The sequence below is a fragment of the Glutamicibacter sp. MCAF14 genome (assembly GCF_052114325.1).
Taxonomy (GTDB): domain Bacteria; phylum Actinomycetota; class Actinomycetes; order Actinomycetales; family Micrococcaceae; genus Glutamicibacter; species Glutamicibacter arilaitensis.
This window is the reverse complement of the sequence record NZ_JBFREO010000001.1, coordinates 346,030-533,091: the sequence shown is the minus strand read 5'-3', so window position 1 is coordinate 533,091 and position 187,062 is coordinate 346,030. Positions and strand designations below refer to the sequence as shown.

The following is a 187,062-nucleotide window of genomic DNA, read 5'->3' as shown; positions in this document are numbered from 1 at the left end:
TAGCGGGACGGCCTACATTCTCGTACTCTCCGGTTTCGCGGCTGTCATCGCCGGGGTCGTCGTAACCATCCGTGCCCAGTGGGCGGAGCTTGTGGATCAGGCGGTGAAAAAATTTGACCGTTTGTACGCCTGGATCGCACAGGGACCATTGCCCGTAGATGATGCCATGATCCAGGATGCCCGCGACGCGGCGAGCGATTTCGTTACCAGCAAGACGGCAGGGAACACCGCGGTAGACAGCATCTTCGTTGCCACGCAGGTCTTCACTAGTTTCATCCTCATGGCAGTCATTTTGTTCTTCTTCCTCAAAGACGGCAGGAAGTTGTGGGCATTCTGTTTGATACCCCTCAAAGGGCGACAATTGGCAAAAGCCCGGCTCGCCGGAATACACGGTATAGAGGTGCTAGGCGGATACGTACGTGGCACAGCCATCGTAGCTCTGGTTGACTCCGTGCTGATCGGCCTTACCTTATGGATTTTGCAGGTACCCCTGGCGCTTCCTCTGGCTGTCGTGGTCTTCATCGGTGCCTTCATCCCAATACTCGGCGCCACCACCACCGGACTTCTTGCTGCTCTGGTCGCGTTCGTGGCCAATGGCCCAACGGCAGCACTGATCATCATTGGCGTCAGCTTCGCTGTGAATCAGCTAGAGGGCAACCTTCTCCAACCCCTAGTGATGGGAAAAACCCTCCATATCCACCCTCTGGTTATTCTGATCGCGTTAAGCGCCGGGGCCGTGCTCGCTGGAATTATCGGGGCGATCCTTGCCGTGCCGCTGGCGGCCGTCAGCTGGGCCATCGGCAGAATATGGTTCAGTGATCGCTTCTCGAACCACCATCGGCCAGGTCTTGATCACTAGGTTTGTTCAGAGTCATGGCGTTATGACTCCGAGCCAATTTTCCGTTCCCTACCAACCTGCGTCGTCCCTGAAGGGTAGCCTGCCGCGAGACGGCTATCCCCGACCGCTGCGCAAAGGTCCATATCACACGAAAAAGCTGGGCATCTACACAGAAGCTCGATCTAACTTGATACGAACCAGCCGTCATCAGACCCGGGTCATCACAACCAGAGAAATGCAATTCCATAACCAAAACAATCAGCTAAACGAGAACAAAGTAGACCCTCACGGCTTCACTGCAAATCCCCTAAAGAAGAAACCGCTGCTGAGGTTTGTGGGATCTTCATCCAACACGGCCCGCCCCACCTCTTCCCCAGTGTGCCGGTCATAACGCAAAATTCTGTACGGAGAACCATCATTATTATCTGCCATGACGACAACCTCAGTATCAGTGAAGATCGCCTTGGATGAAGCGGAATTATCGCTATATCCTTCAACGCTAAATTTGCGTTCCGTATGTCCCGTCTTGGTGTCCGTGGACATGATCGAATCCTTAACCCCGTACCACTCAAGCTTTCCGTCCTTCAGCGACTGACGGGTAACTTGAGGAAGGCCCGTACCATCTTCACTGATGAAAGGCTCAGTCGCTTCATCTGAGCTCAGGGCCTTGCTCTCATACTTACCGGTCTTGGTGTCCCAAATCGATAAAACGGCCTTAGCAGCAACATCCAATCCACCTCGTCTCTCGTCAGAGATGTAGTAGATCTTTCCATCAAGGCATGGCGCATCATTGAGTACCGCGCCCTCTCTAGCCCGAGTACTGCTGCCGACAACTTTCTCCTTGCCATCGTTCGTGCCAGTTAATTGGCTGAGAACCATGGGCTCTGTATCAGGATCACCCGTCTTCGAATATGGACCGGTAGCCAAACCTATCCCGAAGACCTCCCCCTCGCACTGAGCAGCAATGAAATAGCTACCTTCAACTTCGGCTAGAGAGCTTCCGGAACTGGTGGTGGTCACAACCTGAGTCGTATACCCGACGTCGCTGAAGCCCAGATTATAAAGTCCCACTGCAGTATCCGGCGTGGTGGCAAGCATGGCGTATTGGCTGTCCGTTTTTGCATTCTCAAAACTCTTCATGCCGTTACCATCAATTAGATAGTCGGTCTTCATATCACTGAAGAACAACCCTTTCTCAGTCCACTCCATCGTGCACATGTCCATGCCCCAGGTCTGCACTTCTGAAAAAGCACCATCGTCGTTTACCAGCAAAACCTTTCCGTCTTGGCTTTCCCCATCCATGTCACTGCTCGCAGCGCTGAAGCACAGTGCGTATTCGGCCTCGCCTAGAGTCTCGGTTTTTTGGGATGAGGGATCAGTTGGTGAACAGCTAACCAGGGTAAAAACAGTGGCCGACACTGCCGCTGCGGTGATGATACGACGTCCGTGAATCATGGAGTGTTCCATTCTGATACAGAGTTTGGGCCGGCCCAATCTTAGGCCGGCCCAAATACTAGTTTTCCAGTACGTTTAGAGGGTCTTGTACGTCACTGTCTTTGAGGAATCCTTGATGTTGTAAGGATAAACGCCCAAACCGCCGTTGCCGTCCAGATCAATCCCCGTCGCCGCCTTGTAGGCCGCCCACACCAACTGCGAACAGTTCATCTTCGAACCGGTCGTCGACTTGTTCACGGCAAAGTTGGAGTTATATCCCTTGCCGCGCAATTTGTTGAAGGCATGGTTAGCAGCCTTGCCCCTATTGGTCGATGTAGTCGAAACGTACTGCTTCACCGCGCCCTTGCCTACCTTCACCGAGCTGCCTGCGATCGATCGGCTATTCTTTCCGGTCCCGGGAGCTTCCACGATGGTTGCGGTTGAGTAGTAAATTCCTGAGTGGCCATGCTGAACGAAAAGCGTCGAAGCAGGAGAGACGAAAAGATCACCCTTACGCGTCGCAGAACCCAAGGTAACGGTACCGCTGCCCCCGCTACTGCTGGCGGCCGAAGCAACGCTTCGATTAGCCAGAGAATCGACCGATTTCGCTTCCCGCACCGAAGCCTTGCTCTCGGACAAAGCCCGATTAACGGCTTCGTCCAAACTGATTCCTTCATCCTGTGCGAACTCACCCAGCGAATCTCTCAGCTCGGTGACCGAGGTTCCAGGATTGAGACTTGCCAGCTCATTCAAAGAACCGTTTCCCGTATCAGCCAACGCCGGCATAGCCGAACCAATGACCAGCATGCTCGAAGCGGCGATTCCCGCAAGCATATGACGTTTTTTCAAAACACAACCCCTAGCACGTAACAGTAATGATCCCAGTAAGCCGTCAAACATGAACATAGTGAAGCGCAAAAAACGCATAGCGCATCCAACGCACATTCAACGAGAAAGATCCCTGATCTGAAGAGAAATAATATTTCTGATCAGTGGATAATATGATCCTAGCGTGAAACGCATCACAGAGGAAGGATGGCTAGTAAGTTTTTTCAGGCTTTTTTATATATGTTCACGCAAGTGCCCTTGAATCGATCTCGCACCGGATTCGGAGACCATCACAAGGGTTCTTCTGGACGTCAACACTATGAGTGCGACAACCGTCCGAGACTGCATCTCAAAAACGGTCGTTTATGACACACTCATCCGGCAGGTTGAGTGAAAATCCTCGACAGTTGAAAAATCAACATTCTTTTTCGTTCAAATCGTCGCAAAACTCAGTGCCACAAACTATGCATCGAAACACCGACCATTCCACGAGTATTGATACATTAATACCCATGGGACACCTCCTCGGATACGCCAGAGTCTCCACCGGCGACCAAGACGCGCAACTTCAGCTCGATGCATTGACTAACGCCGGCTGCTATCGCATCTTTACAGACACTGCCTCCGGCGCCCTCGAGTCACGGCCAGAGCTCGATAAGCTCCTGGACCAGATTCGCCCCGGTGACACTCTCGTAGTCTGGCGCCTGGACCGACTCGGCCGGTCCATCCGTCACCTGATTAACCACATGGACGCGCTGCAGCAACGAGGCATCGAGTTCAAATCCCTGCAGGAGAACATCGACACCAGCTCCTCCGGTGGCCGGCTCGTGTTCAACATCTTTGCTTCCCTGGCAGAGTTTGAGCGAGACCTCATCCGCGAACGAACAAACGCCGGCTTACAGGCCGCCCGGGCACGTGGTCGTACCGGAGGCCGCCCCTCGTCCCTCTCCCCCGACAAGCTGCGCACCGCGAAGAGGCTGTATGAGCAGAAGGACATGACAGTCGCGCAAATTGGCGAGGTTCTCGGCGTCAGCCGCAGCACTGTCTACCGGGCACTTCGCAAGGATGAAGAACAAAAGAAAAATCAAATCTAGAGTGTGATCGGAGAGGTGCGTCACCACCCCCTCTGTTATTTCACCAGAGTCAAGTGGGGGCGTTTATCAACGATTCCAAGCATGTCTCGAACTCGATGCATCGGCCATTGCAATTCATTTGCCAAATCTACCAACGAAAAGCCATTTTCCTCAGCCAGCACTGCGGCCTCTCGAAGCAAGCTCGGCTGTTCTCCCGGAGAATCGGAAGTTAGTGGATCGCGGCGAATCCCTAATGCTTTTTGTTCTCGAATTTTCTGATATGCACGCCGGACTGACACGTCAGATGCGCCCTTGATCTCCTGCATACGTCTTATAAGAGATTCAGTGGAGACCCCCCACTCGTTCCCCAATTTGTTTAAACGAGCGAGATTCATGGTCGAAGGAAGACTCGCTTCAATCGCCAATGTCGGCGTCAAGAACTCCGCCGCAAAAGCATCTGCCTCTCGTTCCTGCTTAGGATCGCCTGGAATCGCGTCCCTATGAAGGATCAAATGGCCTAGTTCGTGCGCGCAGGTAAACCGATGCCTAAACACCGACGAGGAACGTTCTTTAGTCGTCACTACGATTGGGCGTTGCATGGCTGAGGTTGAGAATGCGTCCACACGGCTCGGAACTTCTGGATCATCCGCAAAATTCAGTGCGGTTACGATGACGCCGTTATGTTCCATAGTTAACGTTAGATGAGAAATGGGCGCAGACCCCAGTTCCCAATATTCTCGAAGAGCGATTGCGGCTTCAGCAGGTGTCATTTCTACTGAACTGTCTTCAATAGATGGAACGTTGGGCGTTGGAAGCTGAACTCGCTTCTCCAGCGCGAAAGATAACTCCCAAACCCATTCCACGAACGTAACGGCCTTAAGCCTCTCGAATAATCTAGTAGAACGCAGACTACGAAAATGCGCCTGGGAAGCATCAATCTGACTTATAGGTCTCCCGGAAGTAAAGAAAGCGACAGGAACTTGGAGAGTCTGTGCTAGAGCCGCAATAACCGCCGGCCTAGGTGGCGTAACTGCTGCTTCGAATTGCCCGATCGCAGCACCTGAAACCCCGATGGCGTCACCCAAAGCCTGTTTAGTGAGCCCGGCTAACTGGCGAGCTTGAGTTAACCGAGTGGCTTCAAAGTCGTCATGTGCAGCTGTAGCAGAAACTAAAATTTCATTCGAAAAAAGCTCTAGCTGAAGTGGATCCGTATTACTCTTCATTCTCAATCTTCGATTTCAATACGAGAGGCTTTCGAGGTGCCAGATCAAAACGCTTAGAAACACTGGCAGCCCGCAATTTTGGCTCATTGTGGCGAACGCCCTTCATATACTCCAGATTGGTTAAATTGAGGGTTCCGTCATCCTTCAGGGATGCGTCCGCTCCAACCGCTAGATAGATCCCTGAAGCATTGCTTGCATAGGCTACAAGTACAACTGGATAGTAAGTTCCTAAATCAGAAGCCCCATCTGCTGCTGATGCCAGCGTTGCAAGAAATTCCTTGTCGCTGTCCGTGAGATTCATGTCGATGTCTACTTCTGCCCCCAAGCTCGGCTGACTTGGCTGACGGCTCATTTCGAAAGTTGCAGCCCGAGATCCCGAGGTTGCGAATTTCTGCAGAAATAGGTCCATGCCATCACGATTCGCATATCGCCAAAGAACTATGACTCGTCCGTTTACAACCGGAAGCTTAGTGGCTCCGCGCTTCGGAGGAAGAAAACTCACGTCAGGGTGATCCTTCAAAGATGTATTGAAGAGGTATTGCGCACTGTAATTAACAGAACCATATACGCGGCGATGTGGCGCGCTAATTATTGACTGAGCGTCCGCATGCTCCTCATGAGCAGTACGCATAGATTCATAGGCCAAGTCATGCAAATGACGTCCAAAACGACCGAAACGCTCCAACCACCAATTAATCTGAAGACCTGTCTCCACTCTTACCTCTTTCACATTCTACGAAAACGACACCCTTGCGCTTTAGATAAAAACTAGTTTAGTACACAATTGTACGAATTCATACTCCGTGCCGATAGACGACCTGCTCAGATCGCACTCAATCCACCCGGCTATTCCACAAATCACAATTTGGAGACGACCTCCGGCATGTCGTCTAGGCACCTATGACTTGAATTCCATACGTTCATCTGGCAGCGGAGTAGAGTGGGCGAGTCACGGACCGCGCCTTAGGGACCGAGAATGCACCCGTTCACAACTTCGTCTCAGCGGTCGCGCCTCTGGGCGTAAGCCAACATGTTGATGGGGTAGTGCCTCGCCTGAAGCCATATGCTGGAAGCTGCTGCGTACCAATAGAGGAGAGCATCCGCTGAAGTTCCAACGAAGTGATTTGTCTTGTCCGTAGGAAGCGCCAGATAGAAACCCAGTTCGTCCATGTTCAATAGGGCGCCTTTGTCTAGGAAACAAGCGTTATCGATTCTCTTATCAACCTCGAGTGGACCGTTGTATTCGTCGAAGGCTTCCGCAAGATTCTGCTCAGAGGAACTCTCGTAGGCAAAAAGGGAATAAGTGATTGGCCATGCCGGTACAGGGCCTCGACCGTAAAGGTTGAAAGCATCCACATAACCGGAAAGGGGGTAGAAGTATGCTTCCTTTTTCAAGCGCTTTATTTGCTGCATATTTTTGACGACCCCTGGAACGTCCGCCTTCGAAATACTTGACTTGACCTCGATAACAGCAATCACACCCTCGGCAGGCACCACGGATGTGCCGCCTTCGGACGAGTGGAAGATATGAGGCGTCCGAACGGCGTCATAGATGATCACGTCAGATTGGGGACTAATATTGCCGCAACTGTCGATTATTTGACCCTGAGTTACGCCTAGCGAAGACGGGAGTCGCTTCTGCAAGAAACTTCGCAATGCTTCTTCAGCTCCTGTGCCGCTAGTCAGGTTGTGCTTAATGACGTTGCGTAGACGCGCCAGTTCAAGCTGTAGCAACTGTGCATCTGTTCGCCAGAGGGCTTGAATATCAGTTTTCTTATTCTCACTCATGAGCGCCAGCTTATCGGACGTGCCTCTTTCACGATTCGGACTAGCCATAGCCTCGATGCGTGTTTGAATCTCTGAGGAAGGGATTCCTACGATTGAGCTTCTACCCCCTATCGGCACCGAAGCTGCGCTTTGCCCGTTGTAGCGCGCTTCGTAGCCTGAGCGCCTCATACCTTTGGCAACTAGGGGCAGGGCAACACTGACGCGACATTTAGCGATCACCAATCGCTGCTGCTCAATGCCGAAAGTTACAAGGGAGTAGCGCGCAACGAGAGGTGTTGCAACCCATAGGTTGCAAGACGTCTCACCGTGAGCCACTCCCCCAATTGAAAATTCGCGGAAACTCAACGGTTCGAAGTTCTCGCAACCATGTGTCGCAACTAATGGCATAGAATCATGTCTACACCATTAGTTGCGAGACACTTTCGAAGGACCGATGACCAAACTGATCGGCTACGCCCGCGTGTCCACTAAAGCCCAAGATGCCGATCGGCAAATCCAGGATCTTCTTGCGGCTGGGGTCCGGCGCGATGACCTCTATATCGACCACGGCCTATCCGGCGCATTGGCGAAGCGGCCCGGACTCGGTAAGGCGCTCGAATCGCTGCACCCGAACGACACGCTCGTGATCACCACCTTGGACCGGCTTGGGCGCTCCACCCAAAAAATGCTCGAATTAGCCGAAGAACTTCGTGAGCGAAATATTGGTTTACGGGTGCTGAACTTAGGCGGCGGTGACGTGGACACTAAAACCCCAATGGGTGCCATGGTCTTCACCGTCATGGCAGCACTGGCCCAAATGGAATTAGAGATCAAACGCGAACGCATCAACGACTCCGTCACCAAACGCCGCACCTGCGGCGGCGACCTTGGAGGTCGACGCCCGACCTTTACCGAGTCCCAGATCCGTACCGCGGCAAAACTCATCCAGGCCGGCGAACCAGCAACCCAAGTCGCCAAAGACATGGGAATGTCCCGCGCAACCCTCTACCGACGCATCAATAAAATGGACAAGCTTCACACAAATTAGCCCACTCATAAACATCGACTTCACCCTGGCTAAGTCCTCCTAGAACTTCCCGACGCTGAGGTGCCAGAGCCTCCCACTGATTGAATGGCCAATTTCCGTGTTAGGAGTATTCTCAGAAGATCACTCCACGAAGATTACCGAGCGTCAGAGGCGACACCCGGGGAACGTACCTGAATAAAATTCAGTAAGGCTCGTGGTCGGTCAGCTTAGGGAAAGCTGCCCTCAATGGAGGAAGATATGAACACGCCCGAACTACATACCCCCGCCACCCAGCGCCTCAATGAGCTGCTGCACTGCCCTATAACTCAAAGGCACCTCACCGCGTATGGATGGGTGGAAGGCATGCCAGTAGTCTTCGCCCACCGAGATGAGCTGGTGGAAGACGTCATGGGGTTTGTTTCCGTCCATGGGCGGGCTGTGCTCCTGGTGCTCACTGACGCTCAAACTGACGCCTTACAACTGTGGCATGTCACCATTCCCAGCCCCCTTTTCACCAGAGTTGTTCCTCTGCCATCGGGAACTACGCTCGCGGAACTCTGCGTCAGGCACAGCGAGAATAGGATCACGCGCTTTCGCGTCCATTTCTGGGCTCATAGCGCCGCGCTTCACCAGATCCCCCTCTATGTCAGCAACGACAACCACGCGGCGGATGCCCAGCTGTCATCTGATAATCGCTGAGCCTTGTGCCAATTCCCTAGTCAAACCTTTTAAATTTCTGAGAATCCTCACCGATCCCCAGTTTCGACGCTTCATATGCGCTCTGAGCAACGCGCGGCCCCCAGCCTTTGCCTGTCTGACTAGTCATTTTCGGCATTCTTCCGCCAATCCACTTTTTCTTTCCACAGGCAATTCGGTTCCTTAAAAACTGCCAATTGATGAGCTGACGTGAACTTTTATTAACGTTTACCTGAATCGGTAGCTTTGTTGCGCCGATCATCCTAGGGTGGAAACAACACACTAAGAACCGCAGCGACAGGCAGCCAGTCTGCGTTGTGTCTTGTTCCAAGCTGATGGGGATCACTCGGAAGACTCAAGAACACAGTGGAGGTAGTACCAATGCCAGGACGTCTCGTAAGAACGCAAACTGCCGAACGCGTCAGCGATCTGCTCGGATCACGTGAAGGACGCGCACACCTCGCCGCGCACGGCTGGGCTCAGGGAATGCCAATTGTCATGGCTGAGCCTGCCGAACTTCTCAACGACGTCATGGGCATGGTATCCATGCACGGGCGATCTGCCTTGGTCGCCATGCTCGACGCTGGCTCTGATGAACTTAAATTCCTCTATGTTTCCCCGCCGAACCCCGTATTGAAGTCAGTCGATCCGGAGGAAGCTACAACTCACATCCCAGAGCTTTTTGCTCGCACAGAGAATCAAGGCGCGGTAACTTTCCGAGTAAAGTATTGGGATTCCTGCGCAGTGGCACTGCCCCTCCCGGTATTCCACCCAGTGTCAGACACGAAAAGCTACGGGCAGCGCTTGAGCCTCTGACCCTTTCCGCACACTATCGGATGGCAGAGAAAGGAGCATTGCGGCTTAAGGCCAGTCATCGGCCATGCCGCACAGCTAAATCCGTAGCTCTCTACCAGTAAGTCTTTTATTGCGCCGCTCTATCACCGGTTTGATCAGCCTCGTTCAGCTTCGAAAGCTGAAGAGGTTCAGGCTCGGCTTTCGCTTCATTAATCGAGCACGCCTGTGGTGCGTGCTACGAGTGCGGATGCTCATGTGAATCGGGGGAAAGGCGCTGCAGGTCTTGATTCACCGCGTCGGGGTTTTCTCCTGCCGCGAGACGATGCACAGCTTCGAGCAGTCCTTGGACTTCTGCAACGCGGTGAGACCAATAAGTGGTCTCTAAACCGAAACCTAAAGCCGACTCCTTGGCGAACTGGTGTAACCCGTTAAGGTGGGTCTCCAAAGCGCTGGTCAAGTCACCGTACTGGTCAGGTGACAGAGATAGATGAATGTCTTTGCGGTGGGTGTTCAACATGAACTCCTGGGTTGTCCAATAGTTCTATGGCCTCTGACGGAGGTAGCCCCTGAGTGGTGGACACCCTGTAACTGACCCATAATGGTCAGGGAAATCAGGAGTTTTACCCATGCCGAAGAATACCTACACCGATCAGTTCAAGGCCGCCGAGGACCTGGGCATCGCGCGCGGCACGCTGAAGACCTGGGTGCGGCAGGACCGCCTCAAACGAGGAGTTGCCACGCAGCAGTCCACTGGCAACGGCGGCACGCCCGTCGCAGACTTGAGCGCCGAGCAGCGCCTGGCCCAGGCCCAAGCGGAGAACCAAGCGCTACGGGAGCGGAACAAGGCTCTGGAGTCCGCCAACAGCGTGCTGGCCGAGGAGCGAAACATCCTGCGCAAGGCCACGAAGTATTTCGCGGCCGAGACGAACTGGTGATCCGCTTCCAGTTCGTTGAGGACCATCGGGACACCCACGCGGTGAAGCGGATGTGCACGGTGCTGGGCCTGAACCGCTCCAGTTACTACAAGTGGCGTGAAACCCGCCAGGCCCGGGATGAACGCCAGCAGCGCGATGGCGTGTTGCTGGAGCATATCCTGCGCCACGACAAGGAATGGAACCGGACGCTGGGATATCGGCGCGTCACCGTTGACTGGCGGCCGACCCGAAAGTCCACAAGGATCCTTTGGTTGGCCAGCCGGTGAACCACAAGCGGGTGACCAGGCTGATGCGGCAGAACAACCTGGTCGGTGTGCATCTGCGCAAGCCCAAGTCCACGACCGTGAGAGATCCTGGCGCGCAGGTGTTCGAGGATCTGGTCAACCGTGATTACACCGCGGATGAAGTCGGCTCGCTCTACGTTGGCGATATCACGTACCTTCCGTACCGGAATGAGGGGAAGTTCTTGTATTTGGCGACGGTGCCGGACGTGTGCTCGCGGCGTTTGGTGGGCTGGTCGATTGCCGATCACATGCGCCCTGATTTGGTCGTGGAAGCACTGGAATCGGCTGCCATGGCCCGGGGCTCTCTGGACGGCGCCCGGATGCACACGGATCACGGGGTGCAGTACACCTCGTCGCAGTTCCAGGCGGTGTGCCGGCACCTGGGTGTGGTGCAGCCGATGGGCCGCATCGGGTCCAGTGCCGATAACGCGATGGCCGAGTCGTTCAATGCCACGCTGAAGCGCGAGACGCTGCAAAGTGCCAAGCGGCGGCAGTCTGAGCAGTCGTGCCGTGCTGAGGTGTTCCGGTGGATTGTTCGGTACAACAACCGGCGGAAGCATTCTGCGTTGGGCTATCGGTCACCGGTTGATTTTGAGGGTGATTATCCGGTTATGATGGAGATCGCTGCTTAGCGTTTTTGTTCCCGGTGTCCACTTCCCGGGGGCCACCCCCAAACTCATTGAAGCGATGGACGATAAAGACGGCACCGCCACCTTGAACATTAAGGGCATTACCCATAAGTTCGCCGCCGTCAGCGCAGCCGCCGCCCGGGTAGAAACCGTGGAACTGGTCAGCAAACACGCCAAGCAACGCGGTACCGCCGTGCGCGCACTGATGCACGATGACCAAGGTTCCTGGCCGGTCAAACGGTAATTCATTGGCATACCCGTTGCCCTGTTAGGGTTGAGTAGCTGCTGATGTTACGCCGCAAGTACTGAAGAATCATCCGATTTCATCTTCACTGACAGGAATATCTCATGGGCAACAGCCCTGAAGCAGCATTAGGCATCGCCTTACTTACCTCCCTCGTTCACCAAGATCGCGAAGCATTCCTGATCGTCGCCTCCGAGCTCGAAGGAGGTAATGCTCAAGCCGTCGCTATCCTTGCACGGCTAGGAGAAGCCATGGTCGGAATGATCGCTGAGCTGCTCCAAACCAGCGAGGAGGAAGCCCTAACGCGTATTGCAGCATCCCTCGTACTAGACACTGAATAGAATCCGAAGAACCAGGAGGTCGACCATGGGCTGGCATCAGAAGAGAAGCAAGCGAAAGCACCTTCCGTGGATGTGTAATCCGGTCAGTGGCTGACCACTTCGGTCCGCTACATTTCGCGAGGAAGAATGATGACTTCGCAACTCTCGCTGGGATCATTCTAGTTCCGGGTAGACTTTGAGCTACAGGCTCGGTCGGGTGACACACCTCAACGACATCGCGAGTTCTTTCAAACAAGGACATTATTTGCCTCGCAGTTCTCAGCTGATATCTTCAGCTCCCACCGTGAAACCCGGTGATCCTCAAAGCTTTTTTCACGTCAAGCAACTGGTCGGCGATGCCGGACTGATACGTCGCCGGCCCGGGCACTACCTGGGCATCAGCATCGTGCTAACCACATTGCTGGCGGGCACCGTGGCAGGCATGATCTTGCTGGGCGACAGCTGGTTTCAGCTGCTCATGGCCGCGATGTTGGGTCTGCTGCTCACCCAATTCGCCTTCCTAGCCCACGAAGCGGCGCACCGCCAGATCCTGTCTTCCGGAAAAGCCAACGACAAGCTCGGCCGCTTCCTGGCTAACATCGTGGTCGGCATCAGCTACCAGTGGTGGATGAACAAGCACAACAAACACCATGCCACGCCGAACACCATCGGCAAAGACCCGGACATCGAATGGGACACCATCTCGTTCCAGCCGGCCGACGCGAAGCGCCAGCGCGGCCTGCTCAAGTGGATCACCCAGCGCCAGGGCTACCTGTTCTTCCCGCTGCTGACCTTGGAGGGGATGAACCTGCATCTGCAGTCAATCAAGTACCTGTTCATCGGCCAGCGGGTCAAGAACCGCCGCCGCGAACTGATCTCGATCGGTCTGCGCATTGCCCTGTACCTGGGCGCCGTCTTCTTTCTCTTGCCGGTAGGCATGGCCTTCGCCTTCCTCGGTGTGCAGCTGGCGGTCTTCGGCATCTATATGGGCGCCTCGTTCGCACCCAACCATAAGGGCATGCCCATGGTGCCGGCCGATGCCCGCATCGACTTCTTTTCGCGCCAGGTACTCACGGGGCGCAACGTGATGGCTCGCTCCAGCTTCGGCAACAAGGTGCTCTCCCACGTCTACGGCGGATTGAACTACCAGGTGGAGCACCACCTGTTCCCTTCGATGCCGCGCGCCAACTTGGCCGGGGTTTCAAGGATCGTGCGTAGCTACTGCGCCGAGCACCAGGTCCCCTACACCGTTGCCAGTGTCGGGGAGTCCTACGCGCAGGTCATCTCCTACCTGAACAAGGTCGGGCTCTCGGCCCGTGATCCGTTCGAGTGCCCCATGATTTCCGGGTACCGGATCTCATAAATAGACTGCTTGCAGTCGGCGAAATGATAGCTGAGGAAAGCCACCCGCGTTCAACGTGGTATTATTAGTCTTGGATATAATTCGGCTCACTAAGATCAGTTTTGTTTCCTCTTGGATTTTTAATAAGCGCCTCCTCGGATGAAAATTCTGCGAGAGCGAATCGCGTCACTTGAAATATTCGTCCTTGCTCTTCTTGCAAGGCATTCGGTTGGAAGCCTGGTTCCTATAGGACCTTCTCCACCGCTCACACATGCATCTGTATGATTCTTTCTTTACACCCGGACTCAGAATTCGATGTTCTGGTAGTAGAGCCCGCTTGGGCTTGATGAAAAATCGTCTTATGCATCTCAAGACTTACTGCGTGCCGCTTAGGCGGCACATGCTCAAACCACGGTCTCACCGCTGGCATAAGATTTAGGAATACACATGGCTACTGGCACTGTTAAATGGTTCAACTCCGAAAAGGGCTTTGGCTTTATCGCTCCTTCAGACGGATCCGCAGACGTTTTCGCACACTACAGTGCGATCCAGAGTTTCGGCTTCAAGAACCTTGAAGAAGGCCAAACCGTTGAATACAAGCTTGAAGCTGGCCCTAAGGGTCCTCAGGCTACCGAGATTCAGGCGCGCTAAGCACGCCTAGTAATTCTATGAAGAGTGGCGGGATGGGCTGTGAGCCCATCCCGTCATCTTTATTTGTTGGCCCTTTCAGGCTCTTCCTTCCATGAAGCCAGGGCTATAGGTAATAAAGTGTGTTTGGCTCAGGCGTGTTCCCGGGCCAAACAGTCATGAATCCGTGCTCTAGTATGTATTTCTCATCCAACCACGGCGGACGTATTGTCCATCTTCAGTGCTGGCGCCAGTGCCATAAAGCTCTCGAAAGACACTTCGGTACCTTCTTGGGCCAGGACATTTCGGGTGTGGGCGAAATCTTCGCGGTACTGGCGGCACGAGGAATAGGAAGAATATGCTGAAGTGTCGATAGCAAGGAATGAACTGGGTCCCGGAAGCTGGACTCACTAAATAAGAGCCCTGCTTAAACCGCTCATCGGATGGAAGACAAACACGCACCAAGAACGACTCGATGAGCAATGGCTGGCGAGCCTCGAACCGCTTGTCCGTTTTATCGACAACGCAGGCACATCCCTCGACATGTGAACTTTAGGCCCGAGGATGAGCGGTCCCCCGGCGTGCGGCTCCACGTGCCGTTTCAATCCGCTGGAGCAACGGAGGCCTATGGCCATCCGTTACGGCAAGCTTGCGGTGACGTACAGGGCAGCGGTTCTCATGCGTGCATCGCTTGGTGCGGAGCCCGGCTTTGAGTCAATAAAGAGGAACACGCCCTAGCGCCTATGAGCGCTTCGGCACCGGATGGCACAGCTAGGACTTTTGGTGCAGGCTAATCCGTCAGTTCCTTGCCGCGGGATTCAGTAATGGCCCATGCCGTTAGGGCCGATATCAGCAGCAGCACAATCGAATAGATCGAGAAGACCGTTTCTCCATATTCACCGAACCAGCTATCCAGAGCTGCTTGGAGATATGCCGCTGTTCCGCCGAACAAAGCTACGCACAGGGCATATGGCGCGGCAACACCGATAGTGCGAACCGAGGTGGGGAACAGCTCGGCATAGACCGCGGGCATGATGGCCGCCGAAGCGGATATGAAGATCAACATGACCGACATGGCGATGAATAGTTGCCACCATTCACCATGCACGACGAAGGTCATCGGGAACTGCATTGCAGCAGCACCAATAGACGAAATGATCAACACCGGACGCCGACCAATGCGGTCCGACATTTTACCCCAGAATGGGAGTGCCGCCATGAAGATTAGGTTTGCCGCTACGCCAACCCAAAGGGCCTCGGATGGTTCCATGCCAAGGGTAGCGATTGCATGCGCAGGGGTGGCAACGGACCAAATGTAGTAAACCACGGTGAGCCCAACTGTCAATCCGATGACTTGCAAGGCTTTTGTTCGGTTGGCCATGAAGTCTTTGATAAGCGAGGCCTTCGGCTGTGTAGCTTGCTTCTCGGCTTTCTTGTGCTTCGTGAACTGCTCAGTTTCCTTCAAACGTGCTCTCATGACGAGGGTGTATAGTCCGAAAACAGCTCCCAATGCGAAGGGAATGCGCCAGCCGAACCCATTCATCTGCTCGGTGGTTAAGACCAAGGTGAAAATGGCTCCGAGCAAAGTGCCAAAGACGATGCCGGCGGTCCCAGAGAAGTAGATCAGCGTTGCGTATAGGCCGCGTTTCGGTGCCGGTGCCATCTCGGCCAGGTAGGTCTGGGCGCTGGGAAGTTCGCCGCCGTGAGCCAAGCCTTGGATGAGTCTGGCGATCAGGAGCATCACCGAGGCAAATGCACCCACGGCTGCGAAGTTTGGGGTCACTGCAATAATCAACGATCCTAACGCTGCCAGGCCGACAGCCAACGTCATCGAGGTCTTGCGCCCGATGCGGTCACCGATCACGCCGAAGAGCACGCCGCCCACCGGTCGCGCTACGAAGCCCACGGCGAAGATGGCCATGGTTGCGAGGAAGGCGCTGGTCGCGTCTTGCGGGGAGAAGAGGTTATTGGCGATATACGGGGCGAAGGTGGCGTAGATGGCCCAGTCGAACCATTCAACAGCGTTGCCGGCACCGATGCCGAAGAGGCTCTTCGTCAGTTCCTTGCGATTATACGGTCGGTCAGTAGTCGACGTCGCGGCGCTGAGTTTAGTCGTTTCCATGAGATTTCTCCGGTCCGAGGTTAGTTGGCAGACAATTCAGCGAGCTTGCTGATGGCCAGATGCGTGTAGAGTGCGGTGCCCTTAGGCAGAACCTCATCGGAGAATTCTGCAAAAGGTGAATGGTTGAATTGTGCGTTGGAAGCCTCAATGCCCGGTGCCAGCGCTGACAGGAATATAAAGGCTCCGGGAACATGTTCGAGGACCCGGGAAAAATCTTCCGATCCCGCGAGCGGGTTTGCCATCTGCGCATATGCTGACTCGTCGAAGAGCTCCACCACGGCACGGCTGGCGAAGGCAGTCTCAGATTCGTGGTTGATTGTCACCGGGTATTCCGGGCGCAGTTCGATTTCAACGTCTACGCCATGCGCTGAGGCAATGCCACGCAGCAGGCGCGGGAGTTCTTGTTCTAATGCTGCAAAGGTCTCGCGGCTGAATGAGCGGACGGTAGCTTCGAAGTGCGCGGTTTCGGGGATAACATTGCGGGCATGGCCGCCCTCAAAGACTCCTACGGAGATCACCACTGGATCGAAGACGTCGAACCTGCGTGTAACCATCCCTTGCAGCGCAGTGACCATTTCCGCAGCAACATAGACCGGATCCTTGGCCAGGAATGGTGCGGAACCGTGTCCGCCCTGCCCGTGCACCGTGACGAAGAGGCCAGCTGAAGAACTCATCACCGGGCCGGGACGGCTCATAAACTGCCCCGAGGTTCCCAAGGCGCTCATGACATGCAACCCAAAGGCTGCGTCTACCGTTGCACCAGCGGCTTCAAGCACTCCCTCGCGGATCATGTGGCCAGCACCGTCGAATCCTTCCTCGCCAGGCTGGAACATGAAGACGACATCACCGGCCAACTGGTCGCGGCGATCCGCCAGAATCGTTGCGGCTCCAGCGAGCATGGCAGTGTGCAAATCGTGGCCGCAGGCATGCATCGTATTGCCCGTCTGGGAGGCGTAGGAAACGTTGGCCTTTTCCCTTACTGGCAAGGCATCCATGTCGCCGCGCAGTAGGACGCTGGGAGCATTGTCCCGCGCGGCACCGCCACGCAGCACAGCGGTGACCGAGCTCAGTTCTTGTCCCAGAGTCACCTCGAATCCCAGCGGTTCGAGCCATTCCAGGACTCGCTGTTGGGTCAATGGCAAATCAAGTCCGATTTCCGGTTGACGGTGAAGCTCATGGCGTAGCTTCTGGATTTCAGGCGCCAGGTGCTGGGCATCGCTGACAATGTTTCCCGAAGAATACATCGCGGACCTTCTTTTCGTTGACAAGGAGGCATCTTATGAGGCCAATCACACTGTTTATCATCAGGGACTTTAGAACGTGCGCCCGTAGATTCAAGGTTTAATTGCATTTGAACGTGGATCGACCGACAATAGTTGCACCATGATGGATTTCGAACTAACGCAAGATGACTTAGAACTAGTGCATGCGCTGCAAATAGCGCCACGCTCAAGTTGGACAGAGCTGGGCAAGGTGCTTGGAAGGCATCCGGCCACCTTGTCTAACCGCTGGAACCGCCTGCATTCGCAACGGGTCGTCTGGATACTGGGGCATTTGGGTGGCCGCCCGCAGATGCACTGCACCGTGCTCTTGGACGTGGAGGCGGATCCCCGACTCATGGATGCCACTTTGCGGGCATTGTGCCTGATACCGGAGGTGAATTCCGTTGACAGTTCCTCGCGGCATGCCGATTTCCGGTTGACCTGCATCGCTCCGGACTGGCTGAGCATGTCACACCGGGTGCTGCCCAAATTGTGGGCAGTGGAAGGGGTTCTGAGGATCAAGGCCTCCGTCTGCACACGCGTCTATGCCAGCGGAGACCAGTGGAGACTCGATGTCCTTTCACATCGGCAGGAGGATGAGCTACGCGCCCTGGCGCCAGCACCGCAGGTTTCAGTCGGAACTATCCCTGCGGCCCTGTGGCCCTGCCTTGAAGTCCTGCAGGTCAATGGCCGAGCAACAGCACGGGATATTGCCCAATCAACAGGACAGCATCCGGCCACCGCAGCTCGCTTGCTCAATGCCGCACTATCCGCAGGCATGATATACATCCGCTGCGAACTGGCTAGCGACTACTCCGGATCCCCGCTGTTGGTACAGTGGTTTACCAAGGTGCCACCGGGAATGGAAGACCGAATCGCGCAATTCCTTAAAACTTTTCGCAGCCTAAGATTGTGCGCAGCCACCACAGGGGAAGCGAACCTGACGTTCAACATGCAGCTGCATGAACCATCTGAAATCGCCAGCATCGAGCGAAAGCTCGTCGCACAGTTTCCGCAACTGCAGATCCTTGAAACCTGTGTCGGCACAAGAAGCTACAAGCGCATGGGATGGCTGCTCGATGCCGACGGGCGGTTCAACCGATGTCCAGACAGCATTGAAAGTAGCTACCGATCGAGACCGCATAGCTGAGGATGAACCACTACAGCTGGCTGCGCACCTGGAGGGAGGCGCGCAGCACCTGCAGCACCCCGTGCTCGGTATTGGCCGGGGCCGTGAAGTTCGCGACCTGCGCCACCAGCCGGTGAGCAGTGGCCCCGGCACTCCACAGTGCGGATTTTTCTTGTCGATAAATTTAAATTATGTATAGCTATGGGCGAAGATTATTCATTCAAAATATCATTACTGACAGGTCCTTTTATCGTTCTTATTCTGTTCTGAAGGCCTACTCTCCTAAACGGATTTTCTGTCCGATAACCTCCGTTATGCAAAGTAGAAAAGACTTTATTTGCTTCTACCGCACATAACGAACTTTCGGGTAACGCCTCGCTTCGATCCCCAACCCTGCCTTGGCCTGAGGTTTACCGGCTCTTCCGGATTGAAAGTGTAAACACCACCAAAAGCACGCAACTCAACAGAGCGTGTCACGACACAAAAACGTCGAGGGTATTTCAGAAAATGGAAGTTACCACACAACCGCTTTCGAAAGCCCTCGACAATGAACCATTCTACCTTCCAGACCCCCTGACCTCACGACCTTCTGCGGCCTGAACACCCTGGGCCTGACCGCCACCGGCCAACACCTTGAGCAAACCCACGCCTGGATCGAATACCGGCCTGCCACCGACGATACGTTCTGCCACCGCTGCGGCGCCGAAGGCATCCCACGCGACACCGACACCCGCCGCCTGGCCCACGTCCCCTTCGGGATGCGGCCTACCACGCTGGTCATCCGGCTGCGCCGCTACCTCTGCAAGCACTGCCAGCATGTCTGGCGCCAAGACCTGAGCACGGCGGCCAAGCCACGCGCCAAGATTTCCCGCACCGCCCTCAACTGGGCTCTGTGCGCGATCGTGCACCAGCATCTGAGCGTCTCGCGCATCGCCGAAGCGTTGAACGCCTCCTGGAACACCGCCAACACCGCAATCCTGGACGAGGGGAACCGGGTGCTGATCAGCGACCCCGCGCGCTTCGAGGCTGTGCGTGTCATCGGCGTCGACGAGCACGTCTGGCGGCACACCCGCACAGGGACAAGTACGTTACCGTCATCATCGATCTGACCCCTGTCAGGGACGGCGCGGGCCCGGCGCGGCTGCTGGACATGGTCGAGGGACGTTCCAAGCAGGTGTTCAAGAGCTGGCTTGCGGACCGTGAGAAACCCTGGCGCGACCGGGTGGAAGTGGTGGCGATGGACGGATTCAGCGGCTTCAAGACCGCTGCCGCCGAGGAACTGCCCGGCGCGGCGGAGGTTATGGATCCCTTCCATGGGGTCAAGCTCGCGGCGGAAGCGGTGACGAAAACCCGGCAACGCGTGCAGATCGAAACGACCGGGCACCGCGGCCGGAAGAAGGACCCATTGTATGTTTCGCGCAGGACGCTGCTGACCGGCAAGGAGCTGCTGAGCCAACGGCAGGAGCATCGGCTCAAGGAGCTTTTCCAAGTGCCCGAATACCAGCCGGTCTATGCTGCGTGGGTCGCGTTCCAACAGGTGCTCGGCGCGTACCGGAAGGCTGACCGTCCAGAGGGCAAACGCCAGCTGGCTGCGGTGGCTGCCCGGCTCAGTTGCATAGCCAAGGACGGGCATGCGGAGCTGCGCAAGCTCGGTGGGACCTTGAAGCAGCGCAGCGAGGACATTCTGGCGTACTTCGATTTCCCTGGGACATCGAATGGCCCGACTGAAGCATTAAATGGCCGGCTGGAGCATTTGCGGGGCATCGCGCTGGGGTTCCGGAACTTGGCGCATTACGTGGCTCGGTCGTTGCTGGAGGCTGGTGGGTTCAGGCCTTGGTTACACTCTCAATCCTGAAGAGCCCGAAAACAGCAGCCAACCGCGATCAGCGGTTGGCTGCTGTTTGCCTGCTCTACGAAGGACTAATCCGCCGGAAGCGCCTGGCGCAAGAATGCCGCCACGCGTTCCAGCGACTCGGCCACCTGCTCGTATCCTGCGGCGAATGACAGCCGGATGAACAGGTGCCCTTCGAACGGGTCGAAGTCGCCGCCCGGGGTCAGAGCCACCTGGGCACATTCCAGCACCTGGCGGCAGTACTCCCCGGCGGTGCCGAAGCGGTCGAGCACACGCTCGCTGAGCCGCCCATAGAGGTAGAACGCGCCGTCGGCCGGCGCTGCTTGCTCGATGCCCAGTTTTCCATAGTTGGCCAGCACCAGGTCACGGGTCTTCGCGAGCTCAGCGACCCGTTGCTCCGCCTCGGCAAGGCTCGACGGCTCAAAGGCAGCTACCACCGCGCGCTGGGCTGGAGCCGGGGCGCACAAGGCAAGGTTCGAGGCCAGGGCGTCAACCGTTGGCACCAGGTCATCTGGAACGATCATCCAACCCAATCGCCACCCGGTCATCCCCCAATATTTGGAGAAGGAAGAGACCACGATGGATGAACGGGAGAACTCCCACGAGGTGTGCCCCTTGCGGTCCTCGACGAATTCAATGCCGTGATAAATCTCGTCGCTGATCAGCCGCACCTCATTGGCTTCGCACCACGCGGCCAGCTTAGAGAGCTCGTCGGCGCTGAACATCGTTCCGGTGGGATTATTCGGCGACGCGACTACCAATCCGTCAAGGCGCCCATGTTCCTTCTTGGCTTCTTCAAGCAGCTGTACCGTGGGTTGGAAACGCTGTGCTGCACCGGTGGGCAGGTCCACAACTTCCAGCCCCAGGGCGCGAAGAATATTGGCGTAGGCAGGATAGCCCGGGCGGGCCAAGGCCACTATGTCCCCGGCGTCGAAGGCGGCTAGGAACGATAACTGGAATGCTCCGGAGGACCCCGTGGTCATCACGAAGTTCTCTGCCGGAATCTGCGTGCCATAGGTATCGAGGTAGTGCTTGGCCAAGGCCTGGCGGGTTTCGAGCAGGCCTGCGGTCGAGGTGTAGCCGAAATCCGCGTGCTGGGCATGGAGCGTGGCAGCCAGTTCATTCACCGCCGCTGGTGCACCACCTCCAGGTTCGCCCACGCACAACGAGATCACGTCGTGGCCGGCAGCTCGCATGGTGGCGACCTGATCAACAATTTGCATCACTTCAAAGGGAGCAACTTGGGAACGCTGGGAGGCTTGCACTATCAGTCCTTCGTTTCACTGGCGTGGAAAACCGACGCATCCTTGCCTTGGTCTTCTCAGCTATCTGATTCAAGGCTATCTGTTCAGGCTTGGTATTACATTGGCAGGCAGCCGGTGAGCAGGCTCACCGGCTCGGTTCACTCTCCGTTTCCCTTGCGTGCACTTTCTGGGCATCCGCACCAACCATCCTCGAAGTTCCCCGCCTTTACCGGCGATACCTCGCACAGGAGACAAAAATTGAAGAAGCCTGTTTCGGCTGCCCTCGCCGCAGCCGTATTGATCCCGCTGGTTCTTGCCCCGACGGCCAGCGCCGTTGCGCTGCCAGGCAAAGCAGCATCCGTGTCACCAGCGTCCGTGGCAAAGGATCCTGAATCCGGTTTCCGTGTTCTGCCCTACTTGCAGGCCCCTGCATCTGATTCCATGACCATCAACTGGATCAGCGAAACCGACGCGCCGGGTACCACCACCATCACCGGCCCCGGCGTGGGAAAATCCGGAACGCTGAGCAGCGAGCCGATGTACCTTGACCTCATGGAATACACGCAAGCCGAACTTGATCAGCAGATCGAAGGTCTTGAGCAGGGTTCTTGGCTGAAATCGAACTCCAATTACAGGCACTCGGTCACTTTCCAAGACCTGTTGCCAGGCAAGACCTACAGCTACACCGTTTCGCAATCCGGGGAAACGCACCGCGCGGCATTCAAAACAGCTCCCGAGGGTAAATCTTGGAAGAACGTGCGCATCGTTGCGTTCTCTGATTCCGAGACCGAACCCCGTGGCCGCACCGAACACCGCGAGTGGGAGCTCTCCCCGGTCAACGGATACGCCGCGGATTCCCTGCAGCGCCCGGGCACCGGTTCTCTCTGGGCGCAGAAGTTCGGCATGACCACCCGCTACGGGCAGCCGACGCTGCGCTACCCGCTGGATCAGTCCACCGCCTTCAACGAGAACCTCAAGCACATCCAAGCCGCAGATCCTGATCTGGTCATGATGGCCGGGGACCTGACCCAGGGCTCGGGCTACCAGCCGGCCTGGGATGAATTTTTCGGCCACGTGGCCGGCGAGCACTCGGACCTAGCCTCCAACGTGCCGTTGCTGCCTGCGGTGGGCAACTGGGAAACCTATGCGGCGCTGAACGGCGGCTACGGCTCGGATGCCGACCGTACCCCGGCGGTCATCTCGCGCAACCGCTTCCTGGACTACTTCTCGCTGCCGCAGGATCCGGCGCACCCCGAGTACAAGGGTTCCTACTACCGGGTGGACCACGGGCCGGTCACCGTACTGACCTTGGACTCAACCAATGGCCGCCCGGATGAAGACACCAAGACCGGCACCCTGTCCGGCGAGGTCTTCTCCGGCAATGACACGAATATGACTGCCGAAAACCTCTCCACCGACACCCAGGGCGAGTTCACCTTCGAGTCCTACGTCCAGGGCTTCAAGGACCTGTTCCCGGGCAGCACCGAAGAGGACGTGGACCTGCCGAATATGGATGCCGCCTCGGCGCAGTGGGATTGGGCCGAGCAGCAGCTGGCTGAGGCCCGCGCCGCCGGCCAGATCGTGCTGGTCCAGTTCCACCACTCGGCCTACTCCAACGGCGTGCACGGCACCCCGCCGAACCACGAGCACCCGGACAACCAGTCCGGCACCGCGATGCGTGCATACACCCCGATGTTCGAGAAGCACGGCGTCGCCGCGGTGATTTCCGGCCACGACGAGATGTTCGAACGTTCCTGGGTGGATGAGGATGGTGACGGCCGTGGCTTCCACTCCTATGACGTGGGTGTGGCCGCAGACGGGCTGCGCGGTGAGAAGCTCGTGAAGAATGCTGAGGGCGAGTATGAGCCGCTGCGCTTCAATTCGCATTCGGAGTGGTCCGCACCGGCAGACCAGCCCGAGACCTGGGCCGAAGATGAGAACGGGGTTCCGCAGCTGGTCTCTGGCGGCTTGCACTACGGGCATCTGCAGATCGACGTGGCCAACACCGCGAAGGGCGCGGAACTGACGCTGACCCCGGTGCACATTTTCCCGCAGCTGGACTCCGAGTACCAGCTTGAGAAGACCGAGCGTCGCGTCTACGACGACGTGGTTACTTTCTCGGTGGACGCCGATGGCGTTCCACTGGCGCAGTAGCAGCCCGGAGCGTAGCCGACACCGGCTAGCGGCCCGGAGAACAATGACTTCCGGGACCGCTAGCCAACACTCGGCAATTGCCGGTGCAGCTTAGACCGGCTGACGGCGCACGACGCGCCTGATAGTTTTGACCATCATCAGCACCAGCAACAAGATGCCTACATAGCCGTTGATGACGTAGACGATATTTACCATCTGTGAGAACGGCAAGACCAGACCAATGATGGTGCCAATGACGGCCAAGGCGATGGTCAGGTATTTGAACCGTGGGGTCTTATCTGCGAAGAAGCGCGAAGACACGGTCCACAGCAGCGGCACCGCGGTGGTGTAAATTCCGGCAAGGACCATTACCGAGATTCCAGCGGCCATAACCGGGCTAATGTCATTGGCCAGCACCAGCATCGGAATTTCGGTGCCACCGACCTTCGTGATGTTGGCAAGCAGCCCTAACCCGACGACGATGCAGGCCAGCGAGAAAAGCACGGAACCAACGATGCCGCCGGCGACTGCTTCCTTGCGGTTGCGTGCAGTCTTGCCCAGCGCGGTGAGGAACGCGGCCAACCACAGCATGCAGAACCCGACGTACGACAGGCCAGCCATGAACCAGTTAGTCGAGGCTTGGGTCAGGTCCAAGGACGGCAGCAGTGCCTGCCCTTCAGCGATTCCCGCCGGGTTGCGCATGATGCCCAACAGCCCCAAGGCAATGGCGACAATCACAATCAGCGGACCAATCTTGCCGATGACATCCACCAGGCTCTTCAGTCCGAACCAGACGCTGATGCCCACGGCCAAGGCCAGACCGATTCCGCCGAAGTACTTCGACAGTCCGTAGTGCTCCTCGAATACGGCCCCAGCTCCAGCAACCATCACGGTGAAGCTCAGGAAGACGAACAACACAGAGAAGTAGTCGAAGAAGGTTCCCACATATTTGCCACAGTAGTAGTGGAAAATCCGTGATGGACGTTCAAATTTCTTTGCCTGCCCGACTATGAAGAACTCAACGGCGACGTAGCTCATGAGCAGCAGGACGAGCAGACCTGTACCGAAGACGCCCCAGTAGCCGTAGGCGGTGAAGTACTGCAGGATTTCCTGTCCGGTGGCGAAGCCTGAACCAATGAGGAAGGCAATAATGGCGCCGGCGTAAGTCAGCACCCGCAGGGAGCCTCCCTTTTCTACCGTGTCCAGATGCGCACGGGTTGTGGAATTACTTGACATGAGGTCTCCTGTTGAATGGGTTCTGCTCCCGCACACGACCAACATTCCGTGTGATATATCAATATGTGATTAAAGATATATTTATGCACGTGATCTGGTCAACAGATTTTTGCAATGAGTCTTTCCGGCGACGTGAAAAAGCCAGATTCAGCATCAGGCGAATTGCACAGGCCTTACCGCAGGGCGCACTTGTCGGCACGGCTGCGGGTAGTGGAGTATTGAAGCGGACGGTATGTCACCAAGCAGGGTAGAGAGTAGGACGACAGATGAGTGAACAGCGCGTTTTCAAGGCAGTAGTCGGCAAGGAAGCCGGTTGGTGGAACATCTGGGTACCTGAACTGGATCATGTGACTTCCACTCGCAAGTCCCGCAAGATCGCCCTCTACACTCGCTCCCTGATCGCAGCGGTGCTGGGAGTCGAAGAGTCCTCGTTCCGGGTGGAGCGTGAATTGGTCTCCGCTGAAGAATTCGAGCGCCGCTATACCGAAGCCGTTCGCGCGGTCAACGCGCAGGAAAAACTGTAGGCAATACGCCAAACGCACATTGCCCACCACGGCCGCCGTCCCCCTTGAGGGAAGCGGCGGCCGTGGCCAATTCGGCTCAATCCGCGGAATCCTCCTACGCCTTCGGCATCATCGGGACATTCCTTACGGCCCTGCCCAGCTCGCCGAATCCCCGGTGATGGTCAGCGAACTCACCGAGCAAACCGACCTGCGTTTCATTGCGCATGTCGGGGACATCAAAGCTGGCTCCGAACAATGCACCGACGAGCGTTTCGTCGTCGTGAAGGATGACTTGGACCGCCTAAGGACACCGCTGGTGTAAACGCCCGGTGACAACGAATGGGTTGACTGCCACCGCGCCAACAATGGCGCCTACAATCCGCTGGAGCGCTTGGATACCCTTCGCGAAATGTTCTTCCCGGTTCAGAACAAGACCTTGGGCGGCAGCATGCGCGTGGAATCGCAGTCCGGCATCGGTCTCCCAGAAAATGTCCGCTTCACAAAGTACCGGATCGCTTTTTCAGTGGTGATTGTGCAGGGGTCCACCAACTCGCTGGCACTATGGTCCGGACTCGGACTCACCGAGCCAACTGATCTGAAACTCCAGGAAACCCAGTTGCGCACCGAAGCCAAACTCGAGTTGCTCTCCGAGACCTTCGCGGATGCTAAACGTTCCCAGGCTCGGGCCGTCGTCGTGATGACCCAGGCGGACATGCCACCCAGGGTTCGAAGATCAGTCACTGGCCAGCCCCGAGACCGTTTCCGGTTTTAAGCCTATGGTCGAAAGCTCTGGCCGAGGAATCGGCCAACTTCACTGGTCCGGTCTACCTAGTCAATGGCGACAGCCACCAGTTCAACGAAGATGCGCCCCTGGCCGCAGAGTCACCATGGCTCGATGTCTACTTCATCGACCCGGTGCCGAATTTGCAACGAATGACTGCGGAGGGTGCCGCGACATCCCGTGAGTGGCTACGCGTGAGCGTCGCACCGAACTCGGCTCAGGGCGTCGATGTCCTTAGCTGGGAGCGGGTTCCTTTCAGCGAATAGATCCGCTGACTCCTTTCAGTGCTTCTGGCTTGCACCGCGTTTCTGGCTCTCCGGATTCAGGACAGTTCGCGTTCCTTGACCGGATGGCGCGAGAGGATGGAAATCCTGTTGAAGGCATTCATGGCAATGGCGATCCATTGGATCGCGGCCACCTGCTCGTCGCTCAAGACCAGCCGGGCCGAAGCCACCGCCGCAATGCGTTCTTCCGGATTCGGCAGGTCGGTAGCCGCTTCGGCAATGGCCAGCGCGGCGCATTCTTCCTCGGTGAACAGCCCGCCGCATTCATCCCACGTACGCAGCAGGGTAATGCGTTGCAGGGTTTCGCCGGCTTCCAGCGCCTTGCGCGCATGAAGGTCCAAGCAATAAGCGCAGCCATTGATCTGCGATACCCGCAGATTTATCAGTTCTGCGGTGCGGTCGCTGATCCCTGCCGCGCGGTAGGACTTGGCGATATCTTTGGAGAATCTGCCAATCGAATTTCATAGCTCTGGATTGGTCTTATCAAGGAAAAGCGGGTCTGAAACGGCCATATGAGAACCATACATCCATGCACAGCGCGGCTGCACCAAACCATCTCGTTAAAAAGCTATGGAGACCAGCCCAAGCTGGTCTCCATAATGAATGCTACTTGTCGCCGTCGGCTGCGAGCTGGCCGCAGGCTCCGTCGATTTCCTTGCCGCGGGTGTCACGCAGTGTGGTTGGCACGCCGAGCTCATCGAGGCGGCGAACGAACTTCGAGGTGATGTCCGGTTCGCTTCGGGTCCAGATGGAGCCCGGTACCGGGTTCAGCGGGATCGGGTTCACGTGCACCCAGCCGCGGCCGCGAGCGTTCAGCTTCTTGGCCAGCATTTCTGCACGCCATTCGTGGTCGTTCATGTCCTTGATCAGCGCGTACTCGATGGAGACACGGCGACCGGTCTTCACGTAGTAGTCGTACGCGGCATCCAGTGCTTCGTCGACCTTCCAGCGCGAGTTGACCGGGATCAGCTCGTCGCGCAGCTCGTCATCCGGGGCATGCAGCGACAGCGCGAAGGTGACCTGGACGTTCTCCTCGGTCAGCTTGCGGATCGCCGGAACCAGTCCCACGGTGGAGACGGTGATGCCGCGGGCAGCCATGCCCAGGCCTTCAGGGGCGTCGGCGACCATGCGGTGCACGGCGTTCATGACTCGTTTGTAGTTAGCCAGTGGCTCGCCCATGCCCATGAACACGATGTTGCCTACGCGCTCATCGGGGTGCTGGCGTCCACCCAGGCCGCCTTCGGCGATGACGCGGTTGGCCTGGACGATCTGGTCCAGGATTTCTGCGGTGGACATGTTGCGGGTCAACCCGGCCTGGCCGGTGGCGCAGAATGGGCAGTTCATGCCGCAACCGCACTGCGAAGAGATGCACAGGGTAATGCGGCCCGGGTAGCGCATGAGCACGGACTCGACCAGCGAGCCGTCGAACAGGCGCCAGAGGAACTTGATGGTCTTGCCATCATCGGTTTCCAGGCGCTTCACTTCGGTGAGCAGCTTGGGGAACATGGCCTCAGCCAATTCGGCACGGCGCTCCTTGGGAAGATCGCTCATCTTCTCAGGGTCGGTGGTGTAGTGCTGGAAGTAGTGCACCGAGAGCTGCTTGGCGCGGAAGGCGGGCAGGCCCAGTTCCTTCAGCTTCGCCTGGCGTTCGGCCAGGGACAGGTCGGCCAGGTGCGTTGGCGGCTGGGAAACGCGGCGCTTGGTGGAGAACTGCAGTTCCGGACGACCATCGGCACCCATCTCCTGCTTCCAGCCTTCTGCGGTTGGAATGACCTGGGCGCGGCCTTCGGCTTCGGCTCGGGAGTTGGAGATGCGCATCTGCTGGGCGCGCTGGGCCGCGGCCTGCTCATTGCGCAGGGCCTTGCGTTCTTCAGCGGAAAGTGGGGTGGAATCGATGGAAGTCATTGCTACCTATTGTTTCATGTATCCACGGGTATTTGGCGGTGAGTTTGGGCACGCGCAAACCATGCCGCACCTCCAGCTTAGCCACGATGCGGCTTGGCCGGTTCCAGGAGCCGGCGCTTCAAGGCTTCTGCCAGCTTCAGCGCCTCCGAAGACCAGTCATCGTGAAGTCCCGCGCCACCCATTGATGCAGCCAGGCACTTGCTGCCAACCGGGAAAACACCGCGTCGCGCGGCGGCACGGCCCAGCCTGGCAGCGCCCTTCCCAGCAGCATGTTCACCTGCGCACGCCGGGCCGCGCTGCGGGCAGCCCGAAGCCGCAAGTCATCGATTGCTTGCAAGGGCCCACCGCCAATGACCAGCTGCGCCACCGCCTGCGCATCCTGAAATCCCAGGCTCAGCCCCTGCCCGCCAATCGGACTGATCTGGTGGGCGGCATCCCCGAGCAGCAGCACGCGCCGGTGGACCATCGAAGGCACCAAGCGGGTGGCGGTGCCGAAGAGGCTGGACATCGTGCAGCTGCTGGCATTCAGCAGATAGCCTGTGCGCTGGCCTACGGTTTCGGCCAGGAGTTCGGGCGAAGCGTCCTTTGGGTTCTTCTCGAAACGCACCACCCAGCGGCGCAGCCTGCCAGGCATCGGGAAGGATTCCACGATCCCGTGCGGATGCAGGAACAAGGCCGCGGTATGCGCCAGCGAGGTGGTATCCGGGAAGTCCCCCATCAGGTAGCAGCCATGATGGTTCTTTCCGGCGAAGTGGACACCGAGATCCGTACGGACCGCGGAGCGGACCCCGTCAGCCCCGGCCAACCAGCGGGCCCGATGCACTGCACCTCCAGCTGCGAATTCCACCGCCTGCTGCGATTGCGAAAGCACCCGCTCAAACGCGCAGCCATGCTCCACCGATCCCGGGGCGAGCTCTTCCAAGCGCTCGCGCAGCAACTGCTCGGTGCACTGCTGCGGCAAGGAGAGCACATGCTGGTAGGCTCCGCCAATCACCGAAAAATCCATGGCAGCGATGCTGCGCCCGCGCGAGATGCCCAGCCCTCCGCGGATCTGCACCCCGGCGCGCTGCGCTTTAGCTCCCACCCCGAGCTGCTCCAGGATCTGTTGTGCCGGAGAATGCAGGCCGATGGCGCGCGAGTGCTCCACCGGTGCGATGCACTGCTCGAAGACCCTCACCGCGCGTCCTTCCTGGACCAGCAGGATGGCCAGGGCCAGGCCTACCGGTCCGGCGCCGATGATCGCGGCCTCATCCACTGCCGGCCGCTTCCCAGAACAAGAGGTTTCGATAGGGGCGCTGTGCGTGCACTTCCCATCCCGGGCGGGCCAGCCGCTCCAGTTCCACCGGAACGTAGCTGCGCCGAATGGAAGTCAGGCCATCACGCCGGATTAGCGAGCTGCCCGCCAGCGGCAAAGTGGCCGCCCCGAACAATCCCAGTGCCATCGGTGAGCGCAGGATATCGCTGTGCAGTCCGATGCCGGTGCACAGCTGCTCTGTATCGACCTGCACTTGCTGCAGCTGTTCCGGGTCCAGATGATGCAGCAGGTGGTTGGAGAGCACCACGTCGAAGTGCGCGCCTTCGGCTACCACCCGGGTGCTGGTCGTTTCGTGGAATTCAAGCACCCCGCCACGTAGCTTACCGCGCGCCAGCCTTTGCCGGGCATAGCTAATGGCCCGCGGGTCCGGGTCAATGCCGCACACCTGCACCTCGAATCCATCGGCAAGCGCCCAGCGGGCCAGATTCACCGCGATGTCTCCCCCGCCGCATCCCACGTCCAGGATGCGTGCCCGGCTTCGGCGCGCCAGCAGCGGACGGATGCGCTGCACATAATTGCCCCGCCATCCAGCGACCGCCCGATTCACTATGGGGAATTGGGCGTAGGTGCGCCGCAGGAGCTCCGGGTCGCAATCCGGGCGGTCCATTTCCTCGATGGCGTCCGCTGCCCGCTCCAGCCGGAACATTATCCTTGCCCGCGCACGGTGAACATCCCGGTTTCCACGGTCAGCCCCGGACCGAATGCCATGGCGCAGACCCTTTCGCCATCGCCCGCGGCGGCGGCTTCCAGGATTTCCTTGAGCACGAAGAGCACCGTGGCGCTGGACATGTTCCCGTAGCGCTCCAGAATGCCTCGGGCTGGCTCCAGCTGCCCGGAATCCAAGCCCAGCCGGTTCTGCACCCGGTCCAAGATGGCCCGGCCTCCGGGATGCACGCCCCAATGCTTGATGCGCTCCACAGTCAGTTCCGGGTCCAGGTCCTTGGCAAACAGCGGCTGCAGAGCCCCGGTGATGTGATCATCGATGATGTGCGGGACATAGGTGCCCAGCACCATCTCGAATCCGTGATCTCCGATATTCCACGCCATGGATTCCTCGCCCACCGGGGTGAGCACGGTTTCGAAACCGTCCATTTCCAGCGCTCCTGCGCCCTGTGCCGAGACGATCACCGCCGCGGCGCCGTCGGCGAAGATGGCCGAGCCCATGATGGTGTCCGGGTCATTGGAGCTGTGCACATGCAAGGTGCACAGCTCGGCGCAGACCACCAGCACGGTGGCTTGCGGATCGGCCAGGCAGAAGTCACGGGCCGCACGCAGCGCTGGGAAGGCCGCATAGCAGCCCATGAACCCCAGGTGGTGGCGCACGGTGCTCGGCGCCAGCCCCAGCGCGCGCACGATCTGGTAGTCCGGGCCCGGGTTGTAGAACCCTGTGCAGGAAACGGTGATGACGTGGGTGATGTCCTCCGGCACCAGGTCCGGGCAAGCTTCCAGGGCTTGTCGGGAGGCGTCGATGAACAGCGTGCTGGCCTGCTGGGCGTAGATGCGGTTGCGTTCGGCGGTAGTCGGCGAAAGCAGCTTGCCTTCCGCCCTGTCGTAGAACAGCGGACTTTGCGGCTCGGGCAGGGAAAGGTCGAACTCATCCACGCAGCTGTATCTGGTGCTGATTGCCGCTGAGTTGAACGAAGTGGCGATCAGCCGCTGGCCCAGCCTGCTGAGATTCCGCTGGCTTGCGAAGACATCGCGGATTTCTTCTTGGGCCAGGACCGTCGTGGGAACTGACGTTTGGATCGTGCGGATCTTCACTGACATGCCCCGAGCCTAGACCCGATGCCAGGGAAGGTAAACAGCTCTGGCGAATTACCAGCAATTGCCCGAGTGTTCTGTTCCGTCGTGCGCGTGGATTATCTATCCCCTGCGAAGAATATGATTATTGTTATTAACATCAGATTTAATCGATCACGCAGGAAGAGGCCAGCTTGGCAAAGGCATCAGTTCATTCGCTTGAGGGTATCCGCCGAACCATCCTTGATGGTTTGTGGTCCCCCGGTGACCGCCTCCAGCCGACCACTTTAGCGGAGCAGTTCGAAACCAGCACGACAGTGATCCGTGAATCCCTGACCCGGCTGGCTGGCGAGAATCTGGTGGTCATCCGTCCGAACCGTGGTTTCTTCGTTCCGGATCTGAACCTGCGCGAGCTGGCTGATATCACCGAACTGCGGTGCTCCACCGAAGCGCTGGCTGCGCGCTTGGCGGTGGAACGAGGAGATGTGGCATGGGAATCGGAGTTGATCGCTGCCCACCATCAGCTTTCGCGCACCCCGCGGCGCTTGCCCGAGGAACCTGGCACCGTCAACCCGGCATGGTCCGAGGCGCACCGCAATTTCCATCATGCTCTGCTGGTGCCCTGCAATTGCCAGCCGATGCTCAAGCTCTCGGCCGACCTCTCGAATTTCACCGAGCTGTACCGGCGCTGGGCCGCTCCTTCACCAGCTGCAGGCAAGCGAAACGTGGAAAAAGAGCACCAGGAAATCCTCAATGCCGCCTTGGATCGTGATTCCGAGAAGCTCGGCGAGCTGCTGGACAAGCACTACCGCGCTACCGTGCAGGTAGTCATGGATGCAGGCCTGACCACCCTGCGCTGAGTCTGGCTAGCTCCGGCAGTCCAAGAGCACCTTGCCAATATGCTGCCCGGAGTCGAAGTACGCGTGGGTGGCAACTACCTCGCTGAGCGCGAACACCCGGTCTGTGGTGGTCTGGATTTTCCCGTCCTCCAGCAGCGGCCAAACGATCCTGGTAGTTTCTTCCATGATCCTTGCTTTTTCTTCCGTGGTGCGGTTCCGCAGCAAGCTGCCGATCAAGGTCAGCTTTTTCTTCATCAGCATGCTGAAGTCCAGGGTGTCGCTGGCACCGCCCTGCTTGCCAATGGTGATCATGCGTCCGCCCGGCTTCAAAGCATTGAGATTCCGCTGCAGGTAAGAACCCGCCACGGTGTCCAAGATGATGTCAGCACCGCCAAGGTCCTGCACCCGCTAGTCAAACTCTTCTTCGCGATAGTTGATCGCGGCATCGGCACCCCACGAACGGACTCGGGCGCATTTCCCTGCCCTGCCCGCTGTGGCAAAGACCGTGCCGCCCAGCGCCTTGACCAGCTGGATCGTGAAAGCCCCAATGCCACCGGTGCCGCCGTGGACCAGCACGGTTTCACCTTCTTGGTAGCGCCCGTTGAGCATCACATTGAGCACCGCGGTGGCCGCTACTTCCGGAATCCCGGCTGCATCCAAAAGATCCAAGCCCGGTGGCACGGGAGCAACCTGCCCAGCAGGCACCGCCACATACTCCGCGTAGCCGCCGGAGTCGGTCAGTGCCACAACTTCATCACCCACCGATATCCCGGACACATCGGAACCCAGTTGCGCTATGGTTCCCGAAACTTCCAGCCCGAGGATGTCGCTGGCGCCTTCGGGAAGATTGGCTCGGCCTCCACGCTGAATGACATCGGTGCGGTTCAGACCCGCCGCAGCCACCCGGATCAGCACCTCGTTCGAACTCGGTTGCGGGATGGCGCGTTCATGAATTGCCAGGCCTTCTGGCCCTCCGGGGGGTTTCGACAATGACAGCGCGCATGATTCAGGCTCCTAGATCAGGTTCAGCTTCATTATGGCCTGAGGCCATGGGTGAAATTCAAGAAACGGCTAGCCTTTACCCGTTGCTGGTGGAATGATGCGCTGGGTCGTGATTGCCTCGTTCATGGTGGCGACGGCCCGTTGCGCAGAGTCGGCCACCGGGGAATCCTGTGCCAGTTCCTTGATCCGTGCTTGGGTTTGGCCCGTACTCATCGGAGCGAGTTCGTCCTTGAGCACTTCCGGGGCGAGCCCAATCGCCTGGATGATTGACAAGACTGTGATGTCACTGGCCCCCGGAGTCTTGTGCCCATGCAAGGCGGCCTGCAAGTCCGCCCTGATTTGCCGCTGGATCTGCTCATTGATGATGCGAACGCTCCTCTTGCCCATCCCGAGCATGGTCCGCTCGCCGTATTCCACGATGCCAGCCTTGGCCAGGGAATCGGTAACCAATCGCGCATCGCACAGGCCAGAAATCCTGACCGCTTCATCCAATGAGAGCTGCTCTTTTTTCTCAAGCTTTGCCAGTGGAGCTGCCAGGACAGGGTCTGGGCATGGCCCGGCACCGATCGATTGGATTTGCCGCTGCTGGTCATCGCTGAGCGCCACGCGGCCGGCGATCATCAAATCGGATATGAGTGCCGCATTCATCCCGTACCCCGTAGCTGATACAACCGACTCCGGCTTTTCGCGGTCGCTGGCCATCAACAGGTAGAGCTTCTCTGTGATCAACATATTTTCAGGCTACCGGCCATCAACAGTTAAATTCTTCAGCCTTCCGGCGGATATTCACTGCTCGGCTCTTGGACACCTGTTTGGCTAGGAACTTTTCGTTTTCTTGGCAACTTCGGATGGAGAATGGGTGGTTCGCGGCGCCAAACGGTCCTGGGTCATTGCGGAGGTGGTTCGGATGAATACGGAGATCCAGCTGAACAAGATGGCAACTACCGATAGCTCAAAGCCGGTGAGGTTGTAATAGGACCATTCAGTCCACAACAGGAAGGCGACCCAGATGGCGCCAACGGCTGTGTAGGACAGCAGGTGGAACACCGCTGGATACCCCGGCAGCAGCACCACGGTGCCAAGCAGCAGGATAATCATCGAGATCGAGGCCAACTGCACGAATGCCGAGTGCCCTTCTATCGAAAGGTTGTAAGGCACCATTCCAATGCCAATGATGGCGACCGCGACCAGCAGCAGGCACCAGCGCACGATTCGCGGACGTGGACGGACCATCCGTGCCAGCTTGTAGCGTTCCAGGCTCGGGCGGCAGCGGTAGGTCTGGGAAAGGCGCACCAAGTCACGGGTCAGAAACTCGGCAAAAGCAGCCAGCACCAGTCCGGAAATCACCAGGGTGAGGTTGAAGGTCCAGAAGGAGCCCATGCCTGCTTGGGTTGTTCCCAGCGAGGAGAACATGCTCTTCCACCAGCCCTGGTCTTCGGCAAGCAGCATGCTGATCAGCACGCCGGCAGCCATGAAAATGCCCAAGACCACGGACAAGGTTTCAGCGTTGATACGCGCGGTGGCTTCCAACGACAGATACGCCGCGATGCCGGTGGCCGCGGCGACCGCCAGCGACCCTGCCAGCACGTCCAAGTGCAGCCCGTAGAAGGCCTGCTGGAACAGGTGGAAGACCACCAGAAGGATCATCACGGTGCTGGCTACATGTACCAGTACCAGGCCCAGCGCCACCACTACCTGACGCCATTTGGGGATTCTTTTCAGCCAGGGCTCGCGGGCACGCAGCATCGTGCGGAAGGCGTAGGCGCTGCTGGTTCCTGCGGAGACGGCACCGGTGACTGCCGAAACGGCACCGACAGATAAACTCCCAAATAATGCCGGACGTGTTCCGGCGAAAACGATGAATCCTACAATCAACCCAAACAGGGAGCAGAACAAACCGGCCCAGAGGGCCCGGCGTTCAATATCGAGCTCGGTGACTCGCTTGCTGAGAATGACATCGGGATATTGGGAATGCACGTAGTACATTCTCTCATTTTCTTTGCTAAAACGTACCCGGCCGCGTTCAGCGCCCTCGGGGCTACAGGGCCATGAATCCGTTGACCATCAGGCTCACCGCACCGCTGAAGGCAATGAGCACGACGAAGGCACGACTGTACTTAGCCGGGATCTTCGGTGCCAAGAAGTTGCCCAGCAGGATGCCAACTACCATGGCAGCGAAGCAACCCGCCCACTGTTGCCACTGCAGTTGAGGCATCCCGCCCTTGGCTACGAGCGAAGTCAACGACAGCACCAGGAAGTACAGCTGCACGGAGATGGCGAATTGGGCTTGCGGCCAACGGCTGGCTATCGCATACCCGGCGATGGCCGGGCCGGAAACTCCGGCGGTAACTGACATGAAGCCGGAAACTGCGCCGGCTCCAACGGCTAGTGATTTGCTTTGAGCCATGGGCAGATTGCGGATCATGAAACTGGAGGCCAGTGCGAGGATCACCATGATCGAGATGATTACGGAGAGCAGCGGCCCATCCAACGCTGCTGCGACCCAGGCTCCAGGAAGTGTCATGAGCATGGCCGGGATCAGCAGGATCAGCACTTTCTTGTACTCAACCTGACGGAAGACTTGGGCAAAGATCAGCAGGCTGCTGCAGGCGCCCAACAGATTCACCAGCATGACGCCTTCGTGCGGGCCGAGCACCATCACCAAGAAAGGAGAGGAAACCAGGGCAAAGCCCATTCCGGAAATCCGCTGGGTTGAAGCTCCGATGAAGACGGCTGCGGCCAATCCGAGCACTGCTGCCAGTTCCACACCGTCTCCATTCACGTATTGGTCTTCTATTACGTTATCTGAGCATCAATGAGACTTCCGGTTCCACGGCAGTGATCTTGGGATCTTAAGCTGAGGGGATGGGCAACGATGTTGAATTTCTGGTGATTGGTGGCGGAGCGATGGGCTCGGCGGCTGCTTGGTCCTTGGCTCAATCAGGCCATGAGGTCTTGCTGCTGGAACGCTTCTCCCCGGGGCATGTTCAGGGCGCTTCCCATGGAGCTACCCGGAATTTCAACCCTGCCTATTCTGAGCCGGAATACGTGCGCCTGCTGAAGCGTTCCAATGCCCTATGGGATGAGATTTCCTCTCTGGCAGGCACTGAACTACTCAAACGCACCGGGCTGGTCAATCACGGAATCGTCACCGAACAGCACGCCATGCACACCGCCTTGTCCCGAGCAGGGTTCGATAGCGAACTGCTGGGCATCTCCGAGGCAGAAGATCGTTTTGCCGGGATGAAGTTCGAAACCGAAGTCCTGCATGTCCCCGCTGGCGGCCAGATCAATGCGGATCTTACCGTCACTGCCTTGCAGCAGCTTGCCAGCAGTTCCGGAGCAGCGATCAAACATGGCCAGCGAGTCACCTCGATTTCTGTTCTGTCCGAGGACTGCGTTGAAGTCAGCTTCCACAACGGCGCTTCGGAACAGCGCATCCGTGCCCGTCATGCCATCTGCACTCTCGGCGCATGGACCCAGAAGCTGCTGGGCGTTGCTGTTCATCTTCCCGCGATCCATGTGACCGAAGAGCATCCGGTGCACTTCGCAGCAACGGATCTACCGGCAGCCTGGCCGGGGTTCAACCACGTCCTCGATCCCTCGCGCGATATCGGGTCGCCGGTGTTCGGTCCGATCTACGGCATGCATACCCCGGGCGAAGGCATCAAGGTCGGCTGGCACGGTTCCGGTTCCGTGATCGATCCCGATCACCGTCCGCACCAAGTGATCGATAAGCAGATCCGCGGTCTTCAGCAATACGCTGAGCGCTGGCTGCCCGGCGCAGACCCCTCTACGTTCGAATCCGTCTCCTGCACCTACGCGAGTACCGAGGATGAGCACTTCATCCTGGACCGCTTCGGACCGCTCACGGTGGGAGCTGGGTTCAGCGGACACGGTTTCAAGTTCGTTCCCGCCATTGGCGAAGACCTGGCAGCCCTGGCATTAGGCCAGCGAAGCACGGAAGCTAAGTTCTCCGCGTCGCGTTCAATCGCCAAGCCGGTATTCCTCGAACGGCGTCAAGCGGTTGGTTTGGGTTAGGTTCGGGTCTTAACTCGCGCATAACCCAGTTGTCTAACTTTGTAGGCCTGTCGGCTAGTTTGGAACTCCAGGAAATATCCTGTGCGCCTACGGACTGTATCCGTCCGGTCAATTTATCCTTCAAGGGGACTATTCTCTACTGGAAATATTGAAGCGTCAACTTCCTTTTGCTAATTTGGGAGACGAGTCCACGTTTTCTTGCGGACTGCTCACACGCTTCAGGAGGTAATTTCATGGCCTTTGCTTCGAACCAGAAGTCCCGTAAGGTCAAAGCTCTGCTCGCAGGCGGACTGGTCCTTGGTGTTGGAGCAGCGGTAACGCTGGCCGCCTGGACCGATCAGGAATGGGCCACTGGCAATTTCACCGCAGGTTCATTCAACGTCCAAGGCAGTACCGATGGCGCAGCATGGGGCGATAACGAAATACCAGGAGAAGCAGCCGCCATCTCTTTCTCTCTTGATCCAGACGGTCCAAATCCCGCTGAAAATTTGAGCCCGGACACCACTGTTGCTGGCGCATTTGCACTGCGCACTGCCGCGGGCACCACCTATGACGCAACAGTCAAATTACTGAGTTCGTCGGCGACTGAAACAACACCGGGTGACTCCGCAAACCTCACCTACGGCATTTTCATCGTCGATAACATGGCAGCCTGCACCGAGGATGCCATCCCAGCTGCTGGCAACGAAGTTATTGCGAACGGCACGGCTTTCGGATCTGTCTCTGGCGCAACCGTGATTAACCTGGCTAAAGGTGCCAGCACTACTGAAGCTGGAGCTCCTGTGACCTTGTGCTTCCAAGTCCACGCCGGAGCAGGTCTTGATGAAGGTCAGGTCAACAATGCGACATGGCAGTTTGAGGCTACCTCCGTCGAATAAGCGCCCACGGGCACACTGAGTGCAGGTGACCCCACTTACGGCCACAGCAGCTCGCGTCAAGGCAACCGCCCGATGCGAGCTGCTTGCACCGTCCGCGAATAGGCATGGATAGAGGAAGAGTTGATCCGGAAACGTACCGAAACAGCAGCCAAGCCCCGCTTGGCAACGCGTTTGGTCGACTTCGGACTGACATTGTTGGCCATTGGAGGATCCATCTGTTTGGTCCTTGTCGTGCTCGGAATCGCCTTAAACATCTCCATCATGATGTTCCGGACCGGCTCGATGAGTCCTACCATCGCTGCCGGCTCTATCGCCTTCGTCAAGGAAATTCCCGCTGGAGAAATAGCGGTGGGAGATATCGTCACCGTCCAGCAGAAGGAAAGCGAACTTCCGGTCACGCACCGCGTGATCGAGATCCAGGAAATCCGAGATGACGGGGTCGCTGTTTTCCGGATGCAAGGCGACGCCAACGATACTGCGGATGTCCAGCCATACAGCGTCCCTACGGTAAAGCGCGTATTCATTTCCATCCCGGGGATCGCTCCAGTAATCCAATGGTTCACCTCGCCGTACTTGCTGGGGGGCCTGACTCTCGGTGCCGCTGGCCTCGTAGTATGGGCGTTCTGGCCGCGCGATGAGGGAGCGGAGGATGCTGAAACTCGCGTTCTCAAGCCCCAACAAGGAGGGGTTCAATCCTTGGCCGTCCCCCTGCTACTGTTTGCTTCGGTAACTGCTTTCATGCCGTCCGAGGTTTCTGGCGAGCAGTCGGTCCGCATTGCGGGTCAGCACCTGCAGATGGAGTCGTTGCCTTCCGCAGAGATGAAGAAGATGAGCCCTGGGAGCTCTGCCAGCTGGGTTGTAGATACCTGGTCAGTAGCTCCGGACGATGGAACGATCGAGTTATCGATTATGTCCGGCCCAGATCAGAGCGATGCAATGCTTCCACTAACTTTGGCTGTCACCAATTGTGCAGTGCAGCCCGAATTGTCCTTGGCCTCCGGGTGCCCTGATGGCTCGCCGTGGGAAACCAAGCACTTTAAAGCCGCAGATTTTAACGCGGGAAAAGAGCGGAAAATCGTTGCTTTCAGCGCTTCGGCGAAACAACGAGTCGTGATCACCGGACATCTGGCGACTAATTCTGCCAAAGCTGTTCAGGATGCTTCGGCTTCCATCTGGCTTAGCGCTTCAGGCGCTGGGGAAACAATTTCCACTAGCCCCGACGACACCCCCAACATTCCGTCCACGCCAAAAGAGGAGAATAAGGCACTTCCTCCTACAGGCGTTGAGAACGTGCTCCTGCTTAGCGTTTTAGGCCTTGTCACCCTTGCTCTGGGAACTCTATTGGCTCGCCGTTCCAAAGTTCCCGGTGATATTGATGCCTAACTCGAAAAAGCGAAACCATCGCAATTCCCGCAAGGCACTTCTGACCGTTCCTGCGCTCGCGATCACCTCGGCCCTGCTTCTTGGCGTCGCAACAGATCGAATCTCTTCAACAGAGGCGGCATGGACTGATCATGAATTCACCCAAACAACGTTGTCCGCTGCCAACCTCGGGACTTTCACCCAAATGACTTGCCAGGACAGCGGACTCCTAGGCGGTCTTTTATCTGACAGGGTAGTCCTGAATTGGGCCCCACCTTCTGGCGCAGAAAGTTTTGCCGAAGGTTCCATCAAGTACGCCGTTTCTTGGGGCAGTACTATTTCAATCGGATTAGACACTGACAGCAGCGACATCGTCGATGGAAATACTTACACTTACAAACCGTCGGGTGTACTTAAAGCCGGAGTGACCACAACAGTAAAAATTACGCCATACCTCGATGGCACTGACTGGGTCAGCGATACCATCGAGGTAGAACTCTTAGAGGTAAGTCTCCTCGGACTTGGTGTTGTCCTAACCTGCGTCACCCATGAAGCATAGGTCGACTCACGAAGACAATGATCTCAGGTCCGCTTTTCTGGGGCCGAAGCAAACAGGTTCAGGCCCATGGCTCGTGAAAGCTGGCCGATAGCTAGCTGCGCACGCACCGAGTTGCCCGCCATATCCAATGGTGGAGAGAATGCGCCAATGGCACCCTTGCCCGGAGCTACCGCGACGATTCCACCGGAGACACCAGACTTGGCTGGAATGCCGATCTCGAAGAGCCACTCCCCCGAACGTTCGTAAAGACCATTGGAAGCAACTGTCGCCAAAGTATCGCGGCAAACATCCGCATCCACTACTCGCTTGCCCGTTACCGGGTTCACCCCGCCATCAGCCAGTGTTGCGCCCATAACCGCCAGATCATGTGCGGTGACGTTCAGCGAGCACTGCTTGGTGTAGACATCCACTGCGTCGTGCGGGTCGTTTTCCAGCCGTCCATAGCTTTTGAGCAACCGGCCTAGCGCCTTGTTGCGCTCATTAGCAAGTGACTCGGAATGGTAGACCTCGTCATCCAGCGTCAGCGGACGTCCGGCAAAAGCCGAAAGGCCTTCACGCACGTTCTCCCATTTCTTGGCAGCGGTTTTCCCGGGCATCATCGCCGTCGTGGCGATGGCACCGGCATTGACCATGGGATTCATTGGATGCCCGTTGTTCAGTTCCACGGCCATCACAGAGTTGAAGGACATGCCGGTGTTGTTCACGCCGATGCGTTCGCGCACTTCTTCGCGTCCATGCTCCTGGACTACCAGCGCGTAGACGAACATTTTGGAGATCGACTGGATGGAGAACTGGTAATCGCAGTCACCGACGGTATGCACCGAACCGCCTACGTGGGACATGGCAATACCGAATAGATCTGGGTCTGCTTGGCCGAGAATCGGAATGTAGTGGGCCAGCAGGCCCTCATCTGCATCCGCGTAGCGCTCATGGGCTTCTTGGAGCAGCGCGTCGATACGGTCGTGTTCCAACGCACCGGTCGAAACATGCTGGACGACGTCGTCGAAGTCGGTGGGAATGGTTTCGTTATTCCCCTCCGAGGGATAGTTCATTTTCACCTTCCTTCTACTGGGAACTGCGTTTTGATACTTGTTTTGACCCTACCAACAGCTTGGGCGAAAGGCATCTACGGAACAGCCCGCTCTATCCATTATCGCTTGCCAGCTGGCCACGGCATACGGATCGGATCACATGTGTTTTCAGCTACATTGTGGAACATCTAACAGCGCAAAGTACCTAGTTTGACTTAACATTTTGCTTATGGCTAAGGGTATTACTTTTCATACGCGCAAGTGGGTTCGCCCAGAAGACTTGAACGCAAACGGCACGCTGTTCGGCGGCAGCCTGTTGCGTTGGATTGACGAAGAAGCTGCGATCTACTCGATCATCCAGCTGGGCAACAAGCACGTTGTCACCAAGTTCATGTCCGAGATCAACTTCATCGCCTCGGCAAAAGAAGGCGACCTTATCGAAATGGGCCTGACCGCCATCGACTTCGGCCGAACCTCGGTCACCCTGCGCGCAGAGGTGCGCAACATCTTCACCCAGGAATCGATCCTGACCATCGAGAAGATCGTCTTCGTGAACATCGGCGAAGATGGCAAGCCCGAGCCGCACGGCTACGACCACATCACCTACACCCGCGATCGCATTCCGCTGGAAATCACCAAGGCACTGATCTAGTTTCAGCGCCAATACCCGAAGCCTCCAAATAATCCAGGCTTTGATCCAGGGCCCCGCTCGGCCGCACTTTGCTGCGCGCCCGGCGGGGCCCTGTTCCAATTGCAGGCAAAACGCGCATAGCTCTTGCGCTGGGTTCGCGCGTCCAGCAAAGTTGATTTTGCACCAAGGAATTCCCACCGATGCAGAAGCGAGAGACCCATGGGCCGAATGATTTTCGTCAACCTCCCAACCGCCGATCTGGCCAGAGCCGACGAGTTCTACAAGTCGCTGGGCTTCACCAAGAACGAGACGTTCTCCGATGAGAACGCCACCTCATGGATCATCGACGAGAACATCCTCGTGATGGTGCTTCAGCAGGAATTCTTTGCAGGTTTCCTGGTCAACGGCGATAAGCCGGGGCTAGGGAGCGGACTGCGCGAAGCCCTCAACGCGCTCTCGGCGGAGACCCGCGAGGACGTCGATGATTTCGTCGCCCGCGCCGAGGCTGGTGGCGGCAGCATCTACCGTCCCGCCGATGAGCCATTCCCCGGCATGTACCAGGCAGCGGTCCAGGACCCCGACGGCCACGTCTGGGAAATCGCGTGGATGAGCCCGGCGGCCATGGAGAACCCGGTCTAGAAAGCCGCTAGCGGATCTCAAAATTCCGCAAGTGCCGCAGCTCTTCTGATTTGCGGCGCTTGCGGAACTGCTTCTTCATCCCCTTGGCTGGGTACATCGGTTCCGGCCAGCGCGGACGCAGCTCGTCGCCCAGCGTAATGCCCCGCATGCGCCTGCCGAACATCGGCAGCACCCATTGCCGCAGCCATTCCAGGTCGCGCTGCGTGGCCTGCCAGAAGCCGACTCGGTCCGCGGCGCCGAAAGGATCGAAAACGAGCTGGTGAGGATACCCGAGAATCTCCAGGATCCTGATCGCCATATAGCGATGGCCCGCACGGTTCATGTGCAGCTTGTCGATATCCCACATGCGCTTGTCCCGGTAGGCATCCCAGTTCCAATAATCGACCAGCACCACGGAATCTGGATAGCTTTCCGCCAACTGGCGCACGCATTCATTGAAGCGCCAGTTGCGCCGCTTGAATGGAGCCAGCACCGGGTGCACGGGAATATCGAACCCGGTGAACAACAAGACTTTGGCACCGGTGGATACCAATGCGTCGACGGCTTGCTCGTATTGGCCAAGGAACTGCTTCATGTCCTTGCGGAACTCCAGGATGTCATTGCCGCCTGCATAGAAGGTAATCACCTCCGGCTTGAGTTCCAAGGCCACGGGGATCTGTTCCTCGATGACAGATTTGAGCCGCCGGCTGCGAATTCCCAGATTCACGTACTGCCACTCCGGATCAGCTTTGGACAGCTGCTTGGCTACGCGGTCCGCCCAGCCGCGCACCCCGTTGGGCAGCCTTGGTTCCCAGTCCCCCACGCCCTCGGTGAAGGAATCCCCGATCGCCATAAACAGCCGTCCCATGCTATCGACGCTAGACGGAGAAAGTGCATAGCGCCCGGACAGCAGTTGAAGTTAGGGTAAATGCTTGCCGCTTGCATCCTTAGAGCACCCTGCTCATGATCAAGCGGGGCAGGCGGCTTGCTTGGGCATCGCTGACTGCGATGACCTCGAATCCAGCCTGCTCGAATGGTTTCCGGGTTCCCGCGAATGCCATGGTCAGATCCATGTGTCGCTCGGCATCAACAGGGTTGGCCTCCGCCGCCGGCGTGCCAAGGCTTCGAGCAGAGTCCACGGCTCCTTGAAGCCTCCTGCGGTTCACTCCCTAGCGCCGGTTTCCGGGACGTGCCACCATGCAAATAATGCACCACGCATCCACCTCGCCCACCGGCCTGGTCGGCGTGGACTTCGCCAGCAATGGGATCTGGGAATGCGGTGAAATAATGCACCACCCAACCGGCACCCCGTCTTGATAAGCGATAATGCCCGGGCGCAGTCGGCTCATGGCTCAATGAGCGCATGGCGGCGAACCGGTCATCGGCGCCGCGCTCCGTGATGTCTTCAGCACTCAGCCGGTGCGACAAGCACCAGCAGTGCCTCCCCCTTTCCTTAGGATTCACTACCGCTGCGAAGTCCTCCATGCAAACCTCGCTCAATGGCTTGATGGACAGCCCCAGCCGAGCGGTGTCCTGAACATCCTGAGTCGGTGCCATCTGGCTATCCTGCGCCAGGCCCAGAGGGTTGCCAACCTCAAAGGCCGAATTCTTCGGGTTTTCCATAATGAAGTTCTCCGGTTCCCTCGGTGTTGGCGCTGACCTGGGCGCTCTAGTGTTGAGGTATGACTTCGACACCTTGGAACTTGCCGGGCACCGCAACGGCCCGCCCGCCTTTGAAACTCGGCTACACGTTGCTGCATCTGGCTCTGCTGGGAAGCTTCGGAACTATCGTCCTGACGCTGTTGGTTGCTTGGCTTGCCGTGGGCATCGGGCTGACCCCGATCCTCGGCATAGGCCTGATCGTGCTCGTTGGCCTGCTTGCCGCCCTCTTCGGATTGGCACGCTTTGAAATCCTGCGCATCAGCGGCCTCTACGGCATCGAAGCGGTCCCACTGAGCTGGCCCCAGCGCCGGGGACCGGGCTTTGGCGAATACGTCCGCTCGGTAGGTCGGGCACTGTCCAGCGGGAGGATGTGGGCGGCCGTTGGCAGCTTCGTCATCTCCTGCCTGCTCGGGGCGATCCTGCTCGGGGCGCTGGAGTGGTCGGTGCACTTCGCCGTTCTGTCCTTCGCTCCGCTGGCCGGCGTGGAGACGGTCCCCGGCCCGCTCTCCTGGGAAATCCCAGCTTCCCAAGCCCCATGGATGTTCTTGCTGGCCCTAGCCGGCGCTGCCGTGGCCGTCGGATTAGGGTTCTTGCACCGCAGCATCTCCGTAGGCATCATCGGCTCGCTGGCCCGGGAAACCGAGCTGACCGAGCGCGTGCGTTCCACCGCGGTGCAGCGCGAAGGCGCAGTGCGTGCCGCCGAGGTTGAGCGCACCCGCATTGAGCGCGATCTGCATGACGGGGTCCAGCCGCGCCTGGTCTCGGTAGCCATGACCTTGGGCCTGGCGCACCAGCAGATCGATGACAACCCGCAGCAGGCTAAGGAACTGGTGGCCGAGGCGCACGCCTCGACCAAGTCAGCCATTACCGAGCTGCGCCAGCTCACCCGCGGCATCTACGCTTCAGTGCTCGATGACCGCGGACTGGATGCGGCACTCTCGGCGGTAGCCGGCCGCTCGCATATCCCGGTCCAGCTCGATGTGCTGCTGGAAGGACGCTACCCCCGCGTCGCCGAAGCGGCGGTGTACTTCGCCATCGCCGAGGCGCTGACCAACGCGGCCAAGCACTCCCGAGCCCAGCGCTGCCTGGTCACCGTGCGAGTTCGCGAAACTAACGGGCAACCCCGCCTGTGGGCACGCATCGAGGACAACGGCGTGGGTTCAGCGCGCATCACCCCCGGCGGCGGACTGGACGGAATCAATAACCGCATCGTCGCGGCCGGCGGAACCCTGAGCCTGGACAGCCCGGCCGGAGGGCCGACAACATTGGAAGTGAGTGTGCCATGCGCGTACTAATTTGCGAGGATTCAGTGCTTTTGCGCGAAGGCCTGGTCCGATTGCTCGACCACAGCGGCCACCGCGTGGTGGCCGACCTGCCAGAAGCCAGCGGACTGATGCCCTTCTTGGACTCGGCATCCGAAGAAGACTTCCCGCAGATCTGCATTCTGGATGTCCGGCTTCCGCCGACCTACACCGACGAGGGCATCCGTGCAGCCCTGGAGGTGCGCAAGAAATACCCAGATCTGCCACTGCTGGTGCTCTCGCAGTATGTGGAGGAACGCTACGCTTCGGAATTGATTTCCACCCGCTCCGGGGCCATCGGCTACCTGCTCAAGGATCGCGTGGCAGATGTCAGCGAATTCGTCGCTTCCCTAGAGCAGATCGCAGCCGGCGGAACGATCCTCGACCAGGAAGTGGTGGCACAGCTGTTGACACGAAGAAACCACGATGACCGGATGCAGCGGCTCACCGACCGCGAACGCACCGTGCTGGCGGCCGTAGCCGAAGGAAAATCCAACCAAGCCATCGCCGCACTGCTCTTCCTCTCGGAAGCCAGCGTTGAAAAGTACATCACCTCCATCTTCCAGAAACTCGGCTTGGAAGCCGATGGAACGGGCAACCGGCGTGTGCTGGCAGCCCTGGCGCATATCCAGAACCTGGGCACGACCAACACCGACAGGACAGAATCATGACTCAGACACAACCAAGCCCCATGCCACCGGCTCCCGGTGCTCCCAAAAGCAGCGGCAACGCGCTGAATATCATTCTCGCTGTGCTCGGCGGCCTGGTCGTATTGACCTTGCTGATCGGCTCCGCTCGCAGCGCGTTCGCGGCACTGAACCGCGACCAGTCCACCCACAGTGCAAGCGTGCAGGGAGTGACCGGCCTGGAGATCTCCGCTGGGGCCGGAAACTTCGACCTGCGCTTCGCAGAGGTCAATGAAGCCACCTTGGATGTGGACAGCACGAATTCCCGGGACTGGAAGCTGAAGCGCGAGGGCAGCAACCTGGTAGTCGACTCACCCAATGGCTGGGGCAACTGGTGCTTCTTTGGCTGCGGCAACTTTGAGAACGCTGCGGTGCTCACCTTGCCCGAGTCAATGAATGACGGCAGCCTGGATGCCTTGTTCGATCTGGCCGCAGGCGACTTCAATGCGGTGGGTTCCTTCAGGAACCTGGACGTAGAGGTAGGCGCCGGGGACTTGGATATCTCCGGAACCGCCCAATTCGCTACGGTGGAAATCGGTGCCGGTACTGCTGAGATCTCCTTGGAGGACGTGCAGAAGGCCGACTTCGAAATTTCTGCTGGCGACTTGAAGGGGACGCTCTCGGGCAAGGCTCCTGAACTCATTGAAGCAACCGTGAGCGCGGGTTCCCTGGAACTGGAACTGCCAGATGCCACCTACGATGTGCGGCAGGATGTTGCTGCTGGCGATATCTCGAACTTGCTGGCCACCGACAAGGATTCGCCGAATAAGATCTCGGTTGAGGTCTCGGCTGGCAGCGCGAGTTTCTACCCGCAAGATTCGGGTCCCGGCCCGTGGGAAGACTGATCTTGCTCCGATAACGGCAAAACCTCCCTTCCACAGGTCCATTCAGATCTGCGGAAGGGAGGTTTTGCGTTCCCAGCTAGATTCCCTACATCACGTCCGATACGAACCTGCCGCAGAGCACAAGAAGCTAGGCCTGGTTCTTCTTCAACGCGGCCAGGCGGGCTTCAATCTCGGAAACCTGCGGCTGTCCAGCTTCGATTGCGGCCGCGCCATCCGCTTCTTCCAGCACATCCTGCGGTGCGCTGCTGGCCTTCATCGCCGCCAATCTTGCATCAACTTCACTGGCAGCCCCGAGGTCTTCAAGCTGGGCGAACTGCGCATCCAGCGAGGACGCCGCCAGCTCCTGGGCACCACGAACCTTGGCCTCGTCCTGGCGGATCTTCTGCTCGAAGCGGCTGATCTCGCTGGTCGGGTCATTGACGTCCAGCGCCTTGAGGGTGTCCATCATCTGGTTCTGGGTTTTGGCGTTGCGGGCACGGGCAACGAGCTCATCACGCTTGGCTACCAGTTCCTGGCGCTTGGTCTGCATGGTGTTCAGACCGGTCTTCAGCTTGGCAACGACCTCACGCTGAGTGGTGATGGTCGATTCCAGGTTCTTGGCGCGCTTTTCAGCATCCATCTGGCGCTGGATGGCCACGGTGGCCAGCTGGTTGAACTTCTGCTGGTTGGCTGCATCGCCGGCAGCAGAGTACTCATCGGCCTTGTTGGACGCGGCCAGGGCCTTGCCGCCCCACTCCTTTACTTCCTGCTGGAGCTTGGAGTGGTCATCCTCGGCCATGCGCAGGTTGCCGATGGTCTGGGCAACGGCCTGCTCGGCCTGGGCAATGTTGTTGGTGTATTCGCGAACCGACTGGTCCAGCATCTTCTTCGGATCCTCCAGAGCATCCAAAGCGGCGTTGGCGTTAGCCTTGCCGATACCGAACATTCGAGCCCAAATTGAGCGCTTCTTGGCCATAGTGCGTCCCTTCGTCTTCCGTTGCTTAAAGCTTAGGGGAATTAGCAGCGCCGCTCTAACCGAAGACCACGCTGCGTCGGCAATCTAGTCATTGAAATGGCGCAGGTACCGTCCCGGGGCATCCAGGAAAAGCCGCCAGTTCCGCACCATGTCCAACTCGTCGTAGTCCGATTCGCGGATTCCCCACTCGCCAATTTCATAGATTCTCGCCTCCGGCAAGGAAGCAAGAATTGGCGAGTGGGTGGAGAGAATCACCTGAGAACCGGAACGCAGCAGATCTGCAATATGCGAGAGCAGCATGAGGCAGCCATTGAAGGACAGCGCTGACTCGGCTTCGTCGAAGACCCACAACCCATTGACATACGAGCGCTCGGTGAAGAACTCGACGAAGGATTCGCCATGGCTCTGGAAATTGTGCTTTCCGCGCGAGCCGATGGAGCCCAGATAGGCGAAGTGCCCGTGCATGGTTTCTGCGCGCAAGAACACTCCGGCCTTGGACGCACCGGCTCCGCGTTCCAATTGCAGGTGCGAGGACAACCCGGATTCGGTGGGCTGGGTCTGGTGCATGCTGTTGCGGGTTCCGCCCTCGGCATTCAGTCCAAAGGCCGCTGCAATCGCTTCGACGAGTGTCGATTTTCCCGCGCCGTTTTCCCCCACCAGCACAGTCAGCTGGCCCAGTTCAAGGCCCTCGTCAAGAAGTTGCTGCACCGCCGGAATCTGGGCGGCCCAATCGGAACGATCCATGGGTGCCTTGGGATGTTCGGTGATGCGGCGAACCGGCAGAGTGTCAAAAAGTGCGCTCATGCACCCGAGGCTACCAGTGCCTGGGGACAACACGGCAGGATGGCGATAGCTACGTGTTTCGCTTGAATTCCAGACCGCTATCAACGACCTTGATTGGAGGTGTCCACGACGCACGTGGCCCTGTATCGATAACCCAGTCGACTTCTACATGCTCGACAGGGTAGAAACCCCAATCACGAATGCGACAAGCGAAACGATAAGTGGAGTCAGCACCACGACAGTTGCGTTGATTCCTGCCCATGCTTCGTTCCGGTCATTGTTAATGGCCCACATTGCCAGCACCAGCATGACCAGCGATTGCCACGGGAGCACAAAACCAGCGATCGCGAGTCCTCCCGCTGAAGCCATGTCTGGGGTTTCGCGAAACTCCATTGCCACATAAGAAATGAGTACCCCAGCATTCAAGACAAGCAGTGCCAAACCCCGCCAGCTGTCTCCGAGGGTACCACCGCGGCCACGGTCTCTAATCTCGGCCCAAATCATGAGTACCGGCAGTGAGAAAGACATCAGCAACGGCGGAGTCAGCAGCAGCATCGTTATCGTGGATTCCACCGATGTCGTACCGAAGGTCATGAAGACGAGGTAGGAAAGCCCGAATCCCATCAGTGCATATCGCGCCCATATTCGCTTGCGAAGTACTTGGATTCCCAGCCACAGCGACAGAATTACAGCGATAAGAACTATAGATAGTCGCATCGGCAATGGCAGGAAGCGTCCAGTGGCCATGAGCTCGGCTTCGTGCTGCATCCCTGCTGGATTCTGCGCGAATAGCATTTGCACATCTGGCCACACGATCAACGCCGTGGCCAGTCCAATCACGATGGCGAAAGTACCTCCGATGGTGCCCGCTTTACTCGCCTTTCCAATCAACCGCGGGCGTGGGGTTTCAAACTGCGCATCGATATCTGAACCTTGGGCCCAAGCTTTAGCGAACACCAGTGCCACCACCATTGCCAATGCCGCCATCCCCGGCTTCATCACGGCGGCGATAAATGCAACCGCTGAGGCTTCCTGCCCTGTCCCCGTCTCAGTCGACAGCTTCATGCCAATAATGGCGTTGACGATATCCAAGATTGCGACGGCCAGCATGACCAACGCGAAGCGCAACGGCACGTGCGAGGTGCGCCCGCGACGTCCTGATCCTACTGTTCGGGCCATTGCTGCTGCGAAATTAGTCATTGCGAATCATTCACTCATTCATTTGAAGTATCCGCATAAACTTTATCAATGGTTCTCCGATTAAAAAGTCGCCACTCAACATGGGGAGTGGCGACTTTTACGCTTGGGTAGTCCTTGGATCAGAAAGCCGGAAGCATGTTCCCCGCGAAGAACCCGGCGATCTCCTCACGCGCATCCAGCGGGAAGATCCCGGCGACGTACTGGTCCGGGCGGACCACCACGATGGCGCCGTTCTTGCTGATTTCGCGGTCGCGGAAGATGTCGCGGCCGTGGCCGGCTGCGAATACCTGGTTGATGTCGTGCAGACCGTACGGGACCTTCAGCGGCTGGAAGGCCTTGGGCACATCATGCAGCTCGACCTGCGTGTAGTCCTGCTGGTAGATGGCCTTGGTGTCGAAGACCGCGTCCTCGTCCCCGCCTGCCGGGGTGTACAGGTTGCGCGGCGATGCCGGATCGGCGCTCCACCAAGCGGCGAAGTCGGCCATTGCGGTGCCCTCCAGTGCCGGTGCTGCCGCATCGGCGAAGGCGTAGATGCGCCAGCGTCCGTCAGCCTCGTGGAAGTGGCCCAAGTGGCGCCAGCGGTTATCCGAACGGCGGATGACCTCGGCGGACTTGAAGCGCTTGCCCACCGGGAAGCCCGGGGCCAGATCCTGGTGCTCGGTGCCGGCGGTGATCGGTGATTGGGTGTACTGCGTCATGAACCCGGCAGGGAATTCCTGGGTCTTGGTGTAGTACTTCTCCAGCTCGTCAGGGTCTTCCCAATCGTCCACCGACTTGGCCATCAGGGTGGACCATTCCTTGTCGAAGTCGATCAGGTTCTGCGCGATGACCTTGCGTTCCCCGGCGTAGGTATCCAGCAGTGCATCCGGGGCGCGGCCTTCGAGCACGGCGGCCAGCTTCCAGCCGAGGTTGAAGCCGTCCTGGATGGACACGTTCATGCCCTGCCCGGCCTTGGCCGAGTGGGTGTGGCAGGCATCGCCCATGATGAAGGCCCGGGCGCAGCGGGTGCCGCGCTCTTCATCGGAGACGTCATCGAAGCCGTCGGTGATGCGGTGGGCAACCTCGTAGACCGAGAACCAGGCGACGTTCTTCACGTCCATGGTGTACGGGTGGATGATGCGGTTGGCGGTGGCCACGATCTGTTCCACCGGGGTGTTGCGGATGGCTCCGGCGTCCTCGGCGGTCAGCTCGCCCAAATCCACGTAGAAGCGCACCAGGTAGCCGCCCTCGCGCGGGATGAGCAGGATGTTGCCCGCGTCATGGGACTGGATGGAGCATTTGACCTGGATGTCCGGGAAGTCGGTGTTGACCATGACGTCCATGACGCCCCAGGCGTGCAGGGCGGCGTCGCCGTGCAGCTTGTGGCCCAGCGAACGGCGCACCTGGCTGCGGGCGCCGTCGCCGCCGACCAGGTACTTGGCTTTCACGGTGCGCTCTTCGCCGGCGCGTTCGCCAGCCACGTACTTGATCTGCGCAGTCACCGGATACTCGGCCTCCGGGTCGATCTCGCAGCCGAGGTATTCCACGCCGTAGTCCGGGGTGATCTTGCCCGGGGCGCGTTCGGCGTCGCGCAGGAAGTAGTCCAGGATGCGGGACTGGTTCACGTAGATGTGCGGGAATTCGCTCATGCCGGTGGAATCATCGGCGGCGCGCGAATGGCGCTTGATGTTCGCGGGATTTTCCGGGTCCGGGGTCCAGAAGCACATCTCCACGTTGCGGTAGGCCTCTTCGATGACCTCGTTGGCGAAGCCGAAGGCCTGGAAGGTTTCCACCGAGCGGGCCTGGATGCCGTCGGCCTGGCCGACTTCGAGGCGGCCCGGGCGCATCTCGATGGCGCGGGCGTTGATGCTCGGGAAGCGCGAGAGCTGGGCGGTGACCACCGAGGCTGCCGGACCGGTGCCCACGATCAGTACGTCCATTTCATCTGGAATCTCTTCGGCGCGGTCGATTCCGTAGCCGGCCGCTTCCTTGACGCGCGGATCTCCGGAGACATATCCCCTGTGGTGAATCTGCATTGATGGCTCCCCTAATCGCCGTGCCGCCTAACATCATTGTCTCTATAGTTGCGACACTGTTCTAACTATAGAAACAATCGTAGCTTTCACGTAGGCTGAGGGCAAGACGTAGATCACACCGGGAACGGTGCGGCGCCATGCGCGCATGCCAGATGAAATGATTGGACCATGACCAAAACCACCGAAGGCGGTTCGCAGACCCTGGGCCGCGGGCTAGAAGCGCTGACCTTGATCGGGGAATCCGCGACGCCGCTGAGCGTCTCGGAACTGGCCGGAATGCTGGGCGTGCACCGCTCCATGGCCTACCGGCTGGTCAAGACCTTCGAACAGTACGGTTTCGTGGAGCGCAACCCGGCAGGCGAACTCGAATTGGGGGCACGCTTGGGAGCGCTGGCGCGCAACGTCGCCAAGTCCCTGCAGGCTGCAGCCGCACCGCACCTGGCAACCGTCAGCGACGAACTGCAGATGACTGCCCTGCTGGTAGTCTTCGACGGCGAAGCCGCAGTCACCCTGAGCACTGCCGAACCCCGGCTTGCCGACGCAACCGTGGCTCAGCGGCCAGGCACGCGCCACCCGATCGACAACGGCGCACCGGGACGGGTCATCCGCTCCATGCTCAACCCCGAAGAGCACCCGGCCAAGGACTACGAATTCAGCCACGACGAAGTCATCCCGGGACTGACCTCAATTGCGGTGCCGCTGCTTCTGCCCCAGGGCAAACCAGCAGCCATCGCGGTGATCTATCCCCCGCTGGAACGCGATCAGGAGCATATTGCACAGGTTCTCAAGGAAGCATCCGCACGCATCTCGACCGCGCTGGGCCTGCGGCTTGCCTAGCTACGCGGTGCAGGCCTCATTGGAGCAGCCGGCATCGCGGGGGCGATAGGTGTCGGTTCCTTCGACTTTGTCCCAGACCACGTGGCGATGCTGTCCGCAGCGTTCGCAGGACGGAGCTAAGTACGTGCTTCGCTCTTCCATGGTGTATGCCCGGAAATCACCCATCTCAAACCTCCCACTGACTAGCCCCGAATCAAGGATTCAGGACTTGCTGGACCTGCTTGGTGCTTTCACTCTACGCGCGGACACCAGAACCGGCTAGAGGAAACCTGGAGCAGTTACCCACAGCCCCTAAAGCAACTGTCGCCGCCTCGTGCCAAACTAGTGCTGTGAATCGACACCAGCCGCTTTGCAAGCCAAGAATCCGCCACCAAGGAAGAACTCATGAGCACCTCTGAGCACAAGCTGCAGCGCTTGAAAGAGCGCATTACCCTGCTGCTGAACAAGGCTGAGAACACCACGTTCCCGCATGAGGCCCAAGCCTTCCAAGAACATGCCGAGCGGCTGATGGTGCGTTATGGCATCGGCCGGGCAGAACTCGATGCGCAAAGCGCCAAGGCCGGCAAGAAAAAGGAAGCCATCGTCGAGGAGCATTTCGATATGCATGGCGTCTACCGTCTGGGGCAGCGCGATGGCCTCAGCGCCGTAGGCAGGGCTTTCCGCACGGTCTCCATGCTGCAGACCAACTATTCGAAGTCCTGCCGGCTGTACATCATCGGCCACGAATCCGATGTCGCCACCGTCAAGAATCTCTTTACCTCGCTGATCGTCCAGGCTACTGCTGCCATGACGCACTGGTGGGCGGACGAGGGCAAGCTCTACACCCAGTGGTACTCCGACTCGGAGAAGAGCATTGAACGCCGAGAGTTCCAGCGCAGCTTCTACCTGCAGGTCGCCTCGCGCATTGCCAACCTCTATCGCGAGGAAAGCGTGAGCACCGGCAACGGCACCGAACTGGTGCTGGTGAGCCGCAAAGAGCAAGTCGACGATTTTGTCAGCAGCAAGTATCCCTTCCTGCGCCGCAGCCGCAATCGAGCGGCCTCGGGCAGCGCCAACGCTTCAATTGCCGGCCGCATTGCCGGGACCAAAGCGGATTTGGGCTTTGGAAAGCATGTTGATGCTGCCGTCGCGGGAGAAGTCGCCAGCTAGAGGATCTCCTGCCGCTGCGCATCTTCGATGTACCGGGGCAGGCCAGCCATCACGCCGACCAGGGTCTGGAAGATGATCAACCCCGCGATAAGCAGCATCGGCGCGGTCCACGAGCCGGTGACTTCGTGAAGCACGCCGACCAAAAACGGTCCGGGGAAGGCCAGCAGATAGCCCGCTGATTGTCCGAAGGTGGACAGCTTGGACACACCGGCTGCGGTGCGCGCCTTCAGCCCGATCATGGTCAGGGCCAGTGGGAAGTTCGATCCGCAAATGCCCAGCAACACAACCCAGAGCACTGCGTACTGCAGCGGAGCAATGAGCATGCCGATAATCGCGATCATGCCGACGACGCCGTTGACGATCACCAGCGGTGCCTGGTTGGCGAATTTCGCCGCCAAGGCCGGCATGACGAAGGACAGCGGCACTCCCACGCCCAGCAGGATTGCGAGCAAGGATCCGGCGAAGGCCGGGGACGCACCAAAGCCAATGAAGATCTTGGGCAGCCAGCCCATGAAAATATAGGCCACCGCAGATTGCCCGCCAAAGAACAGCGCTACCCACCAAGCAGTGGAGTTCTTGCTCATGGGGCCAAGATCAGCGGCCTGGGTATCGGTCTTGGCCTGCTGCTGATGGTGACCAATCTGGTTCTTGAGCCCGAAATACACCACAACCCACAGGACAAGTGCCACCAACGCCAGCAATCCCCAGAACCCCAGGCCCACACGCCAATTGCCGCCGAGCATCTGGTTCACCGGCACGGCGATGCCTGCGACGCCTGACGCGCCAAGGGCCACTGCGGTCGTGTAGGCACCGGTGGCAATACCCACCTTCTCGGGGAACCATCGCTTAACCAAGACCGGCATGAGGATATTGCCCACGGCAATACCAGCCAGCGCCAATGCAGTGCACAGCAGGAAGAACCCGGTTCCCGGTGCGACCGAACGCAAGGCGATGCCCAGCAGCACTGCTGCCATGGCGGCGACAACCACCAGCTCCGGACCACGCTTGCCAGCTAGCCGCGGAGCCAAAGGACCGAGCAATGCGAAGCACAGCGGCGGAATGCCGGTGATCATTCCGGCGACGAAGCCATTCATCTGCAGATCCTCGATGACCAGATCCAGCAAAGCCCCCAAGGAGGTGACTGCCGGACGCAAGTTCAGCGAGGCAAGAATAATGGCGATAATCAGCAGAACACCCAGGCTCTTAGGCAGGGTGAGACGGTTTTTCGGGAAGTCAGGCATGGTATTCACAGGGTAGCTCTTTCACATACCGGAACCTATATAACTGCTCCAGACTACGAAAACGGGCCGCCCCTCAGCAGGGACGACCCGTGAACGTTACGAAAAATAGCGCTTAAGCCAGCTTGGCGCGAACCATCTGGGAGACAGCCTTGCCATCGAATCGGCCGGCGATTTCTGCACCCACCAGCTTCATGGCCTGGCCCATGTCCTTCATGGTCAGTTCGTGCTCCGCGGCCAGCTCCCCCATGATGCGGTCAACGATGCTCTGCGCTTCTGCTTCTTCCAGCATCTTCGGCAGGTAGGTGGAAATGAACGCAGCTTCAGCCAGTTCTCGTTCGGCCAGGTCCGTGCGGCCATCCTTGGCCGCCAGGGCAGCGGTTTCCTCGCGGTTGCCTACTTCTTTGCGCAGCAAGGTTTCAACGTCCTGATCGTTCAGTTCGCTCGGGTTCTTTCCCGACTTCTCCTTGGTGCCGATGGCACTGAGGATATTGCGCAGGGTGGTCTTCTCAAGCTCGTTGCCTGCCTTCAGGTGGGCAATGCTGTCATCGCGCAGGCGATCTTTCAAACTCATGGAAACTCGCTTTCAAAGTACGTGTGATTTGAATTTTACTCGCTTTGCTCCTGAGTATTTTTTCCTGCACCTGTTGAACAGGTACCAAGGCCCACTTGATACAGTAGCTAGATGAAATCACTGCGCGCTGAGGCCTTCGGGATCGCGCTGGCCCTCGTCGCGGCAGTCCTGCTCATTTGGAAGCCTTGGGATTCATGTAACGCACCCAATGAGGTTTGCAGTTTCGCCTCCGCTGTTGCACAGCAGGAGGGCCTACTGGGCTACCAGGCCTCCGCTGGCACCGTGGAACACGATGCTCTTGCCAAGCCGGAGCTTGCTGTCGAGCTGCAGTTCGTGCTCTCCGATCAGCTCGATGCCGCGCAGGCTGGTGCTCTGGCGGAACAACTCGCGCAACAGGTTCAAGGCAAAGCTGCTGAACTGCGCTGGGCGCGCACCGAGCTGAGCCTAGTGGCAGGCACAGCAGAGCAGATGCAAGGCCTTGATCGAAAGAGCTACCCGCTGGAAGTCGCCGAGTCCTTTGCTCAAGATGCCAGCAACGAACAAGAGAAGCCCGTCCAGCTGGGCGAGACTGCAGCCTTCGCGTTCAGCATGCATCATCTCGGCGCGCCTGAGGTCAGGAATTACTCGGCCACCGCGAACAGCTTGGAACAGTTTCTGGTACTCGGAAAGTCCGCGGCGGAGCAGCTATCCCCCGCGGAACTGGCCGTGAGGGATTCTTTCATCAGCTACTCCCCCGGACAGCCCAGCGACTATTCCGAAATCGAGCTCATTGCCGAAGCCGTGAGAAGCGGGCGAGTTCAGAGCGTTCGCATCGCTGGTTCCGGGCTGGAAATGACGGTTCACGAAATGGAACCAGCCGGTCGGGCAAAGGACATCCAGAAATGGCTGGACCAGCATGAGGATTTAAACCGGCCGATGCCTTACAGGCTGTTCTCCCATGACTACAGTGAAATCCTTGAAGGGTGGGTTGGCGGCATGAAACCGGATTGGCTGATTCCCAAGCCCGTCGACCTTCCCGAGAATATTGAAGCTTGGCCTCAGGACCCAGCAGCATCGATGTGCGCAGCCGATGATCTCCAGATCATGCTCGGTTCTCCCGACGCGGCGACCGGCTCACGATACATGTCCGTCTACGCCAAGAATATTTCTGCCCACGCGTGTGCGCTGAGGTCCTACCCGCAGATCGATTTCCTCAACGAGGCCGGCGAGCCCCAACAGGAGGTCCAGTTGCAACCTGAACCGGGCATCATGCTTGAGCGTGTTCTCATTCCTGCCGGCCAGACGGCGATTTCAACACTGGAATGGAATGCCATGTCGACCTCGCTGGATCCTGATCAAACCGTTGCCCTGCGCATCCGCGCTGCAAAGGCCATGGCCTCGGAAACGCTCACGCCCGAATACGACGGCCAACCGGTGAGCCTGGACATCCTGGACGGCGCCACGATCGCGCAAAGCCCATGGGTCCAGGCCCGCGATGGGTGGGCGACGGCGCAGGATGCACTCAAGCCCAGCTCCCCTAACGCCGCCAGGCCCTAGGGCTGCAGCGTGCGCGGCGGGAACTTCTTGTACTTGCGGTAATGATTGACCGCGTTCAGCAGCAAGTAGAGCTTGCGGCGCAGGTTCTTTTCGGCTGCGAACTTCAACGGGTTGGAGACCTTGCCGGCCTTGAGCAATGCTTCTGCCTTGCGCCCGGTATCGCTGTCCAGGAAACGGCGCAGCAGGTGGTGCGGCAGCACGGTGAACAGCTGCTGGCGCGAGAGCTGCAGGACACCGGCTTCGGTATCCACCACGGCATCGGTTTGCGGGTTCGAATCATCGAACTGCGCTCCGAGGAACTCGGTGACGTAGAAGCGGGCCGGATTCACCCCGGCGGCGGTGAGATAGAAGTGGTTGCGACCCAGCCGCGGGTTGATCTCGAAGAATTTCACCGTGCCGTCACGGTGGTCGTACTTCGCATCGATCATGGCAATGCCCCGCCAGCCCAGTTCTTCAAGCATGCGGGCGCCATCGGCTGCCATCTGGTCATTGCGGCCGGTGACAATGGCCGCGGAGTTGCCCAGCACCAGTGGCGCGTGCTCCTCGATGACCACTTCGCCATAGCCGGCAAAGATGACCTTTTCTTCGTTGGTGGCGAAGTAGGTGCACAGGCGCATCGCGTCATCGCCGCCGGGAATGTATTCCTGGAAGATGTAGCCGGAGTTGTAGCCGCTGGCATCGATCTTGGAAACCAACGATTCGAGTTCATCGCGGCTGTTGATGGTGTGGATCTTCTGCTTGCCCACGAACTTGGCGGCGATCCAGTCTGCGGAGCTCGATGGCTTGCCGATCACCGGGTAGGTGAAGGAACCTGCCAGCTGCGCCAGATCCGCGCCCGGGTAGTACACCGAGGTGCGCGGGTGGGCGATGCCCAGCTTTTCGGCGAGCGCGTAGAAGTTCTCCTTCACCGCGGCAGCTTCAATGGTCTCCAGCTGCGGGTATGGGATGACATAGTGCTCTTCGAGCGCTGCGCGGTTCTTGGCGATCAGCATGATGTGGAAGTCCAGCGAGCCGAAAAGCATCAGCGGTCGATCTGCTTCCGACTTCAGTTCCCTGGCCAGCTCGGCCAGGGCGCTGGCGACACGGGCTTCATCGGCCATGGAGCCGATGGGCCGCAGTTCGATGGCTACCGAATGCTCGATGACCCCGTTGCCGGCTGCCGGAAGCACAACCGAACGCACCCCGTAGGCTTCATAGAATTCGCGCGCCAGGGTGTAGGTGCCGATATCTCCGCCGAGGATGACGGGGACAAAAGGCTGGGTTGGATCGATTGCCACAGTGCTGGATTCCCTACTTCTTGCGCCAGTTCATGTATTTTTCAAAGGCCCAGGCCAGTGGCTTGTTCAGTGCCAGGTCCCATTCGCCGCTGGTCTGCACGATGTCGCAGCCGGTGTTGGTCTTGAACTTGGTCAGGCCCGAGAGGTGGTGCTCCTTATCCAAGGTGGCGCTCACCCCGCCCTGGTCCAGGTAGCGGCAGCCGGCGGCGATGGAATCGCTGACCATGTGCTGCATGATTGCCTTCGGCGCGAACAGCTTGCGCTGCTCGGAGGAAGAAGCACCGTAGAGGTACCAGGCGAGATTCGAGGAGCGGATCAGGATGGCGGCAGCCAGATCCACGCTTTCGTTGCTGGCGATGTACAGGGTGCATGAGCCTGGCACGGCTTCGTTGAGCACGGTGTGCATTTTTTCGAAGTAGCTCAGCGGCCGGCCGGTGAACTCCTGGCGGTCCGCGGTGTGGTTGTACAGGGCATGGAAACGTGCCATGTCCTTGGTTTCGCCGATTTCGATTTCCAGGGTGCTCTTGAGCGCCTTGCGGGTTTCGTTGCGGGTGGTCGAGGAGTAGCTGGCCATGACCCCATCGGCATCCAGCTGGTTGCCCTCATCGTCTTGCAGCGCGACGCGGGCTACGTATTCGGGCTGGCCGGCGGCAAAGTCCATGCCGACGTCTTCCTTGGTGAAGCCCAGCTTGGCCAGTGCATCGTTCAGCGCCAGTGCGGTCTGCGAACTGCTCTTGAGCTCAAGGTCTGCGAGCTGGCTGAAGCCTTCCTTGCCCAGGTTCTTGCGTACCGCAGCGGCACCCCAGGTGCGCACGGCCAATCCCGGACCCATCTTCAGCTGGAACGCGCCGCGATTCTTCAGGTAGGCGGACAGCGGAGCGATGACCTGCTCGGCTGCATAGCTGCCGAAATCGATGACCGGGCCATCGGGGATGTAGGCGAGGGTCTTCTTGATGACCGGGGCCGCGCGGTGCAGTACCAGCGCGGTTCCCACCAGTTCATCCTCCTCGAACCAACCGAGGGATTCTCCACGCCAGCCACTCTTGACCTGAGCCCACTCGGGACGCTGCAGGAAGCTGACGTCTTGGGCGGTCTCAAGGAATGCTGAGTGCTCGGTGCCGGAAATCGGACGCACATGAAGTTCGTTGTGGCTCACGGGTGAAATCCTATCGTGCTTCCCTTGCCTATTGGGGGATGCCACATACCCCCAGAGGGTACTTGACTTAATACCCCCTAGGGGTATAATCGGAGCATGGATACCACCCAGAGTCCGAATGGGCACGCCGAACACCATGGCTATCACGCGGATAAAAGCGCACTGGAGCGCCGCTTGAAACGCATTGAAGGCCAGGTGCGCGGGGTTGCCAGGATGGTAGATGAGGACAAATACTGCATCGACATCCTCACGCAGATCTCCGCGATCAACGCTGCATTGCACAAGGTCAGCGTGCAACTGATCGATGACCACATCGGACACTGCGTCGTAGATGCGGCCAAGTCTTCTATCGAATCGGGCGACCCGCGCATCGTGCAAGAGAAAATTGCCGAGGCCACCGCCGCCATTTCGCGCCTGGTGCGATAAGCACCTGGATTACCCGAAGTTTCCAATTCACACCGAATTCATTGAAAGAGAGCAAGATCATGAGCCACAACTGCAATTGCGGATGCTCCTCGGAGAAGAACTCCAACCAGGGCCTGCAGATCATTCCACGTGAGCAGAGCAGCCCGCTGGCCACCCGGACGGAACTCAAGATTTCCGGGATGACCTGCGCGCACTGCGTAGCATCGGTCACCGAAGAACTGAAGGAAATTGTAGGCGTGCAGGATGTCGAAGTCGTTCTCGACGCCAAGGGAGTCTCCACCGCAACGGTAACCTCCGCCAGTTCCCTGGACGAAGCGAGCATCCGCAGCGCCATTGACGAGGCCGGCTACACGCTCGAAGCCATTAATTCCTAGCCGAAAAAGCCAGGCGCAAAGCCTGGCAAACGGCAAGAAAGAGTCAAGGTAAAAATCATGACTTCCCCCGCCCCGCACGAAACCCGCGCGGAACCCCGTATAGTCGACCTGGATATCCAGGGAATGACCTGCGCATCCTGCGTGAACCGCGTGGAACGAAAACTCGGCAAGCTGCCCGGCGTCAGCGCATCGGTGAATCTGCCGCTGGAAACCGCCAAGGTCCAGGTTCCGGCAGATATCAGCGACGAAACGCTGATCAGCACCGTTGCAGCAGCCGGCTACACCGCTTCACTGAAGCAGCCTGCCAAGCCGGCGCACGCACATCATGCGGGGCCGGGAGAAGAAGACCACGGCGGACACGAGCATCTGGTTCCAGAGAATCTGCTGCGGCGCCTGATCATATCTTCGGTCTTCACCATCCCGCTCTTCATCATTTCCATGATCCCCGGGGCCCAGTTCCCGCACTGGGGCTGGGTTGCCTTCGCACTGGCCACCCCCGTGGTCTTCTATGGCGCGTGGCCCTTCCACAAGGCCGCGGCGATCAACGCACGGCACTTCGCCTCCACCATGGACACCTTGGTGTCCTTGGGCGTGCTCGCCGCCTACCTCTTCTCGGCCATTCAGCTGATCCTGGATCCGCAGATGACCGCGCACACCGGCATGTCGATGTCCGAACACGCACTGTACTTCGAAACCGCCGGCGTCGTGGCTACCTTGCTGCTGCTGGGCCGCTTCCTGGAGCACCGGGCGAAGTCTTCGGCATCCGATGCCCTGAAATCATTGCTGAGCTTGGGTGCCAAGGACGCGGTCGTGCTGCGCGACGGCAAGGAAGCGAGGATTCCGGCCGAGCAGGTCCAGGTGGGAGATCACTTCGTGGTGCGCCCGGGTGAGAAGATCGCCACCGACGGCGTGGTCGTTGACGGCGCCAGCGCCGTGGACACCTCGCTGCTGACCGGCGAATCAGTTCCACAAAAGGTAGGTGCCGGCGACGAGGTCACCGGCGCAACGCTGAACACCTCCGGACGCCTGGTCATCGAAGCCACCCGCATTGGCTCCGACACCACTTTGGCGCAGATGGGCAAGTTGGTCTCCGAAGCCCAATCGGGCAAGGCTCCTATCGCCCGGCTGGCCGACAGGATCTCCGCAGTCTTCGTGCCCATCGTCTTGGCCATTGCCGTTCTCACCTTCGCCATCTGGTTCTTCACCAGTGGCGATACCTATCAGGCATTCACCGCCGCGGTGGCAGTTCTAGTCATCGCCTGCCCTTGCGCCCTTGGCCTGGCAACCCCGATCGGCTTGCTGGTGGGCACTGGACGCGGCGCGCAGCTTGGCATCTTAATCCGTGGCCCCCAGGTCCTGGAAGATACCCGCAAGCTGGACACCATCGTGCTTGATAAGACTGGAACCGTTACCACCGGCGTCATGACCCACCTGGGCACCGAAGCCATCGATGGCATCAGCCCCGATGAAGCCCTGATGCTGGCCGGCGCTGTGGAGCACCACTCCGAGCATCCGATTGCCCAGGCCATCGCCAAGGCGGCAGCCGAATTGGGCCCGTTGCCACAGGCCAGCGGCTTCGACTCGGATCCGGGCGGCGGCGTGCTCGGCATGGTCAACGGCCATCACGTAGTCGTAGGCCGGCACAGCTGGCTGGAACTGCAGGGCACCGTTCTGGACGCCACTGCGATGGCCATGCTCGAAGAAGCCGAACAGTCCGGCGCTACCGCCATCCTGGTCTCGGTAGACCACCAGTTCCAGGCCGTGATTTCGGTAGCAGATAAGATCAAGGACACCTCGGCCAAGGCGATTGGCGAACTTCAGGACCGCGGCCTGCGCGTAGTGCTGCTGACCGGCGATAACAAGTCGGTGGCAACCAAGGTCGCCGCACAGGTAGGCATCAAGGCGGAGGATGTCTTTGCCGGGGTCTTCCCAGCAGACAAGGCCAAGGCGATCACCGCCCTGCAAGAGCAAGGCAAGGTCGTGGCCATGGTAGGTGATGGCGTGAATGACGCGCCGGCGCTGGCCCAGGCCGATCTAGGCATCGCCATGGGTTCTGGCACCGATGTGGCCATCGAGGCAGCTGACATCACCTTGATGGGCAACGACTTGCATCAGGTCACCCAGGCCATCGATTTGTCCGCCAAGACCCTGTCCACCATCAAGATGAACCTGTTCTGGGCTTTCGCCTACAACACCGCAGGCATCCCGATTGCGGCCTTGGGGCTGCTCAATCCGATGATCGCCGGAGCCGCGATGGCAGCCAGCTCGGTGCTGGTGGTCCTCAACTCCCTGCGTCTGCGCAGTTTCGGAAAATAAGACCCGGCAAAGGGCAAGCGGGGCATCGGTTGATCCGATGCCCCGCTTGCTGCCGTTCACAGCACTTCATGCCCAAACGTTACGAAACATCAAAAGCCTTATTTCCCCTAACGAATCCCCAGCTTCGCATGCCCTCGCGGAAAATTTGCGTCCAAAATGTGAAATGCGATTTGCGCCACATATTAAATTCTGGGCATACTGTGATCGCAATCACCACTTATGCCGCTGACGCGTGGCGGGAGAATTCCGTCCTAGCCAAGGGCGGGTGCCGTAGGAGCAATTTCCTCCCCAGGAAACTCTCAGGCCCCCGCACCGCCACGAACAAGGCAAATCTGGAAAGCAGTGCGGAAGCATCCGCACTCACCGAAGGAGCAAAGCTTCACCCAGTATTCGGGCCGAAGTGAAAACTCTCAGGTAGTAATACAGATTGGGGAGGGACCACGAACAGTGCCGCATCAAGCGCACCAGATTCGAGGTACTCCCCGTGGCATCCGCGACTGCTGCTCCGAGCGCAGCAATTCGTGCCTGCCTAGCTGGAATGCCGCGAATCGGATGTGTCAACCGAAGCGAGTATCTGCGCTCCAAGCCAACCAGCCTTGGAGGCAGGACACCTTCGGGGCGTCACGCCACACTTCTGGAAGGCAACCAGCATGAGTACCACAAGTTCCGATCCCACTCTCGAGCGCGGACTCTCCAATCGTCATATCCAGCTGATCGCCATTGGCGGCGCTATCGGCACCGGCCTGTTCATGGGCTCGGGAAAGACCATCGCGGTCGCCGGCCCATCGGTCATCTTCGTTTACATGATCATCGGCTTCATGCTCTTCTTCGTCATGCGCGCCATGGGCGAGCTGCTGCTGAGCAACCTCAAATACAAGACTTTCGCCGACTTCGCCGGCGATCTGCTCGGCCCATGGGCCGCGTTCTTCACCGGCTGGACTTACTGGTTCTGCTGGGTTGTCACCGGCATCGCCGACGTGGTGGCCATCGCCCACTACGTCGCCTTCTGGTGGGGCGACCTGCCGTTGTGGATTCCGGCTCTAGCCTGCATCGCATTGCTGCTGGTGCTGAATCTGGCTACCGTGAAGGCCTTCGGCGAAACCGAATTCTGGTTCGCCCTGATCAAGATCGTAGCCATCGGCGCACTGATCGTGGTCGGCCTGGTCATGGTCATCACCGGCTTCGAGCACGACTCGGCCACTGCTTCCTTCTCCAACCTGTGGACCGAAGGCGGCATGTTCCCAACCGGCTTCATGGGCTTCGTAGCCGGCTTCCAGATTGCAGTGTTCGCCTTCGTCGGCATTGAGCTGGTGGGCACCACCGCAGCAGAGACCAAGGACCCTGAGAAGACGCTGCCCAAGGCGATCAACTCGATCCCTGTGCGCATCCTGTTCTTCTACGTCGGTGCCTTGATCATCTTGATGACCGTGGAACCATGGAACCTGTTCTCCGCCGAGCAGTCCCCATTCGTGGGCATGTTCGCCCTGGCCGGCTTGGCCGGCGCCGCAGGCATCATCAACTTCGTGGTGCTCACGTCCGCGACCTCCAGTGCCAACTCGGGCATCTACTCGACCTCCCGCATGCTGCGCGGCCTGTCCATGGAAGGCGATGCGCCCAAGGGCTTCTCGCAGCTTTCGAGCCGCAAGGTCCCGAAGAACGCGCTGCTCTTCTCCTGCATGTTCCTGCTCGCCGGCGTCGCGCTGCTCTACAGCGGCGATTCGGTCATGGGAGCCTTCACGCTGGTGACCACCGTTTCGGCATTGTGCTTCATGTTCGTCTGGACCATCATCCTGCTCAGCTACCTGGTCTTCCGCGCCCGCCGCCCGCATCTGCACGATGCATCGAAGTTCAAGATGCCCGGCGGACGCGTCATGCCTTACGTAGTATTGGGCTTCTTCGTCTTCATCCTCTGGGCGCTGACCACCCAGGCCGATACCTTCACCGCGTTGATCATCACCCCGGCATGGTTCCTGATCCTGGCTGCCGGCTACCTGTACGTCCGCCGCAACCCGCAGCACCAGGCGCTGCGTGACGCGCATGTGGCCAAGGTAGCGCACGAACGCTACGAGGCAGCCGCCTACCGTGATGCGAAATCCTTCGCCAAGCGCGAGGACGAATCCTCCGTGAAGGTCACCGAGGACATCAAGCAGTAGCTGACGCAGGCACCTGTTCCAACCAGATTGGCCGCGGCATCGATTGATGCCGGGGCCAATCTGCATAGACGCTGGGATTGCTACCGCACAGGCTCAGCGCGATGCGATCATGTCCGCAGGCATCAACCACTTGCATGAATCCATCTGCTGCAGCTTGGAGGACAGACTGATGACACCAACCGGTGGGATATCGAGCTTCGAACTGGCTCAAAAGCTTCTTTCGCTGCCCGATTGGACGCTCGATGGGCGCGGGCTGCGGGCCGCTTACCGTTTCGATTCAGCCAGCACTGCCTTGCAGTTCATTGTCCAGGTCGGACTGCGCTGCGAGCAGGACAACTGGCATCCGCATCTGGATTGGCGGGTCAACACCGTGGCGCTGCGCTTGGCGCTGCACCAGTGCGAGCAGCCAGGGGCGCAGGATCTGAAACTAGCACGCCACATCTCCATCGAGGCTTCCAAGCTTGAAGCGCAGGTCACCACCGGACGCTGAAGCCATCCGTGCTTCAGCTTCGGCGCTGGCGGGCCATGAATAGCGAGATCACGATGCTCTGCACCGCGCCCACGCCCGCACCGAGCACCGTCATGGATATGCGGTCGATGAGCAGGGACGAGACCGGTTCGGGGCTGACCATGTGGACCATCAGCAGCGCGGTGACAGTCATGAAGACCATGCCCACCGCATAGTTGCGCAAGATCACCAGCTCAATGGTGAACTGCGAGGCCAGCGCGACGGCCAGAATCGCCCAAACCGGGGAATCGAAAGCGAAGACCAAAGCGGTCAGCGCAACGCCAACGCAGGTGCCTACGCAGCGCTGCAGCCCGCGGGCTACCCGCGCATAGGTGTCAGCACCGGTAACTGCTGCGATTGCGCCGAGGCTGGCCCAGTACCAGTGCCCGTCTCCCACCAGGTAAGCGGCGATTCCTGCCAGCAGCACGCCCGAGCCCATGCGGATCGATTCTGCTGTCCCCCGCTTGGAGGGCAACCAGATGCGGCCGGTGCCTAGGGTGTGGAGCAGATTGGCCTTGCGCATCGACAGGCCCAGCATCAGCAGCACGCTGAAGGCCATCGTTCCGCCACCTGCCAGCAGCAATCCGGTGAAGCTCTGCATGCTGGCCGGAATGCTCAAGCAAGCCCCACCGGCGAAGACCGCGAAGATCGGTCCTGGCGGCATCCAGCGTGCGGCATGGGAGACGTAGTTGGCGCCGAAGCCGATGAAGGCGAGTACCAGCGCGCGCACCAGGAACGGGGAGTCGATCATTGAGAAATATGTGCCCAGCAGCATTGCCGCGATTTGCACGGCCCCTGCCGAAAGCTGCTGCCAGAAACGCGGCGCGTATGCGTCGAAGCGCCCGAAAACCGCGCAGAAAGCGCCGAAGGCGGCATACATTGACCAGTCCAGGCGGCCGAAACTCGCCAGCAGGACCAACGGCACAGCCAGGCTGACTGTTGCCTTGGCCGCCGGGATCAGCGATGGACGGCGCGGAGCCAGCACAACACTGCGCTGCACGATTTCTCTCAGGTGGCGCTTCACCGGCGCCCCTCGGCGGTCAGCGTGATGAGGTTCCGGCGGCGGTCTTTCGGATCGACATTGCGTTCCAGGATCCCGCGGCTCGACAGCTGGTCGAGGTAGGCCACCAGGTGGCCGCGGTTCAGATTCGAGCGCGCGGCCAGCTCATTTTGGGAAATACCGCCGAACTCCGCCAGGGCGCAGATGATGGTGAAATGGTGGCGAGTCAAGGACTCGGATTCCATGAGCTCGGTGAGCTCCTGGGTGCCGATGCGTCCGGCGCGGGCGGTCAGATAGCTCAGCGAGTTCCATTGGAACTGCGGAATCCGGTATTCAGTCATTCCTCCAAAATATGATTTCGATCGGAAACTATTTCACTGCGAAGCGGTTAATTCGATGAAGCTCACATCCGGATGACGGCCCGCTGCTGCCAGCTGGGCTGCTCCTGGACTTCATCGCGCACTTCGAATCGCGAGGCCGACTCGTCTTCGACCGGCCCCGGCCTGCGTCAACAGGGCTCTCAGAGCCCCAGATCCGAGACCAGGAACTTGGCCCCCAGCTCGCCGATGAGGATGGCCGGGGCATTAGTGTTGCCGGTGGTGATCTTGGGCATGATCGACGCATCGATGACACGCAAGCTCTCCAGTCCCCGCACCCGCAGCTGCGGATCCACCACAGCCTGCGCGTCCGTGCCCATGCGGCAGGTGCCCACCTGGTGGTGGTAGGTCACCACGTTGTTCCGGATGTAGTCCTCCAGCTGCTGCTCGGTGCTCACTTCCGCGCCCGGGTAAACTTCCTCGGCACCCCAGGTTCCGGCTAGGGCATCCTGCTTCACCATCTCGCGGCACTGCTTCATCGACACCAGGAATGCCTGCAGATCCCGCGGGTCATCGAGCGCGTTCAGGTCGATCTTCGCCGGATCATCCAATCCGGGTCCGCTCAGCGTGATTTCGCCGCGGCTGTGCGGGGTGATGATCCCCGAGTGCAACGTGAATGAGGTGCCTTCCACCGGCTGCATGCCCGGGGAATACATGGGCACGGCGAAGAAAATCGGCTGGGTATCGGGGCGGTCCAGGCCCTCACGGGACCTGGTGAACATGTGCGATTGCGAGACCGAGACCCCGGCACGCGGGGCGGGAATCGCGCGGGCAGCGGTTGTGGCGATCACCGGGGCAAGCAGGTGGTCGTGCAGGTTCTTCCCTACCTGCTTCAGCTCGTGGAGGGGGTTGACGCCAGCTGCTTGGAGTTCGGCAGCCGGGCCGATTCCCGAGCGCAGCAGGATCTGCGGGGAGCCCAGGGCGCCAGCGCTGAGCACTACCTCGTCTGCACGCAGCTCATGGAACTGCCCATCGATCCGGTAGCGCACGCCCACAGCTGCTCCGGATTCGAGGATCACCGAATGCACCTGGGCATCCGTGATGATCTCGATGCGCTCGCGCACCAGCTTCAGATAGGCCTTCCACGTGTTGATGCGTTCCCCGTCGACGACGTTGATCTGCTCCTTGGAAACCCCGTCGAGCTGCTCGCCGTTGTAGTCGGGATTGAATTCGATGCCGGACTGCACGGCGGCGTCGATGATCGACTGGTGGATCTCATCGAGCTCGTAGTCGTTGTCCACCGGCACCGGCCCGCCGGTGCCGTGCAGATCGCTGGCTCCGCCGGAGAAGTCCTCGATCTGCTTGTAGATCGGCAGGACATTTTTCCAGGCCCATTGCTCGCCGCAGTCCCTGGCCCAGTCATCGAAGTCCTGCGCAGCGCCGCGCACCCAGATCGTGGCATTCAGCGCATGGGATCCGCCAAGCACCTTGCCCCGCGGAAGATGCATCGGCTTGCCGGCAGCTCCGGGCATCGGGACCGTGTGGTAGTCCCAATCGTCTTTGCTGTGCCACAGCTCGCCCATGCGCGACAGGTCGTGGATGGCCGGATTGGTGTCCTCGCCCCCGGCCTCGAATACGGTGACCCGTGCCCCGGCATCCGCCAGGCGGCGGGCGACCACCGAGCCGGCGGAACCGGCGCCTACGATAATGACCGACTTGCTGCCCATGGGTTTTCCTCCAGCTAGGATGCCTGCATAAGTTATTGCTCCCCAGTCTGCTCAGGCCGGCGGCGCAGCTGTTGGCATTGCGCGCAAGGCTATTGGCAGCGCGTGCGCGTTGCTCATCGCCGCGGCCGTTTGGCGATCCTGGCGACTTTGGCCGTCCGCAATTCGTCGATGCGGACCAGCACCACGCCGCACACGATCAGCAGTCCGCCAAACAGCTGCACCGCACCGGGCAGCTCTGCCAGCAGCAGCCATGCCCACAGCACCGCGAACAGCACCTCGGTCAACGAGATGAAGCTGGCGACCTTGGAACCCAGCTCCCGGGCAGCCATCACGCCGGTGGTGTAGGAGAACACGGTTGCGATCAGGATCAGCCCGGTCAGCGCCAGCCACCACGGGGTTTCGAAGCCGGCGAAGGAACCTGTGCCGGCGGCCCACTGCATCGGCAGAATGCCCAGGCCTCCCACGGCCAGCATGGTCACCGTGCCCACTGCCATGCCTCCGGCAGAGAGCATGATTGGCGGAAGCGCCCCATCGACCCTGGCGCTGATGAAGAAGTACACCGTCAGGCCGACAGCTGCTCCCAGGCCCCAGAGCACGCCAATCGGATCAATTCGCGTCGTTCCGGCCAGGTCAAGCACCGCCACCAGCCCGGCCAGCGACAGCAAGGTCCCGGCGATGGTCGCGATGGATGGACGTTTTTGGTGCTTGGCCCACAGCACCAGCACAATCAGCACCGGTGCCAGGTATTCCAGCAGCAGCGCGACTCCCACATCCAGTCGCTGCACCGCGAGGAAGTAGCACAGCTGGCAGGCCCCCACGCCGAACAGGCCGAAGAGCGCAATCGATACCCAGTTGGTGCGCAGCAAGACCCACCGCCCGCGCATTGCCATGAGAGCTGGAATGGCCAGGACCAGCGCCGCTCCGGCCATGCGCGCAGCGACCGCGGCGGTTGGACTCCATCCAGCTTCGAAAAGGCCCTTGGCGAAGGAGCCGGACAGCCCGAAGGCCGCCGAGGAGGCCAAGGCAATCCAGATGCCCCTGGAATGGCTTGGGAGGCGGGTTCCGGCCGGGTGCGGGGCTGCAGGCAATCCGGGGTCAGGCAGTTCGCTCATAAGGGTCTTTCGCGCAGAATTCCATGTCCCATTCAGGGGCAAAAGGGGGTATGAGCATGACGATACGGTTAGGCTTGAGGGGCAGTCAATCCACCCACCTTCCAGGATCGAATTATGACCTTTGCCCCAGATATCGAAGCTTCATTGAAGTCCGTGGTGAACCTGTTGAACACCGAGGTGCAAATCGTGGACATGCTCTCCACCGTCGCTGATCTCGATGAATTCCTTGATGCCGAAAATTTTGCCGGCTCCCGCGCGCACAACCAGGCAGAGCTTCGCTCTATTCGCCAGCTGCGCTCCCAGCTGAAGAACATCTGGATTGGCACCGAGGAAGAGTCGGTCTTCCGGGTCAATGCGATCTTGCGCAATGCCAACGCCCAGCCGCAGCTGATCAAGAGCGAATCGCTGGGCTATCACCTGCACGCCACCACTAATAGCACCCCGCTCTACGACCGCATGGCCGTGGACGCCGCGATGGCGCTGGCGGAAGTGATCCGCTCCGGTGGCTTGCAGCGGTTGCGGATCTGCGCGTCGGCGGATTGCGAGGCGGCGCTGCTGGACCTGTCGCGCAACCGCTCCAAGCTGTACTGCGATACCGGCAACTGCGCTAACCGGGAGCATGTGCGTGCCTACCGTGCGCGCAAATCCGGGAAAAGCTCGCGCTAGCAAGGCGCTCGCCTTTTGCCTGGTCGGGGCCCTATGATGAACACACCACCGGTATGCCGGCAGTTGCAGTAATGGAAGGGGCAGTTCATGACTCAGGAAACCCACGCTTCAGATGATTACGAGGCACGGTTGGAAGCTGCTGAGAGCGGCCCCTTGAAAGCCGCCGCTCGCTGGGTTGTCGCCCTGGCTTCCGCCGCCCTGGGCGATGCCGAGTACGAAGCGAATGAGCCCCAGGTAGTCGTGCATTCCCGCCTGGATGATTCCGTGCTTCTGCGCATGACAACATCGAGCCTCGAAGAAGCTGAGCGGCTGATTGTCCAGATCCGCGAGGACCTCCAGGCCCTGAGCACCGAGGAGTTCAAGGCGGAGTGGGAAGGCGCCGGCGACAAGTCCTAGCCGGGCCAGCTGGCGCTTAGTTTTCGACGAGAATTCCGTCGATATCCGCATACACCATGGCACCCGGACGGATCTTCACGTCCCCGATGCTGATCACTTCATCCACTGAGCCATGCGAGCGCTTGACGGTTTTGCGCGGGTTGCTGCCCAGCGCCTTGATGCCAAGCTCCATGTCCGCCAGCGCGGCACGGTCGCGTACCGCACCGTTGATCACGACTCCGGCCCACCCGTTGGCCTCGGCGCTGGCGGCGATCATGTCGCCCATCAGGGCATAGCGCAGCGAGGCTCCGCCATCGACCACGAGCACCGCTCCATTGCCCGGGAAGCTCAGGATCTCCTTGACCAAGCCATTGTCCTCATGGCACTTCACGGTACGCGCCGGGCCGTAGAAGGACAGCCGGCCGCCGAAGTCCTGGAACTGCGCCGAGATTGACTGCAGGGCGTCGCCATGCTGGTCATAGAGGTCGGCTGTGCTGATCGGTTCCTGATGCATGGTGCTTCCTTCGTGAGCTGCGATACTGGTTCACCCCACAGCTTAGCCCCCAACGCTTGCGCACCTTCGGGCATGTCGGAAAGTTTAGCGTCCTACAGGTTCAGTTCCGCTTCATAGGCCTTGGCGTCCAAGGCGCCAAGTCGCGAGTTGCGGCGGCCGAAGCCCAGGTAGATGCCAGCTCCTACCGCCATCCAGATACCGAAGACCACCCAGGTGATCCCCGCCAGGTTGAACATCAGGAACAGGCAGGCGGCAATGCCCAGGATCGGGGTGGCCGGGTACAGCGGAACACGGAAGGTACGCGGGGTATCGGGCTGGGTTTTGCGCAAGTACATTACCGAGACGCCCACCAGCGAGAAAGCGAACAGGGTGCCGATGCTGGTCGCCTCTGCCAGCTGGCCCAGCGGAATCAGCGAGGCGGCAATGGCCACGGCCCCGCCGGTAACGTAGGTGCCGATAACCGGGGTGTGGGTCTTCGGCGAAACCTTGGCGAAGAAGCGCGGGATCAGGCCATCGCGGCCCATGGAAAGCAGGATGCGGGTCTGTCCATATAGCGTGGTGAGCACCACCGAGACGATGGCGATGACCGAAGCAAGGGCGAAGGCCAGGACCATCCACTTCTGTCCGGTGATTTCGGAAACGATCTGCACCAGGGCCGCTTCGGAGTTCGCGAACCAGTCCCATTCGCGGGCGCCGATGGCGGCCACGGCAACCAGCACGTAGATCGTGGTCACCAGCACCATGGCAATCATGATGGCCCGGGGAAGGTCCTTCTGCGGGTTCTTGGCTTCCTCGCCGGCAGTGGAGGCCGCGTCGAAGCCGATGTAGGAGAAGAAGACCATCGAGGCCGCACCGGTGACGCCTGCCGCACCCATTGGCAGCAACGGAGCAAAGTTGCCGGCGTTGAATGCGGTGAAAGCGACGACTACGAAGAAGATGAGGATGGCGATCTTCACGATCACCATGACGGTGTTGGCCAATGCCGATTCACGGGCACCGCGCACCAGCAGCAAGGTCGCCAAGATGACCACGATCAGTGCCGAGAGGTTGATGATTCCCCCATCGCCTGGACCGGCGGCCAAGGCTTGCGGCAAGGCCAGTCCGAAGATCTCCAGCGTCTGGTTCACATACGCGCCAGCGCCAACTGCCACGGCCGCCGCGGAAACTGCGTACTCCAGCACCAGGCACCAGCCGCAGATCCACGCCATGCCTTCGCCCAAGGTGGCGTAGGAATAGGAGTAGCTGGAGCCGGAGACCGGGACCATGCCAGCCATCTCGGCATATGACACGGCGGAAAGCAGCGCGGTGATGCCCGCCAGCACGAATGCGATCCAGATGGCTGGGCCGGCCACTGGCACGGCGGAGCCGAGGATCACCAGGATGCCGGTGCCCAAGGTGGCTCCGACCGAGATCATGACCAGCTGGGTGACGCCCAGCGAGCGCTTGAGCGAGCCGAGACCGGCGTTGTTAGCTGCGTCGTTGGCCATCGCCTGGATGGACTTGCGGCGGCGCAGCTGCTTGCCCAGTGGGGTGTGGCCGTACTGCTCGGGGGTACTCGTGCTACTCACTTGAAATCCTTGGTGCGTGCTTGAGGCATCCTGCCTCGGTCAATTGGCCCGGCAAACGACAACGCGCTGGGACTATCTGTGAATGGACAGTCCCAGCGCGTCAGGCCGCGTGGCTAAGCTTTATTATCAGTCTTCAAACTTCTTGTCCGGGTTGGCAGAGGATCGGTTGACCCCGGTCCCCTTGCCCAGTTCAGGATCATTGTCCTTGGCTGCCATGGTCATCACCGATATGACCAGCAGGCTTGCGATGAAGGCAATGCCGAAACATGCCAGGCCGATGTCGAAGCGCAACGGATTCTGCGACCCGCCGGTGGAGGTAATCAAACCGACTATCCCAGCGACAACCGCCAAGATCAGGGAGAAGCTCAATGGGCCTTTAATTGACTGGCTCCACGGTTGCTTCTTCTTGTTGTTTCCCACCAGAAACTCCGTTTCTACTTTTGCTTCAGACCTAAAGACTAGTTGTTTTCTTGGCCCGGCGTATTGGTCGTGGTCGGGGCAGCTGCCTTCATTTCATGGCGATGGCCAAAGGCGGCAATCAGCGCGAAGACCGCAAGAATGATGGTGCCGCCGCCAATCAGGCCGAACAGCGAGTGCGCATCCATGCCTCCGCTGAAGCACAACGAGATGGCCAAGATCACGCCAACAGCACCAGAAACAAGCTGGTTCCTAAACGGCGGGAAGGCCTCGCGGTACTTGGCGAAGACGATCAATTCAGCAATACCGCCAGCCAGGAATGCCAGGGCACCCACATAGCCGACCCATGCAATCGAGGTGACGAAGATGGTGGCGATACCAGCGAAAAGCATCAAACCTGCGCCCAGTGCATATGGTGCGCGCGATTTTTCCGGCGCGCTTTCCACTGCTACGTACTGCCACATGAACACGCCAGTGACAACGAGGAATGCAGCTGTGGAGTACGTGACGACCTTGTCATCTGCGCCGATCCAGAAAATCGACATCAGGGCATAGGCCAGGGCCGCCAGGCCGCGCAGGAAGACTGGGCGGAATACATCAGCGGCTTGAACTGGGGTGGTTTTTGGTGCAGGCACAATTTCTATTCTACCGCTCATAGAACTAACCGCCACTTCGCGCGGGTAAATCACATCAGCTACGGCGGCGAATCAGCGACTCGTCCAGATCCTTGATGCTCGCAGCGCCCATCAGCTGCATATTCACTTCCACTTCCTTGGCCAGCAGTTCGATAGTCCGGCTCACGCCCTTCTCGCCGCCAGCCATCAGCCCGTAGAGGTAGGCACGGCCAATGAGCACGAAGTCCGCGCCAGCACAGAGGGCCGCGACAATGTCCGCGCCGGACATAATGCCCGAATCCATGATGACTTCCATCTCCGGGCCTACCTCTGCACGCACGTCGCCCAAGGCTTCGAAAGCAATTGGTGCGCGGTCCAGCTGCCGTCCGCCGTGGTTGGAAACTACCAGCCCATCGGCACCGGCGGCCTTGGCCTTGGCGGCATCCTCGGTGGTGAGCACGCCTTTGACGAAGAGCTTGCCCTTCCATAGCTCGCGGATCCACTTCAGGTCCTCGAAATCCAAGGAGGAATCGAACATGGTGTTGATGATCGTTGGCAGGTCCGCAGAGGTATCGGATAATGATGCGAACTTCAGCGAATCGGTAGTCAGGAAGTTGTACCACCACTCCGGGCGGTAGGAAGCATCAAGCACGGTCTTCAGCGTCAGCTCCGGCGGAATCTTCATGCCGTTGCGTGCATCGCGCAAGCGCTGCCCGGCCACCGGGGTATCCACGGTCACCAGCAGGGTGTCGAAGCCTGCAGCGGCGGCGCGTTCCACCAGTTTCTTGGACTTTTCCCGGTCCTTCCACAAGTAGAGCTGGAACCACTTGCGGCCTTCGGGTGCTGCTGCCGCGACTTCTTCGATGGAGCGGGTGCCCATGGTGGACAGGCTGAAGGGAATTCCTGCTTTCTGGGCAGCGCGCGAGCCGCCGATTTCACCTTCAGAATGCATGAAGCGGGTGAACCCGGTGGGAGCAATGCCAAAAGGCAAGGCCGAGGGGGCACCGGCAATGGTCGTGGAAAGATCCGAATGCGCGGTGCCGTGCAGGATGCGTGGCAGCAGCTCGACGGAGTCGAAGACCTGGCGGGCCCGGGTAGCGGTGATTTCGCGTCCGGCTGCGCCGTCCACGTAATCGAAAGCGGCGGTGGGTGTCCGTCGTTTGGCGATGGTCCGCAGGTCCCACACATCAGCGGCTGCGGCCAAGCGTACGGCTCGGCGGTTGGCCGAAGGCAGCTTGAACTTCATCAGGCTGAGCAGTTCAGCCACATCTGGTAGTTGGCGCTTGAGGTTGCCCATTACTTGTTCTTTCTTCTGCGAAATTATTGGTCAGTACAGCGTGCGCGAGCTGGCGCGGGTGCCGATGAAGATTGCGATGGCCGAGGATAGGCAGCAGAGGACCAGGTAGCCGGCCGGAGGCACGATGGAACCACTTCCTGCTTGCAGAAGTGCTGCTGCAATGAGCGGCGAGAGCCCGGCGACAATCGCTCCGTTGAGTTCTCGCGCTAGGGCAATCCCGGAAAAACGGACCGATACGGGGAACAGCTCGGTCAGGAACGCTCCTTGGGCGCCGGATGTACAAGGAATCACCAGTGCGTAGCCCACAGCGATGCCGAAGAACCCCAGAAGGAATTCGCCGGTGGAGAGCAACGCGAAGATGGGGAATGCCAGAATCAGCCCGGAGATGTTTCCGGCGGCCAGCACCTTGGAAGCACCGAATTTGTCAGCCAGCCATCCTCCCACCGGCGTGAGCACTACCGAAACCAAGGAACCCAAGGTCACTGCGAGCAATGCCTGGCTGCGTTCCATTCCGCTGGAGACCATCAGGCTCAGCGCGAACACCGCAAGGATGTAGTTCGTGGCGTTGTGCCCTGTGATGGCCAAGAATCCCAAGACCACCCGGCGCCAGTGCCCAGCGAAAACCTGCACAATGGGAAGCTTGGCCTGTTGCTGGTTGGCACGTGCCGACGCCATGGCCGTGGCATATTCAGGGGTCTCTTCCAGCTTGTTGCGGATGTAGATTGCCACGATGAATAGCAGGGCTGAGATCAGGAACGGGATGCGCCAGGCCCAGCCGAGCAAGACTTCATCCCCGGCCAGCGAGACCAAGAAGAAGCAGACGGTAGCCAAGGCGATGCCTAGTGGCGGGGTGGAGAGCACCAGCGAAGTGTAGAGTCCGCGTTTTTTGGGCTCCACGAATTCGGCCACCAGGGTCATGGCGCCGGTCAGTTCCGCTCCAGCACCAAAGCCCTGGATCAGGCGCAGCAGCACCAGCAGGCCTACGGACCATACGCCCCAGGTATGGGCGGTCGGCAGCAAACCGATGCCTACGGTGGCGATGCCCATCAAGATGATCGAGAGCAGCATGGCAGGACGGCGGCCCACCCTATCCCCCAGGTGCCCGATGAGCACGCCGCCCAGCGGACGGGCCACGAAGCCCACCGCGAAGGTGGCAAAGGAGGCGATGGATGCCGCTGATTCACCGGCGCCGGCGAAGAACAGCGGACCGATCACCACCGATGCAGCAGCTCCGTAGAGGGCGTAGTCGTACCATTCGATGGCCGTGCCGAAGACCGAAGCGAGCAGGGCTCGACGCCGGTTGCGCGCTTGCTGCGTGCTGGCTGAGTTCTGGGTGGTCGCCACAGTCTGAGTCCTTGGGTTGAAGTAGGCTAGCGTAAGATACCTGAAATATATTTCAACCCAGACTAGAGTGTTCTCCAGAAAGACGCCTAGAACAGGTCGCTAAGTTACGACCCATCAGAATCGGAGAAGCATGGCCAACTCGATCTCCGAAAGGCTCACGCAGACCCTGCGAGAACGCATCAACCGCGGAGAGCTCGCCCCTGGCACCCTGGTGATCGAACCGGCATTGGCCCAGGAATTCGAGGTTTCGAAAACCCCGGTGCGCGAATCATTGCGCCAGCTCACCAGCGAAGGCTTATTGCAGGTGTTGCCCAAGAAGGGCTACCTGGTGCGGGCGATCTCGATGAACGATGTCTATGAAGTCCTGGAACTGCGAAGCCTGCTCGAGCCGCATGTGGCAGGACAGGTATCTGCCATGCACTCGGCAGCCTTGATCGTTTCCCTGGCCGGGCATCTAGAAGCCCAGGAAAAACTGGCCGTCAGCGACCCCATAGCCTCAATGCACGCTGCCCAGCGCTTTCATAGCGAATTGGCCGCGGCATCGCGCAACTCGCGCATTGTGGCCAGCTTGGAGAACTGCTTCACGCAGACCGCACGCGCGCACTATGTACTGCCCTCCATGCAGCCCTACATGTCGCAATCCGATGAGCTGAGCGAACACCAGCAAATCCTGGCCGCCATCCAGCAGTCTGACCCAGAAGCGGCCGCCAAAGCCATGGCACTGCATCTGGACTCCATCCGGCGCGCGATGCTCGGACAAGCCTAGTTCCAGCACCCCCTCGAATCCCAAGGCAGCGTGGCACTGGGCGCAACGACATCTGCTCGGGCAGGACCTTAGCTGCCCGCCGAGCGCTTGCCTGTCCCTGGCGGTTCAGCTGCCCAGGCGCATCCATGCAGTGCTCTTGGCACGAAGCGACAAGGTCACCCCGCGAGCAGCCATATAGCCAATGGCGAAGGCAATCCAAATCCACAAGATCGAACTGTGCGCATCGGAAGCAAACGCTTGGACTGCCCAAAGCATCGGTGCATAGACAACCAGGTTCACCACTCCCACCAATCCCAGGTAACGGGCATCTCCGGCACCAATGAGTACGCCATCAAGCACGAATACCAAACCGCACAACGGCTGGGACAATGCCAGGATCCATAGGCCTACCGTGGTCAGCTGGCGGATCTGCTCATCTGGTGTGAAGATCATCGGGAACACCCACGAGGTGGCCAACAGCAAGGCGCCCGTGGCGATGCCGAAGTAGATTCCCCAGCGGCTCATGATGCCGGTGAGCTTGCGAACCCGCGCTGCATCTCCACGCCCCAGTTCCTGGCCAATCATTGCTTGGGCGGCGATAGCCAGGGCGTCCAAGGCGAAGGCCAGGAAGCTGAAAATGGTGAAGACCAGCTGATGCGCGGCCAGGGTCTGCGTGCCGGAATTGGTGGCAACAATAACGGTGAGCAGCAGTGCGGCGCGCATGCTCAGGTTGCGCAGCATCAGCCACGATCCGACTTGCCCGGTGGAGATAAAACCGGACCAGCTCGGAGCCATGGATATCCCCTGCTGGCGAATACGTGGCAAGATCATCCACAAATACACCGCGGCCATAATCCACTGGGCAATGGAAGTACCCAGAGCGGCACCGGCCACCGACATGTTCGCACCGTAGACCAACGAAAAATTCAGTACGATATTCAGGCCGAATCCTGCGGTGGCAACCACCAGCGGGGTTTTGGTATCTTGCATTCCGCGCAACACCCCGGTGGCGGCAAGGACCAGCAGCATGGCTGTCAATCCGGGCAGCGAATAGTGGATGTAGTCCACGGCAAATTCTGCGGTGGCGCCCTGGCCACCCATCATCGAGACCAGGCCCTCCGCGGTGAAATATCCCAAGCTGGAGAGCACGATTCCAAGCACCACGGCAAACCACATGCCATCACGGCCAGCAGCCATGGCCTTGGGCAGATTGCCTGCGCCGATGGCTCTGGCCACGGCAGGAGTAGTGGCATAGGCCAAGAAAATCATGAGCCCTACCGCGGTCTGGAGCACCGTGGTGCCCAACGCGGCACCAGCCAATTCCTGGACGCCAAGGTGCCCCACTATGGCCGAGTCGGCCATGAGGAACAGCGGTTCAGCAATTAGCGCGCCCAAGGCAGGAACGGCTAAGGCAAGGATTTGCCGGGAAATGCTTCGCGGGGAATCAGTGGGGGTTGAAGGGTTCACGCTCCCACTTTACGAATAGCCGAGGTCTTTCACCATTTGCACCCGCCAGGCAAGACATCTTGGCAATATCGACAGCTCTGGAAGAAGGTGGCCGCAGCGACTACTTTGGAAGCACACAGCAGGCCAGTTTCTTGCAGCGTTTGAAAGGGCAGGTATACCCGTGGGCTCAGAACAAACCGGGCATTGGCAGTGTGCAGGATGCGCCGTGGAATTTCCGCCGGGAGCACAACCGTCTGGACAGTGTCCTATTTGCGCCGATGAACGCCAATACTTCCCCGGCGGCACACAGCGCTGGGTGCGGACCGAGGAGTTGCTCCAGGACGGTCATGAATTGACTTTGACCTCCCTGGAACCGGGCCTGACGGCAATTTCTTGCCCCGAGATCGGGATCGGGCAAGGCGCCTTGCTGGTGGAGAGCACCGAAGGGAATTTGCTGTTTGATGTTCCCGGACTGATCACTGACCAGATCATCGATTGGCTGAAGTCGCGTGGACGCTTGGCTGGAATCGTAGCCAGCCACCCGCATATGTATGGAGTGCAGCAGCAGTTCAGCCAGGCCATGGAAGATGCGCCGATTTATATTGCTCGCAAAGATGCCCAATGGGTGCAATATTCTTCTGCCGCGATGACCTTGTGGGACGACGAGTTCGAGGTGCTGCCTGGTCTGAAGCTGCTGCAAATAGGCGGACATTTCCCCGGGAGCACCGTTGCCGGTTGGGAGGCCGGTGCCGATGGGCGCGGGGTGTTGTTGGCAGGTGACGCAATTTTTCCGGTGGCCGATGGCAATGTGACTTTCCTGCGCAGTTACCCAAATAGGATTCCACTTTCCGCCGCTGTAGTGCGCCGGCTGGCCAAGAGCGTGGAAGCGCTGGAATTTGACCGGCTCTATAATAATTTCGCCACCTGCATCCAAAGCGATGCCCACCGCATCGTGCAGTTCTCTGCTGAGCGTTATGCCCGGTGGGTATCAGGAGAATTTGACAATTTGACCTGAGTTTTCCGGCTCAAGCATTAAATATGCCTTATTTGGAATATTTTTCAGGAGCGGAGTGAAGGATCTTTCTTCGACAAGAAGGAGGCCAGAATAACCGCTAGGACTTGCAGTCCTGCCACGCTGAGCACGACGCTGCCCCAGCCATAGTGGATGAAGGGAATACCAATGAGCCAGCCCAAGAGTGACGAGCCGACGTAGTAGAACAGGTTGTACAAGCTCGATGCCTGGGCGCGAGCTCCAGTGGCCAATACCGGAACCCAACCGCTGGCCACAGCATGGGCGGCAAAGAACCCAGCGGTGAAGATCAGCAAGCCCAAAATGATCAGTACCAAATTGCCGGCCAACGTCCCCAGCAGCCCCAGTGCGCTGACCAAGATGCTGATCCGCAGGGTGTTACGGTGTCCTAGCTTGGCTACTACTTTTCCACTGGCCACCGACGTATAGGTTCCAGAGAGATAAGCCAGGAACACCAGCGCCGCCAGTGACGGCGGGATCAGGTAGGGCGCGGCTTCGAGCCGGAATGCCAGATAGTTGTAGACGGCGACGAATCCACCCATGAGCAAGAACCCCTGGGCATAGACCAGCGCCATCTTGCCGCGAAATGCGCGGGCGAATTTTCCGGCGATTGCACGCAAGCTTTGATTGCGGATCGGTTCGAAGCCTTGGGCATCCGGAGCTTTGAGCAAGAAGAACAGTGTGGCTATGGCAGCCATGATGCTCACCGCGGCGATCCCCCACCGCCATCCGGCAGGATCACCCACGAAGCTGGCTACCAAACGTCCCGCTAGGCCGCCTAAAGTGGTCCCGGAAATATATGTCCCGCTTGCCACTGCCACGGCCCGCGGGCTGATTTCGTCGACGAGGAAGGCTAGCGCCGAACCGGGTACGCCGGCAAGAGCAACGCCTTCAAAGAAACGGATCACCACCAGCGCTTCAAAGTTCGCAGATTGCGTGCTGAGCAATCCCAGAGCCACCGAGGAAACCAAGGCGACGCAGATGACCTTCCGCCGGCCCATCCGATCAGAAATAATCGCCCAGGGCGTTACTGCCAGCGCCAATCCGAGGGTGGCCGAGGAGACTGCCAAGGCTGCTTGGGAGGAAGAAATCTGAAAATAGCCAGCGATGACTGGCAGCAGTCCCTGTACCGCGTAGAGCTGCGAGAAGGTCGCAACCCCGCCTGCAAACAGTGCCAGCAGCATGCCCCGATAGGCGGGAGTATGCGGTTCAATTCCGGTAAAGGGCACGCTTTAGGCTCCCATGGGAAGCAGCGGGTACAGCAGGTACACCACCAGCAGGGCCACCGTGTTGTTGATGACGTGCAGCATGTAGGAATACGCCATGGATTTGCCCGAGAGGATGTAGGCAAGGCCCATCATCACACCGAGCATGAAGTACGGAACGACTTCGAGCCACGAGCTGATGCCCGCACCGATGAAGTGGATCCCTGCGAACAGCACCGTGGAGACCAACGCACAGAGCCAGACATTGAACTTGCGTGAGAGCTTGCCGATCAGCAGGTGGCGGAACAGGTATTCCTCCACGAAAGGGCCGAAGAGCGCAGTCACCACCAGCATCACCGGTAGCGGAACGGTGCCGGCCATGGATTCCAATGCAGCTTGGTTCTCGCTTGTCACCGCTTGGCCGGTCAGTCCAGCGATGATTGCGTTCACCGCAATGGTCAGCATCCAGCCACCTGGCAGCATCAACCATTTGGCCACGGGGTGATACCGCATGGTTTTGAAGGATTCGAAGAATTGCGGGCCGCATTGGATCATCGCGAGGATGAAGAAACTGACATACAAGATCAGGTTGATCCCGAACAACGCTTGGTCAGGCGTTGAGAATGCATCCATATATCCGGGTATGAGGCTGATCAGCCCGGCGGCGCCGCCGACAAAGAAGATCAGATAGGCAAGAACGGTCCAGAAATCACCTTTGGTAAATTTTCCGGCGTCAAAGGTGCGTTGCCTAGGCCTCGGTGCCAAATAGGGATTCATATACTCAGGCCGTTGTTGCATATGACAAGCCTAATCGTCTTCCATGTGGATTCCCCTATAAGACCAACTGCCGGCTTTCCCAGCGGCGGGGATCACTGTCCGCTGTATTCGAAGTGCCAGGCTTCCGCATAGGGATTGCGACTTCCATCGGCCCGGAACTCCTCCAGATTCTTTCGGTGCAGCCAGTTGTACTTCTTCGAGTTGGATTTCAGCCACTTGTAGTATTTCCCGCGGAAGGAGTAGGTATGGGACTCGGGCACATCGATGGCCAGTCCCCAACCGTGGTTCGAAGTACCCGGTTTCGCTGCAATATACGCGCCGAGTTCCTTGTAGTAGTACTTCTGCGTGTCCAAGGTGCGATAGGCGAGGTCTACGTCGATGTTCTTGCCGAATTTTTTCTTGAACGCCGTGTTCAGCCGCGTGAGATCCGCGAGCGCAGGAGCGGCGATCAAGGTCTTTTCCTTGTCCCAGGGAATAGCGGCGAGCATCGATTCAGGCAGCATTCCATTGGCTTTCTTCACAACCTGTTTACGGGTGTAGTTCTTCGTGTTGGAGGTTGGTGCGGTGCTTTTGCGTGCCAACGCCGAAGCCTTCATCCAGCCATCCATTCCCTGGGTGCGCACGAAATACCAACCAGCCACCTGCCCACCGGCCTTCTCCCATCGCAGGTCCCGGTAGACAATCGAGTTTTTCGGAATATCCCCGATGCGAAGCCGCTTGCCGGCAGCGGCGTAGAGATCCGTGCCCGAGGACTTCGTGAAGTAGCGATCGTTCAAGCCGGCCCGATTGGTCGTGTAGGCACCGGTATCGACTTGGCAGCCCTTGACGCAGGTTTGCACATGCTTGTGAGAAACCCAGCCAGTTTTTTTCTTGTAGGTGATCTTGTACCACCCATTGCTGGCCCGAGCTACTGCTTTGACAGCCGCATTCTTGGGCAAGGAACCTATGATCTTATGGCTGGTGCCTGCCCCTTGGCGGATGTTGACAGCAGCGGTCGCGTTGACCCACAGGTTGATTTTCTTCGATGGGCCGGACTTCGGCTTGGGTGCCGGATGGCGCGAGACGGCCTTGGCATACTTATTGGAGATCCAGCCTGTTTTCTTCTTGTACGACACTTTGTACCAGCCATTGGCTGCCTGCTGGGAGACAGGCACCGTGGTGTTCTTCGGAATCGTGCGCACGATTGCATATTTGGTGCTCTCGCCCTTGCGCATGTTCAGGTTGGCAGTGGTTTTCACACTGGAAACGCCGGTCTTAGCCAGCGGAACGGCAGCAGTCTCCACAGCAGCCAGCGCCGGTGCAGCTTGGGACGGAACACCCAGCCCTACGAGCAGCAGTGACGCAGCCATCAAGGCCGCCAAGAATCGTGGACGCAGGGTTCGCATTGCCTGACCGCTCCTTGCTTTCCGTGTGACGACCAGTGGAAGCCGCACAGTCCGGCATCAGCCGTTGCGCCTTTGCTGGCAGAGGCTCGTACCTCCCGATCCGCCAACTGCTAAGAACAGTCGCTGGATACTTCGCCTATTATTTCATAAAACCGGTCGTCAGGATCCGTTAGCTGCCCCAAGAGCCAGTCCGACGCGGAATTTCTATTCGAACGCATAGAACGGACTCCCGGCGCAGTGCAATTTGAAATGCTCCGGGAATCCGTGACGTGCAGGCAATGCCCTGCCGGCTGCACGCTAGTTTTTGTCGAATCCCCCAGGGGCCTTATCGGCAAAGTCTGTGAACTATATCTTGCAGCTGACTCAGGCAATCGCAGCACCAATGATTGGTGCCACGATAAGCACCCATAGCTGCCCCAGCGCTTCTGGGCCCGCGAACCCCAACGAACGTGCAGAGCAGTCACCCTTACACTTGGACGCGACAATGCCGCAGCCAGAAGAGGTCTTCTTCGTGCTGCGGCATTGGTGTTGCTCGCCTGGATTTAGCTCGTCAGTGGCTGATCCGGATCGTTGGCCCCAGGAGCTTCGGCTCGCGGCATGCCACCGGTTACTGCGGCTACCGCTGCAGTATCGGGATTCGCTTCCACGTCCTCAGCCGGACCGGCGAACTGCGACTGGTACAACCGGTAGTACGCACCACGGGATTCAAGCAGCTTCTCATGGTTGCCCTGCTCAACGATCTTGCCCGATTCCATCACCAAAATGGTGTCGGCATCGCGAATCGTCGAGAGCCGGTGGGCAATCACAAAGCTGGTCCTGTCGCTGCGCAACGCGGCCATGGCCTGCTGCACCAGCACCTCGGTACGGGTATCAACAGAGCTGGTCGCTTCATCGAGGATCAGCAGCGACGGGTTGGCGACGAATGCACGGGCAATGGTGATCAGCTGCTTCTCACCGGCGGATACGTTTGTTCCTTCTTCGTCGATGATGGTGTCGTAGCCATCTGGCAGAGCCCTGACGAAGCGGTCCACGAAGGTCGCGTTGGCTGCTTCGATCACTTCCTCATCGGTGGCATCCAGGCGTCCGTAACGGATATTTTCCATGATCGTTCCGCCAAAGAGCCATGCATCTTGCAGCACCATGCCCACCTTGGAGCGGAGGTCGGCACGGGACAGCGCAGTGATGTCCCGGTTATCGAGCATGATCTTCCCGGAGTTCAACTCGTAGAAGCGCATGACCAGATTCACCAGGGTGGTCTTGCCAGCACCGGTAGGTCCCACGATCGCTACCGTATGCCCCGGATCCGCATCGAAGGACAGGTTCTCAATCAAGGGCTTGTCCGGCGAGTAGGAGAAAGACACGTTCTGGAAGGAGACATGCCCGTCGGCACGGGCAGGCAAGGTCTCCTGCGCGTCATCCGGATCCTGCTCCTGGGCATCCAGCAGCTCGAAGGTGCGCTCGGCCGAAGCCACGCCGGACTGCAGCATGTTCGCTACGCCCGCAATCTGCCCCAGCGGCTGGGTGAACTCGCGGGAGTACTGGATGAACGCGGTTGCATCGCCCAGGCTCATGGTGCCCGAGGCCACGCGCAACCCGCCCACTACGGCGATGCCCACGTAGGCCAGGTAGGACACGAAGTTCATTACCGGCATGATCATGCCCGAGACGAACTGGGCGCCGAAGCTGGCCTTGTACAGCTCCTCGTTGCGCGCGGTGAAGCGTTCCACCATGTCTTCTTCGCGGCCGAAGACCTTCATCAGCTCGTGGCCGGAGAAGGATTCCTCGATCTGGCCGTTCAGCGCGCCGGTGTTCTTCCACTGCGCGGTGAACAGCTTCTGCGCCCGGGTGCCGATGATGCCCGCGGCAGCCGCGGACAGCGGCAGGGCCACCAGCGCGATCAACGCCATCTGCCAGGAGACCACGAACATCATGATCACGATGCCGATCACGGTCATGGCCGAGGAGACCAGCTGGCTCAGCGCCTGCTGCAGCGCATTCTGGATGTTGTCCACGTCGTTGGTCACGCGCGAGAGCAGATCCCCGCGCTGGCGCGTATCGAAGTAGTTCAGCGGCAGCTTGTTGATCTTGTCCTCGACGTCCTTGCGCAGGTTGTAGACCACGCGCATGACCAGCTTGTTCAGCAGCCAGCCCGAGGCCCACGAGAAGAGCGAGGCGATGAAGTACATGGAGAGCACAATCAGGATGTACTGCGAGAGCTGGGTGAAGTCGATGCCCTGCCCGGGGATGAAGTCCACCTTGGAGAGCATGTCCGCCTGGGTGCCCTGCCCGGAGTCGCGCAGCTGCTGGATCACCAGTTCCGCGGGCGTGCCGGCCGGGATGTTCTTGCCGATCAGCCCGGCGAAGATCACGTCCATGGCCTTGCCCAGGATCCGCGGCGCGATCACCGAGAGCACCACGTACACGGTGATCAGGGCGAAGACCAGGACCATGCCCCACTTGTAGGGGGACATCAACCCGACCAGGCGCTTGGCCGATGGCCAGAAATGCTCGGCCTTGCGCACCGGGGCGCCGCCGCTCCAGTCGTCGGCCCCCGCCGCGGCATCGAATTCGTTGACGTCCGCAAGCTCGCTTTCGAGCTGTTCCGGATCGATATTCTTCTGCTTCTTCGCCATTTAGGCCACCTCCTCCACGCTCAGCTGGGATGCCACGATTTCCTGATAGGTTTCCGAGGTTTCGAGCAGTTGCTCGTGGGTACCCCGGGCCACGATTTCGCCATGGTCCAGGACCAGGATCTGGTCCGCACCGGTAATGGTCGATACGCGCTGGGCCACGATGATCACCGCGGCGTCCTTGGTCGGTTCGGCCAGGGCCGCACGCAGCCTGGCATCGGTGTTCACATCCAGTGCCGAGAACGAATCATCGAACAGGTAAGTGTTCGGCTTCGCGGCCAGGGCCCTGGCAATGCACAGGCGCTGGCGCTGTCCGCCGGACACGTTGGTGCCGCCCTGGGAGATCTTCGAATCCAGCTGGCCTTCGCGTTCGGCGACGAAGCCGTCGGCCTGGGCCACTCTCAGCGCATCCCACAGGTCATCTTCGGTAGCGTCCTGGGCGCCGAAGCGCAGGTTGCTGGCGATGGTCCCGGAGAACAGGTAGGGGCGCTGCGGCACCGCGGAGATGTTCCGCGAAATGGTGTCGCGTCCCAGTTCGGCCAGCGGCACCCCGCCGATCAGGATTTCGCCTTCGGTGGCGTCGTAGAGCCGCGGGATCAGGTTCAGCAAAGTGGTCTTGCCGGCACCGGTGGAGCCGATGATGGCAGTGGTCTGCCCCGGCTTGGCGGTGAAGGAGATATCGTTGAGCACCGGCGCCTCGGCGCCGGGGTATCCGAAGCTGACGTTCTTGAATTCCACGGTGCCCGGGGTGGGCAGCGCGATCTGCCGTTCGGCGGCATCGAGCATGCTCGGCTCGCTGTCGAGCACCTCGGAGATGCGGTCGGCCGAAACCATTGCACGGGGAATCATCATGGCCATGAAGGTACCCATCATGACCGCCATCAGGATCTGCAGCAGGTACTGCAGGAAGGCGGTCAGCGCGCCGACCTCCACCTGGTTGTTATCCACCCGGTGCCCGCCGAACCACAGCACGGCGGCGGTGGACAGGTGCAGGATCATGGTGATCGCCGGGAACATCAGCACGAACAGGTTGCCGACCTTGACACCGAGGTCGGTCAGTTTCTGGTTGGCATCGGCATAGCGCTGCGTCTCATGCTCTTCGCGCACGAAGGCGCGCACCACGCGGATGCCGGTGATCTGCTCGCGCAGCACGCCGTTGATCCCGTCGATGCGGGTCTGCATATCGCGGAACAGCGGCATGAGCTTGATGACCAGCAGGCCCACGACAATGAGCACCAGCGGTACCGAAACCCAAACGAGCCAGGACAGTCCGGGATCTTCGCGGATCGCCATGATCACGCCGCCGATGGACATGATCGGCGCGGTGATCATGAAGTTCAACGCCATCAGGGTGAGCATCTGGATCTGCTGCACGTCGTTGGTGCCGCGGGTGATCAAGGTGGCGGCGCCGAATTTGTTGACGTCCTGTGCCGAGAAGGTCGAGACCTTCTCGAAGACCGACTGGCGGATGTCGCGGCCCACGCTCATGGAGGTCTTGGCCCCGAAATAGACGGCGGCCACCGCGGTGGCTACCTGGATGAGGGCTACCACCAGCATCAGTCCGCCGGTACGCCAGATGTAGTCGATATCGCCGCTAACGACACCGACATCGATGATCTTGGCGTTCAGGCTGGGCAGGTACAGCGTGGCCACGGTGGTGGCCAGCTGCAAAATGACTACGGCAATGATCCAAGCTGTGTACGGCTTGGAGTGTTTCAAGATGAGCTTGAGAAGCATGTGGAAAAATCCTCGCTGGCATCGGGCTTTCCGGCACCCTGTCTCCTTCGGTTTAAGGGCATGGTGATTGGAGAGCGATTGCCAGTCTAGCGCTCCGTTCTGACACTTTGAATCATCCTCGCGATTGATTTTTATCAATCGCTGGCTAGCACCCGCATTTCCGCAAGATCACGGGCATGGTGGCGTTAATCATAGATCATGTATATGGAATCAGAATGCATCAGGACAGGGGTCCGGGAGTGGGTAACCCGCGCCCATTGGCGCCACTAGTTGCCCAAGGTCGGCGGGGCAACCTCCTGTGCTGGTTCGGGGATCTGCTTCTGCTGCTTCTGCGATGGGACCGTGAAGGCGACGGCGGCAAAGGCGATGAGCACGATCAGCACATTGAACAGCAAGCCTATGGCCCCGCCGAAGCGCAGCGCCACATTATCCTGCCGGCCTATGAAAATGCCCCAGGACTGGATCAGCTCAATGTCCACCTTCTGCCCGGCCACGTACAGGGCCGCGGAAATCGCCACGCCGATGGCGTTGCCCAGCGAAGAAGCCATCTTGTAGAGGCCAGCGGCGGCTCCGGCCTGGTTGTCCGGCACATTGGACAGCGCCGCATCGATGGACGGCGTGGCGTAAAACCCAGGCCGATGCCGAACAGCGTGAACCCGATCACCGAGAGCACGATGTACTGCTCGATATAGACGAAGGTCATGGAGCACAGCAGGATCCCTGAACCGGTAATCAGCGTCCCCCAGAGCATCGGCTTTTTCGGGCCGAAGCGCTGCAAGAGCTTCTCGCCCACGCGGATGGTGGCCAGCACCGCCACCAGGTAGCCCAGGGTCAGCAAACCCGATTGCAGCGAGGTCATCCCAGCGGCGCTTTGCACCAGGCCCAGGGACACGATCAGCGTTCCGGCCGCGCCGTTGAGCAGCAGGTTGGAGAGCGTCGCCCCGGTGAAAGTGCGGTTGGAGAACAGGTCCAAGTTCACGAAGGGGTGGCGCCGATGCTTCTCGGTCCACAAGAAGATCAGCCCGCTGGCCACGAAGACCGCCAGCAGTCCCAGCCCGATCCAGCCCAGCCAGCCGATGCGCGGGCCCTGGGAGATGTAGACGTTGACGGACACCAGCATGATGATGAAGAACGCCAGGCCGGTCCAGTCGAAACCGCGCTGCTCCTGGGAGCCGGCCTTGGATTCGGGAGTGCCCTTGAGCAGCCACAGCGAAAGCAGCGCGACGGCAATGGAGATCCAGAAGATCGAGCGCCAGCCCAGGAAGCTGGTGGCCATCAACCCGCCGAAAAGCGAGCAGAAGCCCGAACCTCCCCAGGAGCCGATGGACCAGAAAGACAGCGCACGCTGCCTGGCTTTGCCCTCGTAGAAGGACTTCACCAGGGCCATGGACGCCGGCATGATGCACGCCGCAGACAGCCCCTGGATCACCCGGCCGCCCAGCAGCATGCCACTGGTCAGCGAACCCAGGCCCTCAGGGGTCAGCGCGATGACCAGGGAACCGAGGATGGAAAGCCACAACCCGGCGTAAAGGATCTTCGCCCTGCCCAGCCGGTCGGCCAGTCCGCCGGCCACCACCACGAAGATGCCGGAGAACAGCGAGGTGATGGAAACCGACAGGTTGGCCAGGGTCTTCTCCACCCCCAGCTGGCCGCTGATCCCGGGGATGACGTTCAGCAGCGTCTGGGCGAAAAGCCAGAAGGTGATGACCGCCAGCACGACGCCCAGCAGCCACTTGTCATTGGGCAGCCAGGTTTTTGCGTCCGCCGCAGAAGTGCTGGACATGGTATTTCTCCTATTTCTTCTGGCAAGCCGGTTAGTTGCCGAACGCCGGTGGCGCAATCTCGTCATGCTTGGTCTTCTCGCTGTCCTTCTTCTTCTCCGAAGGAACCGTCACGATGATCGCGGCAATGGCGATCACCACCATCAGCACGTTGAACAGCAATCCGATGGCCCCGCCGAAGCGCAGCGCCACATTGTCCTGCCGCCCGATGAACAGGCCCCAGGACTGGATCAAAGCCGGGTCGATGGCCTGGCCGGCCACGTAGAGCGCGGCGGAAATGGCCACGCCGATGGCGTTGCCCAGCGAGGAAGCCATCTTGTAGATGCCCGAGGCGGCGCCCACCTGGTTATCGGGCACATTGGACAGCGCCGCATCGGTGGACGGGGTGGCATAGAAGCCCAGCCCGATGCCGAACAGGGTGAAGCCTATGACCGAGAGCACGATGTACTGGTCGATGTAGACGAAGGTCATCGAGCACAGCAGGATGCCGATGCCGGTGATGATCGAACCCCAGAGCATCGGCTTCTTCGGCCCGAAGCGCTGCAGCAGCTTCTCGCCCACGCGGATGGTGGCCAGGATCGCGATCAGGTAGCCCAGGGTCAGCAGGCCCGATTGCAGCGAGGACATGCCCGCGGCGATCTGCACTAGGCCCAGTGACACGATCAGCGTTCCGGCGGCGCCATTGAGCAGGAAGTTGGACAGGGTGGCCCCGGTGAAGGTGCCGTTGGAGAAGAGCTTGAGGTTCACGAACGGGTTGCGGTTGCGCACCTCGATCTGCAAGAACAACAGTCCGGTCACCACGAAGATGGCGATCAGCGAAATCCCGGCCCAGGACAGCCAGCCCAGGTTCGGTCCCTGCGAGATGTACACGTTGATCGAGATCAGCATGATGATAAAGAAGAGAAGCCCGGAGAAGTCGAAGCGGTGCGAGGCGTTCGGATCCTGCTCGGCCCTGGATTCCGGGGTGCCCTTGAGCAGGAACAGGGCCAGGACCGAGAGCACGATGGAGATCCAGAAGATCGAGCGCCACCCCAGGAAGCTGGTGGCCATCAGCCCGCCGAACAGCGAGCAGAAGCCCGAGCCGCCCCAGGAACCGATGGACCAGTAGGACAGCGCACGCTGGCGCGCTTTGCCTTCGTAGTAGGTCTTCACCAGAGCCATGGAGGCGGGCATGATGCAAGCTGCGGACAGCCCCTGGATCACGCGTCCGCCCAGCAGCATGGCGCTGGTCAATCCGCCCAGGTTCTCCGGGGTCAGCGCAATCAGCAGCGAGCCGAGGATCGAGAGCCAGATGCCCAGATACAGGATCTTCGCCCGTCCCAGACGGTCGGCCAGGCCGCCGGCGACCACGATGAAGATGCCGGAGAACAGCGAGGTGATGGACACGGCCAGGTTGGCCAGTGTTTCTTCCACGCCCAGCTGGCCGCGGATCCCGGGGATGACGTTGAGCAGTGTCTGGGCGAAAAGCCAGAAGTTGATGACCGCAAGCACGATGCCCAGCAGCCATTTGTCATTGGGTTGCCAGGTCTTGGTGCTGGCAGCTGGTGCAGTGGACATGATCCTGCCCCTTATCCTTGTGCGCCGTGGCCCAGGTAGGCCAGCGCGGCCACCACCTGGGTGCGGGTCGCGGTTTCCAATGTCGGGTTGATGACCGGAGCGAAGAATGGCGAGTGGTTTGCCGGGATCTTCGAGGCGACAGTTCCTTCGGCGAGCGCCGCCTGGTAGGTCTTTGGATCGGCGCAGCCCACAGTCCAGTAGACGTACGGGACGCCAAAGGCATCGGGAATGGTGCTGAAGTCTTCCGAGGCGGTGGCCGGGTCGGTCTGGTAGACCTGCCCTTCGGCGAAATGCTCTTCAAAAGCCTTGGTGACCTTCCCGTTGGACGCCGCGTCATTGCTGGTCAGCGGGAACTGGTCGTAGAACTTGAAGTCCGGTTCCTGCGGCGAGCCGGCCGCGGCGCATTCGCCGCGAACGATGCGTTCGATGGAGTCGATGACGTGCTGGCGCAATGCCGGATCGTAGGTGCGGATGTTCAGCAGCAGCTGGGCCCGGTCCGGGATGATGTTCGCGGTGCTGCCGGCGTTCACTGCGCCCACGGTAAGCACGGCGAACTGCCCAGGCCGGGTTTCACGCGAAACGATGGTCTGCAGCTTGAGCACGATGGATGAGGCCAGCACCACCGGGTCCACGGAGTTGTGCGGCATCGAGCCGTGGGCTCCGCGCCCGTAGACGGTGATGCGCAGGCTGTCCCCGGCGGAGAGGATCGGTCCTGCGGTGGTGCCGATTTTCCCGGCTTCCACCGGCATCACGTGCTGGGCCAAGGCCACCACGGGCTTGGGGATCTTCTCCACCAGTCCGTCGGCCACCATTGCCTTGGCTCCTGCGGCGGTTTCCTCGGCTGGCTGGAAGAGCGCGATATGGGTTCCGGTCCAGGCGTCCTTGTGTTCGGAGAGCAAGCGCGCTGCGCCCAAGAGGGTAGCGATGTGCATGTCGTGGCCGCAGGCATGCATCACGCCTTCGACGGTGGATGAGTAGTCCAGACCGGTATTCTCGGTGACCGGCAGTGCGTCGATGTCGGCGCGTGCCAGCACTGCAGGTCCTTGGCCGTTGGCCAGCACGCCCACGATTCCGGTGCCGCCGATCTTGTGGATCTCATAGCCCAGGGCACCGAGCTCCGAGGCGATCCGTGCGGAGGTGTCATGTTCTTCCAGTCCCAGCTCGGGATGCCGGTGGAAATGCTGGTAGATCTCGCTCTGCCAGGGCAGCTGCTCATGGAGGGAATCGATAATTTTCTGTACAGCACTCATTTTTCGTTCCTTTCAGGCCCTGGCACCGGCACCCGCCGGTGCGGCGGGCACTCAAGGTACAGTTCAATCTTCAACTTATCCATCGGCGGGGACTCAGTCCAGAACATGAAGCAAGGCTTCTGGCTCAGCGGTCCTCTTCGGTGCAGATGCAAAAGCGGTTCCCTTGCCGGTCCGTGGCCACGTAGAATCCCGGCGCATACTGCTCATCGATCGCGACGCCCTGCTCCTTGAGCGCGTCCAGCACCTTTGCGCTTTCGGAATAGGGGTTCCAGATATCCAGGTGAAGCCGGTTCTCATTCGGGGTCGCCGTCTGCTGGAACCAGATGGCCGGCTTCCGGTGATCCGGGTCCGCCAGGCTGCCATCTTCTTGCACCTTGTACCCCAGCCCGGCAGCCCATTGCGCGGCAATGGCCGCGGGGTCATCGGTATCGATGCCGATTTCCACCGCACCGATCAGGTCCACCCGCGGTTCGGCTCCCAACGCTTCGGCCCGCTCGGAAATCTTGGAAGCCAGCGCGATATCCCGGGCAGTGATGGCTCCACCGGCATCATGGGAGGTCGTGGAGACGAAGAGGCGGTTATAGCGCCAGTCCACATCCGGGTGGTGGTTATCCATTTCCGCGGCTCCGGCGATATCGCTGAACAGCTCAATGGCCGCGGCGGAAGTCTTGGTCTGGAACACGGCCGCGATGGCTCCTGGAATTTCGCGCCAATGCGGCAGCTCCTCCAGGTAGTCATGCAGCTGCTGGTTGCTGAGAATATCTGTGTCGCTCATGGTTATCCCCTTTCGACGGCAACTGTGCCACCGGCCACCTGCTGGTTCAAGACCTTGGCGGCAATTCAAAGCAGACCCGGGCCGCGCATCGCATCCTGCTCGAATCCTGTGAACTTCTGCGATGCCAGTGCCACTGGTGCACAGACGCGGATAGTCTCGAATCCATTGGGTCGAAGGAGCTCACATGGTCAATATCTTCCAGGCAGAAGTCAACGACTCCACCTTGGACGACGTCGTTCCAGAAAGTGCCAACAGGTGGCGCAGGCTGCTGAGCCTGATCACCCTTGCGGTGGTTGCCGCCCTCGTGATCGCGGCGGGCTTCGGGATTTTCGAGCAGGAGCGCTCCGCATCCGTTGACAACGGCCAGCTGCAGATGGACATCGATTTCCCTGGCACTGTTCGTGCGGGCAACGAGATGGACCTGGCCATCTCGATCACTTCTGCGCAACCGCTGCCCGAAACGGTGGAAATTTCCATCTCACAGGAGTACTTGGATTTCTTCGAGGACTTCGCGGTGCTTCCCGAAGCGCAGTCGCAAAGCAACGGACGGCAGGGGGCCGTCGCCTTCGAGCTGTCCGCGCAGCCAGGAGCCCGCCATGCGGTCTTCCACTTCAAGGGGCGCGCCGCCGATGACTGGGCTCCGAGAACCGATGGACAGGTGGCAGTGGAAGTCGGCGGTTCCACGCTGTCTGCCGATATCAGAACATGGAGGATGCCATAAATGGATATTGTCATCCGCGCTGCGATCGCATTCATTGTGCTGTGGCTGGTGACCCGCGCCGCGGGCCGCTCCACCTTGGGCGAGCTGTCCTCATTCGAACTGGTGCTCTTCGTGGTCATGGGCGATCTGGTGCAGCAAGGCATCACCATGGAGGACCGCTCGCTGCTGGGCAACCTGCTGGCCGCATTCACCATGGTGCTGCTGGCGGCCATCCTGGCCTATGCCAACATGCGCTGGCCGAAGATCGGCAAGCTGACCCAAGGCCGGCCCATCGTGCTGATTCGCGATGGGAGCATCGACCGCAAGGCCCTGCATGCCGAGCGCATCGGACTCGATGAGCTGAGCATGCTTGCCCGGCTGGCCGGCATCGAGGACTACAATTCCATCCGGTTGGCGATCCTGGAAGGAAACGGCAAGGTTTCGTTCTTCACCCACGAGGCGCAATCCCAGCAATGAGCCTGCGCCCCGGCCGGATACCGGGGGCGTGGCCCATGCTCCGGGGACTATTGCTGATCGGGGTCCTGCCGCTGGTCCGGCAGGTTGGCGTCCGGTTCCTGTTCCAGCTCTTCGGCGTAGGCCGCAAGCTCGCTCTCATCCGCAGCTCCCTGCCTGCCATCAGGCTCAGACAGCAGGGTTTCGGGATTCAGCGCCAGTGATTCTTCGTCGTTTTGCTCCAGTATCTGCTGGACGCCGTGCAGCGGGTCTTCGCCGCCATCGCCCTGCGGTGCATCCGGGGTGCCGGGGGCTGGCTGGCCATCTCGCCCATCCATCGGTTCATCCGCATCGCGGTCCCGGCGCACATCCTCGAATTCCGAATTATTCAGTGACATGATTACTCCTTTTCCGATTCCCATTGGGAAATTATGTGGTTGGTTTCCAGCAGCTTCTGCCGGTGCTGCTTGCGCATGAATTCCAGCGTGGAGGATTCGAAATCCGGATCCCCGCTTGCGGTTGCATCCCTAGCCACCGCAACGGGAAGGTTCGTTGCGAAGGCGTCCGCTGCCGTTGCGGAAATGCAGGTATCCGTGGAGACCCCGGCAATCACCAGGGAGTTGGCCCGGCGGACCAGCAGCAGATCGCCCAGCCCGGTGTTCCAAAAGGCGCTGTCCCGGCGCTTGATCACCTCGATGGCACCGTTCAGCAGCAGTTCAGGCAAATACGCGGCGCTGCTGGTTCCCTCGAACAGGTAGCCCTGCCCATCCTCCAGCATCTTCAGTGTCCAAGTTGACCTGTCTTCCTTGTGCACCGTGCGCACGCTGATCACCGGGATGCCCGCTGCGTTGGCGGCCGCTGCCAGCCGGTTGCAGTTGGCTGCCACCTGCTGCCTGCTTCTTGCCAACGCGGGGTCTTTGAAGAAGCCGACTTGCAGGTCGATCAGCAGCAGCGCCGGATTGCTGAAGTCGCTGGTGGAAGATGTCTGGTTCAAGGCTCAATCGCATTCCGCGCAATGCTGGCAGCAATACGCCAGCTGCTCGTGGCGCACCTCGTGGCCCAAGATGGCGCACTGGCAGTGCGCACATCGTTCAGCCATGCCATGGATGGCGCATTCGAAGCTGTCGTAGTTTCCCGTGCGTGTGCCCTTGGTGATCGAGAACAGCGGTTCAGTTCCATTCCCACAGGTATCGCAGGTTTGCATCGGTTGCCTCCTGGAATCGGTTTGCCCTGCGGCTAGCGCGTCTCGGGCTCATCGCTGTACTGGTCTTCGCCATCCACGTCCATATCCGGATCGGTGCCGATGGCCGGGTCCTCGGCTTGCGGAGCGTCCTCCAGCTCGGAGGCATCCATATCGTCGTGCGGAATGTGCTCATCGTCGGGCTGTCCCAGCGGCCAGGTATTCTCCACCAGATTCTGATCCGGGTCCTTGATCCGCTCGGTGGCGTTCGCAATGGCTTCCTTGGCCTTGTCAATGAATCCCATGATCCTCGTCCTTCCAAATCGCTTTGCGTCGGTCATCTACCATCTACCAGCTGGACCCCTGCCCAGTACATGCTTAATCGGTTGTTGTCAGGTTCGCGGCCTGCCACCTGCGAGGTCGCTGGCAATGGTTGAAGCCCGAGCTCCGCCCGGGGAGCGTGGGTTGTGCCCCAAGCAGGAACACGCGAAAGGAGCACCATCATGGTTGCAGCCAGAGAGCTGATGAGCACACCGGCCAAGTGCGTCAAGGAGCAGGATTCCATCCAGGTCGCCGCCCAGATGATGAAGGACCTGGGGGTGGGCATGCTGCCGATTTGCGGAAAGGACGACCGGCTGGCCGGCACTATCACCGACCGCGACATTGTCATCAACTGCGTGGCCGAGGGCGTGGCCACTTCCAGCACCAAGGTGGCGGACTACGCGCAAGGAAAGCCGGTCACCATCGGGGCTGACGATTCGGTGGAAGAAGCAATCCGCACCATGCAGGAGCACCGGGTGCGCAGGCTGCCGGTCATCGACGGCCATGAACTGGTGGGAATGCTTGCCCAGGCGGATATCGCCCGCTACTACGATGCGCAGGGCACCGGCAACCTGGTGGAGTCGATTTCCCAGGAATAGCCTCGTCCGAGCCGACGCAAAATAACGGAGCTGGCGGGAAAACTATTCGTTTTCCCGCCAGCTCCTTCGTGTCCCTGCGCTATCTGCCGTTGGCGTCGGTACCGCCGTGCGGATCATCCAGCGTGCTGGGTCCGCGGATCACCCGGTACAGACCGTACAGGAAGACCAGAGCACCCCAACCGGCAACAATCCACATGGGGCCGGAGGTGCTGTCCGGGGCGGCCAGCACCGCATAGATGGAGAAGCCGATGGCCAGCAGGCCACCGATAACCATCAGCCAGATGCCGGGGCGGCGCTTTCGATCAGCTCTTGCCGGGTTTCCAGTCATGGCATTTCCTTTCGCAGATGATCGGGTTCATCCCGCGTCGTAGCGTTCTTCGTTTTCCTCTGACCGTTCTTCGGTGTTCTTCTTGATCTCGCCTCGACGGGCTACGCGCTCGTCTCCGGGCTGGGCTTCCTGGCCAGGTTCGGCCGTGCGGGCCGGGTTCTCTTCGTTCTTGCGGTCTTCCATTACCGATCTCCTGTTCTCGGGCGGTGGGCTATGAATTCCGCAGGGCCTTGATCAGCTCTGCCTTGCGCATCTTGGATCGGCCTTCGACGCCGATTTCCCTGGCCCGGTCTCGCAGCTGCTCGACGTTCCAGTCCTCGTAGTCCCCGGCTTTGCCGCCGCGCTTTCCCACGGCCGAACGACCATCGCGGGCAGCGGCATTGGCGATGCGTGCGGACTTCTGCTTGGAGTTCCCCTCATCGCGCAGTTCCTCGTAGAGTTCTTCGTCCTTGATCCGGCTGCTCTCCTTGCCTGCCATTTCTCTCCTCTCCCGTGCGCTCGTCCGGCTCTCAATCCGCCGGCATAAGTGGCCTTCTGCGCCCCACGGTAGCCCGGTGCTTGATGCGGCAACAGGGTGGCGCCAAGATTCTGCGCTGAATCCCAGACTCCTGCGCTAGCACAGTTCCATTGCCGGTGCATGAAACTGGATCCTTGCCCGAAGGAGGCTGGCCGTTGCCGCCAAAACCGCCGCACGCGATTCACCTGCGCCGCATTCAGGCGAACACTGGAAGCATCCTGGACGCCGCTGGCGGCTCCGCCCCGGCGTCCTTCCGGCAACAGCAGGAGGAAAATCATGGCAGAGAATAATTCCCACCATTCCGCCGGCCAAGAGACGGCCCCGGACGGAGCATCGGGCAGCGGACAGCAAGAGCGCGCTGGCAAGGAAAAGATCAGCCCTCCCGAGCAGCGCCAGCCCGAACCGGGCCTGGACCAGGAATTGCGGCCCAAGGCAGATCACGGCGAGCGCAGCTACAAGGGCAGGGACCGGCTGACCGGCAAGCGCGCACTGATCACCGGCGGCGATTCGGGCATCGGGGCTGCGGTTGCCATCGCCTTCGCGAGGGAAGGCGCCAAGGTGGCCTTGGCCTATCTGCCTTCCGAACAGCCTGATGCAGATGCCATCGCCGGGGTCCTGGAAGATGCGGGAGTTGAAGTGCACCTGCTGCCTGGGGACCTGCGCGACCGCAACTACCGCGATTCATTGATTGATGAGGCGGTGGCCGCGCTGGACGGTCTGGATATCCTGGTGAACAATGCCGGCAAGCAGATCAGCGTCGAGTCCTTGGAAGACCTGAGTGATGAACAGATCGAGGCGACCTTCGACGTGAACATCTTCGCGATGTTCGCGCTGAGCCGGGCGGCTTTGCAGGTGATTCCCGAGGGTGGTTCCATCATCAACACCACGTCCATCCAGGCTTTTGATCCCTCGGATCATCTGATGGACTATGCCGCGACCAAGGGCGCTATCAGCAACTTCACCAAATCGCTGGCTTCCCAGGCGGCGAAGAAGGGCATCCGGGTCAACGCCGTGGCGCCCGGTCCTATTTGGACTCCGCTGCAGCCCTCCGACGGCCAGCCCATCGAGGCGCTGCCGAAGTTCGGCCACGATACCTGGCTGGGCCGGGCCGGGCAGCCGGTGGAACTCGCCCCGGCCTATGTGTTCTTGGCCAGCGACGAGGCATCCTATGTCGTCGGTTCAACGGTGCACGTGAACGGCGGCAAGAACCAGCCGTAGACGGATCCTCCTGCATTACCGGGAGCCTGCCCCAACCGTGCATCCAGCACAGGGGCAGGTTCCGGGCCGCTGGAGGCGCATTGGAATAAAGCGCTCATCCGAGGATTACTGATCGTCATCCTTGCTGATGATGAATTCCATATTCCGCCGCTCGTATTCGCGCTGGCTGAAGGTGGCACGCTGGACTTCCTTCACTTCATCGAAGCTGGATCCGATGGCGCCGCCCATGGTGCCCAACGATGACGCCAGCCACGCAAGGTTAATGTATTCGGCCAGCGTGACGTCGTGGCGCAGCTGGTAGGCAAGGTATTCCTGGTCAATGACAATCAGTGATCCTGCCAGCAGCGCCAGGAACATCAGCAGGTACATGGCGGTGGCTGCGAACCCGACGGTGAGCACTGTGGCCACGTTGTAAACCACGATCCGCTCGCGGCGGCGGTGGCCCTTGGGCTTTTCCCACAGCCGGTTATGCAGCAGCAGCCACAAGGTGAGGATCAGGATGCTGGCTACTGTGATCATCACCAGCCTGCGGTTGGGCAGGTAGTCGGCCATGGACCAGATGCTGGTGTAGAATACGCCGAAGGCACCGGTGGCCACTGCGCCGGCCATCGCCGAGGAGAGCCTGGGGACCAGTTTCCATGGCCTGTTGCTGCGCACCATCCCGGCGATCAGCAGCAGCCGCCCGCGCAGGCCCTCGATGCTGTTGATCCGGTTGTGCTCGTTTTCCAAGTCTTCTCTGCTGGCGTGCACGCTCATGGCCCGTCCCAGCGGTGTGGGCGGCGGAGCAGGCTGGCGTCCGGTGGCCAGTTCCCTGACCAATTCGGTCAGTTCCTTGGCGACCGTGCGCGGACGGGCTAGTCCCAGGCTGGGCATGGAAAGCACCGCTGAACCCTCTGCAGGGGAAATGACGGTGCGCACCGGACGGCGCTGCACGTAGTGCGGCGCATCGGTGAGGTAGATGATGAAATCCCATCCGTGTTTCTGGCGCAGCTTGGGCACATGGTCGTTTAGCACCACGCGTCCTGATTCGCCCAACGGCAAAGAGAAGGGAGCAACTTCCACATTCCATTCGGAACCGTGTCCGTGCAGTTTCTCCAGCACCGATTCCAGACGTTGGCTCACCTTATTGGCCACGGCATGCGCAATGCCAGGATCGGCAATCACGCCTACCGTGCGCGCTTGGGATTCTTCCATGTTCAAGGATGCCTCGCTGCTAGTTGATTCCGGCCGGGGCCACATTGCCACCCACCCTAGGCACCTTGGGCCAAGACCGCAGGGCCATCCAGCCTCTTCGCAGGATCCACCAGCTCGCATCCAGTCTGGATCCGCGGAATTCCGGGGTTTCCAGATTCACAGGCAATGCCCACCCCGGCGGTCTTGTTGTCGCTTGCCGGTTATGGAATGGTCTGGGGCATCCAACCGAACAACCCAGGAGCTGAGCCATCGATGGATTCCAACGACCGCAAAGAAGAACAGCACCCCAGCGGTTCGGGCCAGCCCGGCGCGCAGCCGGAGCAGGGCCGTAATGGAGAACAGAACCAAGAAGAGAACACTGTCGGGGAGCATCCGGATGCTTTCGAGCAGCCGGCCGAAGAGCAGGAACCGAGCAACGTGGACACCGACCAGTTCAGCACCGACTGATCTGCAGTCACCTTACCGGACGAGAAACGAAGGAGAAGCATTTTGAAGGCACTAACATGGCAAGGCAAGCGCAAGATCGGCTACAGCGATGTACCGGATCCGATGATCCAGGACCCGGGAGACATCATCATCAAGGTCACTTCCACCGCCATCTGCGGCTCGGATCTGCATCTCTACGAGCTGCTGGGCCCGTATATGCATGCCGGTGACGTGCTCGGGCACGAAACCATGGGCATCGTGCAGGAGATCGGTTCCGGGATCACCAACTTGGCGGTGGGCGACCGCGTGGTGATTCCGTTCAACATCTCCTGCGGACACTGCTGGATGTGCGAGCACGGGTTGCAGTCCCAGTGTGAAACCACCCAGGTGCGCAAGCATGGCAAGGGCGCGCAGTTCTTCGGCTATTCCGAGCTCTACGGGCAGGTCCCCGGCGGCCAGGCCGAATACCTGCGCGTGCCGCATGCCGACTACGGGGCGGTGAAGGTCGGCCAGGAGCTGCCGGACCACCGCTACCTGTTCCTCTCGGACATCCTGCCAACTGCATGGCAAGGCGTGGAATACGCGAATGTCCCGGAGAACGGCACTCTGGCGGTGTACGGGCTGGGACCGGTCGGCCAGTTGGCAGCGCGCATCGGACGCTACCTGGGCTACGAAGTGCTGGGCATCGATCCGGTGGCTGAACGCCGGGCCATGGCCGAACGCCACGGCATCAAGACCTTGGACTTCACCAAGGACACCGTGGGCGAATTGCGCGGGCGCACCGGCCGGGGACCTGACTCCGTACTGGATGCGGTGGGCATGGAAGCCCACGGCTCCCCGGTCTCCTCCATGTTCCAGCAGGCCACCGGCCTGCTGCCGGACAAGGCCGCGCAGCTTGCCATGGAAAATGTTTCCGCGGACCGCACCAGCGTGCTGGATTCGGCCATCGACGCGGTGCGCCGAGGCGGAACCCTGTCGATCAGCGGGGTCTATGCAGGGGCCGCCACCCCGATGCCGATGCTCAAGCTCTTCGACAAGCAGATCCAGATCCGCCAGGGCCAGTGCAACGTCCGTTCCTGGACCGAGCACCTGCTGCCGCTGGCCGAGGATCCCGGCGACCCGCTGGGCTTGGATGACCTGGTCACCCACGAGCAACCGCTTTCGGCCGGTCCGCAGATGTACGAGACTTTCCAGAAGAAGCAGGATGCCTGCATCAAGGTGGTGCTCAAGCCTTGAGCCGCTAGGCGCTCTTCGTCCCGGAACCGGAGGCCTTCTTCTTGCTCGGCGAGGAGGAGGCCTCCTTCGCGGTTTTCTTCTTGGCCGCCGGCTTCTTCTTCGCGGCCGGCTTCTTTGCCCCGGTCTCCTTCTTGGCCACAGGTTTCTTTTCCGCAGGCTTTGCGCTCTCCCCGGACTGGCCGGCCCGGCTGGAGGACTTTGCCTTGCGCCCGCCGATGCTGCGCTTGAGCGCTTCCATCAGGTCAATGACATCCCCGGACCCCTCCTCGGATTCACCAGCTCCGAAAGTGGCCTCGGTATCCAGATCCTCGCCCTGCTCGATCTTCGCCTCGATCAGGGCCTGCAACTGCACCTGGTAGTCATCCTCGAAGTCCTGCGGAGTGAAGTCCCCGCTGTACTGCTGGACCAGGGTTGCGGACATCTTCAGTTCCTGGGCGCTGATCTTCGGGGCTTTCTCCGGGGCCACCTGCTGTGCATCGCGCAGCTCATCGGCCCACATCACCGCCTGCAGCACGATCACAGTGGAGCGCACGCGCAGCACGCCCAAGCGCGTCTTCTGGCGCAGCGCGAAACGCACCACCGCCAGCTGCTCGGTATCCTCCAAGGTCCGGCGCAGCAGCTCATAGGCCTTGGGCGACTTGGAGTCGGCCTCAAGAAAATAGCTCTTTTCCAGCATCAGCGGATCAATCTGGTCGGCGGGAACGAACTGGACCACCTCGATTTCACGGCTCTTCTCCGCCGGCAGGGCACCCATGTCCTCATCGGTGAGCACGATAGTGCGCTCGCCGTCCTCAAAGGCCTTGTCCAGGTCCTTGTAGGCGACTTTTTCTCCGCATACTTCGCACCGCCGCTCGTAGCGGATTCGGCCGCCGTCCTTGTCATGGACCTGGTGCAGGTCGATGTCGTGGTCCTCGGTCGCGCCGTAGGCCTTGACCGGCACGTTCACCAGTCCAAAGGCAATTGATCCAGTCCAGATAGCTCGCATGGGCATAGTGAAGCATCTTTTCGGCAATCGCGTCAGCCTCTAGGTGATTCTGGCAGGAGATATCGAGTTTTACCCGGGCGAAACGCAAAGGTTCCTAGGAACGCTGGATTCCCAAGCGCACCCCGGGAAGATTTGCCCCATAGGGCAAGCAAAGGACAGCGCATGGCACGCAAGGAGCAAACCGTCAAAGTCGCAGGGCGCACGCTGAAGGTCAGTAATCTGGACAAGGTCCTGTACCCGCAGACCGGAACCACCAAGGGCGAAGTCATGGACTACTTCCAGCAGGTGGCCCCCGCGTTGCTGCCGCATGCCGCGTGGCGCCCGGCCACCCGCAAGCGCTGGGTGGACGGGGTGGGAACCTCGGTGGATCCGGGAAAGGTGTTCTTCCGCAAGGATCTGGAAGACTCCGCCCCGAGCTGGATTCCTACGGCCAACCTGCGGCACAAGACCCATTCCAATACCTATCCGCTGGTCAACAATGAAGCGGTGCTGGCTTGGATGGCGCAAGTTGCCGCATTGGAAATCCATGTCCCCCAGTGGCGCTTCGACTCCTCGCTGGAACCGGCCAACCCGGACCGGCTGGTCCTGGATCTGGACCCAGGCCCGGGGACCGGACTGGCCCAGTGCGCCGAGGTGGCGCTGATCTGCCGGGAGATCCTCGACGGCATGGATCTGCCCAGCTTCCCGGTGACCTCCGGTTCCAAGGGCATCCACCTCTATGCCGGGCTGGATGGCAGATACACCTCGGATGAAGTCAACGAGGTCGCCAAGGAACTGGCTTCTTCCTTGCAAAGGGAGCATCCTCAACTGGTGGTTGCCGACATGAAGCGCTCGCTGCGCGAGAACAAGGTGCTGCTGGATTGGAGCCAGAACAATGCCGCGAAAACCACCATCTGCCCGTATTCGCTGCGTGGCCGCAGCCGTCCCACCGTCGCGGCCCCGCGGACTTGGGAGGAAATCGAAACACCGGGGCTGGAGCATCTGGACTTCCACGAAGTTCTGGACCGGCTGGCCGATGGCATCGAGCCGCTGGCGCAACTGGCCGCTGGGCACCGGCAGGAACCGGACCGGCTGGCGCTCTACCGCTCCAAGCGCGATGCGGCAATGACCCCCGAACCGGTGCCTGAACAGGCAGAAGAAGATTCCGCGGAAAGCCAAGAGAGCACCGAGCTCTCCTTTGTCATCCAGGAGCATCATGCCCGCCGGCTGCATTGGGATTTCCGGCTGGAGCACGAGGGCGTGCTGGTCTCTTGGGCGGTGCCCAAGGGTCCCCCCTTGGAATCAGGGATCCAGCGCTTGGCCGTGATGACCGAAGACCATCCGCTGTCCTACGGAAGCTTCGAAGGAACCATTCCCAAGGGAAGCTACGGGGCCGGAGAAGTCTCCATCTGGGATTCGGGCACCTGCGTGATCGAGAAGTGGCGCGAGGGCAAGGAAGTTATTGCAGTGCTCTACGGATCCCCCTCCGGCGGGCTGGGCGGAGTCGGCCGGCGGTTCGTGCTGATCCAGGCCACGGGCATGGGCGATAAGGACAATTGGCTGCTGCAGCTGGCCAAGGACCAGCCGGAGCCAGCCGGCAACTTGGCTGAAGCCGGTGCAGCAAGCGATGGAGACCCGGGGCCAAGCCCTCAGGAACCCACCCCTAAGCAAGCCGTCAAGGACCTCTCGGGTGAATTACTGCGTCCCATGCTGGCCACCCCAGGCACGCCCAAGGACATCTTCAGCGATGAGGAGTGGAGCTATGAAATGAAATGGGACGGCTACCGCGCCTTAGCCGTGGTCCAGGATAAGAAGACCAGGCTGCTCAGCCGCAACGGCCATGATCTGGCCGAGGACTTCCCCGAGCTGCAGGAGCTCGGCTCGCTGCTCGATGAGCGGGCCATCCTGGACGGGGAAATCGTAGCCCTGGATTCCTCTGGCCGTCCCGACTTCTCGCTGCTCCAGCAACGCGTGTCCCACCAGCGCAAGAAGCGCACCAAGCTGGCCTCGGCCATCAGGATCCAGTACATGGTCTTCGACGTGTTGCAGCTGTCCTACGCGGAAAACGGACTGGTGGATCTCACTGCCGTGCCCTATGGCCAGCGGCGCCAGCGGCTGGAAGGACTGGAGCTCGATGGCCGATACGTGCAGGTGCCCCCGGCCCACACCGGAACCCTGGAAGAGGCCATCGCCACCAGCAGCGAGCTGGGCCTTGAAGGCATCGTGGCCAAGAAACGCAGCTCCGCCTACGAATTGGGAGGGCGCAGCGGCAGCTGGATCAAGATCAAGCACCAGCTGCACCAGGAAGTGGTGGTGATCGGCTGGCGGGCAGGCCAGGGATCGCGCACCCGCAGCCTGGCCTCGTTGCTGCTGGCCGTACCGGGCGAGGACGGCTTGGAATACGCCGGCCGGGTGGGCACCGGATTCAGCGATGCGCAGCTGGCAAGTATCCGCGAGCGGCTGGGGAAGATCGAACGCCAAACTCCACCGGCCAAGAACGTGCCTGCGGCGCATCGGCGCGATGCCCACTGGGTCGTCCCCGAGTACGTGGCCGAGGTGCGCTACAGCGAGCTGACCGGCGAGCGCCTGCTGCGCCATCCGGTCTGGCGCGGCTGGCGCGATGACAAGCAACCGGATCAAGTCCGCTGGGAAGCGGAGGATCTGGCCGAAGGACCCGATTCAAAGTAACTACTGCAAGGAGCACAACATGAAATTGCTGGTAAAGATCTTCGGAACCCTCATCTCCCTGGGCGCAGGCTGGCTCGGAGCCAAGCTCGTCTCCGGGATATGGCACAAGGCCACAGGAGAAGAACCGCCCTCGCTGGCCAATCCGGACAAGCAGCAGCAGGCCGCTGCGGGCAAGGTCCTGGTCTTCGCGGTGATCTCCGGTGCCAGCGCCTCGGTCATCCAGGCGATGACCAAGCGCTGGACGCAGAAGCTGGAGGCAAAGGCCGGAGCCCGCTAGCGGCTGCGCCTGGTCGAGGCGCTGCTTGGAACAAGTCCGCAGGTGCCGCTAGCTGTTGATCCGTGGCTCGGCTACGGAGGATCGCAGTCCAGCGGCACCTGCGGCCTGCCGTGGAACTGGCGGCCCGGGCTCTGGATAATTCCCCACCATAGGCATAAAATGAAATATGAATATCACAATACGAAAGTAGGAACAGATGTCGGAAAATTCCACCGTACTTGCCGCAGGGGATCAGGCTCCGGACTTTTCGTTGCGCAACGCCGACGGGGACACCGTTTCCCTGGCAGACTACGCAGGCAAGAATGTCATCGTGTACTTCTACCCGAAGGCTGCCACCCCGGGCTGCACCATTGAGGCCTGCGATTTCCGGGACAACATTAATTCCCTGCTCGGCGCCGGATACTCGGTGCTTGGAATTTCCCCTGACGAGCCAGCAGAGATCGCGCAGTTCGCCAACGATGAATCGCTGAACTTCCCGCTGCTTTCCGACCCGGACAGCAAGGTTGCCAAGGCATACGGTTCCTACGGCGAGAAGTCCAAGAATGGCAACACTTTCGTGGGCACCTTGCGATCCACCGCGGTGGTGGCTCCCGATGGCACCATCAGCCAGATTGAATACGGCGTGGAAGCGCGGGGCCACGTGAGCCGCCTGCGTGAATCCTTGGGCGTCTAAGCGCTACCAGGCTTCCAGCCACAACGAAAACTGCTCCTTGGCAATCGAAAATGTTCCGATTGCCAAGGAGCAGTTGCCTTTGTGCGCTAGGGATACCCTAGCGGCCGGCGATCTTCACCAGCTTGTGGTTGATGAACTCATCCATGCCGTACTTGCCCAATTCGCGGCCGATGCCCGAGCGCTTCACCCCGCCGAATGGCAGCTCCGGGAAGGAAGCTGAAGGCTCGTTGATGGCCACCATGCCGCTTTGCAGCTGAAGCGAGATCCGCTCTGCGCGCTCAAGATCCTTGGTGTGGATCGAAGCGCCCAAACCGTAATCGGTGTTATTGGCCAAGGCCACCGCTTCTTCCTCGGAATCCACCTTGTAGAGCACCGCAACCGGACCGAAGAGCTCCTCGGAGAACGCACGCATCTGCTCAGTTACTCCGGCCAGGATGGTCGGCTCGTAGAACGCACCGTCGCCTTCTACCGGCTTGCCGCCGGCCAGCACCGTGGCACCCTTGTCGATGGCGTCTTGAACCTGGGCGGCCAAGCCATCGCGCGCGGCGGCTGAAGACAGCGGGCCCAGGAAAGTCTCGGCCTGGGTCGGATCTCCCACCTTGATTCCGGAGACCTGCTCCACCAGAGCCTGGGAGAAGTCCTCGTAGACCGAGGAATCGATGATGAAGCGCTTGGCCGCATTGCAGGCCTGGCCGGTATTGCCGAAGCGGGCGCGCATCCCAAGTTTTGCAGTACGGGCGATATCCGCATCGTCCATGACCAGGAAGGGATCCGATCCGCCCAATTCCAGCACGACCTTCTTCAGATTGCGTCCGGCAATCTCCGCCACTGCGGAACCGGCACGCTCGGAACCGGTCAGCGAAACCCCTTGGACACGGCGGTCGGCGATGATGTCTGCAACCTGCTCGTTGGTGGCGAAGATGTTCACGTAGGCGCCCGCCGGGGCCGCCGCCTCCTTGAAGATCTCTTCCATGGCCAAGGCGGATTCCGGGCACTGCGGCGCATGCTTGAGCAGGATGGTGTTGCCGTTCATCAGGTTCGGTGCGGCGAAGCGTGCCACCTGGTAGTACGGGAAGTTCCACGGCATGATGCCAAGCAACGCACCCACCGCTTCCTTGCGCACCAGCGCCTTGCCGCCCGAGGCGATTTCCAGCTCCTCGTCGGCCAGGAACTTCGGTCCGTTCTTGGCGTAGTAGCGGTAGATGGCAGCTACGATGCCGATCTCCCCCATCGCTTGCTTGATGGGCTTGCCCATTTCGCGGGTGATGATCGCTGCCAGTTGCTCAGCGCGCGCCTCGTAGATATCTGCCACGCGCTCCAGCAAGGCCACGCGTTCCTCCAGCGCGGAGACCGACCATTGGGTGTAGGCGTTGTGCGCCTTGGCGATCGCTTCCTGGATCTGCTCATCGGTGGCCGTTGGGTAGGTTGCTTCGATAACACCGGTGGCGGGGTTGGTCACTGAATACATGCTCATGATGCTCCTGAATTTCTTGATCTCTAGCTAGTGCTCCACCAGCCAGACTTCCATGTTCTGCGCTGTATTGGTAGCCTCAGTCGCGATTCTTGAGCTCGTGCTAATGTTCCAGGTCTCTTCAACTAGGGCAAGCAGGCAAGCTGGCGCTGCGCGCGAGGATTGTACACTTCATCCTTGATCATTCCCAGTAGTCCTAGGCGTTCCCAACCTGAACCTGAACGCTTCCTGCTGATTGGCTATCTCCCTGCCTTCCCCGGACCAGCACATCTAACGTCGTAGATGACCCGCAGCGCTCCATGATCCATCGTTTAGGAGCAGGACAGGCCGCACGTCGGCACGGTCCAGCTGAATCGGCAGCACAGGAAGGGAAGAAATGAGCACCAACGACTACACCAGTTCGAATCCATTCCCGGATGGTCCGCGCAACACCCAGCAGCCCGGTACCAACCGGCACAGCCTGAATGAGCCGGATCCGTTAACCGAGCCGCAAACAGACCTGTTCCCCACAGAGACCGTAGAGCCGATCCCGGCCCATGCGCAGGGATTCGGTGACGGGGACTTGCCTGGCGGCGGGCAGCCATCGGGCAAGTCGCAAGCAGCACAGGATCTGGCCCAGGAGGGCCGGGAGTCCGCGACGCATGTGGTTGACAGCGCAAAGCAGGAAGCCGCGATGCTGGCCGAGCAGGCCAAGGACCAGTCGGCACACCTGCTCGATGAGCTTGGTTCCGATCTGAAGGACCAGGCCGCCGCGCAGCAGCGGAAGGTCGCCGCGAACTTGCGCGATATCAGCGAAGAATTCCGCTCCATGCTGGACCAGTCCTCGGCTTCCGGCACGGCATCCACGCTGGTGGACCAGGCATCCCACCACAGCGGCCGGGCCGCTGACTGGCTGGAGCAGCGCGAGCCAAGCGATCTGCTCAACGAGGTCAAGTCCTTCGCGCGCAAGCGTCCCGGCGCTTTCTTGGGCCTGGCCTTGGGGGCCGGGCTGCTGGCCGGACGCATGACCCGCAATGCCAGCGAACCAAAGGACAGCACGGGACACCAGGACCAGGCGCACCACACCGATCCTGCCGCCAAGCCTGTAGCGGCATATGAAGACGCTCCAGCCCCGCCTCCGCGGGTTGATCCGTCCTTCGAGGGCACCAGCCGCGTGGACTCGGCAGGCATTCGCCCTGCCGTCGATTCCGTAGACGTTGATCCACTGCGTTCCTATCCGCCTGAGGATCCGCGCAGCACCAACTACCGCTAGGAGGACTCGATGACCCACACGACACCAGAACCCGGTTCCGCAGAGCACGAACGCAGTTCCCTAGGTGCCCTGTTCAACGACCTGACGCAGAATGTGACCTTGCTGGTTCGCCAGGAAATCGAACTGGCAAAGACCGAGCTGAAGGAATCCGCCGGTACTGCCGGCAAGGGCGCGGGCATGTATGCCGGTGCCGGCGTAGCAGGACATTTCGTCCTGCTGTTCCTTTCCGTGGCCGCCTTCTTTGGAATATCAGCCTGGATTGGCTACGGCCTCTCGGCACTGGTGGTCGCTGTCCTCTGGGCGATAATCGCCCTGGTGATGGCCAGCGTCGCCAAGAAGAAGATGAAAGAGATCAAGGGACTGCCCAATACGGCCGCAACCGTGAAGAAGATTCCGTCAGCTTTTACTCCGAAGGATGATGCATCATGAGCAAGAACTCAGAACAGCTGCGCGCTGACATCGCACAGACAAGAAGCGAGATGCAGCAGGATGTGGACGCGATTGCCGATAAGGTCAGTCCCAGCCACATTGCCCACCGCCAAACAGAGAAGGCCAAGGACTCGTTCAGGAAGGTGAAGGACTCCGTCATGGGAACCGGCGAATCAACCAATGAACAGCTGCACCACTACGGCGAGCAAGCTGGTGAAGCCGTGCGGGAAGCACCGCATCAAGTGGCCCAGCAGACCAAGGGCAACCCGCTGGCGGCTGGAATCATCGCTTTCGGAGCCGGCTTGCTGGCCTCGTCGCTGATTCCCGGAACCCAGAGGGAAGCCGAGCTGGTCCAGCAGGCAAAGGAGAAGGCCGAGCCATTGATTGACGAGGCCAAGGACGCGGCGAAGCAGATTGCCGAAGATCTGAAGGAACCGGCCCAGCAGGCGGCGCAGGACTTGAAGACTTCTGCCCAGGACTCAGTGGAGGCAGTGAAATCAGAAGCGGCTTCCGAAGCAGAGCATCTGCAAGGCGAAGCAAAGGACACCGCCAAGGATCTGAAGGACAATTCCTAGTTCCAGCCAAGCGTGCCAATGGCAGGTTCAGGGCATAGCCCATGATCTGAACCTGCCATTGGCCTGCGCCCAACAGATGGCTTAGAGCTCTCTGGCTTTGCGCATGTTCACGATTCCTGCACGGATGAAAAGCGCCGGGATGATCAGCAAGGCCCCGGTGGCGATTATTGCAATCCAACCTCCTACGGGCATTTTGCCGGTATCGCGCTCCAAGTAGGGCTTGTGAAGAACGACATCTCGCGGATTTTCTCGATCTGCAAGGATCGACACGCTCTGGCCTTCAGCCCATGAGGGATCCGGGTAGTTCTCCGGGGAGCGGACATAGGAGGTCTCGGTGAATTTCCTGAACCCCGATCTCCGGTCCTCGATGGGGCTGGAGTATTCCTGCCCATCCACCGCGTAATGCACGGTGGCGGAGGTGACTGTCGTGTAACTGCGGCGGCCTTCCCTGCCCCTGTAGGTGGAATGCTCCACCTGGATGTCCGTGACTGTGCCCGTGGTCTGGATTCCCTCGGTTTTCAGCCGGTCGTAGGCGCGTTGCTCAGAGTACTGGCTGAAAAATAGAACTGAACCGCCAATGATGATGAGCACTGCCATGACCACCCCAATCCAGACGAAGACTCCGGTTCTGCGTGCGATCCGCTCGCTGTCCCAGCCTGGGGCGAAGTAGCCATTCCCTTGTCCGTCATTCGCATACCAGGATGTCGTCCGGCTCATCTCGAACGCGAATTTGCTCGTCGATTTTTTCTCGGATTTGCGCCATCCAGGCGGTGGGGTGAACTCGGCGGATTCCTGGCCTGCGTTCGGGGCAGAGCCAGTGGCATGGACAGAGGGTTCTTCTTGCACGGGATCGGTTCTCTTCAAATAAATATTGTCGGGCGAATTGCTGGGGACGAGGAAGTAATCGACCTTACCTGAAGGAAACTCCCCGCTTTGCCAAGTCGGGTTACAGATCAGGAAATTCCCATCTAAGGCTCCTGGATTTGTTGCTGAGCGCGCAGTTCACGCACAATTTAGCTAGCTAGGCTAAATAATAGGTAAGGTTTGCAAATGGAGAAGCTCCCAATGAACGAGTCCGTGCGGCCGATGCAGCTGGTCTGGTTCCGCGATGACCTGCGAACCACGGACAATCCGGCGCTTGCTTCCGCACTTTCGAGCGGTCCGGTCATGGCCCTATTCATCCTTGACGAAAAATCCCCTGGTATCCGCGCTCTCGGCTCAGCTTCCAAATGGTGGTTGCACCACAGCTTGGAAAGCCTGCAGGAATCTCTGGCAGAGATCGGCATCCCGCTGATCCTGCGCCAAGGTCCCGCTGAGGCGGCTATCCGGGAAATTGTGGAGCAGAGCCAGACCCGCGCGGTCCATTGGAACAGGCGCTATGGGCATGCCGAGCGCATGGTCGACGCACAGATCAAGGCTGAACTGAATGCGGCCGGCATCCCAACGCGCAGCCATGCCGGCACGCTGCTTCATGAGCCTTGGGAACTGCTGACCAAGAATGGCACAGGCTATAAGGCGTTCACACCCTTCTACAATGCGCTGCGCAACAGCGAGATCAGGCCACCCCTGCCTTCACCGGCCCCGCAGCAGCCCATCGCTGCCGGCCAGCTGCCCAGCAGCGACGCTCTTGATAGCTTGGAGCTCCTGCCCAACGCCGCAACCTGGACGGAGGGCCTGGCCCAGAGGTGGGAACCGGGCGAACCGGCAGCGCGTGAACGCTTTCAGTGCGTTCTTGAATCCATTGCCGGAAACTATCCAGAGACTCATGACCGCCCGGATCTGGATGGAACCTCGGCCCTGTCTCCCGCCTTGCGCTGGGGGCACTTGAGCGCGCACGAATTGTGGGATGCCCTGGGCCGGTTGGCCTCCGCGCACCCGCAGTGTGCCGATGGCGCCACAGCCATGAGGCGCCAGCTGGCCTGGCGCGACTTCTGCTGGCACCTGTATTACCACCACCCGCAGCTTCCGGACCGGAATCTGCGCTCGAGTTTCGACCACTTCGATTGGGCTTGGCCTGAGCAAGATGCCCGGATTGCACAACAAGTAAGGCTTTGGCAGCAAGGACGCACCGGGTTCGGGCTGGTGGATGCCGGCATGAAGCAGCTGTGGCAGACCGGATGGATGCACAACCGGGTGCGCATGGTTGCAGCCAGCCTGCTAGTCAAGAATCTGCAAGTGCACTGGAAGGTCGGCGAGCGCTGGTTCTGGGACACCTTGGTGGATGCTGATATCGCCAGCAATTCAGCCAATTGGCAGTGGGTCGCCGGCAGCGGCGCGGACGCTGCTCCGTATTTCAGGGTTTTCAATCCGGAAATGCAGGCCAAGAAATTCGATCCGCAAGGAAGCTATGTCGCCCACTTCGCACCGTTGGCCGCAGAGCCAATCGTGGATCTGAAGCAGTCGAGATTGGATGCACTGGAGGCATATGAGCAGATGAAGCTCCGACCTGGCGCAATCTGAGGAGCACTTCAAAAGGAAGACGAAGGACGTACTCCGGGTTGCTGATCCGTTGCTTATTCAACTCGCTACCTCAACGCATTAGCTTCCTTGGTGAGGAATCCAGAGCATTCACCCCCGAACGCCAAGGAGATTAAACCTGCCGTCGGCTCTCCTAGGCACGATGCACTCAAATAAGTGCCACCAAGGCCAATCCGTCTGCCGTCGTTCTCCGAAGAACTTCTACAGGGTTCTTTCCGGAACCCGCAGAACTCGACGCGGACTAGAAACCGTGTCACAGGAAGGACTGATTGCCATGCGCACTTCGCCTAACCGTTTGCTCGCAACGATTTTCGGAGCCGTATACCTCCTCGTAGGCCTGCTCGGTTTCTTTGTCACGGCCGGCGTGGATTTCTTCGCAACAGAGGGCGGGAAGCTGATCATCTTCGAGGTCAACCCACTTCACAACGTCATCCACCTGGCCATCGGCGCAGCACTGCTCATCGCTGGGCTCGGATCCGTGCGTGCTTCCAAACTCGCCAACACGACCGTGGGCGCCGTCTACCTTCTGGTTGGCATCCTCGGCCTCTTCTTGGCCTCAACAGCGCTGAACATCATTGCCCTGAATGGTGCGGATAACGTCCTGCATCTAGCCAGCGCGATTGTCCTGCTGTCCGTAGGCCTATCCCAAGACCGGACGCCAGCAGCCCATACTGCACGGTCATGAATTCCCACGAGGCGACGGCGGCTGCCACCGAACCTGCCACTCAAGGGCGAGGTGCAGTTGCGGGATCCGTCGCCTTCGGCGGCCTATATGCCGGGATCGCTGGTCTGGGAGTTGCGGCGCTGGCCGCGGCCTCCTCCGCCAGCTTGGCATCGGCATTCGGGGTCGGGTCCGCGCCGGCACCGTGGTGGGCGTGGCTCGGCGCGATAGCATCCGCAGCCTGGGCTGGGGTGGCGCTGGTGTCCGCCGTTGCCAGCCTGCTGAAGGCAGCGGCCCCTGCCGTGAAGCTTGCGGTCCCCTGCCTGGCGCTCGTCTCCTCCGTGCATTTAGCCAGCATTGTTGCCGGCCTTTGGGGGTTCCCGGAGGGAACGAAGAATCTGGATCTCACGATTGCTTCCTTGCTGCTGCTTGAGCTGTCGGTGCTGGCGGTATTCCTGTGGCAGCGCAAGCGGCGGAAGAACTATCCGCACCGGGCAGTGCGTTCCAGCAGCCTAGTTGTCCTCGGGAGCATGTTTGCCGGTTCGGTTGCGGTTGCGGCGGTTGCCAGTTTGGGGTTGGCAGCTTCGTCCGCTGGAGAACTCGCGGTACCGCATTCCGAGCACGGCGCTCATCGTTCGGGAGACATCGACCCGGGAATCATTGGCAAGATGAAACAGGCAGAACACCACCACTAGCCGCAGCCAGGGGGCCAGGGGGCCAGTGCCAGTGATCCAACTGGCCCCGATAGCTGCAGGCTAGGCCCGCGGATCAACAATGATCTTCACGTGTTCCTCATTGTTGTTGATCAGCTGGTCGAACCCTTCGGAAACCAGCTCGTCGAGCCCGATGCGCCCGGTGATGAACGGGGCCAGATCCAGCTTGCCGCTCTGTACCAGGGCAATGGTGTCCGGATGGTCATTGGCGTAGCCGATGGTGCCGCGAAGGTCGATCTCCTTCAGCACCAGCTTGGGCATGTCCACTTCAGGCTTATGCCCCCAAATCGAAACGTTGACGATCACCCCGCCGGGAGCCACAGCATCCAGGAGCATGTCCAGCACCACCGGGACCGACGAGCACTCGAATCCGGCATCCGCACCACGGCCGCCGGTCGCCTCGCGCACTTTGTCTGCCACGTCCCCGTCCCTCGGGTCGAAAACCTCGTCGGCAACCCCGGTTTCCCGCGCCTTGGCCTTGCGGGCCTCGGAGAGCTCCGAGATGTAGACCGTCAACCCCTTGGCCTTGAGCACCGCTGCGGTCAGCAGGCCGATCGGGCCGGCCCCGCCCACGATGGCCACCTGCCCGGCCTTCGCCCCGGAGCGGACGAAGGCGTGGTGGGCCACCGACAGCGGCTCGATCAGCGCGGCCTCATCCAGGGGGATCTTGCCGATGGGATGCACCCAGCGGCGTTCCACGACGATTTTCTCCGATAGCCCTCCGCCGCGGCCGCCCAGGCCGATGAAGTTCATGTCCTGGGAGAGCTGGTACTGCTGGCCTTCGCCGGTGTCCACATCCTCATGGATGATGTACGGTTCCACCACGACGTTCTCGCCGATTTCAAGGCCGGTGACGCCTTCGCCCAGGGCGGTAATGGTTCCGGAGAATTCATGGCCCATGGTCACCGGAGCGCTCTCCCCGGAGATCGGGTGCGGATGCCCGGCCGGCGGGATGAAGATCGGGCCCTCCAGGTATTCGTGCAGATCGGTGCCGCAAATGCCGCACCAGGCCACGTCGATGGCCACTGTTCCCGGTTTCAGCTGCGGCTCATCGATGTCCTCGATCCGGATGTCCTTCTGGTCGTAATACCGTGCTGCGCGCATGGCTCCCCCTCGATTCTTCTGCCTGTCGGTGACCGGCCCGATCCCGGCCGGCCATTTCAGCTCCAACGCTACTGCGGCAGCCAAGGTTTGGGAACCGTTGCAAGAGGTTTCATCCGATGGCTCCAGCAAGCCATCCAGCCAAAACCCAGCCAGCAGTGCGCGGCCTGTTCGCGGCGCACAATGGACTATGGACATCATGTCGGCGGCGCAGCGTTCGGCGCTCATGTCGCGCATATCCAGCAAGAACACCGGACCGGAACTGGTCCTGCGACGGTTGCTGCATGCAGCTGGGTACCGCTACGGCGTGCACGGCGTCCTGCCTGCACGGCAAGTTGCCCAGCTGCGTTCTGCGCATCCCGGCATCCCGCTGCGGGGCGGAAAGCTCCCCGGGTCCCCGGACCTTGTCTTCAGCGCCCGGCGCAAGGCCATCTTTGTCAACGGCTGCTTCTGGCACGGCCACGACTGCCCGGTGGGCCAACGCCGCCCCGCATCCAATACCGGGTACTGGAACCCCAAGCTGGATGCCAACATCGCCCGGGACCAGCGCAATCGCGATAGCCTGGCGGCGCTTGGCTGGGAATCGCTGACGCTCTGGGAATGCGAGCTGAAGTCGATGGATGGCGTCTTGGACAGGGCAGCAAGTTTCCTCGGACCGGTACGGATCCTGCCGCGCGGATCCACCGGGCAGGACCCGTCCCAGGGCACCGGTGTTGGCTAAGATCAAAGAGTCCGCCCGATCTGCTCGCAGCGCCTACCCGTTCCCCGAGGTCCATGAAAACCAGCACGTCCCGCTTCGAAGTCCCGGTACTGCTGGGAACCCAGACGCTGTTCAATATCGGCTTCTACGCCGTGGTCCCCTTTCTTGCCGTAGTGCTGGCCAACGACTTCCTGCTGGCAGGCGCCGCGGTGGGCCTGATCCTGGGCATCCGGACCTTCGCCCAGCAGGGCCTCTTCCTGGCCGGGGGCAGCCTGGCCGATCGCTTCGGCGCCCGGCGCATAATCCTTATTGGCTGCGCAGTGCGCGCCGCCGGATTCTTCACGCTGGCCGCCTCGCTGTCCTTGGGCGACCCGAAGCTCTGGTTGTTCATCCTGGGCACATTGCTCACCGGATTCGGCGGGGCGCTCTTCTCTCCGGGCCTGAGCATTCTGGTGGGCGCTGCCCAGAGCGCGCGCGACAGGGGCCAGCCCACGGGAGCCAAGAGGGCCACGCTCTTTGCCTGGCTGAGCGTCACCGGAGAAATCGGCGCGGTGGCCGGACCGCTCGTGGGAGCGGCACTGTGGGACTGGGGGTTCGCGGCCGTTGCAGGTTTCGGGGCAATCTTCTTCATCGCCATCGGACTGTTCCTGGCTGCGGCATTGCGCCGCTACGCTCCGGAAGGCACTTCGCTGGATCATGCCGGGCCACGGGCCAAGCGGCAGGCCCAGCCTGGCAGCCTGCGCCGATGCCTGGCGGACCGGAAATTCGTGGCCTTCTGCGCCCTGCATGCCTCTGACCTGCTGGCATACAACCAGCTCTATTTGGCCATTCCCCTGGAATTGGAACGCACGGGCCTGCCAACCCAGTGGCTGGGACTGGTTTTCGCGTGGATCTCCGTGCTGACCCTGGGCTTGCAATTGCCCATCGCATGGCTCGCCGCACGGATCGGCGCGGCAGCGACCCTGCGTTGCGGATATGTCTCCAGCGCGCTGGGGTTCGGCGTACTCGCCTTTCTCCCCGCCACAGCTTTCGGCGAAAATACCGCGGCGGTACGCATCTTGTGCGCGGTCACCCTGCTGGCCTTGGGGCATATGAGCGTGCACCCTGCAGCTCTTTCGCTGGTTCCCGGATTCGCCGGGCTCCGGGGTACCGGATCCTACTTCGGCCTGCTGTCCAGTTGCGGCGGCTTGGCGGTGCTGCTGGGGAATCTGCTGGTGGGCTGGCTCTTGTCCCAGGCTGGTCAGGGCCAAGTCCCCGGATTCCTGCCGTGGCTGGTTCTCATCATTCCACTGGTCCTTGCTTCCAGGCTTGGCGCATCGCTCGTGCGGCGCTCAGGCCTGCCGGCCCAGGGCTCATGACCTGCGATACATGACGCGCTGCCCTCGCAGATTTTCCACGGGGCACCCCAACTTTGCACTACTCAGCTCCCTCTCTTCCCAGGCTCTCGGCGGGGGCTTTTCCTCCGCTTTCCTTGCCGGGTCATAATCAGCAAAACGAGGCAACTAATTAGGGTACGCTTACCGAGGCTCTATTGCATTAGATGCCAATCCATCACGTAATGCCGAAGGATTTCCATGAAACTTGGACGATTGAGCGCTGCCGCAGGTTTTGCGGCCATTGCCCTGGCGCTGACCGCCTGCAGCTCCACTCCTGCGAGCTCCGCCCCGGAACAAGCCGCGGACTCGGAAGCCCGCGTGATTGTGGCCAATTTCCGCGCCCCGGTATCCAATTGGGCGCTGGAAAGCGACGACGCCTATGTGCTCTCCATCGCCGGTTGCCTGGAAACCCTGGCCAAATACAACCAGAGCACCAAAACCGTTGAGCCGATGCTCGCTGCTTCCTGGAAGCAGTCCTCGGATACCGAATGGGATTTCGAGCTGCGCAAGAACGTGAAGTTCCAGGATGGCACCGCATTTGATGCCAAAGCTGTGGCCGCGTCGCTGAATCATGTCCTTGAAGCCACTGCACCGGCACGTGCAGTGAACCCCAAGACCATCAAGAAGGTCGAGGCCGTTGATGCTGATACCGTTCGCGTCACCACCCCGTCCGCTGATCCGCTGCTCCCTTACCGGATGGCGAGCGTGAACGCCGGCGTGCTCTCCCCTGCCGCATACACCGATAAGGGCATTGACCCGATGAACCACTGCACCGGGCCCTTTGCCCCGGTCTCGGAAAAGGCAGGGCAGTCCCTGACCTTGGACCGCAATGAGAACTACTGGGATGGAGAGGTGAAGCTGGCCGGCGGCGAAATCCGCTACATCACCGAAGGCGCCACCCGAGCCACCCAGGTGCAGACCGGCGAGGCTGACATTTCCATGTCCATCCCGGCTACCAGCCTGGCCACGCTGGAAGCCGATGACAAGATCAGCGTGCTCAAGGCCGACTCGCCTCGCACCTCGACCCTGTACCTGAACAACTCGCGCGCTCCTTTCGACAACGTGGACCTGCGCAGGGCCGCCACCATGGCCTTGGATCTGCCAGCCATAGCCGCCAGCATCTATGAAGGCGCCGCCCAGCCTGCCACCGGTCCCTTTGCACCAAGCGAGCCTTGGGCCAACCCGGATCTGACCGTGCCCCAGGTGAATCTCGAGGAAGCCAAGAAGCTGGTGGAAGCCTCGGGCTACAAGCAAGACAAGCCGCTGGACATCATTGCGATCACCGAGCGTGCCGAATTCGCTGGCGTGGGCGCCATCATCCAGGAGCAGTTCAAGCAGATCGGCTTGAAGGCCAATGTCGTCACCAAGTCCTACGGCGCAGTGGAGCCAGATGTGCTGGCCGGCAAGTACGACATGATCCTCAGCCAGCGCAACCGGATGATCGATATCGCTGACCCCATCGGCTTCCTGCAGGCCGACTACACCTGCGAGGGTGGATACAACCTGAGCCACTACTGCAACAAGGACTACGACAAGCTGGTGGGCCAGGCCCAAGTTGAGAAGGACCAGGCCAAGCGCAATGGTCTCTACCGCCAGGCCGGAGACATCCTCGCCAAGGATGCCGTGAACGTCTGGCTGGTTAATGAGCAGGCCATCGACGGTGTGGGCTCCAAGGTCCAGGGCTATGTCCAGGACCCGCTGACCCGTTATGTGATGACCAAGGACCTGGCGAAAACCAAATAGCGTGTCATCACTAGCCACCGTGCTGCGCCGTGTCGTTGGCCTCGGCGCAGCAGTTCTGCTTTCCTCCTTCGCGGTCTTCCTTGTCCCCTTCGTCTCCCCCGGGGACCCCGTGCGGTCCTTGCTGCGCGCAAGAATGGACTTTGGCGAAGCTGATGAGGCGACAGTTCAGGCCTATGCTGAGCAGTTTGGCCTCAACGACCCGATGCTGGTGCAGTTCGCGCGGTGGCTGGGTCGATTCTTCACCGGAGATATGGGCATCTCGCACATCAGCGGCACCCCCGTAGCAGACCAGGTATTGCCGGCCATCGGCGTCACCCTGTCGTTGGCAGGCACCGCCTTGCTGTCAGCCATCCTTGTATCGATTCTTTTGGGAGTTATTTCAGCCACCCGCGCCGGGCAATGGCCCGACAAGCTGATCACCTCGATCACCCACGCACTCATAGCCATTCCCGAATACGCGTTGGCGCCATTGCTGGTTCTGCTCTTTGCCGTGCGCTGGGCGTTGCTTCCCTCGGCCGGCTACGATTCCCCCGCTTCTCTGGTGCTCCCGGTCTTCATTTTGGCTTTGCGCCCCATCAGCTTTTTCACCGTTGCGGTGCGCTCCGGCGTGCGCCAGGCATTGGACTCCGAGCACGTGCTCGCAGCGCGCGCCCGCGGCTTGAGCCGCTCCCAGGCGTTGGCTCGCCACGTCATTCCGCACGGCCTGTTGCCGTTGTGGACCATGGTGGGCGTGTGGTTTGCCGGGCTGCTGGGTGGCTCAGTCATTGTCGAGGTCATCTTTGCCATCCCCGGCATGGGCCGGCTGATTTTTGATGCCATTACCGACGCGGATATCCCCGTCGCCCAAGGCGGCGTGGTGGTTGTGGTGACCTGCGCGGTGCTGGTCACCGGAATCATTGACCTGATCCACAAGCTCAGTGACCCCAACGTGAGAATTGGAGTTCGACATGGCTAAGAAAACCGCTTCAAGGATTCTTCTCTCCGCTCCTGCGTTCATCTTGCTGGCCGTGGTCATCATGACCATTGCGGCCCCTTTGATTTCTCCCTATGATCCTGACGCGCAGTCCCTTGCCGACCGTTTGCAAGGACCGAATATGGTTCACCTGCTGGGCACCGACTCCTTGGGCCGCGACACCTTGAGCCGCGTGCTGCACGGCGGACAGTTCTCGTTGTCCGTCGCGCTGATCACCACGCTGTTCTCGCTGCTTGTTGGCACCATCTTGGGCTTGCTCAGCGCGTTGCGCGGCGGATGGCTGGACGAAATCTTCTTGCGAATCAACGACCTGCTATTGGCCTTGCCTGAGATTGTCATTGCCCTGCTGATCATCGCGGTCATGGGTCCCGGTTTCTTCACCATGGTGCTCTCGGTAGGCGTCGTCGCGTGGACACCCACCGCACGGCTGGTGCGGTCCATGGCAGCCCAGGTTCTCTCGACTCACCACGTGGAAGCGTCCAAGCACGTCGGGGCTTCGCGCTGGTTCATCCTGCACCACCACGTCCTGCCCTTTGTGGCCGGCCCGGTGCTGGCCCAGGCGGCTCTGCGTTTTGGCTTGCTGCTGGTCTTGCTCGGCTCGCTGTCCTACTTGGGCATCGGTATCCAGCCGCCGCAGTCGGACTGGGGCTCGATGCTGGCCGAGGCCCAGCCTCATGCAATCCGTTCCCCTTGGGGCTTGATTGCGCCGGGCGCCGCCATCTTCCTGATCAGTTTCTGCGTCACCCTGCTGGGCAATCGAATCACCCAGGTGCTGGGCGGGCAGGACATGCTTGCTACCGAGGCCAAGGCGGAAGCCCATGACTAAAGAACTTGAATTCATTGATCTTTCGGTCAGCTCCGGCGATCAGCGATTGCTCTCCGAAGCGCGCGGTGCCCTGCGAGCCGGCGAATTGGTGGCGGTTGTCGGGCGTTCCGGTTCCGGCAAGACGCTGCTCACCAAGGCCATCATCGGCCTGCTGCCCAAGCAGCTGCGTGCTGAGGGGCAGATCCTGCTTGATGGCCAGCGCCTTGACCAGCAGGGCGAGAAGGCCATGGACCAGATCCGCGGACGGCGCATCAGCATGTTGTTCCAGCAGCCCAAGCGCGTGATGAACCCGCGGCTGACCATCCGCGCGCATCTGCTCGAAGCCCTGGGCGCCCACGGCTGGGGCAAAGCCCGCCAGCACGAGGAGCAGGTGCTGTCCCTGCTCGAAGAGGTAGGCCTGTCCCCCGCCAAGCAGATTGCCGGCAAGCGCCCGGACCAGCTCTCCGGCGGCATGGCCCAACGCGCCATGCTGGCCATCGCCCTGGCCGCTGACCCGGAGTTCATTTTGGCTGATGAACCGACGTCATCGCTGGATTCAATCCTCAAGTCCGAGGTGCTGCAATTGCTGCGCCGAAAGCAGCAGGAACGTGGCGTGGGCGTCCTGTTCATCACCCACGATATCGCCAGCATCCAGCACATCGCAGACCGCGTCGTAGTAGTCAGCGATGGGCAGATTGTGGACCAGTGCCCCACCGCGCAGATCTTCTCCAAGGACCGCCATGCCAAGACACGCGAGCTGGTGGAAGCCAGCTTGCCTCCCCTGCGCACGCCACGAGCGAAGGATTCGCAATGCTTGCTGGAAGCGGTCGATGCGGGCAAGAACTACACGCGCCGCGCAAAGGGACCGGCAGCCTTGAAGCCCACAAGCTTGCGCCTGCACGGCGGCCAGGTCCTGGGAGTGGTGGGCCGCTCTGGTTCGGGCAAGAGCACCTTCGCCCGGCTGCTGGCCGGATTGGAACAGCCAACGACCGGACGGATCATCGATACGCACCACAATGGCGAAGCGACGCGGGTGCAGGTCATTGCCCAGGAACCGTACTCGTCCTTCGACCCCCGGCTTTCCATCCGCACGTCGATGAGCGCGGCGGTGCACCGGCTGCCGGTAATCCCGGCCGGCGAGTGCATGGCGCAAGCCATGGCCCAAGTGGGGCTGCCGGGGGAATTACTGGATCGCAGGCCCGGCCAGTGCTCCGGCGGCCAGCTCCAGCGCCTGGCCATCGCGCGGGCGCTGCTGACCGACCCCCAGGTATTGATTTGCGATGAGTCCACCTCTGCACTGGATTCGGTAGCCCAGCGCCACATCCTGGACCTGCTGCTTGAATTGCGCGAGCACATGGGGCTGAGCCTCGTGGTCATCTCCCACGACATGGACGTGATCCGCTATGTGAGTGACGACGTAGCCGTGTTCTACGAGGGCGAGCTGGTGGAGCATCGACCGCTCAACGATTTCCTGGGCAATGCGGAACATCAGCACAGCAAGGATCTCGTGGCCGCGCTGGACCTGACCGCAGCGGTTCCTGCTGCCGGCTGATTTCTGCTCGCGTAAGAAAACCCGGAACTCTTGTGCCCTGACTTGGAGCGCTTATAGATTGATGGACTATGACCGACAGTTCGCAGAAGAATCCGTCCATTACCCGCGGGTTGCCATTGCTGGCCCTATGCGCAGCCTTGTTCCTTGCAGGCTGTTCGGCTCCAGCCCCGGATTCCGGCGACGCCCAGGAGCCAGTTTCCGAGAGCACCCGGCTGGCCAGCGTAGCTGAAGCCGGAACGCTGAAGGTCTGCACCACCGGGGACTACCGGCCGTTCACCTACCTTGACCCGGACACCGGGGAATGGTCGGGAATCGACATCACGATGGCCAAGAATCTTGCCGAGTCGATGGGCGCAGAGCCCGAGTTCATCCAGACCTCCTGGAAGGACTTGATGCCGGACTTCCTCTCCGAATGCGATATCGCCGTGGGCGGGGTATCCATTTCCATGGAAAGCGCCCAGCAGGCCTACTACAGCGAAGCCACCCTGGACGAGGGCAAGACGCCAATCACCTTGTGCGAGAACGTGGAGAAGTACGACACGGTCAAGGAAATCAACCAGCCCGGGGTCCGTTCCATCACTCCGATTGGCGGGACCAACGAGAAGTTCGCCGACGCGAATTACCCCGAAGGGGAAATCATCCGTTTCGAGGACAACAACAAGATCTTCGATGAGATCATTGCCGGGCGTGCCGATGTGATGACCACCGATGCCTCCTAAACCCGGTGGGTGGCCAACGAGCACCCCGAGCTGTGCGCGGTGCACCCGGATCAGCCATTCAATTTCTCCCAGAAGGCGTACCTGCTGCCGCTGGGCGATGACGAGTTCCAGGAGTACGTGAACCAGTGGCTGAACATGGCCAAGAATGACGGGACGTTGGCGGCTGCCGAGAAGCCCTGGTTCGGATGACCGCCGCCAGAACATGACAATAGGCCAGCGGCCCCGCCCAATGCTGATTGGACGAGGCCGCTGGCATCGCTATTCGGTTGGCGCTATCAGTTCTCCCAGAAGGGGTAGTCGATGTAGCCCTTGGGGCCTTCGGTGTAGAAGGTCGCGAAATCTGGTTCGTTCAGCGGCAGCTGTTCCTTCCAGCGGCGCACCAGATCCGGGTTGGCTATCGCTGGGCGGCCCACGACTACGGCTTCTCCCCAGCCTTCGGCAGCCACGCGTGCGGCTTCCTCATAGGTGGTGATCTCCGCGAAGCCGGTGTTCAGCAGCACCGGTCCGCCAAAGGCCTTGCGCAGCGACTGGACCAGCTCGCCGGCTGGGTCATGGTGCAGGATGCTCAGGTTGGCCAGCCCCAGCGGCGCGATGCCCTGGACCAGCGCGGTGTAGGTAGCCAGCACATCCGCACGATCATTTTCTACCGCGCCCTGGACATTGTGTTCCGGCGAAATGCGCAGGCCGGTCTTGCCAGCGCCAATTGCTTCAGCGACAGCGGTAACTACCTCGATGACGAAGCGGGCCCGGTTCTCCGGGGAGCCACCGTAGTTGTCGGTGCGGGTGTTGGCCGAAGGCGCCATGAACTCGTGCAGCAGGTAGCCGTTGGCCCCGTGAAGCTCCACGCCGTCGAATCCGGCGGCGATGGCATTGCGCGAAGCGGCAACGAATTCCTCGATGATCCTTGGGAGTTCTTCGGTGCCCAGAGCATGCGGAACCGGGTACGCGTGCTTTCCGGTGTAGGTGCGCGACTCGCCTTCAACCGCGATGGCGCTTGGTGCCTCGACGTAGTTTGCACCGGTGGTTTCCGGGTGGGTGACCCGGCCGGCGTGCATGACCTGGGCCACGATGAGGCCGCCTTCGGCGTGCACCGCGTCGGTGACCTTCTTCCAGCCGGCAATCTGCTCCTCGGTGACCAGGCCCGGCTGGCGGACGAAGCCCTGGCCGGCAAAGCTCGGGTAGGTGCCCTCGCTGACGATCAGGCCCAGGGACGCGCGCTGGCGGTAGTACTCGACTACATCTGCGTTGGGCACGCCGTCCTTGCCCGAACGCGAGCGGGTGAGCGGTGCCATGACCAGGCGGTTGGACAGCTTGAGGTCGCCGAGGGCGAGAGGGGAAAACAGATCCATGGGGCGGGACTCCTGAATTGGAAATTGTAGTTGCACAGCGTAACTACCTCCGCAAGCAACTTATTCCGCTTCGGCTAAGAACATGAGCTGGCTAACGGCTCCAGAGCATTGGAATCGCCTGACGCTCATTGCTTGGATTCGAGGGCTCGCCATGAGCAATAAACCAGCGGATGCGGCACAACTCCGCACCGCATCCGCTTGATCCGATGGGCTATACGGCGGTGTAGCCGCCGTCAACCAGATGGTAGCTGCCGGTCACGAAGGACGCGGCATCGCTGGCCAGGAAGGCCACGAGCGCCGCCACTTCTTCCGGCTTGCCCAAGCGGGCAATCGGGTGCTTGTCGACCAGCGCATCATAGGCCTTCTTGGGCATTTGCTGCAGCAACGGGGTGTCGATGAAGCCCGGGGCTACGCTGTTCACGCGTACTCCTGAGGTGGCATATTCGACGGCGGCGGTCTTGCTCAGACCCACCACGGCATGCTTCGTGGAAACGTAGGCGGAGCTGCCGGCGAAGCCCACCGAGCCGAGGATCGAGGCCATGTTCACGATGGACCCTCCCCCGTTCTCGCTCATGGCGTTGGCCTGGGCGCGGGTTCCGCGGAAGACGGCGTTGAGGTTCACCGAGATGACCTTGTCCCAGTCCTCGTCGGTCAGCTCGCCCACCTTGGCGGCGCGGCCGCCGATGCCTGCGTTGTTGACGCCGATCTTCAATGGAGCCATGGCGTTGGCGGCCTTGATAGTTTCGTCGATGACAGCCGAAGAGCTGGCATCTCCTGCAACAACAACGGCTTCTCCGCCTGCGGCCTTGATGGTTTCCACGGTAGCGCCAGCGGCCTCGGCATTGAGGTCCTGGACCACCACCCTGGTTCCGTTGGCGGCCAAGAGGATGGCGATAGCCTGCCCAATGCCCGAACCGGCACCGGTGACTACTGCCGAACGATCTGCTACATCATACTGAGCCATGATGGACCCACTTTCCGTTTCAAGATGGTCACGGGATTTCCGTTGGCCTCGTACCTAGGACGCTACTCCGAACCATCTCAAAAGTCGATGACGTGTCAATCAACCCACTGTCTGTTCCGTCACTATCACTTCATCTGATGCACACGGTGAGTCACTCTTTCCATGAACTGCTCATCATGGGTGGAGAGGATGAGCGCTCCCCCACGAGACAACACTGACCCGATAACCTCTTGGAGTTTGGCTTCGCCTGCTCCGTCCAGAGCTTCTGTGGGCTCGTCCAGAAGCAGGATCTTTGGTTCATGTATCAACACCGTTGCCAATGCAACCAGCCTGCGGGCAGAAGCTGGCAACTCATACGGATGGGTCTGCGCATAGGATTCAAGTCCTAGTTGCGCGAGGACTACAGGAACTCGTTGCCGCAAGACGCTCTTCTTGGGGATTCCAAAAGACACTTCCCGCAAGACTGTACGTTCAAAGAGCTGGTCAGAAGCGTTCTGTAGCAATAAGCCGGGCTCTTCTGACAGGGTCAGCGTTCCCGCCTCTGGTTTCAGTAGGGTTGCGATGGCCTTGAGGACTGTCGTTTTACCGGAACCGTTAGCTCCGGCCAGCCCCAGGCATTCGCCCGCGCGAAGCTGGAGGTTCAGATTGTTCACTGCGGGCTTCGTGGAACCGGGATAAGCCAGTTGCACTGAGTGCATACTCAGCAAGACTGGTGCGTCTGCAGCAATTGGTTGACTGCGAGCTGGCTGGCCACTGGGCTGAAGCAGCCCCTCGGCTGCAATGCGCTGTAAAGTCCCTTGGTTTAGTCGCCAGAGCTCATCCGCTTCACGAGCCCAGATTCCTACCGAATCGGCCAGCACGACAAGTGCCGTCCCATTAGCACGGAGCATATTGATCGTCTCGGAAACCACAGCTGTTGCTTGCTTGTCCAGACCGGCCAGTGGTTCATCCAAGACGAGGACATCGGGTTCATTCATGGCCAAGGAGGCCAAGGCTACCAATCGTTCTTGACCGCCAGAAAGCTGTTGAGGGTGGCGTTCTAATAGATGCTCAAGATGGAACTTCTGCGCAAGGTCGGCAACTCTCCGCTGCATCTGCTCTCTGGGGACTCCTGCATTTTCCAAGGAGAACGCCAGCTCTTCGGCGACCGTGCCACGAATGAATGACAAATAGTGTCCCGCATCTTGAGGCAATAGGCCTACATGCTTGGCCCACTGGGCAACATCAACGCGCGGGGTGGATGATGAAGAGAATTCAATCAGGGTTTCGGCTACCCCGATAGATCCGACAAGTTCATCCATGCCGTGGCGCGGAAGCAGACCGGCAAGGATTGCACCGAGCGTTGATTTGCCAGAGCCCGAGTGCCCTGAAATGACGGTAAGGGATCCTGGACGCATGTCCAGCAGAATGTCATGCAAAACTACGTCGGTGCTATCCAAATAGGTGTAGCTGCCCAGATTAAGGCCAAGTACCACGGTGGACTGCTCTGAGATTTTTCGGTACATGACTAGTGACTCCCGATCCGCGCGAGCGCCAAGATCAAGACCGGCCCAATTACTGCGCACACCAAGGCCGCCCAACGGATGCCTCGCTGGACAGATGAATCAGACACAGCACGCAAACGAGTACGCGCGCCAGTGGCCGGGAACCCGCGAGCCGATAAGTGAACCGCGCGGTCTTGAGCATCCTGCATCGAGGCAAGAACCAGTGGAACCGCGCGTAGTCGCACGCGTTGGAACCAACCCGTTACTCCCTTTCTTGTTCCCACTCTGCGCAGAGTCTGCGCTTCACCAATCTGGCGTTGTTTGTCCCCCATTTGCGGCAGCAAGAACAATGTCGCCGCCAGCAGGTATCCCAGCTGCGGTGGGACGGGTGCCAAATCAATGGCTGCCACCAGCTGATGCTTATCAATAAGCAATCCACAGAGCAGGCCAACCACCACCAGGACTGCCGTACGCAAGCCCAAGGACAAAGCCACTTCGAGTCCATGAACAGTGACGCGCAGCGGACCCCACTGCGCCATGGCAGCTGAGGGATCTCGGGAAATTAATCCATGAATCAGCAGCATGGAAAGAAACGTTGGCAGAAGCATGGCGCCGCTGAGAACGGCCAACTTTTTCAGATGCCCCGCCCATCCCGCTAGGGGCAGGCACAGCACTATGACGGCGCAACTCAGCCACCATTGGCTAGCGGCAGTTGTCAACGTAACGACTGCTACGGCAATAGCCAGAATGGTGAAGGGATGAAGACTGATGGTACGGGGCATGGGTTATCGCTTACTTGCTGACGCGCTTTCCCAAGACGTTGTAGCGACGGACAAATTCAAAGCTACTGCTCAAGCGCTTTGGCAGCGCATACGCCAGAAGGGCTGCAACCAAGAAGACCACCACCTTATCTCCCGGGTCTGAGATCAGCGCCTGCTTGGTAACAGCGGAGAGTAGTGAGTCGCCCATGGAACTGAAGGCAGCAACCAGTGCGCCGGTACCCACGCCCGAGGTACCGCCGTAAACGAAGGTCGCTATCGGAGAAGAAACCACTCCGACAAGAACACCTGCAACGAGGCCAGCAACTGGAGCCAAGTAAACTCGGCGCAGTGCTCCGTAACGCGCGGCGGTGCCGGCCAGGAAACCAACAAGTGCGGCACCTGCCGCGAACGGCAGAACGGTAGGTGCGAACAGCGACCAAACCAAGGTGCTCAGTACACCGGTGGCAGCGCCTGCCCGACGGCCAGCTAGGAAGCCAACGATGACCGTACCGATGGAGTCAATGTAAAGAGGAATCATTACCGAGCCAACAAACTGGCCAAGGATGATGTTCAGAACCAATGCCACTGGAATGAGGGTCAAAGTGGAGACAGGAAGATCAGGCAATACGGCCAGCAGCAGGAGAATTGCCGCTACGAGGTAGGCAGCAAAAGTGCCCAGAGCAACACCCTGTCCTAGACCCTCGACAATCCCCATTGGCTGAGTTGTAATCAAGGTGATGTAAGTGGCCACGAGGATGACAGTTCCAGCGATTGCCATGAGTCGGCGGCTGAGTGTTTGCGAAGAAGTTTCTTCGGGCAAAAGAAGATTTGATGACATGATGAGGCAGTCCTGAGGTACGGGTATGACTGCGCACCAAAGTTCAGGCTGGCGCGCGCGAGCTGCGGGCCTATGTCACCTCGACCCGGTAGATGATTCTAGCTCACCAACCTGAACACCTAAGAGTCGATGGTTGCCTTACGGGCCAAAGCGCCTAGGCGCTTTACCAGTTCTTCAAAACCTGCTTGTGGGTCATTACGCGAGACCACCTGCGCATTCGCAGGTTTGCCCCACAGCCCACGGAAGTCTGCAACTGTGGATCCAAACAGTAATTGTGATTCTGTCTCGACATCGATTGTTGCCGGGCGCGTTTCATACTCGAGTGTTCCTGCGGCGACTCCAGCGGCGAAGTAGTCGTGGACGTGAGCGATGTAGCCCTGGTCGTAGTGCCGATGGAATTCAAAGTAAAACCGCAAGGCGTCAGAAAGGTATCGCACAAGCGGATTAGACGCCTTGCTGAGAGTGCCTTCGGCGTCGCCGGCTTGAACCAATTCTGGTTCTTCGCATCCAGCGTCTTCTGCCAGCTTGGTCAGGAACTCGGGCTGCATTTCAAAGCGTTCTGTGGTGTCCAGCGAGCACACGGTGGGCAGCTTCTCGGATTCGAGGCCCTGTTCAGCAGCTTCGGTGTAGGCGGCAAAGACTTCCTTGGCTGCGTGTGGGTCTACATGGGTATTCCATTCTGCGGTGGGCGTGGTGTTGCCTTGATAGTAGAAGGCGCCACCCATGATGACGACTTTTCGGAGCAGCCACGGTAGCCCTGGTTCACGGCGCAGCGCCAATGCGAAGTTAGTCAGGGGTGCAGTCAGTAGGACAGTCAGTTCGCCCGGATTCGCACGTGCCGCTTGGATCCAATAGTCGACGGCCCCATTGCTTGCCGATGCGTCTGGCCCAGGATCGGGAAGCGTCGCGTAGCCAACTCCCTGAGGTCCATGAGTCTCCGGGGTTGTCACGAGTGGGATCTCAAGTGGTTCGCGGGCACCGATGAAGACCGGGACGTCTGGCTTTCCGCAAAGCTTGAGCAGAGCGCGATTGTTAGCCGCGACTTGCTCGACATCTATGTTGCCTGGAGTGCTGGTAACTGCCTCGATCTGCACGTGGTCGAGCGCGCAAAGATATCCTAAGGCCAAGGCATCGTCGATGCCGGTGTCGTTGTCGATTAAAATTCGCATACCGCTGTTAAGCCTCCCTATACTTATGCCTGCGTTTCATTTTTGGGCTAAACTGCATCCCTCGCGCTATCTATGGCCTTCCATAAAAATAACTCAGAAAATCCGTTCCCGACGAATTCATTAGTACCCAGCCATACACAAACACAACTTTTGCGTGGAAGGCTATGCGAGTAATCTCATCTGCCATAAACTGAAAGCGATGATCGAGAACCACCAGTTCAAGATAACAATAAACCACTCTTTTGATTCACTAACCGTTCGCTCCCAAAAGCGAAGCGTTCGACATGATAAGCGGAGAACTAATGACAACTGCAGGCAGCACCAGCGAAAACATCCCGAGTCATTCTCAACTGAGTCTTGACGATGCATCGAATGAATACGACGAGGTTGAAGTCGAGGAATATGACATAGTATCTTCGCCGAACGATTGGAATTTTTCGACCATCGTAAGTTTCATTGAGTCAGGGGCAATGAAAATCCCAAGTTTCCAACGAAATTATGTGTGGGACCGAAAAAGGGCTTCCAAGTTAATAGAATCGCTTTTGATCGGTCTTCCAGTACCGCAAGTTTTTTTATATGAAGAAACGCGAAACAATTTTCTGGTCATTGACGGTCAACAACGTCTGCTAACCCTATACTTCTTCGCGAAAGGCAGGTTTCCTAGACGAAAAATACGAGGCGATATTCGTGATCACCTTCAAAAGGGTTACCTCGAAGATGATTTGCTTCAGGATGATGAGTATTTTGAGCCATTCAAGCTGTCGTTGCCGAAGTCAGCGTCCGGCATCCCGAATAGATTCAATGGTCTAACGTATCTCGGCCTCAAAGAAGATAGAACTTCTTTAGATCTTCGGACAATTAGAAATATCGTGGTGAAACAAACAACGCCCGAAGGAAATTCTGCCGTTTTTGAGCTCTTCAGCCGACTAAACACAGGTAGCGTCAATCTGACTCCTCAAGAAATTCGCGCAAGCTTATACCATTCTGAATTCTTTGGTAAAGTTATTGCACTAAATTCATCCACGAATTGGCGGCGGCTAATTGGTGCAGAATACCCAGATGCCCGCATGAGGGACACTGAATTCCTGCTTCGAGCAATGGCTCTCGCTCAGTCATCGGAGGGATTTAGTGGATCAATGACCAATTTTATCAACAAATTCTGTTTGTCCGCAAAGAAATTTGATACCCCGGAACAAGAAAAATTGATTGATCAACTGACGAAATTTACAGATTTATTTCAAACGGTAGATTCTCCATTCATGCGGTCCGGTAGGTTTAGCGGCGTTCTATTCGAAAGCGCCTATACGGCGTGGGTTCAGCTCTCAGAACCTGACCTCGACGCTACGAAACTATCTTCGGCGATCGTTGCAGCCAAGCACGACGGTGCATTTGCCGACACCCTTCAAGAAGGTTCTACCAAACCAACGAATACACGAGCACGAATCAATGTTGTTCATCAACATATTGCGAGTGCGTAATGAGCAACAAGCACGATACTCACGCCGTCCAGTCACTGTACGAGGACTATCAAGCCTTATGCACGGATCTTAGGTCTAACCCCTCCGGCCTGGCTGCCCTAAACCGGAGTTATCACAAACATTTACTTCTTGCAGCTGCAAGTAGTCTAGAAGCGAAAGTTAAGGTAATTGTTGCTCAAATTTTTGAGCAACATGGTAGCACCTCCCTATCCACTTTCGTAGAAAAAAGGGTTATGTCACGCAGTTACCACACGTTGTTCGATTGGCCAGGGGGCAAAGCTAAAGGTTTTTTCACTAGTTTTGGGGACATCTGCTCCAACAAGTTTAATGCCGATCTGGGATCAGATAGCACATTCAAAAACCAACATGACGCTTTCATGCAATTGGGACAAAAACGAAATTTATTGGTCCACAACGATTATGCTAACGCTCTGGTCGAGTTGACGCCGGAGGAAATTATGCAGAAGTTTTCCCAGGCTTCTGACTTTGTGAGTAGGATGGCGTTTTACATCACGTATCAGGATGATGATTTCGAAATTTAAGAGATTGATTCCTCGCGTACGCATAGGTTACATTTTGGAAGTTTCGCAAAAGACATATTCGCGCATGCTTTTAGTTCTCCAATGAATCGGAAAAGCTTGAACTGAAATTACGCCGAAAATGATTCAAGTTCTACTCGGAATAGTTAAGATTCATCGATAAATGCTTCACAGTGCGAGTTGGGGTCGTGACCACGCGTTGGAAGGACTTACAACCATTGAATAATCTACATTGGACAGAGGACGAAATGGTACTAGCAGCCGATCTGGCGCTGAGCAGTCATTGGAAGGGTGTGAATGGTAGGACTCCCGGAATCAAGAAATTGTCGGGCTTGCTGCAGTCCCGTCAGGTGGACTCGAATGAGATCAAAGACGAACGCTATCGCTCTCCAAGCTCCGTCAGTATGAAAGTGAACAACCTAATAGCTAGCCACCCGAACAGCACTGGGATAGGACTACGTTCCACGCTTGCCGGAAAAGAAATTGTCAAACGGTTTATCGATGATCCCAGTGGGATGTCCAACCTTGCCAAGAAGATCCGAAATCAGACTCAGAAACCGCCAGTCCCAGGGCAGGGAAAGGCCTACCCGTCACCCTCACTGGTAGAGACGACAATCAAATTCCACAAGGTATCGCTTCAGACGGGACAGCCCTCACGCCGTTACGACATTTAGACGGTGTAGTAGCTGTTTTCTACTAACTGACCCTATTGATCGATCCTTCGTAGAACGAATGCCTCGAATGCTCTTTTTGACCTACGAACGCCCGAAAGTGACCAATCCGGAAGGAAATCTGCTTCCCGCACTCCGCGCGCTCAATATCAAAGTCTCTCTCGAGAATATCAATTCCTCGTTGGATCTGATTCACGGTCAAATCCGTTCCTGCATGGTCAACTATTTCATCGATCGTCATAAAATCTCCGTTTTCTTTTAGCGCTTTATAAACCGGATCAGTGACATTCGAATCTTCCAATTTCTTCCGCACAGGTGAAGTCCCTTTTAGGGCGCTTGCAATAGCTAGCCCCAGAGAACGAGCTACAGGGGGCGGGAACGCATTACCGATCTGCCGATAAATGCTCGTTTTTCTCCCTGCGAACTTCCACTTGTAGTCTCTGCCGCCCCAACCTTGAAGCTTGGCGACCATTTCCAAAGTCAGCTTTGGCCCTATCTCAAAAGTTTCACCCGGCATGGGCGCTGTATCTGCGATACCTTTGCCATTTACTCCAAGTTCCGCCCAAGCCGCCTTGGCGCGAGTCGGGCCAAGATCAGCGCCGCCATGCTTTTTGGAACCACCGACTATAGTCGGGCCGATAGCATCCGCGTGTTGCGACCACTCATCGGCTCCTTCCCAGCCGTTGGAAGACATGAGATCTTTCAGGGCCCGCCCTACTGTGACACGCTTAGGCTTCGGCTGCGGCCAATGGAAACGTGCGAATTCGTTTTCTTCCATGGCAACTAGTACAAAACGAGGACGGAGCTGCGCAATTCCATAGTCCGAAGAATTGATAAGTTTCCACTCCGCTTTGTATCCAAGCTCTTCTAGTCTGTCTAGAACGTGCTGACGATAGCCAGAGAAACGTGGCATACTTAGGCCGCGCACGTTTTCGAGCATCACGGCACGCGGTTTGATGATTCCTACTTGCTCGACTGCCCACGCAAATAAATCCCGCTCATCGGAAGACCCTAATTGCTGCCCAGCTATGCTAAACGGTGGGCAGGGCACTCCTCCGGCGAATAGGTCGATGCGATATGGAAGCTTGTTTGGAGACTGATCAGACGGGTCCCATACGGACTTATCAGCAACGTCGCCAACCGCTACTTTCCACTCTGGGCGATTCAAGCGAAGAGTAGCCGCTGCGGTTTCGTCTAGTTCAATGGCCAGCTCGTGGTGAAAGCCTGCGCGTTCAAGCCCCAGCGACTGGCCTCCGGCTCCTGCGCAGATTTCAACTACTCGCAACTTGTTTGTCATACTGAACTCTCCCATAGCCTGCATCACAACGATGGATTCGTTGAACAGATAGCATCCGCTCCATGTTACCGGTTACTAGCCGCACTCTATTCTCATTCTCGCTGATGCATACGACAGGATGGCCTGCTAATCAGCTGTCAGCACTGTAAGGTCAGATTCTCGTCTAATCCGGATGTGTCGAATGACAAGTAAATTGCGATAATCTTATTGGCTTCGCACGAATGGAGCGAGCCCGTTACGTCCGCTCATGTCATTGCGCAATACCCAACGTTCACCTTCAATTTCAACGCTATCCGCGATTGCAATGTCTACTTTGGCTACTCTCACACTCACCATTTCTCCTCGCGCCGGAACAGTGCAACCCAGATCTTGCGCGATAGCAACCTGGCGCTTGTAATCGCCCGACAATATGATGATGCCCTCCGACTGCAAAGTGCTCCTGGCACCTCCATTGGCGCGAACCCTTTTCATGTAGTCGCTTTGTTGCGCGACGGTAGCGACAACGTTTCTCGAAATCCTCTTATTCATCGCTATACGGAACAGCTGATTGATACGCTCTTGGCCACTTTTTGGGGCAAAAATATTGGCTACATCGTCATCGGAGATTTTCAGCAGAACGTTTGGAGGCATCGGTGCAGACTTGCGAATCCACCTAATTCGCTGCTTTCCGAGCGCACTCAATGTGCCTTTCTGATCGCGGTTTTGCCCTATATTTCTATTCTCCATAGCCGCACGTACGAGGCCCATGCTCCATTCGGATTTTTTGTCACTAGCCACTGAACCGAGAATTAAATGATCAATGCTCTCAGGCGGTAGCATCCAACTCGCAGTTGCCGAATACTTGCAATCGACTTCGTGGCCCGCAATTCGGTAGTCCATAATCACGCCATCATCGAACTTAAACTCTCGTTGGAGATTAATTTCAATCAGCGTTCCAAAGTGCGTTTTTTCAGTCTTATACAGTTGATCCCATCGATATCGACCCGTACGCTGCCCGTCGTAGAGCTGATCGAAGGTCTCACGAAAGACTTGGGCCATTCGATCGCCATTTGGGTCCTCACCTGCTAGCCATGCCAAGACTTCTTCAAGCGGCGAATCAACTGATGAGAGATCATTTCCAAGTAACGACTCTTGCATGCCACTATCGTAGCTGAGTTCGGAGTTGACTGTTCCACAGGTCTTGTCCAGAAATTCTCGTAGGTACGTGGCCGTATCACCGCGGTGCTCTCGAATGAACTTCCTGAAAATCGTCACATCGCCACGTGGGATTGCACTGACATGCTCCTCGCACTGCTGGCTTGAACGCTTGATACTCGGATGCAAAGAGGAACTCTTCACGAAGGACACCGAACGTGCTGTACGTCGTTTAGTATAAGTACAAGTGATCGTTTTCTGCACCGAATGCTTTTGCTGCTACAGCGATCATCTTGGCCTCCGATATTTCCTCATTCATCACAGCCAGCCGGTTCTCGGTTGAGGATGGCAGCACAGGCCCACATATGAACCCGTTATGCTGAGCATAGGACATCAAGGCGCTCTTCTGAACTAGAAAATCCAGAGGCTGGGCTTCGATTCCTAGAAGAGGATTCGAAGCCCAGCCTCTGTAATTCGAAAACTGCTAGCCATCGACGCGCTGAACCTTTCCAACCAGGAACACGTAGGAGAGGATTCCGATGGCTGCAATCACTGTCATGTAAATGAAGGCGGGACCGAAGTCGGTAGCCGAAACCAACAGACCAATCACAATCGGGGTGGCGATTGAGGAGAGGTTACCGATGAAGTTGAACATTCCACCGGTCAAACCAATCAGGCGAGACGGTGCCAGTGCAGATACCAAAGACCAGGTAATCGAAGCCAGGCCATTGCCGAAGAAGGCAATAGACATGAAGGTGATGACCAGTGCGGTGCTGTCCGTGAAGATTGCACCAATCATGCTCATGGAAAGCAACAGTCCGGTGATGATTGGCAGCTTGCGGGAAGTACCCAGGCTCACCCCACGCTTGAGCATGAGGTCAGAGAGAACACCACTGATCAGTACACCGGCCAACGCCGCGATGAATGGAAGCGACGTCAGGAATCCCGTCTTGATGTAGTCCATCTGACGGTAGGTCACCAAGTAGGTTGGGAACCATGTCAGGAAGAACCACAACGTGGAGGTCAGGCAGAACTGGCCAATATAGATTCCCCACAGCTTCTTGCGTCCCAAGACCAAGGCAAAGTCAGCCTTGCTCAGCTTCGGTGCAAGCGTCTTGGCCTTCTTGCTGCCAAGGTCAACAAGTCCGCCGCCCTCGCGGATGTACTCGATTTCAGCGGCATTGACTCTCTTGGAATCCACCGGATTCCGGTACATGACGAACCAGATCAGGCCCCATACGACGCCTACCGCACCGGTGACCACGAAGACCCAGTGCCAGGTCAATGCATGCTGAAGCCACAGCAGGACCGGGGTCAGCAGCGCGAGACCTATGAACTGGCCAGAGGTGTAGAAGCCAATAGCGGTGGCGCGCTCACGTTCAGGGAACCAGGCAGTGACCACCTTGTTGTTGATTGGGTACGCAGGGGCTTCAAAGCCACCGACAGCCATTCGCAACACGATCAAAGCAATGAAGCTTCCGGCCATGCCCATGAAGATTGTGGCCACCGACCACAGCACCAGGCAAATTGGGTACAGCAGACGAGGCTGAACGCGGTCTACCAGCCAACCGCCCGGTAGCTGCATGGCCGCGTAGGTCCAGCCAAAGGCAGAGAGCAACAGGCCTTGCTGTGCTGTGTCCAGGCCGAATTCTTCGGAGATCAACGGCGCTGCAACCGAGAGGTTTGAACGATCCATGTAGTTGATTACTACGGTGAGGAACAACATGAAGGCTACGGCGTAGCGCGTCTTTGTAGCTTTGCCGGCGCTCTTAAGTGTTGCAGCTGACGACAGTGTCGACTGAGACATACGATTTACCATTCTGCGAAGGATCCGTCCTTGTGACGCCAAATTGGGTTGCGCCAGCGATGACCTTCAGCTGCGCGTTCAATGACGTACTCTTCATTTACATCAATGCCCAGACCCGGACCTTCAGGGATGGCAACCATGCCATCCTCGTAGGCGAAGACCGACGGATCATTGACGTAGTCAAGTAGATCGTTGGATTTGTTGTAGTGGATTCCCAGGGATTGCTCCTGGATAAAGGCGTTGTATGCACCGGCATCGATCTGCAGGTTCGCGGCTAGAGCGATTGGGCCCAGTGGGCAGTGCAAGGCGACTGCAACGTCATAGGCTTCAGCCATCGCCGCAATCTTGCGGGCTTCGGTGATGCCGCCACAGTGCGAGGGATCCGGCTGAATGATGTCCACCGCTCCGCTGGCCAAGACATCCTTGAAGTCCCAACGGGAGAACAGCCGTTCGCCCAAGGCAATCGGAGTGCTGGAATTGCACAATGGCTCCAGCATGGAGTTCACGTTTTCGCTGAGTACCGGTTCTTCAATGAACATCAGCTTAAACGGCTCTAGCTCCTTGAGCAGAACCTTAGCCATTGGCTTGTGCACGCGACCGTGGAAGTCAACGCCAATGCCCACGTTCTCGCCTACCGCGTCGCGGACAGCCTGAACGTTCTCCAAGCACCCCTGAACCTTGTCCCAGGTATCGATGTACTGGAGTTCTTCGGTGCCGTTCATTTTCACTGCAGTGAAGCCACGTTCAACAGCGGCCTTCGCGGCGGCTGCGGTATCCGACGGGCGGTCGCCGCCAATCCATGAGTACACGCGGATCTTGTCGCGCACCTTGCCACCGAGTAGCTCATAGGCAGGAACCCCAAGGGCTTTGCCCTTGATGTCCCACAGCGCCTGGTCGATGCCGGCCAGGGCGCTCATCATGATGCCGCCACCGCGGTAGAAACCACCGCGGTACATGACGGTCCACAGGTCTTCGATGTTCCGCGGGTCCTGGCCGATGAGGTAATCCGAAAGTTCCTCAACTGCTGCGGCCACAGTGGATGCGCGGCCTTCGAGCACTGGCTCGCCCCAGCCGACAATTCCCTCATCGGTTTCGATCTTCAGGAACAGCCAGCGAGGTGGCACCATGTACGTGGTCAGTTTTGTGATTTTCATGCAGACTTCCTCATCTCATGGATCGTTTGGTAGGCATGGACAAGCTTGTCTGCCCTTGTGCTCAGTTCTTGAAGGCTTCGTCCGGACTTGTAGAGGGACGAGCCAATACCGAAACCTGTGGCTCCGGCGTCTACCCACTGCGTCATGTTCTTCTCATTGATTCCCCCAACAGGGATCAAGCCGATATCAGCGGGAAGCACAGCGGTCCAGGCTTTGAATCCTGCGAGCCCCACTTGCTCGGCAGGAAATATCTTGACGTTTTCTGCTCCGGCTTCGATGGCGTCGAAAGCGTTGCTCGGTGTGGCGGCTCCCGGGAAGGAATCCATGCCCAAGGCCACCGTTTCCCGGATGACATTCACGTTGGTGTTCGGTGAAACGATGATCTGGGAACCAGCCCCATGGCATGAACGGACTTGTTCCACGGTCAGCACAGTACCAGCGCCAACTACCGCATCCTCGGGCAGCACGCTGCGCAGAATTTCGATACTCTTTAGCGGCTGCGGGGAATTCAGCGGCACTTCCAGCGAGCGGAATCCACTGGCATAGAGCGCTTCGCCCACCGCTTGGGCTTCTGCTGGCTGAAGACCTCGCAAAATGGCAACTAGACCCGCAGTCTTCAAAGCTGTCGCACGTTCATTCACGGCAAATCCTTTCCTTGTTTACATCGTTCAACGGGCTGGGCCTAGACAGTGGTGGTCTGCACTAATCCCTGCGCACAAGCAACTGCCCACATGCCTCGCGGGGCGGTTCCCTGGAACTCGCGTATTTGATCAATTCCAAAAATCTTGAGTGCTGTGGCGTATCTGGCGCTGAGTTCCTTGTTGCCGCAGATGGTCACGCCCGGGAATGCGGTGCCCCGCGCCATACCAAGGACCGAACGGATCTCGGCGCCAATCATGAGTCCCGAGAGATAGTCGCTGACCTCGGTTTTTTTCAAGCCACCGGTCAAGACCAAGGTCCGGGCGGAGAACGCCGTCAGCATCAGATCCGCTGAGCCGGCCGGCGACTGGGCTATCCGTACTCCGCGTTCAAAGGCATTCCAATCCACTGCATCCGTGGGCTCGATGAGCTTGGACAGGATGGACCTGGAACTAAGCAATGCGTAGGTCTCCCCCGTCATGGATGTGGAGAATCCGGTAATCGTCCGCCCACTGACCTTGACCCACTTGGAATGGGTGCCTGGAAGCAAAAACAATTGCTCTTCCGCTTCATGCAGCGCGTTGCCGCCAAGTTCCACCGCTCCCAGGATCTGGGTTTCTTCTCCCCTCATGACATCGGGAAGTTCTTTGCGGTCCAGGACGCCGGGGATGATGTGCATGAGTCGATTTGGTGCAACCTGGACAGTTGCCATTGCGTAGTCCGGGTCAGCCAGGTTTGCTGGCACTGGCCGGTACTCCGCTTCCGCCCAGCCCTGCTGGCTGCCCACCATGCCGCAGGCGATGACCGGGATGGTTTCAAAGCGCTCCAGCCAGTCGCCGCATAATTCTGCCAGCGCCTTTTCGAAGGCCAGGGCCAACGGCAACGATTCCGCTTTGGTCTTTGCTGCCACGTCCATGATTCCCAGCGAGGAGTTGCGTTCCGCCACGGTGTCTCCGTCGCGGCCCATGAGATAGGCACGCGCGGATGTGGTTCCCCAGTCCAAGGCAATCAACTGGGCTTCGGCGATGTTTGTCATAACTCCTGTTTCCATTTGGCGGTCCGCACATCGACTCATCGATGTGCTCCCCTTCACAAGTGAATAGTGACGGAGCTATCCCAATAGTTCAAAAGGCGTTGTATATAGTGGGATAAAGAGAAGTCATCAATTTTGCCAAAGGGGCGCATCATGGCCAATGAGTCTGAAATAAATACAGGTGAAATGGCAGATGCTCCCCCGCCCGGGACACTCACCCTGGCACGCGGGCTGGACATTCTGCGCGCCGTCGGCCGTGGGGCCACCAACTTGAATGAAGTCGCAGCCGCGGCGGATATCGGCAAGAGCGCGGCGCAGCGCATGGTGAAGCTCCTGGTACAGCGCGGCTTCCTGCGCAGCACCCACGGCACCGACTTCAGCTTGGGCCCGGCACTGATCGAGCTGGGATTCCACGCCCTGTACCAGAGCCCGGTTCCGGTGATCGCCAAGCCCATCCTCGAGGAGCTCGCCCGCAAATACCAGGACACGGTCCACCTCGCGGTGGAGGACGAAGCCCAGGTGCTGTACGTGGACAAGGTTCCCGGAACACGCGGCGCACAGATGCGCTCGCGGGTGGGCCAGCGCATGCCGCTGAGCCGCACCGGCATCGGCAAGGCGCTACTGCTCGATGATGCCGAACGCTGGGAATCCACCTTTGATGCGGAATCCCCGGTGGAACAGGCCTCGGACCAAACCAAGGAAGCCTTCCTGGCCCGGATGAAAACCTACGCGCGTGAAGGCATCGCACTGGATCTGGAAGACAATGAACTGGGCATCCGCTGTGTCGCCGCGCCGATCCGCGATGGCAGCGGGAAGATCATCGCCGCCATCAGCATGTCCGCCACCAACCCGTATATGCCCGATGAACGCATGAAAGCCCTCAAATCAGTGATGGGTTCCACGGCAGCGCAGATTTCGCGCAAGCTCGGCTACTCGGGCAAGACCTTCTAGGCCTGGGCGCGCTCACGGAATGAAGCGGTACCCCATTCCCAATTCGGTCAGGAAATACCCAAGGGCGTCGTGCGCAACAACCAGGCATTCGAAATCGGATTGGAGATGCTCCTGGCGGCCCTGCGTGCAAGGCTCATGGAATACCAGCAGGCATAGCGCTCGCCTGCACCGCGAAATCCGAATTCTCGTGCGTGGTGGCGGCCGCAGATAACTGGCCAAAATCACTTTGGCGCATGCACCTGCCTGGGGCACCCTTGAAATGATCCACCAGCTCAAGTGGCAAGCCAGCTTCGATGAGAATTGCCACTGCTTCTACGCGGCCTCGCTCGCTAGGCAAGGCGAGCACCGCCCCTGCATAGTGCTTCTTGGCAAGGAAGAGCAAATGCCAGACTTCGCTGGGAAGCCGCCGGAAATGCCGGGACCGCTCTATTGCGCTCCAATCCTGGAAAGCCGACTGAGCCGGTTCCGCGCCGGACATTTGCTGATGCTGTCCCGCACTTCTTGGGCAAGCCGGTAGTCAAATAATTCAAAAAGATTCCAAAGCCGTCGGTCCACCCGCAGGATCGGCCCTTCGTATTGAAGCGCATGTGGCCGGCACAATGCTTGACGAGGTCCGATTCCGTTGTTGAACCTTGCCAAGTCCATCTTCCTTGGACAGTGCGAAATCGCACCGTTGACTCGTGAAGTGCTGCGCGAAGCGGAACCGAATCTGCAACGCCGCCCGAGGGTCCACGTGGGCTAATGCGCCGCTGGGCACTGCTTGCCCCGGGGACGCTGATGCTGGCTATCGCAGGCTGGCACCAGCTTCCTCAATGCAGTCGAGGATCGCCTCCCGTCCCTCCAGCCGCACGTTTTTGGCCAACGGCAGCTGGTGCGAAGCACTCTCGATAATATGCATCAAATAGCCTCCCGTATTCGGGAACGCCACGATGTCACCTTTGCCAACTCCTAGCGGGAACTCGAATCTCCTGCGCAGGATCAGCTCTTCTTCAATGCAATACGCGCCCACCAGAAAACCGTCGCATGGCTCCCGCTCCTGCCTGCCGGAACCCGTGGGGATCAGCAGCGGATCCAGCAGGAAATCGGCGGAAGTCGAGCGGCATTGAGTTCTATTCATGTGCAACCCAACCAAAGGTGCGCCATCGCTGCGAGTCTTGGTAAAGGCAACTTCCGCGAGGGTCAGTCCGCAACCATCCAAGAGCGATCTTCCAGGCTCGCACCGAAGTTGGATTCCGCTCGCCCTCAGCATCTGGGCAACCGTTTTCTGGGTCGTGGAGTCCCTTGTCTCCAGGATCTTTCGAAGCCACCCGCCACGGATCACTTTCTGATGATACGGATACACGGCGGAGCTGGCTTCAGGTCCACTTGCCCCCAGCCGGTCTGATTTCCAAGTCAAGGATTCGTCGCCCTCTGGCAGTTCGGCGAGCGCCTCCCAGAAACCAGCCCACTGGTTTTCATCGTCGAGATAGGACATGGGGATGCCGCCTCCCATGTCCACGAAGGTTGGCTCTTGGCCAAGTTCTCGCAGATCGCCAATGAGTTCCAAGGACTCGGCAACCAGCAAAGCCCGCTGCGTGCCGTCGTATCCGTTGAGGTGGAAATGGATGCCATCAACCTTGAGCTTTCCTGGCTTATCGGCCTGCTCCAAGAAGCTGAGCCACTGATCGGCCCTGAGCCCGAAGCGCGTGGGCGGGATTGCCGGATTATCCGATGCCAGCCGAAGCGCGACAGCGACACGTTGTTCGGACTCCCCTGCGATTTCCAGCAGTTCGGTCGCTTCATCCACGTTGTCCAGGCTGATCACGACCCCATGTTCTACAGCCATGCGCAGCAATGCCGCTGATTTCACGGCTGCGGTGACAATGAGCCGCTCTGTTGGCACCCCGCGGTTGAGGCATTGGTCTAGTTCGTTGTAGCTGGCAACATCGATCCCGCACCCTTCTGCAATCGCCTTGTCGATGGCTCCCAGGGTCTTGTTGGCCTTCCGAGCCAGGTAGATCTGGAAGTCGATCTCATGTGCCTCGGCAGCTGCACGCAGTTCAGCGATGTTCCTGCCCATCGAGGAGTAATCGTGCAGGTTCAAGGGCGAACCGTATCGCTTGATCAATTCCTTGCATAGATCCGGATCTGAAATCACCTTTTCCATCCACGGTTCAAGGCGTGCGGCCAATGGGGCAGTTCCATGCATCATCGGTTGCATCAATGGACTACTTTCTCTTGTGAAGCGGCCAGCTGCCGCACTATTCGTCGTGCCCAATTTTCGTATCCAGGATGCAGCTGCCGGTTCAAGGTGTCATGTCCCAGCGTGGGGTCCTCAGTGGGGCGGCCAATTGCTGCCAAAGCCTCGTTGCGTTCACCAGCCGCGTCCATGCAGGTTCCATCTATATCGGTGAGCAGGCCTCGTTCCCCGGCCCTGATGCTCACCTCCCCAGCTGCTAAGAGCTTGCGGTACAAGCTGCTGGCTCCTGCCCCCTGGGCCTGCGACAGGTGGAGAACTCCAGCCGGCGCTGTCACGGCATCGACAACTACCTGCGTTGGGGACCCTCCTGCGTGGGAAAGCTCCTCATGCTTGAGAATTCCTGCGTTGAAGAGAGCGAGCAGCTTCATTGCGGTGGGCTCTGGTGGCCCGAAAGCCATGCGTTCAAGGTTCGCAGCGAACACCTTGAATTGCTTTCGCTCCTCTCCGGTCCAGCTGATTCGGGACAAGGCTTCCACCAACTGGGAGTACAGCCCGGACCAGACGGTTCCCCACAGCCATTCCGGGCTCGGGCTTTGTCGTCCGTGGTTGATCTGCAGGCTTTCACGAAGTTGTTCTGCAGGCGACGGCTGAGCCGACATTCGAGTGGATATCCCGGTTTGCAGTGCTGTCTGCAGATCGTTTCCAGTCAGTGGCGCACCCATTGCTTCAGCGCATGCCACCGCGCAGGAGAGCAGGAGCCGCCACAGTGCATCCATCTGAGTATTCGAAGCCGGTTTGCCCGCATCATTGAGGTGTCGTTCTTCTCCCCACCGGCGGACTTTGTCTCGATAATGGTCGAGGATGCGCTCCAACTTCCGCGGACGTTCATTCGGTTTTGGAGTCATCGGAATGCCGCTGCGAGAAGTCATGGTTATCGATGCAGGTTCGCTTCCGCCGGGCCGATAGCGCAAGGCTTCCATGCCCTCGTCGCTGATCCTGTCCCAGGTTCCGCCTCGTCCCTCGGTCAGGTGCAGGACAACGTCATATGCGGTGAGCGCAGATCCCCTGAGCATGACGTTGCTTCCCGCGGGCACGGCAGCATCCATCGCAGGCTCGCATTCCACAGTGAGTGCAGCGGCAGGCAATGATCCCTCCGGCGAATCCGGGGGAAGATATCCGCTCAGGCCGTGCCCGGTGGCAAGCACTACCTCGTCATAGAGCTCGCTTCCTTGTGCGCTTTCCACTTCCCACAGCGGCCCGCGGCGGTTGATTCCCGTGGCTTCAACTGCGCGATGCTGCACCTGCAGCGTTCCTTGGCTTGCGAGCAGATCAAACTGCACGGCAAGGTACTGCCCCACAAGGGCACGCGGCGGATAGGCGTCCTCATCCGAACCGGTTCCTGTCCGTGCATGCCATTGGTTGAAGGTCTTCGAGCACAGGCTCGAGGAAGCATCGATAATGCGCGGATTCACGTTTAACCGCAATTCCCGCGGCTGCTTGGTGTTCCACACTCGTCCGGCCCCTGGCGGATACGGGTCATAGACATCCACCCGCACCTCCAAGTCCGGGTATTCTTCGAGGGCATCATTAAGTGCAAGCAACGCGAACAGGCATTTCGGTCCGCCACCGATCATCGCAATGCGTGTCATTGCACCGGCTGGTCTTCAAGAGCCGAAATGCCTTCGGCTTCTGGCTGCTCCCCCAGTGTCTGGCGTACCCATTCATCGTTGTAGACGCTGTGCAGATAGGGAACCCCGGAATCATGGACAAGGAAGGCTATGCGCGAACCGTCGGGAATCTCCGGGAGCATCTGCTCCATGGCAGCGACGATTGCTCCGGTCGATGCACCCGCAAGGATGCCTTCACTGCGGGCAAGTGCCCGGCATCCGCGGACCATTTCTATTTCAGAGATTCTGAAGACACGGTCAGGTTCGGCCTGCAGTGCCAGCTCGGGGACAATGCCCGCGCCCAGCCCAGGCAAGCGACGGTTTCCGGACTCTCCGCCGAAGAGCACTGAGCCGAGTGCATCCACGGCAACCAGCTTCGTGTCCAAGCCATGCTCGCGAATGTAATTCTGGCACCCCAAAATGGTTCCGGTAGTGCTGGTCGCGACAAAAAGCATGTCCAGATTTCCATCCAAGGCATCCAGGATTTCGGGCATGGTGGAGGAATAGTGCGCACGAGGATTATTCGGGGACCCGTATTGGTTGGTGGTCACCGCTCCCGGGTTCTCTGCCAGCAGTTTTTGCACCCGCTGCCGGCGAGCAGCCAGCTTGTTCCCGTCAGGTTGATTGACTACCAAGTCAACGGTGGCACCGTAGGCCCGCATGATGTCTATCGCTGATTTGTTGGCGTTCTCGTCAACGACAGCGACAAACTGGATTCCGCGCACCACGCACTGCCGAGACAGCGCGATGCCGAGGTTCCCGGAGGTCGACTCGATGACCATTCCGCCCGGCTTCAGCTCGCCAGATTTCATGAACGCGTCAATCAGGCTGCCCGCCGTACGTTCCTTGGTGCTGCCGGATAGCTGCAGCAAATCCAGCTTGGCGAAGATTTCAATATTCGGCGCTTCAAAGAGACGTTCCAGTTTCACCACTGGTGAGTTGAAGGGACTCAGGGTTCCCATGCTTTCCATGATGCTCGCTCGCATTCTGACGGAGAAATTCCAACAAACTTGCTTTTCAAATGCAGGAACGTGATCACCCGATTTCGCCCATTTTTGGAAAGTCTATGACTGTGTACCGTTGCTGGCTAGGGGAATCACAGAACCACAGGAAATCTTCAAGCATCTTCCCGGCAGTCCCACTAGTGTTCGCGACGCTTGCCCGCAAAAACGCCGCCCAACCGGTGATGTCCTAGATTGGGCGGCGCCTTGTACTGCAATGAATCCTCGAATGAACTACGGAATGCTAGCCGAGGTGGTCAGGACCGGCGGGTTCCCCCAATCCCCCAGCGGCGTTCCCATCGTTGCCTTCACTCGGATACAGGTCTGCACCGGTACGGTCCTTCAGCATCAGCGTTGCAATCAACGAGGCGCCCACCCAAATGAACAGGTAAATCGAGACCGCCACGGTGGTATCGAACTTGCCGCGGGCATGATCCGGCGCGTGCTCCACTCCCATCAGGGCCGCACCGCCCTACTCCCCGCCGGCGGAGAAGCCTTGGACGATACGCAGGATGATCAAGAGAATCGGTGCCCAGATGCCGATGCTCGCATAGGTCGGCAGCAGGCCGACCAGCGTGGTGCCGACACCCATCAAGACCAAGGTGATGATCAGCACTGCACGGCGTCCGTACTTGTCGCCGACCCGGCCCATCACGATGGCGCCCAGGGGCCTGAAGAGGAAGCTGATGCCCACGGTGGCGAAAGCGATGATGGAACCCAGCGATCCTTCGGCCAGGGTGAAGAATTGCGGAGCCAGTACGAGGGCCACAGCATTGGCATAGATGAAATAGTCATACCATTCGACCGTCACGCCAACCATCGTGGCGCCAGCGACGCGTTTCTGCTCGCTTGTCATGCGCCCTGGTATCGAAGCTGAAGTACTCATGGTTCCCCCTCGGGTGTGAGTGTCCCGGAAGCACCTTCCTGCGCCCCAAAATCGATGGCCCAAGGCACCCACGGAGGATTGTCTTCCTTGCCCTGATGGCAGGACTGCATTCCAGATGCTACAAGGGGCAAAAGAACTGCCAGCGCACCTGCCGCCGGGTGGAGCTTGCGGGTCCTCCGTGGCAACAGATGCCATTCCAGATTCCAGATACTTCACCGTACGCGGGTCCGCGATGGCACCGTTGCTGCCCGGCTGTTTTCGGGAAAGAACAATGCCATGCCTGCTTCACCTTCCGGCGCCACGCACCGTACAGCGCCAATATGATGTCAACGCGTGCACGGGTCCAAGCTTGGCTGCCCGGATATCTTTTGGCAGGCGCCGGGGGCCTGCTGGCTGCTCGGCGAAATCCTTCACCAGGGATTCCTCCATGTTTCTCAGCGGCAACCATGGAAGGCAGGTGCCTTGCCCGCGGGACCATCATCCGGGATCGGGTACGGCGTTGGGAAAGCCTCCATCTTGCTCATGCGGTTCCGCGTCGTTGGAATATCGCAGCGATTTGCTCTCAGCTGAATACTTAAGTGATAATCATTCTCATTATGAATAACGAAAATGCCGCTCAAGTTTCCTTGCGCGGCGAGCCATCACCAGGCCATCCGGTCTTCCAGCTGCGAAACGCCCGCCTGTCCGTGCGTGCAAGTGCGCAACCACTGCTGGCGGTCGATGAACTCACGCTATATCCAGCAGAACGCGTCGTCATCACCGGCCCCTCGGGAGCCGGAAAGTCCCTGCTCTTGTCCATGATCACCGGACGCTGGGCGCCCGCGCTGGAATTCTGCGGCACCCGCACCTGCCAGGCTGCGCGCATCGGCTACATTCCACAGCGCGGACAAGACGCCCTGCATCCGCTGCTGCCCCTGGGCCGGCAACTGGCCAAGGCCACCGCCGCTTCCGCGCACCGGGTTGGCGAAGTCCTCGCCGCCGTGGGGCTCGATGATCCGAGACTGCTTCGCAGGCGTCCTGCCGAGCTCTCCGGAGGACAGGGGCAACGCGCAGCCATCGCACTAGCAGTGCTCAGCGGTGCGCCGCTGATCTTGGCCGATGAACCAACCAGCGCGCTGGATCACAGCTCACGAGACCGCACCCTGTCAATGCTCCAAAGCGTCCTGACCGAAAAGCAAACCCTGGTCATGGTCACCCATGATCCCGTGGCAGCCCAGGCGCTGGCCACCCGGCAGCTGGCCGTGGACTCGGGAAGAATCATCCCTCTCCAGTCCGCGGCAGCGCAACGGGCCACCGCATGAGCGGCCCCGCACTAGAGGTTGCGGAAGTCAGCGCCTCGCATTCGCGTGGCACCGGAACCCGCCAGGTCCTGGCCCCATTGTCCTTCAGCCTGCCCGCCGGCCAAACACTGGCCATCACCGGAGAATCCGGGGCCGGGAAGAGTACCCTGGCCGAAATCATCCTCGGTCTGCGTCCGCCGGCCACAGGCCAAGTCAAGGTGCACGGAGAAGCCGGGGTCGGGCCACGGCGCCCGGTCCAGCTGCACCAGCGCCAGCTGGTCCAAGGGGTCCCGCAGGACCCGTCCGCGGCCTTCGTGCCGCGCTGGAGCGTTCGCGCTTCCATGGCGCAGGCCATCTCCCGCTTGGTTCCCGGGGGCAATGCCCGGGAGCTGATTTCCATGGCCGCGCAGCTGGCCCAGCTTGAAATGGCCCTGCTGGACCGACGCCCGCAGGAACTGTCCGGCGGCCAGCTGCAGCGAGCGGCCCTGGCCCGCGCCGTCGCGGTGCAGCCCCATGTGCTGGTCGCCGATGAACCCACCAGCGCATTGGATCCACTCACCGCCGAACAGGTTGCCACCCAGCTGTTCTCCGCCGCATCACTGACCGGTACCACCTTGCTGCTGGTCACCCACGATCCGCAGCTGGCCGCGCGATGCTCGCGCACCATCGACATCCACCCGCCCCAACACCGCATCACCCACCCAAGGAGCTTCCCCGCATGAGACTTACCCGCCGTACCCCGGCCTGGCTCGCCCTGGCCATCTGCTCGTCCTTGTCGCTCACCGGCTGCTTCTCCGCAGCCGCCGAACAGGCCTCGGGCGAAGACCGGATCAGCGTGGCGCATATGCAGCCGCCGCGATCAGGGCTCAGTCCGCTAAGCGATGACGCGTTCAAGCTCTCGCGCTGGTCCGCCGCAGAAACCCTGGTGACCCTGGACGAGGACGGAACGGCCCAACCGGGACTCGCCACCGGCTGGGAGCGCATTAGCGATCTGGTCTGGGAATTCTCCATCCGGCAGGAGGTCACTTTCCACAACGGGAAGCCGCTCACCGCGCAGGCCGCAGCGCATTCCCTGCAGCAGGCCATTGATTCCACCCCGGTACCGCGCATCCTCAACGGCACCACGCTGGAAGTCGACGTGCACTCCGCAGAGAAAATCCGGGTCGCCACCGCGGATCCGGACCCGCTGCTGCCCCAGCGCCTGTCCAGCCCGCAGCTGGCGATCTTCGATGCTGCGGCCTATACCGCCAACGGGGTGGATCCGGCAGGTACCGGAACCGGCCCCTTCCAAATCGTGGCCGTGGACGGAATTTCCGGCGCGACCTTGGACCGCTACGACGGCTACTGGGGCGAGCCAGCCGCAGCTGCGGGCATCGACGTGAAGTTCGTGCCCGATGGCACCGCCCGCGCCGCTGCGCTGCGCACCGGAGAAGCGGACATTGCCGAGGCCATCCCGGCCGGCCAGGCCGCCTCCGTGGATCAGCAGCTGCTCACCGAAGTTGCGATGCCGCGCACCAATACGCTGTACCTGAATACCGAAGCGGGACCTTTTGCCGATCCTGCGGTCCGCGCGGCCGCACGCGCCGCGGTGGACCGGGCAGCTATTGTGCAATCGGTGTACGAGAGCCGCGCCGATGTTGCCGAGGGGCTGCTGGGCCCGGCCCTGCCCTACGCGGCGAAGCTGCGTGAATCCGAAGAATACCGCCAGTTGCTGGAACAGCGCGCCGAGCCGGCCAAGGTCAAGGACGTGAAGATCAGCCTGGGCACCTTCACCGACCGCGCCGAGCTGCCTGAGGTTGCCGTCATCTTGGAGCAGCAACTCGAAGCGGCCGGCTTCGATGTGCAACAGGATGTGCGCGAATACCAGTACATCGAAGCGGACGCACTGGATGGGGCTTTCGACGCCTTCATCCTCTCGCGCGCCACCGTCCTGGACTCCGGTGACCCGGTAGCCTACCTGGCCTCGGACTTCACCTGCACCGGCGGTTTTTCCATCGCACAGCTGTGCGACAAGTCCGTAGACCAGTCTATCGACATCGCGTCGCAGACCGAAGCCGGGACCGAACGGCAGCAGCGCATCATGCTGGCCGAGGCCCAGATCCTGGGCACTGATGCGGCCATCCCCTTGCTCCATGAGCGCGTGATCCAGGGCGAAGGCTCCACGGTGCGCAACGCTGCACAGGATCCACGGGAACGCCAGCTGGTGACCGCAAAGACCCAGCTGGATGACAAGTAGAGCAATAAATCCATGAAATTCTCCATCCTCCGCCAACAGGCCGGTTCCGGGCTACCCGTGCTCTCCTGCCTGCTCAGTGCGCTGGCGCTGCTTTTGCTGGCAGGTGCCCTGCCGTGGCTCTCGCGTACCGATCCGGCCGCGGCAGTGCTCCGTGCGCGCTACGCCGAGTTGGAACCCACCGCGCAAGCGCTGGACGCGGTCCGCAAGCAGCTGGGCCTGGATCATGGTCCGCTGGCAACCAGCTGGCGGTGGTGGTCCGGGGTGCTGCAAGGAGATTTGGGTACCTCATGGGTTAGCGGTGCGGAGATTGCCCCTGGCCTCTGGCGTGCGCTGTCGGTGTCCGCTACGCTCACCGCTTTCGCCACCGTTGTTGCCCTGCTCGTGGCCGGGGCGCTGATCCTGCCGGCGGCGCTGCGCGTGCTGCGTGACCGCCCGCAGTCCGGTTCGGGCCCGCTGGGAGTAGCCCTGACCGCGCTGCCGGAATTCCTGCTGGCCAGCTTCCTGCTGGTGCTCGTGGCCGTGCAGTGGCAGTGGCTTCCGCCCTACGGGTGGAGCGGCATCGAGCATGCCATCTTGCCTTCGCTGGCCTTGGGCATCCCTGCTGGAGGGCTGCTGGGGCGCTTGCTCGGCGATTCCATCGCCTCGGTGGCGGCCGAACGCTGGGTGGACATTTGGCGGTTGGCTGGCGCCTCGGGCCCGGTGATTTTCTCCGGGGTGCTTCGCCGGGCTTCGGCGGCCATCATCGACCAGCTCGGGTTGGTCTTCATCGGGATGCTCGGCGGCGCGGTCGCCGTGGAGCAGGTTTTCGCCGTCCCGGGGCTTGGACGCTACCTGCTCGGCTCGGCCAACGCGCAGGATCTGCCGGCGCTTCAGGGCGGTTTGCTGTTCATGGCCGCGGCCGCGCTGCTGATCGGGTTGCTGGCAGCCGCCGCTCGCCGCGTCCTGCGCGGCGGACCCCTGCCCGCCGGGTCGCTTCCCGAACCGCCCGAGGCACGAGGCAACCGCCGGGTCCAGCGGTGGACCGCGGGGCTCAGCTGCGCCGCGCTGCTGGCGATGCTAGGCGCGGGACTTCCCCGGGATCCTTATGCGATCAACTACTTGCGGCTCCAGGCGCCAAGCTTGGACTTGCCGTTCGGAGCCGATTCCAGCGGGCGCGATCTGCTGGCCAGGGTGGCTCATGGCACCCTGGGCACGATTCTCCCGGCCATCTTGATCGTGCTGTGCGCGGTCTTGATTGGCTTGCTGCTGGCCGGGGCCGGCGACATCTCGCGCGGACCGTCGATGATTGCCAATGCGACTCCGCCAATTCTCGCCGGCGTCATCATTGCGGCTCTGGCCGGTCCTTCGGTGGGCGGCGCGGCAGTCGCGGTGCTGTGGGTGACCTGGCCGCCACTGGCCACTCATGCCGCTTCCTTGCTGGAGGAAGCCCGTGCGATGCCGCACATCCGCTGGCTTCCGCTGGCAGGCTTGGGCCGGGAGCAAATTTGGTTCCGGCACCTGCTGCCTGCGGTGCTTGCGCCCTTGCTGCGCCATGGGCTGCTGCGCCTGCCCGGTGTTGCGCTGGCCTTGGCTGCGTTGGGTTTCCTCGGGCTCGGCGCCCAGCCGCCAACCCCGGAGTGGGGCCTGCTGCTTGCTGAAGGCATCGGCTACGTGGAGCGTGCGCCATGGACGGCCGTGGCACCAGCCCTGTGCCTGGTGCTCGTCTCGGTCTGCGCGGTAGCTGTCGCGGGGATGAGCTCCTCGCAGCGTCCTCCGAAAAATTCTGGCTATACCGGTGCTGGAACCACCGCGGCATCTTCGAATGCGCCCGCGGACACTTCTGCCGCCCCAGCTGACGGCACGGTGCCCAGCAGCTGAACAAATGGCGAAAAACCCTGGATCCAGTAGTGCGGCCGGGTTTCAGGGATCTTTTCCCGGTCCATTCGATCCTGCCTGGAATCCGGACCCGGTGTCCGGCCTGTCAGTTCTGCGCGAAAAGCACGGCCGCATCGTCCATTACCTGCTTCGCGCCGCCGCGCTGCCAGCTTTCGCGCTGGCGCCGGGCACCATTTCCCCGATTCGCCAGCGAAGCCAGGTAATTGACCACGAATTCCTCGTCTCCATTGCGATGCAATTGCTTGCAGGCGTAGTCGAGGACCCCTTCGAGCATGGTCTTGGCGCTAACGCGTGTATTGGATGCCGGGTCGAAATAGGTGCCGTACACCCCTTCCTTGGCGCTTTGCCACAGGCCCAGGTCAAGAGAGTGCGAGGATCGCGGTTCCATGACGTCCGGTGTTGTTGCGGCGGTATCCACAATCGCCCGGATCAGCAGCGCCAGCGCTACTGATTCACTAGCCTTCATTTGCGTATCCGCAGCTCGGACCTCAATGGTCGGATGGTTCACCGACAAGCGGGCAAACCATCCCAGGTGGCCCGGATCAAGCAGGGCGCCGGAGGCAACCATCGCCGAGACGTGCTTCCCATATGCTTCAGCAGATTCGAAAGCAGGCGGAATCCCGGAGGCAGACCACCGGCGGTAGTGCACGGCCCGCCAGGATTCGAAACCGGTCAGTTCGCCATTCCAAATTGGCGAGTTGGCGCTCATTGCGGTGAGCACCGGCAACCAGCCGCGCAAGGCATTCAACGCCCTGACCCCGGCTTCCGCATCCGGGACATGAACATGGATATGCAGTCCGTTGATGAAGTGCTCCCGGGCGATGCCCGGAACGAATTCATGAATCTTCGCATAGCGCTCGCCCTCAGTGAATCGCGCAGTTTCCGGAAGCAGCAGCGGAGTTCCCGAAGCAAAGGGGGCAACACCGTGCTCACGGCAAATGCGCATGATTGCTGCCCTGCGTTCAGCCAGGGCACCATGAGCTTGCGCAGCTGAGGTGCAGATCCCGGTGACGACTTCCAGCTGGGAGGCCAGCAGTTCGCGGTGCACCGTGGTCCCGTCCAATTCCTGCCCCAGCAGCTGCGAGCTCAGTTCATCGCTCATCGGGATGGGGACGGACGTCTCGGGATCCACGAGGAAGAACTCTTCCTCGATCCCAAAGGTTCTGTTCATTGGACCTCGTTCTCTTCATCTGCTCATCGATATCAATCGAACACTAAACCGCACTGAACCAACCCCCTGCTTTTCCTCTCCCAAACACAGCTATTTTCCAGAAACGCATTGGGCTGGGGGCCATACGCTGAATTCCGGATCGGGGTAGGCGTGGATCGATTTTCCCAGCCGATGCCAAGCGCATTGCCACCCGGGCACAAGCCGCCAATCGCCGGGTCGCAAAGTGTGCGATGGTCGACTCATCGCGGTCCGGTACGCATCGCGGAACAAAAAGCTATCAACCGTCACGCCCGCATTGAGGCGCAGCTTCAGCTGGCGGCCCGCAAGGGACGCCGAACTGCATTTACTGAATGACCCGATATTCAAGCGACGCAGGAGGAAAGACGAATGATCAGCACAGAACAGCTCAATGAGCTAAGCCTTATCGGCGGCACCGTGGTCGGTCCCGATGGCCAGAAGATCGGCAAGTTCGGCCAGGTCTTCATCGATGACCGCAGCGGAGAACCTGCTTGGGCCACCGTCCACACCGGCTTCTTCGGCCTGTCAGAGAGCTTCATTCCACTGAGCGAAGCAGCCATTGCCGGAGATACCTTGTCGATTCCCTACGACAAGCAAACGGTGAAGGATGCTCCGAACATCGAGCCCGAAGGCCGCCTGTCCGAGGCAGAAGAGCAGGAGCTCTACCGCTACTACTCTCTTGCCTGGGATGACGCGGACCAAGCCGCCGTGCAACCTGGCGTCCCGGAATCAGAGGCACGCACCGAGTACTCCCGGGAGGATGTGCGCGAACCGGTGGCTGGCGGCCCGGAAGCCTCCATGCTCCGTTCCGAGGAACAGCTGCATGTGGGAACCGAGAATGTGGAAACCGGCAAGGTGCGACTGCGCAAGCATGTCGTCACCGAAGACGTCACCAGGACCGTTCCGGTAAGCCACGAGGAAGTCCGGCTTGAACGCGAGCCCGTGGCCGATGCCCCAGCAGCAGGCGCCTTGGGCGGCGAGCTTGCCGAGGATGAGCAAGAAGTGACCCTGCATGCCGAGCAGCCCGTGGTCGAGAAAAGCACCGAACCGGTGGAACGGGTGAGCCTGGAGAAGGAAACAGTCACGGAAGAAGAACGCCTCAAGGCTGAATTGCGCAAGGAGCAGGTCGAGACAGAGGGCTTGAGCGACGGTCGGCAGACCCGCTAGCCGTTGATGCAAAGCACTGCACGCAACCCCGGTTCAGCTGGGACAGGAGCGGAATCCGGCTTTTTGCCGGGTTCCGCTCCGGCGTTTTTCCAGTTGGATCCCTTGCCATGCGCTGGAAGAATAATGATCTGTTCGACTCCCGCTGGCGCTCCGGCTAGATTGGCCTGCACAGGAAAGGAGATCCATGCACAAGGGCAAACGGCACCAGGTATCTCATGAAACGCGTGCCGCAATCCTTGCCGCACACTTGGATCGGCCCATGGGCATGCTCGGCGTGGTGTTCCTCTTTGTCGTGCTTGGCCAGCTGCTGGTCTCCGAACCGGGCTGGACCCGGGTGCTGTCCATCGTCGGCTGGATCTTCTGGGCAGTCTTCGCGACAGAGTTCGCGCTGCGTGCTTATGTAGCCAGATCCCAAGCAGAGTTCTGGCGCCGCAATTGGTGGCAGGTGATCTTCCTGCTCTTTCCATTCCTGAGGTTCCTGCGTGCCCTGCAGGCCGCCCGCTTGCTCCGGCTCGGTCGGGCGGCCCGGGTCGGAGGCATCCTCTCGGCGGGCATCCGCGGATCGCGTTCTGCTGGCAGGCTACTGACCGGGCGCATCGGCTGGCTGGCGGCGGTAACCGCCGTAGTGATCCTGGCTTCCAGTCAGCTGCTCTACGCCATGGAATCAAGTACGGATTATTCGGAAGCGCTTTACGAAGCGACCATGGCTACGATTACCGGTTCGGGGATCACCAGCACCGATGCCTTTTCAAAAGCACTTCAGCTTGTCCTGGCCATGTATTCGGTGGTCATCTTCGCAACCCTTGCCGGCTCACTGGGAGCGTTTTTCCTCCAGTCCCAAGTTGAAGGCAAGCGCGGCGTGAATGCCTCACGCCACTAGCTGGCAGAGAACCCCTTGGCTCCTAGGCGTATTCAAGGACGCAGTCGCGGCAGACGATTCCATCCCCGGTTTTCTTCTCCGCCTGGCTTCGGTGCCGGATGGTGAAGCAGCTGCAGCACACGAATTCATCCTGGGCCTGCGGGATGACATCAACAGAAAGCTCTTCATCCACAATCGCGCCGGGAAGCTCCAGTCCGTCGGTCAGATCGGTCTCGTCGAGATCCGAAACGACGCTCTTGGCATCAGGCGCATCGGCTTTCTGCACAGCTTTGAGTGTCTTCTCTGATGCTTCGGCAACGTCGGGTCGAACTTCATCGTAGTCTGCAGCCATGGTCCATTCTCCACAAATCGGGGACACGCGATGCCTTCGGCATCGTCGGATGCCTGGCCTGCTGGCAAGCCGGCCAAGCTATCCTCGCTAGATTACATATCCCCAAGTCATCCAGTTTGCAGGTGGGAAAATTACTAGCAACTCCCAAGGTTCGGTGAACCGTTCTGGCGGATCCGGGCGTCTACCGGTTCTCGAATTTGTTCAGCTTATGCGTCCCATCGCAAAAAGGCTTGATTGCTGAAGCCCCGCACCGGCATAGCGCCACGGTCCCCCGGCGTGAATCCAGTTGCTGGTTATCCTCATCGAGGATCTCGAAGTCTCCGCGTACCAGCAGCGGTCCACGGGGGCACACGGTGATTGACGTTTCCTTCGGCTCGCTCATGCGTTCACCTCCGCGGCTTCGTACAGCGCGCTGGTCCCGTTCTGCCAGGCATTCAGCTGCCATTTGCCGGCCAGCACATCAACTGCGGCCGCCGCCTGGGCACCGAAGAAAACATCCGCCATCAGCTGAGGTTCCGCTTCCACCAGTCCACCTGCCAGGTCGCGTCCGGCAATCTGCTCATGGACCGCATCTGCTTCCACATGCTCATCGAAGTAATCGGTCACCGGGGATTCGAAGCCCAGCCGGCGGAATCCCCGGGCATAGGCGGCGTTGGGAATCGAGGAGGTCATTTCATAAATCGCCAAGTGGCCGGTAATGGCACCACGCAGCCTCCGGTGCATTCCGAACAGCGAAATCAGGTTCACCGATGCCAAGAAAATTGCCGGTACCTTATCGACGTAGGCGCCGAAGGAATCATCCAGTCCCAACCCGCGCATGGTGGCCCGATACAGTTCGCTGTGCATCTTGGGCAGCGAGCCGCCGCCGTATTCATCGGCTTGGATTTCCACCATCGCCGCCTTGGCCCGGCCGTCGAGCTTGGGGATGGCCCAGGTGTGCGGATCAGCTTCCTTGAGCTGGTACATGGATTTGAGGATGAGGAATTCCCTTGCCTGGTCCTTAGTGGCGTTGCGGGCAACATAGCGGGAGACGGAAGGACCTGAGTCATCTGCAGCCAGGGCGAAGAGTGCATCGGCTACGTTGGCCGCCTGCGGTTCTACCTGCGGGGCGGGACCTGCGATGGCGCGCAGGCGTTCTTCCAGTACGGCTTCGATGCGCTGGCGCAGCGCAAGCAGGCCCGGGTCCCATTCCCAGTTCTCATCAGCATCTTCAAAGCCCCGGTAATGCAGCTCGTAGAGCATGAAGAGGCTGAGCTGCAGATCATCATCAAAGAGGACATCACCTTGCTCTGAGAGCTTGGTGTCCAATGCTGATTGAAGCTGATCGAATTCTGCCGCATCCGGTGCTGCGCGAAGCACGGCCGCCAGCGACTGGGAAACCTGTCCACGTGGTGTCGGGAGATGCATTTTGCTCCTTCTTGCTCAACGCCAGCTTCCTGCCGCTGGCAATGCAGCTATCTTGCCAGCGGGCCGGTTAGCGAGCCACCGCTAACAGGAAAAGCCAAGGTAGGCTCTTTTGCCCATGGACTGGCGGCTCGCACGGGCATGGCGAAGCCGCCCTCGCGGCACTTCGGCGGCGAGGGCGGCCTTGGTTTTTGAATTCCGGGAGCCGCCAGGTCCTCAGGCGCTGAGCTCCTTGGCGATTGCTTCATTGAAGGCCACCAGGTCCCCTGGATTGCGTGAAGTAATCAGTGCGAAGCCATTGGCCGGGCAACGGAATACCGAAACGTCTTTCCAGCTGCCGCCGGCGTTGATGACGTCGGTCTTGATTGAGTTGTAAGAGGTCAGGGTCTTTCCCTGGACCAGTCCGGCTTCAACCAGCAGCCACGGTCCGTGGCAGATGGACGCTACAGGGCGTCCCGATGAGGCGAAGGATTTCACGATGCGGTTGGCATCGGCATCCAGCCGGAGGTTGTCGGCGTTCAGCGTTCCACCGGGAATGAGCAGCAGATCGAATTCGGCTTCGTTCACCGATGCCAAGGTTTGGCCGGCTTCAAATATCTCGCCCAGGTCCCAGTCCCCGGTCAAGGTCTGCACCTTGCCGGTTTCCGGCGCTGCGATGACCACCTCGGCACCGGATTGGCGGAGCATGTTGACGGGATCCTTCAGCTCGTCCTGTTCCACGCCGCGGTTGGAAACGATCGCAAGAACTTTCTTTCCTGATAGATCTGGCATTTGCAGCATCCTTTCGTTGGGTTCCATCCCCAACCCTGCCCTGCATGCCCTCCTGGGGCAACGCGTGTTCAGGATCCATACAGCGAAGGTCGAAGCACCTGCGCCACACGCGATGCTCCGACCTTCTGAGGTGGCAATCGATGTCCACTCGTTTGCCGCTTCCTAAGCTACGGCCTGCCTGCCGCGCTTTCACTGCCCTTCGAATTCTCCAAGCTGGCTTCAAGGTTCGTGCACTCCACCGGGCGGCGACGCGTTCCTTCTCCGAGCCTGGCGATGTTGCAGGAGGTGACCCGAAGCTGGCAACTTCATGCCAGCATATTTCATGCAAGATTAGACCGCGCCGCTCCAAGGTGCCGTTGCGGGGCGCGGAGCGCAACATCGATTCCTCCCAAAAACCGTGTTTCCCCGCATTTTCACTACGCCAGAACCAGTCAATTGCGCGTTCGGCGTGCGGCCTCTAGCAGAAATATTGTCACGTTGGAATCGTCTTTCGCCTACCCGTTCATGGCTTGCAGTTGCGAAATGGGCATTGCTACGTTGGATTTATTGGCTTGGCGCTTCTCAGCAGTCCGGAGCCAGGGATACTAACTCCCCCGCAGACCGGACGGAACGCCGCAGATCAAGCTTAGGAAGATGTGGAGGTAGTACAAGTGACAGGACGAATTGTTAGGTCCAGAACTGCTGAGCGCACAGCTGAACTCCTGGGGTCCCGCGAGGGCAGGAAGCATTTGTCCCAGCATGGATGGACCCAGGGAATGCCGGTAGTCATGGCAGGGGCCCAAGAACTCTTGGATGATGTCATGGGGTTGGTATCTGTCCACGGGCGTGCCGCACTCATTGCCATGATCGACCCCCGCAGCGATGACCTGCAGGTCCTGCATGTCTCCGCACCCAGCCCGGTACTGGAAATTGTCACCCCTGCGGCTGCGCGAACCCGGATCGCTTCGCTGTTCGCCGCCGCACAGGACGAAGGCATGCAGACCTTCCGTGTGAAGTACTGGCAGCACAGCGCAGTAGCGCACTTGATTCCTGCCTGCCACCGGTCCGCAGAGGAAGACCGCCTGTCCTATCGCCCCAAGCTGTCCTCCTGATCCAATGGCTTGAAGAGCATCAATAGCAAGATAGCGCCCAGCGGATGCTGGGCGCTATCTTGCTATTACGGAACTCAGTGCTGGAGCCTGGCCTTTTCCACCTGGAAATGCGCTCCGTGAATTCGGCAAAGCGCTGATCCCAATTGGGAAGCGGCGGTACCCTCTGGTCGGAGGGCACCGCCGCTTCCCATTTTCAGGACTCGTGGAAGGAGCTGCTACGGCCTCACGCTGATCGAATCGATCGCGACCCGGGCGTCCTCTGCCAGATTCTGCGGCATCGGTGCGCTCTTGGCGGAGTCGGCCGCGACCTTCTGCCCTTCATCGCTGACCACGTACTGGCCGAAGGTCTTGATCAGTTCCACGGTTTGCGGGTCTTGGTAGCTGCTGCAGAAGAGCAGATACGAGACCAGCACCATCGGGTACGCGCCTTCTGCAGTGGTTTTGCGGTCCAGCTCCAAGGAGATGTCATGCTCGTTGCGTCCCTCGACGCGGTGGGATTCAGCCACAGCAGCGGCCGCCGCTTCACCGGTCACAGCCACGAAATCATCGCCTACCTTCAGCTTCACCTTGCCCAGCGAGTCATCCACCAGAGAATCATCGGCGTAGGTCACCGCACCTTCGGCACGCGTCACGGTGGTCACCACTCCGGCATTGCCCTGCGCCTTTTCCAAACCGGTGGCATCGGGCCAGCCGCCATCTGGCTCATGCGGCCAAGCTTCGGGAGCTACAGTGTGCAGGTATTCGGTGAAGTTCTCGGTAGTTCCCGAATCATCAGCACGGGCCACTCCGGTAATTGGCAGTTCTGGCAGTTCCACCTCTGGATTCAGCTTTGCAATGGCCGGATCCTGCCAGGAACGGATCTCGCCGGAGAAGATCCGGGCAATCGTCTTGGCATCCATATTCAATTCCTTGATGCCCGGCAGGTTGAACGCAATGGTAATCGGGGAAATGTAGGCAGGGATGTTGATGGCCCCCTGCGGTCCGCAGGTTTCGATGGACCGCGCGATTTCTTCATCCTTCAAGAACGCGTCAGATCCGGCGAACTCGGTGCCGCCAGCCAGAAAACCGGCACGACCCGCACCGGAACCGACTGAGGCATACTGCACCTGCACCTTGGGGTGCTGCGAAGAAAATGCCGTGGTCCAGGCGTTCATTGCGGAGTTCTGCGCGCTGGAACCTCCACCGGTCAATGTGCCTTGGAGAGTGGATTTGTTGGATTCGGCGGCTTTGCGCTGTTCATCACCCAATGGATAGTCGGAGCCGCAACCTGCCAAGAGCAGTGTCATTCCGAGGGCGGCGCTCGCTGTGAAACCTGCAGGTCGGGCAAAAGCATGTTTGGCAGAGCGAATTTGGCGCAAGAGAACTCCTGGTACTTCAAGGTGAACATGAGGTGGCGTTAAGTAACCAGTCAAGCATTGTCCGCCGTTTTCCTGAAACCCGCCATGTCACAGATGGGCTGGAAAACCCGGCGCATCACTCCTTTCCTGAGTGCCAGCTCAAGATATCTGTCCCAGTTTGTGACGGACGGCTCATATTCCTAATGTCGCTAATAGATAAATTGCAAGCATGAGTTTGGTCCTGTTCGAAACCATGGTTTGCCGCAGCACGGCAGTAATCGCCTGCACCGCGCAAGACCATTCGCATGGCCCGGAACCAGCTGGCGGGAGAGGGAATCAGCTCAGTAATCGAAGCCGGATTCCCCGGATCGCAGTGATGCCCTCGCGGTATCCACGGGTTTTGACATGCTTTCCTGAGTGTTTCCTGTTCGTTTTGATGTCGATTTTATGAATCAGCTGTGCGGCTTGTAGTGTCCTTCAAGTGCATCGCAGTCTTGATGCTGAACGAAGTTACTCGATCCTTTTGGAGGAAGTCATGGGTTTCATTGGCTGGATAGTCCTAGGCCTCATCGCAGGCGCCATTGCCAAGGCGATCAAGCCCGGCGAGCAAGGTGGCGGCTGGATCGCTACGTTGTTGCTGGGTGTTGTAGGAGCCATTGTTGGCGGGTGGATTGGATCCGCTGTCTTCGGTGTCGGAGTGAGCGAATTCTGGAGCTTGTCGACGTGGTTGCTGGCCATCGGCGGTGCGTTGATTGTCCTCATTATCTGGGGTCTGATCACGCGCAAGAGGGCCTAGCCCGCACAACGGACAGGGGTCTTGCCTTTAAAAGGCAGGGCCCCTGCCTTTTACCCTGGCGCTGAATCTTTCCTGCGTCAGAGCACGGCATCGATACTGCTTCCCGGGAACCTTGGATACTTCGGGAATCAGGAGAATCCAAAAAGTTCAGGAATTAGGGATGCCGGTAGGACAAATGTGCGCCCCGCTGGCTTGGAACATATTCCGGAAGCCGGTGGGCTACTGCGGTGCAGTCCCAGTATTTCACTCGGAAAGACAGCACGCCTTCCTTGGCGACCTGCTCGACGAATGATTGGGCGGTAAAACCAGAAGGATAGGCATCTACGGCGTTGAGAGCCGCGTTGGGCAGTGAGACATGCACCAGGCAGAGCTCAGAAGTGCGCGGATCAAGCATGACCAGCAGGACTGGAGACCCGTGCACGGAGGCAAGCCCCATGACGTAGGTGAACGACTCGGAGGGTTCTGCGATGACCACCGGCATTCCCTTGCGCCACCCGCTTCGCTCCAGGTGCTTGCGTCCTTCTCGCGATTCCAGCAGTTCGCTGACGCGCTTGGCAGTATTCGATCTGACTAGATTTGGGGTCATCGTTTTCCTCCGTTGTTTCCGTAACTTTCCGAGTACTCCCCATGAGTCACGCTGCTCGAGCTTTCAGATCGGGCTTGAGGCGATAACCGCCGCAACGATATCCGGCACTTGCAACAGAGTGTCTTCCCAACGTAAGCCCTTTGAGTCGAACAAGATAGCCCTGAAATAACGATATTGCTCTGACTTAGGCATAAATATTCAAAACATACTTAAATAACGGTCAGATGACGTAACATCGCTGCCGCCTACAAAAGGGATCCCCCAAAAGGTGCCGGATTCACGATGGCCAAGGCGGATCACGGCGATTTCCGCAACTTCCAGAAGATTTCTGGAGATTGACTGGAAATTCCTTGCCACCGGGACCGCACTGCGCACCGCGCATTAACCTAGCTCCACCAGCCAGCGACACAGCTGGCCGGAATGCGAGATGGGAGGGGACGCAACATGCGCAAGTTCGGCGTAGAAGAAGAGCTCCTGCTGGTTGATGCTGCCACGTTACGGCCCTCGCCACTGGGAGAGCAGGCAGTGGTGCTGCATCACGGGATCACCTCCTCGGGGAGCGACTTGGCAACCGAGTTGAAACAGGAGCAGATCGAATCCGTCTGTCCGCCGCAGACAACACTGGAAGGCCAGCTGCAGGCCATCCGCAGCGGACGCGCCGCAGCCGATGCCGCTGCGCAGGCTGCCGGCGGGCGCGCGGTCGCCCTGGCTACATCTCCAGCGGCTGCTGCCTCGCATTTCACCAGCTCGGCGCGGTTCGCGATGATTGCCGATCGCTTCGGCATGACCGCCAAAGAGCAGCTCACCAATGGCTTCCACGTCCATGTGGAGGTATCTTCCATCTGTGAAGCTGTGGCGGCACTGGACCAGATCCGCGTGTGGCTGCCGACACTGCTGGCGCTAAGCGCCAATTCGCCTTTCTGGCAAGGGGCGGATACCGGCTTCGCTTCCTACCGTTACCAAGCCTGGTCACGGTGGCCGACTTCCGGGCCCACGGAATTCTTCGGAGCCGACACCGGCTATTTGAACTACCGGCAATCACTGCTCGACACCATGGTTCCGCTGGATCAGGCAATGATCTATTCCGATGCGCGGATCTGCGAGCACCAGTCGACGCTGGAAGTGCGCATTGCCGATGTCTGCCTCGAAGCGGAGCACGCAGCAGTGCTTGCCGCCATCATCCGCGCCCTGGTGGAAACCGCCGCACGCGATCCGCAAATTCACCCGCCTGGAATTCCCGCATCCTTGCTGCGGGTGTGGTCGTGGGAAGCCAGCCGCAGCGGTACGGAAGGGAAACTGATCCATCCTCGCTCAGGAACCCCAGCGCCGGCAGCTGAAGTAGCTGGAGCGCTGCTTGAGCAGCTCGAACCGGTCCTTGAGGACTACGGGGACCTGAACCAGGTCCGCTTCGAGGTGGCGCGCATTCTGCGCGATGGTTCCGGAGCCCGGGCCCAACGCCAGGCTTTTGCATCCCGAGGCCGGATTCCAGACATCGTTGCCATGGCTATCGACAGGACGCACGCCGGAGCAGCGGAGGCGGCAGCCTCGCCATTGTCCGTCGGCCGCGCCCCTGCGCCGGACTAGTGCGATTGCTCGCCGACCGGTTACTTGCCGGCCATTTCCTTGTTGCCGTGCAGCGTCCCGGTGGACAACCCCAGGGTCACCGGCTGGGGGCCGCTGCAGCAGGAATCAGCCACGGCTTCTTCGGTGCCGCAGGAGGAGCTGGAATCGGATTCGCCAGGAGCATCGCAGGAACCGCCCAGGTCCGTGGAGCACACACCGGTTTCCGGCAGGTCCAGCTCCACGCGGTCAGCGGCCTGGCTGTCGCCGGACAAGGCCGCGGCGATGGAGCGGACCTGCTCGTAGCCGGTAGCCATCAGGAAGGTTGGCGCGCGGCCGTAGCTTTTCATGCCAACGATGTAGAAGTTCTTTTCCGGGTGCGCCAGAATCTTCTCCCCGTGGGCGCTGACCGTACCGCAGCTATGGAATTCCGGGTCAATCAAGGGACCCAGCTGGCGTGGTGCTTCCACGCTTTCATCCAGGTCCAGGCGCAGTTCCGAGAGCATGGACAATTCCGGTCGGAAACCGGTGGCGGCGATAATGCGATCCGCCTGCAGTTCCCGGCCGTCGGCCAAGGTGATGTTAACCTGCTCGCCGCAGTCCATCGAGGTAATCGAGACGTTTTCCAGCAGTTCCACGTTGCCGTTTTCCACCAGCCTGCGGACGGAGGTGCCTAGTTGCCCGCGGGCTGGAAGCTGGTCGGCAGCCCCTCCGCCGTAGAGGCGGATCGGGTTCGCCGCGCCGCGCAGGCCCCACTGGATTTTGGTTTCCGGGTACTGCTTTTGCAAGCGTCCCAGGGCAATGATGGTGTTCGCCGCTGAATGCCCTGCGCCGAGCACCAGCAGGGACTTGCCCGCAAGCTCGGCTTGGTCAACACCCAATGGATCAGGCAGTCCGCAGAAGATGAAACCTTGATCGCGAGCTTCGGCCTCGCCGATTGCGGCAATGCCTGCACGGCCCACGGGGCTGGGCTGATGCCAGGTGCCGCTGGCATCAACCACTGCGCGCCCGAGGAGGTCCACCAGACCATCAGCGGTTTCGGTGCGCACCAAGAACGGTGCGTCATCGCGGCCTGCGGTACGAGTCTTGTCTGCTCCGCGCCCGTCCTCCAGCACCCGGCTGACCTTCACCACACGGTGGCCGTAGCGGATGCGCGGCGCCAGTTCGGGGTGCGCCGCCAAGGGTTCGAGGTATTCGCTGACTAGTTCGCCACCGGTGGGCAGCTTGGTGATGCGTGGTGCTTCCCAGTCCCCCGCATAGCCTTCCGTCGCGGTTTCCAGCAGGCGGCGGGCGGCGGCATCGATGTTGAATCGCCATGGGGAGAAGAGCTTGATGTGGGACCACTGCGAAATGGCGGCCCCCGCAGTGTTTCCGGATTCAAGAACCAGCACCTCCTGGCTGCGCTCGCGCAGGTGCGCGGCGGTGGCAAGGCCTACGGGGCCGGCACCGATAACGATAACCGGAAGGTTCTGGTTCATGGAATTCTCCTTGATGGCTGCGGGTATTGGGCGGGAAACTGCTTATGCGGCGGGAAGCAGTTCTGAGATCAGGTTTTCGATGCGCTCGCGGATCTCATCGCGGATCGGGCGGACCCCGTCCACGCCCTGGCCTGCTGGATCCTCCAGCTTCCAGTCTTCATAGCGCTTGCCGGGGAAGAATGGGCAGGCATCGCCGCAGCCCATGGTGATCACCACGTCGGAGTCCTGTACGGCCTCGGTGGTCAGTACCTTGGGAATCTCGGTGGACATGTCGATGCCCACCTCGGCCATTGCTTCCACAGCCGCTGGGTTCACCGAATCGGCGGGCGCGGAGCCGGCTGAGCGGACCTCGATGCGGCCTTCGGAGAGGTGGGACAGGAAGGCAGCGGCCATCTGCGAGCGGCCGGCGTTGTGCACGCAGACGAACAGGACCGAAGGCTTGGTGGTGGAAGTCATCAGTTGCATATTCCTTAGGCAGAAGTGGTGGAAGATTCGAAAGCTGGGAAGAATTTGCGTGCCCACAAGGCGACGTAGACCAGCGCTACAAGGATGGGAACCTCGATCAGCGGGCCCACTACTCCGGCTAGAGCCTGGCCGCTGGTGGCGCCGAAGGTGGCGATGGCCACCGCGATGGCCAGTTCGAAGTTGTTGCCGGCGGCGGTGAAGGCCAGCGTGGTGGTGCGCGGGTAGCCGAGCTTGAGCCAATGGCCGATGAGCATGCCCGCGCCGAAGACCACGACGAAGTAAGTCAGCAGCGGGATGGCCATGCGCAGCACATCCAGCGGCTTGGCGATGATGTTATCGCCCTGCAGCGCAAAGAGCAGCACAATGGTGAACAGCAATCCGCGCAAGGCCCACGGGCCGATTTTCGGCAGGAACTTGTTCTCGTACCAGTCCCTGCCCTTGGCCTTTTCACCGAAGGTGCGTGTCAGGTAGCCGGCCACCAGCGGGATGCCCAGGAAGACCAGCACCGACGCGGTGATGGCGCCGATGGAGAACTGCGCGCTGGTGGTTTCCAGTCCCAGCCAGGATGGCAGCAGCTGCAGATAGAACCAGCCCAGGGCACCGAAGGCGATGACTTGGAAGACCGAGTTGATGGCTACCAGCACGGCGGCCGCTTCGCGGTCGCCGCAGGCCAGGTCGTTCCAGATGAACACCATCGCGATGCAGCGGGCTAGGCCCACGATGATCAGGCCGGTGCGGTATTCGGGAAGGTCAGCGAGGAAGACCCAGGCCAGTACGAACATGAAGGCCGGGGCGAGGACCCAGTTGATCACCAGCGAGGTGATCATCAGCTTCTTGTCGGCCAGCACACGGCCGGTTTCGTTGTAGCGGACCTTGGCCAGCACCGGGTACATCATGACCAGCAGGCCAATGGCAATGGGCACCGAAACGCCGGCGATGGTGAACTTGTCCAGCAGCTGGCCGAGTCCCGGGAAGATCCGTCCTAGTCCTAAGCCGATGGCCATGGCCAGCAGGATCCAGAGGGCCAAGTAGCGGTCGACAAACGACAGCTTTTGGGCCACAGGGGCAGTATCGGGCGCGGATGTCACTGAATCATCACTCCAAAGTTGAGGTATCGACGATTGTCGATGTCTCGAGTATGATTTCTTATATCGACGTTTGTCAATCTCTGACGCCTGCCAAGAAAAGAGCCGAGGTCCGTGAGCACAGCCACCGTGAAACCTGCCAGCGGGAATTGCGGCGTGCCAGCAGCCGACGTCTGCTGCGCGCCATCGCCCGGAGAGGCAATCCTGCATGCCGGGGAGGCCGAAGCGCTGGCGCTGCGCTTCAAGGCCCTGGGTGATCCCAACCGCCTGCGCATCCTATCCATTGTCTCCGCCAGCGAGTCGGCAGAGACGTGCGTCTGCGACCTGCCCGAACCACTGGGCCTCAAGCAACCGACGGTCTCGCACCACCTGAAAATCCTGGTGGATGCCGGAATCCTGCACCGCGAAAAGCGCGGGGTGTGGGCGTACTACTCTGTCGTGCCTGGCGCATTGGAATCCTTGGGCGCCAGCCTGGCGACCAGGCCCTAGACTGGCTTGCTGCAACTGCATTCCGGGAGCCTGGGGTCGCGCAACCTGGCATCCATCCAATAGCTCCATTTCCCTGCCCTCGCAATCAGCTCAGCGAGCAGCATCGAAACGATGCAGGTGCCAGCATTGCCGGCTCGACATGGACCGGATGCGCAATAGCCCATTACAGGCAAGACCCCGACGCCCTTCCCGTCGGGCACGAGCCAGTACCCTACTTCGGACGCTCGAACTTCATGAGCTTATGCGTGCCATCGCAAAAAGGCTTGATGGCAGAGCCCCCGCAGCGTCATAGCGCTACGGGTCCTTGCCGGGCGTCGATGGATTGCCCCTCGGCATCCACGATTTCAAAGTCTCCCCTGAGCAGCAATGGGCCCTGCGGGCAGACGGTAATCATGGCTGCTCCCGAAGCGCTGTGTCCGTCGATCATACGACTGCCCCTGCCCCGGCATGCAACGCCGATCTGCCAGCTTCCCACGCGTCCGAGTACTTCGCGCCGGCCAACGCGTCAACTGCGGCCGCGGCTTGGGCGCCGAGGATTATGTCGGGTACCAGATCCGGTTCGTCTTCAGCCAGCCCGCCATCCAGGTCGCGGCCGGCGATTTGCTCATGGACCGCATCAGCTTCCACATGCTCATCGAAGTAATCGGTCACCGGGGATTCATATCCCAAGCGCCGGAACCCGCGGGCATAAGCCGCCTGGGGTATCGAGGAAGTCATCTCGTACAGGGCCAGGTGGCCGGTGATGGCTCCCCGAAGCCGCCGGTGCATGCCGAAGAGCGAAATCATGTTCACTGCCGCCAGCGTCACCGCCGGAATGCTGTCTATGTACGCGCCGAAGTCATCACGCAGGCCCAGGCCCCTCATCGTCTGCCTGAACAGCTCGCTATGCATTCGCGGCAAATGCCCATTTCCGTACTCATCAGCCTGGATCTCCACCATTGCGGCTTTTGCACGGCCCTCAAGTTTAGGGATCGCCCAGGTATGTGGATCAGCTTCCTTGAGCTGGTAAATCGACTTAAGAATCAAGAATTCGCGTGCTTGAGCGGCATCGACCTGGCGCTGGATGAACTTCGAGACCGACGGTCCAGCATCATCAGCAGCGAGCTCGAACAGGGCTTGGGCCACCTCGGACGACATCGGTTCCACGCTGGGAAGCGGACCTGCCACATCGCGAAGCGCTTGCTCGAAGTCCTCCTCGATCCGGGCTCGAAGCGAAATGAGCCCGGGGTCCCATTCCCAGCGATCATCGACCTCTGCAAATCCCCGATGGTGCAGTTCGTAGAGCACGAAAAGGCTCAGCTGCAGGGGGCAGTGCCCGTTCGCCGGTCAAGCGAGCGTTCGGATAGGTAAGTCCCCGGTGCTCAGTTGGCAGTCCGAAGCAACGCCACTTAAATGAATCGTCTCCGATCCGCAGATTCCGCTTCGCCCTGCGGAACAGGAGGCATCCTCAGAAGAACACTCCACGATGATCACCGAGCGCCAAAAGCGAAACCCGGGGAATCCCACGGCTCAACGCCGCAGGGCTTCGTGGGCGGTCGCCTTTCGGAGAACTGCCATCAACGGAGGATTAAGTGAACACGCCTGAACACCAAATGCGCGCCATGCAACACGTCGAGAAACTTTTGAATTGCCCCGAGGCCAGAACCCATCTCATTGCGTACGGCTGGACGGAGGGCATGCCCGTGGTATTTGTGCAACGCTCTGATCTGGCGGATGAAGTCATGGGCTTCGTATCGGTCCATGGGCGGGCTGTACTTTTGGTTCTTGATGATGGCCAGGCTGATGGCCTGCAGCTATGGCACATCACGGTACCCAGCCCGCTCTGTCCCAAAGTTTCCCCTTTGCCAGCTGGAACCACCTTCAGCGAACTCTGTTCCAGACAGTGCACGGAGAAACTGATGCCCTTTCGCGTCGCTTTTTGGTCCCATAGCGCGGCAATCCATGAGATTCCCTGCTTTGTGCGCAGCGACTGGCCCAGACAGGCATCCCCCTCGCCCGCGGATATCGGTGAGGCCGACAGAGTAGGCCGAGATGCCACGGACGAAGTCCCCAGGCCGCCACACGCTGGCTGAAGGATCCGGGCGGTAGTTCCAGGCAAATGGGCGCTGCCTGGCGCTTGGGACATGGCCTGAAAGTACAGCGGCCATTCCGCTTCGGCTGCGCGCTGGCGCGTAATCCGTTCTCCTTGCTGACGGGAGAGATTGGGCTCACTGTCAGTGGATTTCCCGGTTCATGACGGCTGTCCCTCGTGATGGTTTTGTTTTCCCGTTTTTCGGCACGATTGAAGGCCACGGAAAGATTCTTCCAAGCGCAAGCGGCGATCCTCTTTTCTGGAAATCGCCTGCGAGCAACCGCGTTCTGCCAGGATAGCTGGCATATTAGAGTAGACGACCAGTCATCGGATCCAGCGAGAGGGCTTCATGAGCACGAACCATTTCCATGTACTAGCCAAAGAGGAATCGTGGGTCGTCACATTAGGCGGCATGCATCTGAAAACGTGCGACTCGCGATCCGGGGCCTACCGCGAAGCCGTAGCCAAGGCTGCGGAACTCGGAGCCGGTGAAATCTACGTGCACGATGAAGATGGCGAACTGGCCTGGTACGAATCAGTGCCGCACGATCCCCGGAAGAATTAGTCACTGCCGTTCCGGCCAAGCTGGGCTGCTGGCTCCAACACCAGCGCCCTGCCGCGCAGGTTCTCCTCGCCGGATCGCCGTGCTTCCACTGCGCTCCAGGCGAGGGGCCCGGGCCTCGGTTTTCAGCCCTGTTTGAGGAATTCAGGCAGCTCGGGAACTATCGTCACCACCACGTCATAAGCTTTCCAATCGGTTCCTTCAAGCAATTTTCGCGCTTCCTCTGATTGGGCAAGTGTCACGGTTTCGGATTCCGGAACGATGAACGCTTCCGTGTGCTGGACCTGGCCGAGTTCGCGCACCCTTAATCCCGCAGTGCGAACCCAATCCAGGGAATGAAGCTGTTCCTCCATGGCCGGGATCAGCGGGTGCGGATCCGTGCCGTCGACGCCCTTGGAACGGCGATCCAGTAAATCCGACGTCGCGGACTTAGTGCTGTCCCAGCCGTCCTTGAGAATGCCGGCAGCGATCACCAGGGCCGCCGTGGAATCCAGCCACCACAATCCAACGCCGATTCCGGCCACGCCGACGATCGAAGCCGCATTGGTCTGCCAGTCGGCCTTGGCCATTTTGGAGTCAGCGTAGAGCAGCTTGTTGTGCAGGGGTTGGGCAGCCTTGATTTTCAGCCGACCCAGCACCACGGCCGGTGCCGCGATCAGCGCCATGACCGCCATCATGATCCATCCTTGCCATACCGTATGGCCAAACAGGTTCATGGTCCCGATGGTCGGGTGCTCGATTTTAACCAGAGCCGATACTGATTCGTACGCGAGCATCGCTCCGACGACGAGCAACGCTACTCCTGCAACCAGATGCCCGGCTCCCATGGACCGGTGGTAGCCGTAGGGGTGGGAGGGCCGACGAGTCCTCCGGGTGAACTGCAGTGATGCCAAGAAGGCCAGCTGCGGCAAGACTGAAAGCATGTCTTCGATCCACGCTGTGCGCATGGCCTGCGAATTCCCCACTACTAGTGCAACAAGGGTAATAGTGAGCGCCGTGTATCCGATGCTGATCCACTCTAGCTTCGCGGCCCGCGCCATGAGTTCACGTTGTTCGTGAGGCAAATGGGTTCCGGGAGAGTTTTTCATGGCATCTCCTGCGTCTGGTCCAGGAAATATTCAAGCTCGGACAGGAAAGCGTTTTCGCCCGGAGGCACGAGCAATACAATTTTCTTTTCCTTGCCTTGGGCATCGGTGGTGGTCGTGTAGGGACGAGTTACTCCAGCCTTTTCCGACCACGGTGTCTTGGAGGTGATGCCTCCTGCCACCAAATCCAGCTGGCCTGCTTTCAGTTGCTCGACTAGCTGTTCTTCACCGCCAATGGTCCATTGAATTTCCGCACCTGCATGCTGGGCAAAGTCTTCTATGAGCGCTGGTTCGGCGCCCTGGGGTGCTCCATCCCGGATTTCCACGAAATCCGAAGCAGGAGACACGCCGACCCGAAGTGTCCCTGCACGGACTGTGTCCAGGGTTCCCTCGGGGTCCACCGGCACCGCTTGGACGCAGGCTGTCGCCAAGAAGACGCATCCAAGCGCCGCTGCCCCCCTCACCTTCCGAGCGTGGAACGAACTTTGCCAGAACATCATTTCTCCTGAGCTTGATCGGGCCGGGTCGACTCCAAACTACTCCGAGGGCTCGAGTTGCAATGGAACGCCAGAGAAATATCGGCGAATTCCCAGCTCGCTACTTCAACCTGCCGAAAGACTGAACCGCGCCGATCTGAAATTTCGCGAAGCCATGGGCAAGCTCGGCGACGGGCACGAGCAGAGAACGGTCATCACCTTGGCCGGGTACCTCCGGCACTAAGAATTTGTGGTCTGTCCATACCGGCACCTGCTTGGACTGCAACAACCATAGTTTGCCAGGTGCAGTCCCTGGCTGCCGGGTTGCCACTGGGCAAGGATTTGCTGCTGCTAATTAGCATCGACTGGAAGAACATCCCAGTGGGCCTGGTGGCCAGCAGCGCCAGCTTCCTGTGCTCGGTCATGATCGTGCAATTCGCCCTGGACTACTGGCTCTAGACGTGCTTGCCACACGCGGACATCCCATTCAATGACACGAATGCCAGATCGCCGCCCGGCCCGTGCCACAATCCGAAGTGGAGAACTGCGCCCGGAACCGGTTGGCGCGTCCCATGCGAGGAGGCATCGGCAGCAGTGCAAGCCAATATGGAGCAGGCCCAGCAACGGACCAACGCGGCCTGGATCATCATCGTGGCCTCCGGGGTCGTGGCAGGCCTGCACATCTGGAAGCTCGCCCCGGCGCTTACCGTCATCCAGGACGAGCTGCGCTTCTCGCTGATCTTCTCCGGCGTACTGCTAGGCGTGGTCCAGATTGCCGGCATGGCCGGCGGGCTGGCCGTTTCCCTGCTCTCGGAAGTCATCTCCCAGCGACGCACCCTGATCCTCGGCCTGCTGCTGCTGGTGCTCGGCAGCGCGCTGGGCGCCTTCGCCCCCAGTGCTCCGTTGCTGCTGGCCACCCGCATCCTGGAAGGCGCGGGTGTCATCATGGCCACCGTCATGGGGCCGGGACTGGTGCGCCTGCATGCCCCGATCAGGAACCTGAATATGGCCGTGGGGTGGTGGGCCGCCTACATGGGCATGGCCACCTTCATCGGCGTCTTCTCCACCGCGCTGGTGCTCCAGCACCTCTCCTGGCACCTGTGGTGGGGCATCCTCGCGTTCATCACCCTGCTGCCCATTCCGTTGATCCTGAAATTCGTGGCCACGGATAAGCCTTCGGGTTCGGCGGCGCTGCGCGAAGCTGCCCGGCGCATCGCCATCACCGCCCGGGCGCCGCGCGTGTGGATCAGCGGGCTGATTTTCGGCTGCTATACGGTGCAATGGATGGCGGTAGTGGGGTTCCTGCCCACGATCTACGAGGAATTCGGCCTGGATCCGGTGGCCGGTGGTTTGGCCTCTGCAGTGATCGGCGGGCTGAATGCGGTGGGCGCCATCATCTGCGGCGGGCTGCTCCAGCGCGAGGTGAACGGGCGCACGCTACTCTTGATCGGCTTCGCCCTGATGTCGCTGACCTCCATCCTGACTTTCGCAATCGACTACCCCGCCGATCTGCTGCTGATCCAGATGCTCTGCGTCGGCTTCTTCTCGCTGGCCGGAGCCACCATCCCGACCATCATGACCCGGGTGGTGGTCGACCTGGCACCGCCAGGCGGCTCGGCACCGGCATCGATGGGCTTGACCCAGCAGATCTTCAACATCGGCAATTTCACCGGTCCGATGCTGCTGGCGGCCATGGCGACACTGACCGGCGGATGGAATGCCACGTGGTGGCTGACCACGTTCTTCGCGGCGCTCGGGGCGGCGCTGATCCTGGTGCTCTCGCGCAGGAATTCGCCCTTCGCCAAGGCGCATTAGTCCCTGGTGCCGGAAAGGGCCGGAGCCAGGACGGCATCCCGTCCGGGATTGCTCATCCGTGCCCAGCACGTTCTTGACGTGGACACGCCCTACCGGGACTCCGTCTGTGTCCACCGCGGGAAGCGCGAACAGCCGTGTGCGGCCGCCGACTCGATAGCAGTCACCGTGCAATCCACCAGCAAGCACTGCACCGGGTCGAAGCTGATCGCCCCGGAGTTGATGCTCCGGGCATCGAAGTGCAAGGCGTGGATCATGGACAGGCATACTACACCCACCCGAAATTCGTCGGCCGTCAGCCCCTCAGTAATAATCAATTGTCAATATCTTAACGGGTAGAAGACGAACTAGGTCGCGTGCGCGAACAGAAAACCGGGTGACAATTCTACTTTTCTGCTAGTTGGCATGCAGTGTCCCCTTGCATGTTGTCAACACCATGCGGGCGACTTCAGTCTCTGGTTTCAATCATCTTGACGATGAGGGAAATCATCAAGTCCTTTTCTTTCGGGTCGCTGCTTGCGATGAGGAGGGTAATGGCTGCCAGCGCGTTGCTGGTCACCTGGGCAGAGCCATCCTCGTTGTAGAGGAGTCCATTGCGTGCCAAGAAGGAAACGAAAAGGGCGGCGGCACTGCGCTTATTGCCGTCAGCCAGCGGATGGTCCTTGACCACGAAGTACAGCAGGTGCGCAGCCTTCTCCTCCACCGTCTGATAGAGGTCATCTCCTCCAAAGCCTGGTACACAGCGGCGATGATCCCTTCAAGGGCGTCGCCGCGTTCCCGGCCGGCGAGAGTGTCGCTGGGGAATTCGGCGGCGACCATAGCAATGACGGCTCGCGCCTCGGCTAAAGTCAGTTCCCATGTGGGGATGACACTCGGAGACGTGGCCACAGAGCCTTCGTCATAGTCGTGCAACAGCACCAGACCTGGCAGATATGCGCTGACTAGTTCCGCGATACCAGATGCCAGCTGGTCTGATGATCGCGAGAGGATGGTGAATACTTGACCGAGCTCAGCCAACCGGCGCTCGTTGACCGCTGAACCCTTAAGCACGCAGTCACTGAGCACATCGTTCGACCATCGCCGAAAATGTACACCCTCCCGCGATTTCACGCGGTAGCCGACTGACAAGATCATGTCCAGATTGTAGTGCTCTACCTGATAGGTCTTGCCGTCTGCGGCAGTTGTCGCAAAATTTGCGACAACTGGGATTCCTTAGAGTTCTTCACGTCGAGCATTGGAGATATGCTTGCCGATGGTTTTCACATCGCGTCAAAACAGTATGGCCATTTGCTGCCGATTCATCCACACAGTTTTGCTTTCGGAATCGACACCGATCTCCAAAACAACGTCTCCAGATGCCGACTCGTAAAGCTCGATTCTGTTCAATTCGTATGTCCTTCCAGCGAACACGCTTTGTTCTAATGCTATGCGTTGCGCCACGAATCATCGTGGCTCGATCAATCCGATTCCACATTCAGGCATTCAACAGTCTTCGGCTTGAATCACGGAATGGAAACGTCAGGCCTCTCGGAATAGGTAGCAGCCACAGGAACAGCGAGTACGTGCTGACGTTGATCCATGGCCTGAAGCAATCCAACAGGAATTCGCCCGAGGCCCGTGGCAGGACATCTGGGGAACTGCTCAATGACGAGATATCCAGTTCACTTCCCGGCTCGGTCAACAATCCGAGGTGAACAGCAGCGCCAAGTACCAGATGGTGTGTCCTATGTCGGAAGGCAACTCCCAGCGCCGTACTCTGCCCCTCGGATTGCTGCTGGCGCCGAGCAGTACTCTGGGCACATTGGCAGCGAGCCCACCCCTGCGACTGGCCGCTACTCCTGCTGCTGTTCCAGATGCTCTGCGTCGGCTTCTTATCGCTGGCCGGAGCCGCCATCCCGACCACCATGCCCCGCGTCATGGTCGATCTGGCACCGCCCGGCGGCACTGCGCTGACGCTGGTGCTCGCGCGCAGGAATTCACCCTTCGCCAAGGCGCACTGACGCCCTGTACCAGCAGGGGCTGGAGGCTGGACGGTTTCCCGTCCTGCCTCCAGCCCCTGGCCTTTGATTCATTGCCCAGCTTGCGTCGCTAGCGCGCGCCGCGACGCTCATCCCTGATCTGGCCGACCAGCTCTGCGAGCATGTCTTCCAAGGTCACCATACCGGTGACCTTGCCCGTTTCGCCATCACGCACCAGAGCCAAATGGGCTCCGGAGAGCTGCATTTCCTGCAGCGCGGTGCGCACGCTTTGCTGATGCCCAAAGGACGGCAGCTCGCGGATGCCGCTGCGCTGCAGCGGCTGCGTCCGGGCTTGCGCGTCGGCGCCGAGCACGTCCTTGACGTGGACATAGCCCACCGGGGTGCCGGCGGCGTCCACCAGCGGGAAGCGCGAGAAGCCATGCGCGGCCGCCGCCTCGATCTGCTCTATCGTGGCATCCACCGGCAAGGTCTGCACCTTATCGAAGCTGATCGCTACGGACTCGATGCTCCGGGCATCGAAGTGCAAGGCGCCCAGCAGCAGCTGCTCGTCATGCGCATCGAGCAGGCCCCCCTCCCGGGATTCGGCCACCATGGAAGAGACCTCGTCGCGGGTGAAGGTGCTGGCCACTTCGTTCTTCGGAACGACGCCGAAGATCCGCAGCACCAAGTTGCCCATGGCATTCATCAGCCACAGCACCGGGCGCAGCACCTTGACCAGGATGACCATGCTCGGACCCAGGATCAGCGCCATGCGCTCGGGTCCGGCCAAGGCCATGTTCTTGGGCACCATCTCGGCAAGCACCACGTGCAGGTAGGTCACCGCGATCAGCGCAATCGCGTAGGACAGCGCGTCGATCATGCCTGCCGGAACGCCGATGGCTTCGAAGGGCCCGGCCACCGCGTACTTCACCAGCGGCTTGGTGACATAGCCCAGCGCCAGCGAGCAGACGGTGATGCCCAGCTGGGCACCGGCCATGACCAGCGAGACGTTCTCGATGGCCCACAGCGTCATCTTGGCGCTGCGGCTGCCTTCCATGGCCTTGGGCTCGATGATGCTCCGGCGTGCGGAGATCAGCGCGAATTCGGCGCCGACAAAGTAGAAGTTCGCTGCCAGCAGCGCGACCGTCACCAGAATTCCCATAAGGTCGCTCATCGTGCGTCCTCCCCTTCTGCCTGCTCGGACACCGTCACGTCGACACTGGCGATCCGCTGCCCATCGGTGGCGTGGATGGTGAATTCAAGTTCCTTATGCGGTCCACCGGGCTCGCCCGGGACCACGAGGCGCACGACATCGCCCACCTCGCCGAACTTGCCCAGCTGCACGGTCAGCAGTCCTGCCAAGGTCTCGTAGTCCGAGTCCTCGGGGATCTGGCAGCCCAGCAGCTCATTGGCCTCATCCGGCCGCAGTGCCGCATCCAGCCGCCATGAGTTCCCGGAGAGCACCTGGATGGTGGAATCCTCCGGGTCGTGCTCGTCGCGCACTTCGCCGACGATTTCCTCCACGAGGTCTTCCAGAGTGAGCATGCCGGCGACGTCGCCGGTCTCGTCGATCAGTACCGCCAGTTGCAGCCCGCCGTTGCGCATCTGGTCCATCAGCTCATCGAGCTCGATGGTATCCGGAACCAGGAAGGCATCTTCGGCGCTGTCCCCGGCCGCGGACTGCTGGCGCTGCGCGTAGGGGATGGCGAGCAAGGCGCGGATGTGCACCATGCCCAGCACGCGATGCCCGCCCTCGTCCACCAGCGGGAAGCGGGAATGCCCGGTACGTGCGGCAAGCTCCAGCACTTCGTGCACCGTCTGCTGGGCGGTGACGGTGATCATCCGCGATCGGGCGGTCATCACATCATGGGCCCGGCGGTTGCCGAAGGCCACGGTCCGGCGCAGCATTTCGGCAGTTTCCGAGGGAAGCAGTCCTTCGCGGGCCGAGTGCCCCACCAAGGCCACCAGCTCCTCGGCCGAACGGGTCGAGGCCAGCTCTTCTTGCGGCTCGATGCCGAAGCGGCGGACAATCCAGTTGGCGTTACCGTTGAAGAATGCGAGGAAAGGCTTGGTCACGACGCTGAAGCCGCGCTGGAACCCCACCACGGCCTTGGCAGTTTCGAAAGGCTTGGCAATGGCCAGGTTCTTGGGAACCAATTCGCCGAAGACCATCGTCAAGATGGTGGCCAGCAGCAGCGCGATGCCGATGGACACCGAACGGGCCAGCGTCTGGTTGAGTCCGAAGTCCTGCAGCGGTCCAACCACTAGGGCGGCGATGGCAGGCTCGGCCAAGAAGCCGATTCCGAGATTGGTCAGGGTAATGCCCAGCTGAGCCCCGGAGAGCTGGGTGGAAAGGGTGCTCATGCCCTTGAGCACGCCGGCAGCGCGGCGGTCGCCCTTTTCGGCGGCTTGCTTGACCTGGCTGCGGTTCACCGTGATGAGTGAGAATTCTGCGGCTACGAAGAGGCCACACCCCAAGATCAGGATGATGGCTATGCCCAGCGAGATCCACTCCATTGTTCACACCCCCTGTCCTGCGGCGCCTGTCCGGCAATCCTGCCGGGCAGAGGGTTGGATAAGTGAGATCTACAATCGCCTGAAGCGTCCATCATTCCCTTCCGACCGAAGTATCTTCCTCCGGTCTGACATGCTTCCAACTATTCTCCAGCACCATTTCGGCGATTATGCCCGGGGAGGGCAATTGTTTGTCATATCCTCGGAATCCGCACAGCATCCTCACAACTACCGGCCCGGACTGCCATGCAATTGCGCGCGGCACGCTAGGTTGGAAAGCAGCAGCCAGCAGGAAATGAGCACCCTCCGATTCGAAAATGAGGAATGGCACCATGCAGAACCCGATACCCGATTATCTGCACGAAGTTCTCGACGCCCTGCGCGATGACACCTCCGGCGAGCGCGCCAGCTACATCCCGGAGCTAGCCGATGCTGACCCGGACAAGTTCGCGCTGGCAGTCACCACCGCCATGGGCAGCACCTACACCGCTGGCGATGCGCAGGACGAGTTCACCATCCAATCCATCTCCAAGCCCTTCGCCTATGCGGCGGCGATCATGGATCGCGGACTTAACCACGTGCTGGAGCACATCGGGGTGGAGCCCTCCGGCGAGGCCTTCAACGAACTGTCCTTGGAAGATGGCACCAACCGCCCGAAGAACCCGATGATCAATGCCGGGGCCATCGCCGTGCACGGCCTGCTGGTGGGCGAAGAAGCCACCGGGGCGCAGCGCGTGGACCGGGTCCTGGAATTATTCTCCCGGCTGGCCGGACGCCAGCTGTCCATCGATGAAGAGGTATTCGCTTCCGAGCTGGGCACGGCGGACCACAACCTGTCCATGGCCCATATGCTGCGCAAGCACAAGATCATTGCCGATGACCCGCATGAGGTGGTCTCCGGCTACACCCGGCAGTGCTCCATCCTGGTCACCGTTGCGGACCTGTCAGCCATGGCCGCGACCCTGGCCAATGGCGGGGTGCAGCCGTGCACCGGGGAACGGATCATGGATTCAGCCATCGCACAGCAGGTGATGTCCGTGATGGCGGTGGCCGGCATGTATGACGGCGCCGGGGATTGGCTAACTAGGGTCGGGATTCCCGCCAAGTCCGGTGTGGCCGGCGGCCTGGTGGGCGTATTACCCGACCAGGTGGGCATCGGTGCTTTCTCCCCACGCCTTGATTCCCACGGCAACAGCCAGCGATCCCGGCTCGCCTTCGAGCGGCTTTCCACGGATATGGGCATGCATTTGTTCGCGCCCAGCCCCGGCCGGCTCGATGTTATCGATGTCCGCCGAAGCGGGGTGAGGGAAACGTTCCATCTGCAAGGCAACGTGCAGTTCACCGCGGCCGCCGAGCTGCTGGACTTGATGGCTGAATCGGACTACGGCGAAGAAGTGCACATCGACATTTCCCGGGTCTTCTCCTTCACCGACGTGGCCCGCAGGATGACCTTGGAAGGGTTGCGCCGCTTGCGCGATGAAGGCCGCCGGGTGTTCCTCCATGATCCGTTGCAGTCCCTGGCGGATCCTGATCTGGGCGACGGGACGTACCCGGAAACCCCGTAGGCCCGGGATTACCGGAAGATATCCAGGTAGGCCAGCGAGTAGCCCACCTGGTATTCGGAGGCGGGGTTGGTGGCCACCATCGCTCGGTTATCCACCGCCAGCTTCACATTGTCGGTGACAATGCCGTCCACCGGAATGCTCAGCAACTGGCGGATGGTCGCTTGGTCATTGACGGTCCACACGTAGACTTCCTTGTCCCGTGCATGGGCTTCGGCAAGTAGTTCTTCGCTGAAGGAAGCCTGTTCCACGGTATAGAAGTCCCCGTTGGTCTTCGGCAGTCCGCCGAAGCTCATGGCCACGGTCAAACCAACGCGCAGCTTAGGCCGCTGCTTCTTGATCTCTTGGACGGCATGCCCGTTCAGCGAATGGTAGATGTTCTTTTCGGTGGTGCCGGTGACATCGACTTCAGCCAGGAAGCGCTTGAGGTAGCCTGCCTTCTCGTGACCGGTGACCTTCAGCTCCACCAGAACCTGGATACCCAGCTCATCGGCGCGCTTCAGGTACTGTCCCATGGTGGGGATTTTGTCGGTGAATCCGCCTTCACGGACCGTGACTTCCTGGACCTCGTCCAAAGTCATCTCATAGATGTTCTGGTTCCTACCCGCAACCATCAGCAGGTTGGTGTCGTGGCTGGCTACGAAGTGCCCGTCCTTGGTTTCTTGGAAATCGGCTTCGACAACATCGGCTTGGTTCGCCGCGGCAGCTTCCAGCCCGCCCAGGGTGTTTTCGACTCCGCCACCGGAATAACCGCGGTGACCGATGACCAGCGTATTCTCTGCGCCTTCGGTGGTGTCGCCCATGGCCGGCATGGCGGAGAAACTCACCGAGATCACCAGGCCGAAGGCCACCGATGCCAGCGAAGCCCGGGTGCCCCTCTGCTGTGCCGTGCGGTGTGCCAGCGAGCGCTCTTCGAGGATGACTGGCAGGCCCAGGCGTTCGCGGCACAGTGCCACCAGAACTTGGATCATCACGACGGTCGCCGCACCGATAATCAAGAAGCCCAACGAGTGCCCCAGTCCAATGCTGATGCTGGCCAGCATCGCCGAGGTCTGGGCCGTGATCAGGGAGTCGGCAAGGTCGGTGCCCCAGACCAGCAGCTCGACCATCACCGAGGCGCCCAGCACCGCGGCACCCAGCGGGATGCCCAGCAACAGCAGGTGGCGGAAGAAGTTCTTATGGGTCGCCCTCAGGCTCTCGCCCACTGCCGCCAGCGGGCGTTTGCGCCCCACTACCAAGAGTGGCAAGGTGAGGATCAGGCGCAGATTGGCATAGATAATCGCGGCGATCATCACCGCATAGATTCCCGTGCTCAATGGCGCCTTGAGGTACTCGCGGGTGATGAACGGCGGGATTCCCACGCCTTGGATCAGCACCGAAGACAATCCGAGCCCGCCCATGGGGAGAGCCAGGAAGAAGTACACCAGCATCACCGGCGAAGGATAGGAGAGCAACTGGCCCAAGCACTTGGCTACGTCCTGGCACATGGCCCGAACGCTCGGCGGCTGGCCGGATTGCTGCCGGTTGACCATCACCACGATGGTGGTGAATTGGAGGCTGACCGCGATCAAGGCAATCATCGCAATAGCGATCAAGAGCGCCACCGACACCGGGTGGGCCAGGATTGCCGGGTAGGTCCGGTCGGTGATGTTGCTTAGCGAGCTGGCTTCCAAGGCCTTGCCGAAAAGGTACTTAATGACTGGCAGGACCACGAAACCGTTGATCGACTGCATCAGGACAATGATTCCGAGATAGCGGAAGATCCGCGCATGGCTCAGTTTCATGATGCGTGTCAAGAAGGGCAGAGCTTCGAGGAATTTCGGCCAGCCCTGCCGCAGGATTGGGGGTAAGGCAGGGGAATTCTTCTGGCGTTGCCCGCCGGTTTTCATTCCGTTGTCCACTGAGCCAAATCCCATTTCCGCCACTCTAGTCTGCTAGAACGGCTAGCTACTATTCTAACTCCGCCCCTTGTGTTTTCCTGTGTGCAGCGTCGGCGCACTCTGCTTGGCCCTACCCTTGGTTGAGGCCAGTTGTTCCTAGCGTTCGAAGGCCGGTGTGATCGCTGTGCACTCCACCGGTTCGCCTGGTGCACCGGTTTGAGTGGCGATGGCTTTTTGCCCATCGAGCAGGATGCGGCAGGTCGCGGTGCTGCCCTCGCCCGGGGTGGCCGTCACCGCGGCTTCAGCCTGGGCGGTAATGATGCTGTCCACCGACCAGCTGGATCGCGATGAGTCTTTACCCTCGACCACCAGCATCGCGTTTTCCACTTCCACCGGGCTGCCCGGATCTCCGCGCTTCTCTGATTCCAGATATGACACTGCATCCAACGTGCCGCCCCCGCCGGAAACTTCGATTTCATAGGTTACTGCCCAGGCATCGGAGATGGCCTTGTCATAGGAATCCACGGCACCGCATCCTGCAAGGCCGCAGGCCAGAACCATGAGCGAGCTGGCCACTGCCAGCCGCGAGGAGAGACGCGATGAGGATAGGTCCGTGGTGCGATGCATGCTGATCCTTTGCAGAAATTCCGGTGTGCGGGTGTTCGGTTTTCCAGCCTAGGCCGGATGCGCGGAGCATGCATGGCAATCAAGAATGATCTCAGGTTCCTTGGCATCAGCCTCAGGTAGGAGAACCGAGCGGCCTGCAATTGCTCCGAAAGACGCCGTGGATGAGCAGGCCGAGGACATGCATGACGCCGGAAGTTACATGGCGTCCCGGATAGCCATCTGCCCGTAGTGACGGGGTAAACTCACCCACGGATCGCCCACCGTCGAAAGGACCTGACCATGCCGTTGCGGCAGACCCTTGACAGCCATGCAACAGGAAACTTCGCATGAGACTCTCCATACTCGACCAGGTCCCGCTCACCGAGCATGCACCCACCGTCCCCGAAGCGCTTTCCAGCGGCCTGCAGCTAGCCCAAGAAGCCGAACACCTGGGCTATCACCGCATCTGGTTTGCCGAGCACCACCACTCGAAATCCTTTGCCAGTGCCGCCCCGGAAATGATGACTGCGCTGGCGCTGGAACGCACCAAGAGAATCCGCATCGGCACCGGTGCGATCCTCTTGCCCTACTATCAGGCGCAGAAAGTCGCAGAGTCCATGGGCTTGCTGGTAGCCGTGCACCCGGACCGGGTGGATATCGGGGTAGGGCGCGCGGCACTGTCCGATCCGCACTATGCGCAGAAGATTGCCGCCCTGGTCCATGATCTCGACGCCGTCCACGAGCCCTCGGATACCGAACCGGCAGGCCGCCTCTGGGTTCTGGGTGCCGGCGGTTCCACCGCCCCGTTGCCCGGGACGCTTGGTGCCGGCTACGTGCATGGCCACTTCCTGCGTCCAACCGGCGGCGAGCCGGCCACCCGCGCCTACCGTGAAGCGGCGGCCAATGCCGGGCACCGCGCGCACACCGTGCTGGCCGTTCGCTTCGCCACCGCGGACACCGAGGACAAGGCGCAGGCCCTGGCCGATGCGCTGTTGCTGTGGCGGGTACGCAAGGACTTCGGCAATGACGGCCCGATCCCTTCAGTTGATACCGCGGCTGGTTACCGGTGGAGCGATCCCGAACGAGCCCGCGCATCCGAACGCCGCCAGGCGCTGATCGTGGGAACCCCGGATTCAGTCCGCGACCAGCTGCTGGCCCTGGCCGAAGCCCACGGGGCAGATGAGCTGATGCTCAATACCCTTGTCTGCGATCCGGCAGACCGGCTGGAATCCTACCGGCTACTGGCCCAAAGCTTCAGCAAATAGCACAAATGGCCACTGCCCTCCCGAACGCTTGAAGCGTTGGGAAGGCAGGGGCGATTTCCGGTTTTCCTACAGTACGCTGGTCAAGAATTGCCGGGTGCGCTCATGCTGCGGGTTGGCGATGATTTCCCTTGGATCCCCGATTCCACCACGACACCGCCGTCCATGAAGGTCAAGGTATCCCCCACCTCCCGGGCGAAGGCGATCTCGTGGGTCACCACGATCATGGTCATCCCCGAGGCCGCCAATACTGCTTAGACTGATACTGCGACAGGTCTAGGGCCTGGAATTAAGAACCTCTGCCACAGACGATGATGCGAGCACACGAGCTTTAGCCTCCGGATTAATTCGTTCTAAAACAGTCATCATTTCCGTGTGAACGATAGCGGGGTCAAACTCATGAGCAAGGTTAAAGATTTGTTCTTGGTGAGCAATACGATTTCTCAAGATGTGCACTGTGCCTATGATGCGGTCAATATCGCTTCGCTGCGGCTTGCCGGAGAAGGCCTTATGGAGGTAGGTAACCCATAGCGACTTTTCATGAGCACTAGTTGTCATATAGCGCCAGAACCCGAAAGTCAGTTCAGCGATTACTTTCCCCGCCTCGGCGTTTTTCTTTCCACAGTTATCAATTGCGCGAAAAACTTGCCGGCGGTTCTTTTCGTTAATATCCGACCCACGCTTCAGTCCGCCAGAATGCGTTTTAACACGCCATAACGGAACAACTACGGGCGATTGCGGATCCAGCAAGCAGTGGGTCGAATTCTTCCAGGCACTACTAATGGCTTTGTCATAGGCGTTGCGTAAGGCCACTTCAAAGTGCGAGAAGTCTTTTAGCAAGGCGGCCGACAGGGAGGCGTTCCATTCATAGAGTGCGAGCGCGTCGCCCCTGTCTCCGCCGGCCGAATCCACGTAACGCTGGAAGCGAGGAGAGCCTAGCCATTGATCGATCCAGAAGTCGCTACTCATGAGCTAGCCTCCGGCGGTTAAAGTTCTTAGCCCCGGCAACATAACCCACTAACGCAGGCCATCGGTCAACCGGGGCTTTCTAGTAAATAATTCTAGGGGCGCTTACCTACGGAAGCAACATAGAGCCTTGGCCGCCGCACCGGGCCTGCTGCTCAGCACGGTGATGCGCTAGCCAAACAGCCTTTTTAGCAAAGTGCATAAAACCGCTCAGCACTTTGCAAAAAAGATCAGCAAAAAGCGTTCATTTTTGCCATTGCAGGTGAATATCGCCCATCCGTAAGCTCGTTCCAACACCAAACTACGAGCGAATGGGAGGCACCACATGACGCGCTTTGCGGGATAAGAAACCCGCGCTAGCCGCACTCTAGCCGCCAGTGCATGGGTCCCGAGTTTGGATCCGGACAGCAGAACCCTGCCTCAACGAGGCAGGGTTCTGTTTTCCCCCACGGGCGGGCATTGCGGATGCGCATGGGTCTTATTTTCCTTCCCTGGCCGGCACTCGTTCAGTCGGCGGTATCCCGCGCCCTGCCTGCGCAAGGCCTGATGGCGGACCGTTCCCGGTCCGCCATCAACGGTATTCGCTATTCGTCGTTTTCTTCGCCCGGCAGGCTGGCCTGCTCAGGCAGGCTGTCCCAGAACGAGGTGTCCATGTCTTCCACGGAGCCATCGGCCACGGTCTTGATGGTGCTCTCCAGCGTCAAGATGGTCTGCTGGCGCAGATAGCCATTGGACTTCTGGCCGAGCACGTAGTCGGACCGGTAGTGGTCGCTCATCCCGCGCATCTCGAACAGCAGGGTGGAAATGCCGTACTCGGCCGCGATGCCATTGCGCGCAATGGTGTTCGCGGTGCCGCCCACGTACTTGCCCAGATGACCCCAGCCGGTGGGATCGACGTTCTGGTAGACCACGGCGCCCAGGCGCTTGGAGCCTTCGCGCACCTCCTCGGAGACATCCTCAGTTGTCGGATAGAGGATCGATCCGGAAACGAGCTTCCCGTCCACCGCCGAGCGCGTGCCCTGGTGGTGCAGGTCGATCATGTAGTCGATGTCGTAGGCAGAAAGCACATTGTTGTGCAGCGCTTGGATTTCGGGCTGCGTCTTGGCCACGTGATCCCGGTTGATGTCCACGTTGTTCGCGTTGTAGCGGGTCAGGTGCCGGTCTCCCGAAGCGATGTAGTCATCGAGCGGGAAGTCCACATCTCCCATGGCGCCGTCCGGGTTGAGCATCGGCACAACCAGGATGTTGACATCCTCCAGGACCTTGGCCATCCGGCCGGTTCCCAGGTGCTTGATGACTTCCAGCGCACCCTCGGTGGTCAGCTGCTCGTTGCCGTGCTGCTGGGTGAGGAACATGATCGTGGGATTTGCCGGGTCCGAGAGGTACTTGGCCAGGAACAATTCGCGCCCCTTGGCCGAGTGGCCGATGACTTCCAGTTCCATGGCAGCTTGCTTGGCATCCTGCTTGCGCAGCTCGGCGGCCATCGATTCATGGGTATGCAGGATCGAGGTGTTGACCGTTTCATTGCCGTTGTGGTTCGGGCCCTCGCCGACGGCATTGGCCGGGGCTAGTCCCAGGCCAAGGAGCAGTGCCGAGCCTGCAATGATGCAGGAGCTCTTCTTCAGCACACGGGTTGGGAACTGCTTTGAAAGATTCTTCATTGAATTTCCGGTGTCTTCCTGTGATGGGACGGATCATGCGGGTTGCGCCGGCACGCGGCGCTTCTGGCATCAACTGCCAATGAAGAAGTAGCCGCCGTTCAGCCCATCCACCATGACGCGGTAGGACGTGCCTTCAAGCTTCGCTTCGATCACCCAGTTGGGTTTCCAGACCTTGGCAACACTGCGCTGCTCCTTGATGCCGCCGCGCCAGGCCAGCCGGGCCCGGCGCAGGGCCGCCGTGGAGAGCAGGGCTGCGGCCCGCTTTCTGGCAGTGTCGAAATCAATGGTGTTCCACCGCGGATCGGCCACCTGGTCCAACGCTTGGGCCGATGCGCCTTCTTGCACCTGCCACGGGTCGGAGACAAAGGCCTTTCCCGAGTAGTAGTCCACCAGGGCATGCGCCTGCCCGGTCTGCCCGGCCAGCTGCGGAACGTCGAAGATGAATCCAGCAAAGGGATGATGGCGCAGCTTGGCCGACACGACCTTCATTCCCGGTGCCTTGGCGGCAAGGATGCACTGCGCATCCTGGGCTCCAACCAGGGTTTCCAGCACCAATTCATTCATCGCGGGCGGCCATTTCCGCCTGGCTGGCGAGCAGGGAGTCCTGGCCGATGAGCATCTTCTTCGGAATGGGGCCGACCTTCGCGGTTTCATCCAGCGCCCGGCCAATATGCTCCGGTACGGGATTCGATTTCTGGCTGGCGAGGCTGCCAATGACCATTGCCAGCGTGGAAGCCAGAATGCCGGTGACCATCGGGTCGATGCCTGTAGTTTCCGGAGCCCCGGAAACCTGCCACAGCACCGAGACCGCAGTACCGGCAATCATCGAAGAGATCGCGCCCACGGTATTGGCTTTCTTCCACCACACCGCGCAGACATAGGACGGGACAAAGGCGCTGCCCAGCACAGTGGTCGAGAAGATCACCACGGCAGCCACTGCCGGAGGCTCAAAGGCCGCAATAGCGAAGCCGATAATCGCCAGCGCCAGCACGGTGACGCGCGAGACCCACACCATCTGCCGGTCGCTCATCTTCTTGCTGATGAACCGGGCGTAGATGTCCTGGCTGGCGATGGTGCCGGCCTGCAGCAGCAGCGCGTCGGCGGTGGACATGATGGCGGCCATGATCGCCGCCATCACGATGCCCACGGCGAAGGTCGGCAGCACCGCGTCCGCGACCTCGAAGATCGCGGTTTCCGGGTTGGCCAGATTCGGCAGGAGGATCAGCGCGAACATGCCGACCAGGTAGGGACCCGGGATGAACAAGAGGTTGAAGATCAGCGAATAGGCCCCGGCGGTGCGGGCCACCGAGGGCTTCTTCATGGCCATGTGGCTGACCACTACATGCGGCCAGCCCATGTAGCCGATGGAGAAGACCAGCAGCGCCCCGAGGATGACACCCCACTGGCCCTGGTAGCCCAGATCAGCGCCCCACATGGTCAGCAGGTTCGGGTTGATTGCGCCTACGGCCTCATTGCCCTTGGTGAAGCCGCCGATGGCGATCAGCGTGGCCACCAGGATCCAGACCATGCCCACCACCATGATGATGGCTTGCACGAAGTCGGTGTAGGCCACCGCGAGGTAGCCGCCCAGGAAGGTGTAGAGCACGATCACGCCGATGGCGATGGCCAAGGCTACCGGGAAAGACACTCCGGAGACCATTTCCAGTCCGCGGCCGCCGGCGATGAATTGCGCCAGGACGTAGAAGAACATGCAGAACAGTGCCACCGGTGCGGCGATGAGCCGGATCCATTTCGAGGGGTAGCGGTGCTCCAGGTACTCGATGGAGGTGATGGACCCCAGGATCTGGGAGAGCTTGCGCATGCGCCGGCCGAGGACCGAGAGATTCAGGATGCCGCCGCCCAAATCGCCCAGCGCGTACCACATGCCGAAGTAGCCCTGGGTATAGCCCAGCGAACCGGCGCCCATGAACATGTAGCCGGACATCGACGAGCTTTGCAGGCGAAGGGCGGTGACGCCGGGGCCCAGGCTGCGCCCGCCCAGCAGGAAGCCCTCGGCATCCTGCTTGCCGCGCTTCAGCGCCCAGAAGCCGATGCCGGCCATGGCGATGAAATAGATGATGAGGAACAGGATCTCGATGTTCACTGCTGCTCCTGCCCGTCTTCACGTTTCCAGCCGCGGCTGAGCCACAGGAAAACACCTGTATAGATCACCCAGAGGGCCGGAACCCCGATGATGACCATGGTCGTGAACGCCGGAAGTCCAAACATCGACGCATTCCCCCTAAAGAGCCAAACACTCTGTATTGTGTGAAGCGAATCACCATAGATCCATGTGGTTGACAGTTTTGCACAGCTGGAGGCTGATCAACAGTGACACTTGTCGGAAAAATGCACGATGCCCGGACAGACTGTCCGGACCAGTCGATTGCCACCATGGAACAGCTGCTCCAGCTGCCCGCGGTGCTGGCCGGGAACCCGCAGGTCTTTGCCGACCAGGCGTCATTGAAGCGTCATATCGGCTGGGTGCATGTGCTGGAGAACCCCGATCCGCGAACCTACCTCCGCGGTCAGGAGCTGGTGCTGACCACCGGCATCGGCTGGTGCCCGGAGACGCGCTTCGAGAAGTACGTCGCCGAATTGGTGGAGCTGGAATCCGCCGGGCTGGTGCTCGAGCTCGGCGCCCATTGCCGGGCCGTTCCCCCGGCGCTCATCCAGGCCTGCAAGGAGCATTCCTTTCCGCTGGTGGCATTGCATGAGCCGGTGGCCTTCGTGGAGATCACCGAGGCGCTGCACCAGCTGCTCTTCTCCACCCAGACCCGGCGCATCGAGGCCGGGGGCGAGGTAACCGCGCACTTCACCGCGCTGATGCAGCTCGGTGCTCCGGCCGAAACCATCCTCCGGGACTGCGCCCGGCTGCTGAACGCCACGGTGGTGCTGGAGGATTCCGGCTACAACGTGCTGCGCCATGCCAGTTCGGTGCCGGTGCCCGCGGGGTTCTTCGAGCGCTGGCAAGACCGTTCCCGCGCCCTGCATGTGACGGGCAATGCCGGTCGCCAGGTGATCCCGGTCCAGATCCATGGCAAGCGCTTCGGTTCATTGATCGCCCCGGACACGGCCACCCATCCGGCTGGCTCCCTGCATGTGCTGACCATGGCGGGCATCGCGCTGGGCACCGAGCTTTTGCGCAAGCAGGAGCCTGCATCATTGGCCTTCGATGCGGCCTGCGAACTGCTTGATGACCTGATGCTGCGCAAGGAAGCCTCCCCGGGCCTGCTGGCCGGGAAATTCGAGGCTTCCGGGTTCCCGGTGCGCCAACGGCAGCTGCGCGGTTTCGCGCTCCCGCTGGCCGCGCGCGCCGACCCGCAAACGGCGGCCCGGCAGATTGAGCGGTTGATCGGCAAGGACCTGCATGCGGTGATCGGGGCCCGGCATTCGCCCGCGCCCAAGCTCTTCGGCTTCTTCTCGGCTCCTGCCGGCAAGCCGCCGTCGGGCTGGCCGGAGTCCCTGCACCTGGATGAGGGATCCGGGCTCTTTGGCGGACCGCTCTACCTGGG

185 protein-coding genes, 5 pseudogenes and 1 riboswitch (1 of these 191 only partly in view) are annotated in these 187,062 nt (G+C 60.0%); of the genes and pseudogenes, 80 read left to right on the top strand and 110 right to left on the bottom strand.

Features of this window, described 5'->3' with window-relative positions; all coding sequences use genetic code 11:
- A partial coding sequence (locus AB4Y71_RS02530) for an AI-2E family transporter (protein WP_441717732.1) occupies nt 1–859 on the top strand: 859 nt, incomplete at its 5' end.
- A gap of 264 nt (nt 860–1,123) precedes the next feature.
- Here the strand turns inward: AB4Y71_RS02530 and AB4Y71_RS02525 are convergent.
- Nucleotides 1,124–2,293, bottom strand: a complete 1,170-nt coding sequence (locus AB4Y71_RS02525; protein WP_441717730.1) for a hypothetical protein — start codon at nt 2,291–2,293, stop codon at nt 1,124–1,126.
- A gap of 75 nt (nt 2,294–2,368) precedes the next feature.
- Complete coding sequence (locus tag AB4Y71_RS02520; RefSeq protein WP_441717728.1) at nt 2,369–3,199, bottom strand: YiiX/YebB-like N1pC/P60 family cysteine hydrolase; 831 nt, start codon at nt 3,197–3,199, stop codon at nt 2,369–2,371.
- A 413-nt stretch (nt 3,200–3,612) separates the two neighbouring features.
- Here AB4Y71_RS02520 and AB4Y71_RS02515 point away from each other — a divergent pair, with 413 nt between their 5' ends.
- Nucleotides 3,613–4,194: a recombinase family protein gene (locus tag AB4Y71_RS02515; RefSeq protein ID WP_441717726.1), complete on the top strand. Its 582-nt coding sequence runs from the start codon at nt 3,613–3,615 to the stop codon at nt 4,192–4,194.
- Nucleotides 4,195–4,229: 35 nt separating this feature from the next.
- Here AB4Y71_RS02515 and AB4Y71_RS02510 read toward each other — a convergent pair whose 3' ends face one another.
- The 3 genes from AB4Y71_RS02510 to AB4Y71_RS02500 form a co-directional block, all read right to left on the bottom strand.
- Nucleotides 4,230–5,396: an ImmA/IrrE family metallo-endopeptidase gene (locus tag AB4Y71_RS02510; RefSeq protein WP_441717724.1), complete on the bottom strand. Its 1,167-nt coding sequence runs from the start codon at nt 5,394–5,396 to the stop codon at nt 4,230–4,232.
- Nucleotides 5,386–6,111, bottom strand: a complete 726-nt coding sequence (locus AB4Y71_RS02505; RefSeq protein WP_441717723.1) for a hypothetical protein — start codon at nt 6,109–6,111, stop codon at nt 5,386–5,388. Before AB4Y71_RS02505 ends, AB4Y71_RS02510 begins: the two co-directional genes overlap by 11 nt.
- A gap of 284 nt (nt 6,112–6,395) precedes the next feature.
- The gene (locus AB4Y71_RS02500) at nt 6,396–7,184 is read right to left on the bottom strand and encodes a DUF6602 domain-containing protein (RefSeq protein ID WP_441717722.1); all 789 of its coding nucleotides are present in this window, start codon (nt 7,182–7,184) and stop codon (nt 6,396–6,398) included.
- A 433-nt stretch (nt 7,185–7,617) separates the two neighbouring features.
- Here AB4Y71_RS02500 and AB4Y71_RS02495 point away from each other — a divergent pair, with 433 nt between their 5' ends.
- The 3 genes from AB4Y71_RS02495 (at nt 7,618) to AB4Y71_RS02485 (ending at nt 9,702) form a co-directional block, all read left to right on the top strand.
- Nucleotides 7,618–8,211 (top strand): recombinase family protein, encoded by a 594-nt coding sequence (locus AB4Y71_RS02495; RefSeq protein WP_441717720.1) that lies wholly within the window; start codon nt 7,618–7,620, stop codon nt 8,209–8,211.
- Between the two features lie 237 nt (nt 8,212–8,448).
- Complete coding sequence (locus tag AB4Y71_RS02490) at nt 8,449–8,889, top strand: hypothetical protein (protein WP_441717718.1); 441 nt, start codon at nt 8,449–8,451, stop codon at nt 8,887–8,889.
- A gap of 378 nt (nt 8,890–9,267) precedes the next feature.
- Nucleotides 9,268–9,702 (top strand): hypothetical protein, encoded by a 435-nt coding sequence (locus tag AB4Y71_RS02485; RefSeq protein WP_441717716.1) that lies wholly within the window; start codon nt 9,268–9,270, stop codon nt 9,700–9,702.
- A gap of 214 nt (nt 9,703–9,916) precedes the next feature.
- Here the strand turns inward: AB4Y71_RS02485 and AB4Y71_RS02480 are convergent, their stop codons facing one another.
- Complete coding sequence (locus tag AB4Y71_RS02480) at nt 9,917–10,198, bottom strand: hypothetical protein (RefSeq protein ID WP_441717715.1); 282 nt, start codon at nt 10,196–10,198, stop codon at nt 9,917–9,919.
- Nucleotides 10,199–10,307: 109 nt separating this feature from the next.
- On the opposite strand from AB4Y71_RS02480, the pseudogene AB4Y71_RS02475 reads away from it, so the two are divergent.
- From AB4Y71_RS02475 to AB4Y71_RS02455, 5 genes and pseudogenes are all read left to right on the top strand, one after another.
- Nucleotides 10,308–11,532 (top strand): annotated as a pseudogene (locus AB4Y71_RS02475) (IS3 family transposase).
- Nucleotides 11,533–11,587: 55 nt separating this feature from the next.
- Nucleotides 11,588–11,773 (top strand): hypothetical protein, encoded by a 186-nt coding sequence (locus AB4Y71_RS02470; RefSeq protein WP_441717714.1) that lies wholly within the window; start codon nt 11,588–11,590, stop codon nt 11,771–11,773.
- A 104-nt stretch (nt 11,774–11,877) separates the two neighbouring features.
- Nucleotides 11,878–12,114 carry a hypothetical protein gene (locus AB4Y71_RS02465; protein WP_441717713.1) on the top strand — a complete coding sequence of 79 codons (237 nt, stop codon included), beginning with the start codon at nt 11,878–11,880 and terminating at the stop codon, nt 12,112–12,114.
- A 283-nt stretch (nt 12,115–12,397) separates the two neighbouring features.
- Nucleotides 12,398–13,456 carry a fatty acid desaturase family protein gene (locus tag AB4Y71_RS02460; protein WP_441717711.1) on the top strand — a complete coding sequence of 353 codons (1,059 nt, stop codon included), beginning with the start codon at nt 12,398–12,400 and terminating at the stop codon, nt 13,454–13,456.
- Nucleotides 13,457–13,882: 426 nt separating this feature from the next.
- On the top strand, nt 13,883–14,086 hold the full coding sequence (locus AB4Y71_RS02455; RefSeq protein ID WP_441717710.1) for a cold-shock protein: 204 nt from the start codon (nt 13,883–13,885) through the stop codon (nt 14,084–14,086).
- 766 nt (nt 14,087–14,852) lie between these two features.
- On the opposite strand, the gene AB4Y71_RS02450 is transcribed toward AB4Y71_RS02455, so the two are convergent.
- Both AB4Y71_RS02450 and AB4Y71_RS02445 read right to left on the bottom strand, forming a co-directional pair.
- Complete coding sequence (locus tag AB4Y71_RS02450) at nt 14,853–16,184, bottom strand: MFS transporter (protein WP_441717708.1); 1,332 nt, start codon at nt 16,182–16,184, stop codon at nt 14,853–14,855.
- A gap of 20 nt (nt 16,185–16,204) precedes the next feature.
- Nucleotides 16,205–17,428, bottom strand: coding sequence for a M20 metallopeptidase family protein (locus tag AB4Y71_RS02445; RefSeq protein ID WP_441717707.1), 1,224 nt, complete (start codon nt 17,426–17,428; stop codon nt 16,205–16,207).
- Between the two features lie 139 nt (nt 17,429–17,567).
- On the opposite strand from AB4Y71_RS02445, the gene AB4Y71_RS02440 reads away from it, so the two are divergent.
- Nucleotides 17,568–18,596, top strand: a complete 1,029-nt coding sequence (locus tag AB4Y71_RS02440; RefSeq protein ID WP_441717706.1) for an Lrp/AsnC family transcriptional regulator — start codon at nt 17,568–17,570, stop codon at nt 18,594–18,596.
- 526 nt (nt 18,597–19,122) lie between these two features.
- Nucleotides 19,123–20,430, top strand: a pseudogene (locus AB4Y71_RS02435) (ISL3 family transposase).
- A 65-nt stretch (nt 20,431–20,495) separates the two neighbouring features.
- Here the strand turns inward: AB4Y71_RS02435 and AB4Y71_RS02430 are convergent.
- On the bottom strand, nt 20,496–21,692 hold the full coding sequence (locus AB4Y71_RS02430) for a pyridoxal phosphate-dependent aminotransferase (RefSeq protein ID WP_441717704.1): 1,197 nt from the start codon (nt 21,690–21,692) through the stop codon (nt 20,496–20,498).
- 237 nt (nt 21,693–21,929) lie between these two features.
- On the opposite strand from AB4Y71_RS02430, the gene AB4Y71_RS02425 reads away from it, so the two are divergent.
- A complete protein-coding gene (locus AB4Y71_RS02425) occupies nt 21,930–23,825 on the top strand; it encodes a metallophosphoesterase family protein (protein ID WP_441717702.1) in 1,896 nt (631 codons plus the stop codon).
- A gap of 90 nt (nt 23,826–23,915) precedes the next feature.
- Here the strand turns inward: AB4Y71_RS02425 and AB4Y71_RS02420 are convergent, their stop codons facing one another.
- Nucleotides 23,916–25,040, bottom strand: a complete 1,125-nt coding sequence (locus tag AB4Y71_RS02420; RefSeq protein WP_013350225.1) for a YkvI family membrane protein — start codon at nt 25,038–25,040, stop codon at nt 23,916–23,918.
- 266 nt (nt 25,041–25,306) lie between these two features.
- On the opposite strand from AB4Y71_RS02420, the gene AB4Y71_RS02415 reads away from it, so the two are divergent.
- From AB4Y71_RS02415 to AB4Y71_RS02405, 3 genes are all read left to right on the top strand, one after another.
- Nucleotides 25,307–25,564, top strand: coding sequence for a hypothetical protein (locus AB4Y71_RS02415; RefSeq protein WP_134779341.1), 258 nt, complete (start codon nt 25,307–25,309; stop codon nt 25,562–25,564).
- Nucleotides 25,565–25,583: 19 nt separating this feature from the next.
- Complete coding sequence (locus AB4Y71_RS02410) at nt 25,584–25,865, top strand: hypothetical protein (RefSeq protein ID WP_441717700.1); 282 nt, start codon at nt 25,584–25,586, stop codon at nt 25,863–25,865.
- Between the two features lie 69 nt (nt 25,866–25,934).
- On the top strand, nt 25,935–26,315 hold the full coding sequence (locus tag AB4Y71_RS02405; protein ID WP_441717698.1) for a hypothetical protein: 381 nt from the start codon (nt 25,935–25,937) through the stop codon (nt 26,313–26,315).
- A 331-nt stretch (nt 26,316–26,646) separates the two neighbouring features.
- Here the strand turns inward: AB4Y71_RS02405 and AB4Y71_RS02400 are convergent, their stop codons facing one another.
- The 5 genes from AB4Y71_RS02400 to AB4Y71_RS02380 all read right to left on the bottom strand — a co-directional run bounded on the left by AB4Y71_RS02400 (nt 26,647) and on the right by AB4Y71_RS02380 (nt 31,595).
- Nucleotides 26,647–27,015, bottom strand: coding sequence for a carboxymuconolactone decarboxylase family protein (locus AB4Y71_RS02400; RefSeq protein WP_441717745.1), 369 nt, complete (start codon nt 27,013–27,015; stop codon nt 26,647–26,649).
- A gap of 199 nt (nt 27,016–27,214) precedes the next feature.
- Complete coding sequence (gene rlmN, locus AB4Y71_RS02395; RefSeq protein ID WP_223261532.1) at nt 27,215–28,426, bottom strand: 23S rRNA (adenine(2503)-C(2))-methyltransferase RlmN; 1,212 nt, start codon at nt 28,424–28,426, stop codon at nt 27,215–27,217.
- Nucleotides 28,427–28,649: 223 nt separating this feature from the next.
- Nucleotides 28,650–29,768 (bottom strand): FAD-dependent oxidoreductase, encoded by a 1,119-nt coding sequence (locus AB4Y71_RS02390; protein WP_441717696.1) that lies wholly within the window; start codon nt 29,766–29,768, stop codon nt 28,650–28,652.
- Nucleotides 29,761–30,474: a methyltransferase domain-containing protein gene (locus tag AB4Y71_RS02385; RefSeq protein WP_441717694.1), complete on the bottom strand. Its 714-nt coding sequence runs from the start codon at nt 30,472–30,474 to the stop codon at nt 29,761–29,763. Before AB4Y71_RS02385 ends, AB4Y71_RS02390 begins: the two co-directional genes overlap by 8 nt.
- Nucleotides 30,474–31,595 (bottom strand): type III polyketide synthase, encoded by a 1,122-nt coding sequence (locus AB4Y71_RS02380; RefSeq protein WP_441717693.1) that lies wholly within the window; start codon nt 31,593–31,595, stop codon nt 30,474–30,476. The genes AB4Y71_RS02385 and AB4Y71_RS02380 overlap by 1 nt, the downstream gene beginning before the upstream one ends.
- 167 nt (nt 31,596–31,762) lie before the next feature.
- On the opposite strand from AB4Y71_RS02380, the gene AB4Y71_RS02375 reads away from it, so the two are divergent.
- Nucleotides 31,763–32,428 (top strand): GntR family transcriptional regulator, encoded by a 666-nt coding sequence (locus AB4Y71_RS02375; protein ID WP_013350369.1) that lies wholly within the window; start codon nt 31,763–31,765, stop codon nt 32,426–32,428.
- Between the two features lie 6 nt (nt 32,429–32,434).
- Here AB4Y71_RS02375 and AB4Y71_RS02370 read toward each other — a convergent pair whose 3' ends face one another.
- From AB4Y71_RS02370 to AB4Y71_RS02350, 5 genes are all read right to left on the bottom strand, one after another.
- Complete coding sequence (locus tag AB4Y71_RS02370; RefSeq protein WP_441717691.1) at nt 32,435–32,812, bottom strand: zinc-binding dehydrogenase; 378 nt, start codon at nt 32,810–32,812, stop codon at nt 32,435–32,437.
- Between the two features lie 3 nt (nt 32,813–32,815).
- Nucleotides 32,816–33,397, bottom strand: a complete 582-nt coding sequence (locus AB4Y71_RS02365) for an alcohol dehydrogenase catalytic domain-containing protein (protein ID WP_441717689.1) — start codon at nt 33,395–33,397, stop codon at nt 32,816–32,818.
- 81 nt (nt 33,398–33,478) lie between these two features.
- Nucleotides 33,479–34,141 carry a GOLPH3/VPS74 family protein gene (locus AB4Y71_RS02360; protein WP_441717687.1) on the bottom strand — a complete coding sequence of 221 codons (663 nt, stop codon included), beginning with the start codon at nt 34,139–34,141 and terminating at the stop codon, nt 33,479–33,481.
- Nucleotides 34,142–34,225: 84 nt separating this feature from the next.
- Entirely contained in the window at nt 34,226–35,386 is a 1,161-nt protein-coding gene (locus AB4Y71_RS02355) for a hypothetical protein (protein ID WP_441717685.1), read from the bottom strand.
- 61 nt (nt 35,387–35,447) lie between these two features.
- Nucleotides 35,448–36,176 carry a sulfite exporter TauE/SafE family protein gene (locus AB4Y71_RS02350; protein WP_441717683.1) on the bottom strand — a complete coding sequence of 243 codons (729 nt, stop codon included), beginning with the start codon at nt 36,174–36,176 and terminating at the stop codon, nt 35,448–35,450.
- 98 nt (nt 36,177–36,274) lie between these two features.
- On the opposite strand from AB4Y71_RS02350, the gene AB4Y71_RS02345 reads away from it, so the two are divergent.
- From AB4Y71_RS02345 to AB4Y71_RS02330, 4 genes are all read left to right on the top strand, one after another.
- Nucleotides 36,275–37,450, top strand: a complete 1,176-nt coding sequence (locus AB4Y71_RS02345) for an FAD-dependent oxidoreductase (RefSeq protein WP_441717681.1) — start codon at nt 36,275–36,277, stop codon at nt 37,448–37,450.
- Nucleotides 37,451–37,683: 233 nt separating this feature from the next.
- Nucleotides 37,684–38,328, top strand: coding sequence for a SipW-dependent-type signal peptide-containing protein (locus tag AB4Y71_RS02340; RefSeq protein WP_441717680.1), 645 nt, complete (start codon nt 37,684–37,686; stop codon nt 38,326–38,328).
- A 120-nt stretch (nt 38,329–38,448) separates the two neighbouring features.
- Nucleotides 38,449–39,711 carry a signal peptidase I gene (locus AB4Y71_RS02335; protein WP_441717678.1) on the top strand — a complete coding sequence of 421 codons (1,263 nt, stop codon included), beginning with the start codon at nt 38,449–38,451 and terminating at the stop codon, nt 39,709–39,711.
- The gene (locus AB4Y71_RS02330) at nt 39,704–40,249 is read left to right on the top strand and encodes a hypothetical protein (RefSeq protein ID WP_441717676.1); all 546 of its coding nucleotides are present in this window, start codon (nt 39,704–39,706) and stop codon (nt 40,247–40,249) included. The genes AB4Y71_RS02335 and AB4Y71_RS02330 overlap by 8 nt, the downstream gene beginning before the upstream one ends.
- Before the next feature lie 23 nt (nt 40,250–40,272).
- On the opposite strand, the gene glsA is transcribed toward AB4Y71_RS02330, so the two are convergent.
- Nucleotides 40,273–41,301: a glutaminase A gene (glsA, locus tag AB4Y71_RS02325; protein WP_013350378.1), complete on the bottom strand. Its 1,029-nt coding sequence runs from the start codon at nt 41,299–41,301 to the stop codon at nt 40,273–40,275.
- Between the two features lie 208 nt (nt 41,302–41,509).
- Between glsA and AB4Y71_RS02320 the strand changes: the two genes are divergently transcribed.
- Together AB4Y71_RS02320 and AB4Y71_RS02315 are read left to right on the top strand one after the other, a co-directional pair.
- A complete protein-coding gene (locus AB4Y71_RS02320) occupies nt 41,510–41,932 on the top strand; it encodes an acyl-CoA thioesterase (RefSeq protein WP_105552734.1) in 423 nt (140 codons plus the stop codon).
- A gap of 198 nt (nt 41,933–42,130) precedes the next feature.
- A complete protein-coding gene (locus AB4Y71_RS02315; RefSeq protein ID WP_013350380.1) occupies nt 42,131–42,550 on the top strand; it encodes a VOC family protein in 420 nt (139 codons plus the stop codon).
- 7 nt (nt 42,551–42,557) lie between these two features.
- Here AB4Y71_RS02315 and AB4Y71_RS02310 read toward each other — a convergent pair whose 3' ends face one another.
- A complete protein-coding gene (locus AB4Y71_RS02310) occupies nt 42,558–43,397 on the bottom strand; it encodes an SGNH/GDSL hydrolase family protein (RefSeq protein ID WP_441717674.1) in 840 nt (279 codons plus the stop codon).
- 79 nt (nt 43,398–43,476) lie between these two features.
- Nucleotides 43,477–43,668 carry a hypothetical protein gene (locus AB4Y71_RS02305; protein WP_441717672.1) on the bottom strand — a complete coding sequence of 64 codons (192 nt, stop codon included), beginning with the start codon at nt 43,666–43,668 and terminating at the stop codon, nt 43,477–43,479.
- 543 nt (nt 43,669–44,211) lie between these two features.
- Here AB4Y71_RS02305 and AB4Y71_RS02300 point away from each other — a divergent pair.
- Genes AB4Y71_RS02300 through AB4Y71_RS02290 form a run of 3 tightly spaced genes read left to right on the top strand, consistent with a single transcriptional unit; the run spans nt 44,212 to nt 47,023 of the window.
- Nucleotides 44,212–45,486: a histidine kinase gene (locus AB4Y71_RS02300; protein ID WP_441717670.1), complete on the top strand. Its 1,275-nt coding sequence runs from the start codon at nt 44,212–44,214 to the stop codon at nt 45,484–45,486.
- On the top strand, nt 45,474–46,163 hold the full coding sequence (locus AB4Y71_RS02295) for a response regulator transcription factor (RefSeq protein ID WP_013350383.1): 690 nt from the start codon (nt 45,474–45,476) through the stop codon (nt 46,161–46,163). Before AB4Y71_RS02300 ends, AB4Y71_RS02295 begins: the two co-directional genes overlap by 13 nt.
- On the top strand, nt 46,160–47,023 hold the full coding sequence (locus AB4Y71_RS02290; RefSeq protein WP_441717668.1) for a DUF4097 family beta strand repeat-containing protein: 864 nt from the start codon (nt 46,160–46,162) through the stop codon (nt 47,021–47,023). Before AB4Y71_RS02295 ends, AB4Y71_RS02290 begins: the two co-directional genes overlap by 4 nt.
- Before the next feature lie 127 nt (nt 47,024–47,150).
- Here AB4Y71_RS02290 and AB4Y71_RS02285 read toward each other — a convergent pair whose 3' ends face one another.
- The 4 genes from AB4Y71_RS02285 to AB4Y71_RS02270 all read right to left on the bottom strand — a co-directional run bounded on the left by AB4Y71_RS02285 (nt 47,151) and on the right by AB4Y71_RS02270 (nt 51,976).
- Nucleotides 47,151–47,978, bottom strand: a complete 828-nt coding sequence (locus tag AB4Y71_RS02285) for a PspA/IM30 family protein (RefSeq protein ID WP_441717666.1) — start codon at nt 47,976–47,978, stop codon at nt 47,151–47,153.
- An 84-nt stretch (nt 47,979–48,062) separates the two neighbouring features.
- Nucleotides 48,063–48,782 (bottom strand): AAA family ATPase, encoded by a 720-nt coding sequence (locus AB4Y71_RS02280; RefSeq protein WP_102599184.1) that lies wholly within the window; start codon nt 48,780–48,782, stop codon nt 48,063–48,065.
- Between the two features lie 144 nt (nt 48,783–48,926).
- Nucleotides 48,927–49,871: a hypothetical protein gene (locus tag AB4Y71_RS02275; protein ID WP_441717664.1), complete on the bottom strand. Its 945-nt coding sequence runs from the start codon at nt 49,869–49,871 to the stop codon at nt 48,927–48,929.
- 209 nt (nt 49,872–50,080) lie between these two features.
- Nucleotides 50,081–51,976 carry an FAD-dependent monooxygenase gene (locus AB4Y71_RS02270; RefSeq protein ID WP_441717662.1) on the bottom strand — a complete coding sequence of 632 codons (1,896 nt, stop codon included), beginning with the start codon at nt 51,974–51,976 and terminating at the stop codon, nt 50,081–50,083.
- Nucleotides 51,977–52,144: 168 nt separating this feature from the next.
- Here AB4Y71_RS02270 and AB4Y71_RS02265 point away from each other — a divergent pair, with 168 nt between their 5' ends.
- On the top strand, nt 52,145–52,813 hold the full coding sequence (locus tag AB4Y71_RS02265; RefSeq protein ID WP_134779319.1) for an IclR family transcriptional regulator: 669 nt from the start codon (nt 52,145–52,147) through the stop codon (nt 52,811–52,813).
- Here AB4Y71_RS02265 and AB4Y71_RS02260 read toward each other — a convergent pair whose 3' ends face one another.
- On the bottom strand, nt 52,814–52,978 hold the full coding sequence (locus tag AB4Y71_RS02260; protein WP_013350389.1) for a hypothetical protein: 165 nt from the start codon (nt 52,976–52,978) through the stop codon (nt 52,814–52,816).
- A 219-nt stretch (nt 52,979–53,197) separates the two neighbouring features.
- Between AB4Y71_RS02260 and AB4Y71_RS02255 the strand changes: the two genes are divergently transcribed.
- Nucleotides 53,198–53,962, top strand: a complete 765-nt coding sequence (locus tag AB4Y71_RS02255) for a DUF2786 domain-containing protein (RefSeq protein WP_441717660.1) — start codon at nt 53,198–53,200, stop codon at nt 53,960–53,962.
- Here AB4Y71_RS02255 and AB4Y71_RS02250 read toward each other — a convergent pair.
- Both AB4Y71_RS02250 and AB4Y71_RS02245 read right to left on the bottom strand, forming a co-directional pair.
- Nucleotides 53,959–55,203 carry a CynX/NimT family MFS transporter gene (locus AB4Y71_RS02250; RefSeq protein ID WP_441717742.1) on the bottom strand — a complete coding sequence of 415 codons (1,245 nt, stop codon included), beginning with the start codon at nt 55,201–55,203 and terminating at the stop codon, nt 53,959–53,961. The genes AB4Y71_RS02255 and AB4Y71_RS02250 overlap by 4 nt on opposite strands.
- Before the next feature lie 112 nt (nt 55,204–55,315).
- Complete coding sequence (locus tag AB4Y71_RS02245; protein WP_102599189.1) at nt 55,316–55,774, bottom strand: GatB/YqeY domain-containing protein; 459 nt, start codon at nt 55,772–55,774, stop codon at nt 55,316–55,318.
- Between the two features lie 111 nt (nt 55,775–55,885).
- Here AB4Y71_RS02245 and AB4Y71_RS02240 point away from each other — a divergent pair, with 111 nt between their 5' ends.
- Entirely contained in the window at nt 55,886–57,310 is a 1,425-nt protein-coding gene (locus AB4Y71_RS02240; protein WP_441717658.1) for a DUF4232 domain-containing protein, read from the top strand.
- Here the strand turns inward: AB4Y71_RS02240 and AB4Y71_RS02235 are convergent.
- Nucleotides 57,307–58,587 (bottom strand): carboxylate--amine ligase, encoded by a 1,281-nt coding sequence (locus AB4Y71_RS02235; protein WP_134779315.1) that lies wholly within the window; start codon nt 58,585–58,587, stop codon nt 57,307–57,309. The two genes, AB4Y71_RS02240 and AB4Y71_RS02235, sit on opposite strands and share 4 nt — an antisense overlap.
- A gap of 13 nt (nt 58,588–58,600) precedes the next feature.
- Nucleotides 58,601–59,743, bottom strand: a complete 1,143-nt coding sequence (locus AB4Y71_RS02230) for a lipid II:glycine glycyltransferase FemX (protein WP_441717656.1) — start codon at nt 59,741–59,743, stop codon at nt 58,601–58,603.
- Between the two features lie 96 nt (nt 59,744–59,839).
- On the opposite strand from AB4Y71_RS02230, the gene AB4Y71_RS02225 reads away from it, so the two are divergent.
- From AB4Y71_RS02225 to AB4Y71_RS02205, 5 genes are all read left to right on the top strand, one after another.
- Entirely contained in the window at nt 59,840–60,169 is a 330-nt protein-coding gene (locus tag AB4Y71_RS02225) for a metal-sensitive transcriptional regulator (RefSeq protein ID WP_441717654.1), read from the top strand.
- Between the two features lie 59 nt (nt 60,170–60,228).
- Nucleotides 60,229–60,543, top strand: a complete 315-nt coding sequence (locus AB4Y71_RS02220; RefSeq protein ID WP_441717652.1) for a heavy-metal-associated domain-containing protein — start codon at nt 60,229–60,231, stop codon at nt 60,541–60,543.
- Between the two features lie 57 nt (nt 60,544–60,600).
- Nucleotides 60,601–62,859, top strand: a complete 2,259-nt coding sequence (locus tag AB4Y71_RS02215) for a heavy metal translocating P-type ATPase (RefSeq protein ID WP_441717651.1) — start codon at nt 60,601–60,603, stop codon at nt 62,857–62,859.
- Nucleotides 62,860–63,085: 226 nt separating this feature from the next.
- Nucleotides 63,086–63,184, top strand: a riboswitch (glycine riboswitch).
- Between the two features lie 325 nt (nt 63,185–63,509).
- Entirely contained in the window at nt 63,510–65,012 is a 1,503-nt protein-coding gene (gene cycA / locus AB4Y71_RS02210; protein ID WP_441680063.1) for a D-serine/D-alanine/glycine transporter, read from the top strand.
- Nucleotides 65,013–65,181: 169 nt separating this feature from the next.
- Nucleotides 65,182–65,502 carry a 4a-hydroxytetrahydrobiopterin dehydratase gene (locus tag AB4Y71_RS02205; RefSeq protein WP_189638361.1) on the top strand — a complete coding sequence of 107 codons (321 nt, stop codon included), beginning with the start codon at nt 65,182–65,184 and terminating at the stop codon, nt 65,500–65,502.
- A 13-nt stretch (nt 65,503–65,515) separates the two neighbouring features.
- Here AB4Y71_RS02205 and AB4Y71_RS02200 read toward each other — a convergent pair whose 3' ends face one another.
- The 4 genes from AB4Y71_RS02200 to AB4Y71_RS02185 form a co-directional block, all read right to left on the bottom strand.
- The gene (locus AB4Y71_RS02200) at nt 65,516–66,544 is read right to left on the bottom strand and encodes an FUSC family protein (RefSeq protein WP_441717649.1); all 1,029 of its coding nucleotides are present in this window, start codon (nt 66,542–66,544) and stop codon (nt 65,516–65,518) included.
- Nucleotides 66,541–66,861, bottom strand: a complete 321-nt coding sequence (locus AB4Y71_RS02195) for a MarR family winged helix-turn-helix transcriptional regulator (RefSeq protein ID WP_441717647.1) — start codon at nt 66,859–66,861, stop codon at nt 66,541–66,543. Before AB4Y71_RS02195 ends, AB4Y71_RS02200 begins: the two co-directional genes overlap by 4 nt.
- A gap of 179 nt (nt 66,862–67,040) precedes the next feature.
- Nucleotides 67,041–68,564, bottom strand: a complete 1,524-nt coding sequence (locus AB4Y71_RS02190) for a GMC family oxidoreductase (RefSeq protein ID WP_441717645.1) — start codon at nt 68,562–68,564, stop codon at nt 67,041–67,043.
- Nucleotides 68,565–68,677: 113 nt separating this feature from the next.
- Nucleotides 68,678–69,676: an EamA family transporter gene (locus AB4Y71_RS02185; protein WP_441717643.1), complete on the bottom strand. Its 999-nt coding sequence runs from the start codon at nt 69,674–69,676 to the stop codon at nt 68,678–68,680.
- A 114-nt stretch (nt 69,677–69,790) separates the two neighbouring features.
- Here AB4Y71_RS02185 and AB4Y71_RS02180 point away from each other — a divergent pair, with 114 nt between their 5' ends.
- Nucleotides 69,791–70,342, top strand: coding sequence for a CGNR zinc finger domain-containing protein (locus AB4Y71_RS02180; RefSeq protein ID WP_441717641.1), 552 nt, complete (start codon nt 69,791–69,793; stop codon nt 70,340–70,342).
- Nucleotides 70,343–70,429: 87 nt separating this feature from the next.
- Nucleotides 70,430–70,738 carry a hypothetical protein gene (locus tag AB4Y71_RS02175; RefSeq protein WP_193057715.1) on the top strand — a complete coding sequence of 103 codons (309 nt, stop codon included), beginning with the start codon at nt 70,430–70,432 and terminating at the stop codon, nt 70,736–70,738.
- A 16-nt stretch (nt 70,739–70,754) separates the two neighbouring features.
- On the opposite strand, the gene rraA is transcribed toward AB4Y71_RS02175, so the two are convergent.
- The 6 genes from rraA to AB4Y71_RS02145 form a co-directional block, all read right to left on the bottom strand.
- On the bottom strand, nt 70,755–71,231 hold the full coding sequence (gene rraA, locus AB4Y71_RS02170; protein WP_013350404.1) for a ribonuclease E activity regulator RraA: 477 nt from the start codon (nt 71,229–71,231) through the stop codon (nt 70,755–70,757).
- Between the two features lie 92 nt (nt 71,232–71,323).
- The gene (locus tag AB4Y71_RS02165) at nt 71,324–72,718 is read right to left on the bottom strand and encodes an amino acid permease (protein ID WP_223261531.1); all 1,395 of its coding nucleotides are present in this window, start codon (nt 72,716–72,718) and stop codon (nt 71,324–71,326) included.
- A 207-nt stretch (nt 72,719–72,925) separates the two neighbouring features.
- On the bottom strand, nt 72,926–73,219 hold the full coding sequence (locus AB4Y71_RS02160) for a hypothetical protein (RefSeq protein ID WP_102599195.1): 294 nt from the start codon (nt 73,217–73,219) through the stop codon (nt 72,926–72,928).
- A gap of 38 nt (nt 73,220–73,257) precedes the next feature.
- The gene (locus AB4Y71_RS02155) at nt 73,258–73,851 is read right to left on the bottom strand and encodes a DUF308 domain-containing protein (protein WP_441685175.1); all 594 of its coding nucleotides are present in this window, start codon (nt 73,849–73,851) and stop codon (nt 73,258–73,260) included.
- 55 nt (nt 73,852–73,906) lie between these two features.
- Nucleotides 73,907–75,127 carry an alpha-hydroxy acid oxidase gene (locus AB4Y71_RS02150; RefSeq protein WP_441717640.1) on the bottom strand — a complete coding sequence of 407 codons (1,221 nt, stop codon included), beginning with the start codon at nt 75,125–75,127 and terminating at the stop codon, nt 73,907–73,909.
- 30 nt (nt 75,128–75,157) lie between these two features.
- Nucleotides 75,158–76,471: an MFS transporter gene (locus AB4Y71_RS02145; RefSeq protein WP_441717638.1), complete on the bottom strand. Its 1,314-nt coding sequence runs from the start codon at nt 76,469–76,471 to the stop codon at nt 75,158–75,160.
- Between the two features lie 130 nt (nt 76,472–76,601).
- Here AB4Y71_RS02145 and AB4Y71_RS02140 point away from each other — a divergent pair, with 130 nt between their 5' ends.
- A complete protein-coding gene (locus tag AB4Y71_RS02140) occupies nt 76,602–77,237 on the top strand; it encodes a GntR family transcriptional regulator (RefSeq protein WP_102599198.1) in 636 nt (211 codons plus the stop codon).
- A 105-nt stretch (nt 77,238–77,342) separates the two neighbouring features.
- Here the strand turns inward: AB4Y71_RS02140 and AB4Y71_RS02135 are convergent, their stop codons facing one another.
- Nucleotides 77,343–78,683, bottom strand: coding sequence for an MATE family efflux transporter (locus tag AB4Y71_RS02135; RefSeq protein WP_441717637.1), 1,341 nt, complete (start codon nt 78,681–78,683; stop codon nt 77,343–77,345).
- A gap of 205 nt (nt 78,684–78,888) precedes the next feature.
- Here AB4Y71_RS02135 and AB4Y71_RS02130 point away from each other — a divergent pair, with 205 nt between their 5' ends.
- Nucleotides 78,889–79,677: a hydrolase gene (locus AB4Y71_RS02130; RefSeq protein ID WP_441717636.1), complete on the top strand. Its 789-nt coding sequence runs from the start codon at nt 78,889–78,891 to the stop codon at nt 79,675–79,677.
- Between the two features lie 44 nt (nt 79,678–79,721).
- Here AB4Y71_RS02130 and AB4Y71_RS02125 read toward each other — a convergent pair whose 3' ends face one another.
- The 10 genes from AB4Y71_RS02125 to AB4Y71_RS02080 form a co-directional block, all read right to left on the bottom strand.
- On the bottom strand, nt 79,722–80,921 hold the full coding sequence (locus tag AB4Y71_RS02125) for an MFS transporter (protein ID WP_441717634.1): 1,200 nt from the start codon (nt 80,919–80,921) through the stop codon (nt 79,722–79,724).
- 3 nt (nt 80,922–80,924) lie between these two features.
- Nucleotides 80,925–81,674 carry a CPBP family intramembrane glutamic endopeptidase gene (locus tag AB4Y71_RS02120; RefSeq protein WP_441717632.1) on the bottom strand — a complete coding sequence of 250 codons (750 nt, stop codon included), beginning with the start codon at nt 81,672–81,674 and terminating at the stop codon, nt 80,925–80,927.
- Between the two features lie 92 nt (nt 81,675–81,766).
- Nucleotides 81,767–83,059 carry an SH3 domain-containing protein gene (locus tag AB4Y71_RS02115; protein ID WP_441717630.1) on the bottom strand — a complete coding sequence of 431 codons (1,293 nt, stop codon included), beginning with the start codon at nt 83,057–83,059 and terminating at the stop codon, nt 81,767–81,769.
- A gap of 542 nt (nt 83,060–83,601) precedes the next feature.
- The gene (locus AB4Y71_RS02110) at nt 83,602–85,692 is read right to left on the bottom strand and encodes an ABC transporter ATP-binding protein (protein ID WP_441717628.1); all 2,091 of its coding nucleotides are present in this window, start codon (nt 85,690–85,692) and stop codon (nt 83,602–83,604) included.
- Nucleotides 85,693–87,426: an ABC transporter ATP-binding protein gene (locus tag AB4Y71_RS02105; RefSeq protein ID WP_441717626.1), complete on the bottom strand. Its 1,734-nt coding sequence runs from the start codon at nt 87,424–87,426 to the stop codon at nt 85,693–85,695.
- A 266-nt stretch (nt 87,427–87,692) separates the two neighbouring features.
- Entirely contained in the window at nt 87,693–87,974 is a 282-nt protein-coding gene (locus AB4Y71_RS02100) for a hypothetical protein (RefSeq protein WP_441717624.1), read from the bottom strand.
- Nucleotides 87,890–89,209 carry an MFS transporter gene (locus AB4Y71_RS02095; RefSeq protein WP_441717622.1) on the bottom strand — a complete coding sequence of 440 codons (1,320 nt, stop codon included), beginning with the start codon at nt 89,207–89,209 and terminating at the stop codon, nt 87,890–87,892. Before AB4Y71_RS02095 ends, AB4Y71_RS02100 begins: the two co-directional genes overlap by 85 nt.
- 31 nt (nt 89,210–89,240) lie before the next feature.
- Nucleotides 89,241–90,764, bottom strand: coding sequence for an MFS transporter (locus AB4Y71_RS02090; RefSeq protein ID WP_441717621.1), 1,524 nt, complete (start codon nt 90,762–90,764; stop codon nt 89,241–89,243).
- Between the two features lie 11 nt (nt 90,765–90,775).
- Nucleotides 90,776–92,014, bottom strand: coding sequence for an amidohydrolase (locus tag AB4Y71_RS02085; RefSeq protein ID WP_441717619.1), 1,239 nt, complete (start codon nt 92,012–92,014; stop codon nt 90,776–90,778).
- A 124-nt stretch (nt 92,015–92,138) separates the two neighbouring features.
- Complete coding sequence (locus tag AB4Y71_RS02080; RefSeq protein ID WP_441717617.1) at nt 92,139–92,789, bottom strand: 4a-hydroxytetrahydrobiopterin dehydratase; 651 nt, start codon at nt 92,787–92,789, stop codon at nt 92,139–92,141.
- A 184-nt stretch (nt 92,790–92,973) separates the two neighbouring features.
- Here AB4Y71_RS02080 and AB4Y71_RS02075 point away from each other — a divergent pair, with 184 nt between their 5' ends.
- Entirely contained in the window at nt 92,974–93,510 is a 537-nt protein-coding gene (locus AB4Y71_RS02075; RefSeq protein WP_441717616.1) for a hypothetical protein, read from the top strand.
- Nucleotides 93,511–93,966, top strand: coding sequence for a DUF421 domain-containing protein (locus AB4Y71_RS02070; protein ID WP_441717614.1), 456 nt, complete (start codon nt 93,511–93,513; stop codon nt 93,964–93,966).
- A gap of 47 nt (nt 93,967–94,013) precedes the next feature.
- Here AB4Y71_RS02070 and AB4Y71_RS02065 read toward each other — a convergent pair whose 3' ends face one another.
- The 3 genes from AB4Y71_RS02065 to AB4Y71_RS02055 all read right to left on the bottom strand — a co-directional run bounded on the left by AB4Y71_RS02065 (nt 94,014) and on the right by AB4Y71_RS02055 (nt 95,427).
- A complete protein-coding gene (locus AB4Y71_RS02065; RefSeq protein WP_441717613.1) occupies nt 94,014–94,340 on the bottom strand; it encodes a hypothetical protein in 327 nt (108 codons plus the stop codon).
- Nucleotides 94,341–94,342: 2 nt separating this feature from the next.
- Nucleotides 94,343–94,936: a cysteine hydrolase family protein gene (locus AB4Y71_RS02060; RefSeq protein WP_441717611.1), complete on the bottom strand. Its 594-nt coding sequence runs from the start codon at nt 94,934–94,936 to the stop codon at nt 94,343–94,345.
- Between the two features lie 242 nt (nt 94,937–95,178).
- Nucleotides 95,179–95,427 carry a hypothetical protein gene (locus AB4Y71_RS02055; RefSeq protein WP_441717610.1) on the bottom strand — a complete coding sequence of 83 codons (249 nt, stop codon included), beginning with the start codon at nt 95,425–95,427 and terminating at the stop codon, nt 95,179–95,181.
- A 198-nt stretch (nt 95,428–95,625) separates the two neighbouring features.
- Here AB4Y71_RS02055 and AB4Y71_RS02050 point away from each other — a divergent pair, with 198 nt between their 5' ends.
- Complete coding sequence (locus tag AB4Y71_RS02050) at nt 95,626–96,042, top strand: CBS domain-containing protein (RefSeq protein ID WP_441717609.1); 417 nt, start codon at nt 95,626–95,628, stop codon at nt 96,040–96,042.
- A 79-nt stretch (nt 96,043–96,121) separates the two neighbouring features.
- Here the strand turns inward: AB4Y71_RS02050 and AB4Y71_RS02045 are convergent, their stop codons facing one another.
- Genes AB4Y71_RS02045 through AB4Y71_RS02035 form a run of 3 tightly spaced genes read right to left on the bottom strand, consistent with a single transcriptional unit; the run spans nt 96,122 to nt 96,848 of the window.
- A complete protein-coding gene (locus AB4Y71_RS02045; RefSeq protein WP_441717608.1) occupies nt 96,122–96,370 on the bottom strand; it encodes a hypothetical protein in 249 nt (82 codons plus the stop codon).
- Nucleotides 96,371–96,397: 27 nt separating this feature from the next.
- Complete coding sequence (locus tag AB4Y71_RS02040) at nt 96,398–96,553, bottom strand: hypothetical protein (RefSeq protein WP_441717607.1); 156 nt, start codon at nt 96,551–96,553, stop codon at nt 96,398–96,400.
- A gap of 28 nt (nt 96,554–96,581) precedes the next feature.
- A complete protein-coding gene (locus AB4Y71_RS02035; RefSeq protein ID WP_441717606.1) occupies nt 96,582–96,848 on the bottom strand; it encodes a DUF7218 family protein in 267 nt (88 codons plus the stop codon).
- Between the two features lie 315 nt (nt 96,849–97,163).
- Between AB4Y71_RS02035 and AB4Y71_RS02030 the strand changes: the two genes are divergently transcribed.
- Complete coding sequence (locus AB4Y71_RS02030; RefSeq protein ID WP_441717605.1) at nt 97,164–98,105, top strand: SDR family oxidoreductase; 942 nt, start codon at nt 97,164–97,166, stop codon at nt 98,103–98,105.
- 105 nt (nt 98,106–98,210) lie between these two features.
- On the opposite strand, the gene AB4Y71_RS02025 is transcribed toward AB4Y71_RS02030, so the two are convergent.
- Nucleotides 98,211–99,299, bottom strand: coding sequence for a hypothetical protein (locus AB4Y71_RS02025; RefSeq protein ID WP_441717603.1), 1,089 nt, complete (start codon nt 99,297–99,299; stop codon nt 98,211–98,213).
- A 165-nt stretch (nt 99,300–99,464) separates the two neighbouring features.
- Here AB4Y71_RS02025 and AB4Y71_RS02020 point away from each other — a divergent pair, with 165 nt between their 5' ends.
- Complete coding sequence (locus tag AB4Y71_RS02020) at nt 99,465–99,746, top strand: hypothetical protein (RefSeq protein ID WP_441717601.1); 282 nt, start codon at nt 99,465–99,467, stop codon at nt 99,744–99,746.
- A gap of 42 nt (nt 99,747–99,788) precedes the next feature.
- Complete coding sequence (locus tag AB4Y71_RS02015) at nt 99,789–100,961, top strand: alcohol dehydrogenase catalytic domain-containing protein (RefSeq protein ID WP_441717600.1); 1,173 nt, start codon at nt 99,789–99,791, stop codon at nt 100,959–100,961.
- A 4-nt stretch (nt 100,962–100,965) separates the two neighbouring features.
- Here AB4Y71_RS02015 and ku read toward each other — a convergent pair whose 3' ends face one another.
- Nucleotides 100,966–101,952, bottom strand: a complete 987-nt coding sequence (gene ku, locus AB4Y71_RS02010; RefSeq protein ID WP_441717599.1) for a non-homologous end joining protein Ku — start codon at nt 101,950–101,952, stop codon at nt 100,966–100,968.
- Between the two features lie 156 nt (nt 101,953–102,108).
- Here ku and AB4Y71_RS02005 point away from each other — a divergent pair, with 156 nt between their 5' ends.
- From AB4Y71_RS02005 to bcp, 3 genes are all read left to right on the top strand, one after another.
- Complete coding sequence (locus tag AB4Y71_RS02005) at nt 102,109–104,613, top strand: ATP-dependent DNA ligase (protein WP_441717598.1); 2,505 nt, start codon at nt 102,109–102,111, stop codon at nt 104,611–104,613.
- Between the two features lie 19 nt (nt 104,614–104,632).
- Nucleotides 104,633–104,890, top strand: coding sequence for a DUF4235 domain-containing protein (locus AB4Y71_RS02000; protein WP_102599216.1), 258 nt, complete (start codon nt 104,633–104,635; stop codon nt 104,888–104,890).
- A 196-nt stretch (nt 104,891–105,086) separates the two neighbouring features.
- On the top strand, nt 105,087–105,563 hold the full coding sequence (gene bcp, locus AB4Y71_RS01995) for a thioredoxin-dependent thiol peroxidase (protein ID WP_013350432.1): 477 nt from the start codon (nt 105,087–105,089) through the stop codon (nt 105,561–105,563).
- A gap of 97 nt (nt 105,564–105,660) precedes the next feature.
- Here the strand turns inward: bcp and AB4Y71_RS01990 are convergent, their stop codons facing one another.
- Nucleotides 105,661–107,037 carry an NAD-dependent succinate-semialdehyde dehydrogenase gene (locus AB4Y71_RS01990; protein ID WP_441717596.1) on the bottom strand — a complete coding sequence of 459 codons (1,377 nt, stop codon included), beginning with the start codon at nt 107,035–107,037 and terminating at the stop codon, nt 105,661–105,663.
- A 373-nt stretch (nt 107,038–107,410) separates the two neighbouring features.
- Between AB4Y71_RS01990 and AB4Y71_RS01985 the strand changes: the two genes are divergently transcribed.
- The 3 genes from AB4Y71_RS01985 to AB4Y71_RS01975 are packed head-to-tail and all read left to right on the top strand — an operon-like array spanning nt 107,411 to nt 109,290.
- Nucleotides 107,411–108,286 carry a hypothetical protein gene (locus tag AB4Y71_RS01985; RefSeq protein ID WP_441717594.1) on the top strand — a complete coding sequence of 292 codons (876 nt, stop codon included), beginning with the start codon at nt 107,411–107,413 and terminating at the stop codon, nt 108,284–108,286.
- Nucleotides 108,287–108,295: 9 nt separating this feature from the next.
- Complete coding sequence (locus AB4Y71_RS01980) at nt 108,296–108,715, top strand: phage holin family protein (protein ID WP_441717592.1); 420 nt, start codon at nt 108,296–108,298, stop codon at nt 108,713–108,715.
- On the top strand, nt 108,712–109,290 hold the full coding sequence (locus AB4Y71_RS01975; protein ID WP_441717590.1) for a DUF3618 domain-containing protein: 579 nt from the start codon (nt 108,712–108,714) through the stop codon (nt 109,288–109,290). The genes AB4Y71_RS01980 and AB4Y71_RS01975 overlap by 4 nt, the downstream gene beginning before the upstream one ends.
- A gap of 81 nt (nt 109,291–109,371) precedes the next feature.
- Here AB4Y71_RS01975 and AB4Y71_RS01970 read toward each other — a convergent pair whose 3' ends face one another.
- Nucleotides 109,372–110,007: a DUF3592 domain-containing protein gene (locus tag AB4Y71_RS01970; RefSeq protein ID WP_441717588.1), complete on the bottom strand. Its 636-nt coding sequence runs from the start codon at nt 110,005–110,007 to the stop codon at nt 109,372–109,374.
- Between the two features lie 333 nt (nt 110,008–110,340).
- On the opposite strand from AB4Y71_RS01970, the gene AB4Y71_RS01965 reads away from it, so the two are divergent.
- The 3 genes from AB4Y71_RS01965 (at nt 110,341) to AB4Y71_RS01955 (ending at nt 113,124) form a co-directional block, all read left to right on the top strand.
- Nucleotides 110,341–111,750 (top strand): cryptochrome/photolyase family protein, encoded by a 1,410-nt coding sequence (locus AB4Y71_RS01965; protein ID WP_441717586.1) that lies wholly within the window; start codon nt 110,341–110,343, stop codon nt 111,748–111,750.
- A gap of 292 nt (nt 111,751–112,042) precedes the next feature.
- Entirely contained in the window at nt 112,043–112,453 is a 411-nt protein-coding gene (locus AB4Y71_RS01960; RefSeq protein ID WP_441717584.1) for a DUF4383 domain-containing protein, read from the top strand.
- Nucleotides 112,450–113,124: a hypothetical protein gene (locus AB4Y71_RS01955; protein ID WP_441717582.1), complete on the top strand. Its 675-nt coding sequence runs from the start codon at nt 112,450–112,452 to the stop codon at nt 113,122–113,124. Before AB4Y71_RS01960 ends, AB4Y71_RS01955 begins: the two co-directional genes overlap by 4 nt.
- 60 nt (nt 113,125–113,184) lie before the next feature.
- On the opposite strand, the gene AB4Y71_RS01950 is transcribed toward AB4Y71_RS01955, so the two are convergent.
- Nucleotides 113,185–114,246 carry a 2,3-butanediol dehydrogenase gene (locus tag AB4Y71_RS01950; RefSeq protein ID WP_441717740.1) on the bottom strand — a complete coding sequence of 354 codons (1,062 nt, stop codon included), beginning with the start codon at nt 114,244–114,246 and terminating at the stop codon, nt 113,185–113,187.
- A gap of 223 nt (nt 114,247–114,469) precedes the next feature.
- Between AB4Y71_RS01950 and AB4Y71_RS01945 the strand changes: the two genes are divergently transcribed.
- The 8 genes from AB4Y71_RS01945 to AB4Y71_RS01910 all read left to right on the top strand — a co-directional run bounded on the left by AB4Y71_RS01945 (nt 114,470) and on the right by AB4Y71_RS01910 (nt 122,300).
- The gene (locus AB4Y71_RS01945) at nt 114,470–114,964 is read left to right on the top strand and encodes a very short patch repair endonuclease (RefSeq protein ID WP_441717580.1); all 495 of its coding nucleotides are present in this window, start codon (nt 114,470–114,472) and stop codon (nt 114,962–114,964) included.
- Nucleotides 114,965–115,017: 53 nt separating this feature from the next.
- Nucleotides 115,018–116,301: an MFS transporter gene (locus AB4Y71_RS01940; protein WP_441717578.1), complete on the top strand. Its 1,284-nt coding sequence runs from the start codon at nt 115,018–115,020 to the stop codon at nt 116,299–116,301.
- A gap of 216 nt (nt 116,302–116,517) precedes the next feature.
- Nucleotides 116,518–118,062 (top strand): ABC transporter substrate-binding protein, encoded by a 1,545-nt coding sequence (locus AB4Y71_RS01935; RefSeq protein WP_441717576.1) that lies wholly within the window; start codon nt 116,518–116,520, stop codon nt 118,060–118,062.
- A 1-nt stretch (nt 118,063) separates the two neighbouring features.
- Nucleotides 118,064–119,017: an ABC transporter permease gene (locus AB4Y71_RS01930; RefSeq protein ID WP_441717574.1), complete on the top strand. Its 954-nt coding sequence runs from the start codon at nt 118,064–118,066 to the stop codon at nt 119,015–119,017.
- Nucleotides 119,010–119,861 (top strand): ABC transporter permease, encoded by an 852-nt coding sequence (locus AB4Y71_RS01925; RefSeq protein WP_441717572.1) that lies wholly within the window; start codon nt 119,010–119,012, stop codon nt 119,859–119,861. The genes AB4Y71_RS01930 and AB4Y71_RS01925 overlap by 8 nt, the downstream gene beginning before the upstream one ends.
- Nucleotides 119,854–121,392, top strand: coding sequence for an ABC transporter ATP-binding protein (locus AB4Y71_RS01920; RefSeq protein ID WP_441717570.1), 1,539 nt, complete (start codon nt 119,854–119,856; stop codon nt 121,390–121,392). The genes AB4Y71_RS01925 and AB4Y71_RS01920 overlap by 8 nt, the downstream gene beginning before the upstream one ends.
- A 68-nt stretch (nt 121,393–121,460) precedes the next feature.
- Nucleotides 121,461–122,111, top strand: coding sequence for a transporter substrate-binding domain-containing protein (locus tag AB4Y71_RS01915; protein ID WP_441717569.1), 651 nt, complete (start codon nt 121,461–121,463; stop codon nt 122,109–122,111).
- A 9-nt stretch (nt 122,112–122,120) separates the two neighbouring features.
- Complete coding sequence (locus tag AB4Y71_RS01910) at nt 122,121–122,300, top strand: hypothetical protein (protein WP_441717567.1); 180 nt, start codon at nt 122,121–122,123, stop codon at nt 122,298–122,300.
- A gap of 86 nt (nt 122,301–122,386) precedes the next feature.
- Here the strand turns inward: AB4Y71_RS01910 and AB4Y71_RS01905 are convergent, their stop codons facing one another.
- The 6 genes from AB4Y71_RS01905 to AB4Y71_RS01880 all read right to left on the bottom strand — a co-directional run bounded on the left by AB4Y71_RS01905 (nt 122,387) and on the right by AB4Y71_RS01880 (nt 128,676).
- Complete coding sequence (locus AB4Y71_RS01905; RefSeq protein ID WP_441717565.1) at nt 122,387–123,460, bottom strand: alkene reductase; 1,074 nt, start codon at nt 123,458–123,460, stop codon at nt 122,387–122,389.
- A gap of 211 nt (nt 123,461–123,671) precedes the next feature.
- Nucleotides 123,672–124,424, bottom strand: coding sequence for an SDR family NAD(P)-dependent oxidoreductase (locus tag AB4Y71_RS01900; protein WP_441717563.1), 753 nt, complete (start codon nt 124,422–124,424; stop codon nt 123,672–123,674).
- 125 nt (nt 124,425–124,549) lie between these two features.
- Entirely contained in the window at nt 124,550–125,929 is a 1,380-nt protein-coding gene (locus tag AB4Y71_RS01895; protein ID WP_441717561.1) for an ABC transporter ATP-binding protein, read from the bottom strand.
- 2 nt (nt 125,930–125,931) lie between these two features.
- On the bottom strand, nt 125,932–126,690 hold the full coding sequence (locus AB4Y71_RS01890; protein WP_441717560.1) for an energy-coupling factor transporter transmembrane component T family protein: 759 nt from the start codon (nt 126,688–126,690) through the stop codon (nt 125,932–125,934).
- Between the two features lie 10 nt (nt 126,691–126,700).
- A complete protein-coding gene (locus AB4Y71_RS01885) occupies nt 126,701–127,507 on the bottom strand; it encodes an ECF transporter S component (RefSeq protein ID WP_441717558.1) in 807 nt (268 codons plus the stop codon).
- A 119-nt stretch (nt 127,508–127,626) separates the two neighbouring features.
- The gene (locus AB4Y71_RS01880; protein ID WP_441717556.1) at nt 127,627–128,676 is read right to left on the bottom strand and encodes a nucleoside hydrolase; all 1,050 of its coding nucleotides are present in this window, start codon (nt 128,674–128,676) and stop codon (nt 127,627–127,629) included.
- Between the two features lie 302 nt (nt 128,677–128,978).
- Between AB4Y71_RS01880 and AB4Y71_RS01875 the strand changes: the two genes are divergently transcribed.
- Nucleotides 128,979–130,154: a DUF262 domain-containing protein gene (locus tag AB4Y71_RS01875; protein ID WP_441717555.1), complete on the top strand. Its 1,176-nt coding sequence runs from the start codon at nt 128,979–128,981 to the stop codon at nt 130,152–130,154.
- On the top strand, nt 130,154–130,696 hold the full coding sequence (locus AB4Y71_RS01870; RefSeq protein ID WP_441717553.1) for a HEPN domain-containing protein: 543 nt from the start codon (nt 130,154–130,156) through the stop codon (nt 130,694–130,696). Before AB4Y71_RS01875 ends, AB4Y71_RS01870 begins: the two co-directional genes overlap by 1 nt.
- A gap of 693 nt (nt 130,697–131,389) precedes the next feature.
- On the opposite strand, the gene AB4Y71_RS01865 is transcribed toward AB4Y71_RS01870, so the two are convergent.
- The 6 genes from AB4Y71_RS01865 to AB4Y71_RS01840 all read right to left on the bottom strand — a co-directional run bounded on the left by AB4Y71_RS01865 (nt 131,390) and on the right by AB4Y71_RS01840 (nt 138,431).
- The gene (locus tag AB4Y71_RS01865) at nt 131,390–132,661 is read right to left on the bottom strand and encodes a DNA cytosine methyltransferase (RefSeq protein ID WP_441717551.1); all 1,272 of its coding nucleotides are present in this window, start codon (nt 132,659–132,661) and stop codon (nt 131,390–131,392) included.
- 204 nt (nt 132,662–132,865) lie between these two features.
- A complete protein-coding gene (locus AB4Y71_RS01860; RefSeq protein ID WP_441717549.1) occupies nt 132,866–133,984 on the bottom strand; it encodes a NaeI family type II restriction endonuclease in 1,119 nt (372 codons plus the stop codon).
- 295 nt (nt 133,985–134,279) lie between these two features.
- The gene (locus tag AB4Y71_RS01855) at nt 134,280–135,602 is read right to left on the bottom strand and encodes an MFS transporter (RefSeq protein WP_441717547.1); all 1,323 of its coding nucleotides are present in this window, start codon (nt 135,600–135,602) and stop codon (nt 134,280–134,282) included.
- 5 nt (nt 135,603–135,607) lie between these two features.
- Nucleotides 135,608–136,756, bottom strand: a complete 1,149-nt coding sequence (dgoD, locus tag AB4Y71_RS01850; protein ID WP_441717545.1) for a galactonate dehydratase — start codon at nt 136,754–136,756, stop codon at nt 135,608–135,610.
- The gene (locus AB4Y71_RS01845) at nt 136,753–137,397 is read right to left on the bottom strand and encodes a 2-dehydro-3-deoxy-6-phosphogalactonate aldolase (protein ID WP_121867531.1); all 645 of its coding nucleotides are present in this window, start codon (nt 137,395–137,397) and stop codon (nt 136,753–136,755) included. The genes dgoD and AB4Y71_RS01845 overlap by 4 nt, the downstream gene beginning before the upstream one ends.
- Nucleotides 137,398–137,438: 41 nt before the next feature.
- Nucleotides 137,439–138,431 carry a 2-dehydro-3-deoxygalactonokinase gene (locus AB4Y71_RS01840; protein ID WP_441717543.1) on the bottom strand — a complete coding sequence of 331 codons (993 nt, stop codon included), beginning with the start codon at nt 138,429–138,431 and terminating at the stop codon, nt 137,439–137,441.
- A 150-nt stretch (nt 138,432–138,581) separates the two neighbouring features.
- On the opposite strand from AB4Y71_RS01840, the gene AB4Y71_RS01835 reads away from it, so the two are divergent.
- Nucleotides 138,582–139,379 (top strand): IclR family transcriptional regulator, encoded by a 798-nt coding sequence (locus AB4Y71_RS01835; RefSeq protein WP_441717541.1) that lies wholly within the window; start codon nt 138,582–138,584, stop codon nt 139,377–139,379.
- A gap of 133 nt (nt 139,380–139,512) precedes the next feature.
- Here the strand turns inward: AB4Y71_RS01835 and AB4Y71_RS01830 are convergent, their stop codons facing one another.
- From AB4Y71_RS01830 to AB4Y71_RS01805, 6 genes are all read right to left on the bottom strand, one after another.
- Entirely contained in the window at nt 139,513–139,857 is a 345-nt protein-coding gene (locus AB4Y71_RS01830; RefSeq protein ID WP_441717539.1) for a hypothetical protein, read from the bottom strand.
- A 306-nt stretch (nt 139,858–140,163) separates the two neighbouring features.
- A complete protein-coding gene (locus AB4Y71_RS01825; RefSeq protein WP_441717537.1) occupies nt 140,164–141,579 on the bottom strand; it encodes an alanine racemase in 1,416 nt (471 codons plus the stop codon).
- The gene (locus tag AB4Y71_RS01820; RefSeq protein ID WP_441717535.1) at nt 141,579–143,207 is read right to left on the bottom strand and encodes an FAD/NAD(P)-binding protein; all 1,629 of its coding nucleotides are present in this window, start codon (nt 143,205–143,207) and stop codon (nt 141,579–141,581) included. Before AB4Y71_RS01820 ends, AB4Y71_RS01825 begins: the two co-directional genes overlap by 1 nt.
- Nucleotides 143,204–144,187 carry a 2,3-diaminopropionate biosynthesis protein SbnA gene (gene sbnA / locus AB4Y71_RS01815; RefSeq protein ID WP_441717533.1) on the bottom strand — a complete coding sequence of 328 codons (984 nt, stop codon included), beginning with the start codon at nt 144,185–144,187 and terminating at the stop codon, nt 143,204–143,206. The genes AB4Y71_RS01820 and sbnA overlap by 4 nt, the downstream gene beginning before the upstream one ends.
- 283 nt (nt 144,188–144,470) lie before the next feature.
- A complete protein-coding gene (locus tag AB4Y71_RS01810) occupies nt 144,471–144,683 on the bottom strand; it encodes a hypothetical protein (protein ID WP_441717531.1) in 213 nt (70 codons plus the stop codon).
- Between the two features lie 15 nt (nt 144,684–144,698).
- Nucleotides 144,699–145,112 (bottom strand): MFS transporter, encoded by a 414-nt coding sequence (locus tag AB4Y71_RS01805; RefSeq protein WP_441717529.1) that lies wholly within the window; start codon nt 145,110–145,112, stop codon nt 144,699–144,701.
- Nucleotides 145,113–145,708: 596 nt separating this feature from the next.
- On the opposite strand from AB4Y71_RS01805, the gene AB4Y71_RS01800 reads away from it, so the two are divergent.
- From AB4Y71_RS01800 to AB4Y71_RS01785, 4 genes are read left to right on the top strand one after another with little or no spacing between them, the layout of a single operon-like run.
- A complete protein-coding gene (locus AB4Y71_RS01800) occupies nt 145,709–146,413 on the top strand; it encodes an ATP-binding cassette domain-containing protein (RefSeq protein WP_441680527.1) in 705 nt (234 codons plus the stop codon).
- Nucleotides 146,410–147,114, top strand: coding sequence for an ATP-binding cassette domain-containing protein (locus AB4Y71_RS01795; RefSeq protein WP_441717527.1), 705 nt, complete (start codon nt 146,410–146,412; stop codon nt 147,112–147,114). The genes AB4Y71_RS01800 and AB4Y71_RS01795 overlap by 4 nt, the downstream gene beginning before the upstream one ends.
- Complete coding sequence (locus AB4Y71_RS01790) at nt 147,111–148,628, top strand: ABC transporter substrate-binding protein (protein ID WP_441717525.1); 1,518 nt, start codon at nt 147,111–147,113, stop codon at nt 148,626–148,628. Before AB4Y71_RS01795 ends, AB4Y71_RS01790 begins: the two co-directional genes overlap by 4 nt.
- A gap of 12 nt (nt 148,629–148,640) precedes the next feature.
- Nucleotides 148,641–150,485, top strand: coding sequence for an ABC transporter permease subunit (locus tag AB4Y71_RS01785; protein WP_441717523.1), 1,845 nt, complete (start codon nt 148,641–148,643; stop codon nt 150,483–150,485).
- A 103-nt stretch (nt 150,486–150,588) separates the two neighbouring features.
- Here the strand turns inward: AB4Y71_RS01785 and AB4Y71_RS01780 are convergent, their stop codons facing one another.
- A complete protein-coding gene (locus AB4Y71_RS01780) occupies nt 150,589–151,674 on the bottom strand; it encodes a carboxylate-amine ligase (RefSeq protein WP_441717521.1) in 1,086 nt (361 codons plus the stop codon).
- A gap of 387 nt (nt 151,675–152,061) precedes the next feature.
- Between AB4Y71_RS01780 and AB4Y71_RS01775 the strand changes: the two genes are divergently transcribed.
- Nucleotides 152,062–152,859, top strand: a complete 798-nt coding sequence (locus tag AB4Y71_RS01775) for a DUF2382 domain-containing protein (protein WP_441717520.1) — start codon at nt 152,062–152,064, stop codon at nt 152,857–152,859.
- Between the two features lie 184 nt (nt 152,860–153,043).
- Nucleotides 153,044–153,739, top strand: coding sequence for a hypothetical protein (locus tag AB4Y71_RS01770; RefSeq protein ID WP_441717518.1), 696 nt, complete (start codon nt 153,044–153,046; stop codon nt 153,737–153,739).
- A 22-nt stretch (nt 153,740–153,761) separates the two neighbouring features.
- Here the strand turns inward: AB4Y71_RS01770 and AB4Y71_RS01765 are convergent, their stop codons facing one another.
- The 4 genes from AB4Y71_RS01765 to AB4Y71_RS01750 all read right to left on the bottom strand — a co-directional run bounded on the left by AB4Y71_RS01765 (nt 153,762) and on the right by AB4Y71_RS01750 (nt 156,245).
- Nucleotides 153,762–154,070, bottom strand: a complete 309-nt coding sequence (locus tag AB4Y71_RS01765; RefSeq protein ID WP_013350482.1) for a DUF4193 domain-containing protein — start codon at nt 154,068–154,070, stop codon at nt 153,762–153,764.
- A 181-nt stretch (nt 154,071–154,251) separates the two neighbouring features.
- The gene (locus tag AB4Y71_RS01760) at nt 154,252–154,452 is read right to left on the bottom strand and encodes a CDGSH iron-sulfur domain-containing protein (protein ID WP_013350483.1); all 201 of its coding nucleotides are present in this window, start codon (nt 154,450–154,452) and stop codon (nt 154,252–154,254) included.
- Nucleotides 154,449–155,477 carry an iron-containing redox enzyme family protein gene (locus AB4Y71_RS01755; protein WP_441717516.1) on the bottom strand — a complete coding sequence of 343 codons (1,029 nt, stop codon included), beginning with the start codon at nt 155,475–155,477 and terminating at the stop codon, nt 154,449–154,451. The genes AB4Y71_RS01760 and AB4Y71_RS01755 overlap by 4 nt, the downstream gene beginning before the upstream one ends.
- A 213-nt stretch (nt 155,478–155,690) precedes the next feature.
- Entirely contained in the window at nt 155,691–156,245 is a 555-nt protein-coding gene (locus AB4Y71_RS01750) for a type 1 glutamine amidotransferase domain-containing protein (RefSeq protein ID WP_013350485.1), read from the bottom strand.
- A gap of 728 nt (nt 156,246–156,973) precedes the next feature.
- Between AB4Y71_RS01750 and AB4Y71_RS01745 the strand changes: the two genes are divergently transcribed.
- Complete coding sequence (locus tag AB4Y71_RS01745) at nt 156,974–157,336, top strand: hypothetical protein (RefSeq protein WP_441717515.1); 363 nt, start codon at nt 156,974–156,976, stop codon at nt 157,334–157,336.
- 215 nt (nt 157,337–157,551) lie between these two features.
- On the opposite strand, the gene pstS is transcribed toward AB4Y71_RS01745, so the two are convergent.
- The gene (gene pstS / locus AB4Y71_RS01740) at nt 157,552–158,622 is read right to left on the bottom strand and encodes a phosphate ABC transporter substrate-binding protein PstS (protein WP_441717514.1); all 1,071 of its coding nucleotides are present in this window, start codon (nt 158,620–158,622) and stop codon (nt 157,552–157,554) included.
- Nucleotides 158,623–159,208: 586 nt separating this feature from the next.
- Here pstS and AB4Y71_RS01735 point away from each other — a divergent pair.
- Nucleotides 159,209–159,469 carry a GlsB/YeaQ/YmgE family stress response membrane protein gene (locus tag AB4Y71_RS01735; protein ID WP_134779219.1) on the top strand — a complete coding sequence of 87 codons (261 nt, stop codon included), beginning with the start codon at nt 159,209–159,211 and terminating at the stop codon, nt 159,467–159,469.
- Nucleotides 159,470–159,623: 154 nt separating this feature from the next.
- Here AB4Y71_RS01735 and AB4Y71_RS01730 read toward each other — a convergent pair whose 3' ends face one another.
- Nucleotides 159,624–160,055 carry a hypothetical protein gene (locus AB4Y71_RS01730; RefSeq protein ID WP_441717513.1) on the bottom strand — a complete coding sequence of 144 codons (432 nt, stop codon included), beginning with the start codon at nt 160,053–160,055 and terminating at the stop codon, nt 159,624–159,626.
- A 444-nt stretch (nt 160,056–160,499) separates the two neighbouring features.
- On the opposite strand from AB4Y71_RS01730, the gene AB4Y71_RS01725 reads away from it, so the two are divergent.
- Nucleotides 160,500–161,639 carry a carboxylate-amine ligase gene (locus AB4Y71_RS01725; RefSeq protein WP_441717511.1) on the top strand — a complete coding sequence of 380 codons (1,140 nt, stop codon included), beginning with the start codon at nt 160,500–160,502 and terminating at the stop codon, nt 161,637–161,639.
- 20 nt (nt 161,640–161,659) lie between these two features.
- Here AB4Y71_RS01725 and AB4Y71_RS01720 read toward each other — a convergent pair whose 3' ends face one another.
- From AB4Y71_RS01720 to arsB, 3 genes are read right to left on the bottom strand one after another with little or no spacing between them, the layout of a single operon-like run.
- Nucleotides 161,660–163,093 carry an FAD-dependent oxidoreductase gene (locus AB4Y71_RS01720; protein ID WP_441717509.1) on the bottom strand — a complete coding sequence of 478 codons (1,434 nt, stop codon included), beginning with the start codon at nt 163,091–163,093 and terminating at the stop codon, nt 161,660–161,662.
- A gap of 42 nt (nt 163,094–163,135) precedes the next feature.
- Nucleotides 163,136–163,549, bottom strand: a complete 414-nt coding sequence (locus AB4Y71_RS01715) for an arsenate reductase ArsC (RefSeq protein WP_102599251.1) — start codon at nt 163,547–163,549, stop codon at nt 163,136–163,138.
- Nucleotides 163,550–163,563: 14 nt separating this feature from the next.
- Nucleotides 163,564–164,646: an ACR3 family arsenite efflux transporter gene (gene arsB, locus AB4Y71_RS01710; RefSeq protein ID WP_441717507.1), complete on the bottom strand. Its 1,083-nt coding sequence runs from the start codon at nt 164,644–164,646 to the stop codon at nt 163,564–163,566.
- A 111-nt stretch (nt 164,647–164,757) separates the two neighbouring features.
- Between arsB and AB4Y71_RS01705 the strand changes: the two genes are divergently transcribed.
- Entirely contained in the window at nt 164,758–165,132 is a 375-nt protein-coding gene (locus AB4Y71_RS01705; RefSeq protein WP_441717505.1) for an ArsR/SmtB family transcription factor, read from the top strand.
- A 211-nt stretch (nt 165,133–165,343) separates the two neighbouring features.
- On the opposite strand, the pseudogene AB4Y71_RS01700 reads toward AB4Y71_RS01705, so the two are convergent.
- The 3 genes and pseudogenes from AB4Y71_RS01700 to AB4Y71_RS01690 all read right to left on the bottom strand — a co-directional run.
- Nucleotides 165,344–165,418 (bottom strand): annotated as a pseudogene (locus AB4Y71_RS01700) (CDGSH iron-sulfur domain-containing protein); the annotation flags it as partial.
- Entirely contained in the window at nt 165,419–165,559 is a 141-nt protein-coding gene (locus AB4Y71_RS01695; RefSeq protein WP_441717503.1) for a hypothetical protein, read from the bottom strand. It lies immediately after the preceding pseudogene.
- Nucleotides 165,556–166,419, bottom strand: a complete 864-nt coding sequence (locus AB4Y71_RS01690; protein WP_441717502.1) for an iron-containing redox enzyme family protein — start codon at nt 166,417–166,419, stop codon at nt 165,556–165,558. The genes AB4Y71_RS01695 and AB4Y71_RS01690 overlap by 4 nt, the downstream gene beginning before the upstream one ends.
- Before the next feature lie 1,133 nt (nt 166,420–167,552).
- On the opposite strand from AB4Y71_RS01690, the gene AB4Y71_RS01685 reads away from it, so the two are divergent.
- A complete protein-coding gene (locus AB4Y71_RS01685; RefSeq protein ID WP_441717500.1) occupies nt 167,553–167,768 on the top strand; it encodes a DUF2188 domain-containing protein in 216 nt (71 codons plus the stop codon).
- 122 nt (nt 167,769–167,890) lie between these two features.
- Here AB4Y71_RS01685 and AB4Y71_RS01680 read toward each other — a convergent pair whose 3' ends face one another.
- Together AB4Y71_RS01680 and AB4Y71_RS01675 are read right to left on the bottom strand one after the other, a co-directional pair.
- A complete protein-coding gene (locus tag AB4Y71_RS01680) occupies nt 167,891–168,853 on the bottom strand; it encodes a cation diffusion facilitator family transporter (protein WP_441717498.1) in 963 nt (320 codons plus the stop codon).
- Nucleotides 168,850–169,281, bottom strand: coding sequence for a transporter substrate-binding domain-containing protein (locus tag AB4Y71_RS01675; protein ID WP_193057681.1), 432 nt, complete (start codon nt 169,279–169,281; stop codon nt 168,850–168,852). Before AB4Y71_RS01675 ends, AB4Y71_RS01680 begins: the two co-directional genes overlap by 4 nt.
- 348 nt (nt 169,282–169,629) lie before the next feature.
- On the opposite strand from AB4Y71_RS01675, the gene AB4Y71_RS01670 reads away from it, so the two are divergent.
- Together AB4Y71_RS01670 and AB4Y71_RS01665 are read left to right on the top strand one after the other, a co-directional pair.
- Entirely contained in the window at nt 169,630–169,785 is a 156-nt protein-coding gene (locus tag AB4Y71_RS01670) for a hypothetical protein (RefSeq protein WP_441717497.1), read from the top strand.
- A gap of 135 nt (nt 169,786–169,920) precedes the next feature.
- A complete protein-coding gene (locus AB4Y71_RS01665) occupies nt 169,921–171,141 on the top strand; it encodes an MFS transporter (protein WP_441717495.1) in 1,221 nt (406 codons plus the stop codon).
- Nucleotides 171,142–171,230: 89 nt separating this feature from the next.
- Here AB4Y71_RS01665 and AB4Y71_RS01660 read toward each other — a convergent pair whose 3' ends face one another.
- The 5 genes and pseudogenes from AB4Y71_RS01660 to AB4Y71_RS01640 form a co-directional block, all read right to left on the bottom strand.
- Nucleotides 171,231–171,395 (bottom strand): hypothetical protein, encoded by a 165-nt coding sequence (locus tag AB4Y71_RS01660; protein WP_441717493.1) that lies wholly within the window; start codon nt 171,393–171,395, stop codon nt 171,231–171,233.
- A gap of 191 nt (nt 171,396–171,586) precedes the next feature.
- Complete coding sequence (locus AB4Y71_RS01655; RefSeq protein WP_441717491.1) at nt 171,587–171,841, bottom strand: Fic family protein; 255 nt, start codon at nt 171,839–171,841, stop codon at nt 171,587–171,589.
- 365 nt (nt 171,842–172,206) lie between these two features.
- Nucleotides 172,207–172,347 (bottom strand): annotated as a pseudogene (gene rhuM, locus AB4Y71_RS01650) (RhuM family protein); the annotation flags it as partial.
- An 879-nt stretch (nt 172,348–173,226) separates the two neighbouring features.
- Nucleotides 173,227–174,270, bottom strand: coding sequence for a hemolysin family protein (locus tag AB4Y71_RS01645; protein ID WP_441717489.1), 1,044 nt, complete (start codon nt 174,268–174,270; stop codon nt 173,227–173,229).
- Complete coding sequence (locus AB4Y71_RS01640) at nt 174,267–175,613, bottom strand: hemolysin family protein (RefSeq protein WP_441717487.1); 1,347 nt, start codon at nt 175,611–175,613, stop codon at nt 174,267–174,269. Before AB4Y71_RS01640 ends, AB4Y71_RS01645 begins: the two co-directional genes overlap by 4 nt.
- Before the next feature lie 329 nt (nt 175,614–175,942).
- Between AB4Y71_RS01640 and AB4Y71_RS01635 the strand changes: the two genes are divergently transcribed.
- Nucleotides 175,943–177,175, top strand: coding sequence for a glutaminase (locus tag AB4Y71_RS01635; protein ID WP_441717485.1), 1,233 nt, complete (start codon nt 175,943–175,945; stop codon nt 177,173–177,175).
- A gap of 8 nt (nt 177,176–177,183) precedes the next feature.
- On the opposite strand, the gene AB4Y71_RS01630 is transcribed toward AB4Y71_RS01635, so the two are convergent.
- Together AB4Y71_RS01630 and AB4Y71_RS01625 are read right to left on the bottom strand one after the other, a co-directional pair.
- Complete coding sequence (locus tag AB4Y71_RS01630) at nt 177,184–179,088, bottom strand: glycerophosphoryl diester phosphodiesterase membrane domain-containing protein (protein WP_441717484.1); 1,905 nt, start codon at nt 179,086–179,088, stop codon at nt 177,184–177,186.
- 120 nt (nt 179,089–179,208) lie between these two features.
- A complete protein-coding gene (locus AB4Y71_RS01625) occupies nt 179,209–179,679 on the bottom strand; it encodes a hypothetical protein (RefSeq protein WP_441717482.1) in 471 nt (156 codons plus the stop codon).
- 326 nt (nt 179,680–180,005) lie between these two features.
- Between AB4Y71_RS01625 and AB4Y71_RS01620 the strand changes: the two genes are divergently transcribed.
- Nucleotides 180,006–180,923 carry an LLM class flavin-dependent oxidoreductase gene (locus AB4Y71_RS01620; RefSeq protein ID WP_441717480.1) on the top strand — a complete coding sequence of 306 codons (918 nt, stop codon included), beginning with the start codon at nt 180,006–180,008 and terminating at the stop codon, nt 180,921–180,923.
- Nucleotides 180,924–180,989: 66 nt separating this feature from the next.
- Here AB4Y71_RS01620 and AB4Y71_RS01615 read toward each other — a convergent pair.
- The 6 genes and pseudogenes from AB4Y71_RS01615 to AB4Y71_RS01590 all read right to left on the bottom strand — a co-directional run.
- A pseudogene (locus AB4Y71_RS01615) lies at nt 180,990–181,168 on the bottom strand (ectoine/hydroxyectoine ABC transporter ATP-binding protein EhuA); the annotation flags it as partial.
- Between the two features lie 28 nt (nt 181,169–181,196).
- Complete coding sequence (locus AB4Y71_RS01610; protein WP_441717478.1) at nt 181,197–181,889, bottom strand: Abi family protein; 693 nt, start codon at nt 181,887–181,889, stop codon at nt 181,197–181,199.
- A 581-nt stretch (nt 181,890–182,470) separates the two neighbouring features.
- Nucleotides 182,471–183,547 (bottom strand): M14 family zinc carboxypeptidase, encoded by a 1,077-nt coding sequence (locus AB4Y71_RS01605; protein ID WP_441717476.1) that lies wholly within the window; start codon nt 183,545–183,547, stop codon nt 182,471–182,473.
- Nucleotides 183,548–183,616: 69 nt separating this feature from the next.
- Entirely contained in the window at nt 183,617–184,111 is a 495-nt protein-coding gene (locus tag AB4Y71_RS01600) for a hypothetical protein (RefSeq protein ID WP_441717474.1), read from the bottom strand.
- Complete coding sequence (locus tag AB4Y71_RS01595; RefSeq protein ID WP_441717472.1) at nt 184,104–185,651, bottom strand: sodium/proline symporter; 1,548 nt, start codon at nt 185,649–185,651, stop codon at nt 184,104–184,106. Before AB4Y71_RS01595 ends, AB4Y71_RS01600 begins: the two co-directional genes overlap by 8 nt.
- Nucleotides 185,648–185,776: a hypothetical protein gene (locus AB4Y71_RS01590; protein WP_441717471.1), complete on the bottom strand. Its 129-nt coding sequence runs from the start codon at nt 185,774–185,776 to the stop codon at nt 185,648–185,650. Before AB4Y71_RS01590 ends, AB4Y71_RS01595 begins: the two co-directional genes overlap by 4 nt.
- Before the next feature lie 165 nt (nt 185,777–185,941).
- On the opposite strand from AB4Y71_RS01590, the gene AB4Y71_RS01585 reads away from it, so the two are divergent.
- A protein-coding gene (locus AB4Y71_RS01585) for a PucR family transcriptional regulator ligand-binding domain-containing protein (protein ID WP_441717469.1) crosses the window boundary here: on the top strand, nt 185,942–187,062 show its 5' portion. 418 nt of this gene lie beyond the right edge of the window; the window shows 1,121 of its 1,539 coding nt (coding positions 1–1,121); it begins with the start codon at nt 185,942–185,944; its stop codon lies beyond the right edge, outside the window.

Coding starts and splice junctions, on each gene's coding strand:
- AB4Y71_RS02225 (WP_441717654.1), top strand. CDS start 59,840: ATGGATACCACCCAGAGTCCGAATGGGCACGCCGAACACCATGGCTAT.
- AB4Y71_RS01855 (WP_441717547.1), bottom strand. CDS start 135,602: ATGTCTCAGTCGACACTGTCGTCAGCTGCAACACTTAAGAGCGCCGGC.
- AB4Y71_RS01715 (WP_102599251.1), bottom strand. CDS start 163,549: ATGACTTCCACCACCAAGCCTTCGGTCCTGTTCGTCTGCGTGCACAAC.
- AB4Y71_RS02290 (WP_441717668.1), top strand. CDS start 46,160: ATGACTCAGACACAACCAAGCCCCATGCCACCGGCTCCCGGTGCTCCC.
- AB4Y71_RS02065 (WP_441717613.1), bottom strand. CDS start 94,340: ATGTCACTGAATAATTCGGAATTCGAGGATGTGCGCCGGGACCGCGAT.
- AB4Y71_RS01890 (WP_441717560.1), bottom strand. CDS start 126,690: ATGCCCCGTACCATCAGTCTTCATCCCTTCACCATTCTGGCTATTGCC.
- AB4Y71_RS01960 (WP_441717584.1), top strand. CDS start 112,043: ATGCGCACTTCGCCTAACCGTTTGCTCGCAACGATTTTCGGAGCCGTA.
- AB4Y71_RS01880 (WP_441717556.1), bottom strand. CDS start 128,676: ATGCGAATTTTAATCGACAACGACACCGGCATCGACGATGCCTTGGCC.
- cycA (WP_441680063.1), top strand. CDS start 63,510: ATGAGTACCACAAGTTCCGATCCCACTCTCGAGCGCGGACTCTCCAAT.
- AB4Y71_RS01990 (WP_441717596.1), bottom strand. CDS start 107,037: ATGAGCATGTATTCAGTGACCAACCCCGCCACCGGTGTTATCGAAGCA.
- AB4Y71_RS01790 (WP_441717525.1), top strand. CDS start 147,111: ATGAGACTTACCCGCCGTACCCCGGCCTGGCTCGCCCTGGCCATCTGC.
- AB4Y71_RS01935 (WP_441717576.1), top strand. CDS start 116,518: ATGAAACTTGGACGATTGAGCGCTGCCGCAGGTTTTGCGGCCATTGCC.
- AB4Y71_RS02185 (WP_441717643.1), bottom strand. CDS start 69,676: ATGAGCGAACTGCCTGACCCCGGATTGCCTGCAGCCCCGCACCCGGCC.
- AB4Y71_RS01800 (WP_441680527.1), top strand. CDS start 145,709: ATGAATAACGAAAATGCCGCTCAAGTTTCCTTGCGCGGCGAGCCATCA.
- AB4Y71_RS01760 (WP_013350483.1), bottom strand. CDS start 154,452: ATGAGCGAGCCGAAGGAAACGTCAATCACCGTGTGCCCCCGTGGACCG.
- AB4Y71_RS02180 (WP_441717641.1), top strand. CDS start 69,791: ATGACCTTTGCCCCAGATATCGAAGCTTCATTGAAGTCCGTGGTGAAC.
- AB4Y71_RS02090 (WP_441717621.1), bottom strand. CDS start 90,764: ATGTCCACTGCACCAGCTGCCAGCACCAAGACCTGGCAACCCAATGAC.
- AB4Y71_RS01825 (WP_441717537.1), bottom strand. CDS start 141,579: ATGCAACCGATGATGCATGGAACTGCCCCATTGGCCGCACGCCTTGAA.
- AB4Y71_RS02205 (WP_189638361.1), top strand. CDS start 65,182: ATGACACCAACCGGTGGGATATCGAGCTTCGAACTGGCTCAAAAGCTT.
- AB4Y71_RS02455 (WP_441717710.1), top strand. CDS start 13,883: ATGGCTACTGGCACTGTTAAATGGTTCAACTCCGAAAAGGGCTTTGGC.
- AB4Y71_RS01810 (WP_441717531.1), bottom strand. CDS start 144,683: ATGGGAGTGGAGCACGCGCCGGATCATGCCCGCGGCAAGTTCGATACC.
- AB4Y71_RS02525 (WP_441717730.1), bottom strand. CDS start 2,293: ATGATTCACGGACGTCGTATCATCACCGCAGCGGCAGTGTCGGCCACT.
- AB4Y71_RS01755 (WP_441717516.1), bottom strand. CDS start 155,477: ATGCATCTCCCGACACCACGTGGACAGGTTTCCCAGTCGCTGGCGGCC.
- AB4Y71_RS02385 (WP_441717694.1), bottom strand. CDS start 30,474: ATGTTCCGGCTGGAGCGGGCAGCGGACGCCATCGAGGAAATGGACCGC.
- AB4Y71_RS01770 (WP_441717518.1), top strand. CDS start 153,044: ATGCACAAGGGCAAACGGCACCAGGTATCTCATGAAACGCGTGCCGCA.
- sbnA (WP_441717533.1), bottom strand. CDS start 144,187: ATGGGAACCCTGAGTCCCTTCAACTCACCAGTGGTGAAACTGGAACGT.
- AB4Y71_RS02360 (WP_441717687.1), bottom strand. CDS start 34,141: ATGTTGATCACAGAGAAGCTCTACCTGTTGATGGCCAGCGACCGCGAA.
- AB4Y71_RS02510 (WP_441717724.1), bottom strand. CDS start 5,396: ATGAAGAGTAATACGGATCCACTTCAGCTAGAGCTTTTTTCGAATGAA.
- rraA (WP_013350404.1), bottom strand. CDS start 71,231: ATGCATCAGGAACCGATCAGCACAGCCGACCTCTATGACCAGCATGGC.
- AB4Y71_RS02445 (WP_441717707.1), bottom strand. CDS start 17,428: ATGTATTCTTCGGGAAACATTGTCAGCGATGCCCAGCACCTGGCGCCT.
- AB4Y71_RS02450 (WP_441717708.1), bottom strand. CDS start 16,184: ATGGAAACGACTAAACTCAGCGCCGCGACGTCGACTACTGACCGACCG.
- AB4Y71_RS02380 (WP_441717693.1), bottom strand. CDS start 31,595: ATGTCAGTGAAGATCCGCACGATCCAAACGTCAGTTCCCACGACGGTC.
- AB4Y71_RS02315 (WP_013350380.1), top strand. CDS start 42,131: ATGGGCCGAATGATTTTCGTCAACCTCCCAACCGCCGATCTGGCCAGA.
- AB4Y71_RS02265 (WP_134779319.1), top strand. CDS start 52,145: ATGACCAAAACCACCGAAGGCGGTTCGCAGACCCTGGGCCGCGGGCTA.
- AB4Y71_RS02030 (WP_441717605.1), top strand. CDS start 97,164: ATGGCAGAGAATAATTCCCACCATTCCGCCGGCCAAGAGACGGCCCCG.
- AB4Y71_RS01895 (WP_441717561.1), bottom strand. CDS start 125,929: ATGTACCGAAAAATCTCAGAGCAGTCCACCGTGGTACTTGGCCTTAAT.
- AB4Y71_RS01945 (WP_441717580.1), top strand. CDS start 114,470: ATGTCGCGCATATCCAGCAAGAACACCGGACCGGAACTGGTCCTGCGA.
- AB4Y71_RS01905 (WP_441717565.1), bottom strand. CDS start 123,460: ATGGATCTGTTTTCCCCTCTCGCCCTCGGCGACCTCAAGCTGTCCAAC.
- glsA (WP_013350378.1), bottom strand. CDS start 41,301: ATGAACTATCCCTCGGAGGGGAATAACGAAACCATTCCCACCGACTTC.
- AB4Y71_RS01970 (WP_441717588.1), bottom strand. CDS start 110,007: ATGAGCCGGACGACATCCTGGTATGCGAATGACGGACAAGGGAATGGC.
- AB4Y71_RS01735 (WP_134779219.1), top strand. CDS start 159,209: ATGGGTTTCATTGGCTGGATAGTCCTAGGCCTCATCGCAGGCGCCATT.
- AB4Y71_RS02220 (WP_441717652.1), top strand. CDS start 60,229: ATGAGCCACAACTGCAATTGCGGATGCTCCTCGGAGAAGAACTCCAAC.
- AB4Y71_RS02005 (WP_441717598.1), top strand. CDS start 102,109: ATGGCACGCAAGGAGCAAACCGTCAAAGTCGCAGGGCGCACGCTGAAG.
- AB4Y71_RS01840 (WP_441717543.1), bottom strand. CDS start 138,431: ATGACAAACATCGCCGAAGCCCAGTTGATTGCCTTGGACTGGGGAACC.
- AB4Y71_RS02020 (WP_441717601.1), top strand. CDS start 99,465: ATGCCCACCCCGGCGGTCTTGTTGTCGCTTGCCGGTTATGGAATGGTC.
- AB4Y71_RS01950 (WP_441717740.1), bottom strand. CDS start 114,246: ATGCGCGCAGCACGGTATTACGACCAGAAGGACATCCGGATCGAGGAC.
- AB4Y71_RS01925 (WP_441717572.1), top strand. CDS start 119,010: ATGGCTAAGAAAACCGCTTCAAGGATTCTTCTCTCCGCTCCTGCGTTC.
- AB4Y71_RS01605 (WP_441717476.1), bottom strand. CDS start 183,547: ATGAAGAATCTTTCAAAGCAGTTCCCAACCCGTGTGCTGAAGAAGAGC.
- AB4Y71_RS01630 (WP_441717484.1), bottom strand. CDS start 179,088: ATGGGATTTGGCTCAGTGGACAACGGAATGAAAACCGGCGGGCAACGC.
- AB4Y71_RS02495 (WP_441717720.1), top strand. CDS start 7,618: ATGACCAAACTGATCGGCTACGCCCGCGTGTCCACTAAAGCCCAAGAT.
- AB4Y71_RS01635 (WP_441717485.1), top strand. CDS start 175,943: ATGCAGAACCCGATACCCGATTATCTGCACGAAGTTCTCGACGCCCTG.
- AB4Y71_RS02320 (WP_105552734.1), top strand. CDS start 41,510: ATGGCTAAGGGTATTACTTTTCATACGCGCAAGTGGGTTCGCCCAGAA.
- AB4Y71_RS02045 (WP_441717608.1), bottom strand. CDS start 96,370: ATGACTGGAAACCCGGCAAGAGCTGATCGAAAGCGCCGCCCCGGCATC.
- AB4Y71_RS01685 (WP_441717500.1), top strand. CDS start 167,553: ATGAGCACGAACCATTTCCATGTACTAGCCAAAGAGGAATCGTGGGTC.
- AB4Y71_RS01920 (WP_441717570.1), top strand. CDS start 119,854: ATGACTAAAGAACTTGAATTCATTGATCTTTCGGTCAGCTCCGGCGAT.
- AB4Y71_RS02000 (WP_102599216.1), top strand. CDS start 104,633: ATGAAATTGCTGGTAAAGATCTTCGGAACCCTCATCTCCCTGGGCGCA.
- AB4Y71_RS02055 (WP_441717610.1), bottom strand. CDS start 95,427: ATGGGATTCATTGACAAGGCCAAGGAAGCCATTGCGAACGCCACCGAG.
- AB4Y71_RS02465 (WP_441717713.1), top strand. CDS start 11,878: ATGGGCAACAGCCCTGAAGCAGCATTAGGCATCGCCTTACTTACCTCC.
- AB4Y71_RS02420 (WP_013350225.1), bottom strand. CDS start 25,040: ATGTCAAGTAATTCCACAACCCGTGCGCATCTGGACACGGTAGAAAAG.
- AB4Y71_RS02270 (WP_441717662.1), bottom strand. CDS start 51,976: ATGCAGATTCACCACAGGGGATATGTCTCCGGAGATCCGCGCGTCAAG.
- AB4Y71_RS01680 (WP_441717498.1), bottom strand. CDS start 168,853: ATGAAAAACTCTCCCGGAACCCATTTGCCTCACGAACAACGTGAACTC.
- AB4Y71_RS02310 (WP_441717674.1), bottom strand. CDS start 43,397: ATGGGACGGCTGTTTATGGCGATCGGGGATTCCTTCACCGAGGGCGTG.
- rlmN (WP_223261532.1), bottom strand. CDS start 28,426: ATGCGCATCTCCAACTCCCGAGCCGAAGCCGAAGGCCGCGCCCAGGTC.
- AB4Y71_RS01875 (WP_441717555.1), top strand. CDS start 128,979: ATGACAACTGCAGGCAGCACCAGCGAAAACATCCCGAGTCATTCTCAA.
- AB4Y71_RS02255 (WP_441717660.1), top strand. CDS start 53,198: ATGAGCACCTCTGAGCACAAGCTGCAGCGCTTGAAAGAGCGCATTACC.
- AB4Y71_RS01975 (WP_441717590.1), top strand. CDS start 108,712: ATGAGCAAGAACTCAGAACAGCTGCGCGCTGACATCGCACAGACAAGA.
- AB4Y71_RS01955 (WP_441717582.1), top strand. CDS start 112,450: ATGAATTCCCACGAGGCGACGGCGGCTGCCACCGAACCTGCCACTCAA.
- AB4Y71_RS02280 (WP_102599184.1), bottom strand. CDS start 48,782: ATGAGCGCACTTTTTGACACTCTGCCGGTTCGCCGCATCACCGAACAT.
- AB4Y71_RS01730 (WP_441717513.1), bottom strand. CDS start 160,055: ATGACCCCAAATCTAGTCAGATCGAATACTGCCAAGCGCGTCAGCGAA.
- AB4Y71_RS02140 (WP_102599198.1), top strand. CDS start 76,602: ATGGCCAACTCGATCTCCGAAAGGCTCACGCAGACCCTGCGAGAACGC.
- AB4Y71_RS01600 (WP_441717474.1), bottom strand. CDS start 184,111: ATGAATGAATTGGTGCTGGAAACCCTGGTTGGAGCCCAGGATGCGCAG.
- AB4Y71_RS02070 (WP_441717614.1), top strand. CDS start 93,511: ATGGATATTGTCATCCGCGCTGCGATCGCATTCATTGTGCTGTGGCTG.
- AB4Y71_RS02175 (WP_193057715.1), top strand. CDS start 70,430: ATGACTCAGGAAACCCACGCTTCAGATGATTACGAGGCACGGTTGGAA.
- AB4Y71_RS01695 (WP_441717503.1), bottom strand. CDS start 165,559: ATGATCGACGGACACAGCGCTTCGGGAGCAGCCATGATTACCGTCTGC.
- AB4Y71_RS01645 (WP_441717489.1), bottom strand. CDS start 174,270: ATGAGCGACCTTATGGGAATTCTGGTGACGGTCGCGCTGCTGGCAGCG.
- AB4Y71_RS02115 (WP_441717630.1), bottom strand. CDS start 83,059: ATGCGAACCCTGCGTCCACGATTCTTGGCGGCCTTGATGGCTGCGTCA.
- AB4Y71_RS02485 (WP_441717716.1), top strand. CDS start 9,268: ATGCCAGGACGTCTCGTAAGAACGCAAACTGCCGAACGCGTCAGCGAT.
- AB4Y71_RS02165 (WP_223261531.1), bottom strand. CDS start 72,718: ATGGCCAACGACGCAGCTAACAACGCCGGTCTCGGCTCGCTCAAGCGC.
- AB4Y71_RS02050 (WP_441717609.1), top strand. CDS start 95,626: ATGGTTGCAGCCAGAGAGCTGATGAGCACACCGGCCAAGTGCGTCAAG.
- AB4Y71_RS01940 (WP_441717578.1), top strand. CDS start 115,018: ATGAAAACCAGCACGTCCCGCTTCGAAGTCCCGGTACTGCTGGGAACC.
- AB4Y71_RS01900 (WP_441717563.1), bottom strand. CDS start 124,424: ATGGCTCAGTATGATGTAGCAGATCGTTCGGCAGTAGTCACCGGTGCC.
- AB4Y71_RS02095 (WP_441717622.1), bottom strand. CDS start 89,209: ATGTCCAGCACTTCTGCGGCGGACGCAAAAACCTGGCTGCCCAATGAC.
- AB4Y71_RS02330 (WP_441717676.1), top strand. CDS start 39,704: ATGCCTAACTCGAAAAAGCGAAACCATCGCAATTCCCGCAAGGCACTT.
- AB4Y71_RS01590 (WP_441717471.1), bottom strand. CDS start 185,776: ATGTTTGGACTTCCGGCGTTCACGACCATGGTCATCATCGGGGTTCCG.
- AB4Y71_RS01640 (WP_441717487.1), bottom strand. CDS start 175,613: ATGGAGTGGATCTCGCTGGGCATAGCCATCATCCTGATCTTGGGGTGT.
- AB4Y71_RS02150 (WP_441717640.1), bottom strand. CDS start 75,127: ATGGGCAACCTCAAGCGCCAACTACCAGATGTGGCTGAACTGCTCAGC.
- AB4Y71_RS02240 (WP_441717658.1), top strand. CDS start 55,886: ATGAAATCACTGCGCGCTGAGGCCTTCGGGATCGCGCTGGCCCTCGTC.
- AB4Y71_RS02340 (WP_441717680.1), top strand. CDS start 37,684: ATGGCCTTTGCTTCGAACCAGAAGTCCCGTAAGGTCAAAGCTCTGCTC.
- dgoD (WP_441717545.1), bottom strand. CDS start 136,756: ATGAAAATCACAAAACTGACCACGTACATGGTGCCACCTCGCTGGCTG.
- AB4Y71_RS02215 (WP_441717651.1), top strand. CDS start 60,601: ATGACTTCCCCCGCCCCGCACGAAACCCGCGCGGAACCCCGTATAGTC.
- AB4Y71_RS02025 (WP_441717603.1), bottom strand. CDS start 99,299: ATGGAAGAATCCCAAGCGCGCACGGTAGGCGTGATTGCCGATCCTGGC.
- AB4Y71_RS02480 (WP_441717715.1), bottom strand. CDS start 10,198: ATGTTGAACACCCACCGCAAAGACATTCATCTATCTCTGTCACCTGAC.
- AB4Y71_RS01965 (WP_441717586.1), top strand. CDS start 110,341: ATGGAGAAGCTCCCAATGAACGAGTCCGTGCGGCCGATGCAGCTGGTC.
- AB4Y71_RS02110 (WP_441717628.1), bottom strand. CDS start 85,692: ATGGCGAAGAAGCAGAAGAATATCGATCCGGAACAGCTCGAAAGCGAG.
- AB4Y71_RS02250 (WP_441717742.1), bottom strand. CDS start 55,203: ATGCCTGACTTCCCGAAAAACCGTCTCACCCTGCCTAAGAGCCTGGGT.
- AB4Y71_RS01870 (WP_441717553.1), top strand. CDS start 130,154: ATGAGCAACAAGCACGATACTCACGCCGTCCAGTCACTGTACGAGGAC.
- AB4Y71_RS02470 (WP_441717714.1), top strand. CDS start 11,588: ATGGACGATAAAGACGGCACCGCCACCTTGAACATTAAGGGCATTACC.
- AB4Y71_RS02415 (WP_134779341.1), top strand. CDS start 25,307: ATGAGTGAACAGCGCGTTTTCAAGGCAGTAGTCGGCAAGGAAGCCGGT.
- AB4Y71_RS02105 (WP_441717626.1), bottom strand. CDS start 87,426: ATGCTTCTCAAGCTCATCTTGAAACACTCCAAGCCGTACACAGCTTGG.
- AB4Y71_RS01625 (WP_441717482.1), bottom strand. CDS start 179,679: ATGCATCGCACCACGGACCTATCCTCATCGCGTCTCTCCTCGCGGCTG.
- AB4Y71_RS01785 (WP_441717523.1), top strand. CDS start 148,641: ATGAAATTCTCCATCCTCCGCCAACAGGCCGGTTCCGGGCTACCCGTG.
- AB4Y71_RS01820 (WP_441717535.1), bottom strand. CDS start 143,207: ATGACACGCATTGCGATGATCGGTGGCGGACCGAAATGCCTGTTCGCG.
- AB4Y71_RS02500 (WP_441717722.1), bottom strand. CDS start 7,184: ATGAGTGAGAATAAGAAAACTGATATTCAAGCCCTCTGGCGAACAGAT.
- AB4Y71_RS02195 (WP_441717647.1), bottom strand. CDS start 66,861: ATGACTGAATACCGGATTCCGCAGTTCCAATGGAACTCGCTGAGCTAT.
- AB4Y71_RS02300 (WP_441717670.1), top strand. CDS start 44,212: ATGACTTCGACACCTTGGAACTTGCCGGGCACCGCAACGGCCCGCCCG.
- AB4Y71_RS02035 (WP_441717606.1), bottom strand. CDS start 96,848: ATGGCAGGCAAGGAGAGCAGCCGGATCAAGGACGAAGAACTCTACGAG.
- AB4Y71_RS02120 (WP_441717632.1), bottom strand. CDS start 81,674: ATGAATCCCTATTTGGCACCGAGGCCTAGGCAACGCACCTTTGACGCC.
- AB4Y71_RS02080 (WP_441717617.1), bottom strand. CDS start 92,789: ATGAGCGACACAGATATTCTCAGCAACCAGCAGCTGCATGACTACCTG.
- AB4Y71_RS02040 (WP_441717607.1), bottom strand. CDS start 96,553: ATGGAAGACCGCAAGAACGAAGAGAACCCGGCCCGCACGGCCGAACCT.
- AB4Y71_RS01865 (WP_441717551.1), bottom strand. CDS start 132,661: ATGACAAACAAGTTGCGAGTAGTTGAAATCTGCGCAGGAGCCGGAGGC.
- AB4Y71_RS01765 (WP_013350482.1), bottom strand. CDS start 154,070: ATGGCTGCAGACTACGATGAAGTTCGACCCGACGTTGCCGAAGCATCA.
- AB4Y71_RS02245 (WP_102599189.1), bottom strand. CDS start 55,774: ATGAGTTTGAAAGATCGCCTGCGCGATGACAGCATTGCCCACCTGAAG.
- AB4Y71_RS02490 (WP_441717718.1), top strand. CDS start 8,449: ATGAACACGCCCGAACTACATACCCCCGCCACCCAGCGCCTCAATGAG.
- AB4Y71_RS01725 (WP_441717511.1), top strand. CDS start 160,500: ATGCGCAAGTTCGGCGTAGAAGAAGAGCTCCTGCTGGTTGATGCTGCC.
- AB4Y71_RS02295 (WP_013350383.1), top strand. CDS start 45,474: ATGCGCGTACTAATTTGCGAGGATTCAGTGCTTTTGCGCGAAGGCCTG.
- AB4Y71_RS01835 (WP_441717541.1), top strand. CDS start 138,582: ATGGCCAATGAGTCTGAAATAAATACAGGTGAAATGGCAGATGCTCCC.
- AB4Y71_RS02515 (WP_441717726.1), top strand. CDS start 3,613: ATGGGACACCTCCTCGGATACGCCAGAGTCTCCACCGGCGACCAAGAC.
- AB4Y71_RS01985 (WP_441717594.1), top strand. CDS start 107,411: ATGAGCACCAACGACTACACCAGTTCGAATCCATTCCCGGATGGTCCG.
- AB4Y71_RS01915 (WP_441717569.1), top strand. CDS start 121,461: ATGACCGACAGTTCGCAGAAGAATCCGTCCATTACCCGCGGGTTGCCA.
- AB4Y71_RS02520 (WP_441717728.1), bottom strand. CDS start 3,199: ATGCGTTTTTTGCGCTTCACTATGTTCATGTTTGACGGCTTACTGGGA.
- AB4Y71_RS01780 (WP_441717521.1), bottom strand. CDS start 151,674: ATGAACAGAACCTTTGGGATCGAGGAAGAGTTCTTCCTCGTGGATCCC.
- AB4Y71_RS01775 (WP_441717520.1), top strand. CDS start 152,062: ATGATCAGCACAGAACAGCTCAATGAGCTAAGCCTTATCGGCGGCACC.
- AB4Y71_RS01750 (WP_013350485.1), bottom strand. CDS start 156,245: ATGCCAGATCTATCAGGAAAGAAAGTTCTTGCGATCGTTTCCAACCGC.
- AB4Y71_RS02075 (WP_441717616.1), top strand. CDS start 92,974: ATGGTCAATATCTTCCAGGCAGAAGTCAACGACTCCACCTTGGACGAC.
- pstS (WP_441717514.1), bottom strand. CDS start 158,622: ATGACACTGCTCTTGGCAGGTTGCGGCTCCGACTATCCATTGGGTGAT.
- ku (WP_441717599.1), bottom strand. CDS start 101,952: ATGCCCATGCGAGCTATCTGGACTGGATCAATTGCCTTTGGACTGGTG.
- AB4Y71_RS01610 (WP_441717478.1), bottom strand. CDS start 181,889: ATGAGTAGCGACTTCTGGATCGATCAATGGCTAGGCTCTCCTCGCTTC.
- AB4Y71_RS01795 (WP_441717527.1), top strand. CDS start 146,410: ATGAGCGGCCCCGCACTAGAGGTTGCGGAAGTCAGCGCCTCGCATTCG.
- AB4Y71_RS01805 (WP_441717529.1), bottom strand. CDS start 145,112: ATGAGTACTTCAGCTTCGATACCAGGGCGCATGACAAGCGAGCAGAAA.
- AB4Y71_RS01620 (WP_441717480.1), top strand. CDS start 180,006: ATGAGACTCTCCATACTCGACCAGGTCCCGCTCACCGAGCATGCACCC.
- bcp (WP_013350432.1), top strand. CDS start 105,087: ATGTCGGAAAATTCCACCGTACTTGCCGCAGGGGATCAGGCTCCGGAC.
- AB4Y71_RS02260 (WP_013350389.1), bottom strand. CDS start 52,978: ATGGGTGATTTCCGGGCATACACCATGGAAGAGCGAAGCACGTACTTA.
- AB4Y71_RS02100 (WP_441717624.1), bottom strand. CDS start 87,974: ATGGCTTCTTCGCTGGGCAACGCCATCGGCGTGGCGATTTCCGCGGCC.
- AB4Y71_RS02285 (WP_441717666.1), bottom strand. CDS start 47,978: ATGGCCAAGAAGCGCTCAATTTGGGCTCGAATGTTCGGTATCGGCAAG.
- AB4Y71_RS01660 (WP_441717493.1), bottom strand. CDS start 171,395: ATGATCCACGCCTTGCACTTCGATGCCCGGAGCATCAACTCCGGGGCG.
- AB4Y71_RS02440 (WP_441717706.1), top strand. CDS start 17,568: ATGATGGATTTCGAACTAACGCAAGATGACTTAGAACTAGTGCATGCG.
- AB4Y71_RS02345 (WP_441717681.1), top strand. CDS start 36,275: ATGGGCAACGATGTTGAATTTCTGGTGATTGGTGGCGGAGCGATGGGC.
- AB4Y71_RS02190 (WP_441717645.1), bottom strand. CDS start 68,564: ATGGGCAGCAAGTCGGTCATTATCGTAGGCGCCGGTTCCGCCGGCTCG.
- AB4Y71_RS01830 (WP_441717539.1), bottom strand. CDS start 139,857: ATGTCCGGCGCGGAACCGGCTCAGTCGGCTTTCCAGGATTGGAGCGCA.
- AB4Y71_RS01885 (WP_441717558.1), bottom strand. CDS start 127,507: ATGTCATCAAATCTTCTTTTGCCCGAAGAAACTTCTTCGCAAACACTC.
- AB4Y71_RS02275 (WP_441717664.1), bottom strand. CDS start 49,871: ATGCTGGCCGTCGCAATCTTGGATATCGTCAACGCCATTATTGGCATG.
- AB4Y71_RS02085 (WP_441717619.1), bottom strand. CDS start 92,014: ATGAGTGCTGTACAGAAAATTATCGATTCCCTCCATGAGCAGCTGCCC.
- AB4Y71_RS01720 (WP_441717509.1), bottom strand. CDS start 163,093: ATGAACCAGAACCTTCCGGTTATCGTTATCGGTGCCGGCCCCGTAGGC.
- AB4Y71_RS01980 (WP_441717592.1), top strand. CDS start 108,296: ATGACCCACACGACACCAGAACCCGGTTCCGCAGAGCACGAACGCAGT.